The following is a 230686-nucleotide window of genomic DNA, read 5'->3' on the forward strand; positions in this document are numbered from 1 at the left end:
CGAAAATGCCGCCTTGCCACGCATTATCAGCAAAGCCACCGACCCAAGTTTGACGGGTGGGCAAGCTTATCCACGTTTAATTACCACAACGAGTAGCACCTGGGATCTACGGATTCATATGGGGATCATCATCGCATTTGTGATGGTTGGCTTTATTTGGTGGTTGATGAATCGCACACCCAAAGGCTTTGAAATCAAAACTGTGGGCGAAAACCCCGAAGCCGCCCGCTATGCTGGCATGAACATTACTGGCACGGTGGTTGGCGCAATGGGCATTTCGGGCGCTTTGGCAGGTTTAGCTGGCACAAGCCAAGTTGTTGGTTTGGAATATAACCTCAAGGCGGTGTTCTCCAGTGGTTTGGGCTTCGATAGCTTGGCAATTGCCTTGCTAGCCAAGAGCAATCCAATTGCGATTGTTCCGGCAGCGCTGTTCTGGGGCGCGTTACGCACGGGCGCAGGCGCGATGCAAATTAACACGGGTATTTCGATCAACCTAATCAATATCATTCAAGCTTTAGTGATTATGTTTATTGCTGCCGACCAAATTGTGCGCTGGATTTATCGTATCAAGCAAGCTGAAGGTGGCAAAATCACATTTAACCGTAGCTGGGGTAAGTAGCGCCAGCGCCGTCGCTCTTGAATTTTTTAACCTTTACGGTGGATTTGTATGAAATTTACACGCGCACGCGGGGTTGGCCTGCTCGGGATTTTCATCGCGATTGTCCTGATTTTTGCAGTCAATAACAGCCTCGGCAATAAAATCACTGAAAAAAGCAAAATCCAATCAATTTGGGATTTTACCAGCACGATTCGGATTCCCGATAGTGCCAACATGAAGGTAGATCCCAAAGCTCCACCAGTCGCCGCAATCGAACTGCCTACGATGATCACAATTAGCTTGATCTGTGGGGCATTAGTGTTGGCAGGTGGTACGCTGATCGCCAAGAATCCTGAACGCGGTTGGGTTGCTCCCTATATGAGCAGCGTAATTGCCCTTGGTTTCTTTTCGATCTTGCTCTGGGCAGTCGCCAACAACAGCGTTGACCTCTCGGATACGCTTTCGCGGGTGGTGCGGCTTGGCACGCCAATCGCAATTGGAGCGTTGGCAGGGATTGTCTGTGAACGCTCAGGTGTGGTCAACATCGGGATCGAAGGCATGATGCTGACGGCAGCCTGTTTTGGCTATGCTGCTGCCGCGATCTCAGCCCGCGCAATTTATGGCGATGCCTTACCCGAAAGCGCCGTCAGAGGCGTGGTTTGGATGCCCTTGATCATCGGCATTTTGGGCGCAATCGTGACGGGCGGCATGATGGCGGCCTTGCATGCGTGGCTCTCAATCCGCTTCAAAGTTGACCAAGTAATCAGCGGTACGGTGATCAACATTATGGCAGTTGGGATTACGGGCTTTACCCGCACCAACTTTTTGCTCAAATTTGAATCGCCACTCCGCACGGGCTTGCCACAAATGCCGCTTGGGCCATTGGCCGATATCCCATTGCTTGGGCCGATTCTGTTTGATCACAAACCAATCACCTATTTGATGATTCTGATGGTGTTTGGCTTGAACTTCTTCCTGTTTCGCACAGTGTGGGGCTTGCGTACCCGCGCGATCGGCGAACACCCCAAGGCCGCCGATACTGTGGGGATCAACGTCAATCGCATGCGCTATCGCAACGTGATTATTGGCGGGATGATCGCTGGGGTGGCTGGGGCTTGGTTCTCACTGGAAGGCTCGTTCGGCTTTGATGATGGCATGACCAGCGGTCAAGGCTTTATCTCATTGGCCGCAATGATCTTCGGCAAGTGGAATCCAATTGGCGCTTTTGGCGGCTCGTTGCTATTCTCATCTGCCGATGCCTTGCAGCTCAAGGTACAGGCTTATAGCTTCGATTTGCCCTCGCAATTTATGCAAATGTTGCCGTATGTGGTAACGCTGATTGTGTTGGCTGGGGTGATTGGCCGCGCCCGACCACCAGCCGCCTCGGGCAAAGTGTACGAAAAGTAACCGCTGTCCATGCAACGTTGTTCAATGCCATTCCGTAGTAACGCGGAATGGCATTGGTGTTTAAGTGCATCGTTCTTGCTCTTCTCAGCAGCCAAGCCATCGTCTATACTAGGTTTGCAAGGCATTTTTGTGTGTTCTTTGGAGGTATTTTGTGAGCAATCAACCACCATATGGCCAACAACCGCAACAACCAGGCTACCCACCACAACAACCGTATGGTCAACAACCAAGCTACCCACCGCAACAATCAGGTTTCCCACAGTATGGCCAACAACCCTATGGTTACCCACCCCAACCCCAAAAGCGCGGTGGTTGCTTGAAATTTGGGATTATTGGATCGCTTGTAGTATTGTTGCTGTGTGTAGGCGGCGGTTATTTACTATTCAAAACCATAATTGGGGATGCTACTACAACCATTGATGGCTTTATGAAAGCTGGAGCTACCAATGATTTCAATGCCGCCAAAGCTTATATTGATACGAGCATTATCCCCGATGCGGAACTTGAAAGTTTATTGAGTCAACGTGCGTTATTTGAAGGCTATACGAGCATCGGTGCGATCCCAAGTAACACCAATGCCAATAGCAGCACAGGTCAGGAAACAAAGATGGACCTTGAGGGAACAATCAATTATTCAAGTGGCTCAGGAACCTACTCAGTAAAACTGGTTCGTATTGGTTCAGATTGGCTTATTCAAGGTATTCGTATTCGTCGTAATTAATAACCTCAAGCTTAGCTAAGCCCTCAATCAGCGAGGGCTTGGCCAGATCAATTCAGCCTCACAACCTAGCCAAAATTCAATAATTCCAATCCTCAAACGTTGATTTAATGAGTCACGCAGGATCATTGGGAGTTTGCTATGTCGTCTAGGTCGATTAATCGCCGGCTATTGGTGCTTCAAACAGGCTGGACAGTCGCTCAAGCCCAGTTATTGCTCGCCCATAGCCAAGCCGAATATGTGGTTGTTCAACGCACTGAGCCACAAATCTACTGGTATGTTTACCCACTCGAAGTTGTCCAAGAACGCTTAAGCTACCATCACCCTGATATTGCGATCTATCTGGCGCTCAATTTACAAGAAACCTCAGCCAGCCCGACCCTCAACAGCAATCAACTCGAAACCGCCGACTATTTAAGCGTGGTGCTTGATGATCAGCACCACTTGCAAGGCGTAGTTAATCCAAGTGCTCAAGCCAAAGGCACAGAATTTGATCCGTTCTTCAAGGCCTATCCCTCAGTTATTGCTCAAAATCAAGCCCAACTTAACCAAGCCTTTGATCTAGCAGTAGGTTTTCGCGATACACCCGATGCTGGCTTGATCGGCGGCCATAATCCGATTGTCATTCATGGCTTGCAAACTGATGAGCGTTGCACAATTATGCTCAGCGGCGATGGCTTACAATTTGATCGGGAGCAAGCCGAATTGGCCTTTGACATGCAAGCCACGCTATTTTTTAAGGCCACACCAACCCGCACAGGCCGCTGTGTAATCTATGTCGATTATTATCGCCAACGCCAATTGGTGGGGCATGCTGAACGAGTAGTGTTGGTCGATAGCAACGCTGAGCCAGAACCTAGCGACACTAGCCCGTTTGATTTTGGCTCAACTCCGGTCGATTTGCTGATCAACCTACGTCGTGATGGCGATACGTTCAAATGGACGGCGATGCCTCATGATCAAGCCTTTACGCCGCTGCACAATTTGCCGAGCCAACAAGCCTTATCCGAACAAGCTGCCCAAAATTGCGCCGTTGATCTCTTGGGTGCGGCGGTTAATCCAAGTTTATTGTTGGCGCAACGCGAACTTGAAGCGCTTGCCAGCGATCTAGGCCAATTTGTTCCAAGCCCAATTTGGCAATTACACAGCGATTTGGCCCAGAAATTGCAGCGGCCACTGACGGTTTTGCTGCGCAGCAACGATTTGGCTTTGCCTTGGGAATTGGCGATGGTCGAAGCGCCCTTGCTAGCCGGCGATCAGCCGCTGTATTGGGCCGCCCAAACCCATTTCGCCCGTTGGTATATTCACCCACAGGTCAGCCCAATGCCGCCCGATCAACTCAACATTAGCCAAATTAGCGCAATCGCCTCACGCTATGGCTGGGATTCAGGCCAAGCTGAATTGGTGCATGCAGTTGATGAACAAACCATGCTGCAAAACCAATGGCAAGCCCAAGCCTACGAAGCCACAATTCAGGCGCTTGATCCATTGTTGAGCCAAGCCACGACCCAAGCTGGCCATCTTCTACACTTTGCCGTGCATGGTCGCAGCCAACCCAACGCCCGCATCCAAGAAATTATTCTGGCTGATAATAATGCGATTTCGGCTAAAGCCTTGGTTGGCAATACGCGCCGTCGCCCGCCCCAATTTAGTTTTGTGTTTATCAATGCCTGCCAAGTTGCCACCCCAGGCCAGAGCTTAGGCCAAGCAGCAGGCTTCCCCGCCGAAATTCTCAAAAGTGGTGCGGCGGGCTTTGTTGCACCGTTGTGGGAAGCTGATGATCAAGCAGCTGGAACGTTTGCCGCTCAATTTTATAGCCAAGCGTTTCAAGCCCAACCTGTAGGCGCAATTTTGCAACAATATCGCCTAAGTTATGTAGCCAATAGCACCACCACCCGCCTTGCCTATATCTTTTATGGCCATCCAGCCTTGCGTTTGGCCTATTTGAGCAAAGGAGCCAACCATGCCCAACAACCAAGTGCGGCTTGATGGAACCAGCCAAGCCCATGAAGTTGCCCCAAATTATCGGATTATTGCCCAAGGTATCACGGGTAATGCCGCCGTACCAAGTCAAGAGCCACGGCGCGGCGAGGCTGGCGCTGGCGTAATCAAAGGGTTAGATTTGGCTTTGATTACCACTGAAAGCAAGTTAGCCCAAACCTTCACCCTCGATCTTGAGAGCAGTTTGCCACCCCCGCCCGGCGCAATGCGCGGCAGCAGCGATTTTGTGCTACAAACGCCCGATTTTGGCAACAATACAGCCCAAGCGGTGCTTTATACCGATCAAGCAACTGGCTATAGTCAATGGATTTTCCCTGAGCCAAGCCCAAATCCAGCGACGCAACGCCGAGGCGGAGCCAGCGTTACCTATCGCTTGCCACGCGAGCCAATCGTGCCACTACCGCCAGCACCAGGCGAAGATGCCCGCCGTGGCGGCGTGATCAAAGCCATTCGCAAGGTTGTACGGGTGATCGCTTGGAAAACTGATGAATTGATTGGTAACACGCTTGAGGCGATTATTAGCAAGTGGGAATCGGTCAAACGCGCTTATGGCTGGCAAAACTTACCGCTGAATGATCTCAATCCGATTGATTGGGCACGGATGCAAACTGGCCGCAGTTTATTGCTCATTCATGGCACATTTAGCAGCGCAACCGGAGCATTTGCCGCCTTGCCCAACGAGACAATTGGGCGCTTGCAGCAAATCTATAATGGGCGCTTATTCGCCTTCAATCATCCGTCGCTGAGCGTCTCGCCACAAGCCAATATCGACGAATTACTCAAAACCATGCCCAATAACCTCGAACTTGATGTAATTACTCATAGTCGTGGCGGCTTGGTTGGGCGCGAATTGCTCAGTCGGGTACAGCAGGGTATTCCGTTGCGAGTACGCAAAATGGTTATGGTGGCTTGCCCCAACCGTGGCACGCCCTTGGCTGATGGTGAACATTGGCTAACCATGCTCGATCGCTATACCTCGCTGTTGGCCGATTTGCCCGATACCAGTGCCAGTGTGATTATGGAAGGAATTTTGACGGTTGTGAAATTGATTGGTCATGCTGGCTTGCGCAAATTACCAGGCCTCGCCGCGATGACTCCCAAAAACAGCTATTTACAACAACTCAACACTGGCCAGCCCGGTCAAACCCAAGTTTATGCCATGGTTGCCGATTACCAACCCAACGACCCTAATTGGATCAAACGTTTTATGATTCAACAAGGCAATAAATTGATCGACCATTTCTTTGGCGAGGCCAATGATGGGGTTGTGCCAACAGCGGGTGGCTATCAAGGCACCAGCGATGGCAGTGGCTGGTCAATCCCAAGTGAACGCCGCATTCTATTTGATACCGACAAACGGATCAACCACAGCAGTTTCTTTGGTAATCCAGCAGTTAACCAGCAATTAGTCGAATGGCTCAGGTGAAGGATGAGGGATGAAGGATGAGGGATGAAATTTAACCGCGAAGAACGCGAAGTTTCACAAAGATGAATTTGGCTATTGGCTATCGAAGATTGGTTGGAATCTTAACTCCAAAGCCAATAGCCTATAGCCAACGCTCTTCGTGCTCTTCGTGGTTAAAAAACGCTATGTTCTACACGCTTAAACATCGGGTAATTGCTTATCGTTGACCACCAAGGCAGCGGCGACAAGGCTAGCCAACACCTCAACTTTTTGCTGAACTTCAGGACTGAACGGTACAATCGTATGTTGCGCTCGATCAATACAGTTGATCAATTGTAAAACGCCGATCACCTCGGTCGTGCTATCTTTCAGCGGCACGGTCAACAACGACATTGAATGATAGTTCATGGCCATATCAAAGGCTTGCGGGCCAGAAAAATCATATGAATCGCTGCCATAGACATCGATCACGTTATGCGAAACCCCACGATGTACCGTGGCCGCAGTAATCGTGCGTACAATCGGCTGGCCTTGATTATCGTACAATGCCAAAGCTGGAATTGGTAATTGTTGATCAAAAGCATTCAAATTAATCTTCAATGAATCAGTTTGCATAGTAACTGGACGCAGAGTTTGGGTCGAGGTGCGCAAATACAAAGTACAGGCATCAGCTGATGCCAGTTGTTTGGCGGTCGTTACAATTGTGTGAAACAAATGCTCAACATCATCTTCGCTGACCAATTGCACACCCAAGGGCAAAATCGAGTCGATCAACTGGGAGGTATGTGAGGAATATTGATCTTGCGCCGCCACCAAGGCCGCTTTGGCTTGGCTAATTTGCTCGTTCAACAAAGGATGATCGCGCACCACAGGCAGGATCGTTCGATTCAGATGTTGGGCAATTTGACGATAGAGCCACGTGCTGAGCATAAGCCAAATCAACGACCAAGCGGCAAATAAGAGTACAACGATTAATGAAAATGGCTGTTTGGCCGTGCCAACCCATAATAAAAAGCCCACACCGACTAATAGCACCAAGGCCGAACCAAGCCACAGCCAGCGCAAACGTTTGATCACCGTCAAGGCTACATCAGTTTCAGACGGATTTGGCATATCGATTCTCACACTAAGAGTATCCCGATCATATCATGTGTTGTGGAATCAAGCCATAGAATAATTTCAGCTTCTTAACCTTCGCGCTCTTCGCGTTCTTCGTGGTTCCGCGCCAACTGAACCCTAGACCCTGACTGCTGGCCCTTACAACCTCGTTTCTATTATGCTCATCGTAGGTGAAGCCTTTGCTACTTGCACTTTTGGCACTTTTCTCGTTAAATAGAGCCAACATGTTAACGTTTACAAGGAGTAATCATGACAACACCGCGTCCTGTGTTGTTAGCCATAATGGATGGTTGGGGTTTGGCTCCGGCTGGCCCTGGCAACGGCGTTAGTTTAGCCAACACTCCCAATGTTGATCATTGGATGGCGACCTGCCCAACCACCCAACTGCATGCCTCTGGCCTTGATGTTGGCTTGCCCGAAGGCCAAATTGGCAACAGTGAAGTCGGCCACTTGAATATCGGCGCTGGATTGGTGGTCTATCAAGATTCCACGCGCATCAGCGAATCGATCAAATCTGGTGAGTTTTTTGCGAATCCAGCGTTTCTCGAAGCTGTCCAAATCGTCAAAGAACGTGGCACAAATATGCACTTGATCGGCTTGATTGGCCGGGGTGGCGTGCATGCCTACGATATTCATCTCGCAGGGTTGTTGCAATTGATGGCTCAGCAAGGGGTCAATCGTACCTACATTCATGCTTTTATGGATGGCCGCGATACCTTGCCACAAAGTGGCCTTGGCTATATGCGAGAGTTGCAACAAACGATTGCCCAAATCGGTGTTGGCCAAGTGGCGAGCGTCATTGGCCGCTATTATGCCATGGATCGCGATAAGCGCTGGGAGCGCGTCGGCACTGCTTATGCCGCAATGGTCGAAGGCGTTGGCCACACTGCCAGCGATCCAATCAGTGCGATCGAGCAAGCGTATTTGCGCGATGCTCGCGGCGATGAATTTATCGAAGCCACGGTCATCACCGATAGCGCTGGCCTGGCCTTACCACGGATCAACGCTGGCGATGTGGTGATTTGTTTCAATTTCCGCGCCGATCGGGTACGCCAAATTACCCGTGCCTTGATGCAGCCCGATCTCAACACCATGATCCAAGAATGGTATGCCAACCAAGCCGAACAAGGCTTGCAACTGCCGACCACGATTTGGCAACGACCTGAGCAAGTGCCAAATCTGCATTATGTCACCATGACCCAGTATGATGCGACATTCCCGTATGCAATTGCCTATCCGCCGCATTACATCACTGAGCCATTGGCCAAAGTGATCGCCGATGCTGGCAAGCGTCAATATCACAGCGCCGAAACCGAAAAATACCCCCACGTCACCTTCTTCTTGAATGGGCGGCGTGAGGAGCCTTTTGCTGGCGAGGATCGGGTGATGGCGGCCTCGCCCAAAGTCGCAACCTACGATCTTCAGCCTGAAATGAGTGCCGAAGAAGTTGCCGCCAAATTACTCGATGCGGTTAATAGCCAAGTCTACGATTTCTTGGTGGTCAACTTTGCCAATCCCGATATGGTCGGCCATACCGGAGTGATTCCGGCGGTGGTCAAAGCCTGCGAAACTGTTGATCGTTGCTTGGGCCAAGTTGTGCCAGCCGTGGTTGCACAAGGCGGCGCAGCCATCTTGATCGCCGACCATGGCAATGCTGAACAGATGATTGATCCGCAAACAGGCGGCCCACACACGGCCCACACCACCAACCTTGTGCCATGTATTTTGGTCGCCGACCCAGCTACAGGCCTAACCCGCGAACAGATCAGCCTTCGGGCTGGTGGCCGTTTGGCCGATCTGGCTCCAACCATCCTCGATTTGCTGGGCCTGCAAAAGGCCGCCGCCATGACCGGAACCAGCTTGATCGAACCCAAATAAACCGCTGATTTAGCCCGCTGACGTTAATCGCGTCAGCGGGCTTTTTTGATCTGTCTAGATAGTTGATTAATCCTAGGCAACTATGGTACTCTAGCCACATCCCAGAAAATCTTGATTAACGACCAATGCCACAACAATGGCCAATCGTACAATTTATGCGTTCGCTACAACCTTGAAGTACAATGATTTAGCCCTTTGTAGTGAGCTATTATTGTGCTCGTTGGCGATAATATTCATCACTGGAATATAGCACAATAGTCCTAGTCATAGCGTAGGCCATATCTGAAAGATCTTGGCCCATCACTCCCCCTTATAGCCATATCAACAACAACACAAACTGAGTGTGCAATGCAAGCGCAAGGAAGGCAGGCTCTATGTTGCTTAATCGTGTCTGGACGTATCCGCTGCGTCTCTCTCCGCTCGAAGCGACATTTGCACGGCGAGGGTTTCCCATCGGCGATGGGCAAAATCAAGCACGGCTTGAAACAATCGGCAAAACATTTTTGCAGGGCTATCACGCTGCGCTCGATGACCAAGGCTTAGGCCAGCTCAGACAGCAACTTGAGCAGATTGAGCCGCAATTGCAGGGTTTTGCCTTCGAGGGTGCAGGCATGGGCTTGACGATACTCGACCAAATTACGCCATGGAATCGCCAGCGCGTTCAGACATTTTTAGCCAATGAAGGCCAGCATCAACGCTACATTATTCAGGTTGGGGTTGGTTGGGCCGTCGCCCGCATGCGCTGGACGTTGCCAAAGGTTGTGCAAGCGCTTGACCCGCTCTTACGCTGGCTGGTGCTCGATGGCTATGGCTTTCATCAAGGCTATTTCGCTTGGCACGATTCGTTCATCCAACACCACTACCCTAAAAAATTCGATGCCAAACAATTGGCGATTTTTGACCAAGGGCTTGGCCGTAGTTTGTGGTTTGTCACAAGCTCCAACCCACGCATGATCGCCAATGTGATCAGCCGTTTTACCCACGAGCGCCAAATTAACCTCTGGGCCGGAATTGGCCTAGCTTGTGCCTACGCTGGCAGCAACAATCCCGAGGCCTTGCATGCCATCGCTGAATTGGGCGCGACCTACAGCGCCGCGATTGCCCAAGGGGTAACCTTCGCCGCTAAGACTCGTCTTCATGCTGGGTATATCCCTGAACATAGCGAGTTAGCCTGCCAGATTTTATGCCAGCAAAGCGTAGCTGAGGCGGCTGCCACTACCGATCAGGTACTACCTGCCGTCAGCCAAGATGGCTCAATCGATGCTTACCAGCATTGGCAGGAGTTGATTCGGGCTTGTTACTTGAAGAAAGAGGCCATTGCCGTATGAAACAGACTTTGTTGAAGTATCAAACGCAGTTGCTGGCTGTTGCCGTGTTGGTTGGCACGTTTGTTGTGGCCCAACCACCAACGCTTTCACAAGCTGAACAAGCCGATTTGAGCCAAAGCTTTGGCTTTGCACAACAGCCACTTGCCCCATTGGCGGGCCATACCCAGCGCTTTATTCGCCCAGTTAATCCAAGTTTGGCCCATATTGATGCTTGGATCTCGTCGGTTGGGGCGGCGATTGCCCTCAACGATCTTGATAACGATGGCTTATCCAATGATATTTGTTATGTCGATACCCGAATTGATCACGTGGTGGTACAGCCTGCCCAAGCCAGCAACGCGCGTTATCCAGCCTTTGCGCTTGATCCAAGCAGCCTCAAATACGATGCCAGCACGATGGCTCCGATGGGATGTTTGCCCAGCGATATCAACGAAGATGGCATGCTCGACCTAATTGTCTATTACTGGGGTCGCACACCAATTATCTTTGTCCAGCAATATCAGGGTGCAAATGTCGATCTCAGCAGCCAAAGCTATGTTACCCAAGAGCTTGTAACCACGGGCGATCGCTGGTTTACCAACACTGGTTTGGTCAGCGATTTCGATGGCGATGGCCATCAAGATTTGCTGTTTGCCAATTATTTTCCTGATGGGGCAGCAATTCTCGATGCCAAATCGAGCCGCAAGCAAACCATGCAAGCCTCGATGTCCCGTGCATTCAACGGCGGCGATAAGCACTTTTTCCTTTGGCAGCAAACCAGTGCCGAGCAAGCGCCATTTGTCGCTGTACCCGACGTGCTCAGCGGCGAGTTGAACCATGGCTGGACATTGGCACTAGGAACCTACGATTTCAACAATGATCTCTTGCCAGAACTGTATATTGGCAACGATTTTGGCCCAGATCGTTTTTTAATCAACCGCTCAACGCCTGGCACGATCAAACTAGAACTGGCTGAGGGCAGTGGGGGCTTCACGATTCCCACATCCAAAGTGCTTGGCCACGATTCGTTCAAGGGCATGGGCGTTGATTTTAGCGATATTAATAGCGATCAGCACCCCGATATATTTGTGAGCAACATCACCACACCGTTTGGTTTGCACGAAAGCAATTTTGCTTATGTCAGCGACCCCAGCGCCAAACTCGATCAAAGTGAATTGCCCGATTACACCGACCAAAGCGAGCAGCTTGGTTTTGGGCGCAGTGGTTGGGCTTGGGATATTAAGCTAGCCGATTTCAACAACGATCAGCGCGACGAAATTTTGCAAGCAACCGGGTTTGTCAAAGGCACAATCAATCGTTGGCCCGAACTGCAAGAATTGGCAACAGGCAACGATCAATTGCTCGCCGACCCAGCCAGTTGGCCGCGCTTCAGTGCTGGCGATGATATTGCAGGCCATCAAATTAACCCATTTTTTAGCCAAGCCGCCGATGGCCGTTACTACGACCTTGCCAAAACCCTAGGCTTTGAGCCAACCGTCAGCCGTGGCATTGCAGTTGGCGATGTTGATGGCGATGGCAAGCTCGATTTTGCCTCAGCCAACCAATGGGAAGATTCGATCTTCTACCACAACACCAGTCAAAGCAGCAATCAAGCGCTTGGTTTACGCCTGCGGATTGCCAACGATGGCAAGGCCAACAACATTACAGGTTTTCAACCAACCAGCGCGGCGATTCCGGCGATTGGAGCGCATGTCACGGTCAAATTGCCCGATGGTCGCGCGCTCACGAGCCAAGTTGATGGCGGCAACGGCCATTCAGGCAAACGCAGCTACGATCTGCACTTTGGCTTAGGGCCGCTTGATCCACAAACCCAACTTGAAGTAACGGTGCGCTGGCGCGGGCTTGATGGTAGCGTCCAAACGAGTGTCGTTCAACTCACACCAGGTAATCATACCTTGGTACTTGGCCAATAATTGCGCAAGGAGTTTTTGTATGCAAACCGCCGTTCCTGATATTCGAATTATGGCCTTGCGCCGTTTTGCCATCGCCATCAGCTTGCTAAATATTCTTGGTCGCACGATTTTTGGCTTTGAGCAGCCATGGTCGTATGTGCTGGCGGCCTTAGCAACCACCTATAGCCTGGAAATTATGTTTGAAGTGATGCTGGCTCGTCAGCAAAAACAGCAGCCTAATTTCATGGGTGGTTTTGGCAAATTGGTCGATTTTCTGTTGCCAGCCCACATTTCGGGCTTGGCAATTAGTATGTTGCTGTATTCGAATCAGCGGGTTACTCCAATTATTTTTGCTGCTGCTGTGGCAATTTGCTCCAAAATTTTGTTGCGTGCGCCGCTGGGCAAGGGCTATCGCCACTTTCTCAACCCATCGAATTTTGGGATTACCGTGACCTTGCTGCTGTTTACCTCGGTGGCTAGCGCTCCGGCCTACCATTTTACCGAAAATCTGTATGGTGTAGCCGATTTATTGCTGCCCTTGGTAATTATCATCAGCGGCTCGTTTTTGAACATCAATTTCACCAAACGCTTACCATTAATTATTGGCTGGGTTGGTGGGTTTGTGTTGCAAGGGCTATTTGCCATGTTCGTGACTGGGCATAGTTTGAATGCCTCACTCTTGCCGATGAGCAGTTTAGCCTTCGCCCTCTTTACCTTCTATATGATCACCGATCCAGGCACAACGCCCAGCCGTGGTTGGATGCAATTTGCCTTTGGCGCGAGCGTCGCGGCAGTTTATCGCCTATTGATCATTTTGCACATTCCCTACACGCTATTTATTGCCCTGACCTTGGTGTGTATTGTGCGTGGAGCCTATTTGCACTACCACGCTTGGAATACCAAACGCCTTGCAGCAACCCAAAATCAACCCAACCTAGCCTCAGGAGCAGAAGCATGAGCCACGCTATTGCCATCGTCGGGGTGGCCTGTCGCTACCCCGATGCCGATTCGCCCAAGGCTCTTTGGGAAATGACCCTTGCCAAACGCCGCGCTTTTCGGCGCATGCCCGACCAACGTCTGAATAATCTCGATTATATTTCGTCCGATTCGGCAGCTCTCGACAGCACCTACGTTGAATACGCCGCCGTTTTGCGTGATTATGAATTTGATCGGGTGCGTTTTCGTGTGCCTGGCCATAGCTTTCGCTCCGCCGATATGGCCCATTGGTTAGCGCTCGATGTCGCTGACCAAGCTTTGCGCGACGCGGGTTTTGCCGATGGTCAAGGCTTGCCGCGTGAAAGCACCGGGGTTTACCTGGGCAATACATTAACTGGCGAGTTTTCACGTGCCAATACCTTGCGCTTGCGCTGGCCATTTGTACGGCGGGTGGTCGCGGCAGGTTTGGCCGCAGAAGGCTGGTCGAGCGAGCAACGCGGCCAATTCTTGCAGCAACTCGAACAAAACTACAAAGCACCATTCCCGATTGTCGATGCCGAAACCTTGGCGGGCGGTTTATCCAACACGATTGCAGGCCGCATTTGCAACCATTTTGATCTGATGGGCGGCGGCTATAGCGTTGATGGTGCATGTTCATCATCATTATTAGCCGTAACCACCGCCTGCACCGCGCTTGCCAGCGGCGAAGTTGATGTAGCGCTAGCAGGCGGGGTTGATCTCAGCCTTGATCCATTTGAGTTGGTTGGGTTTGCCCGTGCTGGAGCCTTGGCAACCGATTTAATGCGCATTTACGATCAACGTTCGGCTGGATTTTGGCCAGGCGAGGGCTGTGGCTTTGTCACTTTGATGCGAGCCGAAGATGCCTACGCCGAGCAACGCCCGATCTACGCCGTGATTCGTGGCTGGGGCATTTCGTCGGATGGCAGCGGCGGGATCACTCGACCCGAAGTTGCTGGCCAAGTGCTAATGCTCAAACGTGCTTATCGGCGCACTGGCTTCAATATTGATCAAGTGGGCTATTTTGAGGGTCATGGCACGGGCACGGCAGTTGGCGATGCAACTGAATTGCAAGCAATCGCCAAAGCCCGACTTGACGTGCAAAATCCCAATTTACCAATCGCCGCAGTTGGTTCGATCAAAGCCAACATTGGCCATACCAAAGCCGCAGCGGGCATTGCAGGTTTGATCAAAGCCACGCTGGCAGTGCATAGCGCAATTTTGCCGCCAACCACTGGCTGCGAACAACCACACAGCGCCTTGGAAACCTTGCGCATACTCGCTACGCCCGAAGCATGGCCTGAGCAAACCCCGCGTCGCGCAGGAGTGAGCAGCATGGGCTTTGGCGGCATCAACGCCCATATCGTGCTCGAACAAGCTGAGCAAGCCAAACCAGCGAGCAATTGGCAGCCGTTTATCGGCCAAAACCACAGCCAAGATCTCGAATTAATTGTGGTTGCCAAAGCTGATCGTCAAGCCTTGCTGAGTGAATTGCAGCAATTGCGCCAACGCGCCGCGCACCTTTCCTACGCCGAACTTGGCGATTTGGCCAGTCACTATGCCCAAACCAACTCCACAGGTTTGGCGCGTGCCGCCATGATTGCCAACAATCCACGCCAACTGGCAGCCAAACTTGAGCTGCTGATCGCCCAGCTTGAAGCAGGAGTCAACCAACAGCTTGATTTCAAACAACAGATTTTTATTGGAATTGGCAAAAAACAACCAACGCTGGGCTTGCTTTTTCCTGGTCAAGGTGCGCCCCAAGCCAACCCCAAAAGTGCCATATTTCAGCGCTTTGCCGAGTTGAATCAATTTTTGAGCCAAACCCAACTGAGCCAAGCCGAGCAAATTAACACCGCCAACGCTCAGCCCAATATTGTGCGGGCAACGTTGGCTGGTCTGGATTTACTCAAGCAGTTCAAGCTGCAAGCCAGCGCTGCTGTTGGCCATAGTTTGGGCGAATTAAGCGCCTTGCACTGGGCTGGAGCCTACGATCAAGCGATCTTAATCGAGTTGGCTCAAGCGCGAGGCCACGCTATGGCTAATTATGGTCAAGCTAATGGCGGCATGGCCAGCATCGGCGCAGATCCAAGCACGATCAAAAGCATGATCAACGGCGATCAGGCGGTAATTGCTGGCTATAACGGGCCTCAACAAACCGTAATTGCTGGCAGCCGCGAGGCTATGAGCACCCTCGTTGAGCGGGCACAGCAGCAAGGTTTAGTCGCCACCAACTTGGCAGTTTCCCATGCCTTTCATTCGCCCATGATGCAGCCAGCGATTCCAGTGCTCCAAGCGCATGTCGCAAATATTCGCGCTCAGCCATTACAAAGCACCGTCTATTCCACCATCACTGGCACAAAACTCAGTGCTCAGATTGAGCTTGGCAGCTTGCTCAGCCAACAATTGACTGATCCGGTGCGCTTTGTTGAGGCGATTGATGGGCTGAGCGAGTGCGATTTACTGATCGAAGTTGGTCCAGGCACGATTTTGAGTCGCTTAGCCAGCGAATGTATCGGCGTGCCCGCAGTTTCCTTGGAAGTTGAAAGCAATTCGCTAGCTGGCTTATTCAAGAGCCTCGCGGCGGCCTTCGTGCTGGGCAGCCCGTTGGATTTAAGCTATCTAGCCCAAACCCGTTTCAGTCGCCCATTTGATTTACGCCATGAACCAAGCTTTTTGACCAATCCTTGTGAAACCGCTCCAGCCCAACTTGATGATCACCAGCCAAGTTTAAGCCTCACCATCAGCCCTAGCGCCCAGCCTGCCAGCCCAACCAGCAGCAATGCGACTGAGCCATTGCAAATTGTGCGTGAGTTGGTGGCTGCCCGCAGCGAGTTACCACTAGCCTCAATCAACGATAGCGACCATGTGCTTGGCGATTTGCACCTTAATTCGCTGACTGTTGGCCAGATTGTTAGCGAGGCAGCCCGCCTTTTGGGGTTGCAACCGCCGTTGGCTCCAACCAGCTATGCCAATGCCACAGTTGGTCAATTGGCCCAAGCCATCAGCGAATTGCAAAACAGCTCCAATACGACCAGCGTTACCCCAGGCTACCCAGGCATTGCGCCATGGGTCGAAAGTTTCGTGATCACGTTGGTTGAGCAACCAGTGCCAGCACCCAAAATGAGCCGCTTGGCTAGTCAATGGCAATTGTTCCACGAGCCAAATTATGCTTTAGCGCATACGCTGAGCAGTGCCTTTCAACAGCAAGCAGGCCAAGGTGTGGTAGTTTGCGTTGGCGAGACGGTTGATGCGGCGACAATTGAGCGTTTACTTGAGGCCGCCCGAGTTGCCTTGAGCCAAAGCAACCCCCAGCATTTTGTGTTGGTGCAGCATGGCGAGGGCTTGGCGGGTTTTGCTCGCACCTTGGCCTTGGAAAATCCACAATTAGCGGTCGCAGCGGTGCATGTGCCAATCGATGCGCCCAAAGCTTGCGATTGGATCGTGGCCGAAGCGCTGGCCAGCACTGGCTATCTCGAAGCCCACTATGATCACAATGGTCAGCGCACCAGCCCAATTCTGCAATTGCTGCACCTTGGCGAGGATAGCGAATTACCACTCGGCCCCGATGACGTGATTTTGGCGACTGGTGGTGGCAAGGGCATCACCGCCGAAAGTGTTTATGCAATCGCCAAAGCCAGTGGAGCCAAATTGGCCTTGTTGGGGCGTTCGCAGCCCAGCAACGACCAAGAATTAGCCCAAAACTTGGAGCGCATGCAAGCCGCAGGCATCACAGTCGGTTATTGGGCGGTCGATGTGGGCGATGCAGCCAGCGTACAGCAGGCAATTAACGCCATTCAAGCTCAATTAGGCACCGTGACGATGGTGCTGCATGGCGCTGCCCGCAACGTGCCCAGTTTGATTCGTAACCTTGATCGCGCTAGTTTTGAGGCAACGTTAACACCCAAAGTCCAAGGGTTGAACAACGTTTTAGCGGCGCTGGATCAGCACCAATTGCGCTTTGTGGTCGGCTTCGGCTCGATCATTGGGCGGATGGGCTTGGCTGGCGATGCTGATTATGCCGTGGCTAACGAGCAAATGCGCCGCACCATTGAGCAAGGCCAACACGATTATCCCAATTGCCGTTGGCTCAGCATCGAATGGTCGATTTGGTCGGATGTTGGCATGGGCGTGCGGCTTGGCGGAGTCGATCAATTGCTCCAAGCTGGTATCAGCCCAATTCCGCCCGATACAGGGATCAATTTGTTGTTGCGTTTGCTGGCTAACCCAATCGCTAGCAGCCATGTGGTCGTCACTGGGCGCTATGGCGAATTGCCAACCTTGCAAACGATTCAGCCCGAACTGCCATTCCTGCGCTTTCTTGAGCGCCAATGTTTGTATTACCCACAAATTGAATTGATTGTTGAGGCGCAACTCTCATCAAGCAACGATCCATATGTGGTTGATCATAGCTATCACGGCGAACAACTTTTCCCAACGGTGATTGGCCTCGAAGCCATGGCCCAAGTGGCAATGGCCTTAACTGGCTCGCAGCAGATTCCAACATTTGAGCAGGTTGCGCTCCAACGTCCAATCGTCGTGCCCGCCAACGAGCCACTGACAATTCGGATTTGTAGTTTGCAAGTTGCCAAGGGTGTGGTCAAATTGGCGATTCGCAGCCAAGAAACCCTATTCCAAGTCGATCATTTTAGCGCGATTGCGCGATTCGATCAGCCTGCCAACTTCAGTGCTGCACCTAACCAAATTGACTGGCCAGTGCTGACGCTTGACCCTGTTGCTGATATTTATGAGCCATTGCTGTTCCATCAAGGCCGCTTCCAACGCTTGCAAAGCTATCGCTATCTGACGGCGCGGCACTGCATTGCCAATTTGGCGACGCGCAACGAGCCATGGTTTGGGCGTTATCTACCCCAACGCAGCGTTTTAGGCGATGCTGGCATGCGCGATGCCTTGATTCATGCCTTGCAAGTGTGCGTGCCCTATGCCCAAGTTTTGCCAGTTGCGGTCGAACGGATTATCTGCCAAAGCCCCAGCCAGCCAAGCGATTGGACGATTTATGCGCAAGAACGCGCTTGGGATGGCAACATGTTCAGCTACGATGTGATCGCTGTTGATCAACAGGGCCATGTCGTTGAAGAATGGCAGGGTTTGCGTTTACAACTGGTCGAGGGCAGTGGCTACAAAGGCGCATGGCCTGCTAGTTTGATTGGGGCATATTTGGAGCGTCAAGTCCACCAAGTCTTGCCACATACCAACATGACCATTGCCGTCGAAACAGATCCCGCACTCGAACGCCAACAACGCAGCGATTTGGCGCTACAACGGGCGATCGGTCAACGTCAGCCAATTCAACGGCGCAGCGATGGCAAGCCTGAGGTAGCAGATTATGTGGTTTCGGCCAGCCATCATGGCCAATTGACGCTGGCGGTTGCCGCCAAAGAACCGATTAGCTGTGATCTTGAGCCGATTAGCCCACGCAGCCTTGAGCAATGGCTTGATCTGCTTGGTGCTGAGCGTATGCAACTGGCCAAGCTCATTCAACAGCAAACTGGCTGGACGCTTGACCAAGCTGCCACCCAAATTTGGACAGCCTTGGAATGTTTGAGCAAAGTTGGTGCGGCCTTCGATAGCCCGTTGCGCTTTGAATCGCAAGCTGCAAATAATTGGTTGGTATTGCAGACTGGTCAGTATCGAATTGTATCGCAGCAATTCAATGTGCGCGATGCAGAGCTACCCATCGTGGTTAGTTTGTTGGTAGGAGCCTAAGCCATGTACGAGGCCTATGAATATCGGCATATTGTTGGGTTTGAAGAAACCAATTTGGTTGGCAATGTTTATTATGCCAATTATGTGTTGTGGCAAGGGCGTTGCCGTGAGATGTTTCTGCGTGATCATACGCCAGAGTTGGTGCATGCCCTCGCCAATGAGCTAGCGCTGGTCACCACCTCGGTCAGTTGCGAGTATCACTCTGAGCTGTTTGCCTTTGATGATGTGGTGATCGAAATGCGGCTCAAGGAACTGCTGCAAAATCGGGCCTTGATGAGCTTTCGTTATTTTCGCCAAAATGCTGATAGCCGCACGCTGGTGGCCCAGGGCGAACAGGGCATTGCCTGTATGCGACGGACAGGCGATCAACTCCAGCCTGAGCCATTTCCAGCAACCTTACGTGCGGCGCTGCAACGCTATTATCAATAAAAAGGAGGAAGATCGCATGCATCAACCAACAACCATGACCAACAACCGTGGAAATTTCAGTTTCAGCCGCCTGATGGAATTGCTCAACGGACGTTGGCACAAACGCGCTAGCTACGCCTTTTTGGTGATTGTGGCCGCTCACTGGGCCGAACACCTCAGCCAAGCCTTTCAAGTCTATTCGCTCAATTGGAAACTTTCCGAGGCCAATGGCGTGCTTGGGATGTTCTTTCCATGGCTGATTAGCTCGGAATGGCTGCATTACAGCTATGCGATCGTGATGTTGGTAGGCTTGATTATGTTGCGGCCAGCCTTCCAAGGGCGCTCACGCATTTGGTGGAATATTGCTTTGGGCCTGCAAGTTTGGCATCATTTTGAGCATTTTCTATTGCTGTTGCAAGCCTTGCTGGGCACAACCTTCTTTGGCGCAGCCACTCGCACCAGCATCTTGCAACTGTTCTATGCCCGCATGGAGCTACACCTGTTCTACAATATTGTGGTGTTTTTACCGATGATGGTTGCCATGTTCTATCATGTGTTGCCGCCGATTGGCGAAAAAACCACCCCAACCTGTAGCTGTGCTTGGCATCAAAAGCCAGCGGTTTAAGCACCAGGCCAGCTCATCAAAACCAGTTGGTGGGCTGGCCCAGACCAGATAACAGGACTAATGTATCAGCTAATTTTAATTGACGCTGCTTGGGGGGCGTGCTACCATACGGCTGGCAAACGATGTAGATGAGAGTTTTGGAATTAACTATGCAGCGTTCTTTGATCCTTGGTTTATTAATAATGATGCTTGGCGGCGCAATGCTGCCCTTCGTGGTGCACGCCAGCCCGCAGCAACCGCAACCCACTCAGCAGCCAACCCACGGGCTATCATCGCTTGATGGTGGGGTGCAAGGGTTTTTACAACGCCAAAACAGTAGCCTTGCCAAGGTTAATATCGATGGTCAGCCAGCCGGCCAGATCATCGAGGGCATGGCGGCCTATTACAATATCGAGGCGCGGATTGTATTGGCCTTGTTGGAAACCACCTCGCAACTGATTAGCAACCCAACGTTGCCAACCACCGCCACCGAACAGCCATTTTTAGCTGGCCCCAAAGGCTTTTTGAGCCAAATCGATTGGGCCGCCAAGGAGATTCGGGTTGGGCTTGGTCCCTACGATAGTGCCTTGCTGCTTAATTTCAGCGATGGCACCCAACAAAAACTCAATCCCAACGATGATCCGCATGCGCTAACGGTCAAGCGCTTTTTAGCATTCGAGCGTGATCAAGCGACGTGGCAACAATTGGTTAGCCGTTATAGCAAGGTTTACCACGAACTCTTTCAAAATGAGCCAGTCGTCGCGCCCAGCACGCCGCCAGTTAGCACAGGCTTTTTGAGCATTCCATGGGAGCAGGGTGCTCGGATGGTGCATTCATCACATTTTGATCATACCTATCCCATGGTTGATAGCGGCGGCGATGGCAACGATGTGATGATCAATTATCAAGGCAAAAGTGGGCTTTCCTACAACAGCCACGATGGCCATGATTATTATTTTCCTGATTTGCCCTATGGTACGCCAATTGTCGCCGCCGCGCCTGGCTGGGCCTATGCTCGCACAACCCGCGGCTTGGGCGTGCTGATTCAACATGCTGGCGAGGCCGCTGGCTATGAAACGGTCTATTGGCATCTCGATGATTTTGCCCCAAGCTTCAAGGGCTTTATCGATGCCGCCAAACCACGTTGGGTCGAACGCGGCGAATTGCTTGGCTGGAGTGGCGCAACTGGCTTTACCACAGGCGCTCCTCACTTGCATTTTGAAGTACGCCACAATGGCAATCAAGTTGATCCCTATGGCTGGTATGGCCCTGGCGCTGACCCTTGTACCAATTATGTCAAATGTGAAGCCAGTGTTTGGCTTTGGAATGATAGCGTGCCATGGAGCCGACCTGATGGCCCAGCCCCGACCGATACCACGCCACCCAGCGCCTTGTTGACAATCAATCCGGCTGAAGATTTGGCCTTGGTCGCCCATTTTGAGCATAACCCATTGCCTGCGGTCGGCTCAATGGCCGCCAGCGATCAACTCAGCTATAGCAGTGGCAAATTTGGCCAAGCAGTCAAGGTTGGTGATGGCGCATTGACCTATCCAGCTAGCCCAACACTTACCCTTGATCAAGGCACGTTGGCTTTGTGGGTAAATGTACCCAAAACATGGCCTAGCTCGCGCACAGGTCGCCATTATTTGCTGGCCGCCTCGCAAAACCCGGTCGATCCCGATAAAATCTATCGCAATACCTTGGCGTTGCGCCACGAACAAACTCAACAAGCAATCTGGACGTTCTGGACGGTTGATCAAGCAGGTCAAGAGCATAGTTTGAGCGTGCCCGATACGCTCAGCGCTGGCTGGCATCATTTTGCCATCAGTTGGGACCAAGCAACTGGCAATAAGCGTTTGTTAATCGATGGGATGTTGGTCAACGAGGCGAGCAACGTTAGTTTGCCCAGCGAAGTTGGCGAAGATTTAAATGTCGGACGCTGGACAATCGGCGCTGGAATCAGCAATATCGCCATCGACGAATTGCTGAGCTATAAACGCCAATTAGCGGCTGATGAAATTTATCGGCTGGCCACCAGCGAGCAAGCCCTCGCGGCCAGCAGCACCAGCACCGATCAACGTGATCTGTTAATCTTAACGCCAGCACTTGATAATGGTGGTGGCGTGGTCAAAGCTCAGCTTGGCATCAACGGTATTTACGCTGCGCCGATGACCTATTATCGTGCTTATCGCTGGACGTTACCCAACGTTGAAGGGAGCTACACCATCAGCGTGCGGTTGACTGATCGTATGGGCAACACCACCACCCTCAGCCAAACGATCAGCATTGATCATCCGCCGCAAGCCAGTGTCAATATTCGCGATATCAATGATTTGGGTGCAACTTTGGTGCTTTCGGCGACCGATGCCAACCAACCATTGGCGATGGCCTTGAGTGCCTACCCCAGCCCTAGTTTCAAGCAATGGGAGCCGTTCAGCGTTGAGCGCCAATGGCAGTGGAATCCAATCACCGCGCGGCGAGTCTATGTTTGGTTCCGCGATGCCAACGGCAACGAGCGCGGCCCGATTGTGGCTGGCCCCGAACTCTTCCGCGCCTATCTGCCCCGAATTGAAAGATAAGGCTCTAGGCTATGGGCTTTTGGCTTTCGGAGACATGTTGGTATTCCAAAAAATCTCCGCTAGCCCTAGAGTCTATAGCCTATAGCCCCACTTCGTGCCCTTCGTGTCCTTCGTGGATAAAAAAACTCACTGTGCCACTACGAATATTCCGATCTCAATTCTGCCTTTTGATTTTTGACTTCTGACTTGGCTCTATGTTCTATGCTCTTACTAATCCTTATATGGATCAAACTCATTTTCACCAGCCATCGCTACACCTAGCGGCTGCAAGGTATGCACAATCTTGATTGTATTGGCGTGATGATTGAGCACCTCAGGCAAGCGTTTGTAGCAATGTGGCGATTCATCGGTGCCTGCGCCGCGTAATTCAACCCCTTGCTGATGAATCCATTCATTCATCATGTCGCGCGAAATTTTGCCAGGTGCAATCACTTTGCCCGTGCGATAATTGATTTTGCCGCGAGCAGCGGTACGGCTCATCACCCGACCAGCACCATGCACGGTTGAATGCAAAGCAGTTTGGGCTTCGGGCGAATCAACGCCTTCCAAAATGACCGAAATATCGCCCATTGAGCCGCCAACAAAGCCGCGCTGACCAGGAAAGGCGGGCGTTGCGCCCTTGCGTACGACCCACAAATCCACGCCGTTATGGGTTTCGCGCCAGGCAAAATTATGGTGGTTATGCACTTCTTCAAGGATAGTTGCACCTAAAATGCGGGCTACCTCAGCACACACCCAATCGCGGCCAGCGTAGGCATAGCGCCCAGCCAAGGCCATACAGGTTAAATATTGCTCGCCCAAATCTGAGGCAGTTGGCAAAATTAACGGCGCAACATCCATGCCATCTTTGGCTCCGCCCGCCTCTAAAAAGTAGGTTGCGGTTTTATGGCCCAAACCACGCGAGCCAAAGTGCACACCAATCCACGTCCGATCAAGCTCATCGGCGAATAAATCAACATAATGATTGCCCGAGCCAATTGTGCCAAGCTGATTACGGGCAGTTTGTTTCAAGCTTTTGACCGCTGGAATTTGCCAAGCTGGGTCATCAAACAAGTCGTGATCAACGCTTTGGCGGTTGTTCAGGCCAACCCCAAACGACAACGAACGCCAGATGTCGTCCATGATCGGTTTGATTTTAGCGCGAACTTCGCTGGCTGGCAGATCGAGCAAGACGGCTTTGTTGCCGCAAGCGATATCGTAGCCAACGCCGGAAGGGCTAATTGCATCACGATAAGCGACTACACCGCCAATTGGCACCGCATAACCCTTGTGATGATCCGCCATCAACGCCACTGCATCGGCCTCAAGCGCACAGGTTTTAATCTGGCTCAAGGCTCCTTGATCGATTGGATCGCCCCAGATTGGAATGTTCTCAACGTACTGCACGAATCTGCTCTCCTATCGCTTAAAACAAAATTGGGCTATAGCATAGCATAGCCCAGTTTAATATTCGCTCGTTCGTAGGGATGATTATTTTAGGCGGCAACGATAAAGCGCAATTCAGTTTGCCATGGATCGTGCACAACCAGCCCATCGGCTTGCTCTTGAACCGCAACTTCAGCCACTTGCAAGCGCTGCCGCACAATGTCAAGTGCCGCTTGGTTGGGCATAATAATTTCAAAATAGCCTAAACCTGCGGCATCGTTGGGTTGCTGTGGGCCGTTTTGGCTTTGCCACACATTCAAGCCGAGGTGGTGATGATAGCCACCTGCGCTAACAAATAGTGCCCCTGGATAGTGCGCCACAATATCAAAGCCCAACACGCCATGATAAAATTCTTCAGCTTGGCGCAAATTGCCCACTTGTAAATGCATATGACCGATCTTCGTTCCATCAGGAATGCCTGCCCAAGCGGGTGCAGTCGGAGTTATTTCGGCCAAAACTCCATACAGATCAAGCGATTCGGTGACCATATGCACTTCGCCATTCGCTCCCCAGCGCCATTCGTTACGTGGTCGATCACGGTAAATTTCTAAGCCATTGCCATCGGGATCATCGAGATACAAGGCTTCGCTGACCGCATGATCCGAAGCGCCAAAGCGGTAGCGTACCGCCAACAAACGCTGCAACACATAGGCCAAATCGAGGCGGGTTGGCAAAAGAATTGCGGCGTGATACAAGCCAGTGGTATGGCTGGGGTGGCGTTTCAAGCCAGCTTCAACATCCAAACGTAGCACAACCTGATTGGGCGAACCCAACAAAATCGTTGAGTCAGTTTGTTCTAAAACCTGAAAACCGAGCAAATCGCGGTAAAACACTAATGAGCGGCCAGCATCAGCGACACGCAGGGTAGTTACGCCGAGCGTCGTAGCGGCATCGATGGATTGTGGCGTAATCGTGCGAAATGTAGCCATAAAAATAAAGTCCTTTCGAGCAATCAGTACAGCGTTGTTACTGTCAAGCTGTACCCATTCTACGCCCGATTTGTCCTTAATGTTGTCCCCTGATTTATCCTTGTTTGCGTCACAATTCGGCTTGATGGGCTTGATTTGGCTCGATCGGCTGAATCAGCACCAAGCCTTGTTCATCAATGTTAACCTTGATCGGGAGTTGTGGTGGCGGTATCGTCTGCCATTGAAGATAGCGCCCGAGCAGCCACAAGGTTGCTGCGCCAACAACCAAAGCCAAAACAACCATGCCGCCGCCTAAAAAATAATTGAAACAGAGCCAGAGCATGGTTACGCGCACCACCCCAATCGCAAAGCATAGCCAAGCCGTTCGCGCCACCATCTTTTGGCGAGCAAAGATCCAGCCCAATGGGGCATAAACCAGCAAGAGTTGCATCGGCCAGTGATAGGCGAGCACAATCGAGCCAGCCGCGAAATCGCTGCCAACTAAACTCAAAAGATAGCCGTAATCCCACCAGAGCATACAAGGAATGAGGTAGAGCAGGCTGACAAATGGCTCGATCAGGTTGAGCAACACTGGTCGCAACGTTCGGCGCAAATCAGGGCGTTGGCGATATAGGGCAATTGCCTGCTTCAACAACAGGCCAGCATAGCCAGTCAGCCCAAATATACTAATCAATAAGCCAATTAATGCTCCAGAATCCATACGCGTTACTCATTTAATAGATAGCGCAATCATTCTATTCCATGATTGTCGAAATTTGGCTTGTTTCTGGATTGGCTGATCCAATCGCCAGTTGTTGGTTGTGAATGGTTACCGCTTGGCTTGGGTGTTGCAAAATGGTTTTGGCATGGCGATACATAGTGCGATAGGTATAGATGCTCAGGCCAAATGAGCCAATTAAAATTGGGAAATAGGCAGGCTCTTGTGCCATAATGAGCGCAATATAGACACCATAGATGCGTAATAATCCATATTTTAAGCTTAATCGAGCCGTTTGGCGCGTGATAGAAGCGCTATTCACCAAGCCAATAATAGGGATAATAATTAAACAAACAAGCATCGGCCAATAAAGGGTTAAGCATTGGATCAGCGTTTCAAGCGTATCTTGGCTCGGCATTCCCCATAAAAATTCCCATTGCCAAAATGTATTAGCGATAGCCCAAAATGATCGATAAACATCATAATCTTTACCCAATACGACTCCAACCATCCAAGTAGTTGTAATAATTGGTTCAATCAAATTGATATTGATCAACCACCAAGAACCCTTTGCGTGACTTCTAGGCATCTTTTGGATTCGCCCAAGCAAACTGAGCAACCATAGATTCAGCATAATGATTAGCATTCCAATGCCAATCATTATCATAAATACTATGCCCAATCCACCAACACTTACCGATAGTAAACTCATAGCCATGTCTCCATAAATAATAAAAAGCTTTATTTCATGGTGACATGGCTAAATGGCCAACAAGTGGCGCTTGATCGGGGAAATTGTTCTTTAAATGGATGTAAATTGGATTTAGCACAATAAAAAACCACCGCTGCAAGCAGAAGTGGTTGGGTTTGGTGTCAGCATACATTAATGCTCAAATATGTTGTTCAAAAGCAGACCAGTATAGCTAATTAGCCCAAAAATCCCTGTAAACAAACCTAGATAGTGCATCGGGTTTACTCAATCGATGGAACAATCGCTTGAATCGCAAGGCCATGCTGATCGAACACAACGGCAAGTGACGATTGAGCCATTAATGATTTGTAATAGCTATTAATCAAGCGAAATGACCAAATGCTCAAGCCAGTTGCAATCAAAATCATCGTGCCAATCATAATGAAATTGAAGCACAACCAGACCACGACTAAGCGCATTGCTCCCGTCCAGAGGCTACGGATGGCGGTTGCCCGCACTTGCGCTTGAGTCATAAATAATAAGGCGATTACTGGAATTCCAATCAGCAACAGGGCCATTGGCCAGTAATAGATAAAAAAGCTTGAGGTTGCTGCCAAAGGCTGCTCAACTGAACCAATCAGCGACTCAAAATCAAAGAATATTAATTGAATCAGCAGCCAAATTCCCATAATAAATGGTTCGGCTAGATTAACTAAAAGTAGCCAAGCTGAAGTGCGCAAATCTGAGCGCTGTTGCGCTAATTGCACCACCCGATTAAAAATAATGCCAACATGAATATAGAAGCCCAAAACACATAAACCCAGCACAAGTAAAATCATAATGCTCATTGCCTGCTCCTTGTGATGATTGCAAACTCTAATCTTGCTCAATTAGTTTAATCATCTTAGCAGGCTAGCTTATGTTAAATCAATACCTCTTATGGTCTAGTCGAAGGATCAATCTGCATTTAACTGCTTGACCATGACACAACAAAAAACCACCCCTGCGAACAGAAGTGGTTTGGGTTTGGTGGGCGGTACTGGACTCGAACCAGTGACCTCGTCGGTGTGAACGACGCGCTCTAACCAACTGAGCTAACAGCCCATTGCCTTCAAGGCACTGCCGAGTATAGCATAGCCCTTGGCTTTGCGCAAATTGTGGATTGGGAGTTGGTTGTTGGGGATCGGGGATCGGGAGTTTTGATCCACGAAGGACGAAACCGCGAAGAACGCGAAGAGCGCGAAAGGAGTAGGCTATGGGCTTTTGGCGCTAGGCTCTTGGTTGAACCGCCCCAAATTGTTCCGATAGCCTAGAGCCTTTGCCTTTTGCCTTATGTTCTATGCTCTATGTTCTATGTTCTATGCTCTTTGCTCTATGCTCTTCCTCGTGGTCTGCAATTTGCTCAAATAAATCTAGCGATTGTGGTTTATTAGAAGGAATTGTGACGATGCTGAAACCAATTTTTGGGATAGCACGGGTGCTGATTGCTGCGCAAGTTGGCTCGTATCTTGGCGATACACCGAAGCATGGCGCTGGTACGCCCAAGGGTTTGGCGCTTGGCCCAGTTAATGTAACGCTCTCGAATGTGGCTCCAGCAGCGGTTGTAGGCCTGCTCTGTGGCAATTCGATTATCTATTCGTTGCTGACGAGCTATGCCTTGAGCAGCATTATTGGCGATAAATTTGAGGAAAAACTGCTAAGCCAGATTGGGCAATAAAAGGATGCGCCCAAGCCTTAAAACTTGGGCGCAAATTAAGTTACTTAGTTTGGGGTGCTTCGACAGCCAAGACATAGCCAGTGCCACGCACGGTCAAAATATAACGTGGATTTGATGGATCTGGCTCGATCTTTTGGCGCAAGTGGTAGATATGCGGTTTGAGCAATTCGGCGGCTTCGCTACTTTCGGCCTCGTAGCCTTGCGCACACCGTAACAAATTAGCGTAGCTCATCACTAAGCCAGCTTGCTGGGCCAAACAACTCAACAAACGAAATTCGGTTGGCGTAAGATTCAGGGTTTGGTCGCCAAGCCGCGCCATTTGTCGCCATAAGCCAATTTCTAGCTCACCGACGCGAATCCATTGATCGCCAGCTGGTTGCTGGGTTGGGGTTTCGGTTGGCTCTTGTTGCTTGCCACCAAGCTCGCTAACCACCGTTTGTAGCGTATTCATGAGGCTTTTTTTATGCCGTTGATCGGCTTGCGCCTCAAGCGCACTCTTGACCCGCGCCAACACATCTTGCGGGCTAGAAGTTTTGAGCATATAGTCGAACACACCCAAATGAATGCCTTCGATCGCGCTATCGAGCGAACCATGGCCAGTCAAGATTAAAATTGCTGCATCGGGGTAGCGTTCGCGTACCCGTTGCGCCACGGTAATGCCATCAACGCCAGGCAAGCGTAAATCCAAAAGAAACAAATCGAAAGGCCGTTGGGCAATGCGGTCGAGTGCTTCCTCGCCGCTATCGGCAGTTTGCACATCGTAGCCACGTCGCCGCAGCAAATCGCCAAGGGTGGCACGAATCGGAAATTCGTCGTCAACCAATAAAATCGAAGCTTGACTCATCGAAGGATACTCCTAGCTAGGTTGGTAGGGTAGCACAACACGGAAGGTCGAGCCAACCCCAACGGTGCTGTCAACCTCGATTTGGCCACCATGCTGGGTCACAATATGGGCACTAATCGGCAAACCAAGACCGGTTCCATTGGGTTTGTTGGTAAAAAATGGCTCAAACAGGTGCGCCCGAATATCATCAGGAATGCCTGTTCCCGTATCGCAAATTTCTATTGTAACAAAGCTTGTGGCAGCTTCGGTTGTGACAGTTAATGTACCGCCGTTGGTCATCGCATCCAAACCATTCAAGACCAAATTTAAAAAGACTTGGCGTAGTTGGTCGGCATTGCAAACCACCGCTGGCAAATGGATATCAGGCGTAAATGTGATCATGGTGTTGTTATGGCGGGCGTGCAAGCCAGCCAGCGCCAAGGTTTCTTCAATCACGGCATTGAGATCGGTGGGAGCCATCTCGCCACGCATCGGGCGGTAAAAATCGCGCATGCGTTCGATAATTCCGGCGATGCGGGTCAATTGATCGCGGGCTAATTGCATCACGGTTGATTCGCGCACTTCTTCGGGCAAATCTTCTTCGAGCAGTAGCAAGGCATTGCGGGCCGCATACAGCGGATTGTTAATTTCGTGGGCAATCGAGGCTGAAAGCTGGCCGACTGCTGCTAAGCGTGCGCCTTGCAACAAGGCCGCTTCGGCGGCACTGACCCGCTGGGTTAAGCGATGTTCATGCTCTTTGGCAAGTTTCTTTTGCTCGGTCACATCGCGTACCACCGCAATAATTAACAATTGATCAGCGGTTTTCAATGGACTAAGACTAATTTCGGTGTAAAACTCAGTGCCATCACTGCGCCGCGCCAACAAATCTGCGCCGATGCCCATTGGGCGGGTACGTGGTTCACGGGTGTAATTGCTACGATAAGCCACATGCACGCCGCGCACGCGCTCAGGAATCAACAATTCGATTGGTTGACCAACCATTGATTCACGATCATAACCAAAAATAGCCTCGGCTTGGGCATTGACCACACTAATAATGCCGTGGGCATTAACAATGACCACGCCATCAGGAGCCGCCTCTAACAAACTTTGAAAAAGTGGTTCGGCTGGTTGGGTTGCCAATTGATGCCGTAATAACTCAACTTCACGTTTAAGGCTGGCGTTTTCTGTTTCAAGCTGTTCACGACTCAGCATACCAAAACTCCCTTGAATGATTGGCAATCATAGCATATTTGAAGGCGAGGGGCAGGGGCTGAGGTTGATCCACGAAGGATACGAAGCGCACGAAGGACGAGGGGTCAGGTATCAGAGGTCAGGTATCAGTTAATACATCGTATTTCAAGCTGCTGACCCCTAGCCCCTGAGCCCTGATCCCTCAGATCCTCTGCGTTAAGTGCTAGTTCTCATTTCATCCCTCATAATTCATCCTTCATCCTTACTTCATGGCCTAAATTATGCTAAACTAGCAGGCTCGCTCATATGTGTCTGAGTAGCCAAAAGCGCCTATGTTATAATGCAGTACATTCATATGCCGAGGAGGATGTGTGAGCCGCTTCAGCGATGTCACCAACATTTGGTCAACCATAAAAGAAATTGATGTGCGCGATATTCGCGATCAGGCCGATTTGCCCTGCCGAATTGCGCTACTTGGCCATGCGACCTTCGGGCGCGATTTGATTATGCGCTTGTTGACGCTTGGCGCTCAACGCTTTCCAGCCCGTACTCCGCAAGTCAGCATTATCGACTTACCCTTGGGCCGCGAACAGGCTACCGATCTCAACCGCGTCGATTTGATTGTACTCACGCTCGATGCGAACCAAGCCTTGAGTTACGATGAGTTTCTGGCCTACGAAAAATTGGCGATTTTGCCAGTGCCACTGTTGATCGCTGTTTGGGGTACGAATCTCCCCAAAAGCTCTGAAAGCACCCACCAAGCCGATCTGCAAGCCTCGCCAGCAGTATTGCTCGACCCACAAGCCGAGCCAGCGACCCAGCGCAAAATGCTGGCCAAAGCGGTGATTGAACTCGTACCAGAAGCTTTGCATATTGCGGCTGCTCGGCGCTACCCAGGTTTGCGCAGCGAAGTTACCAACAATTTGATTAGCAGCGTTTCGCTGAGCAATGCGACCTTTGCCTTTACTTCAGGCATTCCCGAGATGATTCCTGTTTTGAATTTGCCATTAAATGCCGCCGATATGCTCGTGTTGACCAAGAATCAGGCGCTATTGGCCTATCGCGTGGCCTTGGCCATGGGTGCTGAAGGCGATTTTAGCGCCATGATTCGTGAATTGCTGCCCGTGGTTGGCGGTGGTTTCCTCTGGCGACAACTGGCACGCCAATTGGTCGGTTTGATTCCAGGCATTGGTTTATTGCCCAAAGTTGCAGTGGCCTATGCAGGCACGTTTGTGACTGGAATTGCGGCCTGGCGCTGGTATGAACGTGGCGAGTTGGTCAGCAAAGCCGAATTACAAAGCCTCGTCAAAGCAGCCTTAGAAGAAGGCCGACAACGGGCCAAGGCGCTAATTGGTAATCGTAAGGCTGACGATGATCCCACTGCATCAGCCAAACCCAGTTTGCGCCAAAGGATCGGCGCAGTGCTGAACCCCAAAAACTGGTTCAAGGCGCTGCGTGCCCGCTTGCGACGCAAACCTAAATCGATCCAAAAAACAACTGAGCCAACCGATCATTCCAACTCTGCTGCTTAACCATTGAGGATTATTATTCGTGGAAACCTTTGTCATTGAGGGCGGTCATCGCCTGAATGGGACGATTACGCCTGCTGGAAACAAAAACGCCGCCTTGCCGTTGTTAGCGGCCTGCTTGCTCAGCGACCAACCAATTATTCTGCGCAATATGCCCGATATTGCCGATGTACGAGTCAAGGTACAGTTATTGCAGTCATTGGGCATCGAATGTAGCTGGCTCGAAGAGAATGTGCTGCGGGTTCACGCCGCCACTATCAATACCTCAGAGCCAGATACTGCGCTTGCACGGCGAATTCGGACCTCGATTTTGCTCGCAGGGCCGTTGTTGGTGCGCACTGGTCGGGCAGTTTTAGCGCGGCCAGGCGGCGATTCGATTGGCCATCGGCGTTTGGATACGCACTTTTTGGCCTTAACTGCCTTGGGTGCTGAAGTTGAAGTGACCAAACAAGCCTATGAACTCAAAGCCGATGGCTTGGTTGGCACGGATATTTTCCTTGATGAAATGAGCGTAACTGGCACTGAACAGGCGATCATGGCGGCTGTGTTGGCTTCTGGCACGACCACAATTGTCAACGCCGCTTCTGAGCCACATGTCCAAGATCTGTGTCGTTGTTTGTTTGCCATGGGCGCTAAAATTACGGGTATCGGCACCAATAGCTTGCAGATTCAAGGGGTTTCGCGGCTGAATGGTACTGAATATACGCTCGGCCCCGATTTTATGGAGGTTGGTTCGTTCATCGGCTTGGCAGCAGTGACGGGTAGTAACATTCGCATCGCCAACGCTCGCCCCGAAGAACACCGCATGACGCGGATTATGTTTGGGCGGTTGGGTGTGACTTGGCAAGACGAAGGCCCAGATATTGTGATTCCTGCTGAGCAAGAGCTACGGGTGCGCGACGATTTGCACGGGGTTGTGCCCAAAATCGACGACATGCCATGGCCTGGCTTCCCACCAGACCTGATGAGCATTGCCTTGGTGATTGCGACCCAAGCTCAAGGTACGGTCTTGATCCACGAAAAGATGTTTGATGGACGCTTATTCTTTGTTGATAAATTACTGAGCATGGGTGCACGGGTGATTTTGTGCGATCCACATCGGGCGGTAGTGGTTGGCCCAGCTAAACTGTATGGCGAACGCCTGACCAGCCCTGATATTCGCGCTGGCATGGCCTTGGTCATTGCTGCTTTGTGTGCCAAAGGTACGAGTGTTATTTCGAATATTGCCCAAATTGATCGGGGCTACCAACGGATTGAACAACGGCTAGCTGCGCTTGGAGCGCGGATCGAACGCCGTCCTGCTGAATAATGGCCTGTAAGGAGGGTCGGTGTGACCAAAGCTACCGAACAACGACATATTTTAATTGCTGATGACGATCCGGGGATTCGTGGTCTGTTGTGCGAGGTCTTTGATGAAGAGGGCTATCTAACCGAGTCTGCCGAGCATGGCGGCGAAGTTTTAGCCAAAATGACCAAGAAACATTCCTATGATCTGTTGATTATGGATGTGCGCATGCCTGGCCAAGATGGCTTAACTATCCTTGAGCAATTGCGCAAAAATGGCATCACCACCCCAGTGATTATGATGACCGCCCATGGCACTTCATCAACCGCAATTCGGGCGATTCAAATTGGTGCCTACGATTATGTCATCAAGCCGTTTGATGTTGAAGAAGTAACTTTGGTCGTCAAACGCTTGTTTGATCATCAGCAATTGGCCTCAAAAGTGCGCGAACTCGAAGCCAAAAGTTTTGATCCCCGCGACAAAATGATTGGCAATAGCCCAGCCATGCAAGAGATCTACAAGCAAATTGGGCGGGTTGCTCACACCGATGCAACCGTTTTGATTACGGGCGAAACTGGCACCGGCAAGGAAGTTTTGGCCAACCTGATTCACGTGAATTCAGCGCGGCGCAACGGCCCAATGGTTAAAGTCAATTGTGCTGCCTTACCTGAATCGTTGCTCGAAAGTGAATTGTTTGGCCATGAAAAAGGCGCGTTTACTGGGGCGGTCGCTCAGCGCAAGGGTCGCTTTGAATTAGCCCACAAAGGCACAATCTTCCTTGATGAAATTGGCGAAATGACCCTGGCTACCCAGAAAAAGCTGCTGCGTATTTTGCAAGAACGCGAATTTGAGCGGGTTGGCGGCACAACCACCGTGCGGGTTGATGTGCGAGTTGTCGCAGCCACCAACCGTGATCTTGAAGCCGATGTACGTGCTGGCACCTTCCGCGAAGATTTGTACTATCGCTTGAATGTGATCACGTTGCATTTGCCAGCCTTGCGCCAACGAATTGGCGATATTCCCTTATTGGCTGAATTTTTCTTGGATAAATACCGTTACGCGCCCTCATCGCCACCAGCTCGCATCTCCGAAGAGGCCATGGATCGCCTGAATAACTATGATTGGCCGGGCAATGTGCGCCAACTTGAGCATGAGATCGAGCGAGCGGTGATTTTGGCTCGCGGCAATGTGATCACCAGTGAGCATATGTCGTTGGTTCCATCATCGCGCTCGGCCTTGCAAGTTGATATTGCTGCCCGTTTGCGCGAAAAATCGACGCTCGATGAGCTGCTGGCCGATGTTGAGCGTTTGGCCTTGCAAGAGGCGCTAGTTCAGCACGACGATGATCTCAAGGTCGCTGCCCGCAGCCTTGGGCTGAGCGAAGCCGAGTTTCAAAAGCGCCAAAAGAAGTATAGTTAGTTGTGGGGTTAGGGATCAGGGATCAGAGGTCAGGAAATAGATCTGCGATTACTCGCTGATTTTTAACGCAGAGGCGCAGAGAAAGATGAGGGGTCAGAGGTCAGGGGCCAGATGTCAGGACGTTGATATAAGCAGTCTTGGCGATCTTCGTGTTCTTCGTGGTTAAAAGAACTTCTGACCGCTGACCCCTAGCCCCTGACTCCTAGGTTTACTCGCCCTTAAATTCGGCGGCGCGGCGGGCAATTGCTGCCTGCACACCCTCGCTAAAATCAGCGGTGCGAATCAATTGGCTTTGCGCCCAACCTTCGAGCAACAAGCCCCGATCAACATCAAACATGCCATCAATCACCCGTTTGGCCATGCCAACGGCCAATGGCGCTGCTAAAATCAACTCATCAGCAAACGCTTGTACCACGGTATTTAAATCATCAGCATCAGCCAATTGATTGACAACTCCCCAGCGCTCAGCATCGGTGGCGCTGAAGGTTCGGCCAGTCATAATCAATTCTTTGGCACGACCAACGCCAACCAAGCGGGTTAAGCGAGTTGTACCACCAACATCGGGCACAATGCCCAAGCGAGTTTCAGGCAAGGCCAATTTCGTGCCTTGAGCAGCAATCCGAAAATCGCAGGCTAAGGCGATTTCCAAGCCCAAGCCAAGGCACATGCCATGCAAGGCAGCGATGGTGGGAATTTCCAAACGTTCGATGCGGGTGGTCAAGGCTTGCCAATCATCGGTGATCGTGCGCATTTGGCGTAACCAGTGCTCACCATAGCGATTGGGCAAATCCATCAAATCACCAAGATCGATGCCTGCCGAAAAGACCGAGCCTGCTCCGCTCAACACAACTACCCGCACGCCCGAGGCACTGGCGGCCCGATCGATCGCCGTGCGTAAATCCTTGCCAACTTGCCAACTAATCGCATTGCGTTTTTCGGGCCGATTGAGGGTAATGCGAAAAATCGCGCCAGTTTGTTCAGTTGTGACTAAACCACTCACAGCATGCTCCTTTGCACAAAAAAAGACGCTGCATCGTTGATGCAACGTCGATTGTACCGCTTATGCTTCGGCTGTGGCGTGGCGATTACCGCCGTAAAAGGCAATTTTATCTTTAATATGTTCGTAATTGGGCTTGACGATTGTATAAACCCAGCCGACATCCGCCACTACTCCTACATCGGTCACCAAATCAATCCAGAAGCATGTGCCTTTGTGTGGGCAAACATAGGTGCGTTCAGTCACCCGCAAATTGTGCATATCGACTGCTGCTTGGTCAAAATACCAATTGCCTTCGAGCCGAACAACCGATTGAGTTTCAACCCCTTTGGCCAAGGTCGCATTATCATGTTTCGCTTTAATGCTAATTTCCCGTAACATGGATCGCCCTCCGTTGATAACAGAAAAATCGTACCACGAAAAAGCAGCTAAATCAGGCCCAAGATCGAGCGCAAGGCGAAATCGTGGTATGATTTTGGCAGCTACGACGCGCCATGCATTTCCGGCGCGTTAATCATCTTTAGTGCATACCAACCTAGGATTAGCAATTATGGCAAAGATTATGGTCGCCATGAGTGGCGGCGTGGATAGTTCGCTTACCGCAGTTTTGCTCAAAGAACAAGGTCATGATGTGACAGGCGTAACCATGCACCTGTGGGAAGGCGACGATAATGGGATCATGGAAAGTCAATGTTGCTCGGTCGAAATGACGGCTGGAGCACGGCGCGTTTGTGCTCAATACGACATTCCCTACTATGTATTCAATTATCAAAAAGATTTTCGCAAGCATGTGATCGATTATTTTTTGCGTGAATATTCGAGCGGAGCCACCCCCAATCCCTGCTTGGCCTGCAACCGTGATCTTAAATTTCGGGTGCTGCTCGAACGGGCTGAACTTTTGGGCTTTGATGGCTTGGCTACTGGCCATTTTGTGCAGATTACGGGTGGCGACGAACAACCTTACGATCTGCGACGCGGCATTGATATCAACAAAGATCAATCGTATGTGCTGTATATGCTCAGCCAACGCGAATTGAGCCGTTTGCACTTTCCATTGGGTGGTTTTACCAAGCCTCAAGTGCGCCAAATGGCTCGTGAACGCGGCTTAGTAACCGCCGACAAGCCCGAAAGCATGGATATTTGTTTCATTCCCGATAATAACTATCGGCGCTTTTTGAACGAAGAACGACCTGAAATTATGCAACCAGGCCCGATTGTCAATCGCCATGGCACAGTGCTTGGTCAACATAAAGGCTTGCCGCAATATACGATTGGCCAGCGCAAAGGCTTGGGAATTGCCGCAGGCTCGCCATTATTCGTGATTGAAATCGACACGGTACGTAATTTGCTGATTGTTGGTGACGCAGACGAACTTGAACGCCGCGATTTCGTGATCGATGATGTACGCAGCGTCTATGGCCAGATCGAAGCCGGAATCTATGCGGTGCAAATCCGCGCTCATGGTGAGGCCGTGCCAGCTACCATCACCCCCCGCGAGGATGGCACGCTGCACATTCGCTATGACCAACCACAACGTTCGGTGACTCCAGGCCAAGCTGCCGTGCTCTATCGCGATGATCGAGTCTTTGGTGGTGGTCGGATCAGTACGGAGCGCTATTCGTGAGCGAGCTAGAGCCAGCAGCATTAATTATTGCACTGCTTGCCAGCGTTTACGGAGCTTTGGCGCATCTCTTTTGGGGGCAGCGTTGGCGACATTTGCCACTTTTTTTAGGCACGGCGCTGATTGGCTGCCTGATGAGCTATGCCTTTAATTTGCATTTTATTGGGGCTGGGCCAGTCCCAGCAGGCGTACCATTGGTTGAATCGACGATCGCCGCATGGATTATGTTAATCCTAGCAACCCGACTGCGCGTTTAACCCCTATGAATGCAAAAAAGGCGACAATATTCCTGTGGTGAAAGTGTGGCATATTTCTAGGCAATATGCTATAATCGCCGCGATCAAATCCCTCTTTGTAAAGCATTAAATGTACCTTTCGACGTTTTGATTGGTCGTGTCGGTACGCTGGAGGATTGCTTGAAGAAGTTTGCCATCATCGGGGGCATCGTCCTCCTTATCCTTGGGATTGGTCTTCCGATTTTGTTGATATCGATGGGCTGGCTGAACGAAGCCCGCGATCTTGCGATCATCCTCTTGGCAATTTTCCAACTCTTCTCTGTCACCTTAATGATTATTTTGGTGGGCGTGTTGGTGGTGATGGTCAACGAGTTACGCAACTTGGCCAAGGAAAAAATCTCGCCTAAGGTCGAAGATGTGCTGGAACGGGTCAAAGACATTACCGAAAACGCCAAATCGACGACTACAACTGCCAAGCAAACCGCCTCGTATGTAGCTGAAGGCGTGGTTTCGCCAGTGATCAAGGCTGCCAGCTTGTTGGCAGGGGTCAAAGCGGGAGCCAAGTCGTTGGCGCGACGGCAAGCGCGTGGCACATTGCCCAACGATCGCAACCAAAATAACTAGGCTGCCCTCTTGTCAAACGACAAGGGCTAGTGGTACGATACACAGACCAACCCATCCTCCTATGTGGTGAACGCTATGGCTGAACGGTTTCCGTATGGTGGACAAGCAGTAATGGAAGGCGTGATGATGCGCGGTTTGCACCGGGCTAGTGTCGCTGTCCGTTCACCTTCCGGCCAGATCGTCATTCGCGACCGTGAACTGAATTTGGAGCGGCGGGTCTTTTGGAGTCGGCTACCACTGCTGCGGGGCATTCAGCTCTTGGGTGATGCCTTGGTAATTGGGATGTGGGCCTTGATGTTCTCGGCCAGTGTAACCGACGATCAAGCCGAGCAACCCTTGAGCAAAGGGCAAACAGCGCTGCTGGTAACCACCTCGGTCGGCATATCGATCGCCTTATTTTTCGTTTTGCCCTTGCTGGTGGCTTCGGGAATTGCCAGTTGGGCTAATCTCGGCATCTATAGTCGCGAAACGATTGAAGGCATCACGCGCTTGCTCATTTTTGTTGGCTACTTGGTACTTGTCGGGCGAACCGCCGAAATCCGCCGAGTTTTCGGGTATCATGGCGCTGAACACAAAGCTGTTTCGGCCTACGAAGCTGGTTGTCCATTGACCGTTGAGCATGTTCGACCGTTTACAACCATCCACCCGCGCTGTGGCACAACCTTATTACTGATCGTGGTGGTGCTCAGCATTCCTGTATTTGCATTGCTTGGCACGTTTCCCTTTTGGCTACGTTTGCTAAGTCGAATCATCCTAGTGCCGTTTGTGGCGGCGCTTGCCTACGAGCTTATGCGGCTAACCGCAAGCAAGGCAACCAACCCGATTGTGCGTGGTTTGATGACACCAGCATTGGCGCTGCAACGCTTGACCACCCGCGAACCCGATGATGCCATGCTTGAGGTAGCAATCGCTGCTCTGGCGCGGGTCTTGGCCGCCGATGGTCAAACGGTTGAAAGTCAGCCAATCGCGGTCGATATTCGGCCTGCACTTACGTCCTAACATCGTACATCCAGAGTGAGGGCATCTGTATGGCTCTTGTTGGTAATTTGCGCGACTTTGCACTCGCTGATTTTCTTTATCTGATCGATCGCGGGTACAAAACTGGCAGTTTACAACTGAACCGTCAAAGTGCCGCAGCAACGCTCTACTTTGAAAAGGGAAAACTGCTCTACGCCGCGCAAACGCAAGAACGCGAATCGCTCGGCGAAATGTTGCAGCGCACGGGGAAACTCACGCCGCAACAAGCGCAGCAGGCGGTGCAACTGCAGCAAACTGATGGCAATCAATCGCTTGGAACGGTGCTGATCGATAGCGATATTCTTACGCGCGAAGATCTGCAACGCCATATCCAAACCCACATAGAAGAGACGGTGTACAGTCTGTTTGGCTGGCCCGATGGTGAGTTTTGCTTCAATGCCGGGGTGAAACTCGACCGTGATGATGTCCAATCGCTGGTACCGCTTGGGGTGGAAAACCTCATTATGGAGGGTGTACGCCGCGTCGATGAATGGGGCCGCATCAAGGATCATATTCCCAATACCGATATGATCGCTCGCTTTGTCGATCAGCCACTCGAAAAGGCTAAAAGCATCAACTTAACGCCCGATGAATGGCGGATTTTTGCCCGCATCAATGGCAAAGATTCGATCAAAGAAGTGATCAGTCGGACTGGCTTGAGTGAATTTGATGTGAGCCGCATTGTATACGGCTTCATTTCGGCAGGCTTGGTTGAGGTAACCCGACCTCGCCCTCCTGTCCCAGCGACGGGACGCGCTGGTGCTGGTGCCGCTGCAGGAGCACCAAAACGCAGCCTCGTCTCACGGATCATCAATCGTATTAGGGGAATGTAGAAAGGCGGCGCTGCGCTGGAACACTCCCACACTCCCACCGGCAACCTAGCTCCGTCTTAGGAGGACGTATGCAGACTGTCAAAATGGTTATCAGTGGCGCGGTTAACGCTGGTAAAACACAGTTCATTCGTGCCATTAGTGAAATCGAGGTGGTTTCGACCGAACGGAAGGCCTCCGACGATACCAAGTTGCTCAAAGGCGAAACCACCGTTGCAATGGACTTTGGCCGCATTACCATCAGTGATGATTTGGTGTTGCACTTGTTTGGCACACCCGGCCAAAAACGCTTCGACTTTATGTGGGAAATCTTGTCCGAGGGGATGCTCGGCTTGATTGTGTTGGTCGATAGCACCCGGCCTGAAACGTTCCGTGAAACAAATCGGATTATCGATTTCTTCACTTCGCAACGTGATGCGCCGTATGTCGTCGCCGCCAACAAGCAAGACCACGAGAACGCTTGGGCACCTGATGAGTTGCGGCTCGCCTTGCGGTTGCCAGCCCATGTTAAAATTGTTCCCTGTGTGGCAACCCAAAAGGATTCGGTTAAAAATGTGCTGCTAGAATTGCTCTACGTTATTATGCAGCGCTCAACCGACTAAAGGCGATTCTTCACGCTTCATTGCTCTTTTTCGCCATGCCGTACTCTGTCTCAGGGTGCGGCTTTTCGCCATTGTGGAGCGAGGTTTCAATGCAGCTTAATTTGCCAATTCTCGGCCAATTACAAGGCCGTCGTTCCATCTTGATTGCAGGCATGGGCGGCGGTTTTGATATTTTCTGTGGCTTGCCGATTTTTCTGCAATTACGCCAACTAGGCTTTAATGTGCATTTGGCCAATTTTAGTTTTAGCGATCTTGAGGCCGCTAGCAATCTGCATTATCTTGGTGATACGGTCTATGGTGTGCCAAGTTTGCCGCGTGACCCTGAGTTTGTGCCCAGTCATAGCCCAATTGATGCTACCCAAGTGGCGTTGTTTCAACGCTACAGTCCGTTTATCTATTTTCCTGAGCTGTATTTGGCCGAGTGGTTTCGCCAAACCTATGGCGAGCCATTAACGGTTTGGGCTTTTTTGCGCAGCGGAGTTAAGCCACTCTTGGCCAGTTATCGCCGCTTAGTCCAGCATCTCTCAGTTGATGCCATTATCTTGATTGATGGTGGGGTTGATGCGTTGGTACAAGGCGACGAGGCCGAAATTGGCACCTTGGTTGAAGATTCAATCTCTTTAGCTGCGGTCAATCAGTTGCACGAGGTTCCAACCAAAATTGTGGCTTGCATTGGCTTGGGCGCTGAACGCGATATGCATTATCCCCATATTTTTCAAAATATTGCTAGCTTGGCTGAATCCGAAATTTTGCTCGGCACGTGTAGCCTGATCAAACAAATGCCAGTTTATCAAGCCTACGCTGCGGCGGTGCATTGGACGCAATCGCGAATTTATCAAGACCCCAGTGTGATCAATAGCTCAATTATTTCAGCGGTCGAGGGCTATTTTGGCGATTATCATCTGACCAGCAAAACCGAGGGCAGCAAGCTCGATATCAATCCGCTGATGAGTCTCTATTGGTTTTTTGATTTGGTGGGCTTGGCTGAGCAGCATTTGTTGCTGGAGCCGCTGTTGGAGACTGAACATTTGCGCGAGGTGGTGCAGTGGGTGCATACGCTACGGGCAAATTTGCCAATTCGCCCACGCTTACGCTAAGTGGCTTCCAGCTTTCTGGCCTTCGTGGAGCATAATGTGGCTATAGGCTATGGACTATCGGGGATTGATTGGAACCTTCAATAGCCAACAGCCCATAGCCTATAGCCAATTTTCCTTCGCGCTCTTCGTGATCTTCGCGGTTCCAGTACTCAAGGAATACTGCTTATTGTTTCTCGGCTCGTTTGGCAGCTTCCCAGAGCGTGTCGGCTTCGCTTAAGCTGAGTTGGCTAAGTTGGCGGCCTTGGGCTTGGGCGGCTTGCTCAACGGTCACGAAACGGCGGCGGAATTTGGCAATCGTGCCGCGTAAGGCACTTTCTGAATCAATTTTGAGCCAACGAGCAAGATTGGTTAGGGCAAAAAGCACATCGCCAAACTCGGCGGCTTGTTCTTCAGGGTTAGTGGCGACTTGCAATTCAGCGATTTCTTCATGAACTTTGGCCCAAACTCCGCTGACATCAGGCCAATCGAAGCCAACCTTGGCGGCTTTCTTGCCAATTAGTTGGGCAGTTGCAAGCGGCGGTAGGGTTTTGGCAATGCCATCAAGTGCACTGTTGCGTTGGCTGCCTTTTTCCTGATGCTCGGTTGCCTTAATTGCATCCCAGTTGCGCAACACTTCGTCGGCATCGCTGACCTCGGTTGTGCCGAAAATATGTGGGTGACGACGAATCAGTTTGCTGTTGATTGCTGTATAGACCTGATCGAGATTGAAGCGGCCTGCTTGGCGACCAAACTCGGCATGAAAGACGATTTGCAATAATAAATCGCCCAATTCTTCTTTTAAATTTGGCCAATCTTCGGCATCAAGGGCTTCCAGCGTTTCATGGGTTTCTTCGAGCAAAAATTCGCGTAAGCTGGCATGGGTTTGTTTGCGATCCCATGGGCAGCCATGTGGCCCCGCCAAACGCGCCATAATCCATTCTAAAGTGCTTGGGCTTGCCACATCGGTTTCGATGCTAAGTGCTGGCAGATACCAGGCTTGAGCCGTGCTGGCAGTGGCGAGGGTTTGTTGGCTCAGGCTAATTTCATTTAAGCTATGCACGGGATGTTCGGCAGGGTAGCGCCGCAATAAACTGGCGCGAACCGCTGCTAGCTTGCTTGTATCGATTTCAGTGATGATCAAGGCTTGGGTAGCTTGAAATGGTAATGGGCTGACGAAGCTTGGGTATTCAGCGATGCCTTGTAATTCGCACCAAGCTCGATCAGCGTCCTCGGCAGGAACTGGAATTGGGGCTAGTAATTTGTGGGCGGGCACAACTTGAAAGCCTTGGCTCAAATCAAGTGGCAATTGGGTGAGAAGTTGGCTCAACATGCTTGCTCCTAAAATAAAGAGCGACAGGATGAGCGATGCATCCTGTCGTAACGCCCATTGGCATTGCTCTGATTATTGATCTTGGAAAACGGTGACTGATTCAGGGAAGGGCACTTCCTCGGCTCGCACGTAATTTTTGATCAAATCGTTTTTGCGATATTCTTCGACTTTGGCTTGCACATAGGCAGTGCCTTCGGGAGAAGTCATAAGTTCTTCGAACGAGTTAAAACCAATCGCGTTGCGGCTTTCGGTAATTTTGATAATGTGATAGCCAAATTCGGTTTTGACAGGCTCGCTCAATTGGCCGATTTCCAGCGTGTTGAGTGCGGTGGCAAATTCAGGGACGAAGCCGGCAAATTGCTCTTTAGTATACCATCCAAGGTCGCCGCCATTTGCGCCACTGCCGGTATCTTCAGAATATTGTTGGGCTAAGGCCGAGAAATCTTCGCCCGCTTTCAATTGGGTCAAGAGTTGGTTGACACGATCAAAAGCTACTGATTCACTGACGGTTTGGGTTGAAACCAAAATATGAAACAGATGAAATTGTGGTGTTTCGCTTGGCACTTGCAGCGTTTTGGCATAGCTTTCGAAGGTTAAAATTTGGGCAACATAGGCACGCATATTTTCAACCGAGCCAAAACGATTTTTTTTGGCAAAGGCTTCATAATCGGCAAAGGTTGGTTTTTCTTCATCGGCAAAGGCTGGGTTTTCTTGTTCCAAGGCCCGATCGATCATCATCGTGGTTTGTTCTGCGGTCACGCTATCGATGCCTGCGCCAAGTTTGGCACTTTCTTCCAGCAGCACTTTTTGCAAAATCATTTGATCTAAAAGTTGTTGACGGGTGGTATTGGCATCAAGGCCGCCACCATTATTGTTGATATTATTAGAATTTTGATCTAAAAAGGTTGTAAATTCTGCTTCGGTGATCGAGGAATTGCCAACCTCAACCAAGACTTTGGATTGGCTGGTGGTAATTTCACTACCACAGCCTGCTAGGATTGCGATTACCAAACAGAGCAGCAACCACTGGGCGTGTCGTCGCATGAGCGAAAGTCCTCCACATTCTTGAAATGCTAAATTATATATCTCATTGATACCGCAGCCATGGCCGCTTGTCAAACGCTAAGCGAGACAGTCGTAGTTCGACTGCCTCGCTTAAGCTGGTTAACTGGTTGATTTAGGCGTATTCTGGTTGGCCTGGTACTGGGAAGGCCGCGCACAATTCACGAACTTCGCCAGCAATTTTGGCTTGCAGGCTCTTGTTGCCCAATTCACGCACGATTTGGCCGACCCAAACCGCAATTTGGCGCATTTCGTTTGGCCCAAAGCCCCGAGTCGTCGCAGCAGGCGTACCAAAGCGCAAGCCGCTGGCTGTCATTGGTGGCTTGGGATCGAAGGGAATGGCGTTTTTGTTGACGGTGATGCCAGCGTGGTCAAGGGCTTTTTCTGCGTCTTTGCCTGTGGCATTCACTGGAGTCAAATCGACCAGCAATAGGTGATTATCGGTGCCGCCGCTGACGATTCGCAAGCCTTCGTTGGTCAAGGCTTCGGCCAAAACCTTGGCATTTTCGACAACCCGTCGCATATAATCGCGATATTCGGGTTGCAAGGCTTCGCCAAATGCCACGGCCTTTGCTGCGATCACATGCATCAACGGGCCGCCTTGCACACCTGGAAATACGGTTTTATCGATATTTTTGCCATGCTCAGCACTGCACATAATCATGCCGCCACGAGGGCCGCGCAGGGTTTTGTGGGTGGTGGTGGTGACATATTGAGCTACGCCGATGGGCGATGGGTGCAAACCTGCGGCGACAAGGCCTGCAATGTGGGCAATATCGGCCATCAAAATCGCCCCAACATTGTCGGCGATCGTGCGCAGCAAATCGAAATTGATGTTGCGTGGATAGGCACTAGCTCCACAGATAATCATCTTGGGCTGGGTTTTGTGGGCAATCTCGGCAACTTCTTCATAATCGATCTGTTCGGTCTCGCGATCAACGCCATAGCCGTGAATCTCATACGATTTGCCCGAGAAGTTGAGTGGATGGCCGTGAGTTAAGTGGCCGCCATGAGCCAAACTCATGCCCAAGACGCGATCGCCATGCTCAAGCGTGGCCAGTTGCACAGCCATATTGGCTTGCGCTCCCGAGTGGGGTTGCACGTTGACATGTTCAGCACCAAAGAGTTGCTTGGCGCGTTTGATCGCCAAATCTTCGGCGACATCAACAAACTCGCAGCCTCCATAATAGCGTTTACGTGGATAGCCTTCGGCATATTTATTGGTCAACACCGAACCTTGGGCAGCTAATACAGCACTGCTGACATAGTTTTCAGAGGCGATCAACTCAATCCCATGGCGTTGGCGTTCTGCTTCAGAGTCGATAGCTTGCGCCAAATCGGGATCTTGTTGGCGCAATACATCCATTAACGACATGCGTACACTCCTTGTCTACGTGGAAACATCCTTGCAGCCGGTTGGGCGTGGTGCGACGATGTAAAATTGACCCGCTCCCTATGATACACGGTTTGGGCCTTGTGTGTTACGAGCTTGAATCAAATCGGCGACGGTGCTGCGCAGGGTTTGCATCTCGAAGGGCTTGCCGAGCACACTATCGACACCTCGCGCCGCAGCGTAATCAGCATCATGTTGGTAGCCCCAGCCAGTAATTAAAATCGCGATGATATTTGGGCGGCGTTGTCGCGCTTGTTCCAGCACATCCCAGCCGTTCATCCCAGGCATACCCAAATCGGAAATAATCAGATCAAAGGCTTGTTCGTCGATCCAGCGCAAAGCTTCTTCACCAGAGCCAGCCAAGGTCACTTCATGCTGATCGTGGCGCAATACTTTGGCCACGATATTGCGCACCGCTGGCTCATCATCAACCACCAAAATACGCTGAGCCGCAGTTTTAGGCACAATCGCGACGGGGCGGGGTTTTGGCTGGGGGGCATGATGAATTGGTAGCAACACCACGAAGCGAGCGCCATGCGGATATACATCTTCAGTCAATAATTTGCCACGATGGCGTTGGACAATGCTTAATGCCACTGCCAAGCCCATACCTGTGCCCTCGCCAATTGGCTTGGTCGAGAAAAATGGCTCGAAAATGCGGGTGCGATCTTCGGGAGCGATGCCTGGGCCGTTATCGGCAATCGTAAAGTACGACCACTCGCCAGTTGTGCCAGTGCTGATTGTAATTGTGCCGCCTTGGGGCAAGACATCAATCGCATTGACCACCAAATTAACGCAAACTTCGCGTAATTCGGCGGCGCTGCCCTGAACATGGGCGGCAGCTAAATGGGTGCTAATATCGAGCTTAATTCCGCGTTGCTGGGTTTTATCACGCCACGAAGGGCGGGTAAATTCGAGCGCAATATTAACCACATCACGCAAATCAACAATATCGTCGTAAATTGTTTCGGAGGCCCGCGCAAACTCTTGAATCCGGCGCACCGTGACCGCACCATCTTTAGCGGCACGTTCGATCACTTGCAGGGCATCACGACGCTCAGCATGCTCTTCGTGAATCAGCAAAAATTGGGCATTGCCCAAAATTGAGGCCAAGAGATTGTTGAAATCATGCGCAACGCCGCTGGCAAGTTGACCCAAAGCTCGTAGTTTCTCCGAATTGATCAACGTTTCGCGAGTGTTTTCTAGCTCATCAAGCACGCTGCGCAACTGGTAATATGATTGCTCGGCATCGGTGCGCAGCAAATGTTCTTGCTCATAACGTCGGGCTGTATGAATTGCTTGAGAAATTTGTTGGGCGATCGAGGCCGCCAGATGGCTTTCCTCAGGATTCCAAACCCGCACATTACCGCGGCTATACATTTGCAACCAACCACTAAACCGGCCATCAACCATCAGTGGTTGGGCAAAGAGTGATGACAAACCTTCGGCGCTAGCTGGATCGCCGCCAATCAGCGAGACGCGCCGAATATCGCTAATATACAAGGGTGTTGGTGGCTTGAAGCGCGAAATCCAATAATTAACCGTATCAGTGTTCATCTCTAGCGAATCGAGATAGCGCTCGGAAAAGCCCGCGTGGGCCACCACCTGCATGGCACTGCCATCATTGTGCCACATCAGCACCGCAGCAGCGGCAACTTTAAACACATCGATTACTTTTTCGACCACATTGCCACATAAAGCATGTAAATTGAGTTCACCGCTGATCGCGCGAATAATTTCTTGTAAGGCTTCTAATTCGCGGCGGCGTTGGCGTTCGGCCTCGTAGAGCTGCATTTGGCGCAAGGCTAAGGCCAATTGATCGGCTACATCGTTGATTAAGCGCAAATCGTCAAGCGTCCAGAGGAAGGGCCGTTGCACTTTATAGACACAAACAAAGCCTAGCCATTGGCCGTTGGCGACCAAGGGAACCCAAGCCAAAGCATGAATATTCAAGGCCAGCAGCCGTTCGCGCAATTCAGGGTCATTGCTATCGTGATATTCGTCGATCGTCAGCGAGCGCTTTTGTTGAAAGGCTTGCAGCATTTCGCTATGCAACAAAGCCTCGGCAGCCGTCAGATGGTCGGGCAGCAGCAAGGTTGTGTAGGTTCCATGGAAGCGCAAGCGTTGCTCTTGCTCGTACAAGGCCACGGTGCAGAAATCGGCGCGTAAACCCAAACCGAGGGTTGCCAACACATCCTGCCAAACCTCGCGCAAATTCATGGTTTGGCGAATATGGCTGACGATGCGGGCAAACAGCACATTGCGTTCATTGGCCACATACATCGAGCGAAACAGCCGATTATGCTCCAAAATATAACCTAAGCGTGCGCCAAACTCTTGCAAGGCCAGCAAATCGTTAGCTTCAAACGGCGTGGCGGGAATTAAATGTAACAAACCAAGATTGGCTTGATTGCCAGGTACATGAATATCGATGCCATGCTGGCCTGCCAGCAACATTTTGGCTGAACTATGGCTTGATTGCTGGCCGATTTGCTCGTAATAACTGGGGCTAAGCGGCTGAATTCCACGCTGAGTTGGCACATGGGCGGCATTAATTTGAGTCAATAAGCCCAAGCCTTGCTCATCGTATAAATATAATGCAGCGCCTTGCAACGGCAAAAAACGCCAAATTAATTCGATAATCTGTTGCGGCTCGGCTAATACATCAAGGTGTTTCAAAATATGCAGATTGATTTTTTCGATGATTTGGGTGCATTGATCTTCGCGATAATGTTGACGATGGCTAGGAAGTGTGCCCAAGGCTAGCGCTAATTGCTGGGCGATCATCTCGATAATTGGCTGTAAGAGGCTTAGTTTATGCTCAGGCTGTGGACTTTGAATATCGATTAAGCCAAGGAATTGACCATTGCGCTGAATTGGCACGCTGAGTTGGCACATTCCATCAGGGGTTGGCGCAGGAGTGATTATACTGCGTTGATGATGCCAAACCGCCGACCAAGCGGCTCCTGCATTGTAGATTAACCGTGGTGGCTGTTGATAGCTTGGGTCTTCTAAAGGGCCAAGGGCGCTGGCAACTGGCACAAAACTATCATGTTGAACGAGGGCGATGGTGACCCGCGGCGTTTGCAAATAGTGGCTGATCAGTGCGCAAATGCGTTGAATCAACAATTCGGCATTATGAAGGCAAAAATGTTCTTGAGCGGTTTTTTTTAACAGCTCAAGTTGCTCATGCCAAATGGTTGACACCGCGTGATCACCATCGTACATAGCGGCTATCCTTTCGTCGAAGGTCTTACCATTGCGGTTTGCGCTTGTTTAAAAATGCGGCTAAGCCAGCTTGGCCCTCGGCGCTGGTACGAGCTTGGGCGATCGCCTCGATGGCGTAGCGTTTGGCAGCACTGCGCTCCATTTCCCAGATCGCTTGAACCAACTTTTTGGCTTGGGCCATGGCTTGCGGGCCGCCGCTGAGCATCCGTTCTACCAAATAGCCAACCGTTTGATCAAGCTCATCTTCGCTGGTAATCGCATGGATCAGGCCAATTTCAAAGGCGCGTTCGGCACTGAAACGCTCGCCCGAAATAAACAAGGCGCGGCTATGGCTGACTCCAATTTTGGGCACGACATATTGGGCAATTACTGCTGGAATCAAGCCTAATTTGACTTCGGTAAAGCCAAATTTCGCTTGCTCAACGGCTACTGCTAAATCGCAACAAGCGACTAAGCCAGCACCACCGCCGAGGGCTGCGCCATTGATCCGCCCGATGACTGGTTGCGGCATGCTATTGAGCAAATCGAACATAGCATCAAGATTTTCAGCATCGGCAATATTTTGCTCAGCCGTGTAACTGGCGCTGGCTTGCATCCAGCTTAAATCGCCACCAGCCGAGAACGAAGGCCCGTTGCCCGTTAAAATAACCACCCGCGTCGTGCTATCGGCAGCGATTGCAGTCAGCGCTTGGCGCAATTCGCCAATCAGTTCGGGATTAAAGGCATTGTGCAATTCTGGCCGATTGAGACTAACCGTGGTAACGGCGGCCTGCTGGCTGATGCTGATCAGTTGATATGACACAAAACTACTCCGGCTGGCCCAACCGCGTTGTTGGGCCAGATTGACATTGGCCTAGGGATAAGCCATGCGTAAATTATCAAATTCGGTTAAGGTATCACCATTATCAAAGGTGCTTGCGCCGAAACCCACCGCGCCGTTGGCATAGGTATCATCGTTGTAGGTGGCGACTTTTTCACCATTCAAATAGAAGGTAAAGTTCGAGCCAATCGCTACCACACGCAGCCGATTGGTTGCGCCAATGCCATCATTGGCAACCGAGCTAAATTTCCAATCGACGAGGTTAGTCCATTCTTCGGTTTGTTTGTCATAGCGACGGAAGGCAATATTGCCTTGACCATCGATTTGGTAGACATACAAACTACCTGAAGCATCGCCATCGATTTGCTCACGCAGCACAAGGCCGGCTGCATTGGTTGGATCGCCGCTGACCATTTTTACATCGATTTGGGCATCAACATCACTATATGTTTCATTAGTGGATGTCCAAATGATGCGTTCATTGACATATACATGAATTTGATAGGCATCTTCGACATAGGCATATTTGCCCGATTTGCTGGCAGTTTCTTGATCGGGCCAAGCTTCATCGGTGGTCGAAAAATCGTCTTCCAAGAAGGCTAAGCCGCCAGTGCTCGGCTCTGATGTTGGTGCTTCTGGCTCCTCGGTTGCTTCTACCGCTGGGGTGCGGGTTGGGCGGGCAGTGGCGGTGGCGACGCTGGTCGCATTGCCTGCAACGAGCTTATTATTTGGATCGTCTTTATCGCCATCCATCAAAAAGGCTACGCCAGCCCCGATCAGCACCAGAATCCCCACGACAATCCCGATTACAATTCCGGTGTTGCTGCTGCGTTTGGTTGGTACGCTGGCATTAGGATAGGATGCGCCATAATTTGGTTGTTGATAGTTGGCGGGCGTGTATTGTTGCTGATTGCCATAATTTTGTTGTGGTGGCGGTGGATAGCTGCCGCCTTGACCGTAATTTTGCTGTGGCGGTGGTGGATAGCTGCCGCCTTGACCGTAATTTTGCTGTGGCGGTGGTGGATAGCTGCCGCCTTGACCGTAATTTTGTTGTGGCGGTGGTGGATAGCTGCCGCCTTGACCATAATTTTGTTGTGGTGGCGGTGGATAGCTACCAGCTTGACCATAATTTTGTTCTGGTGATGAAAAACCGCCTTGACCATCGTAGCGCGGCAGAGCTTGAGTTGGCCCTTCGGCAGCCGTTGGCGCAGCGTTGAGCCGGGTTCCACACTCAGAACAAAACGGATTTACATCATCTACACTTGCCCGACAATTAGGACATTCACGAAGCGCCATACGGTTTACCTCCTAAATTAGGCCGAGGGTACTAATTCAACGGTTTCGAGGGCATGGCTAATGGTTGCGACGACCCGTTGTTCAACGGCATTGCGAGCTTGCCCGATTGCATTTTGAATTGCTAACGCATCGGATTTGCCATGAGCAACAATCGCAATTCCATTAACGCCCAATAACGGTGCGCCGCCATGGCTGCGATAATCCATACGTTTACGTAAGGCCAAAAGTGGTGCAACGGCCATACTCGCAGGCAATGTCAAGCCAGTTAGACCAGCGATTAATGCTCGCCAACGACCTTTGCCTGGCAAAATCAATGCTACTAAGGCTGGCAGCAAGCCTAGGACCAGATTTTTGCGCCATTCGGCTTTGATGTTATTGCTGGCGGCGGTGGTGATCATTTTAAAGACCCCTTCGCCAAATTTGAGCACCAAATTACCAACAAACCCATCGGCCACCACCACATCGGCGCTACCATTGATTAACATATCTTTGGGTTCGATGTTGCCAATAAAGGTCAAATCGCTACGTTGCTGTAACAGTCCATGGGTGTCTTGTACCAGTTTATCACCCTTATTGGCCTCTTCGCCATTCGCCAAAAGGCCGATTCGTGGCATGGCAATATTGGCGATTTTTTGGGCATAAACATTGCCCATTTGGGCAAACTGCACCAAATATTCAGGCTTACAATCGGTAGTTGCGCCCGAATCGAGCAATAAAGCATGGCCATGGACGGTTGGAAAATGGGTGACTAAACAAGGTCGTTCAATCCCACGAATGCGTCCAAGGATGAACAACGCCCCTGCCATGGTTGCCCCGCTATGGCCCGCCGAAACAAAGGCATCGGCTTCACCATCACGCACCAAACGCAGGCCGATTGCAACTGAAGAGTTGCGTTTACGGCGAATCGCTTGGGCCGGATGCTCGGTCATTTCGATCATTTCAGGTGCATCAACCACTGGTAAATCGAGGTTGCTGGTATCGTGTTTGGCGAGTTCAGCCCGAATTGAAGCCTCATCGCCAACGAGAATAATTTGGTCGCCCCAAGCGCGAGCAGCGGCAATTGCGCCTGCTACTGTCGCTTGAGGGGCGTGGTCGCCACCGCTGGCATCCAAAACAATACGCACAGATAATCCTCCAAACAAAACAGTTGACCTCATCGGGCATCATAAATCGAGTGATGAGGTCAAGCTGCTACTGGTATCTTAATGGGTTTTTGGTTGAACTGCAATACGCTAATTACGGCCTAGGAGCGTAGTTCTAGGCGCTGGGGCGGCGTTTGGGCCGACGAGCCAAGAGCCAGATCGAACCCATGGTTACGCCAATCACCAACAGCGTGCCGATGCGCAAGGGGCCACGGCGCAAATTGGCAGTTGCTTCTTCTTCTGATGAGCGATTGCCTTTGGCCGCATCGTATTGCTGGCGACGCACCGTGTGCAAGGTCGCAGTTTCGCAATCGTATGGCTCGGTGCGATAGGTCAAGTCGATATTGTTGGAAAGCGGTGGCAGATCAGGGCTATAACCAAAGGTTGGATCAAACAGCATCTCTTCGGGTGAAATTTCAGCATACAACCGCGTCAAGAACGTATATTTGCTGGTCAATTCCTTCAGCAGGCTATCTTGGGGGTTGAGAAATTTGCTTTGTTGGGCGTATTCGGTCAAAAAGCCTTTGCCCGCTACGCTTGCCAACACGCCGCTGCGCAATTCTTTGTAATTATTCGAGCCATCGTAGGCCATAAGCGCCAAATCGTTTTCGCGCATGGTAAAGCGTTCGGTATTGGTTGGAATCGCTTGGGCAGCGCCGAAAATCCAGACCGTGATTGGAGTTTTGGGTTCGCTGCTCAAGGCTGCCAAGCGCAAGGGCAGCATTGGGGTTGTGCCCGTGAAGCTGATTGCGACAGGTTGAATATCGTTGGTATCAGCGCCAGGCTTGAGTTTCATAGCGATCAAGGGCATGCCAGCTTCGGTATAGGGTTTTAGGGCAGCTTCTAAACCCGCTGGAGTTTGATAGCCGTTGGTTGTGAGCCATGTTTCAAGCGCCGCTGGATCACGATCCTCAATTACGCTGTAGTCGTAGGGGCCGACTTGGCCTTGTTGCAACACATTTGGGGCTTGACCAGCGCCCTCAGGTGCTGCTCCAACGATCGCCGGAAAACATTCAGGTGGCGAAGGGAAGGTCACTCGTGGATCGGTCAGAGTATGCAATTCAGCAAACGTGCTGGCTTCAATCACATCGACCTTGGGATTACTCGGTACTGGCAAAATCCAAGCAAACTCAGCGGGATCGCCAACATAGTTAATTTGAATATAGGCGGTGGTTTGGTTGGCTTGACCATCGACAGCAAAAATCACGTTGAGGCCAGCCTGGCGAATCTGATCATCGGCGGGAATCAACGCTCCACAAGCGGCAGCAATTGAGGGCAGAGTAAAGCTTAAAATGCTACACAGCGCAAAGACTGTGGCGAAACGGCGCATGGAAATCCTCCTTGAAATGTATGCAAGCTCAATCATAACACGCCGCGTTGCATGCTGTTATTCGTTCCAAGGCCTGATCCTTGTGATGGACATTGTTGTTAATATTGCTGCATTGTGGCGAATGCCATGGCTGATTAATCGATGAGTGCAACTGTGATTTGCCAAAGGAGTGTGTCATGGAAATTCGTGCTTTAGTTGCTGATGAGCGCTTACTCGACCAAGCTGCCGAGCTGTTGGTGCTGGCCTTTGCTGAGCATTGGCCCGAAGCTTGGCCAACGCTTGACGATGCCCGTGAAGAAATGCAAGAGGCGCTATTGCCCGAACGAGTTGGTTTTATGGCACTAATTGAGGGCCAAGTGGTTGGTTGGATTGGCGGCCAACCAAATTACGATGGCAATGTCTGGGAATTGCATCCCTTGGCAGTTCACCCCGATTACCAAGGCCATGGCATTGGTCGCGCGTTAGTCCAAGCCTTAGAGGTTGAATGTAGTGCCCGTGGTGGCCTGACCTTAATGTTGGGCACTGATGATGAAGCCTTTTTGACCTCAGCCAGCGGCATCGATGTTTTCCCCAACCCGCTGCAGCACCTCGCCACGATTCAGAATCGCCGCCGCCACCCCTTTGAATTTTATCAACACTGTGGATTTAGCATCGTTGGCATGATTCCCGATGCCAATGGTTTGGGCAAGCCCGATATTCTGATGGCCAAGCGTTTGGTTGCTTGGCCAAGCAATTTTCCAACAGGAGGCTTAGAGTGAATTATTGGTATGGTAATGCCGTCGAGGAAGATATTGCGGTTCTAGCGCCATTGTTGGGCCAAGCTTTGCATTTCAACATGAACCGTGAAGCGTTGGTTGAATGGATGCAAAAGCGTGGGGTGGGTTTATATCGGGCCTTTAAGGTTGATGGGACAATCGCCGCAGGCTTGGGGATTTTGCCGATGGGCCAGTGGTTTGGCGGCAAAGCTCAGCCAACCGCTGGGATTACAGTGGTTGGAGTTGGCCCCGAATGGCGCGGGCGTAAAGTTGGCGGATTCATGATGGAAGCCATGTTGCGTGAGCAATACGAGCAAGATGTGGCGATTTCAACGCTCTATCCAGCTACAACTCAATTTTATCGCACGCTTGGCTACGAGCGAGCTGGCAGCCGTATCTTGTATCAATTGAATCCTAGTTTGATCAAACCCAAGCGTGATCATGGTGTGACGCTGCGTCAAGTGCTCGAAACTGATTATGCGCCGTTTGCCGCGATTTACGATCCTTGGGCGGCGAGCCAAGCTGGGGTGCTCGAACGTTCGCAATTGATGTGGGAACGGGTGATGGTTTCGCCCCGCGCTGAACGTTTGCGCTATATTTTGAGCGATCAGGCTGGTCAAGCGGTGGGCTATGTGGTCTATGAGCAAGCTGGCCAGTTCGAAGATGTGAAAGTGATCGATTGGGTGGCAACCACAGGCGCGGCCTTAGATGCGCTGCTGGATTTTTGGGCTGGTCATCGCTCATTAGTCAGTAAAATTGTCTTGCCTGGTGCACCAATGGACCCATTGCTGTTTCGCTACCACGAACAGGGGGTTGAATATAACTGGCATTTGGATTGGATGCTGCGGATCATCAATGCGCCGCTGGCCATCGAACGCCGTGGTTTTCCAGGCTGGCTGAATTGCGAAATTGCCCTCGACTTAATTGACCCACGCTTGGATTGGAACCATGGCCGTTGGGTGTTGCAACTCCGTGATGGGGTTGGCAGATTAGAGCGTGGTGGCAATGGCGCAGTTTCGCTGCATGTGCGTGATCTGGCTGCCTTGTATAGCGGCTACCTTGCGCCCCACGATTTGCGTTTGGCTGGCAGTTTACAGGCCGATGCTGATCAATTAAGCTTGTTGGCGGCAATTTTTGCTAGCCCACGCCCGTGGATGAGCGATATGTTCTAAAAAAACAGCAAGGCCACTGGAATTTCCAGTGGCCTTGCTGCTGTGGTATGTGTGCTAAGGAGTGATAGCGCTGAACTTATTGCATTGGCTCAAATACAAATGATTGACAATCGTTGTTAGTTGGATTGACTTGTTGCAATTGCACGCCGCTGGCTGCATCGCACCATGGAATATCAACCGCTAACCCACTATGACGAGCCGTAATGGTTGAATAGCCATTGCCAAGATTATTGATACGCCATTGTTGGTTTGCTCCGCCGACCCATTCCCATTGATGGATTTTGGCTCCATCGCTGGTCGAGGCGGCGCTTACATCCATCACCTTGCCGGTGGCCCGTGAGACGAAGCGCACAAAACCATTGTCAGTCGAAATCAATTGCCATTGTTGATTGTAGCCGTTGTGGCAATCCCATTGCAGAATGACCGTGCCATTAGCAGGGTTTCCACCCTGGGCGACATCGATACACTTGTTGGTTGCCCGATTGCGCACCCGATAGTAGGTTGCGCCAGGTGCTTGCTTCAACAAGAACTTATTGTTGGCCGAGTTCCATTTGGTTGCCAAGTAGCTGCCTGCTGGCGGGTTGGTGTGGAAATAATCGTCGTGGTTACAATCGAAGCGGCCATATTGGCTGGCACCACAGCGATTTTGCATTGGTGGCGTGCCTGGGCCGTCAACGTAACACATAATATCTTCATCGTCGATACAGTGACCATAAGCGGTGCTATTGGGAGCCGAACGTTGCACTGCACCCATCGTGTGCATATGTTCGTGGGCAGCGGTTGCGCCGTTCCAGCAGCCGTTATCCATGCGTGCAAAGCCAGGGCCGAAGTTGTTGGCGTTATTTTGATCTGGGCGATCGTCAAGCATGTAGAAGGCTACGCCACACAAAATGTTATTATCGACAAAGGTCAAATATTTGCGGTCGGCGCGGTTATGGCCGAGGGCTTTCAACGCATTGGCGGTTTTATCGATTGAATCGTCGCCATCGGCTGGCACGACCACATTCATCACATAAATTTCACAATTGTTGGTGACGAAGTTGACAGCGCGGAAGCCACCAGTTTCTTGGGCACTGGTTTGATAGATCCGATCCATATCCGATGACCATTGGCGAATCGAACCAACGAATTGGTTGAAACGATCAGGTCGGTCGGAAGCCCGCACATACATCACTTGGGTGCGGTTGCCAGCGTGGCCATCGCCGTTACAGACGATCATTGGGTTGATTGCAGCCTTTTCGAGCGGCAAGGTTTCGTCTTTAACCGATTTGCCTTTGGCGATTGGGTCGGGGCCGTGGCTACAGAAGATTTGGTCGCCAACTTTAACTTCGTACATACCAGCACACGGACCAGTTTTCGTCGGAGTCAAACCATCGTAGATCATGCCGCGTTCGGGGTCGTTGACGGGCACGGTTACATCGTTGTTATCAACCTCGCCATCTTTGCGCGATTGGGCTTGAGTTGTGGGAAGAGAACTACCAAAAAGAACAAGTAAAGCAAAAATCCACATAAACCGTGAGGGTTTCATACAATTCCTCCATGAACTGTAACTACAAGTCTGGCTAATCTTCGATAATCTCGCCGCTGAGATTCCTAGGTTTTGCGCTTGGCCTCCTTGCTGAAACTTATTCCAGTGAATAAATTAATATTCCTAACTATTACGCCATAGCCAGCAGCAAAAGTCAATATTTCCTTAATAACATGACTAGAATAAGTCATAGCGCCATGATTAGGCTAAACTTGTAGCACGATGGGGGATTGGGGATTGGTTAGTGGGGATCGGGAGCTGAAGTTTAACGCAGAGGCGCAGAGGATTGAGTGGTCAGGATTCAGGGGCAAGGGGTCAGAAAGATGATATTTTCAAGCTGGCCCCTGACCTCAGATCCCTCGCCCCTTCGTGGGCTTCGTGTCCTTCGTGGATCGGAAATTTAACGCAGAGGAGTGAAGGTTCTAGGCTGAAGGCTATTGGCTATCGGAGATTGCATGAAATACCAACAATTGTTCCGATAGCCTAATGCCAATAGCCTCATACCCTTCGTGCGCTTCGTGGATCAACAAAAAGCTCAGGCGCTATTCATCAGCTAGCAGCGCATGCAACTCATCTATACTCAGCACTTTTACGCCTAAACTTTGGGCTTTGGTCAATTTTGAGCCAGCCGCCTCGCCTGCCAGCAAATAATCAGTTTTCTTGCTGACGCTACCGCCAACCTTGCCGCCATGCGCTTCGATCAAAGCTTGGGCGGCTTCGCGGCTAACGCCAGGCAAGGTTCCAGTGATCACAAAACTTTTGCCCGCCAAACGATCACTTTGCAATTCAGCAACTTCACCAGGCTCGGCTTTGAGGCCTAAAGCCAATAATTCGGCGATTAATTGTTGGTTGGCTGGCGTATTGAAGAAATCGACCACACTTTGGGCGGTGCTGCCACCAATCCCCTCAATCGCCGTCAATTGCTCAATCGTGGCTTGGGCTAAGGCTGGCAATGAACGGAAATAACGAGCTAAATCTGCTGCCGCCACCGTTCCAACGCCGTTAATCCCCAAAGCGGTGATCACCCGATCAAGCGGGCGTTGCTTGGATTCTTCGATCGCATTCAGCAAATTGGCGACGCGCCGTTCGCCATAGCCTTCGCGACCTACAAAGCTATCAACCGTCAAACGATAAATATCAGGAATCGATTTGATCAAGCCCATTTCGACAAATTGGCTGGCTTGGCGCTCGCCCATGCCCACAATATCCATCGCGCCACGGCTGACCCAGTGTTCGATTGAACGAATCAAACGCGCGGGACAAGCATTATTGACGCAATAAATATCAACTTCATCGCCAATTTGCTCGACTGGTTGACCACAAGTTGGGCAATGAGTTGGCGCTGGCCAAACTTGCTCGTTGCCAGTGCGGGCCTCGACAATTGGCCCAATCACATAGGGAATCACATCGCCAGCCCGTTTGACCACAACTCGATCGCCGATGCGAATATCGCGGCTAATAATGTAATCGGCGTTGTGCAACGAGGCATGCTGCACCGTCGTGCCGCCCAAACTCACTGGTTCGAGCACTGCGTTAGGAATCAGTTTGCCAGTGCGGCCAACATTGATCACAATATTCAGCAGCGTGGTGGTTTCTTCGCGAGCTGGAAATTTATAGGCAATCGCCCAGCGGGGATCACGGCCAACCACACCCAATTCGCGTTGCATGGCAAAATCATTAATTTTAACTACCACGCCATCAACTTCATAGCTCAGCGCTTCGCGGCGGCTCATCCACTCGTGGCAATATTCGATTACCGCCTCAAAATCAGCAAACAGCCGCGTATCGGGATTAACGCTAAACCCATAACTGCGCAAGGTATCGAGGGTTTGGGCTTGGCTGTTGAGTTCAACGCCACTGAAAGGGCCAACGGCATAGGCAAAAAAGCGCAACGGACGACCAGCAGTAATCGTTGAATCGAGCTGGCGCAACGATCCAGCAGCAGCGTTGCGGGGGTTAGCAAAGACTTTTTCGCCAGCATGGGCTTGGCGTTCATTCAATTGATTAAACGCTTCGACCGGCAAATAGACCTCGCCGCGCACTTCGATGCGTTCGGGCAAGGCTTGGCCATCGATTGGTTGCAGCCGCAAGGGCACATCGCGAATCGTGCGCAGGTTGGCGGTAATATCCTCGCCAATTTCGCCATTGCCACGGGTTGCGCCAACGCTAAACACCCCATTAATATAGGTTAACGCCACGGCCAAGCCATCAATTTTTGGCTCAACGGTGTAGCTCATTGGCTGCGTACCAATAATTTGTTCAGCGCGTCGTCGCCACGCGGCCAAATCATCGGCATTAAACGCATTGCCAAGGCTCAACATTGGCACGGGGTGCTGCACTTTGGGAAATTTGCTCAGCGGAGCACTACCAACCCGTTGGGTCGGTGAATCGGGGGTGCGCAATTCGGGATATTCGGCCTCAATTGCCCGCAATTCATTTAATAAACTATCGTATTGAGCATCGCTGACCAGCGGTGCATCAAGCGTATAATAATGATGATTGTATAGATTCAATTCATCGCGCAAGCTTGCGGCGCGGGCAACCGTCTGCTCTGACACGGCCATGCATGCATCCTCCAGATTAATTCGAACAGATGTATTATAACGGGTGTCTGTGTCAAATCTAGCCACAATTTTGAATCGTTTGATGTTGCTAAACCTTAACCCATTTCATGGCTCTTTTCACTTCGTGCTGGCAAGAAATCGGTCACAATAGAGATGTAGCCGAGGCTACACCAACCAACGATTTAGGGGGCTTAGTATGCGTTACGTTTCAGCGAACGAAGCTGTTCAAGCGATTAAATCACACGATCGTGTGTTTATTCATAGTGTTGCCGCAGCACCTCAACAATTAATTGCGGCTTTAGTTGCCCGCGCCGATGAATTGCGTGATGTCGAATTGGTGCATATCCATACCGAAGGGCCAGCACCGTATACCGATCCCAAATATCGCGAAAGTTTTCATACCCGCGCTTTATTTATTGGCTCGAATATTCGTAGCGCCGTGGTAACTGGTGAAGCCGATTATGTTCCGGTCTTTTTGAGCGAAGTTCCAGGTTTGTTCCGACGGGGAATTTTGCCGCTCGATGTGGCATTAATTCAAGTTTCGCCACCTGATCAACATGGGTTTTGCTCGTTGGGCGTTTCGGTCGATGTCACCCGAGCAGCCGTCGAAGTTGCTCAATGCGTGATTGCCCAAATCAACCCACATATGCCCCGAACCCATGGCGATGGCCACATTCATATCAACCGAATTAACTTTGCGGTCGAGGTCGATGAACCAATTTATGAACATGCGCCAGCCGTTTTGAGTGATGTTGAACGGGCGATTGGCCGCCATATTGCGGGCTTGGTCAGCGATGGCGCAACCTTGCAAATGGGTATCGGAGCGATTCCCGACGCAGTGTTAGCAGCCTTAACCACCCACAAAAATTTGGGCATTCACACCGAAATGTTTTCCGATGGAATTATCGATTTGGTTGAACGCGGCATCATCAACGGACGCATGAAGAAAACCCACCCAGGCAAAATCGTTGGTGGTTTTATGATGGGCACACGGCGATTGTATGATTTTGTTGATGATAACCCACAGATCGCCATGCTCGACATCACCTACATCAACGATACCAGCGTGATTCGGCGCAACCCCAATGTTACGGCGATCAACAGCGCGATTGAAGTTGATTTGACGGGCCAAGTCTGTGCCGATTCGATTGGCACGTTCCAATATTCCGGGGTTGGCGGCCAAATGGACTTTATGCGCGGGGCGGCGCTCTCCGAGGGCGGCAAGCCAATTATTGCCCTGCCTTCAGCCACCCGCCGTGGCGAATCGCGGATTGTGCCAGTGCTGCATGAAGGCGCTAGCGTGGTGACCACTCGTGCCCACGTTCAATATATCGTGACTGAATATGGCGTGGCGTATTTGTATGGCAAAACCTTGCGCGAACGTGCTAAAGCCTTGATCGATATTGCTCACCCTGACCATCGCGAAGCGCTCGAACGGGCCGCTTTCGATCGTTTCCATGGCGAAGCCAGCCTGAAACATTAGTTGCGTTGATCGAAACGCCCCGCATTGTACATTTGCAATGCGGGGCGTTTTTTGTTTAGCCAGTGGTACGCAGGCCGCTAGCAATCGCATTGACCGTGAGCAGCAATTGGGTAAGTAATTGCTCACGCTCTGGAATTTGCTCATTGGGCAGGCTGCGCCATGTGTGCAGCAAATTGATTTGTTGCTGATGCAATTGGCTTAATCGTGACTGACGACCTTGCAACATACGATAAATCCGTGGGCGACGTTCGGCCAAACTCCCACCAAAAATCAGCTCTAGTTGCTGTTGGGTTTGCTTAAACTCAGCTTCAATTGCTGCCATAATCGGCTGGCGCACGTTTGGTTCTTCGACCAACTGGCTATAGGCTTGCATGGTTGCCAGATCAGCCGAGAGCATACTGGTGCTCACGTTGGTCAATAAATATTTCAACGGATACCATTCAAAGGCTGCTTGTTTGAGTTGGGCAAACTGCTCAGGATGTTGCTCGGCGAGCCATGCCAAGCTGCTGCCAACCCCATACCAACCAGAGAGGAAAAAGCGGGATTGGCTCCAACTAAATACCCATGGAATTGCCCTCAAATCGCCAAGGGTGCGTTGGCCTGTGCGGCGGGCAGGGCGTGAACCAATTTTGCCTTGCTCAATCACATCAATCGGCGTGGCTTGACCAAAAAACTGAATAAAACCAGGTGTTTGAATCAAGGTTTCGTAGCGTTGGCGGCTGTGGGCAGTCAGTGCATCCATGGTTGGGGCAAGGCTGTGGGGCGTTTGATCGCGCTGCGAGCCAAGCAGTGTGGCTTCGGTTACGCCCGCCACCATTAATTCTAAATTATAGACCGCTGTAATATGGTTGGCATATTTTTGGGCGATGGTTTCGCCTTGCTCGGTCATACGCAAATCACCTGCCAAGGCCGCTGCTGGTAGCGCGTTCAAGAAACGGTGGGTTGGCCCAGCGCCACGGCTGATTGTGCCGCCACGGCCATGGAAGAAGCGTACTCGCACTTGGTGTTTGGCCCCTACCGCTGCTAGTGTGCCTTGCGCCCGATACAAGCTCCACAAACTGGCCAAAATACCGCCATCTTTGTTGCTATCACTATAGCCAACCATCACCTGTTGCACGCTGGTTTGGCGCAACCCTTTGCTCGCTTGGCTGACCGGATGGGCCAAAAACGCATCGAGAATGCCGGGGCTAATTTCCAAATCTTCGATCGTTTCGAATAGTGGCACAACTGGCAGCACACAGGCCAAGCCAGCCTCAGTAACTTGTAACAAGCCAGCTTCACGTGCCAACAAATAAACCACCAGCAAATCCGAGAGGCTACGGGTCATGCTAATAATCAATGAGCCAAGGCCTGCCGTGCCGTGCTGAGCAATTTCATCGGCCAACACACGATAGCAATCGCGCACCGCGCTAGCTTCGTTGCCCAACTCAAGGCTGGGGTGGGCAAATGGGCGGGCACTTTGCAACTCGCGGTTGAGCAATTCAAGCCGTTGTTCCTCTGACCAACTGCTAAATTGATAATCGCTGAATCCAGCGGCTTGCAGCAATTGTTCTACCGCCAAATCGTAGAATTTGCTGTTTTGACGAATATCGAGCACAGCGCTATGAAAGCCCAAACTTTGCACACTGCGAATCACAGGCTGAAGATCATTCAAAACCAGCCGTTGTGCGCCAACAGCATGCAGTTGCTCGGCCAAAAATTGCAGGTCGGCCACAGTTTCGCTGCTACTGCGATACTGCCAAGGCTGACGCGGTTGGTTTGCTTCGGGCAATCGCGCAATGATTAGGTTGACCCATTGTCGCCATGGCTCCTCGGGATTACGTGCCAAGGCCATTTGCCCACGTTGGCCCAACGCAGCCGCACCAGCATCGAGGGCTTCAAGCAAGGCGGCGGGCAGTGGCTGCAAACGATCAGATAAGCTTAATTTGATCACTAGTTGAACTAATTGTTCATGCAAAACCTCAAGCGCATTGTGCCGCAACTCCTGCAAAGCAATGCGTGTGACCGCCGCCGTAACCAAGGGATGCCCATCGCGATCGCCGCCAACCCATGTACCAAACTGCACATGCGGCAATTGATCGGTTGCAGGCAACAAGTGCCGATCAAAGCCCTGCAATTGCCAAGCCTGTTGCAAACGCAAATCGAGCGTTGCCAAACTGGCGGGAAATACATGGCGCAAATAATGTAAAATATTGCGCAATTCATCGGCGACGCTCGGCTTTTCAAGGAAAATCTCGCCAGTGCGCCAAAGCCGCTCAAGCTCAACTTTAATCTCATCGCGCAACGCCTGTTGCTCTAGCGGAGTCCAAATCGGATTTTCGCGCTTGACTAATAGCAAATACAAACGTCGATAATGCTCAAGCATGGTCGCCCGTTTGGCCTCGGTGGGGTGGGCGGTCAGCACTGGTTCAACATAAATCTGGCCTAAGGCAGCGCCAATCTGCTCGGCGCTGAAGCCAGCTTGGCTCAGGCTTTGCAAGGTATTGCCCCACAAACCAACTTCGGCATTGAAGCCTTCGGCAGCTTCACGCACGCGGCGTTGTTGAGCGGCGGCATTTTCCTCGACCATATTCAGCAATTGAAAGCTGAGCGAGGCCGCTTGAATCGCTCGTTCAGGCGTAATTGTCGCATCGCTTAAGGCGGTTGTGGGTAACCCAAGATAGGCAGCGAGTTCAGCCTCGCCTAATTCTTGTAACACTTCAGCGAAACATGTCAAAACAAATTCAGCATCATGGTCAGCTTTGATTAAATCGGCAAAATCGTAGCTTGGCAAATTGGCCATGGCAAATACCTCGAACTACAGGGAATCTTCGCTCTCGTGGTGCAACGCTGCACGCCAAGTATAGCAAAGATCGCCACTGTGGCTAGCCCAAAAGAACTATACCTTTCACTGCAAAGTACCTTGCATTACAAGGTATAATAGCAACCAGCAAAACATAGCTTAGCTGGAGGTCATATGGCAAAAGCAATTGAAGAACGCAACGTCCACTACTCCGAATATTCCGCCGCCGAAGAATTAGCCAATGCAATTACCCATGGAATTGGAGTTGCCTTGAGCGTGGCTGGCTTAGTGATTTTGCTGATTATGGCGATTAACACCGGCGACCCATGGCGAATTGCCAGCTTTACAGTCTATGGGGTCAGCCTGATTTGTATGTATTTGGCCTCGACGCTCTACCACAGCATCAGTAACCCTCGCGCCAAATATTTATTGAAAATTTTCGACCACTGCGCTATTTATTTATTGATTGCTGGCACCTACACCCCGATTTTGTTGGTGAGCATGCAAAGTAGCCTTGCTTGGACGCTTTTTGGCTTGATTTGGGGCTGTGCCTTCGCCGGCATCTGCTTTAAAATGTTTTTCATCAAGCGTTTTGAATTGCTTTCAACCTTGATGTACGTTGGCATGGGCTGGCTGTCGGTAATGGCCTGGGATGATTTGGTAGCAAGTTTGCCGACTGGGGCATTTGCCTTGTTGGTGGCTGGTGGCCTGACCTACACCGCAGGCGTGGTGTTTTATCGCTGGGAAAAATTGCCCTACAATCACGCCATTTGGCATGGCTTTGTGATGGGCGGCAGCGTTTGCCATTTCTTGGTGATGGCGCTCTATCTCGGCTAAAATTCAGTTCAATATGACAAAATTTGGCTCAGCATGCAGTATTCTGCATGGCTGGGCTATTTTTTTGCTAGGCTTTTTGCCAATTTGCCAGTATTATGGCGCTCAACAGCGTTTTGGTGTGGGGGAATTTAGGCATGTTGCGACGTTTTCGGCGGCGACGCTTAGCCTTGTGGGCAGTGATTGGGGCGGTTTGTAGCTTGATTATCATTCTGCGAATGCCGCTGCATCAACTGCCGCTGGAGCGCGACGAGGCTGCCTATGCCGTCATTGCCCGCGATTGGGCTGATGGGGCGATTCCCTACCGCGATCGATTTGATCATAAGCCGCCGTTTGTCTATGCGGCCTATGCTCCGCCAGTTTTGTTGGGCACAGAGCCAATTCAAACCATTCGGGTTTGGGCGACACTCTGGTTGGTAGCAACGACTTTGGTGATGTGGCGAGCAGGTCGGCGTTTGTGGCGCTCCGAAGCAGCGGGCGTGCTCACCGCAATTTTAGTAGCAAGCTGGAATAGCGCGGTTTTTTTGCAGGGCGTGACCTTCAACAGCGAAGCAATTATGCTCTTGCCTAGTGGCTTGGCGTTGCTTTTTGGCCTCAAAGCGCTCGATAGCCAACAAAAAGCTTGGTGGATGTTGGCAGGCGTGGCAGCAGCCTTAGCCCTATTATCCAAACCTGTGGCCTTGTTGATTTTGCCAGCGCTGATTATTACGACGATTGCCTTCAAAGGCGATGTCAACGAACGGCTTGGTCGCGCGATTTTAGTGATCGACGGCTTGGCGCTAGTGTTGATTCCAACCTTGCTCTATTTTGCTTTGGCTGGCGGTTGGAGCCAATTTGTTGAAGCACTTTGGACGTATAACACGGCCTACCTCGACCAGACCGATGCCACAATCAGCCAGCTTTGGCCGATTTGGCGCACACTCCTGTTGCTCCTAGCGGCAGGGATTGTGGGCGCAACCATGGCATGGCGACGGCGGCGCTACTGGCCGAGTTTAACTCTGGCTGGTTTATGGAGCATCGGCCTAATTGCCAGTGCCTTTGTAAGTTTACGGGCTTATCCGCATTATTATCAGGCGCTCGTGCCAGCTTTGGCCGTCTTTGCAGGGGGCTTGGCCAAGGTTCGGCTGGGATTTTTACAACAATACAAAGATTTTTCGATTGTTGTGATTGCGTTTTTGCTAGCGATTCAGCCATTAGCCAGCCTCTGGCCGTTGTATAATAAAACACCCGCAGCCCAAATTGAACAACTCTATGGCGTTGATGGCCGTGAATTCTTTGCGCTCGCGCCCAAAGTTGTCGAATGGATCGATAGCAATGTGGGTCAGCAGGCCAGCGTCTGGGTTTGGGCGGCTGAGCCAGAAATTTATCTATATGGCGATTACGCTGTGCCAAGCCGATTTCCCTACGATTACCCCTTAGCGATTTTGCCCAATGCCCTCGACCAGACCTTGCAACGGCTACGCAGCCAGCCGCCAAAGGTCATTGTGACCTATGGAGCCGTGCGGCCAATCGGCTTTGATGCTATGTTGCAAGTTGCGCCCTATCGGTTACGAGTGCATTTGGGTGGTTATGATATTTGGGTGCGTTAGCGCTGGGAGTTTCGCATGAGTTTTTGGCAAATCTGGGGTTGGGGTCTGGCGGTGGTAATGATTCCATTAACCTTGGCATGGCTGTGGAGTGTCAAAATTACCAATGCCAGCATTGTGGATATCTGTTGGGGTATGTGTTTTGTGGCCTTGACCTGGTGGTATTTTAGCCAAGCTCAGGGTGATGCTCAACGCCGTTTGATCATTAGCAGTCTGGTAACAATTTGGGGATTGCGCTTATCGATCTACATTGGTTGGCGTAATTGGAGCAAGCCCGAAGATTATCGTTATGTTGAGTTTCGCCAGCGCTATGGAGCTGAACGCTATTGGTGGTTTAGTTTTTTCCAAGTGTTTTTGCTGCAAGGCGTATTGGCGTTGCTGATCTCGTTAACCTTACTTGGTGCCCAAACTGGCCCAAAAAGCTGGAATTGGCTCGATTATCTAGCAATTGGGGTTTGGCTGATTGGCTTTGGTTTTGAGGCGATTGGCGATTGGCAGATGGCACGGTTCAAGGCCAATCCGGCCAACAAAGGCCAAGTTATGCGTTCTGGCTTATGGCGCTACACCCGCCATCCCAATTATTTTGGCGATTCGGCGGTGTGGTGGGGCTATGCGCTCTTTTCGATCGCCGCTGGTAGTTATTGGCAAATTATCGGCGCTGGCTTGATGACTTTGTTGATTATTCGGGTTTCAGGCGTAATGTTGCTAGAACGCACGATGGTCAAAACCAAGCCCCAATATGCCGATTACATCGCTAAAACCAGCGCCTTCTTGCCGTGGTTACCAAAAAGCTAAACGAAAACGCAGAGTTAACGTTTTGATCCACGAAGGACACGAAGGCTGAAACCGCGAAGATCGCGAAGATCGCGAAGGCTGATTGAGTGGTTCGCTGAGATGGATTCGTCGTTCAAATATCACAACATTAAACCATTCGTGTCCTTCGTGTTCTTCGCGGTTTCAGCCCTCATCTCTTGCTCTGCGCCACTGCGTTAAATTCCGATCCCGATGTTGCCTTTTGATGTTTGACTGCTGCCTTGACTCTATGTTCTATGTTCTTTGCTCTATGTTCTTTTTGGCTCTTTTTTGGGCTCGACGCGTAGGGTTTGCTCAGCAGTATAGCGTACCAAACCAGGTGGGCCGCCTTTGATTTTGCGCACATGTTTGCGCAAGGCAATATCGACTTCAACTGCGCCATCGTTGCGAGCTGATGAATAGTAAGCCGCCAGTTGCGCTGCTTGTTCGAGGGTACGCGGCGGCACATTCGCCGCTTGCATGCGAATAATCACATGGCCACCAGTTCGTTCACGGGCATGCAACCAATAATCTTCGGGCTGTCCAAGTTTGAAGGTTACTTCATCGTTTTGGTCAGCGGTTCGCCCAACGAAAATTGTCCAGCCATCGGGCGAAATCACCCGCAACGGGCCACGGCCAACACTGGAGTTGGGCTTGCTTTTGGCTTTGCCAATCGTTTGGCGCAACCAACCACCAGCAATCAACTCGCGCTCAAATTGCTCAATTTCGGCAAAACTCTCGGCCAAACTCAATAGATCGTTGGTTTGTTGCAAATATTCGGCTTGAGCCTCGGTTTGCTCCAAGAGTTGTGGCACATCCTCTAATGCGCCTTTAGCTTTGTCGTACTCGCGGAATTTTGCTTGAGCATTCTCGACCGCAGACAATGTTGGGTCAAGTGTAATTATGCCTTGGTCAAGCAGCAATTCACTTTGGCCAGGCTTGATCGCATAAATATAGCCAAAAATCATCTCGCCTTCCCAACGCAAACGCTCAAGTTGTTCAACCCGCGCCAATTGAGTGCGCAATTGATCAGCTTTGGTTTTGATGCGGCGCTGAGCTTCGGCTACCCGTTCGAGCAAAGCCTCACGTCGTTGAGCGTGGGCCGTCACTTGATCAAGCTCGGCAAAGGCGGTTGCCAAGGCTTCGTTCATGCTGGGAAACGGTTCGGTATGCGCTTGGTGCAGCAAATTAAAGGCGGCAATCCCGATTGGCGTGCCATCAGCATTGCGGGCAAGGGTTGGCTCGCTGCTGGTAAGGCTAGTGAGTTGGCGCAAAAGCTGGGCAATCTGTTCAAAATCTAGCTCTGGCGTAATTTCAACGCTAGTTGAACCGACTGCCCGCCAAGCAATTTCACGGCCAGTTTGCGGCGAGATGCCACTATATTCGGTCACCAAGGCTTTAGCTAAATCGCCACCTAAGGCGGCAATTTGCGCAGCGGTTGCTTGGCGCGGGTCAGATTTGCCTTGACTGGGCGGGCCTTCGTAGATGCTGCGTGGCATAATTGGGCGTTGCGAACGTTGCGGGTTATAGTGACGAATACTTTCCAAGACCAAGCCATTATCATCGACCAAAATAATATTTGATGAATGACCGATAATTTCTAGTACCAACTCACTATAACGCGGCGTAAGCATCACCTCATCGTCGTCATCATCGTCAGGCTCAAGTTCCTTGCGAGGAATCGGCATCTTGGCTATACTGAGCGAAATAACCCGTTCCAATGGCGCAGATTCGATTTTGGTAATCCGTCCACCACGAACATATTTACGCAATAATAGCAACAAAGGCGAATCGGCATTCGGATCACGGGTTAGCTTGGTTGGGGTGGTATGCATGCGGGCGAATTTGGCATGCGCCGAAAGCAACAACTGATGGCGCTGACCATCAGCATAAACTTCAAAGCCCACACTATCAGGATTTGGCAAAACCACCTGTTGAATTTTGCCGCCAACCAAGATCTGTAATTCAGCGACAATCGCTGCAACAACTAGCGCATCAATGTGCATAGACGATTCTCCTTCAATGGCTCAATCGTACTCAAGCATTGGCAGAACGTCAATAATTCCCTTAGTTTAGGAGGCATTGTGTCACACCCAGAACTCAACCCGATTTTGCACAACCAAGCTCCTGTGCCACTACTGGTCATTATTTCAGGCCCATCAGGGGTTGGCAAAGATACGGTGTTGATGCGTATGCGCGAATTTGGCATGCCCTTTCATTTTGTGGTCACTACTACCAGCCGTGGCCAACGCCCGGGCGAATTAGAGGGCTTTGATTATAATTTTGTTTCCAAAGCTGAATTTGAAACCATGATCGCCAACAACGACCTTTTAGAGCATGCGGTCGTTTATGGCGAATACAAGGGCATTCCCAAATCGCAGGTACGCGATGCCTTGGCGAGCGGCAAAGATGTGATTTTGCGGATCGACGTGCAGGGCGCGGCTACCATGCGCAAATTAGTGCCCGATGCAGTCTTGATTTTCATCGTGCCACCTTCAAGTGCCGAATTGGCCAACCGCTTACGTCTACGCCGCACTGAATCGGCAGAAGGCTTAGAACGGCGCATGGCCTTGGCCGAAGAAGAAATGGGTCGCGTCGATGAATTTGATTATGTGGTGATGAACCCCGAATCGCGGCCCGACGAAGCCGCCAGCATGATTCAAGCGATCATTCGCGCCGAAAAATCACGTATCCGCCCCCGCCGGATTAAACTCTAGCTTCTTAAATGGGCTTAATTGGTCAAAGCTTGACTGATTAAGCCCATTTCCTCAGCATTTTTTCATCAAACCACTACTTTCGTGCAAACTAAAAACCCCCTATAATACTTGTTAATCTATGCTCCACCGCAGGGTTGCATTGGAGTGTCTGTGTGGCTCCGAGGATTGAACAACATGACCACTGCATTGGTTACCGCCTCAACGTCGAGCTTGCCAATGGAGCTTATTCAGCGCTATGGCATTGAATTAATTCCATTTACCATTCAATTTGTCGATGGCAATCTGCGTGAAAGCGAAGATGTCTCGCTCGATGAGTTTTATCGCCGTTTAGTTCATGAAGATGTGATTCCTACGACTGCTCCCTCATCGGCAGGGCAGTTTATTAATTATTTTCGCCAACATCCCGCTGATGATATTATCGTGATTCATGTTGGGGCAATGCTCAGCCAAAGTTATGCCAATGCCATGCAAGCCGCATCACGGGTGCAAGGCCGCATGATCTACAACATCGACTCGCGCCAATTTGCCCTAGGCACAGGTTTGTTGGTGCTCGAAGCAGCCGAAGCTTTGGCTCGCGGGGCGAGTGCTGCTTCGATTGTTTCGCAAATTGAGCATCAAATTCCCAATATCCTGACCGTTGCCTCACTCGAAACGGTGCGCTATTTGCGGCTCAGTGGGCGCTTGGGGCGCATCGGGGCCATGGCCGCCTCACTTTTGGGCATCTACCCAATTTTGGGTCTGGATCGCAAAGGTCAAGCCGAAATGGTCGGTCGCGCACGCTCACGCGAAGATTCCTTGACCATGATGATTCAGCAAGCCCTAGCGTTTGTAGGCAAGGGCAAAGTTCGACGAATGGGCATTTTGCACACCAATGCTTTAGCTGAAGCTCAAACCTTTGCTCAGCAAGTTTCAGCTCATTTTCCAGGCGTGCCCTTGTTGATCTCCGATGCTGGCCCAGTCTTGGCAGTCCATGGCGGGCCAGGCGCGTTGGGTATTTCGGTCTTGCGAGAAGAAGCCTAAGTTATGCATTTGTTTCGTCGCGTTCCGAGCATTCAAGATTTGGCGATGCGGCCACTGGTTGAGAGCGATTTGCCGCCGCTGATGGGCTTGCTTGAGCAAACTCCATGGGCTTCGCTTTCGATTCCCCACGATGAGTTTCGCTTAACCCTCAACGATCAGCTTAGTATTGTCTTGGAATACAACGGCAAATTGTGGGGCTGCGTGCTGATGGGCTACGCAGTTGGCCCCATTGCCTGGATTCGGGCGCTGATTGTGCATCATTCGTTGCGTCCAGCCGAGGCGGTGACTGAATTTTTACAAGCCGCCGAGGGTTATGCTAAAGCTCATGGTGTTGAGCGCTTGTTGATTATGAGCGACGAACGCGATGCAAGTTGGCTGTTGCCGTGGGTGTTACGCGAGGGCTATCATCCCCAGCTTGATGTCGTGGGCTATGAAAAACGTGCGATGAATATTCCGGCTTGGGGCAATACTGGGGCGTGGATTCGCCCAGCGACGACCGACGATGTACCCATGATTGCCAAGATCGATGCTGCCGCCTTTGCTGACGAATGGGTCAAAAATAGCACGATTTTGGCTGGAGTTTTCCCAGTTGCACCCTTCTATATCGTAGCCGAGCTTAACCATACAATTGTTGGCTATGCCTTTGCCACCGTGCATCATGGCGGTATGATGGCTCATTTAGTACGGATCGCGGTTGATCCAGCGCTGCAAGGCCAAGCCATCGGCGTACGGCTTTTAGCTGAATTAGTCGATTGGTGCAGTTTAAAGGGCGTGCAATTGCTCTCACTGAATACCCAAAACACCAACCAACATGCCCAACGGCTCTACGAGTGGTTTGGGTTTATGCGCAATGGCGAACGCCAAACCGTTTTGGTCAAAGATTTGTAGCACCGATTCAGTTTTCGGGAGGATCTTGAAATGAAACATGTGCAAGAGATAGCCCAACGGGTAGCCGCCAATGTCGAAAAAGTGATCATCGGCAAACGCGCGGCGGTCGATTTAACCCTGATCGCCCTGCTTTGTCGCGGGCATGTGCTGTTGGAAGATGTGCCAGGCGTAGGCAAAACCACCCTCGCCAAGGCAATTGCCCGCAGCATCGGCTGTAGCTTCAAGCGCATTCAGTTCACTCCCGACCTGCTGCCAACCGATGTGAGTGGAGTTTCGATCTACAATCAAAAATCAGGTGAGTTTGAATTTCGGCCTGGGCCAATTATTGCCAACTTAGTGCTGGCCGATGAAATTAATCGGGCCACACCCAAAACTCAATCGGCTTTGCTCGAAAGCATGGAAGAAGGCCAATTGACCGTCGATGGCATTACCCGCGCCTTGCCTCAGCCGTTTATCGTGCTTGCCACCCAAAATCCAATCGAATATGAAGGCACGTTTCCGCTACCTGAGGCTCAACTCGACCGCTTTCTGCTGCGAATTACCCTCGGTTATCCGGCCAAAGCCGATGAATTAGCAATTTTGGAGAGCCAACGCAAAGCCCACCCAATCGATGCGCTAGCTCAAGTCGTCAGCATCGAAGAGTTGCAACATATGCAATCCGAGATTCGCGATGTCTATGTCGATGAGCAAATCAAAGAATATATTGTGGCAATTACTACCGCCACCCGCAACAACAGCGATGTGTACCTTGGGGCTAGCCCGCGTGGTTCGTTAGCCTTGTATCGCACAGCCCAAGCTTTAGCCGCTTTGCAAGGCCGCGATTATGTGATTCCTGACGACATCAAAGTGCTGGTCAAGCCAGTCTTGGCCCATCGCATGATCATCAGCCCAGCAGCGCGGATTCGCAATATTCATGCTGATGAATTGATGCAACAAATTTTGAGCCAAGTGCCCGTACCAGGCGCACGCGCTGGGCGACGATATGAGCGGCAGCAGCCGGCGGCTGCACATTAGGGGCGGCATATGCGGGCATTAGGCATTTTGGGCTTGGCCGTGGTGCTATTTCTGACCGGCCTTTCGAGTAATATTTCTTTCTTTTATTACTTGACCTATACCATGCTAGGCTTGTTGGTCATCGCCTATGCTTGGGCTTGGAGCAACCTCGAAGGGCTGGAAATCGAGCGCGAATCCAGTACCACTCGCGCTCAAGTTGGCGAGACCGTGCGCGAACGAATCACCATTTACAATACTTGGCCTGTACCCAAACTCTGGGTCGAGGTACGCGATCACTCCGATTTACCTTCGCATGGCTCGGGCTTTGTGAGCTATATTCCAGGCCGCGAAAAACGGCGCTGGATGGTGCGTACACCCTGTACCTTGCGCGGCAAATGGCGCTTGGGGCCAGTTTCGGTGCGCAGCGGCGATCCCTTCGGTATCTTCCAATTGCATAAAATGGTCGATCTAACCCATGATCTGTTGGTCTATCCGGCCACCGTCGATTTACCAAAATTTGAACTGCCAACCGCTGAGTTAATCGGTGGGCAAGATGTGCGTTCACGCACCTTTCACGTTACGCCGAATGTTTCGACTGTGCGCCAATATGTGCCAGGCGATAGCTTCAACCGCATTCACTGGCGTTCGACAGCGCGAACTGGCAATCTCATGGTCAAGGAATTTGAGCTTGATCCATCAGCAGATGTTTGGATCATTTTGGACATGGAAGAACGTTTTCACCATGGCCAGCCTGATGCAGCGATTCCAGCGATTATCAAAACCTTGCAAGGCAAAATCGCAATTCCTAACACCACCGAGGAATATAGCATTACCTTGGCGGCTTCGTTGGCGCGGCATTTGTTGCGGCTCAATCGTAGTGTGGGCTTATTGACCTACGGCGCACAACGCGAAATTATCCTGCCTGAACGCGAAGCTCGCCAGCTTTACAAAATTTTAGAGCCATTGGCGATGCTGCATGCCACCAGCAATACCTCATTAGCCGAATTATTGGCCGCTGAAAGCCAACGTTTTGGCCGCAATGCCTCGCTGCTGATCATCACTGCCGCGCTTGATGAACGTTGGGTGGCAGCGGTTCAGCGCTTGGTCTATCGTGGGGCACGCGCTTCGATTATGTTTCTCGATGGCAAATCGTTTGGCGGCTGGCGCGACCCTGAACCAACCTTTGCCCGTTTGGCCGAGCTACGCGTGCCAGTCTATCGCATTCATGCTGGCGATGGCTTAGATCGCGCTTTAGCTGAGCCAGCTATTCGCCCAATGGGTCGGAGCTAAGCAATGACACAAACCCAACCAACCGTAGCGTTACGTCCGGCCAATGCGAATGATCTGGCAATTTTGGGTGAGCTGTTGCTCGATTTGTATGATGCTGAATTGCCCGATTCGTTGCGTGGAGCCGATAGCCAGCGCCAAGCCTTGTTGCGCTACACCTTGCATGCCAACAATTTTGCCGGAGTGCGCGGGCGTTATTTGGCGCTTAATCAAGCTGGCGAAATTGTGGGCATGGCGGGAATTCAATTTCCCAACGAGCCAGCCCCTGATCGAGTGCCGCGTGGCACATTGAATATGGCAGTGCAGTTAATTGGATTGAAACATACATTGCACCTGTTGAGCACTGTTGCGGCCTCGATGCTGATGCCACCACCCAAATTCAACCCCAGCTATGCCTATATTCATGGGATTGTGGTGCGCGAGCAACAGCGCAACCAAGGTTATGGCGCAGCAATTATGCAGGCAGTTGAACAACAATTAGTGGCGCGTAAAGTAGCAGGGGCGCAACTACAAGTGATTGTCGATAACCATCAAGCCGCCAAATTATATGAGCGCTTGGGCTATCGCACGGTTTACCGCTCACCCCAATGGCTCGATCGGGTAACAATTCCGAATGTGTTGATGCAAAAGCCGTTGGTAACAAACTAAGATCAAGAAAAAATCACGCTCGAATCGTTTGAGAAAGAGGCTGACAATGTATGAAGTTGCCCATGCGCGTTCACAACGGCTGCATATTCCAATCGTTACATGGATTTATTGGATTGGCGTGCATATCCCAGCCTTGCTTTTGGAATTCCTCCTAATAGACTATCTTGACCAAATTCATGACGAAGGTAGCGAGTCATTTCTCTTAGGTCTGATTACGGCATCCACATTAATTGGCATTGCTAGCATGAGTTATGGTCAAGCTTGGATTTTAAAACGGACAATCGATCCAAATTTATTCAAGCAATGGTTTGGAGCAACACTTAGCGCAGCTTGTGTGATTAGCATTGCGATGTATATATTGAGGATCGATTATTTATTATTGATGATGTTTCACAATCTTAGCACGCGCTCACCGATTGATCCATGGCTATCATGGAGGCTGACCTCCATTGCAATTACGTGTTTGGTAATTAGCAGCGTTCAAGCTTTCATCTTACGTAAAGCTGGCTATCGCATACAGCATTGGGTTCCAATAATGCTGGTTAGTTGGATCACTACATCGCTAAGCATCGCTTGGTTTAGTAGTTCGATCTATGAGAGTCTCGCTAGATCAACAGTGCTCGTGATGGGTGGCGCTAGTTTGCTGAATGGCGTAGGCTTGTTCTTGATTCAGCCGACCCGCATTAAGCTTAACGAGCCACAATCGCCTTAAATACTAGTTGCAAAGCTGCTTGTAATTGCTCGGTCAAACGCTGAGGCGTTGGCTCTAGCAGCCAGAGCACGGTCGAGCCTTCGTAGAGCGCTGCCAAATGCCAGGCAACTTGTTCGGGGTCGATAGAACTGAATTCGCCGCGCTCAAGGCCTTGCTGAATCAACGCCGCCAAACTGGCCCGATAGCGCTGAAAATAGCTTGCCAAGAAGCTTTGAACGTTGTTATTGCGAGCCGAAAGTGCATACAATTCTTGCGCCAAAGGCACAAGGCTCTGTAATTCTTCCAAGGCGGCGGCCAAGTTGGTGGTTAGTTTGGTCAAGCGTTGAGCCGTCGATTCAGGTGCTTGCAACAATGCTTGCACTTCCAACAATGGTTGATTGAATAGCTGCTCCAACAACGCGAGGATGATTGCATCTTTGCTCTCAAAATACCAATACAAGACCCCTTTGCTCATGCCAACGGCCTTGGCCAGCATGTCCATGCTAGTTTGATCGATGCCATGCTGGGCAAACAAGTGGGTTGCTGCTTCGATAATCTGCGCCGTGCGTTCAACTCGGACATCGCGCCGTGGAGACATGCCAGTTCCTCATCAACAAAAAAAGCCAATCGTAGTAGCCTCAGCATACCACGATTGGCCTTGAATCCATTCATGTTAGATTTCGATTGTTAAGCCTTCGTAGGCAGCGGTGGTGTTAGCAAAAATGGCCTGCGAAGCCTGCTCCAGCTCACGAATCATCGCATCGTTATAGCGTGGCTCGTGATGGAACAAAACTAAGCGTTTGGCCTGAGCAGCCATGGCCACTGCACAAGCCATTTGCGGCGTAGAGTGGCCCCAACCTTGGGTCGCGTTATAACCAGCATGGCCGAGATAATGCGCTTCACTATATTGAGCATCGTGGATCAACAAGTCGGTTTGGTTGGCAAACGCCGCCAAGCGCTGATCAGTATTGACATAGCCTTCGGTGTCGGTCGCATAGACCACACTCTTGCCCTGCCATTGCACCCGATAGATAAACACACCTTCGGGGTGCGCATACGAACGCATGGCCCGAATCTGCACCACATCAGGATCATCAGCAATCTGATCGTGGTAGAAATTCTTGACCGTCACCGTATCTTGATTGGCATCAAACAGCAATACATCGGTCTCGGTCATGTTGCGCATAAACTTCAGCGAGTTCATTTCGCCCAACGACACCGGAAAACTTGGTGGCAACATTGAATGTGCCAACGTTTCTTCAAGATCACGCTCGAATACCCGTGGCCCAAAAATATTCAAAATACTTGAGCCAACATAGGCCGGAGTAAAGAATGGAAAGCCTTGGGTATGATCATGGTGCATATGGCTAAATAGCAAGGTTGCCCGTACTGGGCCGCCGCGCTCTTTGGCTCGTCGCAACAGATCATTACCGAGGCGCACAATTCCCGTCCCCGCATCGAGAATAATCGTATGCCCATTGGCCTCGACTTCGACACATGGTGTATTGCCGCCAAACTGCACAGTATCCGACCCGGGAACCGGATAGCTACCCCGAACACCCCAAAATGTGACCCGCATTGTCCCAGCCATAGACCACACTCCCGCTATAACGAAACGCCACTCCACTCGCGCAGCAATTCCGTCAAGAGGCGCACCCCATAGCCGGTTGCTCCTTTAGGGTTGTATTCCTTGGGTTGATCTTCAGTCCATGCCACGCCGGCAATATCCAAGTGGACCCATGGATAATCGCCAACGAAGTGGCTCAAGAACGCCCCAGCGGTAATCGCCCCACCGTTGCGACCACCAGTATTTTTGATGTCGGCAATATCGGAGCGCACTTGACGGCGATATTCATCCCACAATGGCAGTTCCCAAACCCGATCACCTGAACCTTCGGCGGCTTGCTGCACCCGTTGCAACAAGGCTGGATTGTTGGTCATCGCGCCTGCGGCATACGAGCCAAGCGCCACGACACACGCGCCAGTCAGGGTTGCAAGGTCGATAATTGCATCAGGATTGTATTTTTGGGCATAGGAAAGCGCATCAGCCAAGACCAAACGGCCTTCAGCATCGGTATTGAGTACTTCGATCGTTACGCCATTCATGGCCTTGAGAATATCGCCTGGTTTGTAGGCATTGCTGCCAGGCATATTTTCGGTTGCCGCCACCAAGGCTACGACGTGAATTGGCAATTTCAAACGGCCAACGGCTTCCATCGTGCCAATCACTGCGCCAGCGCCTTGCATGTCCATTTTCATTTTGTCCATGTTATCGGCTGGCTTGATCGAAATCCCGCCTGTATCGAAGGTAATGCCCTTGCCGACCAAACAAATCGTTGGTTTGCCTGGCTCAGCTTGGCCATGCTCCAAAACGATGAACTTGGCTGGCTCAGCCGCACCCTTGGCAACCCCAATCAATGCACCCATACCCAACTCTTTTTGTTGGTCGTGATCGAGCACCAAACAGGTCATGCCATAATCGCGGGCAATAGTTTGGGCGGCTTCGGCTAAGTAGGTTGGCGTTGCCACGATTGGCGGATTGTTGCCCAAATCGCGGGCCAGATTGACTCCATGAGCCAACGCAATGCCCCATTTCGAGCCAAATTCGGCGGCTTCAAGCTCAGCTTCGGCAACCAACGTCACCTGTTCTAAAGCAACGGCTGGCACAAAATCGTCGGGCAAGGTTTTAAAGCCATCAAAGCGATAAGCACCCAACAACGCGCCTTCGCTCAAAGCCTCAGCGCTACGGCTGACACCCAAAACCTCGCTGCCAAGCAAGGGTAGGCTATAGCTCGTCAGGCCCAAATCGCGTACCCGTTGAGCCAAAACTGCCCCAATAATACGAGCACGTTCAGCATTCCATAATTCGCGCTTGCCCAAACCAACCAACAGCACCCGGCGGCTGGCGAAGGCGGGAATACCTGTCGCTTGTGCGCCAAGATAGAGCACAGTGGTTTTTTTGTACTTTCCTGACCAATCACTCGCTTCAATTAAACCAGCAACGCTGGCAGGCAGTTCCTCATTGGCCCATGTACCAACAACAACAATGGCATCGGCTTGTTGAGCAACAGCGCCTTGTACTACACGAATCTGCATTGGAGTCCTTCCGGTTTCTAGAGGTTGACAAGAGCTTGCACAGTTGCTTGGTATTGTAACGGTTTCAATTTGCCGCTGTCAATGATTGATCTTGATGGGGGATCGGTTGTTGGGGATCGGTTCTTAACGCAGAGGCGCAGAGAAAAAGGATGAAGGATGAGGGATGAAGTGCAAAAGGCAGAAGTCAAACATCACAAAGGGAAAAAAGTTATGAGCAAGAGATTATGCATTGAGCAGAAAAATAATCACACAAATCTGTGCAATCTGTGGCTAAGACTTAACCTTCGTGCCCTTCGTGCCCTTCGTGGATCAAAATACCCAATCCCCATATTCAACAAAATCAACTATCATAGAGCCAACCGACAATCCTGTGTACAAGGAGAACTGTCTCATGACTTCATCGCGCATTGTGCGTGCACCACGCGGCTCAGAATTATCGTGTAAAGGGTGGGCGCAAGAAGCAGCGTTGCGAATGCTGATGAATAATCTTGATCCTGATGTGGCCGAAGATCCGCAGAATTTGATTGTATACGGCGGCACGGGTAAGGCTGCCCGCAATTGGCAATGCTTCGATGCGATTGTGCGTTCGTTGCAAGAACTCAACGATGATGAAACCTTGTTGGTCCAATCGGGCAAACCTGTTGCCGTGTTTCGCAGCCATCGCGATGCCCCACGGGTGCTGATTGCCAATTCGATGCTCGTGCCACATTGGGCCACATGGGAGAACTTCCGCGAATTGGAGCAGGCTGGCTTGACGATGTATGGCCAAATGACCGCTGGCTCGTGGATTTATATTGGTACACAAGGAATTTTGCAAGGCACCTATGAGACGCTGGCCGCCATTGCCCGTCAACATTTTGGTGGCTCATTGCGCGGTCGTTGGACGCTTACCGCAGGCCTTGGCGGTATGGGCGGCGCACAACCATTAGCCGTCACAATGAACGATGGCGTGGCCTTGGTCGTCGAAGTTGATCGCCATCGTATGCAGCGTCGCTTGGATACGCGCTATCTCGATGTGGCAGTTGATACGCTTGAAGAAGCCATGACCTTGGTTGATGAAGCGGTGCGCGATGGCAAAGCACTTTCGGTTGGTTTGTTGGGCAACGCCGCCGAAGTCTTTGGTGAATTGTATAAGCGTGGTGTGCGCCCCGATATTGTGACCGACCAAACCAGTGCCCACGACCCGCTTGAGGGCTATGTGCCAGCTGGCATGAGCCTTGAGCAGGCACTCGAATTGCGTCAACGCGATCCCGAAGCATATGTCAAGCATTCAACTGCTTCAATGGTTGAGCATGTTAAAGCTATGGTTGCCTTTGCTGATGCTGGCTCGATCGTGTTTGATTATGGCAATAATTTGCGCGGTGTGGCCAAGGCTGCTGGTTATGATCGCGCATTTGCCTATCCTGGCTTTGTGCCTGCCTATATTCGCCCGTTGTTCTGCGAAGGCAAAGGGCCATTCCGTTGGGCAGCGCTTTCGGGCGACCCAGCTGATATTGCCAAAACCGATGAAGCCTTGCTCGAATTATTCCCAGAAGATCAAGCCTTGCACCGCTGGATTCGCGCCGCTCAAGAGCGGGTTCAATTCCAAGGTTTGCCCGCCCGCATTTGCTGGCTCGGCTATGGCGAACGGGCCAAAGCTGGCGCGTTATTCAACAAATTGGTGCGCGATGGCGTTGTGAGTGCGCCAATCGTGATTGGCCGCGACCACCTCGATTGTGGATCGGTTGCTTCGCCCAACCGCGAAACCGAAGCCATGCGCGATGGCTCCGATGCAATTGGCGATTGGCCAATCTTGAATGCCATGATCAATGCGGTCAATGGTGCAACTTGGGTCAGCGTCCATCATGGCGGCGGCGTTGGCATCGGCTATTCGCTGCATGCTGGCATGGTGATTGTGGCTGATGGCACTGCTGAAGCCGATCAACGTCTAGAGCGGGTGCTCACCAGCGATCCTGGCATGGGCGTGGTGCGCCACGTTGATGCAGGCTACGATGAAGCAATTGCCGTGGCCCAAGAGCGCAATGTGCATATTCCAATGCTGAAACAATAAGCCATTAAGTGGTAGTGTTGGGGTCAACACTACCACTTAAATCCCCCCAAATTTTGGCACAGCCTATGCTAAGATGATCAAACCTTAGATTTAAGCCTGAACCACGCCGTTCACTTCTGGCATGCGCCATCCACATTTATGCCCACGACTGGCTACTTTTACTACTTTTTAATGAATATCCATGCAACGAGCTATAATTTCCAGCGAGTTCATGATATACCTAAGATAAATTGGCTAAATCCACTCCAAAATTTTGGCCTATTTTGCATCAATACTAATTAACAGTGTTGGTGAGGTGGCATGGTATTGCGACACATTTGATCTAAGCGCTCCATGGGCTGAGTACCTGTGCCAGCGTAACGATTTCCATTGGAGTGCATCCCATGAGTAATCCACGAATCTTGATTCTTGATCATACGCCTACAAGCACTCAAGACCTCAGCACTCAATTGACGGCGGCTGGTTGCAGCGTTATGTCCCACCTTAGCACATGGGAAGCCGCAGCATGCCTGCTTGGCGAGCAGAGTGTTGATCTGGTGTTGGCAACGCTGCATTTTGTGCCTCAAATCAATCAGCAACCCTGCCCAGTTCCGGTGGTCTATCTGAGCCAAACCAATGAGCAAGCCACCCAAATACCCAATCAACCGACCGCCATCGATATTTTAACCTTGCCAATTAGCACCGAAAGCCTTGTGCTTACCCTCAAAACGATCATCGAGCGTAGCCATTTGACCCAACGGCTTAGTCGGGTCGAAGTTTGGATGCAAACGATGTTGGCGCATGTCAGCGATGGCGTGGTGGCAATCGATCAGCATGGCAAAATTCAGTGGATCAATCCTGCCGCCGAGCATATGACTGGCTGGGATTATCGCAGTGCACTCCAGCAGGATTTTAATCAAGTGGTAGTGATTCGCAGCAGTCTCAACGATCAACGCATTGACGTGATTGCGGCGGCCTTGCGCAACGAGCCAGTGTTTGCCTTGCCCTTTGAGCGTTATTTGCATGCTCGCGACGGCCATGCAACCTCAATTACTGAACATGTTACGCCATTGCTCAATAACGACGGCCAAAATAATGGAGCAATCGTGATTTTGCGCGATCATACAGCTCAATTACAAATGGAAGAGGCGCTGTATTATCAATCACTGCACGATTCATTAACTGGCTTGCCCAATCGCCGTTCATTTCAATTGCATTTATCGCGGGCTTTAGAATATCAACGCCATCATCATGATTATAGCTTTGCGATTATTTTGCTCGATATCGATGAATTTAAAATGGTCAACGATGGCTTGGGTTATCATATCGGCGATACAATGCTGACTGAAATTGCCCAGCGTTTACGCCGCGCCCTCTATTTGCCAGGCGATGTTGTAGCACGCTTCGATGGCGATGAATTTGCAATCTTTTTTGATCGGCTGCCCGATTTGCCTGCTGCATTCAACGCCGCCCAACGCATTCGCCAACTCTTTGAAGATCCATTTATGATTGAAAATGGTCAGGAAATTTTCTGCAATGTCAGCATTGGTTTGGAATTAATCACCAGTGAAGTGCCGATTGAAACCGTGATGCGTAACGCCGATCTAGCACTGTATCGGGCTAAACATACAGGACGCGGCGGCATCGAGATTTTCGATCAAACCTTGTATGCCAATTTTAGCACCCGTTTGCACAACGAAACGGCGTTGCGCCTCGCCTTGCAACGCCAAGAATTTCGGCTGTTTGCTCAGCCAATTATCGATTTTGAGCATAGCCATTGCACCGGCTTTGAAATTTTGATTCGTTGGGCACACCCCGATGGACGTTTGCGCTCGCCTGGCCAATTTTTGGATATTGCCGAGGAAACTGGCTTAATTATTCCATTGGGCTGGTGGATGCTGGAAGTTGCAGCCGAGCAACTTGAGCGGTGGCAAGCCGACTCGATGATGCAGCACATGACTTTGGCGATTAATCTCTCACCACGCCAATTATTGCATAGCCAACTTTTGCCAACGCTTAAATCAATATTCGAGCGCTACCAATTTCCACGCCAACAATTGCATTTAGAAATTACCGAAGGCGCATTATTAAATACTGAACGGGCTGAACCAATTTTGAATGCCTTGCGCAATTTTGGTTTGCATTTACACATTGATGATTTTGGTACTGGCTATTCATCATTAACCTATTTACATCGTTTTCCATTGAATACAATCAAAATTGACCGTTCGTTTATTCAAGCAGCGCTGGAAGATCAACGGAGTTTAGCGATTGTGCGTACAATTATCAATTTGGCCCAAACCATGCAATTGGCCACGATTGCCGAGGGCATCGAAACCGCTGAGCATATTCAAGTACTGCGTGAACTTGGCTGTCAAGCAGGCCAAGGCTATTTCTTCTCGCCGCCCGTTCCACTCGAACAGGCGGCGGACTTCTCATGTTCGTTGAATTAGGCTTGGCTGGCCTCGACCATTACATTGGCAACGAGCGTATAAGCGGCAACCCATGCTTCTTTCACTTCGTCATTCCAGTGCGCACCAAGCTGTTGCGATAAAGCCCAAATCAAGGCCGCGCCAACTGTTTGATAGTGCTCGGGTTTGACCCCATAATCCACATGACGACGACCAAGCTCTTGCACAGCGGGCAAAACCGCTTCAGGCTTTTTGAGATTGTTGACGACCAAGACCAACGATTGTAACAACTTCTTCTTTTGCTCACTCATATCCTCGGGGAACAAAGGCCGAAAATCGGGAGCTAGTGTGAACAACTGCCCATAGAAAGCTTCGACCAATTGTTGTGGATTGCGACCAACCTCGGCAAAGGTTTGCTGCACAAGCTCAATCGCCGCAGGAGTTAACGAAGACATTCGTCATCCTTTCAGTATATTTTTGGTGCTCCAAGTGACATGGCCTAGCCTACCAACCGCAAGCCCATGCTGACAATCGGGTTGCGAGTGCAGATCAAATCAGGCGCTCAACCGATTGGCTTTTGTTACCAAATCCTTATGCACAGAGCTTTTTCAGCCAGCCAAAATAGCGCTATAATTGTCCACATTATGAACAACTTTACTTACACCCTTGAACATAGCGATGGTGAGGCGCGGGCAGGCCAATTCAGCACGCCGCATGGCACCATTCAAACGCCTGTCTTTATGCCGGTTGGCACGCAAGCCACGGTGAAAACGCTTGATCCCTTGGAAGTCGAGGCGATCGGCTCACAAATTATCTTATCGAATACCTACCATTTGTATTTGCGCCCAAGCGCCGATTTGGTGGCTGAAATGGGCGGCTTGCATCGTTTTATGCAATGGCCTAAGCCAATTCTGACCGATTCGGGTGGCTTTCAGGTGTTTAGTTTGGGGCCACACAGCAAAATCGATGAAGATGGCGTAACCTTCAAATCGCATATCGATGGCTCGAAACATCGTTTTACCCCCGAAAGTGCGATTGGTATTCAAGAAAAATTAGGCGCTGATATTATTATGGCCTTCGATGAATGTGCCCCGCAACCAACCACCCATGCCTATACCAAAGCTGCCATGGAGCGCACCCATCGTTGGTTGCTACGCTGTATCGCCGCCAAAACCCGTGCAGATCAAGCCTTGTTTGGGATTGTGCAAGGTGGAGTTGAGGCCGATTTACGCCGCGAAAGTGCGAGCTTTATCGCCCAACAAGATGTGCCTGGCATCGGCATTGGTGGCTTAAGCGTTGGCGAACCCAAAGAGCAAATGTATGGCATGCTCGAAGAAACCACGCCCTTGCTACCGCGCAACAAGCCGCGCTACCTGATGGGTGTTGGTTCGCCCGAAGATTTGCTCGAAGGCGTGGCGCGTGGGGTCGATATGTTTGATTGCGTGCTGCCAACTCGGTTGGGGCGCAATGGAGCCTTATTCATTCCCGAAGGGCGCTTGAATATTGGCAATGCCAAATATGCCCGCGAAGATGCGCCAATCGATGCAACCTGCGATTGCTCGACTTGCCAACGTTTTAGCCGCGCCTATCTGCGCCACTTGTTCCGCACCGAGGAAGTGCTTGGGCTACGCTTGGCAACCTTGCATAATCTGCGCTTTTTGATTCGGCTGATGGAGCAAGCGCGTGAGGCAATTCTGCAAGATCGCTATCAAAGCTTTATGGACGATTGGCTTAGCCGCTTCCAAACCATCCCGCATGCGGTGCGCGAAGCCAGCCGTGCTGCCCGATTAAACTCATTACGCACCCAAGGGGACAAGGCATGAGCGGCGTGACCGTTCGTTCAACCGAAGAATATACCCGCATCGCTTGGCGCTTGATCATCTTGGGCTTTCTGGCGTTTTGTTTTGTGATCGCGAGTAGTTGCTATTTGGCATGGCGGGTCAAGGCTTTTGCCCGCACTCAGCCAGCTGAGCCAGGTATCCTCGATACCTATGTCAGTGGGATTGAAATTATTCGGGCTGGTTTAGTCCAGCCTGAGCTACCCACGCCACCCAAAACGATCATTTACGAAGGTGATCGCATTAATGTCAGTAGCAAAGCACCAGCTGGCATCGCTGCCACAATCACCTTATTTGATGGCAGCAAGCTCGATTTGTGGGCTGGTACAAGCGTGGTTTTTGAAAAAGTCCAGACCACACGGTTTAGCTCGCGCAATCAAGAAGTAGCCTTGCGCTTAGAATCGGGCTTGGTGCGCTTGCGCTTAGCCTCGGTCGCCTCGCAACAATATCAAGATGTGCATTTCAGCGTGTTTGTGCAGCAAGCTGGTTATAGCGTTGAGCAGGCGTTACTCAAACCAGGTGGCACCTATCGCGTGCGTTTGCTTGATGCCAATGCGCCAACCACCAGCGCTAGCGAACGTGAACGGCTTAAACAAACCACGATCAGCGAATATGTGGTTGAGCAAGGCGGCATCACGCTGGCTTATAGCAGCCAAAGCCGCAGCATTGATAATCAACAAAAGCTCGAAATTGCTCAAGGTCGCTTATCGCAACCACAGCCTGCCGAATGGCAACTGGCCCGTGATAGCAACTTCACCGAGTTTACCGCCCAAGAATATAACAATAATGCGACTGTACCAGTTTCGGTCACCGATATTGTGCGGGCTGATACATGGCGCGTATTTGGCTCGTTGTATTCGCCTGAAGCCGAGGAAGATGGCTATTTTTATGTGGTAGGTGGCTGTGCCCAACGTAGCACTGAGCAACCGAATAATTGCTTGCGCCCGTTGATCAATGTGGCTCAATTTCATCGTGACATTAGCGAAGGCATTGATCATACTAAGAGCTTTCGCACTGGCATCACCCAAACGATTGACCTTGATACAACCTCGTATAGTACGCTTGAATTGAGCTTTACTGGGCGAATTTATGAGCAGTCGCTCAATCGGGCGGGCGATATTGGTGAAGAATGTGCCTTGGCGATTGCAGTTTTCTACTACAACCCCGCCAACCAACTTGGCTCAACCACCTATTGCTTTTACGCCCGCGACGATGCCGGCCCAGGTAGCATCTCGAACAAAGAATATATTCGTTCGCTCAAGTTGCCCTATCGTCAATGGACTGATCAAACTCTCGATCTCAAAGATGATCTTGGCAATATGCGGCGCATCTCGCACCTCGAGATTTACGCCAACGGACACGATTATATCTCCGAAATTACCAACATTCGGCTGATTGCTAAATAAAACCTACCCACGATCAGCGTTGATCGTGGGTAGATTGCAACTCTAGGCTTTGACTAACAACACCAAACTCTCAACATGGCTGGTTTGCGGAAAGAAATCGTAGGGCTGAGCATGTTGAATGCTATAGCCACCAGCCTGCAAAATTTTAATATCCCTTGCTAACGTGCCAGGATGACACGAAACATAGGCGATCATGGTTGGCTGGGCCGCAATCAGGGCATTTAGGGCAACTGGCTCAACGCCACGCCGTGGCGGATCAACAATCGCCAAATCAAATTGCTGCTTGAGCTGGGGCAAAATTGCCTCAACCTTGCCTGTTTTCAGGGTCAAATTGTTAAGTTGATTGGCTTTAGCGCTTGCCTGAGCATCGCGAATCGCCGCCGGATGTTCCTCAATGCCCCAGCCATGGCCAATTTTATGGGCCAAAGGCAACAAAAACGTGCCAACGCCACAAAAACCATCAAGCAAACGGGTGGTGTTATTCAACGGCAAAAAACGCTCGATCTGCTGCAAAACTGCCCGTGCTCGCTCAACATTGGCTTGAAAAAAGCTGGTTGGGGTAATCCGTAAACGAACATCGCCCAATTGCTCATACAAATATTCGGCTCCGGCCAAGGCCATCCAGCCCTCGCGGGTCGCCGAAGAAACTCCAGCAATCGTGGCATCAGCCGCCAGCCAACGTCGTGCCCAACTGCGCCAAGCACTTTGGCCTTGACCCATCAAATGGCCGTGGATCGTGCCATCGGTGGTGCTCAGGCGCAGGCTAATTTCGCGCAAGCCCACCAAGGGCAACAGGGGTTTTAAGCGTTCAATCGCCGTATTCAAGCGCGGATCGATGATCAAGCACTGCTCAAATTCGACAATTTGGCGACCGCCAGCGGCGTAGAACCCAACCCGTTGGCCATCGATATGCACGCGGGCAACCGAGCGATAATGCCATGGCTCACCTGTCGCCGTGGCCGCAACCTCGGCGTGATCGGTTTGGGCCACAAAGCGCAATTGCTCGGCCAAAATCGTTTGTTTGGCTTGGCGCTGGCTTTCAATTGTTTGATATTGCCAATCGCAGCCACCACAGCGCTGATAGACCGGACACGCTGGAGTAACCCGTTCAGCTGCTGGATTGCTTGGTGGCTCCAGTAAAACCCCGCGTGCCCAGCCATTGCGGCGCTCGGTTAGGCGCACTCGCACCTGTTCGCCAGTCAAAGCTGCTGCTACAAACACTGGTCGCCCAGCGTAGCGGCCAACTCCATCGCCGCCTTGAGCCAAGCCATCAATTGTGGTGGTAAGCTCTTGCGGCCATTCAAAATCGCTCATTATAGTTCCCATCTGGATTTAAACTTTGATTTTGAGGGCACTTTGCACAAACGCTACCACATCGCGATGGCGCACAATCCCCACGACTGCATCACCATCGGTCACAGGTAGGCTATCGTAGCGCTGGCCGAGCATGGTGTAGTAGGCAGTTTGCATACTATCGCCAACGTTGAGGCGTGGCAAATCGGCCTTGGGAGTCATGGCATCGCCGACCGAGATGCTGCGCCATTCGCCCATCGCATAGCGATACAGATGTTGCACGCTGATCATGCCGATCAAGCGTTCGGAGTGTACCACCGGAAAAGCAGGCTCAGCCTGGCCCAGCAAATATTGGCCAGCAAATAAATCGAGAGTTAAATGCGGCGAAACCGTCCGAAAACTACGGGTCATCACTTCGCCAACCAAGGCTCGGCTGAGGGTGTAGTTCAGGGTGGTTTGCACAAAATTGCTGACCGCAGCCCGATTGGTCATCCAACCCATCAGCAAGAGCAAACTGCCAGTTAAGGCATTACTAAACAAAGCCACCAGCCCGATAATCATCAAGCCATTACCAAGATAGCGTCCAATCATGCTAGCTTGGAGTGTGCCTCGCAATAGATCATCATTCAAAAACCAGAAAATCGAGCGGAGCACACGCCCGCCATCGAGTGGATGACAAGGCAGTAAATTAAACACCGCCAACAAGCCATTGATAATCGCCAAGGTGGCCCAAAAACTAGCCCAAACCCCTTGGGAAAACCACGCCCCGACGAAAGCGGCAATTGCCAAACCAACGTTGACCAACGGGCCAATCAAGGCAATTTTAAATTCACTTTGCGGCAAATCGACATCATCGGCTAGCTCGGTTAGGCCGCCAGTTAAAAACAGCGTGATTGCGGTTACTCGCAAGCCTAACCGCCGAGCCATAAGCGCATGGCCAACTTCGTGCAGCACAATTGAGCACAACAGCAGTAATGTGCCAAGCAAGGCTAGTGGTAAGCCCGATTGCCCATTGAGCGTAAACAGCTGCTCAAAGCTATAGATGCTCAGGCCAGCCAAAATCAGCCAGCTAAGATGCAATTTAATCGGGATACCGCTGACATTACCGATGCGCATGCTCCACACTAGGCTGCCTCCGTTTCCTCATTGCCACGTAAATGATCGACCAATTCGTTGATTTCGGCGCTGTAATCGTGCTCGCACTCTGGCTTATCACGTTTCCAAATCATGCTGTTGGTCACTTTGAAGCCATAACGGGCATACAAACGCATTGCGCCTTTGTTGGCCTCACGGACATCCAGTTGTACATTTTGGCAGCCTTTGCCCTCGGCCCGCTGACAAGCATAATCGAGCAATTTGGTGCCAATCCCTTGAGCACGCGCCTCGGGCACAAGGTAAAAATCTTCTAAATAAGCATAGGGTGCAGCAGCCCAGGTCGAAAGCCGATAATTAATCTGAATACAACCCACAACTTCATCTTCGTTGGGGCCACGTTCAGCAATCACAAAATCGCTAAAGCCAGTAGTCAGCATCGCCCGAATAATCTCTTCCAAGGCTTCAGGCTCGGGCGGTGTTACGCCTTCTTCAGTAGCCAAAGCCGAAATCAACGGAGCGAGCAAAGGAGCATCTTCAGGGTGACACAACCGCACACTAAAGATCGATTCAAAATGCGCCATAAACGCTGGTCCTTACTTGAATAATAATCTGTATTATACCGCAGTCGCGTTGGCAGGTTCGAGTTGTTCGGCAGCAGTTGATCGGCGGGCTTGCCACCAATCAAATCCAGCTAAAGCCCAAAATAGCACGGCCACCACCGCCGAGATGATGCACCACTGACACCATTCGTGCAGCACCCAAGCCTCAATTGCCGTTAGATAGGCTGAAAATGCCAGCCCACCGCTTGCCAACACCAAGTTGATCATTGGCAGGCTAAATCGCCCAATCTGCGACCGCTGCAAACTCAGCACGCTGAGCACCAACAACAATAAAAAACCTACGAAGCCAATATAGGCCACCGGAATGCCATTGGTCGGCGGAAACACACTATATTTGCTAGCTTGCACAGCTTCACAATTACCAACCACGCCACAGACCAACGGGGCACTCTGGGTTGGCCGCAAACGATGAATGGTTAAATAGCTTGAATTGATCAGGCCGCCAAGCGCCAAAAAAGCCATGGCCATGCGCGGCCACTCCGGACGTTCGTCCATCATACACCTCCTAGGGGGTAACACCCAATTTCGCATCAATCGCTACTTTTAAGTCGCTATAAAAATTGCCTGTACTATTAATCCGATCATCGTTGATAAAAATGGTCGGTGTTTGATCAAGGCCTAAGCTTCTGGCTGAATCGTATGAAGCATTGATCGCTGCTGTATGAGTCTGTGCATCCATACAATCTTCTAACATACCAAGGTTGGCTCCAGCTTTAACCGCTGCATCAAGAATCAGCGGCTGCGAATTTTTAATATTGGTCCATTGCAATTGGCTATCATAAAGCGCCATATGCACCGGCCAATAGACACCCTGGTCGCCAGCGCAGCGGCTTACTTCAGCGGTATATTGGGCCATTTCATGAATACCGCGCAAAGGAAGCTCGCGATAAATCCATTGGACTTTGCCACTTTCGATATATTCGGCATCAAAATTGGCATTAGCCAAATCAAGCTCAAGCTGCCGACAGGCGGGACACTCAAAATCAGCAAATTCAATTACTTTGACTGGAGCATTAGGATCGCCCTTGTACCAATAGCCTTCCGAGGTTTGGCCAACGGCTGCATTGATCACAGGACGGATCGGAATGCTGGCACTCGGTGGAGCAACCGGAGCTTGTAAAGCCTGAATAAACACAAAGGTTAAGCCAACGATGCCACCTAAGCCGAGCAGTAAATAAAATGGTAACAACGAGCGCTTTTCGCGTACTCGCTGGCGGCCTTGGCGCGGTTTGGGGGTATTACTCATAGCATTATTCCTTTCGCAAAACAGCTGTATTTTGGCAAGCACGCTACTGCCACAGTCGCATCGTACCGATCTTTGCCCAAACTGACTATCAGAAAATAGTCCCAAGTTTGGGCTTCTCAGCAACTCCTAATCTTTGCAATGCCCAGCGTGCTCCAGCTTTGCCCGACAACAACACCAGCGGAATTCCGCCGCCAGGATGGGTCGCCCCACCAACGAGAGCCAAATTCTGCAAGCCTGCTGGCTGATTGGCTGGCCGCAAAAAGGCTGCTTGTAAGCCATGCGAGGCTGGACCATACAACGAACCTCGCTGGGCATTGGTCATGCTCGCCAGATCAGCAGGCGTGAGCACGGTTTCGCTGATAATCGCTTTATTCAGCCCAACCAAGCCATGCTGCTCCAAACGGCGCACCACTAAATCACGGTAGGCCGCCGCCTCGCGTTGCCAATTTACCCGACCTGTAACTGGAGCATTAACCAATACAAATAAATTCAGCATTCCAGGCGGAGCATGCTCAGGGTTCGAGCGGCAGGTCGCAGCGATATAGATTGTCGGGTCAACTGCTGGCACGCCATGCTCAAAAATTGCCCGAAATTCGGCGGCATAATCGCCGCTGAAGAAAATATTATGATGCTGCAATTGAGCATAATCGCGATTGACTCCCAACAGCAACACAAAGCCTGAGCAAGCCAATTCGTGGTTTGGCGCTTTGGTGGTTGGAATTAGCTGATCAAGCGCATACATCGCATCAGCATTCACAATCACATAATCGGCATTAATCGTGCGGCCATCGCTCAAACGTACACCAATAGCCGTTTTATTGTTGAATAGAACTTCGCTAACTAAACTGTTTAATTGAATATCGACACCCATTTCGCCAGCAATGCGGCCTAGCGTCGCCGCCAATTGATACATGCCACCATCGATATACCAGCCGCCCTGAGCGATTTCAACATAGGGAATAATACAAAAGGTCGCGGGCGAACGATAGGGCGAGGAGCCATTGTAGGTGGCATAACGATTGAACAACTGGCGCAGATAGGGATGTTTGAAGTAGTGGCGCACCGCTTGATCAACGGTTTTCAAGGGGGCAATTTTCCAAACATCGCGCAGCAAGCGTGGTTGCAGCATTGTGCGCAAGCCCTGAAATGGCTCAAGTAAAAATGGCTCAGCCGCTGCTTGATAAATCTGGGCACTAAATGCCATAAAACCCAAAAAGCCCGCAACATCGGCTGGTTCGAGGCATTCAATTTCTTTTAAAAGCTTTGGCAGATCGCTCCAAGCATCGAGGCGTGTGCCATCGGGCCATTGATAACGGCAGGTTGGATCAACTGGCTTAATCGTCAGTTCGCTGGCCAGCTCACGCCCAACACTGGCCAGCAATTCTTCCACCACCCATGGCATGGTAAATAGTGATGGTCCGGTATCAAAGCGAAAACCATGTTGCACAACTTGGGCCATTTTGCCGCCAAGGGTCGCGTTTTTTTCAAATAAGGTTACGGCAACACCCGCTGCTCGTAAGCGCAAGGCTGCCGCCAAACCACCCAAGCCACCGCCAACAATCACCACATGCTGCATGCACTCATCCTTAAATCAACGCCTGATATTCTGCATTCTGTGCTATTGTACCGCGTGTTGAGCCGCCAGCCCGAAAATATCGCTTAACGGCGGGTGAGCGATTGATGACATTAACAAACAAACCCCTCATCTCAATCGCGAGATCAGGGGTTGTTGATTAATTCAAATTGGCCCAATTAACTATTGATATTGCAGAACCATGCGTTGGGCGTGCTCAGCAACTTCAGCGCGTAGGTCAGCTGGAGCCAATACCTCAACATCAGCACCCCAGCCCAGCACCCATGAACGCATTTCACGTGTACCAGCGAGTTTCATCGAAAGCTCACAGCCACCATCGGGCAAATCGGTAACTTCTTGCGAACGATGCCAGGTGCTTTCTTTGACGCGGCGGGCCACAACTGCGCTAAATCGTAAGCGCACCGTGACGGTATTGCCCTCGTCCATGATGCCCCAGCTATCGGCCAACATCGAATACGGGTCGAAATCAGCGGGAATCACATATTCATCATCGAGAATTTCGGCGCGTTGCACTCGTTCGAGCTTAAAGGTACGCAAAGCATTGCGTAATGGGTCGTGGCCAATCACATATGAGGCTGGCTCAAACCGCGAAACTTCGAGCACATACGGGGCAACCGTGCGCTCCTCAGGCTCCTCACGGTTCGAGGCCCAATACGAAAATTTGACCATACGCCGATCGGCCCAAGCGCGAGTGAAGGTTTCGAGCACCAAAATATATTCGCGGCGGGTTGGGCGTAGCTGAATTTGGGCGGCAACATTGCTCAAATGTTTGGCAATCGTTTCATCGGGCAGCGAGGCCGCAATTTTCTCAAGCGCCGCCACCACATGCGGGTTTTGCTCATCGCTATGGTGGGCCAGCAAACGGGCAGCAAAAAATAACGAAATGGTTTGATTTAAATTTAAGCGCACTGTTGAGAGATAATCTTCGCGATTAATCCCAAATTTGCCCTCAAATTGCCACATTGGCACGCCCATGTCTTCAAGCGCACCCAAATCGCGGTAGATGGTACGCCGATCCATGCCCGTAGCCTCGGCCAAATCCATCACCCGCAAGCCTTGGGGATTATTATAGAGTTTGCGTTCAATCCAGCGTAAACGTGCTGCTTTACTGGCTAAACGTTCATCGCTCATAGCAACCTCAAGCATAGGCGCTGCTCAAAAAAGAAGCACGGCATAGGCCGTGCCAGCAGCAAGCCAATAATGTGTCGGCTAGAACACATTTAATACAGCTAGCACGACCATAAGTGCCAACAACCCACCACCCATCAAAATGATCCGAATCAGATCATGGCGAATGTAGATATATTCCACATCTGGGTTCATGCCGGCTGCTGATGATGTTTTGATATTGCGAATTGGTGGTCGCCGACGCGCCCGCGTCGAACGGCGATTGATTGTCATGACCGTGTATCCTCCTTATTGGTAAGGCTATTATAGCAGATAAGCCGACCTTTTCAGCTGTGGTAGGATACAGCGGTTATCGTTGCTCGCAGTTAACTCAAGGAGGAGTTATGCCCCACGCTGATCAATTAATTATCAATATAGGTCGCTTGGTTACTGGCCCGCAAGCACCTTTACGCGGCCAGCATTTGGCCCAATTAACCTGTATCGATCAAGCTGCCGTCGCTGTCCAAGCAGGCAACATCGTGGCGCTTGGTAGTCAGGCCGAGCTTGGCGCTTGGACAGCCGATCAAACGATTGATGCAGGTGGTTATTTGGCAATCCCAGGCTTTGTCGATCCTCACACCCACGCTTGTTACGCAGGAGATCGCGCCCATGAGTTCGAACTTCGGATCAAAGGCGCAAGCTATAGCGAGTTAATGGCGGCTGGTGGTGGAATTATGTCAACAGTTCGAGCAACACGAGCGGCGAGCAAAGCCGAATTAGTTGCCCAAACCCGCCCACGGCTTGATCAATTATTGGCCCATGGCACAACCACCGTCGAAATCAAAAGTGGCTATGGGCTTGATACCGCTACCGAATTAACCATGCTCGAAGCGATCGCTGAGCTGGCCCAAACTCATCCAATTGGTATCGTGCCGACCTTTATGGGAGCACACGCCATTCCCGCCGAGTATCGCGACAATCCAGAAGCGTTTGTAGATTTGGTAGTTGATCAGATGTTGCCTGCAGTAGCGGCTTGGTGGCAACAGCAAACAATCTGGCAAGAATCCTTAGCCTGCGATATTTTTTGCGAAAATGGGGCCTTTTCAGTTGCCCAAAGCCAACGTATTTTGGTTAAGGCCAAAGCATTGGGCTTTCGCTTAAAATTGCATGTCGATGAGTTTGAGCCGTTGGGTGGCACGCCGCTGGCGGTCGAACTAGGGGCAATCTCGGTTGATCACTTGGTTGCCACGCCACCCGAACATATTGCGATCTTGGCAAATTCGGAAACGGTTGGCGTTTCGTTGCCTGGCACGCCGTTTGGTTTGGGCAAGAGCCAATTCAGCCCAGCCCGCAGTTTAATCGAAGCTAACGGAATTTTGGCCCTAGCCACCGATTGTAATCCAGGCACCAGCCCTTGTGAATCGATGCCGATGGCGATTGCCATTGCTTGTCGCTATTTACGGCTGACTCCAGCTGAGGCCTTGAACGCGGCCACGGTCAATTCAGCGTTTGCGATTCGTCAGCATGAGCGCGTTGGTAGCTTAGCAGTTGGCATGCAAGCTGATCTGGCCTTGCTCAACCTGCCCGACGAACGCCATATTGGCTATAAGTTTGGCACAAATCCAGTCGCCATCGTGATCAAAGCAGGTAAGGTGGTCCATCGGAACCAACTTCACGCTGATCGCTAAATGGCTGCTCGACCCATGGCAACTTGACAATAAAGGTTGAGCCATGGCCTAGCTCGCTAGTCACTTCAATATCGCCGCCCATTAATTTGCACAGATTACGACTAATCGCCAAGCCAAGCCCAGTGCCGCCATATTTGCGCGTCGTTGAGGCATCGGCTTGGCTAAAATTTTGAAACAAATTGGCAACTTGCTCAGCCGTCATCCCAATGCCTGTATCGCAAACCCGTATTTGCAAACAAGCAGGCTCATCGGTTTCATCAAGAAACAGCGATAGCGAAATTGTGCCATGGTCAGTGAATTTGGCAGCATTGCCCAACAAATTGATCAACACCCGCCGCAACTTGGAAATATCAGTCCAAAACATCAAGTTATGGTAAGTTTGATCGATCATCAAGCTATTGTGGTTGCGGTCAATCTGTGGGCGCACCGTCGTAATCACATCATTTAATAGAATGCTGACCCGCGTTTGCTCCCAATAGACTGGCATTTTGCCCGCCTCAATTTTCGAAAGATCCAGCACATCGTTGATTAAGCCCAACAAATGCGCTCCGGCTGAGCGAATCCGATCCAAATCGGCTAAATAAATTTGGTCGTTGGAATCAAGCAAATCTTCGCGCATCACATCGGCATAGCCAATAATCGCGGTGAGCGGGGTGCGTAATTCGTGGCTCATATTGGCCAAGAATTGGCTTTTGGTTTGGCTGGCAGCCTCGGCAGCATCCTTAGCGCGGCTTAGCTCGCGAGTCAGTTGTTGCTGGGTTTGGTAGACATGGGCATTGCCAATTGCAAACGAAATTTGAGCGGTAGCCGCTTCCATCAACTCCGAATGCTCCTGGCGAAAATGATCAACCTCTGAGTGCAATAGCATCAAAATGCCCAAAATTCCAGCCGTGCCAAAAATCGGCAAGGCCAGCACCGAACGCGCATTGTAAGGCGCATTTGGCAAATGCAACCAGCGATCATCAGTGTGGGTGTCTTTGATCAAAGCAATTTGATTGTGGGCGACGATCCAGCCTGCTAAGCCTTGGCGCATCACCCGCCCAACCAAATTTTGCTGCTCGATGCGCGTGGCTTTTTCGCGGGCCAAAATGCTATGAGTCACCATTTGATGCTGGTCGAGCAGAAAAATACTGCCTTGCTCAGCTGTCGTTAAGTGCAATGCCACATCAAGTGTGCTTTGCAAGGTCTGGTCAAGATCAATTTGGGCGCTGGTGGCGCGGGCCACTTCAACCAAGCCAGCAAATAAATTACGTTGTGAGCGCAGCAAATCTTCGTATTGATGGCGCTCGGTAATATCGCGCAGCAACAGCAAATGGCCAAGATAGCGATTGCGATCGCTCAGTGGCGATAATTGCACATCGAGCACTAATTTTTTCTCATCACGATGGAGCGTATATTCCCAACGCAAATGCTCATCAGGATCAGCCGCTTGCGGTGCATCCAAGCGTTCTAAAATGCTTAGTTTAGCCGATTGGCCAATTTGTTGATCAGGCCGAATATCCAACAACTTACCAGCCGTGGCGTTCATATCCATCACGCGGCGCTTAGCATCGAGAAAAATCACGCCCTCGCTGAGATTTTCCATCAAAATATGCCGGGCAATTGGAATCGTATCGAACAAACGGTAGCGTAACGCGCCCCAAGCCAAGGCAACCGTGCTAATCACAAAGCCAAACGGCGTTAAATCAAGGTACGGAAATGGCCGATAGCCTAAAATATGAAACGCATTGGTGACCCATGGTGCAATTGCACTTAAAATTAATGCAATAATTTGATTTTGATACAGCGATGAAGAAAGCACCAACGCTTGCAATAAAATTAACGTGCCAGCTGCCATAAACACATATGAATAAGCCGTATGCACCCAAAACCATGGTCCATAATAGGTTTGGAGCATCGTATATTCGCCATACATCGCAATTTCAGTTTTTGTCCAAATCAAATGATGCCATTCGTTCGTCCAGACTAAAACAATGGTAATTGCAGGAATAATCATGGCATATAAAAAACTACGCTTAGTGACAAAACGCTCTTGTCCGGTGTAATATAAAGCATACGCCACCCAAGCTACTGGTGGCGTAGCAATGCCTAAATATTGAGTTTTAGCAAAAATAACTTTAGTCGCTAAATCAACACTGACCAATTCCCACGCATAGCCCAACGTCCAAAAAGCAACAGTGAAAGCTAAAATAGCAAACGGCCACATCTGTGAAACAAAGCGGCGACGTGAGACAATAATTGCGATTGCAAACGAAACGCTGCTCGCAATCAAGGTGGGAAAGGTATACGATGGAATTTGCCAGTGCATAACAATTCCTAAGCTTAATGATGCCGATGGCGATTAAGAATATAGGTCGTGCGCGTGCCGAGATGTTTCATTTCGACCCCATGGCGTGGCTGCAAACTAAAATGCTCATGATCTTGCAACAAGGCATAGGTTTCGGCGCTAACCTGAATCGTGTTGGGATGAGCGCTACTTTCCATGCGACTGGCAATATTGACGGTATCGCCCCACAAATCGTAGCTAAATTTGATTGTGCCAATGACGCCTGCGACAACTGGCCCGCTATGAATGCCAATGCGCATTTGTAAAGGCTGGCCGTTGGGCATCGTAATTTGTTCAATCGCGGCCAACACCGACGTAGCAAAGAGCGCCAAACGTTCGGCATGGTCGGGCTGGGCAATTGGCAAGCCAGCAGCAACCATATAGGCATCGCCGATGGTTTTGATCTTCTCCAAGCCAGCATCAAGCGTCATCTGATCAAAAAGTGAGAACAAACTATTCAGCCACGCTACCAGTTCTTGGGCATTGATATGGCCTGACAACTCGGTAAAACCAACAATATCAGCAAATAATACGCTGACACTGCTAAAATATTCGGCGATGTTGGCTTGTTGATCTTTGAGTTGGTCGGCGATGGTTTGCGGCAGAATATTGCGCAAAAGGCGGTTGGATTGGGCTTGTTCTAAGGCGATTGCTTGCAGATAGGCTTGTTCTTGGTCGTGCAAACGTTTTTTTTCCAACGAAGCTTCGATCCGTGCTCGCAGCAAGGTCGTATTAAATGGCTTGGCCAAATAATCCTCAGCACCCATTTGAATGCCCTTAACCACGTTTTCCATATCATCAGCTGCCGAAACAATAATCACCGGAATATGGCGTAATTGTTCGTTCTGTTTGAGGTTTTGCAAGACCTCAAAGCCATTCATCACAGGCATCATAATATCCAGCAGCATGAGATCGATCGTATGGCTTTGAACATAATCAAGTGCTTGCTGACCATTCTCAGCAAGCACTACTCCATAATTGCGCCGCAATAGTTGGCGTTGCAGCAAATAGCGGTTATCTTCGCTATCGTCAACAACGAGAATACGAGGTTGGGTTGCGGTCATAGTGGCGTATCCTCGACTAAGGCCTGAATCTTACTAACCAGGCTAGTAAAGTCAACTGGCTTAATCTCATATTCGTTGCAACCTGCTTCCAAACAGCGCTCTCGATCGCCGGCCATGGCATGGGCAGTTAAACCAATAATCGGAATTTGGTTGACAGCTGGATTCGCTTTAATCATGCGAGTTGCCGTCCAGCCATCAACATTTGGCAAACTCATGTCCATCAAAATAATATCGGGCATTAAACTTTCAACCAAATCGATCGCTTCTTGACCATCGACGGCCACCGAAACCTGAAAATCGCGACGTTCAAGGCGGCGCTTCAACATATCGCGATTCATTTCATGGTCTTCAACAAGTAGAATATGCATACAAACTCCAATGCTCGTTGCTCCATGCCGCATCGCGAAGGCTGCTCTGCTGTTGCTAGTGTCGCGATTTGGCATTACGAGTCAGTTTACGATCGGCTAATCGGGCTGGGCTAGGCCATGGGTTTCACGCGCTTCGGCAGCCACAAACAGCGATCCAGTTACGCAAATGAGGCCAGCGGCGGATGTGAGTTGTTGGGCCAGCGTTAAGGCCTCGGCCACGCTGTTGGTCTGATGAACCGGGCGATTAACATGCTGCTGAATCAATTCAGCCAGTTTTTCGGGTGCTAAGGCCCGCGGATGGCGCGAACAGGTTGTGATCAGGTGGGTTGCCGAATTGCTGAGTTGCTGAATAATTGCTTGAATATCTTTGTCGCTTGATGTACCTAAAACTAAAGTCAGTGGTCGGTTTGGGTAATTCTGTTTGAGCGCTTGCAGCAGCACCCGCGCCGAATCGCCGTTATGCGCTCCATCAACAAGCGTCAACGGTTCGTTGGCAATTTGCTCAAACCGAGCTGGCCATTGGGTTGTTGCCAAGCCTTGGCGAATAGCATCATCGCTAATGGGGAAACCTAGCTCACGCAAGAGCAATGCGGCGCTGGTGGCAAGTTGGGCATTTTGCATCTGAAAATCACCCTTCAAGCCCAGTTGTTCAGGCACAATCACCAGTGGATATTCAGCAATTACCCCTGAGGCCTGCTCCTGCAACCCCGCCATCCCTGCAATAAACAACGGAGCCGCTTGCTCAACAGCAACCTGAGCGATCACCTCAGCCGCCTCGGTTTGCTGCACAGTGCTAATTATTGGCACATGCTGCTTAATGATTCCAGCCTTTTCATAGGCAATTTTGGCTAAGGTATCGCCTAAAATCGCCGTGTGATCATAGCTGATCGAAGCAATTACGCTGAGCACAGGGTTAACACTGTTAATCGCATCATAGCGCCCACCTAAGCCAATTTCAAGTACTGCCAACTCGATTGCCTGCGTAGCAAAGTAGTACAAACCCAAAACCACCCCAATTTCATAGGTGGTTGGTGCACCAACTTCGGGGTCAAGCGGCTCCAGTAGCGGTCGCACCTGATTAATCAAATCGACAAGCTGGCTTTGGCTAATTAGCTCACGATTGATTTGCATGCGTTCGCGGTAGGAGTGTAGGTGCGGCGAGCTAAAAAAGCCAACTTTTAGGCCACTCTGGCGGATAATCGACTCTAAAAAGGCACACGTTGAGCCTTTGCCCTTCGTGCCAGCCACAATCACCGCTGGATAACGCAACTGCGGATTGCCCAACAACTCCAGCATCGCCTTGACCCGTGGCAAATTAAATTCGGTCGGATTTTTGGGTAACTTCTTCTCGCTATCGAGGAAACTGTAGATCCAATCCATGGCATCTTGATATGTTTGCAGCATCGACGCTTGCTCCAGCTAAATCATATGCTGCTTAGTGTACAACCAATAGCGGTTTATGTGCATTTAACCACAAAACCCCGCGACCAGTGCTAGTCGCGGGGTCAGTACCGATCGAATCTAAATACTGCTGGCATCAAGCGGTACAATAACCCGAACGGTTGTACCAGCACCAACTGCTGAGGTCATTTCGGCGCTCCCACCAACCATGCGTGCCCGTTCATCAATATTTAAGAGGCCAAACGAGCCACGTTTGCTGTAGTTAGCCCGAACTGCTTGCAAATCGAAGCCTTTGCCATCATCCTGAACAGTGGCCATCAACTCATCGCCTTGGCGGGTTAGCCGAATCCAGATATGTTTGGCTTGGGCATGTTTCATGGCATTGTTGCTAGCTTCTTGAATAATGTTGAACAAAGTGCCTTCACGTTTGGCATCAAGCCGTAATTCACCGACGGTTTCTTCGAGTAATACCTGAGTCGGGCCATCTTTGAAGCGGGTTACATATTCGCGCAGGGTTGCGACGAGGCCTTGGCTATCCAGAGTCAAGGGGCGCAACTCGAACAAAAGCGTGCGAATATCGTAGGTGGTGCGGCGGGCTAATTCGCCCATTTTGGTCAACTCTTGCATTACGCGGCTTGGTTCGCGCTCCAACAAACGCTTGACAAACTCAATATTCATGGTGATGGCGGCCACTGATTGGGCGGGGCCATCGTGCAAATCGCGGGCGAGTTGTTGACGCACTTCTTCTTCTTTGCTAATTAGTTTGGTGCGTTCATCGCGCAATTCGCCAACCAATTGGGCATTGAGCATGGCAATAATTGCATAATTGGCCAACGCCGAAACCATACCCAATTCATCTTCATTGATTTCGTTGCGATCAACCCCGACAACCACGATACCGTAGTTGCGACGGCCTGCGCTCAGCGGCACACAGCAAACACAGGCACAGTTTTGCATCGAAGGCACGCTACTCAAGGCATGCGATTGGCGCAAATCGTTCAAAATGCGCGGCGTGCCTGAAGCCAGAATCGAGGCCATAATCCCGGTTGGCTCAATCGCAATCCGTAAATTGAGATCGCCAGAGCCAACCCCAACACCAGCAGCAACATACAATTCATCTGGTTCGCCAGTTGGCAATAATACGACACTGCTGCGGCCATTGATCAAACGAATTGATTCGGTTACGGTGGCATCAAGCACGGTTTGAAAATTCATCGTCGTGCTGAGCTTATAGGCAACTTCGTAAAGTGCCCGCATGCGGTCACGATACGATTCAGCATCACGTTGAGCGCTATCGACATCGCGCCGTGCTGCAATCACATGTTCGCGGTTGATTTCGCTGGATTGACCAGAAAGCGTGCTGACCAACCACGACACCAAAATCAAAGCTGTGCAGTTGACCGCAATGCTAACAAACATCTCTTCGCTGCCAACATTGCTAGCATCGCCAAAGCGCCGATACAACGTAATGCCTGCATAGACAACTGCTGCCCCAACGCCTGTACCAACTGCTTGGGCAGGTGAACGATTGGTTGAAGCCCAAACCGTGGGCAGCATAATTAATGCTACCAACAAGGCTGGGGGCAGACCACTAAACAAGGCAAAGAGCGCAATAAAGCCAAAATCAACAATGAAGATCCACGATGGCAGGTTGCGAAAGCGTGGCACAAAAGCCAAACTAGCCATCGCGATGCCATAAATCGCATAGGCCCACCAAATTAAGCCAAATGGAGTGGTTGGCGGAACAACCGTATGTTGATCGATACGAGCGCCGACGACCAAAATTAAGCCAAGGCTAATCAACCGCACCAAGCTAAATAATGGATCACCGGACATTAATAGTCGTGGTGTAATGCGTGGGACGGAGATAGACATGGTTGAATCTTCCTCGGCACTAACTATCTTAGAAGGAAATTCCGTCAATCAGTGGTTCGCCCTCGATTGCAGCTTGGTGCAGCTGATCTTTGAGGATCTTACGGGCATAAAACAGCCGCGATTTAATCGTTCCCTCAGGGCATTCTAGAATTTCGGCAATCTCCGTTAGGGAGTAATCGTGAAAATAATGTAAGACTAAAACCGCGCGATGCTGGGGTGAAAGGCGCTCTAGGGTTTGGCGCACCACATCTTGCATCTCGCGGCGTTCAGCAACCACATCGGGCGCAGAACGCGAGCTAGCCCGCAAGCGCTCGGCCAATTGATGAAATGGCTCGTACCATGGGCGTTGGCGCTTGATGCGGCTATAGCACAAATTCACCGTTACGCGATAGAGCCAAGGGGCCAGTGGCATGCTGCCATCAAGCTTTTTGGCGTGGCGATACAACCGATAAAAACAATCTTGCAAAACCTCTTCGGCCAGTTGCTGATCGCGGGTAATGCCCAAGGCCGTCTGGAACAATTGCTGGCGATAGCGATCAAACAATTGTTGCAACGCCAACATATCGTTGTTGGTGGTAATTGCCTCCAACAAAACAGCATCACTTCGCTCTGATTGTGCGTGATCGTCAGCGATGGCCATTTGGGTATTCTTTCTATGGTTGTGTGGTTTACGGTGGGCTATTTGTGGCCCATTATACCACAGCCGTTTTGGCTTTTTAGCTACGATTTTCGCCAATTGGCCGCGAATGTTGGGCTAGCCAACTACTGGCAGTTTCATAATCTTGGCGATGCATGGCCAAGGCGGTGGTAAATTGATCAGCTTCGGCGGCATCAACCGTCAACTGATAGCCATTCAAGGCCAAAAATCGCGCCGTAATCGCCATCGCGATACGTTTGTTGCCATCCCAAAATGGATGATTACGAATCAGCCCAGCCAACAGCATGCCCGCTTTGGCACACAGCGTTGGAAAAAGCTCCTCGCCAAACATCGATTGAAAGGGCGTAGCTAAGGCCGAAAGTAATTGTTGAAAGCGCAAAACATCGAAGCTCTCGCCATGTGCTTCGGCAATCGTATCGCGAATGCGTAGGGCTTCTTCAAGCGTAATATAGTGCAGCGTGGCTTCTTCACTCATACTTGCTCACAACGTTGTTCGATCCAAGCGGCCTGTTGTTCGCGATCCATGCCACGTTCTGCCGCTACCAGCAAAATCCAATCGTAAAGGCTATCGTCGTCGGGCGTATTAAAGGCATAGCCATTCCGAGCCAGAAATTCAATCATCGCCAATAAGGCTGTGCGCTTATTGCCATCGCTAAAACAATGACCATGAATCAACGCATCGAATAAAGCAGCAGCTTTGCTAAACGTATCAGGATACAGATCCTCGCCAAACATGGTTTGTTGGGGCGCAGCCAAGGCCGTGGCTAATTTTTCAAAGCCCTGTTCAGTAATGCCATGAATCCCACCGATCTGCTGAATAACCATCGCTTGGAGCATAAAGGCATCGGTCAGGCCCAAATAGCTGGTCACAGCAGCCTCCGCAAGGTTTCGGCATATTGGGCCATGGCTTTGCGCACCCGTGGCACAAGCTGCGGGTCTACCTCAGGCAAGGCTTGCAACGAAAGATAGCCATCGGCATCAAGCTCAACCGCCAATAAGATAGTAGTTTGTTGGCTGGCTCGTAACCATTCGGCCAAATTGGCGGGCACTTCTTCAGGTTTTAATGTTAATTGTTGCATATTGCTCGAAATCTATTAATCTCAGTTCAATGTTTTGATCCACGAAGGACACGAAGGACACGAAGCACGGAACCGCGAAGGACGCAAAAAACGCAAAGCTGTTTTTAGCCCCTGATCCCTGATCCCTAACCCCTAACCTCGGCCAATTCAGGCTTAGCAATGCTCAAGAAGTTGGCCAGCAACACTTTGCCATGCTCAGTCATAATCGATTCAGGGTGGAATTGCACGCCTTCAATTGGCAAGGTGCGGTGGCGCAAACCCATAATCAAGCCATCATCACTCCAAGCGGTAGCCTCAAGATCGCTGGGCAACGTTGCTTCTTCAACAATCAACGAGTGATAGCGGGTGGCGGTGAAGGGCGAAGGCACACCAGCGAAAATTCCAACATTCAAGTGGGTGATCGGTGAGGTTTTGCCGTGGCGCAACTGGGGAGCACGAATCACTCGCCCGCCAAAAGCCGCCCCAATTGATTGATGCCCAAGACAAACACCCAGAATTGGGTATTCCATGCACAATTCGCGAATCAATGGCACGCTAATGCCGGCTTCAGCGGGGGTACACGGTCCAGGCGAAATTACGATGCGATCGATGGCTTCCATGTGGCGAATATCATCAACTTCAATTTCATCGTTGCGCTTGACCACCACCTCTGCGCCAAGTTCGCAGAAATATTGATACAAATTATAGGTAAAGGAATCGTAGTTATCGAGTAGCAAGACGGCCATAGCAAACTCCTTGATTGTGGTTTAGAAATCGCTGGTATTTTGGACAAGTAAAACAGGAATTGGACTATTAAACAAGATCTCAGCGCTAACATCTTCGAGCAAGACCCGATCAAGCGGCGTTCGCGCCCGATGCGCCCCAATCACCAAGAGATCGTAGCCGCCAGTTTTGAGTTCTTCTTGAATTTCTTCAAGCACCATGCCAGCGCGAATTCGCACGGTGGTAGTAATGCCGCGATCGGTCAAAATGGTTTTGGCGGCAGCAATATTACGCGCCACCTCGCCCTGCTTTTCCATCACCAAATCGGCAAGCCGCTCGGGGTCGCGCTCCTCGGGCTTGTAGGTCAGCGATAGTTGCGACACAATGTGCAAAATTGTCACCTGCCCGCCCAGCGGCCCGATAATTGAGGCCGTCATTTGGGCATCGTGCAAGGTTGCGGGGCCGCCAGCAGCACAAACCAAGGCGCGGCGCAGCTCATTCGGGCGACCTTGCATCAATAACATCGAGCAGGTTAAACGCCGAGCCAACGAACCAATCGCCGATTGACCCAGCCATCGTCGCCAACCTTCCTTGCGCAACGGCCCAAACGCCACCAAATCTGGTTGGCTAGCACGAGTTTCGAGCACAATCGCCCGTTCTGGCGTGGCTCCGCGAATCGTGCGGGTCGGCGCTTGATCGCTTTGCAATAATTGCTCAGCGTTGAAAAAATACATTTCGGCTTCATCTTGATGGGCTTCATCGACCAAAAAGGTCGTTTTGACATGCGCTTTACGGGCTAATGGCGCAAGATAGGCCACCATGCGTCGCGCTGCCGAGGAACCATCAAGGTAAATCATTAAATTAAAAGGCTTCATAGGTTGATCCTAGATAAATAACAGCAGAATCGGGGTCACGACCATCACCACCATAAAGGTAACCAACATCGGCGTATCGTTGACTACCCGATCAAGCAAGCGCAAAATTAGCCGCTCATATGGGCGATAGAGAAAAACGAGAATAATTAATGAAATCACTGTGATGCTGATAATTTCAGCCAGCACTACTGTAAAAGCAAATGGATCTTTGATCAACAATGAGGCAATCAGGGTATCAATAAAAGTGGTGATGTTGGCTCCCATAATGTAGGGCAAGGTATTTTCACGCCGAATAAAGCCGCGAGCCGAAAGTGGCACAAGGATCGAGAGCGAAACCGAAACTGATAAGGTTAATGAGGTAACAAACGCTCCCAGCAAAAACATCGCCCACGGTCGATAGATTAGGCCGCCAATTCGCCCAAACGCGTTATGTTCAGCATCAACCTGTGGCAGTGCCTTATCTAAAAGGTTAAAGGCAAACAGCAATGTGCTTACCCCAATAATAAAGACCAACACACTGGTTGCAGGTAAAACCCCAGTTGTCGCAGGAGTTGCCCCAAAGATATTCACAATCCCACTATCAATCGTGCGAATCAACCAAGCCACAATCGGATCAAACACCTGCTCGACGAAATCGAAAATTGCCGATGGCAAGGCGATCCGCACTTTATCGAGGCCGCTATCAGTTAAGAGCCAATAGCCAATTGCTAAAGCAGGCAGATAGGTGGTGGCAGTAACGCTGAGCGCCAACACGCCAATTGAAAGCGAGGCGGCTTTTTCGCGGCCCCGCAAAAAGTAGATAAAGCCAATCACCAACACAATAAACGATGCGCCCAGCCGTGAGCCAGTAATCATTGTAAAAGCCTGAAGCGGATCGATCACTTTACTATCGAGAAACGAAAGCGCAATTCCGGCCACAGGCGAGCCACTCAACACCCCATAGGCAAAAAGCCAACCAAAGCCCAAAGTATTCAGGGCATTTTCAATTCCCAAGGTTTTGGTTAAAAATGGCCCCAAGCCGCCTGCACCTTTACTTAACAAGCGCAAAGCTAAAATAAAGAAAAACAGGCCAACCACCACAAAGCCAAATTTCATCAATCGCCGCAACCAACGATTCCGTTGAAGCAGTGATGGCGTAGCTGGACTATCCACGCCCACATCCTGCTCGGGCTGGTGTTCGCTCATGCAGTGCCTCCCAAAGCACCAGAGAATCAGATCAAAGTATACAAGAAAAGTGCCTTGAAAGGATGAATTATGAGGGATGAAGGATGAAGGCGAAAAGACCATAGAGTTGGGGATCGGTGGTTGGGGGTTGGGGATCGGAATGTTAACGCAGCGGCCCAAAGGAATGGAGTGAAAGTCAAAAAGCAGAAATCAAAAGGCAAAATAGTAGGGGTCAGGGATCAAGGGCTAGAGACCAAGTATTGGGCAGAGCAAGCGAATCACATCAATCTGTGCAATCTGTGGCTAAAAAATGTTCGTGCAATTCGTGGAATTCGTGGCTAAATAACTTTCGCGAAGCTTCGCGCTCTTCGCGGTTACCACCCTTCGTGCGCTTCGTGTTCTTCGTGGATCAAAAGCCTGGCCCCTGACCCTCAATCACCGATGCCCCTTTTTATGATACACTAGGGAACATTAAACCTACCTACAGATCTGACTCAACTTCCAGCAATACACGGGGCGTTGGCCTATGACATCACAACCACGAAATGTTCGGTTTGGGGTTCAAGCGCGGGTTTTGTTGCTGGCATTAGGGGTTTCGCTGCCAGCCTTGATTATTGTGGGCTGGTTGAGCTTGAATGGGATTTCCCAAGCCCGCTTGGCCGCCGTCAAACAAAGCGAAAATACCCTCTTAATTCAAGCTGAAAACATGCTGATGAGTCGCGCAATCGACAAAGCCGAGCTGTATGATCAGGCTTTGTTGAGTGTGCAGCGCCAAGTCCAAACCATGGTTAATATCACCCAACAGGCCTTCAGCCGCCCACTTGATCGGCTGGCCGACACTCGCCCCGACCCATTTTGGCTGGCAGGCAGTGGCCCAACCCTGATTCCCCCTGATCAACTGCGGCTTACCGTGGCTCGCGCTCGCCAAATTACTGGGGCACTTCAAAGCAACGTCGATCTGAATCCGCTGATTTCTTTGGGCTATTTGGCCACCAAAGAAGGTGTGATGGTGCTCGATGATGTGCGGGTGGTCAGTGTGTTGCCCGATGGTTTTGATGCCCGTAAACGCCCTTGGTATCAAGCTGCCGAAAATGCCACCGGCCCAACTTGGGTCGGAACCTATGTTGATGCCGTCACCAATCAACTCAATATCACGGTCTCGGCTCCGGTCAAAGTCAACAATCAGTTAATTGGCGTAATTGGCATGGATTTACTGCTGACCACGATTCAATCGGATGTCTTGCGGATCGATGCAGGCAGCTCTGGCTATGCTTTTGTGATGGATCACGAAGGCAATATTTTGATTCGGCCTGAGCTTGAGGCTGGTAATACTCGCTGGGACGAAACATTTAAGAAACAAAATTTATTCGAGAGCGACGACCCAAATTTTGCCTCGTTGCGCGAAAATATTCGCAATAATATGGCTGGCGTGACCCGCCTGCAACTCGATGGTGGCGACCGCTATCTGGCCTACTCGCCAATGCGCACGGTTGGCTGGGTCGTAGCCTTAGTACTGCCAATCGACGATGTGATTAGCCCAGCCCGCAATGCAAGTTTGGCGATCGAACGTGAGCAAGAGCAGCTACGCCGCAATTTCTTGGCAGTCTTGTTGATCACCTCAGGCTTGATTATTATTTTGGCGACAGGCTTGGCTCGAACGATCATTCGACCATTGCGCGACCTTGAAGTTGGCGCACAACGAATCGCCTCAGGCCAACTTGATCAAGAGTTGGTGGTGCATGGCAACGATGAAATTGGGCGCTTGAGCCTTTCGTTCAATCAGATGACTACGGCTTTACGCGAAAAAGTCGATGCCTTGGAAGTTAATGCCCAACAGATGGCCGCGATCAATGAAACCAGCAATGAACTCAAACGCTTGCGTTCGTTGAATACCGTGCTTGATCATATTCCACAATTATTATGTCAACGCTTAGGTTTTGATCGGGCGGTGCTGTATCTGCTGCGTGATGAGGTGATCGAGGTCGTTTCGGCCTCGTTTGGCCCCAACAACTACGAGCTTGAATACGATTTTATGCGGGCAGCGCTGTCCGAGCCAATTACAATCGATAGCGATACGATTGAAGCCAGCGTAATCAAATCGCGTCAAGCGGTAATCGTCGATAATCCTTGGGAACATCCCCAAGTGATTCAGGCCAAGCAGTTTATTTCGGGCGGCGATTCGTATGTACAAGCACCGATTCTTGGCCGCGAAAAAGTGCTAGGCTTGATTTCTGCCGATTACTATGAGCAAGGGCGTTTGGTTACGGTGCAAGATGCGGCGTTGTTGCTCAACTTTGCCGATATGGTCGGCTTGACAATTGAAAATGCTTTCTCGTTCCAAAACTTGGAAGATTTAGTGGCCCAACGCACTGGTGAGTTGCGCGAAGCTCTCGACCGTGCTCAAGCCGCTGATCGCCTGAAATCGCAGTTTTTGGCCAGCATTTCCCACGAATTACGCACGCCACTGAACGCAATCATTGGCTTCTCAACCGTGTTGCTTGATGAACTTTCGCCATTGTTGGTCGAAGAACAGCGCGAAGACCTTGAAACCATCAACAAAAATGGCCGCTACTTGCTCGATCTGATCAACGATATTTTGGATATGGCGCGGATCGAAGCTGGCAAATTTGCCCTGCATCGCGAGGCAACGGCGGTGCTGCCAGTCGTGCAATCGGCAGTCGATATTATGCATGGCCTGAATTCCAAGCCAGTTACCATGCGCATCGATATCGCGCCCGATTTGCCACGAATGGATGTTGATCCAACTCGTTTGCGCCAAATTGTGATTAACCTGATTTCAAATGCGGTAAAATTTACCGACCGTGGCCAAATTGTGGTGCGGGCAATTCGGCGGGTGGTCCAAGAAGCTACGCCAATTGGCTCACACTATTTATTGCCCGGCGATTGGATTGTAATCAGCGTCCAAGATACTGGGATTGGCATGGATGCCGAAGCCTTGGGCAAGCTGTTCCAAGAGTTTCAGCAAGTGCATGCTGGGGCACGTGGCATTTTGGGGTCGGGCTTGGGGCTTTCGATTACCCGCAGGTTGGTCGATTTGCACGATGGTGATTTATGGGTCGATAGCAAAGTTGGGGTTGGTAGCACCTTCTCATTTGCCATCGCCACCGCCAGCATCCCAGCGCCAATTGAACAACAATCACCTAGTTAGAAGGAAATAACCGTCATGGCAGGTTCGACTCGGGTTCTGTACATTGAGGATAATCACGATAATCAACGTTTAGTACGACGCGTTCTCGCAACTCGTGGCTATCAGATTATCATCGCCAATGACGGCAACGAAGGTTGGAAATCGGCCCAAACTGATCGCCCTGATCTGATTTTGATGGATATTAATTTGCCTGGCTTGAATGGCTATGAATTAACCACCAAATTCAAAGCCACGCCGCAACTGGCTTCGGTGCCAATTGTGGCTTTAACTGCTAACACCACTCCAGGTGATCGCGAACGGGCTTTGGCGGCTGGCTGCGATGGCTATATTTCTAAGCCAATCGACCCGCGGGCCTTGCCAGATTTGGTCGCCAGCTATATCGGCGGCACACGCGAAGTTTTAGAAACTGCCGAAGCGCCAAGCGTGATGCGTGAATATAGCCAACAACTGGTCGGGCGCTTGGAATCGCATGTGCGCGAGTTGGAGACCGCCAATAATCGCTTGACGCGGCTTGATCAAGCAAAAAACGATTTCTTGGCGACAATCTCGCACGAGCTACGCACCCCGCTGACCGTGATTCATGGCTATATTGATTTGCTCAATATGCAGGCGCTTGGCCCAGTCAGTGATGGCCAGCGTGAAGCCCTAGAGTTGATGAAGCGCAATAGCACCCGCCTGTTACGCCATATCAACGATTTGATTTACCTGCAACAAGTGCGCTCAAATCAAATGGATTTTGCTCAAGCCGATTTACGCGGCTTAGTTCAATCGATTTGTAACGATATGCAGCCAACCTTTTTGGAAAAAAACCAAACCTTGGTGCGCAACATTTATGTCAGTGGCATTCAAACACCGCTGATGATTCATATGGATGTGCATGGTGTGGATAATGCTGTGCGGCACTTACTCGAAAATGCCACCCAATACACCAACCCAGGTGGGGTAATTCAAGTTTCGGTCTATCAAGATGATCAATTGGTGCGGGTTTCAATTCGCGATAATGGCGTGGGCATTCCCGAAGACGACTTTGAACGAATCTTCGAGCCATTCGTGCGGCTCGATGATACGCTCGCCAGTATTGGCGGGGCGGGCTTGGGCTTAGTCATTGCCAAACACGTTGCCGAAGCTCACAATGGTACAGTTTCGCTCGAAAGCACCTTGGGGGTTGGCAGTATCTTCACCTTACAACTACCAGTCAATCATCAATAACTCAAAGCAAGCTCTCGGTGCAACATCAGCCCGAGAGCTTAATTTTTAACTAAAGATTAACGGGCTGCGATAGTATGGGGCTGGCGTTGAGCCAAAATTAAAAAACCTTGCTTGGCAGCAAAAATGGGTGATATCCCTGTTGACAGCAGCTAGGCGCTGACCTATCATACCCATACGAGAACGGGTGCATAGCAAACTGAATGAATCAGCAATCAACGTATCGCATTTATCTTTGTCATGGGTTGCACTGTGGCAATCAACTACACCAAGTGCAACAAGCCTTTGAGCAAGCACTAGCTGCTGCCAATTTAACCACAACCGTTGAACTACGTCTGAGCAACTGCCTTGGTCGCTGTGAACGTGGGCCAAATGCAATCATTCAGCCCGGGCGGGTGGTCTATTGCCAGCTTAATAGCACAGCGATTAACCGAATTGTGCATGAACATCTCTTAACTAATACCCCTATCGTAGAATTACGTGACGAGTAAGCATTGCAACATCGAGGGCACTCATGACGCAGGAATTTGTAACCCAATTTTGGGGAGTGCGCGGCAGTCATCCCAGCACTGGCGCTGATTTTATTAAAACAGGTGGCAATACTTCGTGTGTTGAAATGCGGGTGGCCGGCCAGCAATTGATTTTTGATGCTGGCACAGGGATTGTCGAGCTTGGGCAGCAATTAGTTCAGCAGCCCAATCCACGCCCGATTTTAATTTTGCTCTCGCATTATCATCATGATCATATTCAAGGTTTGCCGCATTTTGCGCCGCTGTATCGCGAAGATCAGATGATCTATATTGTGGCTCCGTGGAATCTCTATCAAGATCGGGTTTGGGAATTGTTGGTCAGCGCTTCATCGCACTCGATGTTGGCTGAACGGCCTGGCCTTTTGGCCCGCCGCCGCACCTTATTAATTGAAGGTGGCGAGCGTTTGTGGTGGAATGCCGATGCCGCTACGCCGTTGCGCGTGGCCGCCGACGCTGATGAGCTTTGCCCAACTGGCTCAGTTGAAATTCGTAGTTATCATTCATTGGGCCACCCACGCGGCGGTTCGATGTGCTATCGGGTTGAGCACAATGCGGTCAGCGCAATCTACGCCACCGATATCGAATCGTATATTGGCACCGATCAACGCTTGGCCAATTTTGCCCGCAACAGCGAATTAATTATCCACGATGCCCACTACACGCCTGCCGAATATGCTAACCCCAAGGCCAGCCGCCAAGGTTGGGGCCATAGCACTTGGGCCATGGCGATTGAATTAGCTCAAGCTGCCAATATTAAGCACGTTGCCTTGTTTCACCACGAGCCAGCCCACACCGATAGCCAGATCGATCAGATCGAGGCCGATGCCCAAGCGGTCTATCCTTGGGCCTTTGTAGCCCGCGAAGGCATGCAAGTCGATTTGTTGGCCAAAACCAGCGAACGCTCACAGGGCGAGTCAATCTCACCAGTTGAGCCAGCCATCCAGCCACTCGCCTAGGGCTTGGCCGCTGCTTTGCTCCATAACGCTTTGGAAATCGCTACGGGTGATAATCTGATAGCGCTTTTGGTCGTTGAGTTGGGCTAAACCTTGGAAGAAGCTTTGATCGCCAAGCTTGATGCGTAGCTGATGCAACATTGCCGCACCTTTGCCATAGACCGCCCGATAGTAGCTATTAAATGATGGATATTGATTGATCGCCAAGCCAGCTGGCCAATTGCCATTGGCTTGATTACTACGCTCCAAACGTTCAATTTCGCCAGCATAATAACTGTCAGCAGCGACCTGACCGAGCACATCTTGGGTCGCCACATAAGTCAAATAGCTTGCCATCGCCTCATCGAGCCAAGCCTCGCGATAGACATCGTTGCCCAACAAGCCATACCACCACTGATGGGCAACTTCGTGGAATACCACATAATCAGTATCACGATTGATCCCATCGTTCACCAAGATGATCGTATAGGCTGGGTATTCGATGCCGCCGCCGCTATCCCAAGGCATCACATGCAGATCGAGCTTGTGATAGGGATATGCGCCAATCTTGGCTTGATAGCTGGCTAAAGCGCCAACTGCCATCTCTTGCACTCGCACCAAATCGAGGTAATCGGGGCCATAGGCGTTAACTTCAATGCCATCAATCCTACTTGTACTACCTGCAAATTGACCAATCGCGGCGGCCCACTCTCGCACAGGCCCGCTAACATAGGTGCGGCTGGTACGATCAGCATTTTGCTCCAGCAGCGTGCCCGCGCCAATCACTTGATATTCAGCAGGCAGCTTGAGTTGCACCCGATAGAGCGCAGTTTCAGCAAACACCCGATCAGGAAAGCGCGTTACATCCATGCGCCAATCGTTGGCATCTGCATCCCAAACCGCCAGCATCGGATAGGCCGAAAGCAAGGGATACGAGCCATCGGGCCAAGCCTTGATTGTGCCAGCAAATTGGGTACTGATTACAACCTGCTGATTAGGCGCTAGGCTTGTAGCGAGATTAATCCGAAAAGCGGTATTTTCGGCTTCACGCGCAATATTCAGTTCGTTGCCATTGCTCCAAGCCTTGGAAACCTCAAGCGTGGTGTCGCCGCCATCGCCTTGGGCATCGGGCGGAAAATTATTATACGAACGCAGCACCAAACTATTAATACTAGCGCCAGTCGTATTAGTATAAGTAATAATTTGGCTGCCGCTATAACGGCCTGCACTTGGCTCAAGCGTGATTTGCATTGCATAACGGGGCAGGGTTGAATGAGTAGCATCGCCCGCAAATTCGGGGCGCAGCGCCAAAGCCTGCTCAGTCGGCCAAGCATCGGGAATAGGGGTTGGAATTGGAATATTGGTTGGGGTGGGAATTTGTGGGGTATAAGCTGGCACTGGCTGCCATGTGATCAGGGCAGTTAAATCAATCGTTGGCTCAGTGACAGAAGCGACGACGGAATCAACCTCGCTACTGGTCGCTTTAAAGGCTTGACCACAACCAATCAAGAGCACAGCCAAACCAACATAAAGCCAACGGCGCATGAGATTTACTCCTCGGTTGCTGCCAAGTGAGTGGCAATTTGTTGAAAGCCAATTTTGGCATAGGTTGCTTGGGCAATCGCATCGGCGGCAAATAAAAAGGCTAATTTGCCAGCATTGGCAAAATGATCAGCCACCAAAAAACTGGTCAGGCTGGCGGCTGCTCCCCGTCGCCGCCAAGCAGGCAAGGTTGCAATCGCCACTAATTCGACTACACCTAACTTGGTAGGTTTATATCCCCCGACCGCTGCTAATTCACCCTCGATCATAGCCATGGCATAGCGCCAACCATCATTCAAAGCATCATGTAAGCTCTCAACATCGGCTTGGCTAATCGCTGAATAATCGCCAAAACCCAGCCGCGTCACTTGGCGATAGTTGGCTAAATCATCGGCAGTTGTTAGCATCCGCAAACTAACAGCGGGGTTATGATAAGGCTTGAATTGCTCAGGCGGGCAAATCATCTGGGGATTAATATGATCGACCTTAATTCCAGCATCGTGCAAAATCGCTTCCAACTCCGGCCATAACTCGCGCGTCCATTCAAAGCGCAGTTGGCGTTGTTGCGCATGAAAAACTTGGCGCAAAGCTGGTAAATTGGCGGCAGCCGTCTCCAAGCTAGCAATCGGCATCGCATAATTAAACCATGGTGCAGAGTCATCGGGGTGAAGCATGGCAACAAATGGCGGAACCTGAATCAAGCTACAGGCTTCGGCAGCAACCTGCTGCACACTAGCCTCAATCATATGCAAAAGCTCAATCATGCAAACCCTAAAAAAGCGAGCAGTGATCTACTGCTCGCTCCCAACAATTAGCCAATCACTAATAACAAAATTGCTGCAACGATTAACATTGCGCCAAACCCAATCAGCAAATAGACCCCATACTTTTGAAAAAAGTTCTCATTGGTATTGAGCGGTGCTGGCGGCGCTGAAAAGCCAGTTTGCGCTGGTGGATTATAGTTTTGCTGCACATTTTGGTAGTTCTGGCCATAGCCTGGTTGCTGTGGCGGTGCATATTGCTGCTGTGCTGGTGGCGCGTATTGCTGCGGTGGCGGCGCATATTGCTGTTGTGCTGGTGGTGCATATTGTTGCTGTTGCTGTTGCGGTGCATATTGCTGTTGCTGCGCTGGTGGCGCATACGATTGATCAACTGGGGCATTACCATACTGCGCCCGCGCTTGGCCAGGACTCATAATCACCGTTTGATCAGGGAACGATTGGGGTGCTGCTGGTGCTGGTGGCGTGTTGGCAACCGCCCCGCCGCGCATTGAGCTAACATTATCTGGCGCTGGCGCGGCTGGTGCGGCTTGGGCTGCCTGAGCAGCTTGAGCTTCAGCTTTGACCCGTTGAGCTTCGGCACGTAGCGCAGCCATCTCTTCAGGGTTCAATTGCACCGTGGCATAAGGATTTTCCAACTTCTTGTTGGTAGCGGGAGCGATATCAGCCTCGCTCAAACGGGCAGTTGCAAATTGATTCGCTTTATCTTTTTCTTGTTGCAATTCGGCCCGCATGGCGGCCAAATCGTCAGCGGTTAACTGCACAGTCGCTTTTGGGTCGTGCAATTTCTTATCTTCATTTGGGCGATCACTCATCGCAAAGCCTCCATAGGGCGGTTGGTTGTTCGTCGCTTGCTACGCTATCATATTCAGCGCCAAAAATCAAAAGAATTTTGGATGAGAAAACGAGCAATTTCGCCAATTGGGGCTTTTTTGGGCAGCAAAAGCCCCTTGGGTCGGCTCGACCACAAGGGGAATAGCAGCAGAATGCCGAAATTACAACGAAAAACGAGACCATCGCGACGAGCATGGTCGCATTGGTCGGCGCAAAAAGAACACTAATCACTCACCATAGTGTTGATTAAGTCGATAAATGTATCGACCTCGAACGGCTTTTGTAAAATAACAGCGCCCTCTTCTTCAAGGTCGCTGAACCATGGCTTACGATTAAGCGCCGTTACGATCACCATAGGAATGCCTTCATCCTGTATCCGCTCGCGAATTTGATTGAATGCCTCAACCCCATCCATCTCGGGCATCATAATGTCTGAAATAATCAGATCAGGTTTTAGGGTTTCGAGTTGGGCAATGCCCTCGACCCCATTATTCGCCAGCACGACTTCATAGCCGACCTCGCGCAGGGCGATCTCCATCACCATCTGGAGTGCGAGATCATCATCCATGATGAAGATTGTTTTTGCCATATCTTCGATCCTTCTTTCAGCGCCATGGTTGGGCTATTATACCATGACGCAGGCTGGCACTCGTCATGCCGCCTCGGCTTCGCGCTCAAGTTGTTGGCGTGCCCAAATTGGCCAATGCGGCGTAGCCGAAATTGCCGCTTCAAGCCCCACCAAATCAGCACAGCCTTCGCGCAACATTTCCTCGGCAATCCACGGATCGCCCAACATGCCATGGGCAATCAGTGGTACATCCACAATGCTGCGAATGCCCGCCACCAAGGGGATTTGCCAGCCAGGAAATTGGGCAATTGGCGCAACCGAACGCCCAACCACCAAATCGAGTAAATCGACTCCGGCGGCCACTAATTCATGGGCCAAGACGCGGCTTTCTTGCAAACTCACGCCATCGGGCACGAGATCATCGACCACCAACCGCACTCCAACCACAAACTGCCGCCCAAGCCAGCCGCGAATTGCCTCGATACTTTCAAGCAACAATTGGCTGCGCGAGGTCGGCGGCACTTGTTTGCTCACCCGCAGTTGATGAAAAAGCGAGCCAGCATTGGCATCGATCACAATCCCTGGGCTGCCAGCAGCATACGCTCGCCAAGCCGCCAACACCATCTGCTCACGTAAATTAGGCCAGTTGCTCGGTTGCAGTTGTGATTCAGGTTGGCTGACCAAGCTCAATAATGGCAAACAGTGGCTTTGATATTCGTGCAAGCATTGGTTTAAATTACGAAATGCTTGAATATGCGCATCGGCGCTCAAGGCTGGGCGGGGCAGATTGGAGTTAGTTTGCACCAAGACTGGCTCGCTGATGATCAAGCCAATGCCATAACTGCTCCAACGCCCGTATTCGACAATTAGGCTGCGATTGAGAAAACCACCACCATGACTAAACCGACTTGGGCTAGGCGTAGCGACCAAGCGATTGGTTAATCCAAGTGGGCCAAGTTGGATCGCTGAAAAAAGACGTAGCATTGTCAAAACCTCCGCTGTTATTGTGCGCCGAGGCTACTGGCTTTGACAAGATGGCAAGGCCTAAAAAATGGCCTTAAATGGCCGAGTGTCACCGAACTGTAATTTATATTAATTGAGCCAGCCGCTCCAAACGAGTACCCTAGAACTATCCAAGCAAGGAGTGGCATGTTATGGCGATTGCACCATTTGATCGATTGTTGTTACCTCGGCTGCGGCGTGCGCAACGCCAGCGTAGTTATGCGCGGTATGTGCAGGCGCGTTGGGCCGAGCGTTTTCCGGCGCGGGTGTTGCCAACCATCGGTAGTTTGGTGCTGCAACTGAGTCCCATCCCTGCTAACGGCCAACAAGCCAACCTCTGGCAAGCACTCCAACTCAATCAGCGGATTCGCTTGGTCGGTGGCTTGGGTAGCGGGCGCTCATTTGTCTTAATCAACATGCTCTTGCAATGGTGCGCCACCCAAGAACGTTTGCCTGGTTTGTTTCCCATTTTGCTGCATGTGCCCAGCGCCACCGAATCGCCTGATGCGACGCTGGCTCGCACCTTGGCCGAAGCTGGCTTTGCCAACGACCGAATGGGGATCGAGCGCGGCTTAGCGGCGGGCAAATGGATGCTGCTGCTTGATGATCTTGAGGAAGCTCAGCCGCATATTGCTGAGCATTGGCGCAATTGGTTATTTGATTTGACTGAGCGTTATCCAGCGCTAGCCGCCGTTGCCACCGACCATGCTACCAACCCAAATTGGGATGGTTGGGCCACATGGCAAGTGCAAGCACCCGATGCCAGCATTTTGGAGCAATGGCTGCGCCAATTATTGCCCAACGAAGAGCCAGCCCTGCTGCTACCACCACTGTTAAATGATGGTCGCGGACGTTTGGTGGCCGAGCGCTTTGCCGATGTCGCAATTTTGGCCGCGACCTATCCAACTCATGGTTTTTCGGCCAATCGCGTGCGCATGTACGCCGCCGCCGTTGATCGAGCGCTGCGTCCAATCGCCGGAGCAGATTTGCCTAAGGTACGCACAGCATTGGCTGGCTTGGGCTATGCTTGGCTCCAAGGCGAACAGATCAAAGCGGTGTATTGGCTGCAACCAAGTTTGGTAGCCCTCAATGGTTTGGTGCAGGTTGATCAGCGCGGGTTGGTACGCTTTCGCTCGCCATTATTTGCCCTGTTCTGCGCAGCCCTGCATTTAGCAGCACATCATGCTTGGCACGATTTCGATTTGGATAACCCACTGTGGCATGAATTATTGCCTTTGACAGCGGGTTTATTGGCCGACCCCGCGCCACTTTATAACGCCATTCGTGGTAATCGCCCGCTAACCAGCCAACGGGTGCTGCTGCTTGGGCGCTGTTTGCGTGAACATCATGTACCAATTGCTGGCTGGAGCGCCGCAATTATTCGGGCTTTGGTGCATGTGGCCCGCCATGAGCCAGCCTACACCGAGCAGATTTGGCATTTGCTCGAGAGTATGGAAAGCGTGGTTAGCGCCACAATTGCCGAGCAACTGAGCAATGGCTCCGAGGGCGAGGCCTGGGCTTTGCAAGTTGTGCGTAGTTTGCCCAGCCATTTGGCGCTCGATTACTTATTGGATATGCTGAGCGATAGCCGCCTCAGCTATAACACCCGCCAAAGTGCTGCCCAACAACTTTTTGCCATGCACGATGCTCAATTAACCCCACGCTTGATTAGCTTGGCTCAACGTCAGCACGATGATTGGGGCCAGTTATTGGTTAATTATTTGCTGGCGCAAAATAGTCATGCTGGGCGTTGCTACTTGCAAGAGCAATTGCACGCTGGCCGCATGATTTTCTATCTGCATTGCGAGCCAAATGGGGCACGTTTCGTTGTGGCAACCGCCAGTGCCTTGCTCGATGATCATCAGCTTGATCAGGTTGTGCATTTGCATGCTTCACTGGCGCTCCAAGGTTGTGCTACCGAGCGCACTGCCCCAGCCTTGTTGAACGCCTGTACTGCGGCGAGTGCGCCCTTACGAGCGGCGGCTCGCCAAGCCTTATTGCAGGCAACGCCCAGTTTGGCTGTTCGGGCTTTAGGGCGCTTGGTCTTGGGCGATGATGTACACTGGACGGCTCGCCATGAAGCGTTGCACGAATTATTACGCTTTGAAAGCAACGGCGCGAATCCCTTGTTATTGCGAGTCGTTACCTCACAATTGCCCTTGGCAGCTCGCTTAGAGGCGGCACAAGCAATTATGCAACGCCAAAACGAAACCAGCGAACGGCTAATTCGGCTGCTTGAGCAACCCCAACTTGGCAATGCCCTGCGCAGCGGGATTATTTATCGCAGCGATCCGCAAACCCAGCCATTATTTATGCAACGTTTGCTTGGCCTAGCCTGCGACCAATCGGCGTTTATGGTGCGAACTGCGGCGATCAGCACGCTCGCCAAGCTCAAAAATGATGAATCGCAGGCGGTTTTAGCAGGCATTGTTGAAAACGAACGCCATGATTTGCAAGCCTTGCATACGGCGATTGTCGGCCTTGGCACACGCCGCGATGAGAGTGGCATTTGGGCTTTGCGCACAATTGTAATCGGTGAATTACCTCAGCAATTGGAGCTAGCATGGCAACAAGAGCTGCCAATAGGCTATTTGCACGAACCGCCAATTCAATGGCCGATCGTCAGCTTTTCGCCAGCCTTGCAATGGCGTTGGGCCGAAGCCTTGGCCGTTGGCAACACCAGTGCCGATCCGCCAACTAGTTTGGCTGAGTTGGTCGCTCGCGAGGTGCATAATTTACGAGCTGCTGCCGCCCAAGCCCTGAGCACAATCGGCGGTTCGGCAGCGCGTTCGGTGCTATACGAAGCCCTGACTGGCAATCCTGATCGCTATAGTTTGACGGTTGCACCAGTGGTTGCAGCTCAATTAGCCAATTGCGATGCCGAATATGAATTGGCCCAAACAATTGGCACTGGTCAACCGTTGTTGCGCTGGGTTGCCGCCAATACCTTGAGCCAACAAGCTCAAGCCAAGCCTAGCTTGCACCAAATGTTAATCAACAATCAGCTTGATCCGCAAACCCGTAGTGCTATGCTGACCGCCTTGAGTGGCGATAACCATCTTGCGCCGTTGCTCGAAACTATGATCGTTGATGATCATACGCCGTTGAGTTTGCGGGTTGATGCGGTGCATAGTTTTCATAAACTGCATATGGCGCATAGTGAAGGCCTGATGTTAGCATTATTAACCTCGAACCATGCCGAGCCAGCCTTGCATGTGGCCGCAATGGATTGTTTGGTTGCGCCAGTTTCTGAGGCTAGTCTGAACACGGTGCGCCAGATTCTGCGTGATCCTCGGCCAACCTTGGAGGTCGCGGCGGCGGCATTACGCTGCTTGGGTCGGGTTGCTGATCGCGAATCAATTGCGTTGTTTTTGCGCTACGCCCAGCACGACAGCCCTAGTTTGGCAATTCCCGCGATGGATGGCTTGCGTTTGTTGCAAGAACCTACCGCGATTGCTTTGCTCAATCGTTTGGCTCAAGCTGGCGGTAAAAGTACGCGGATTCGGCTGCATGCCTTGCGCGTGTTGTTGGAGCTTGAAGGCGCGATACATCTTGGTTTGGTGCGCGAATTGGCGACCACAGGCTCGATTGGCACCCGCTTGTTGGCGCTGGAAATTTTGTTGGCAGCCGCCAAAAACCCGCTCGATAGCTTGGAATTTTTGCGGCCTCACAACCCCTTACCTTTACGCTTGCGGGTAGCTCAAGCGCTGGCCGAAGCTGCCGATGAAGCTACATTACAGCAATTGGCCGAATTATTGCACAATGATCGTGAAGCGCTAGCCATTCGCAGCTTAGCCCTTAGCAGTTTATGTCAAGCTCGATATACGCCAGTGTTGGCTGAGGTTGAAACTTTAGCTGCCGATCAAAACGCCCCCTTGAGCTTACGACGACGGGCGATCGATGGCTTACGGGCTTGGCGCAACGAACCAACGACTATGCTTACGCTAAGTCAATTGGCCGAAAGCACCGACCCAGCTAGTAGCGCGTGGGCCTTGGCAGTCTTGCTTGATCTGCCGCTATTGCAGGAGTTGGCGTGAATGGCACGGCCCACATTTTAGTTGTCGAAGATGATCCAGCGATTGGGCGTTTGTTGCTGATGCATTTGCGCGAGGCTGGTTGGCATGCCATGCTGGCCAACACGGGCATGGCTGGGCTGCGGCTATGGGCTAGCGATTGCTTCCAAATTGTATTGTTGGATGTGATGTTGCCTGATTTGAGTGGCTGGGAGTTATGCCAACAATTACGGGCCGAAAGCAACGTGCCTATTTTGATGCTCACCGCTAAAGCCAGCGACGATGATGTGGTACGTGGCCTCAATTTGGGTGCTGATGATTATTTGACCAAGCCATTTAGCCAAGCTCAACTGATTGCCCGCGTCCAACGCTTGATTCAGCGCCAAGCCTTGCTTGAGCCAGCTCCACGGTTACCAAGTTTGGCGGTTGAGCCTGCTGAACCACAGCCAACTCGACCACCAAGCGGAGCGGTGTTGTTGCGCGAAGCTCGTCAAAAAGCAGGCATTAGTTTGTATGCCGCTGAACGGCGTACAGGCATCCGCTGGGATTATTTGCAGGCAATCGAGCAAGGTGCATTTATGCAAATTCCGCTTAAGCACATTAAGCCCTTGCTACTGCAATATTGTGAATTATTGCAAGTTGATGCACGGCCAGTTTTTGCCCATGCCCAACAAGTTTATTTAGCCTCGCCCGAATACCATCAGCGCCGCAATTGGCCTTGGCTGGTAGCAGTCAGTTGCATTATTGTGATTGTGATTGTGATGCTATGGTAAGCTCGCCATGCAGCCTGGTTGCATAGCGAGCTTGCTCATATTAACAATCACAACTACAGCAATCGCCACATTCGCAGCAACTGCCACATTCACCACAGCCGCCACATTCGCAGCAACTGCAACCATCGCCCTCGCAGGCATCGGTAGCATCGCAACAGCAGCAGGTACATTGGCAACAATCACAGCAATCATCATCACAACACACAATCCTTGAACGATGCGAGTGGCGGTGACGACGACTGCGGCTCTGGCAACAACATAAGGCTGCCCCCATCGCTACATCACGCTTGCGATCTTGATAATGACCTGGCGGCGGAACCGGGTGCGAGCTGGCTGGCGGCAACGAGCCAGGCGGCAACATCGAGGGATCATTTGGATTGTATTGTGATGGATAGCCTTGATATGGTTGTTGCGGATATTGGCCTTGGTAGGGCGGTTGTTGTGGATATTGGCCTTGATATTCAGGGTTTTCGTGGGGCTTGAGGGCACGAGTTGGCCCAGTGTAGGCGCGGTTGGGGTCACGCCGCGAAGGATCGTCATCGTAATCGCTGGCCATGGCTGGCAATAAAGCCGCCGCCACAGGCAAGGCCGTGGCACAAGCCAAACTATGGCGTTTGCATGCGCCAAAGGCTTTCGAGCCAATCGCTGGCAACATGTTCAGCAACAACACTTCAACCAAATGCGCTTGCAGCAAGGTTAAACGTTGCCATTGTTGGCGTAAATTGGCAAAAGCATCGTTGAAGATTTTATGGGCAACCGTGCGCAATTCGACTTGGGGCGTGGCACACAAGGCATTGAAATGGCCACGGGCTTGATCTTCAGCCACATCGTTGTAGCTATCGAGCAGCAACATCATGCGGCCATACATACGGCCCATTTGCTCAAGTGGCTCAGCATTGCTTGGTTGGTTGGCCAAAATCGCCGTATGCCGAAACGCCGCACCTACCGCAGCCTCGGTCGGAGCCGAGTAGGTGCAAAAATCGGCATTGACCAAGGCTTCTACTTCGGCCTGAGCAATTGCCTGTTGGCGCAACAAGGCTGGCTCGAAGCCCAACTCACGCGCGGTTTGCTCAGCTTTTTTATCCCAACGTTTAGCAACCGTGTTAGCAACCAAGGGCACTTTACCGGCCCAACCATCACGATCGGCCACATTATCACGCAGCCGAATTGCGGCCATCAGCAAACTTACGGCGGCAGCATAGCGCGAACCATGATCATCAGCAGCGACCACATCGAGTGCCCGAAAACCACGTAAAGCGCAGACACTGGTGCGGCGGGAGCCTTGTTCAGCGCGTTGAGCTTCGTACAACGCCGAAAGCAAAGCAGCATCGTAATTGGTGGTAATTCGCGCAACTTGGCCATGCTGGTCGCGCAAGGTCAGACACATACCACAAATATGGCTCCACCAAGCAGCATGGGTTGGTTGATCGAGGTGCGGCGAGCACCCACGCAGAACTCCAAACATAGCAGACCCTTTCTCAAAAAGAACATCGCAGGAAACGGCCAATTGAGGCTAAAAATCTTGCAAAACATACGTGGGTTAAAGCTGGATTGTTGCGAAAAAAAGAGCTTGAGGTCAATTCCCCAAGCTCCTGATCGCGATTAAGCGGCGGCTTTGGCGGTTTCAGGCTCTGGTTGCCATGGCTCATCCCATTGTTGGTAGCTACTGGCTGGTGGATTGCGCTGCAACACGCGGCGCAACACAAATAAGGCGCTACAACCAACAATCAAAACGATGCTGGTCAAACGGGCCATCGAGAGGCTATCGTTACAAATAGCGCCACCAACGCCGCCAGTACAGAGCTTATCAACCCGTAAATCTTCGATCCAAAAGCGGCCAATTGAGTAGAGCACACCATAAATCAGCAATGAATCGCCGTTGCGCAAGCGCCCACGGAAGCGGCGTTCGATAAAGACAATCGAGAACAACACGCCTAAATTCCACAGCGATTCGTATAAAAAGGTGGGGTGAAAACGGGTGGCAGCATCATATTGTTCAGTGCCACGAATCCGATATTGGGCTGGAATATCCAAATTCCAGGGCAAACCGTTGCTGACTGGGCCGCCGTAGGCTTCGTTGTTGAAAAAGTTGCCCCAGCGCCCAATTGCTTGGCCAACACTCAAACATGGGGCCAGAACATCCATCCATGTGAGAGCATTAGTTTTGGTGCGCCAAGCAGCGATCAACACCGTTAATACTGCGCCAACGATCGCTCCGTGGATGGCCAAGCCGCCCTTGGTGGTATTGATCATATCGATAAATGGGCCATCACGATATTGCGGCCACGATGAAGCCACATACCAAATTCGCCCGCCGGCAACGCCCAAAATCAAGCCAACGATCAACCAATCCCAAACGATATTGGGGTTATAGCCACGGGCACGGGCACGATGAGCACCAAGCCAGCCCCCCAGCATAGCGCCACTCAAAATTGCAATCGCATACATACGAATTACAATCGGGCCTAACTCAAGCAAATTCGGACCAAACGGCGGATGCATAGACTCTCCTTTGCACAATTGCTTCGGCCATTGTAGCACGGCCTAATCCAGCGTTTGCCGCCATTCAGCTTCTAATAAACCAAAGGAGCGATTGTAAATTGCTGCGTAATTAGCTGCGCCAGGCTGACGTTCGCCACCTGAAATATACAATTGATCGAAGGCTTCACGGCCATAGGTGTTAATCAAATAATCGACAAAACTCGCCCATTGATAATAAAGTACGTTCATGCCGTCGATGCCAACGCTAGCATAGTGGGTTGCCAAGGGCAACGCTTGCCCATTGGCCTGATAATCGCGGGCAAAGCTCGTAAAATCGCTGGCACTGCCCAGCCAATAGCGGCCAGCGCCCCAAGTTGCAAAACCCTCAGAAAGCGCCAAGTCGGCGCTCAAATGGGCAGCACCATAGCGATCCTGCTCTAATTGATGGATAAATTCATGAGCAGCTATGTTTACCACGCGGCTGCGTGCCACCCCAGCACAACTATAGATATAAATCACTCGCACATCGGAGTAGGTTACACCATGGAAACCACATTGAGCATCTTGGCTGATGACCACCGTCACCCGTTCATTCAAACGAATATTAGTACGTTCTTGAACATAATCGAGGGCAGTTTGCAATTCGCTGGCTAAATCGTTACTTTGGTCTTGATACAGCTCAGCTTCGAGCACCAAATCGATTTGGTTGGAGCTGCCAGCGGCGTTGCTTTGCTCAATCGCTTGCAAGGTGGTGGGCGGCAAGGGGGTAAGTTGGCTTTGCGGCACACTCGCCGCTGCATCATTAAAATAGGCACTCAACGGAGCATACTGATTTTTGGGCTGATTAAGCTGATTCACAATCAACAATAACAAGCCCAACAGCACTGCAATTGGCCCAAGTGTTGCCCAATCCAATGGTTTTTGTCGCCGCATCGCCAACCCCAATCACACATCAGCAGCGGCTATTGTACCACTCACAATTGATCGCTAAGCTCAATCACCGTAATTCCCTCGGCATCGGCCACGGCAAAACGTTGGTTAGCTTGATCAAAGGCAATAGGCGGGGGAATCAACTCTGGCTTCATTAATAAACTACTGGTCTGTGTGCCTGTATTAAGCTGTGTCCAGCGCTGAATAATCTTACCAGTCATACAATCGAATAATTTTGGGTGCTCGTAAAACCCAATTAAATAACGCTCGGTTAATGGCATCATGGTGCCAACAATTTCCTCAGCTTTGACAATCGAACGATACCGACGATTAATCAGATCGTAGCTGCCAATGCTATAAGGGCCACTATGGAACAGCGGATCTTCGTGATTCTCAGGAGATTCATCATCATCTTCCGGATATTCGCTGTTAACAAGGATTAAGGTTTGATCATCAAGAAACGCTGCGGCACTAATCTCCGCAACTATTGGATAGGCAAATTCAAAGTGATTCGAATCAAGGATACGAGGATCGGCTAGTACATCGGCTACTTCATACAGCACGAAGGTATCATACGGATGCCAAATCCAACCAGCATTCAACAACCACCGACCACCAGGGCTTTGGATTAAGCGCGAGTGAAATATATCCATCGGATTACGATCATCCGTTTCGGCAAACCATAACCTTAAGCGCTCAATGAGGGTTTTATTCAACGAGGCTGCTGAGCGCCCGGTGCGGGCCTCTTCAATTTCAAGTTTGAGATAACGTTCAGGGCAATGGATCAACAATTCACGCCCTTGGGCATCGTGAAGAAACCCAACTGGATATTCATAAATAGTGGCATGGTATTTATCACGCGTTAACGTTCGTAGTGGCTTATGCCGATCAATCAGCATTCCCGCTGTGCCAAGGCGCTGGTAAATAACTGCTAAATCACCAGATGCCGATTGTACTGCTGCGTCAAATATTTGACCATAGCCACGATGAAATCGGTCAGCAGTTCCATTAAGTTGATAGATTGTTCCAGTCACCCAATCAATCAGTTTCTGTTTGTCCCAACAAAGGGAACGCACACCAACCGCTGAAATTCGATATTCTCGATAGTGCATTACTAACCCTCAATAATCTCGTTGCCCACTATAGTATAAGAAGAATCTCCTTGTATTAACCATCGATTGATGGAGAATGTAGTTAACTGAGGGCGAGAACTGCTGTTATTAGCCCTATAAACTCAATTCAATCACCGTAATCCCCTCGGCATCGGCCACCGCAAAGCGTTGGTTAGCTTGATCAAAGGCAATCGGCGGGATGGCTTGATCTAGCCTGCCGATCATGCTATGGGTTTGACGGCCTGTGGCTAAATCGGGCCAGCGCTGCACCACCTTGCCCGTGGTGCAATCGAATAATTTTGGATGATCGTAAAAACCAACCACATAGCGCTCGCTCAGCGCCATGGCTGTGCCGACAATCTCCTCGGCCTCGACGATGGCCCTAAATTGGCGATTAACTAGATCGTAGTAGCCAATGCTATGTGCGCCGCGCCGTTGTACCAGCGTATCAACCAAATCGGCACTTAAGTTGGCAAATTCATCAGTGATAATCAGCAGGGTTTGTTCATCTAAAAAGCTGACCGAGCTAATATCAACCTTAATCGGTGGGCAAAAACCTTCGGTATCGAGGATTTGCGGTTGTGCCCAGATTTCATCAACGTTGTAAATTGCCACGGTATGGGTCGGCTGCCACTGCCAACCAGCGCTCACCAACCATTTGCCTTTGGGGCTAACACTCAGGCGCGAATGAAAAATTTTGACTGGCTTGCGTTCGGCTTCATTCAACCGCCGATTTGTGGCAACATCTTCAAGCTCAAGTTGATTGTATTTTTCGGGGCAATGCACCAATACCTCGTTCAAATCGGCATGTTGAAGAATCGCGATGGGATATTCGTAGCTATCGGCGTAGTAGTAGCTACGGTTAATTTCGCGGACAATTTGGCCATTGTTAAGCACTAAACCCTTGGTTCCTAAGCGATGATAAATTACCACGACCTCGCCGGAAGCCGATTGCACCGCCGCATCAAAGCCAAACGGATAGACCGTTGATGAACGTTTAATCGTGCCATCCAACTGATAGCGCGTGCCACCAGCTACCCAATCGACCAAGCTCTGGTCATGCCAACATAACGAACGCACATGCGGCGCAGCAATCCGATATTCACGAAAATTCATATCAACCTCAACTATTTTGGGCAATTTAGGCTAAAGCAGCAGCCATGCCACGTTAATAAAATCATTGCAATAAGTCTATTGCATCACATTAACTGCTATGGTATACTTCTGTAACGTTTCAGAAACACTGCCGTTGCTTGAGCGTTTCTCCTCAGAAAGGTCGTAGGGCAAGGTACGGCAAACACTGCGCCAACGACTTGGATGCGCTTACCTCGCGTGTTCGAAGCATACTCTCCTTGAACTTCCAACCCAGTAGCTTTGGTTCTCCCGATCGGGGCTACTGGGTTGGAGGTTTTCAGCGTTAGCAATGGTGTGCGCTGGCTAATCGGGCGCATCGCCATGATTTTGAAAGGAAGCCAATGTATAGCACCACCAAAAATGCTAAAACCCGCGAGCAAATTGCTGCAATGGTGGCCCATGCCTTCGCTGGTATGCAGCTTGCACCGCACGAACAAGCAATTCAAGAGCTAAAAGATGGTTGGTTTAATGCTGCCTACGCCATCAGCTTAGCGGATGGTCGCGAAGTTGTGCTCAAAATCGCACCCCTGCCAGATGCCGATGTGCTGAGCTACGAGCAAAATATTATGCAAACTGAAGTCGCGGCAATGCGCTTAGTCCAGCAAAATCCAGCGATTCCTGTGCCAACGATTTATTTTTTTGACGAAACGTTGAGCATTTGTGATTCGCCTTACTTTTTTATGCAAAAAATTGCTGGCGATAATCTCGAACATGTGCGGGCAACGCTTGAGCCAGCAGTCCAAGCCAAGGTTGATCAGCACATTGGGGCCATTATCCACGAAATCAATCAATTTAGTGGCAGCTATTTTGGCTACGAAGGCAACCCCAAACTACGCGGCGATAGCTGGAAAGCCACATTTATCACATTAATCGATGCCTTGTTGGCTGATGGCCAGCGTAAAAACGTTGAACTTGAATATAGCTATGCTGAAATTCGCGCGGCTGTGTTGAAGCATGCCGCAGCACTTGATGAAGTTACCACACCCGCTTTGGTGCACTGGGATGCCTGGAACGCCAACTTTTTCGTGGAGCATGGCAAGATTGTCGGGATCATTGATTTTGAGCGGGCGCTATGGGGCGATCCCTTGATGGAAGCCCAATTTCGGCCATTCTCGGGCGAAAGCCTGAGCAATTTTATGCAGGGCTATGGCAAAATAGCTTTTACGCCTGCGGAAGAACAGCGCAATCAACTGTATTCGTTATATTTGGCACTGGTGATGGCGATTGAATGTTACTATCGCAATTATGATACCGATTTTGTGCGCACGATTGCCCGTCAACTGCTCGGCGCAACCATGGATTGGCTCAAGGCTGATTAGATTGTATGGCAACCGCAAGCATTGAAAAACTAGGAACCGCTCCCATCGGCAAGCTGCTCTTGGCAATGTCGTCGCAAACCACCATCTCGCTATTGGTCTATACGATTTATAGCATTACCAATACCTACGTACTTTCGATTGGGATTAATGGTTTAGCAGCGGCGGGTGCTGCAATCATCGCGCCAGTGCTCTTGGCCTTGGGAGCAGTTTCAACCACGGTTGGCGCTGGTGGAGCTTCAGTCGTTTCACGCGCCTTGGGAGCGCATCAGCCCGATCGCGCAGCGCGAGTTGTTGCCAATACTTTCATTATTTTTTGGGCGGCAGCACTCATTATCAGCGTGATTGGCACGTTGGCAATTGAGCCAATTGTCTATTTGTTGGGCGCGACCGAAAGCATTGCACCTTACGCCATCGACTATGGCCGCATCATCTTTTTGGGCGCAATTACCAGCACAGGCTACTCGGCAATTATCCGTGCCGACGGCAATACCGGCTTTTCAACCGCGATCTGGATCATTCCGGTTAGCCTGACGATTGGGTTTTGCTGGTTGTTGGTGATCGTTTTCCCGTTAGGTGTGACGGGGGCAGCAATTGCAACGGTGCTTGGGCAAGCTGCTTCAGCAGGCATGAGCATCTATTTCTTCTTTTTTCGCAAACAACGCTCATATCACCTACGCCTGAGTTACTTTAAGCCTGATTGGGCGATTATGCGCGAAATCCTGCTGATTGGCTCGCCCTCGCTGATTAAAAATCTCAGCGCTAGCATTATGGCGATTGTGACCAATAATCTGTTGCGCACGCTTGGTGGCACCAGTGCCTTGAGCGTTTTTGCGATTGTTGGCAGCTTGTACAGCGGCTTGATGACACCGCAAACTGGAATTATTCAAGGTATGCAGCCAATTGTCGGCTATAATCTTGGGCAGCGCAATCTTCAGCGCGTATGGCAAACAATTAAGCTTTCGCTGCGGGCGGCGGTTGGTTATGGCCTACTAATTAGCAGCCTGTGTTTGATCATTCCTGGTGGCTTGATTTCGCTGCTCTCAAATGACCAAGCCTTGATTGCCGAAGGCCAAACTGCCTTACGTTTGTTAGCACTGGCCTATCCATTAACCGGAATTTCGTTGGTCAGCGCCGCGGCCTTGCAAGCGGCGGGCTGGGCCAAACAAGCCCTGTTGCTGCTAGTTGGCAGCATTATTGGCATTAAACTGCCCATTTTATTGCTTGGCTCACAGCTATTTGGCCTGAATGGCATTTGGGCCGCCGAAGCTATTTCAGAATTATTGCTCTGTGGCGCAGCTTTTTGGTTGCTGAACAAACTGCGCCAACAAACCCATCAGCCGCTTGGTTCAGAAGGGAATTAGTAGGTCGCGTTATGGCATCATTGACGATTGAACAAATTGCAGAATTGGCGCATGTCTCGATTGCAACGGTTTCGCGGGTGCTGAATAATCAGCCGCATGTACGGACCGAAGTGCGCGAACGGGTGCTCGCCGTAATGCAGGAGCATCATTACACCCCCCATGCAGCGGCGCGAACCTTGGCAGGCCAACGCCCCAAAGTAATTGCGGTCTTTATTTCGCGCACGACTGCCACCATCTTTCGTAACCCGACCTTTTCGCACCTGCTTCAGGGCATGACCGAGGCTTGTAACGCCAAGGGCTATGTCTTGATGGTCTCGCTGGATAGCGCCAATCGGGCCGATGATCCAGCAACCAAATTGCTGAATGGTCGTAGCGTCGATGGCCGAATCGTGATTCCCAATACAATCAATGATCCATTGTTACCACAACTGATCGCCGACCGCGTGCCGATGGTGCTGGTCGGCAAACATCCTTTGCTGCATCATATTGTCAGCGTTGATATTGACCATTTTGCGGGTAGCTACCAAGCAGTGCATCATCTGCTGAAACTTGGCCATCAATCGGTTGGCATGATCGTTGGCTCGTTGCATGCACTGGCCACCCACGATCAGATTGAGGGCTATCAACAGGCCTATCGCGAGGCAGGTTTGCCAATTCACCCAGCATTGATTGCCACTGGAAATGAGACTGAACAAGGCGGCCAAGCGGCAATTGAGCAATTACTAGCCTTGCAACCACGGCCAAGCGCCCTGTTTGTCAGCAGCGCCGTGATGGCCACAGGCGTATTACAAACCTTGCATACCCAAGGGCTGCGCGTGCCTGATGATATAACCGTGGTCTGTTTTGATGATGTGCCAACTGCCGCCAGCCTCAACCCCAGCATGACCTCATTGCACCAACCAATGTACGATCTTGGCGCAACCGCCGCCAATGTGCTGATCGACATGATCGAAGGCAAAACTCCCAGCAGCGAAAATACCATCCTGCCAATTAGCATGATCGTGCGCCACGAAAACGAGGTTTGGGGCGGCTAATTAATAATCCAATTGCCATTAGCCATTCTCAATCGAGATCATAGATTTTAATGTTTCGTTATCATCCTGCTAGCCACCAATTGTACTTTAGGGGGTGCAGGGGGATGAAAACACCCTGCGTTCCCCGCCTTGAGGCGGGGCGGAGGGGTGGTGAATGATTTAAATCACCCAGAAATTCGCGAATACACCATCCTGCCAATTAGCATGATCGTGCGCCACGAAAACGAGGTTTGGGGTGGCTAGCAACGATTCACGAAGTTAACCAAAAGCCCTGCTACTCGGCTGAGCAGCAGGGCTGAATTTTACTCCTCGGCGGGCAAGGGCGCTGGCACATAACGGCCTTCGACCTTCTCGGCCAGCACAAAATAGGGGCCAGTTCGCATCCAGCCAAATAACCATAAATCTAATTCCATCAGCAAGGTGATGGTATAGAGCGCCCAGTAAATCGGCGAAGTTGGGGTAAGGTGGCGACGCATCGCGCGGCGGGCCACAATTTCGCGCTGAGCGCCAGCCGAAGCGTTCACGGCCTCGTCGGTCAATACGGTTGCACTGGCAGCTTTGGCAGTTTTGCGCTTGGCAATCAACGATTCACCGAGTTTCATCAGCACATGCTCAACAAACGAGGTAAACACGCTATTCCAAAATACGACTTTGACGGGCTTCAAGCCTGCTTCAACCAAGGCCGCCTCAACATCGTCCCAAGTTTTGAGATCTTTGATGTGGTCGGATTTACGTCGTGCTTCGCGCTCGAAATCGTAGACCCCTTGCTTGACAAAGAATTTGCCCAAGCGCTTGGAAATATTGATAATTGGCTGAATTGGCGACATTTCGCGGGTATTCGAGAAGATCGCCACCCGTCCGCCAACTTTCAAGACCCGCGCCGTCTCGACCAAATAATCGTGGATAACATCGCGGGGAAAGTGTTCGAGCACATCGACCGAGAGCGATTTATCGAACGCGCCATCGACAAATGGCAAACGCCGCGAATCAGCTTGCGCTAATTCCATCTCGGCTAAGGCTTGGTCGGCGAAAAGCACCGCTGGATCGCTGCCAACCAGCAGCCCAACGGCATCGGCGTTCCATAAGCCAAAGCGCCCATTGCCACAGGCATTATCAAACACAATATCGGTTGGTTTAAGTTCGAGCATGCGCCGAATTTGGCGATGGCGCACGCCTGCTGCTAGCAATGGGGGAGCCATCTCTCGATAATCAAGCTCCTCGCCCATGCTTTCTTCTTCGGAAACATATTTTGAAATATAATCAAATTCGGTTTGTCGCGGCATTAAATCAATATAGCCCTTGTGAATGGGATATTCATTGCGGCAGCCAGCACACAACACATGCTCAGCATAAACCGCCAAATCCCGTGAATTACACGTTGGGCATTGCAACAACCGATACAGTTCACGTCCAACCATTGATTAACTAACCTTTCTATTGTCGCCGCAGATCTATCACCGCGAGCTTAAAAAACGAGTTTCTTGGTCATCTAGACTCGCAGCAAGCCGCGAAATCCGCGTGCGGCATAGTACGATTCGGCTCCATTGTGATAGACAAACACCTGGTTGTAGCGGCAATCGCCAAAAATTGCCCCACCAAGGGCGCGAATTTCGGCTGGGGTTTGCAACCAACTTGATGTTTTGGTATCAAATGCGCCGAGCGTTTGCAAAACTCGGTAATCGGCCTCGCTGAGCAATTCAATGCCCATTGCCGCTGCTATATCGAGGGCATTGCCGGTTGGTTTATGCTCTTTGCGAGCTTCCCAACTCGCCCGATCGTAGCACAGGCTGCGCCGACCTTTGGGACTTTCAGCAGCACAATCGAAAAATAGATATTGATTGGTTTGCGGATTATAGCCAACCACATCTGGCTCGCCGCCAGTCCGTTCCATTTCGTTGAGCGACCAAAGTTTGGCTGGCTGCACTATGAGTTTGGACTGAACCTCTGTCCACTGCAAGCCAGCATGGCGCTGCATATTCTGCTCAAACCGCACCAATAAGCTGGTCATCAGGTCATCGGATTGTTCAGGCGATAAGACTTCTAATGGATTATTCATATCGATCGCACCTCCGCTTAACTGCTTGGTGTGAATGAATAGGCATCAAATTAACTTGGCTAAATTTGCATCTAGCTAGCGTGCTAGTATAGCAGAAATTCGGCATTTGCTAGCGATTTAGGCCAGAATAACCCGATTGTGCTATCATGCTGGCTGAGCGTTTGTTCTCAAATTGTGAGTTTAACCTATGCCTGTTTTAATTCAATTAACCACTGCCGACCATGGCGGGCGGGTAGCCACTGGCAAATGTGGCACTGCCGAATGTGGCGTGAGTTGCAATTGTGGTTGCCCATATACTGCGATGGAAAGTCGTGGACGCACCGAAGCAATTGAAATCATCGAAGCCCAATATCCCAATCAATGGCTCGGTTTAGTCATTCCACCTGAAGAAGATGAGTTTACGCCTGAGCGAGCCATGTTAGTAGCCCATTCGCACGATGATAACGAAGTCTGGGATGCGATGAGCCGTGTGACCCATAACCAAGTGGTGCATGTCTATTTTAATGGTCAATACAACGCTGATTATGTCGATTGGGCTGATAGTCAACCCGCCAGTTATGGCAGTCGCTTGACCCAAGCCTCACCCTTCGGCGGCGAGATGATTAGCCTGATGCCACTATGACAAGCCAACAAACCCAACGTTTATTAAATGTCCAAATTTTGGGGATGCTCGATTACAACGCTGCGTGGGAATTGCAACGCGAATTAGTCAGCCAACGCAGCGCCGAAACGATTCCCGATACCTTGGTGTTGTTGGAGCATCCCGCCACCTACACGATTGGGCGCTCAGGCGGCTATGAGCATCTCTTAGTCAGCCCCGAAACCCTGCAACAACGTGGCGCAGCCTTGATCGAAGTTGATCGCGGTGGCGATATTACCTACCATGGGCCAGGCCAGCTCGTCGGCTACCCAATTTTGCAAATTCGCGATCATGGCCGCGATTTGCATCAATACTTGCGGATGTTGGAAGAAGTGATGATCGAACTACTGGCTGAATATGGGCTGAGTGCGCGACGCTTCCCTGGCTATACTGGCGTATGGGTTGGCGAGCGCAAAATTGCCGCAATTGGGGTGCGCTCGAACACCCGTGGCGTTACGTCACATGGCTTTGCCTTGAATGTAACCACCAATTTGGATGATTTTGCCGTAATTGTGCCATGTGGGATTCACGATTATGGCGTAACTTCGTTGGCTGAATTATTGCCAGTTGTGCCCGCCTTCAGCGATGTGCAACAACGGATTATTCGAATTTTCCTGCGCGTGTTTGATCTGCATTTGATCGAGCCTGTTTAGCCGAGGAACCGCAACCATGCCAACCATCCTCTCTGTTTGGGCGCACCCCGATGATGAAGCATTTGGCCCTGTTGGGGTGCTGGCCCAAGCCCATGCTGCTGGCTATCGCACGGTCATTATTACCGCAACTCATGGCGAACTAGGCCAAATTAGCCCTGAACTAGCGATCAATCCTGAGAACTTAGGATCAGTGCGCTTGGAAGAACTGCATCAAGCTTGCCAAGCAATTGGAGTTGATCGCAGCATCGTCTGGGATTATCCCGATGGTGGTTTAGCGTTGGCCAACGCCACCGAGTTGCGCGATAAGATTGTCGAAGTTTTGAACGCTGAGCAACCAGCCATCGTGCTGACCTTTGGGCCTGATGGAATTTATGGTCACCCCGACCATATTGCGATTAGTATGGCCACAACTCAAGCCTTTGCCCAATATATGGCTTTACACCCAACAATTGAGCAGCCGCGCTTGTATTATCAAAGCGTTGCCCCAAATAGCCCGCGCTCAGTCAACGCCGCCAGCAGCAATGAATATCCCGACCCATTGCCCGCTACCACAATTATTGATGTGAGCAAGTATGCCGATACCAAACGGGCGGCCTTGGAAGCCCACGCAACCCAGCGCCACGATTGGCAACAATTCCTCGACCAAGCCGATTGGTTTAATACGGTCTATCTCCATCGTGTGTATCCTTCGTTCGGATTGAACGACCAGCCAGAAACGACACTTTTTGCATGAACACCAAACTTGAAACGAAAGCCCAAACGACGGCTGGCCGCAGTATCGCGCTAGCCGCTTTGTTATTAATGGTTGGCAATTTTGCCAGCCGCATTCTTGGCCTTATCCGCGATAAAGTGATTAACCACAATTTTGGGGTGGGAGCCGAAACCAGCCTCTACTCGTTGCTCAGTGCTGTGCCAACCCAACTCTACGATTTTTTGGTTGGCGGTCTGGTCAGCGCGGCACTGGTTCCCGTCCTGACTGATTACATCGATCAGCACGATGATCGCGATCTTTGGCAGATTATCAACACCATTTTAACTATGCTGGCGCTGGTGCTTGGCCTGCTTGGCGGCTTGGTCTGGATTTTTGCTGAACCAATTAATCAGGTATTGGCCGCCAAAATTGTGGCCAGCTCAACCATGCTCAGTCTTGGCGTTTCAATGCTGCACTCGATGGTGATTGCAGTGGTTTTTATGTGCTTGTCGGGCGTGCTGACAGGCTTATTACAAGCCCAACGCCGCTTTTCATTGCCAGCGTTTACCTCGACAGTATTTAATTTGGCCTTGATTGTGCTAATTTGGTTTTGGCCGCAAGATGCGCGGGTATTAGGTTGGGCTATGGTTGCTGGGGCGTTGGCTCAAGTAACGCTACAACTGCCAGCCTTACGCGGTGCGCGTCTACGCCCGATGTTGCGTTGGCGACATCCAGGCGTGCGACGAATTGGCTTGCTATATGCGCCAGTTGCGCTTGGCATCAGCTTTTCATTTGTAGGCACGCTGATCGATCGCCAGCTTGCAGGCAGCATCGATCAACAATCGGCGGCCTATATGCGTAGCGCCACGACCTTTATTCAATTTGCGCTGGGCTTGGTGGCAGCAGCGATCTCGATTGCGATTTTACCAACCTTATCACGGCTCAACAGCGATGGTGATGAGGCTGGTTTTCGGCGCATTTTAGGCATTGGTTTAAAAGTAGTGCTGCTCTTAATTGTGCCAATGTTGGTGATTTTTGGCTTGCTCGGCGAAGCGGTGGTGCGCATTTTGTTTGAAGGTGGCAAATTTACCGCCGAAAACACGCGGATCACGGCATTGGTATTATTGGCTTATTTGCCAAGCATGCTGGCCGCCGCAATCGATCAGCCGTTAATTTTCGCCTTTTATGCCCGTAAACACACCTTATTGCCCAATTTGGTGCAAGCGCCAGCAATTGCTAGCTATTTTTTGGTGGCTGGTTTGAGCTATCGCGATTGGGGTATGTATGGCTTGATTGCTGGCAACGTGGCGCAATTAACCGTGCATGCCTTGGTGATGGCGGTGGTTGCGCATCGACGCTTGCGGGTGTTTGATGGTCAGGCCATGCTCCAAGCGAGCACCAAAATTGCCAGTGCTGCCTTGGTAATGGCCGCTAGTTGTTGGGGCATTCTACAATTGTTGCCGACAACGCCAAGCAAATTCAATGCGCTCGTGCTGTTGCTCGTGGCGGGTGGGGGCAGTAGCTTAATCTATTTGGGCTTATTGTGGTGGCTTAAACTCGATGCACTACAATTTTTCGGCGCAGCATTACAACGCAAATTCAAACGTAAAACTGCTTAAGTGCGAAATGGCGGAGCGTTAAGCTCCGCCATTGTAAAAATAACAAACTTATTTACGTCGAAAGGTATATTCGATGCCCTGTTGCAGCGTGCTGTAAGTCACGACGCTGCGCAAATCGAGGCCAACGCTGACGATCGTTTGGGCAATTTCGGGGCGCAAACCCGTCAATACCATTCGCGCACCGAGCAATTGAATCGCTTGCGAGGTTTGCACCAGCAACGATGCCACATAGGTATCGAGCACGGGCACACCAGTAATATCAAGAATCACAAAATCGGCGCGATATTTGCCGACACCAGTTAATAACGCCTCGGTCATCCGTTGTGCACGCTGCTGATCGAGCGCCCCAATCAATGGAACCACCAAGACCTGATCATTTAAAGGAATCAGCGGGGTTGAAAGCTCATCGAGCAACGCTTGTTGCAAGCCGATCAACTCGTTTTGCAAGCGCTCCCGCTCGCGAATATCCTGTTGATGGATGCGAATTTCTTGGCGCAATTTGAGTTCGGTCATCAACAATTCAGCAAATTCATGCAAAATATCCAGTTCATCAGCCGTCCAAACCCGTGGCTTGCCATCGATTACACAGAACGAGCCAAGCACATGGCCACCGCTGCGAATCGGCATGCCCGCGTAGCTAATCACGCCTAAATCGGGGATAGCCAAATTATCGTGAACTAAGGGATGTTCGCGGGCATCGGTCACAATTAATTCTTGGCCATTACTGACCACATGTTGGCAAAATGAATGGGTTAACGGCGTTTCGCGGCGCTCAGCCCATGGCTCAGCCAACCCAATATGGCTTTTAAAATATTGGCGATGATGTTCAACGAGCGAAAGTAACGACACTGGTGCTTGCAAAACTTTACTTGCTAAGCGGGTCAAACGATCAAAAGCTGGGTCGAAAGAAACATCAAGTAGCCCAAGCTCTTGCAATGTCTCGGTTCGTTCAGCATTGTTCAGCTGTGATCCTGATCCTGAGGACATATGCCAGACTCTCCACAATAAAAGCGTTATTAAAAACAGTACCAGAGTTATTAATATTCCACAATTGCCGAGATAGGGTAACCATGTGGGGGAAAAACCGAAGGATGAATTATGAAGGATGAGGGATGAAGATCATTTTTAACCACGAAGGACACGAAGGGCACGAATATTGGGTTGGTTGGCAACCTGGAATATCGTTAAGCAACCATGTACCTAACCTTGACGCTCTTCGTGGTTTCGTTCTTCGTGGATTACGCTGTAAGGCAGAGGTGCAGGGCGGATTTAGGATTCAGGGGCCAGCGATCAGGAGTAAATGCACAAATATAGGAATGAAAACCCTTCGCGTTCTTCGTGGTTCCGTTCTTTATGATCTTCGTTTCTTCGTGGTTCCGTTCTTGGGGCTACGGATCGGGCTATAATGAATGTATCGATTTATTGATTAAGGAGTTGATCGATGCAAATCACCATTACTTTTTGCATGTATTGAAACTACACCCCGCGTGCTGTCAGTTTGGCAGCCCAACTGTTGGAAATTCATCGGCAAGCGATTCAGCAATTGAGCTTGATTCCGGCCAAGGGTGGTTGTTTTGAAGTTGAAGTTAATGGGCAACTGCTCTATAGCAAACTGCAAACCGAACGCCACGCCGAAACTGGCGAAATTGAAGGATTAATTGCGGCCTATCTCGACCAGCAAGCCTAAAACGCTCCTGCCAGCCCATATGCGGCGTGCAGTGGGCTGGCCCATTCCACATAGCCAAATCCGCATGCTATAATCGCAGCCACGACATACTAATCAAGGAGTCTCCCGTGTTGGTTTTGATCACAGGTTCCAGTGGGCAGATTGGCACCAATTTGGCGCTACGCCTTCTCGCAGATGGCCATGAAGTGTTTGGGGTTGATCAACGGGTCAATACGTGGACAAAAGCCTTTGAGTATGTGATTCAGGATCTTGGTGCACCCTACCGCGATTTCCAAGGCGGCATCGGCGGCGTGCCCTATCCCAAGCCTGATGTTGTGGTACATTTGGCGGCCAATGCCAAAGTTCACGAACTAGTAACCTACCCTCATCGAGCGTTGGAAAATGTGATGACCACCTACAACGTATTGGAATACTGTCGCCATCAACAAGTTCCAATCATTTTTAGCTCATCACGCGAAGTCTATGGTGATATTCATCGCTACTTAACCGAAGAAGCCCAAGCCGATTTTGTCTATACCGAAAGCCCCTATTCGGCCTCAAAAATCAGCGGCGAAGCATTTATCTATTCCTATGCCCGATGTTACAACTTGCCCTATTTGGTATTTCGTTTCTCAAATGTCTATGGGCGCTACGATAATGACATCGAACGGATGGAGCGGGTAATTCCCTTGTTCATTCGCCGCATGCGCGACGGCCAACCTGTGACCGTCTTTGGGCGTGAAAAAACCCTCGATTTCACCTATGTCGATGATTGTGTCGATGGCATTGTGCGCGGAATCGAGCGGATTGTCAGTGGCCAAGTTGCCAATCAGACCTTTAATTTAGCCTATGGTGAAGGCAATACCTTGGTTCGTATGGCCGAATTGATCGCCGAGGCTCTGCAAATTGAAGCAACGATTAACGTGCAACCGTCAAAACTCGCTGGTGAAGTGACCTACTATGTGGCCAACATCGGGCGAGCACGCCAACTCTTGGGTTACACGCCCCAAGTTGCTTTAGCCGATGGTTTACGGCGAGCAGTCGCGTGGAACATTGCGTGGGATGAGGAACAGCGGCGATGACTGAACGATCACGGCAACGCGGCCATCAACAGCTCCAAACAATGCGCAGTAAACGGATTCAGGCGCGGCTCCTAGCGCTCTCACGGGTCATGAACGATATTATGAATGTTGATGATCCAGCGCGATTGATAACCGCTGCCAGTGCCAAATTGCGCCAGGTTTTAGCTGTTGAGGCCATTGCAGTGTGGTTTTATAGTCCTACTTCACATCGTTACCTACTAAGCCACTTCAATAATGCCAACCACGAAGATTTTAGTGTCGATGATCGCGAGGCCTTAAGTGCTTTGCAAGTGCGCAGCGGCGAGGCGCTGGCTGGGCGCGTGGTCAGCGAAGGTCATGCGATCAGCGCCCGCAACGCCGACGAATATCGCAGTATGTTTGGCGCATTGGGTCGCCGCCGCGAGGCCTTGTTCAATCGCTGGCGAGCACTCCTGCCAATTTCGTTTCAAGTAACCGGTTTCACGCTGGGCGGCAATGGGCGGCCCAGCGGCGTGATTGAGTTTTTCAGTAGCAAGCCCAACATCAATGCTAACTCGGCAGTTTGGTTGCAACCAACCCTTGATCAGCTTGGCTCGTTGTTGCAGTTGGTGCGCCAACAGGCCGATGCCCGTAGCCAGCGCCGCCGTTTGGCCGCCCTCGATGCTGTCGTCACCGCGATCAGCACATCTTCCGACTTGCCCGACCTGTTAAATGTGGCACTGTTGGTGGTGATTGAGGTGGTCAGCGCCAATGGTGGGGCGATTTGTTTGGCCTCGCCTGGTGGCCGCAGCATGACTTTAGCGGCGCAACATCAACTTCCGCAACGCGAGGCTTTGCTCCTTGGTTCGAGCCAAGCCAATAGTGTTTTGGAAGATGTGGTGTATTATGGCCAGCCAACCTTGCGCCCAGTGATCAGCACCAGCGATCTTGGCGAGGATATTATGGGTCGCGCCGCCATGCCCTTGCTGGCTGGTGGTACAATCGTCGGGGTTTTGGTGTTATATGGCAATTACCAAACGCTCTCGAATAATATCGATTGGCCTTCGCTGGTTTCGATGGGTTCGCAAATTGGCATCGCGATTGCCAATACCCGTTTATACGAAGAAAGCCAACGCGAACGCCAACGGCTGGGCACGGTGATCGAATCGATCGCTGATGGCGTGGCAATTTGTAATGGCGTTGGCGAATTAATTTTGGCCAACGAGACCGCAGCGGGCTTGGTGGAAATTTCAATTCTGCCAACCTTAGCCACCAGCAGCGAATCGGGCGCACGCTACCTTGATGGCACGTTTGTCGAAGCTGATATGCTGCCATTTGCCCGCGCTTTGGCTGGCGAAGTGTTCCGCGATTATCGTTTAATTGTGCCAGGCAGCCAAGATCAAGATGTGGTGCTGAGCTTCAGCGGTGCACCGTTGCGTCGTTCAGTATTGATTGATAGTACTGAAACATCGTTTGATGGCGCAGTCATCGTGTTTCGCGATATTACTGAGCAACGCCGTTTGGAAGAGGCCAAGGATGAGTTTTTGGCGGTCGCTGCTCACGAACTGCGCTCACCACTGGCGGCAATCAAAGGCTACAGTGATTTGTTGCTGCGCCGCGAGTTGAAGCAAGCCAGCGAAGGCCGTGATTTGCGCGGCTTTATCACGCTGAGCCAACAAGTCAACATTATGGTGCAGTTGGTCGATAATTTGCTTGATGTTTCACGAATTGATGCTGAGCGCTATACGATTCAGCTTGATGCGGTTGATTTGGGTATCTTGCTTGATTCGGTTGTGATGCATGCACGCCAAACTGCCAACAATCATACCCTACACTTTGAGCAACTCAACCCTAGCGTCGTCTATGGCGATTCGCTAAAATTGCGCCAAGTTGCTACCAATTTTCTGACCAATGCAATTCGCTATAGCCCGCAACAAACCAACATTTGGGTCCAAGTGTTTAGCGATGAACAATTTGGCTATGTTCAAGTTGATGATCAAGGGCCAGGCATTCCACAAGGCCAACGCGAACGTTTGTTTGAACGCTACTACAGAGTACCGGGGATTCGTCGCACCGGATCAAGCACCGAAGGCTTGGGTTTAGGCTTGTATTTATGTCGCGAAATTATTACACTGCACAATGGGCGAATTTGGGTTGATAGCGCTCCGAGCGGCGGCGCACGCTTTTGCATCGCCATCCCGCGCTTTATTCCTGAAAAACATGAAACCAACACAACCCAAACCACCCTCGATCTTGATGCCTTTTTATTCTCGCCCCAACCAGGCCGGAGGAACGATGAATAGTAGTGTGATTGCAGTATTACGTCGCGTCGATATTTTTGCTGGGCTGAGCGACCTTGAGCTAAGCCAAATTGCTCAATTGTGCAAAGTTGCCAAGGCCAAAAAAGGCCAAATTATCTTCCGCGAAGATAGTGACGGCGACGATTTGTATGTGGTTCACGATGGTGCGGTGGAAATTCAAGTCCAAACCCGTGGCTCCGACGGTCAACATCGTTTATCAACGATCAACACCGCTTACGAAGGCCAAGCCTTTGGCGAAATTGCCATGCTTGGCGGCGGCAGTCGTTCGGCTACAGCGGTTGCTAGCATGAATCCAACTACCTTGTTAGTGATCAACGGGCCAGAACTTTCGACCCTCTGTGACACTAACACCGCGATTGGCTATCGGATTATGCGTAACTTTATCAACGATATGATCTACAAACTGCGCTCGGCCTCGTTGCTGCTGCGCGGGCATATCAAATGGCAAGATAATCAACTGAGTCAGATTGATTAGTCCAAGTTGATAGTTCGCCATCCTTTCGACCCTTCGTCGGAGGGAAATATGGGAGGTGTTGCTTTTCAAGGGTAGATTTGATCACCACCCTTCCGTCCCGCCTCAAGGCGGGAGACGCAGGGGGCTTTAATCCCCCTGCACCCCCTAAAAGTACAATTGATGATAACCAGTGGTTGATTGATAAACTTCAAACTGGGAGTTAATTCCTTATTCTTAGCGCTCTTCGCGTTCTTCGTGGTTTCCGTTACTTCACCTCCTTCGTGTAGCTTCGTGGCCTTCGTGGATCAAATCTGTGGTACGCAACTTGCGATAGTGCTCGGTAGATTACAATAGCCTGCTAGTTAACTAGTTTGATATGACGATTGATTTGGCATATGATCCATAATTAATAACCCAGCATAAAGAATGTTTTCTATGGCCTGCTCAAGACTTGCTCCTAGCATACTTAATACTGGAACATTAGGAAGCTTCCAATTAAGCCGATTAAATACCCATTGGCCCTGCATAATAGAACCATTCGACAACACAAAAAGCGATGCTTTACTCTGGGTTGGGTAGCTGACTTGGCCAATTGGGGCAAGCTGTAGGCGCGTGTGAAGGATGTAGGGATGCGTTTGCCAAATCGTTGCTTCTGTTAAGGCTCTCGCACAAGAGGGATCAATGGTAAGCTCAATCTCTGATGCAGTCCATTCAAATATACCAGCGAGTGTATCTGTCAATTCAAATGCCGTATCATGCCAAGGTGCAGTCGTGAAAGTATATCCTCCATAGGTTGTTAATATGGCCTCTGCCGCTGGAAACAGCGGATAGTGGTTCGTTGACAATGCAGTGAGCCATGGGGTAAGATCGCGATCAAGCGTAGGTTCCCAGTTAGAATCGGCCATAACCGTTTGAAGAACAGATGGAAACATAGATTTCGCTCCTAGGGATAATAATAATAAATTGCTTGTTCAATAAGCCTATTAAGCCCACCACTAAGCGTTTGACCAACGAGCCGCAACATTGGCTCCCGACTATGTTCCCCCGGAACCCCATAAAATTTCCCAAGTAGTATCAATCCATCGGCAGATAACAAGATTGTTGCATCGTTATCATAGGAACCAATAGGGCAAATCTGCCGTTGCTGCCGCTTAATGAATGGATGCTCAAGCCAATATGGAGCTGCATCATCATCACAGTGCTGTGCATTAGCTGGAATAAAATCTTCAAACAGCCGATTGCGATCAAAAATATAGGGAATTCTATGGTGATAATAGAGTGGGTTTTCATCTGCTGGAGGAACAGCGATCTGCGTTGTTAAACCTCCAAAGCTGGTCAAAAAGGCTTCAGCCAGCGGAAAACAGGGATAGTTCGCTTGTCGAATTGCCGCGATATGTGCCGAAGGATCAACCTGGCGCGTCGGAGTCCAGCCAAAAAGCTGGTAACAGGTCGCTGCGATCGGGGTTAACTGAATATTTAAGCTGTCATTAGGCATCAATTTCCCTCAATTTAATAAAGTAGCGCGTGGTTTTAGCATAGGCAACAACAAAAGGCTGTGAATGCTCAACTCGAACATTTTAATTTTTGAACTTGTTTAATCAGCCTCAAATGAATTAATCTCCTTCCCTGCTAGAATGTCACGAATATCGTCATGGCACTCAAAGAAATCGTGCATAACATCCATGAAAAACGCAACATCAATGGGATGGGCGGGAGGTGCATAGCGATCATGATAAAGACGATGAAACAGGTAAAAGCGAACCGCAATCAAAAATCGGCGCGTAATCTCATTTTCCTCACGCCGAATCGCTTCATCGAATGCCTTTCCATTGACCGTAAATTGGCGAATATCACGTGGCATAATAGCCTTCCATCCTTGTCTTTAATCAGTAAAATACTCGATTCGATGCCCGCATATCTGATCATAGCTTAACTTTGAATAATAATCCCATCACAATAAGCCCAATGCTATTGCCTACGGTGTAATTGTTTATTGAATTGACGTTTTCTCTCACCCCAACCCCTCTCCCGCTGCGGCTGGCAGGGGCTTTTGCTTGGTGGTTACCCCCTCGCTTGCTTGGCAGGAGATGGGTTGAGGGTGAGGGCATGCTGGCCGTTGTTCATGCTATCAACCATTACAAATAGCCAATACTTCGCGCTCTTCGCGTTCTTCGTGGTTTCCGTTACTTCACATCCTTCGTGCAGCTTCGTGCCCTTCGTGGATCAAATCTGTGGTACGCAACTTGCGATAGTGCTCAGTAGATTGCAATAGCCTGCTAGTGAAGGAGTTTTGTATGGCTACTGAGAAAAATGTGCATCAAACTGAGCGCTTGCTTTCGGTAGCAAGCGGCAGCGCTTTGGTTGCGTTTGGGATTATGCGTCGCCATTTGCCAGTCAGTTTGGCGGCGATTGCTGGTGGTGCGCCGCTCTTATGGCGTGGCCTGACTGGCCATTGCCCAGCCTATAGTGCGCTCAATATCAATACTGCTGAGCAAGCTACTGAAGCCATGTGGAGCAAGCCCGCTGCCCCAGCAACGCCACGGATTCCGATTCCTACCAACCATACTAATGCCGATCAGGCTGGCGTAGACCATGCTAAGGCGATCAGCGTTGAACAGACAATTACGGTTGATCAGCCAGTCGCCGAGGTGTTTCGCTTTTGGGGCAATTTTGAAAACTTGCCTAAATTTATGCATTACCTCAATAGTGTCAAGATGTTTCAAAATGGCACGAGCCACTGGGAAGCCAAGGCTCCGCTGGGCTTGAGCATTTCGTGGGATGCGGAAATAGCTGATGCCAAACTGAATGAATATATCGCTTGGCGTTCGTTGCCCAACTCAACATTGCCCAATCAAGGTCGAGTTGAATTTAATGCCTTGAGCGATGAGCAAACCGAAGTGCGCGTGCAGCTTGATTATCAACCACCAGCAGGCGCGATCGGCGAGGCTGTTGCCAAATTGTTTGGCAACGATCCCCAAAAGGCGATTGCCGAAGATCTTGAACGTTTTCGCAAGGTCATTGAGGATGAAGCAGAGCGCACGGCGGTCAAGGCCAATGCTGTTGGCGAAAAGCCCAATGCTAACGACCCTGAATATAGCGATAAGCTCAAGGTTGAAGCCAAAACTAACAAAGAAGAATCGCTTGAGAATGAAGATAAAGCGGTCGATACCAGTTTTCCGGCTAGCGATCCGCCAGCAACTTGGTAGTAATTTGACTATCTGAGGCGTTAAGAGCAGTGGCTATGCTCGTAGCCTTTGCCTTGCAATACGGGAGCAACCAACAGGGTTGCTCCCGATCAATTTAACTAAACTTTTTTTCGTAAATGCGATAGGTTTTGTAGCGCCGCCCACCTAAACCAGCAATTGTATTGTTCATCACATCATTATTTTCAAGAATCCACGACATTTCGGCGGTATGATAGCCACGCTTGAGGCCAGCATTGCGCACTTCACGATAAAAGACTGCATCGATCCCACGCCGCCGATATTCGGGCAAAACCCCCATAATCAACACCCGCATCTGGTTGATCTCGCGCTTGCGCCGCAGCATGGTAAGCCAGCCAAACGGCAATAAACGTCCATCACTGTAGCGCAGCGGAATATTAATATCGGGCACGGCGATCAGTAAGCCGACCATGCGCCTCTGATCTTCGGCCACAATCATCACTTCGGGGTCGAGAAACGGCTTGAAGCTATAGGCCAAATGGCGAAATTCAGCCAAGGTCATATGAATTGCACCCCAATTGTTGGCCCAAGCCTGATTGTAAACGTGCCAGCCCGCCTCAACTTCTTCGGCAAAACGCTGCATATTCAGTTTGCGAAAGGTTAAGCCAGTTTGAGCTTGGGCCAAGGCTGCCACCCGCTCGATTTTCGCCCCCCGCCCTTTTTCGGCATAACTGCGCTGATCGACGATCCAGGCGTATAAATCGATTGCCTTGCCAAAACCTTGGTGCTCGATATATTCAACATAACGGGCTGGATTATAGGTCATCATCATCACGGGGGCTAGCTCAAAGCCTTCGATCAGCAAGCCACATTCATCATTAATCGAAAAATTCATGGGGCCACGAATCGCTTTATAGCCGCGATCACGCACCCAAGCGCAAGCAATTTGCAGCAATGCAGCGGCAGCTTCGCGGTCATCGAGCACCTCGAAAAAACCAAAAAAGCCAATGTGCTCGTTGTGGGTGCGATTATGCAGAAAATTGATGTGAGCCGAGATCGTGCCAACAATTTCCGTGCCACGCTGCGCCAAAAACAATTGCACATCGCCATGGGCAAAAAAACCGCCATGTTTGGGGTTGAAAAAGCGTTCGCGTTCGATTAACAAGGGCGGAACCCATAACGGATCGGGGTTCGCGCCGCGATAGACCTTCCAAGGAAAATGAATAAATTGTCGCCGCTGGCGGGCATTACGCACTGGTACAATCTGCAACGGCAGCATTAATCAACCTCGAAATCTTAGGCTTTGGCTTTACGCCGTTTTGGCCGGACTAAATCATAGGAATGGGCGATCAGCGCCAAACATTCATCGTCGGGCACGCTGCCATCAAGCACAATTGTGTTCCAATGGCGCTTATTTAAATGATAGCCAGCCGTAATCGCTGGATATTGTTCGCGCAACATCTCAGCCCGATCAGGATCGCATTTCAGGCTAATTTGGGCTGGCTCACTGCGCACAAGTAGGGCAAACATTTTGCCGCGCTCATCGCCAATTTTAAACACCAATGGCTCAATTCCAAATGGATAATCTTCAATCGCGTCGTCAAGGCTCAAGCAATAGCTGCGAGCTTGGGCATAATCAACGTGGTTGCTCATTGGCTGGCTCCTTTGCTTGGTCTTTAATTTTCTTGGGGGCTTCGCCATTGACGGCATTCATGGCTTTGGTCACGCCATCACTCAAGCACAATTCGCAGGCCTCAACTGCCCGATCGTAGAGTTTTGGCAAGGTGTCGCGTTCGGCAGCATTCCAATTGCCGAGCACAAAATTAATCACTTCCCAACCTTCAGGTGGGCGGCCAATGCCAAAGCGCAAACGGGCAAATTTTTGGGTTCCCAGCAATTGAATAATCGAATTCATGCCACGCTGGCCACCAGAACTGCCTTGATTGCGCAACTTGATCGTGCCAAAAGGCAGATCTAAATCATCGTAAACCACCAATAATTCACTGGCTGGGTCGATTTTGTACCAATTGACGAGGCCGACAACCGATTTGCCACTATCGTTCATAAAGGTTTGCGGGCGAGCCAAGGCCACTCGTTGACCATTGACCAAGCCCTCGGCAATCCGAGCATCGGAGCGCTTGCCATCGAAACTTAAATTATGGCGACGGGCAAACTCGGCTACGCATTGAAAGCCCACATTATGCCGATTATTCAGATATTTCTCACCTGGATTGCCCAGCCCAACAATTAAAAACATGACATCCCCACGACAGGTTTGGTTAAAATCGCGATATACTACAGGCAATGCGCCGCCAATGGCGCAGGCTGAAGCATTGTACCATAGGGAAGTATGCGCATTCTACGATTTCTGTTTGTGGCACTAGCGCTGCTGGTGCTCCTGCCCAACCGCGCTTTCGCGGATAATCCAAACGAGCAAGTGTTAATCGACGAGGTTCGCGGAGCGTATCGAGTTGTCGCCACACTTGCCCCAAATCCACCAGCAGTTGGCGAGGCACTTTTGCGGGTTGTAATTACCGATGCGATCTCGGGCCAACCCTCGCCACTTAATTTGGTGCAGCTATATGCCGCGCCCGATAGCATTGGCCGCGAAGAATTATTTACTATGCTGCCGGAAAATCAAGATCGCAACGCAGGCCGCTATACCAGTGATCGACTGCGTTTTACGATCAGCGATCAATGGACAATGCGCTTAGTGCTAGGCGCTCCTGAAGGCGAGATGGTTTTTACCACCAAAGTTCAAGTCGATTCGGTGTTTAAGGAGATCGGCGAAGCAGCAGTGATTGCCGTTCCTGCAACCTTGGTCGGTTTGGCGGTGGTCTTTATCGGCTATAACATTTGGCGCAAAAAACGCCAAGCAGCCAGCTAAATCCAGGCCAATTTTTGGTGGCGCTAGGCTACTCAATACCAATTAAGTACGTTTTAGCGTCGCCACATTGAGTTAATCCATGCAACTAACACCAGAAAATTATCATGAGCAGTTGATCGCGTTGGTGTTAACTGACGATTTTGTGCGCCTGACCATGAGTGGCACTGCCCGTGTTGCTGATCTACGTTGGCAACGGGTGGTGGTGCGGCCTGTGCAATTGAAACAAGGCCGCGCTTGGCAAGCAGCTTATTTTGATCAGCGCCAAAATATCACCAAAAATTACTCAATTGAGCAAGCCAGCAGCGCTCTCGGCGAGATTATTGCGATTCCGCTGAGCAATATTACCCTGGAAACCACCAGCGAACGGATCCAAATCCAACGCAGCAAAAAGGGCAAAGTGATTATTAGTCGGGCACGCAATCAAGCGGCGGCTCCAGATTTGCGCCATAACCACGTTAAAGCCTTGTCTTTGCCCAGCGATCGCCCTGATGCCTATTTGCAAAAAACTGGCATTATGACCAACGATGGGGTGATTCGTGCCAGCATGAGCAAAAAATACACCCAAATCAACGAATTTTTGCGGGTGTTCGATGAGCTTGATCTCAAGCCCAGCCCTGAGCAACCGTTGCGAATTCTTGATGCTGGCTGTGGCTCGGCCTATTTGACCTTTGCGGCCTATCACTATTTGGTCAACATTCGCGGCTTAGCGGCGGTAGTGATTGGGGTTGATTCAAACGAGTATTTAATTGCTAAATGTCGCGCTCAAGCAGAAGAATTGGGCTACACCGATATGCAATTTATCGCCATGCCCTTAGCCGATTGGCAGTCTGAGCAGCGGCCTGATGTGGTATTTTCGTTGCATGCCTGCGATACCGCCACCGACGATGCCTTGGCTTTGGCAATTCGCAGCCAAGCCCAAGCAATTTTGAGCGTGCCTTGTTGCCATAAACATCTGACGCATCAAATTCAAGCTGAGGTGCTCAACTCCATGTTACGCCATGGCAGCATTCGCCAGCGCACCGCCGATTTAGTGACCGACAGCCTGCGTGCCCAACTGTTGCGGATCAATGGCTATCGTAGCGAGATTATTGAGTTTGTTGATGCTGAACAGACTGGGAAGAATTTAATGATTCGGGCTATGCGTAGCAAAAAACCTGATTCCAAAGCCCTAGCCGAATATCAGGCACTTAAGCAATTTTGGGGTGTAACGCCCTATTTAGAGCAGTTGTTGGGGTAGGGACGAGGGCACAAGGATCAGGATTCATAAACCCAAAACCTCGTGGTGTTGGTTGGAGCATTACTTCCAACCTACCACGAGGTTCTTTCAACCCACATTTGGGAGTTTCAAGGTTTAATTGAGCTAGGGGATTCAAGCGCGACAATTGCGTGCCCGCTCAATCGTTATCTGTAGTTTTTAGGCGCGGGCAGTAATTTGGCGGCCAGTCAAGCGTGGGCTGAGCAAGTTGTCAAGCGCCAATGAGCCTGAGCCAAGCAGCACCAAAGCCACGCTAGCAGCGATCAACGCCAACACATATTCGTAGCCACCTTCGCGTGATGAGAAGCCAGCATCTAAGTGTACGGTAACCAAAGCCACAACCATAGCGATTGCTTCAGCCACTGCAACATAACGAGTAAACAAGCCCAGCATCAACATAATCCCGCCAATCAATTCCGTTGCAATCAACAAAATTGCCATAAAGGTTGGCGCAGGAATCCCAAGGCTAGTCAAGAAGCCAGCAGTTCCCTCAATCCCGCCATTGAATTTATCCAAACCGTGCATAAAGAAAATAAAACCAACGACAATCCGCAAAATGGCGATGCCAAAACCTGGCTTATCAAGTAATTTATTGATGCTTGCCATGACCGTTTGCTCCTTTCAAGTAGTGGTTGATTAGACTGCGCTCACTATAAAGCTAGATAGTCCGAAACAACGTCCTTGCTCACGTCCCAAAGGTCAATAAAAGATTAATAAACGATGAAGTAGCGATGAAGATTAGCCAAAATGGTTAATTTTTGCAGATTAAATGCCAATTTTTGCAGCTCAAATCCGCACGGCTTTAAACCAAAACCCCTCGCTTGCTGTGGCAGGCGAGGGGTTGGGGTGAGGGGATTTTTCTATTTATTTGGCGGTCGCACTTTGGCGTTTGACGGCAACCTCAGTTTTGCGATGTTGCAAGTGCTCAGCAATCACATAGGAGCCAATAACGAATGCTCCAGCCGCAACTTGGGCCGCAATACCTTCCCAGGTCGCATAGAAGCCCAGCCACATATTGGCCCAATATGGGATTTCAAGGCTGCGAATTGGGTGCAGTGGCATCCAGCCAACCAATTGCATAATGTGCATGGTGTTGCCAACCATAATCAACAAGACTGCGCCAATCATCACCCCAGTCACGATTAGCATCTTCTTATGGGGCAATTTAGCTTGCAGCCCAAAGACCAGCACGCCAACCAAAGCGGTGCCACCAAGCCCCATAGCAACGCCCGCTAACACCACTTGGGTGCTGGCTTCGAGCACGAGTGCTTGTAAAAAGAGTACAGTTTCAACGCCTTCACGGTAGATACTGGTAAAGCCCAAGGTGATCAAACCGAGCCAAAGCCCAGCCTTGCCACCAATAATTCGGCGCTTTTGGGCATGAAAGTTGGCCATCCAGCCAGTCCAGTAGACTTTGTGAAAAAACCAGTTGGTGATTAGCAACAGCACGGCGATGGCAATTAATGAAACAATCGCTTCGATCTTTTCTTGATCGCCACGCCGAATCAGTTCGTTGATCAAGCCACGCGCCAGTATCCAGGTCAAGGCAGTTGCGAGCATGGCGAGGGCTGCACCGATCCAAATTGGTTTGCGATAGCCACGTTGTTCGCCAACTTTGAGGCTTGCCAACAACGAAGCCAAGATCAACACCGCCTCTAAGCCTTCGCGAAACACAATCACGGCGGCGCTGGTTGCCACTGCTTCGGGCGTGCTAGAACCACCAAGCGCATCCTGAGCTAAATCCAATTGTTTATCCAAGGCTTGGCGGCTAGCGCGAATATCGCTGAGCGACGCTTTTTGGCGAATCAATTCGGCCAAGCCAGTGAATTCATCTTTACCATACCAAAACAGGTTTTCAATTGGCGCTTTATATTCAGGGGCAAACACAATCAAACGCGCTTCAGGGCCAGATTCCAATACAGCGTAGGCTTCTAAACGCGCCGATTCGGCGAGATCATATTGGTCGCCAGCCACCGCATTTTCCATCTGATCAAGCATCGAAGCGATTACATCGAAATCACCTTCAAGGCTGGATTTTTGCCACTCGGCGGGCATAATTTCCGCCAAGGTTGTAGTAATGTGATCAACTTTGGCTTGAACCGCATCTGGTTCGGCCACGCTGGTGCGTTGAGCGGCAGCAGTCAAAATCGTTTCCAATTCGCGCAGATCGCTGGCGACTTGTTGAGTTTTATTAGGATCAATCGCAATCAACAGACTTTCGAGATCGCTAAAGGCAGCGGCTGCGCCATTGCGAAAGGTCGTTGCTTCTTGAATTTCGAGATCCAGCGTAACTTGGCCGTTGCGCACGCCTCGTTCATATTCAACTGGCACTAAACTTAAGAAACGGCGTAATTGGCCAGCACGGCGCACTTGCTCCGATGGGCTAAGGGGAGCCGCCCGAAAACCGCTCAGCGAGTCTTCAAAGTTGCCGATTGCCGCTTCAAGCTGCTGGTTGCTGAGGGCTGCTTGGCGCAAACTTTCAGCATTCGCCAAAGCCGCATCGACCTGATCAGGGTGCTGGCTGCGATAAGCTGGCTCTAAAATAGCGAAATAGCCTTGAATCGCTGCCCCAGCCTCGGCCTGCTGAATTAAATTGCCTTTTTGGGCGGCGCTGCGTAAGGTGCGCAAACTCTCGTTAAGCTTGGCCTGATAGGTATCCAACAAATCGGCATCAAGGGCAGTGCGGGCATCGGCGGCGCTATAGGCTGCTTGTTTCCATTGCTCGATTGCCCGAGCAGCATCGCCGTTAGGTCGCGAAAAACGAGTAGCATTGCGAAATTCGCGCACCGGCAGCCATTGCAGTGCTTGCTCTGGTTTGCCATTATCGATCGCTTGACCAACAATCGCATAACTGGCCTTGAGCAAATGCGTCCAGAGCAAAGCCCGTTGTTGGGCAAATCCGGCGACATCTTGGTTTTCCAAAGCTTGGGCTAAATCGACCCAGCGTGTGGCGATTTCGGTCGCCTGTTGCGGAGCTAAATTGGTTAAATCTTTAGCCAATGCCTGATCATACAAGGCTTGGGCTTGGTTAAGCAGACTTTGGGCTTGGGCAGGATTATTGGTAAGAATTAATTGGGCTTGCACCAGCAGCGAACGCACCGATTCGCTGGCTTGGGCTGGTGATGGTTCGGCTGCCATGGCCGACCATGGCAATAAGGCGACGACCAACGCCAGCAAAAAACGACGCAACCACATACAAGCTCCTAAAAATGTGATTTGCTGCTGCTCACGACGGGCAACAGCATAGTAAACCGACAAAGGACGTGACCTGTATGCCAACAGTTCACGCCCTTTGCTCCTTAAGTTGCTTGATGGAGGGACGCACACCCAGCTCCATCAACCTTGCTCCGTCGCAACCTCTTGCTCATTGATAGCATAGATATAACTGTGGTGTAGCCAGCATATCTATTGTACGAGGATTTGTTAATCCGTTCGCGAACCTATGTTATGCTGAGAATAATCGACTTATTCGCTGATTTTAACATTCAAGCGAGCTGCAATTTGGCTGACTTGGCCCGTAATTGCATCAGCACGGTTTTGGGCTTCAGCACCAAGCAAATCGGATTCTTCAGCGGTAAAGCGTTGGCCAGCTTGTTCTTTTTTATAAACATCGGCCACAAAATCGCGCAAAGCTTGCAAATTGGTTTTGATTTGGCGATCTTGGTCGGCATCGAGCGCGGCAACTTTGGGGCTGAGGCTATCGTACACCACTTGCAAACTGCCCAAAATATCGCCAATATCGGCCAAACGTGAGATAGCCACAAAATCGCGTTGGGTGCTGCTATCGCCAGCCACAAAGCGCGAGTTCTTCCACGAATCGAAATATTCGTTCATGGTTGGCACCATCACAACCAAGGCGCTAAATGCATCGGTGTCGGTTGGTTCCCAAGCTTTGGCAGCAGTATCAAGCTCGGTCGCAGTGGCTTTGAGCTTTTGGGCTGCGGCCAACAGCACATTGGCTTCGGGCAACGATTCGCCAAATTCAACTGTGCCGTTGCCATTGATATCAGCCTCAACATCGGTGATACGGAAGGCATCGTAAGTGCCCCAGAGCGTGCTTTCGGTTACGCCAAACAAATTACCAGGTTTGGCAATCGTGCGACCATCAGCCAAAGTCAAATCATAATTGACCACGCTATCGCCGCCTTCTTCTGCCGAAGCACCAGCGTCAAGCGTCACATCGAAATCGGCCAAACTGCTTACGCCTGCAACGATCCCTTCCATTTGCTCGTAGGTAGGGCTGGATTTCAACCAAGCGGCCTTGGCATCGTTTAATGCAGTGCCAACATCAGCTTGTTTGCTACTCCAAAGGGTCGCATAATCGAAATTGGCAGCTTTCGCCAAATCATAATAGCGCTGACTGGCGGTTTCCAAAGCGGTGGTGCTGGTGATCAAATCGCCAGTTTTGCCCAAAAGATAGGTTTTGATTGCCCCAAGTTCGCCAGCAGCAGGTGCTTGGGTCGGTTGAGTGGTAGGAGCAGTTTCAGCGCCACAGCCAGCGAGAACTGCCACAAGGGTTAATGCACAAAGCCAACGATACATGAGCCAGAAACCTCCAAATGCCAAAGCATGTAGTTAAATCGGTTAATACTGAAAAAACAGTTTTTATTGTGATTGGCAGAGTATACGTCGCGCTATTAGTTCTGTCAAACGAGAATGATTCTTAGATTTAGCTGATTAAATAGAGCTAAACATGCTTCAAGCTATCGGCTAGACAATGGTACAATTTGTGATAATACAGCGCTGTTGATTCAGATAAACATACGCTGTAGCTATTCTAGTTTGAGAAAGGAACAATTGAATGCTAAGTGACATAGCCAGCGAGCTAGGAATTGTCTTGGTATTGCTGGTTGCCAACGGGGTTTTTGCTGCATCGGAGCTAGCCATGGTTTCGGCGCGGCGTTCTCGCTTAGAACAACAAGCCGCCGATGGCGATCTTCGGGCAAAGAAAGCCCTGCAACTCGCCGACCAACCTGATCGTTTATTAGCCACGGTTCAAGTTGGCATCACATTAATTGGTACGTTTGCAGCAGCTTTCGGGGGCGCTAACATTAGCAAGCCCTTTGCCGAATACCTCAAAACGGTTCCTGCGCTCGCTCCCTATGCCGATTCAATTGCATTTACGGTGGTTGTCTTGCTCATCACCTATCTTTCGTTGATTATTGGTGAGCTTGTGCCCAAACGCTTAGCATTGCTCCATGCCGATGCGATTGCCCGTAATTTAGCGCCGCTGCTGGCTTGGCTTTCGTGGCTGACCCGACCAATCGTTTGGGTCTTGACCACTTCATCAACCTTGATTCTGACGCTGATTGGTCAGAATAAACAACCAGATTCCAGCGTAACCGAAGATGATATTTTGTATATGACTCGCGAAGGTCGGGCTGGCGGCACGGTCGCCTTGCACGAAGAAGCGCTAATCTCACGAGTATTCGATTTTTCGGATCGTACAGCCCGCATGTTGATGACCCCACGGCCCGATGTAGTGGCTGTCAGCGCTAACACTCCCTTGGCCGAAATTACGCGAATTGCGGTTGAACATGGCTATTCGCGCATGCCGGTTTACGAAGGTGATTCGCTTGATCGGGCGATTGGGACGATCTATATTAAAGATGTGTTGCCTTCGATGCTGGGCAACGATCAACGCCAATTGCGTGAACTGGTGCGCCCGCCAACGTATGTGTTGGAGCACGAACCAGTTTCCAAGATGTTGACCTTGTTTCGGCGCACTGGCTCACACATGGCTTTGGTCGTTGATGAATATGGCCAAATTGCTGGGATTTTGACCCTCGAGGATGTGCTTGAAGAATTGGTTGGCGATATTCGCGATGAATATGATTCCAACGAAGAACAAACCATGGTCAAACGTGATGATGGCTCATGGCTGATCGACGGCTCGGAATCATACGAAGTGATTGCAACTCGCTTGAGTATTCCAATTAATGATGATAACGACTTTGTGACGATTGCTGGCTATGTGTTGAACGAACTGCATCGTTTGCCCAATGTTGGCGACCATGTGGCTTGGGATGAATACGATGTCGAAGTGATCGATATGGATGGTCGGCGGATCGATAAGGTGTTGATCAAAAAACGCGCCTAAACTGCTTAATCGACAATTGAGCAATGACGAAGCTCCTTGGAGTTTCGTCATTGTTGTTAATGAGCCTAGATTTGAGGTAGTATGCTTGATTTAGCCCGTGCTTTAGCCCAATTTCCTGTGTTGGAAACCGAGCGTTTAGTGTTACGCCAGCCCTTGCCAACCGACCGTGATGCAGTCTTTGCGATTATGGCTGATCCACAGGTGATTCGCTATTTCGGCCAATTGCCGATGGAATCGCCGGAACAAGCCGAACGCCGTTTGCACAACATTAGCCAATCGTTTGAGCAAAAAATCGGTGTGCGCTGGGCGATAACCCTGCGTGAAACCGGCGAATGGCTTGGCTCAGGTGGTTTTTGGCGTTTTATGAGCGAACATGCCCGAGCCGAAATTGGCTACGAATTGGCCCCAGCGTGGTGGGGCAAAGGTATTATGGTCGAGGCATTGCAGGCCATGCTCCAATTTGGCTTTGCAATCCTCAACTTACATAGCATCGAGGCGCAGATTCATCCACTTAATCATGGTTCGCGGCGGGTGCTCGAAAAACTTGGCTTTCACCAGGAAGGGCTGCTACGCGAAAACTACTTCGATTTAGTTGAGCAACGTTTTACCGATACCGCAGTGTTTGGCTTGTTGGGAGCTGATTGGCGCTTACAGCATGGTTTAAAAGATTAAGCTCAGTTAAACCAAAGCTTTGACTTTTTATCTCCGCTACGGTAGCATAACCTGCGATTGAAACCCATGGAGGTTCTTACAGATGCGCAAACAAATTTTGGCTAGTCTCTTAGTTTTGGCAATCTTAGCTGGTTGTTCAACCACGGGTTCGGCCCCAACCACCGCTCCGGTGGTAAGCCAACCAACCAGCGCCGCTCCGGCTACAACTCCTGCGGCCTACCCAACCACGGGCGAGGGCAATGTGGTCGGCGAACCGACCCTGGAGCCAGCCCAATACCCAGTGCCACAAGCCTATCCGGCTCCAACTCCCTAGGTTGCACGGGCTTGGTGGTAGTGATATACTGTAACCAGAATGAAGTACACAGACCGAAACGTGGGTGTCCCCCACGTTTCTTCTTGTCAGCAATGTTAACCAACGCAGGGTGGCTCGATCAAAGCAGGTATTATGCTGATGCCTGACCCACTGCACCCCCTAAGCGAGGCTAGATATGAAAAGTGATTTTTACGCAGCTATTTCACAGATTGCCGCTGAACGTGGCATTCCCCGCGAGTCGGTGCAGGATGTTGTCGAACAAGCCTTAATTTCGGCCTATCGGCGCTATTTGGGCAGTAATCCACCACCAGTTGACGTTAAGATTGAATTAGAGCCAAATACTGGGCGGATTCGGGTTTATGCTGAAAAGCAAGTTGTTGATGAAGTGATGGATGATCGCTTCGAAATTGACATTGAAGATGCCCGTAACGTTCGCGCCGATGTTGAAATTGGCGAAACGGTTTATGTGGAAAGCACGCCCGACGATTTTGGCCGGATTGCCGCCCAAACCGCCAAACAAGTGGTGTTGCAACGGATCAAAGAAGTTGAACGCGACCATATCTATGGCGAATACTTTGATCGCGAAGGCGAAATTGTCACTGCCACCGTGCAGCGCACCGCCAAAGGCAACGTAATTTTAGAAGTTGGGCGAGCCGAAGCGATTTTGCCCCAAAAAGAGCAAATTAGCCACGACAACTATCGCCATGGCCAGCGGCTCAAAGTCTATTTGATGGAAGCTCGCCGTGATGATCCCCGTGGCCCACGTTTAGTAGCTTCACGTACCCACAAAGATTTGATCAAACGCTTGTTTGAAATGGAAGTACCCGAAATCTACAATGGTACCGTTGAAATTAAATCGATCGCTCGTGAACCAGGCTTACGCTCGAAAGTTGCCGTTCATGCCCGTCAAGAAGGCATCGATCCGGTTGGCTCGTGCGTGGGCATGCGCGGGATTCGGATTCAAAATATTGTGAATGAACTGAACGGCGAGAAAATCGACGTGGTGCAATGGGGCGCTGATATGCGGGTCTTTATTGCCAATGCCCTCAGCCCAGCCCAAGTCGTCGAAGTTCATCTTGATGAAGGCGAAAAAACGGCCACGGTGGTCGTGCCAGATAAACAATTATCGTTGGCAATTGGCAAGGAGGGCCAAAACGTTCGTTTGGCAGCCAAACTGGTTGGCTGGCGCATCGACATCAAGAGCGCATCTTCACTCTTAGAGGAAGAACGAGCTGCTGCTGAAGCGCGTGAGGCTGCCGCGTCGGAACAAATGCTGCAAGAAGCAGCGCTTTCAACCGCCAAAGTCGAAACCCGTAAGGTGCGGGTCGATTCCTTGATCACCTATCAAGGGCGACAATTTGGCCCCTTGCCAGTTGAACTGATTGGCGAAGAAGTAGCGTTGCGAGCCGCCGCCCAAAAACTCAATATTTATTTCAATGACAAGCTGATTGCTAGCTATATCATCGATGATGAGGCTGGTGACAGCGACGAGACGGATACCGAGGCATAGCCTATGGCTGCTCAAAAGCAGTCGCCGCGCCCACGCCATGTGCCACAGCGCATGTGTGTTGCTTGTCGGCGTACCGAGAGTAAACGTCAGTTGGTACGTCTTGTGCGCTTGGCCGACCAAAGTGTTGTGGTCGATCCAAGCGGCAAGCAAGCGGGCCGTGGTGCATATCTCTGTGCTGAACGCCCATGTTGGACGAATGCGCTGAAACGCGGGGCTTTAGAACGAGCCTTGCGCGTTGAACTGAGCGCGATTGATCAGCAGGCACTCCAAGCGATTGCTGATCAATTTCCCGATGCTGAACCAGCGGTGGAGGCTGCGATGAACTAAGCCGCATCACTGCCTTCGCCTCTGGCTTCGGCTTCCCAAACCTCAACACCCCCTTGGTGTTGGGTATTAGGAGGACCATAGATGCCAGTTTCTCAAAAAAATACTCGCGATGGCGTAAGTGATCGCGCAAACAATCGCAAATCTGGCCGTGAAGGCTTCTCCGCTAGTAGCGGCGGCAGCGGTGGTAACCGTGGCGGCGGCGGTGGCGGTGGTGGCAACCGTGGCGGTGGTGGCGGTGGCGGTGGTAACCGCAATCGGCCTCAATCGCCTGGCGGTGCTCGCCCTGCCCGTAGCGGCGAAGACGACCGTAACCGCTCTGGTGGCGGCGGTGGTGGTGGCGGTGGCAACCGCAATAATAACCAAAGCCGTGGTGGCGGTGGCCCAGGTGGCAATCGTGGTGGCGGCGGCGGTGGTGGTGGCGTTCCACCTCGTGGCAGCGGTGGTGTTCCACCTCGTGGCAGCGGTGGCCGTGGCCAAAACAACAATCAGCAAGGCGGTCGTGGCCGTGGCACGCCGATTATGGCTCGCCCAGTCGCTCCCGCTCGCCCACGTGGCCCAGTTGAGCTTGGGCCGGTCATGACGGTGCGGGAGTTATCCGAAGCACTCAGCGTTGGCGCAGCCGATATTATCAAAGAAATGCTCAAACAAGGCATTTTGGCGAATATTAATCAACAGCTAGATTATGAAACTGCCGCTGTGATTGCCGCTGAATTTGATATCGAAACCACCGAGCATGTGCCAGAACGGATGGCAGGCTTGGTTGATGATATTGGCGATGCGCTGCGAGCTGAAACAGCTGAAGATCTCAAAACCCGCCCACCAGTTGTCACGATCATGGGTCACGTTGACCACGGTAAGACCAAATTGCTCGATGCTGTGCGCTCAACTCGCGTGGCTGAAGGCGAAGCTGGCGGGATTACCCAACACATTGGTGCATATCAGGTTGAAATCCATGGCCGCAAAATTTCGTTCTTGGATACGCCTGGTCACGAAGCGTTTACCGCAATGCGGGCACGTGGAGCCACGGTTACCGATATTGTTATTTTGGTGGTAGCTGCCGACGACGGTGTGATGCCGCAAACGGCTGAGGCAATTGCCCACGTTAAAGCGGCTGGTGTGCCAATGATCGTGGCAATCAACAAAATCGACGTGCCTGGAGCTAACCCCGACCGCGTGCGCCAACAACTTGCTGGCGAAGGTGTAACCACTGAATCGTGGGGCGGCGATGTGCCCGATGTCGAAATTTCGGCCAAGCACAAGAAAAATATCGATGGATTGCTGGATATGGTCTTGTTGGTCGCCGATTTGCAAGAATTGAAGGCTAACCCAGACAAACCAGCAATCGGCACAATCGTTGAAGCTGAGCTTGATAAAGGCCGTGGCCCGGTTGCAACCGTACTGATTCAAAATGGCACGCTACGCCAAGATGATATTGTGGTGGTCGGGGCAACTCACGGTAAGATTCGCGCAATGTTTACCGACATTGGCCGCCGGATTCGGATTGCCGAACCTGCAACGCCAGTCTCGATCATCGGGCTTTCAGAAGTACCGCAAGCTGGCGATATTTTGCAAGTGCTCGATGACCCACGGATTGCCCGCGAGGTCGCGACAGTACGCCAACGCCAACGCCAAATGGAGCATATGGCCAATCAGCTTGGCAAAGCTACCACGCTTGATGAAGTCTACAAACAAATTCAAGCAGGCAAAATCAAAGATCTCAATATTATTCTCAAGGCCGACGTGCAAGGCTCAATTGGGGCAATCGAACACTCATTGGCGCAGTTGAATGAGAAACAAAGCGAGATTCAAATCAAGATTTTGCACCGTGGTACTGGCACAATCAGCGAATCGGACGTGAGCTTGGCCGTGGCTTCCCACGCAATCATCATTGGCTTTAATGCACGACCCGATGCTGCTGCACGCCGCAGTGCTGAAGCCAACGGGATCGATATTCGCTTCTACAACATCATTTACCAATTGATCGAAGACCTCAACAAGGCAATGATCGGGATGCTCGATCCTGAGATCAAGGAAGTAACCGATGGCTTTGCCGAAGTCCGCAATACCTTCCGCTTGCCATCACGTGAAGTTGTGGCTGGCTTGATGATGATCGACGGTAAAGTTACTCGTAACTCATTGGTACGGGTCTTGCGCTCAGGGGTCGTGCTGCACGATGGTCGGATTGGCTCGCTACGCCGTTTCAAAGACGATGTGCGCGAAGTGCTTTCAGGCTATGAATGTGGGATTCAGATCGATGGCTTCAACGACATCGAAACTGGCGATACCATGGAATTCTATCGTAAGGAAAAGATTATTCGTACCTCGTAAGCTGAATTAAACTCTAGCGTGGAGACAAATAGATCTGTTGGCGACAGCAGATGTGTTTGTCTCCATTCTGCATTATCACCACCGTGGGAGTGACTGTTATGGCAAAAAACAAACGAGTTGAACAAGTTGCTGAAGAAATCAAAACGATTTTGAGCAACGCGATTCAATTTGAAATTCAAGATCCGCGTTTGGGATTTGTAACCCTCACCAGCGTCAATGTTAGTCCAGATTTGTATCATGCCAATATTAATGTGAGCGTGATGGGCGATGATACAGCCCGTAAAGATTCGCTAGCAACGCTTGATCGAGCCAAGGGCTTTTTACGCCGCGAGCTTGGCCAACAAATGAAACTACGGGCGGTGCCTGAGTTGCATTTCCATCTTGACGTGACGATTGATACCCGTCAATATATGGACACGCTGTTTAACCAAGTCGATGAGGAACGGCGGGTTAATCCACCCAAACTAGACGACGAATAAGGATACCACGATGCTGTATACCACTATTCAACAAGCGGCTCCAGCCCTGCGTGAAGCCATGACCGCCGCACGCCACATTTTGGTTACCTCGCATATCAATCCTGATGGCGATGCAGTTGGTTCGAGCATCGGGCTAACCCGCATCCTACGGGCGATGGGTTGTCGGGTGACGATGGTTTTGCCAACCGATCTGCCGAGTTTGGCGGTGGTGTTGCCCGATGCTGCCGAAGTTGGGGTTTATAGCCATGGCGCAAGTTTGCCCGACGATGTTGATTTAGTGGTGTTGGTCGATACTGGCAGCATCTCGCGAATTGAACCGATTTTTAGTGCTGAACGCGCCTATTTGGCTCAACGCCCGCTATTGGTGATCGATCATCATGCCACCAACAGCGGTGAAGGCTTTTTAAATTTAGTTATGACCGAGGCAGCGGCAACCTGCGAAATTTTGGGCTTGCTGGCTCATGCTTGGAATCAAGCGATTGATGCTGAAACCGCCACCGCCCTATTGATGGGATTGGTGACTGATACCCAAAGTTTCCAGACAGCGCATACTAGCCCTCGCACGTTGCGCGTGGCTGCCGATTTGTTGGCAGTTGGTGGGCGTTTGAATGATGTAATGCGTTCGATGATGTATGGCAAGCCATTTGCCCATGCCAAAGCGTTGGGCTTAGCGATGGAGCGCATGCACGACGAAGGCGATATCATCTGGACTGAATTTACCCAAGCCATGCAACAAGGCACCGGGGCTGACGATGAGGCAGGCGATGAAATAACCGCTTATCTTAGCCGTGTAGCCACCGCCAAAGCCTATGTATTATTTAAAGAGCGGCGTGATGGCACGGTCAAAATCAGCTTGCGCTCGAAACCTGGCATCGATGTTGGCAGCGTGGCCCATGCCTTGGGCGGTGGCGGCCATCGCGAGGCAGCCGGCGCAACCTTGCAAATGGGCTTGGCCGAGGCTCGCGATCTGGTGTTAGGTGAATTACGGGCGGCCTTAGCCTAAATCAATAGAAAGGTTGCTGGCTCGTTAATCAACGGGCCATTGTTATTTATGCTGCATGGATTTTTAAACATCGATAAACCTCATGGTATAACCTCGACCGATGTGGTACGGGTGGTCAAACGCAATGCGCGTCAAAAACGCGTTGGCCATGGCGGCACACTTGATCCCATGGCAACTGGCGTGCTGCCGATTGCTTTGGGCAACGCCACACGTCTGCTCGAATATCTGCTTGAGGAAGAGCGAAAAGCCTATACGGCAACCCTACGGCTAGGCATTACCACCGATAGCGACGATGCTGAGGGCGCGGTGATCGCCGAAGCGCCGATTCCGCCACTTGACCCAGCCTTGATTGAAAGCGTGCTTAGCCAATTTCGCGGCGCGATCAACCAAGTTCCGCCCCAATATGCGGCAATTCGCGTTGATGGTAAGCGCATGTATGAATATGCCCGCGAAGGCAAGCATATCGAATTGCCAGCTCGCCCAATCACCATTGAGCAACTTGATCTCTTGGCATGGGATGCCCAGCAATTAACGATTGCCGTCGATTGCAGCAAAGGCACCTATATTCGAGCGATTGCCCGTGATATTGGGGCATTGCTCGGTTGTGGTGCGCATTTAACTGCCTTACGTCGCACCCGCGCTGGAGCCTTTGATCTGAGCAACAGCATTAGCTTGGCCGAGCTTGATCAGCAACCTGAGGCTTTTGCCGCAGCTTTATTGCCACCGCAGGCTGCAATTGCCAACTGGCCATTAATTAATTTGGCTGATGCGGTTGTGGCGGATGTGCGCATGGGGCGGGTGGTGCAGGTTGATAGCCAGGCTGAACGAGTTGGCTTGCTCGATCAAGCAGGCCAATTGGTGGCGATTGCCGTATTGCGTGAAACAGGCTATCAGCCAATCAAGGTTTTCGCCGCCGAGGAATAAAGGCTAAAGCTATGGGCTATGGGCTTTTGGCGATAGGGATTTATGGTTTAGACCAAACAAGCTGCCGATTGCCAATAGCCTAGAGCCTCACAGGTTCTGCGCCGCTGCATTAAAATCTGAACTCTGAGTATCTCATCGCATCTCTGACCCCTAGTCCTTCATTCCTCGGCACCTCTGCGTTAACATTTAAACTCTGATTGCTAGACTTTTCTTACAGCTTTTACCCAACCAGCTTAACGAATATCACTGCCCAGTCATCATAAGCCTTAGCTTCGATTAGCGGCTTCATCCAGAGCGGCAAAGGTTGCGTAAATCGTGATACAATGCACAAAGATTTGTGAGCAGCATCTGCAATGGAGCGTTATTGTGGCAGCAAAAATACCGACGACGTTCAGCGATTTACGCGAATGGATCGCCTTTTTGGAAAAACGCGGCGAATTGAAACGGATCAAAACGCCAGTTTCAGCTGATCTTGAAATCACTGAAATTACTGATCGCGTTTCTAAAATGAAGCAAGGTCAAGGCAATGTCGCTTTACTATTTGAAAATGTGATTGGCTCAGACTTGCCAGTTTTGATCAATGGAGTTGGCACTGAGCAACGCATGGCTTGGGCCTTGGGCTTAGAAAAACTCGACGATCTGCGGGCACGTTTGGCGAGCGTGGTCAAGCCCGAAGTTCCTGAAGGGGTTTTCGATAAGCTTAAAAAAGTCAGCGAGCTTTCGGAAATTCTGCGCTATCGACCTAAAACGGTTACCAGCGCTCCCTGCCAAGATATTGTCTGGACAGGCGACCAAATTGATTTGAATAAATTGCCAATTTTGAAATGCTGGCCCGATGATGGTGGCCGCTACGTCACCCTGACCACGGTGATTTCACGCGATCCCTACAAAGGCATTCGCAATGTGGGGATGTATCGAGTGCAGGTTTACGATGAAAAAACCGTCGGTATGCACTGGCAAATTCACAAAGGTGGCACTGAACATCAACGCGAGGCGCTGCGCAAAGGCGGGGTGAAACTGCCGGTTGCCGTGGCAATTGGCGGCGATTATGCCACGATCTACTCGGGCTCGGCTCCGTTGCCACCAGGCATCGACGAAATTATGTTGGCTGGTTGGCTGCGGCGCGAACGGGTTGAGATGGTCAAATGTAAAACGATCGATCTCGAAGTGCCAGCCAATGCCGAAATTATCCTCGAAGGCTATGTTGACCCCAGCGAAAGTCGGCTTGAAGGGCCATTCGGCGATCATACTGGCTACTATTCGCTGGCCGATCAATATCCCGTGATGCACCTGACCGCCATCACCATGCGCAAGGATGCGATTTATCCAACGACGATTGTAGGTTATCCACCGCAAGAAGATTATTGGCTTGGCAAAGCGACTGAGCGCTTGTTCTTGCCATTGATGCAGTTGGTCGTGCCTGAGGTAATTGATGTCAATATGCCTGCCGAAGGGACGTTCCATAATCTATTGGTGGTCAGCATCAAGAAAAAATACCCCGGCCAAGTGCGCAAAGTGATGTATGGCCTGTGGGGCTTGATGCTCATGTCGTTGACCAAATTTATTATCGTGGTCGATGAAGATATTGATGTGCAGGATATGAACCAAGTCTTGTTTCATGTCACATCGAATGTTGATCCGCAGCGCGATACGGTGATTGTGGAAGGGCCACTCGATGCGCTCGACCACTCGGCTGATCACTTTGCTTACGGCCACAAAATGGGGATTGATGCTACCCGCAAGCGCCAAGATATCGATCGTTTTCCGCGTGAATGGCCTCAAGACATTCGCATGACCCAATCGATTGTGGATCGGGTGACCAAACGCTGGCGTGAATATGGCTTCTAGTTAATCGATTACATCGATCGAACAGCGCGAACCAATGTTGGTTGGCGCTGTTTTTTTATTGGGTGCGACAACGTTTGATCGAAACAATTGTCGCATGGCTGTCGCATGGCCTTCGCTAAGCTGTCGCTGTGTCAATTGAGCGAGACACAGCTAGACAATGGTGGAGGCCAGAATGAACTCGCATGCCCAATATTTGACGCTTGTCGCAACCGTCGCAACGACCCAAGCTTGGGATTTAACCCCAGAACAACACCAGCACATAGCAAGATTACTTGCCCACTATAGTCAACATGCGACAAACGCTACATTAACTGACCTAACAATCAACCTTTGGCATGATTATGCGACAGTTCAAGCCGCGCTTGATCCACTGCATCCTGAGCATGAAACAGTCCGCCACCACGTGTATCAATATATTCTGCACTGTTTGAAGCAACGCCATGTATTAGGTGTCGATGATCTTTATCTTGATGATCGCTCGCCAGATGTATGCGCCTATGCTGATGTGATCCAAAATCTTGGTCAATTTCGCTTTGAAGCGCGGCTGAATACCTATATTTATCAGATAACGCGGCGAGCTGTCTTTCAATGGCGACGGGCTACTAATGCCTTAAAACGTGGTGGAATGGGCTTTAATCAGCAGCCAAATGATACGACGAACCGATCAATCCAACAAATCGTCTATTTAAGCCAAAGCCACCTTGAGCAAGATAGCTTAGTCGCGCCCGATCCATCAGTTGACGATTTGGTAGTATTACGTCAACTGAAACGCGAAGTGCTCAAGGTTGTCGTTACCATGCACGACGACCCGCTGTATGCCATTGCCCAGCGTTTATGGAATGAACTCTTGTTTGAGCAAACCAATATTTCGGCCTTGGCGCAGGCTGAGGGCTTAACGGTCAATGAATTATTTAATTTGCGGGCACGCTTGGGGCGGCGCTGTCGTGGCGTGGTTGAACGCTGGCGCGAGGGTTTCAGCGAGTGAAATTTAACCTAGATCGCTCCTACACTTTATGGTAAGATAGTCAACAATTATTGAATAGATAAGCCAGTGGCAACGGCGCTGCTGGCTTTTAGCTAGTTCAAAATCAAGGAGTATGGCCCCATGAGCAACGAGCGCGAACCGGTGTTGTTGAGTGCTGCCCGCACGCCAATTGGCAAGTTTGGCGGGAGCCTCGCTGATTTAACTGCGCCTCAACTCGGTGCGATCGCAATTAAGGCCGCATTGGAGCGAGCTGGAATCAACGGCGATGTTGTTGATGAAGTGATTATGGGTAATGTAATTGGGGCGGGCTTGGGTCAAGCACCTGCGCGACAAGCGGCTTTGGGTGCTGGTGTGCCTGACAGCGTGAGCGCCCTGACAATTAATAAGGTCTGTGGTTCGGGATTGAAGGCCGTGATGTTGGCTGCCAGCATGATCAAAGCTGGTGATGCTGAGCTGATTGTGGCTGGTGGCATGGAAAACATGTCGCGAGCACCCTACCTTTTGCCTCAAGCTCGCTTTGGCTATCGGCTTGGCAACGGCGAAATTCAAGATGCCGTAGTGCATGATGGCTTGTGGTGTGCAGTTGAGCATCATCATATGGGCAACTCAGCCGAGTGGGTCGCCGATGCTTGTAATGTTAGCCGCGAAATGCAAGATGAATTTGCCTACAATTCGCATCGCAAAGCAGCAGCAGCGATTGCCCGTGGCGCATTCAAAAACGAAATTGTGCCAGTTGAACTCAAGAGCCGCAAAGGCACAACCATTTTTGATATCGACGAGCCAGTTCGTGCCGATAGTACAGTTGAAGCCTTGGCCAAATTAAAGCCAGCCTTCAAAGCTGATGGCACGGTTACCGCTGGCAATGCACCTGGCATTACCGATGGTGCTTCGGCCTTGGTTGTGGCAAGTATGGCCAAAGCCCAACAACTGGGAGCCAAACCGCTGGCACGCATTACCGGCTATGCCCAGGCTGGCGTGAAACCACTCGAAATCTTTACAGCTCCAGCCTTTGCTGTGCGCCGCTTGCTTGAAGTAACCAACACCAGCTTGGCCGATTATGATTTGTATGAATTCAATGAAGCCTTTGCCGCCCAAGCGCTTGCCAACGGCCACGACCTCAAGATCGACTGGGATCGCTTGAATGTCAATGGTGGGGCGGTTGCTTTGGGTCACCCGATTGGAGCAAGTGGCGCACGTGTTTTGACGACGCTGGTGTATGCCTTGCAAGAACGTGGTGGCAAGCGTGGCCTCGCGACCCTCTGTTTAGGTGGTGGCGAAGCCGTTGCCTTGGCGATTGAATTGATTTAAGCCAGAGTGGAGAAGGTGATGACGGCACCAACCAACCAACATAAGGAGGAACAATGGGTACTGTTGAGTTGATCTCTACTTTGGATGAAGGCGTTCGTGAAGGTCGAATTGCGCCCTACTTGGCTGATTTTATTGCAGCGCAAGCCCTGAATGTTTCAGCCGACGAAGTTGGCTTTAGCGAATGGGGCAGCCCCGACCGCGACGTACTATCCCGCGATGGAGCAACCACCGAAGCCCTTTCCCGTCATCAATAAAAAAGAGCGAGCGGCGCGGTCAATTTGGCCACGCCGCTCACGTTGACTTAGATTAAAAAGTTTGTGAACCTTATCATTTGCAATTTTATTAAGAGTGTGCTATACTCTCACGCGTTGGGCCGGTAGCTCAGTGGTAGAGCATCGGACTTTTAATCCGCTGGTCGTGGGTTCGATCCCCACCCGGCTCACCAAGCGGGATTGTTGCAAACTTCCTACAAGTTCCAGAAATGGTTCTCGTGGTTGGTAGGCGACAATCCCTTTTTTTGTGCCCCAAATGGCTGCAATGAGTGATTGTAAGGCTACGCGCTTCTCGGCTAAGGCTCCCTTCTGCTTAAATGTCCAACTAATTGATTCTAATAAATCTAGGGCTTGCTCCATGTTAAAGGATGCAGCTGGTTTTTGGCGTGGTGCTTGGGCTTGAGCAAACAACGCTGATTTGCGCTGCTCATATTCATCAGCCCGGATGTGATCGTTGAGAAACATGCGCTTGAGTGCGGCAAGCTCGGCTTCAATGTTGGGTGCTTCGGGTACTGGTTGTTGGCGTGCAGCCCACTGTTGCTGAGCAACCTGAAGAATGTCGCGCTTCCAATCGCTGGGAAACGCCAAGGCATCGAGCACCGCAATCATATGCTGATCAAGCACATCGTTGCGCACCATGGCCATGGGGCATTGGTTGTAGCGGTGTTGACTGCACTCATAGTACACAACGTTGGTTGTGCGTTTGTAGTGTTGCCACATGCGGCTGCCACATTGCTCACAATACAAAATTTCACTGAGCAGCCCACGGCCTTGGCTCACAGGAGTCCAGCCGCGTTTTTGGCCGCGCCGATCAAGCAAAACTTGTACCGCGTCCCATGTTTTTTTGTCAATCAGCGCTTCATGTTGGCCAGCATAGGTTTGGCCTTTGTAGCTCACCTTGCCAATATAGGCTTGGTTGCGTAGCATCGATGCAACGTTGTCTTTGGTGTAGGGAACATAGCGCCCTTGTTGCGTGTTCCAAACGCGTGCACCACGTTGATTCATGGCATCGGCGACGGTGCTGAAGCTATACAGGCCTGTGGCATAGAGGATAAACAGCATGCGCTGGTGCTCGGCATCGGCTGAAGGAACCAGCACCCCTTGCTCATTGCGTTGGTAGCCTGTTGGCACTGGGCCAGGTAATTTGCCTGATTCCGCAGCTGCACGGCGGGCACGTGCAACCCGTTCGCCTGTTAGTCGGCTATAGAGTTCGGCCCCAGCCCCCAACATCGTCAGATTGAAGCGGCCAGCAGCGGTATCCATCTCAATTGGCTCGGTAATGGAAATGAGCTGAATCCCCAGCGCGTGGAATTCATCAACTACCCGCAGCTGGAGCGAGGTGTTACGTGCGCAGCGGTCGAGCTTCCAAACTAACACAACATCAAAGCACCGTGGTTTCCGAGCGGCATCTTCACGAAGCTGCATAAACGCGGGACGATCAGCATTGCGGCCACTCTTGCCAGCATCTTGATAGACCTGCACAACGTGCCAACCATGGCGTTGGGCATAGGCCTGACAATCACGCTCTTGGCTTGCAAGGCTGCTGTTTTCAGCTTGTTCACGGGTGGAAACCCGCGTATAGATAACGGCTCGCATGAATAATCCCTTCTACGCTGCTTTCGATTGAGGCTGTTGTGCAGATGATTGATCCGCTTCTTGGTCTTTGTCAAGCATCAATGCAACCAACAAAGCTGCAAAGGCTTGAACAACGCTTTCACGTTGCCCATCGGCTTGGCCCCTTACTTCTATTGGATTTGATAGTGGTTGCATTTATACCTCAAAGGCTAATTGCATCGCTGGTTCTGGGTTTGGCTCGGTGTTCTTTACGGGTGGTTCGGTCAGCACTAAACCACAGCAAACGCAGTGACCATTGGCGCGTTCCCATACATCGTTGTGATCAACGGGGCAGACGGTTTGGGCTTCGCGTGGCGCAGCGGAGCGAAGTTCACTCCACCAGTGCCAATACAATTTGTGCCCATGCGATCCTTCTAACATGCGGTCGATGGCCGCTATCTGTTCTGGTGGCAGATGGTTTTGGCATCGTGTTCGATACTGCATCGCTGGCTCTCGATAGAGTTCGCGCCATGCCACATAGCGCTCATGAAAACTACTCATAGCCATTCCTTAGGTTGGTTGATGCTTGTCACGCAAGCGGCGAAAGCAATCGATCGCTGCTTGTTTTTCGGCTTCGGTAGCAGCTTTTGGTTCGGGTGGTGGTTGATTGGATTGAGGATCGGGGGGCGGCGGCTGGGGTTCAGGTTTGGGTTGGTTAGCCATCGATCACCTCGTAATAGAATCGCCGCAACAAGGTCACCGCATGCTTTTTCGTTTTCACGCCTCGATGATTTTGCAGATGGCGGCGGCCTTCATAGATCAAGCGCAGACTCAAATGACCGTCGGCATAAAAAGCGATTGCATAGCCGCATGGGGTTTGCATCACATAGGTATCAGGCGATGTCCAAAAGCCATCGCTACGGTTGACGTTGCTCACTTCATCAATTAATCGTTCAGGCATAGACACCTCAAAAAACCGCTATCCCACTGGGTAGCCGTTGATGATTCAATCGTTCGGCGAAAAATAGGCCGAATAGGTTGGTACACGATTGAGCAGGTCGTGCAATTCTTCATCGCTATAGTCAATCGATGAGTGATAGATCACGTTATCGCACCAGATATAGTGCCAGCCTGGCGAATCTGGTGACCATGCCGAGGCAGGTGGCAACGCCGGAATACATTCCACAATCACATCGTTCGGCTCGTCGGCATCATGCAAATCAGGATCGGGCAGGTCGTTGATCAAGAGCCAGCGCAGAAAAACGCCAACGGTTGTGAAATCAATGGTGGGGCCATCGAAGGGAATTTTGTTCATCTGCGCACGAAATTGCTGCACAATCTGTGTTTGGGCATTGCTATCAAGCGGATTCATCAAACAAGCTCCAGTACGAGTTGCATGCCGTGGTGACAGATCGGTCTTTCAAGAGAATGGTTCATTGCTGACGGCGATTGATCAGTCAAGAGCGTTTGTTGGACTGGAGTTAACCACTGGGCCAACAACCACGGTGAAATCATGCGATTGGTAATCAGGTTACGAGCTGCCGCAATATTGCCGTTGCGCAGCTGCGCTTGAATCTCCAGCCGCGTGCCCACCAGATTGATCAGGGTACTCATGCGGCCTCCAGCAAGGGAATAATGATTTTGCGGCAGCCGCAGCGCTTGGGCGTAAATTCAATGTAGCCTGCATCACGCAGCACCAACAAGGCTTGGGCAACCGTGCTATAGCCAAGGCACAGTTCATCGGCCAAATCGCGCACCGTTGCCAATGGTCGGCGGCTCACCGCCCCCCACACCAGCCGCACAGTGGTAAAACTTACAGGTTTGCGGCGCATTAGGCGGCCCCCAGTCGATCCATCGGATCACGTCGTCGATAATCCGCCGCTTGGACGACCACCAACTGCCCTTGCACGGCATCGAGCAAGCGACTGCATAAGCGCATGCCAAAGCGGCGATTAGCCTCGGCGGTGTTCGGGTGCAAGTTGCTCGTGATCACGGTTGGGCGTTGGTATTCGTAGCGCTCATTGAGCAATTGGAACAGGGTTTCTTTGCCCCAATCGGTGGCGTTTTCTGCACCCAAGTCGTCGAGCAGCAGAATTGGCGCTTTGCGGAAGAGTTCAAATTGGTCATCAAAGCTATTCTTGGGCTTGGTGCTGGTTTGATCGAAGGTGGCACGCAGCAGGCGCAAGGCATCGGGAGCCGTTGACCAAACGACTTCATAACCACTGGCTTGCAGCGCGTTGCCGATCGCTTGGGCCAAGTGGGTTTTGCCACAGCCCGGGTTGCCAACCACGGTCAAAAAGCCATCGGGATTTTCGGCAAAGGCTTGGGCCGCACCAACCGCAACCCCAACACCAGTGACCGCACTATCAAAGGTGGCAAAGGTTTTGCCGCGAAATGGGGCAAGACCACTCTTGGCATGCAGCTCACCACGACGGCGCTCGATTTGGCGTTGTTGCAGACAGCCACAGGATTGCAATTTGCCAAACAAGGGGTGATGAATCGCGACATCATAGACAAAATAGCCAGCGCCTTTACAACACGGACAGGTTTCGTTCGGCTCCCACGGGACAACGGGCGGAAGGATGTCAGGAGCAGGCGTTACCGATGCTGGAATACTGGTATCAAATCGTTGCATACAATCCTCGCAACTGGCTCTCGAGCGGAGTCAGCCAATAGCTGAAACGCCGCCGAAAGCGATCATTATGCTTGGGGATTTCAATTTCGCCACGGTCGGCCACCCACACGGCATCGCGCATCCACGGGGCCATATCGGGCGGCAAACCGTGATCGGCTGGCAGCCACGTTGGCCAATTGGGTAATGGTTCATCAGGGTGGGTTGGCTCGACGGCAGGGGGTTGGGCTAGGCGTTGATGCACGCCAGCTTCTAGGTCTTTGGCGATTTGGGCCGCTGGATAATCGGAGCCAACGTGATCAAGGTAGGCTTGAATCACGGCAACTGGCTCATGGGCATAGTTGCTGGCCGACCACACTTTGCGATCACGTAACAGCCGATAGGTTGTCGATTGTTGATTCTTATTTTTATTCGCATCGCCAGATGCGCGTTGCCGTGATTCGATTGGTTCCGCTGCGGTTGATGTGGATAATATTTTCTTTAACTTTCTTTTTTCTTTAATACTATTAAAAGGCTGGTCTACTTCGTTGACCATTTTTGGTCTACTTCGTTGACTATTAGTAGTCAATGTGGTTGACTGGTCTACTTTGTTGACTGGTCTACTTCGTTGACTGTTTTGGTCAACCTCGTTGACTACCACAATGTGATAGCTGTAGCCATTGCCAACCGCTTCACGCTGAATCGTTCCTCGGTCGGCTCCTGCGGCTAAGCCGTTGAGCACGCCTTGACGGCTTAGCCCTGTAAGCAACTCCAGATCGCTAATGCTCAGCTTGGCAGTTGGGCGATGCCAGCCAAAGGTCTCGCGACAAATGGCCAGCGTCACCCGCATTTCGGCTTCGCTCATCTCACATAACAGATCAAGAATTTCATTGGGGGTTTGGGTGTAGTTTGGCGGAGCAATTGTCATAGTGGCCTCACAAGCACGCGCCCCACAATGAAGCGCTTGAGCACTTAGTTATCAAACACCGCATCCCGCTCAGCCCGTTGGGCAGCGGTTGGGCGTTTGGTTCGGCGGAAGAGATGGGCTTTGGGGCAGGTTTCCCAATGGGTTTGCTCGATGCGCTGGCCATGGCCATTGGTGTTGTAGGGCATTGTGCCCACCCATACAATTTCGGCTGCGCAGCCACGGCATTTGGCAACTCGTTCGCGCTTGGTTGGCGTGGCTACAGGTGGTTCGGCAAATAGCTCAGGTTCTGGCTCTGGCTCTGGCTCTATTTCGGGTTCTGGCTCAGGGATTGGTTGATCGAGTAGCGGGGTTTGGGGTGTTGCTTGCCCTTGATCGAGCCATGCTAAAAGTGTGGTCGCAACCTCGGCCCCAGCACGAGGAATGATCGCGCCATGCAAGGCTGGGCAACGAGTTTTGGTGACGATAAAAGTATTATCGGCATCAATATCAGCGACAACATCAAACTCGTATTCCAAGCCATCGCGTTGGATTGGGGCTAGCCCGATTTTGCGCGGTGCTTGTTTGCCGCGATCATTTTGTTCGACCACATATTCAGTTTTCAGTCGCATGGTGCAAATGATGTGCATGCGACTGGCCAAAATGGTTTCAATTAATTTTTGCTGGAGCGGCGTTGCATCGGCCCACGCGGTGAATTTATTGCCGCTGCGCTTGCCAATGCGATCAACTTGCTCCAAAACCCCATCTTTGCCATTCCAGGCATGCGACAAACTATCGATAATCAACACATCGTAGCCAGCCTGTTCGGCGGCGTGAATTGCATCGATATAGCGCTGGGGATGAAACGAGGTCAGTTCAGCCACATCGAAATTGGCAACATCATCGGCGTATTTGCTGGCACTGCCATGCTCGGTATCGATCACCGCGATCGCCTTACCTAAATGATTGGCGATGCTGAGGGCGGTGTAGGTTTTGCCGCTTCCGGCAATGCCGAGCAGGGCTAGGCGGAGTTTGCTCTGGTGTTTTGTTGCCCGTTGAAACATGTGAAGTCTCCATGGTATACTGGCAAAAGCTTCAAACAAAAAGCACCCATTCATCTTGACCATGAATCGGTGCTGGTGAACGGTAAATGAAAGCGCTGTGCCATTAAGCACAGGGCTTTTTGTTTGGACGTTGTGTCCGTGCTTTCGTGCGAAGTGCTTCTTCGCGCTCGGCAATCTCAATCCATTCCTGAACCTTGGGATCATTCTTTGATGCTGCAAATGCTGCACGGCGCTCAGCTTGATCAGCCTTGCGTTGTCGCTCTCGGTAGGCTTCAATCGCCTCGCCAAAATCTTCAAATGACCCATCACTGGTGTGAATCCATGCCGCCATTGGTACGCTCCTTTGTTGTAGAGAATTAAATCAATGCTGCTTCAAGTACGAGGCTTGGAAGTAGATCTCGTGGGGCAGCGATAAGAACAGGTTCGCCTTCATCTTCAACCCAGTAACTGATTCGTTACTGGGCCGAATGGTTGCTGAGCGGTAAGCCATCTCAACATGATCGGTCAAGACTTGATGGAATTCCAAGGCATCGTGGAGTGGCAACCCTACACCTAACGTTAATTCTTGATTTGCTAGTTCAGCTTTAACAGTCCAACTCATTCTTTTTTTGCTCCTTCTCAGTTGCATCACGCAGGGCGATTAGGCGTTGGCGCTGTTTGGCCAACTCTTCACGCCCTTTTTTTACAAACTGCAAAATTGTTGGTTCACGCGAACGTTGGGCGATTTCAACAAAGGCATCGTCAGCATTGCCACGCAATGCCAATGCATCGGTAATTTCGCCCCACGTTCGCTGTTTATCGGTCGCTGCCATCAATCCATTCCTGCGTGATTGGCGATGGAACCGACCGACTGAGCTGCCCAGCGGTAAACGCGGCCTGATCTTTGGCCGTCAATACCCTGCGGAGCCAATAGCCAAGAATCACGACCAGTCCGGCCCCACCGGACAACAACAGCAGCGCCACGCCAAAAAAGACATAGAGCGGGTCGATCAAGAGACAAAAAACGGTAAACCACGCAATGATCGTGAGCATGCCGAGCATGTAGGTGATTGGTGGTTTCAAGCGCCATGGGTGATCCCACAAGGCAAGATGTTCAGTGGCTAAGCTAATGGCACAGCCAAGGGTGCAAATCAGCAATTCAATCATCAAAACCTCATCAAACAACTGAGAGACGAAAACGAAGGTCTGTAGTAAGCTTTTGATAGTGTGTTTTGGGCAGGCCTACGTGATTTCCTGCCCGTTGATCGTGGTGCAACATTGGCAACGGTGCGGCGGTTTGCCGAGGTGGGGTCATCGCCCATAGCCTTGTGCCGTTGGAAGTTGCGATCCCGCGCTGGTTGCGCACGATATGCCACGACTGCGTATTGAATTGTTAAGGTAGTCCTGCTTGTGAACATTGCCGCTGTTCCGCACAACAGCGGGTGAGAATTGATACATACCGAGTTGCGCCACGTTGGCGCTGGTGAGCAGGTAGGGCTGCTCAGGCCGTGCCGCTGACGCTTGCGGCGCTGCAATATGGCTTGCAGCCGATAGCCAAAATCTGATTAGTACGGCTGATAATTAATTGGCTCGAGCGCTTGCCAGTAGGTAAGCTGGCCCAAGCCCATCTGTACCGCTGTAACCGTCATGCCAGTTGCAAAGCTCTTTGAATAATCACGAACGGTATAGCGATCGGTGTCGGTTGTAACAATCAAGGTGTTATGGTCATCGGCCCCATATAAAATCGAAACAGTTCCAGTAATCATTGGTAGTGGCTGATTCATTGGGTGGCTCCTATCCTTGAACAGGGATTGAAACACTAGGCGGCTGCTTTAGTTAGCGCGGTATAGAGGTGTTGGCGCATCAGCGAATCGGCTTCGTTATAGGTCGAGCGATAGCCCAACAATTGGCCAGCGCTGTACACGCCCCATTCGCTCAAGGTGAGGCAGTAGAACGCGCCCGTTTTGTCGCTGGATTCGCAACTTGGGCACGTGCAGATTGGCTTTTTGATTTTGCGAGTGGTCTTTTTGGTGCGTGGGCGAGCAGGGGCAATTGGAGCTGGCGGAGCTACCAGCAGGCTAAGGTGCGAAATCAAACTGGCTGCCATGAAGATATTGGCAACGCCAGCAACAACCGAGGTTTCACCGTTCTCATCGTCGTGGTAGATCGTGCAAAAGTGTGGGTTGGTTGGGCTTGGGGTTTCAAGCACGCGCAAGCCCAAATCGTTGTTGAGGTTGATCGGGGTAAACTGGGGTTGAGGGTTATTCGCCAGTTTGGCCAAGGTTTCAGGTTGATTAGCGATCGAATTTTCTGCATCGGAGAGGGATTGGGCTGTGCTCAGGTGGGTACGAATGACCTCAATAATGGTATTCATAAGTTTGCTCCTTGGTTGGTGGTTATGGTTAGGCGGCTTGTTGATTGTTTTCTAAAGTATTTTGTTTCTCAAAGTGAACAATCTGAGATAAAAAAAGAGGATGAGTTCTAAATAAATCTTCTGCTGTCGCCGAGGCCGATTTATCATTAGTTTCAGCCAACAATCTAATGAATTGAATAATCTCATCAGACAACATATAAGTAGCTGATTTTTTTCGGGGTGGACGGGTTGTCGCATTCAATCGACTCATAAATACCTCGCTTTCGTTTACTAAGATGAATTGTACACTTTAGGAAACAAAAAGTCAAGAACTTTTCTTGAATTATCTTATATCATGATCTATACTCGCTTTTGTAGCATAAGAGGTTTCTAATGTCGGGTCTACCTATTTTCCTTAAGCATGAAATGGATAAGCGGAACTTGGGGCTAAGAGATCTCGCATCTTTGGCCGATCTAGCACCATCCACATTATCCAAAATAATGAATACACCAAATCACACACCTGACTTAAAAACTCTTGCCGCACTTTCTAGTGCATTAAATCTTCCTCTGGGGAGATTGATTGAGGCTTGTGGATATGACGTTGGTTCCGTGGGGAATCCTGATGATGTTCAACGGCAGATTGCTGCAATTGCTGGAGCAGTGCCGGAGCTTCGAGAGATGTTCCTAGATCTGGCTCATTCGAATGATGATGTTCGGCGCTCTGTAATTGCATACATGAAATTGCTCGATCAAGAACGCCAGGCATCCTAATCACTCGATCAAACTTAGCAAAATCCATAAAACACCAACTCCCAAGTAGAACCTGTGTTCGATTCTATCATAGCCCTATAGGAAACAAAGATTACAACATCATTACGTTCACTGTAAAAAGAGCGCTGTCAAGTGCTTAATTTGTTGTATGCAAATTATTGCATGTATTTGACAGATATGCAATAGGAAATAAATTTCCTGCTAATAGGAACGCAGGTACAAATAGCGTGAATAGCGGAAATAGTGTGCGTTACGTGCATTAGGCACATTATGAATTTTACGCTTGTCAAGTGTGAAATTTCTGTAGGATGATAAATTTTGACTGTATGCAATAAAATATATTCTATCCAGTCAAAATTTCACCTAATGCTGATACAGTAGAGGTTCATATGCCAGATCCTCAAGACCAGAGCAAACCCCATTTACCAAAGCTTATTGAAGGTGATATTCTCATCCCTTTCTCCCCAAAGCTGGCGAAGGTGTTAGGGCATCTTGAGGCACTCTTTCTTCAACAACTCCACTATCACACATATTACCGTTCGCAGCCTTATCTTTTTGTTGGGCAGTATACCTGGCATGAAAAATCCTATAGCGACTGGTGCTCAGAACTGAGGCAGGCCAAACCCAAGACCTTACAAATTGCTGTTCGTAAACTTGAGAAGCATCACATTATTTATAGTTGTGCCGTCAACATGCGATTTGACCAGCAGAAGTGGTACACCATCAATCAGCAAGCAATCCAAGTAATAAATACGGCTCTAGAGGAGTTGGCTCGGCTTGATAAAAAACAGGTTTATGAACATTTAGCATCACTAATTGAGCCACATTATGACCGGAATGCAAGTGATCGATTCTTGGCCGCATTAAGGAATAGCGAGTAACTTATGGGTATGTGATTCTATTGAGGGGGTGTATACGTTGTAGTTACACACGTCTAAATAACAGAATCTCCAGATCCTTAAAAATAGACGCTCTGAGGTTCCTTAATTAAGGTGCTAATAGCATCTTAAATGCTGGAGCTGTTAACTTAAAAATAATATCCGTAATACCATCCATCCCTACCAAAGCAAGCACCCGCTGGCGCGGGTGGGTAATAATAGAAAAAACCTCGTTCTCAAACCCAACTACAACGGAATAGATGGGATGGATGGGAGGGATGGATGGATGGATGATTTTTCACCAAACGTTCCAACCTAGGTTACTAAAAATCGCCAATATTCGAATTTTCACGGATTTGGAACTTTGATCCAAAAAACGCTCTCACATTGCATCTAATCTTACGAACAGTTAATCCTGAAGGAGTGCTGATGGGTATTCGATTTGGCAAGCGGATAAAGTTAGGTAAATACGTGAGCCTCAACATCAGTAAAGGCGGCGTAAGCATGAGCGCTGGGGTAAAGGGAGCACGAATTACCACTGGGCGACGTGGAACCTACCTGACTGCTGGGATACCAGGTAGTGGCATTAGTTATCAAACCAAACTAGGGGGATCGTCAGCTCAGCGCGGGTCATCAGCCGTAGCCCATCGCGGCGGCTCGGCAATGCCCCAAGCAGCTCGTGCAACACCACCCGTAAAACCGCCTAGCCCATCATTCCTTGCACCGAAGCACGAAAAAGAATTTTATAAAGCGCTTGAAGATTTTCGCTCAGGCAATCGCGATGCTGCGCTCAATCACTTCCTGCAAGCAGCGGATCGTGAACCAAGCGCGGCATTGCTGGCAGTAGCAATCATGGGGACACGCGATCCGCGTGCGGTTGGGTTATTAGAGCGCGTGATTATGAGCGATGTACAATTTCCTACCGAACTTATGGCCAAATATTCTGTCACCAGTGCCAAAATGACTCTTGATATTACTCGCTTCAGTGATGCCCAAGTGCCACTCGATGCCTTAGGCGCGGCATTGATTCTTGCCGAGGCCTATCAAGATCAAGGTCGGCTCGATGATGCGGTTGGGTTGCTGGAAGAAGTTGATGAAATTGCCGACGAGCCAGCCGTAACCTTATCGTTATGCGAGCTGTACGCTATTCGTGGCCACTGGCAAGGCGTTATTCAAGCAGCTCAGAAAATGACCGTAGTTGATGACATTACCTTTGAAATCAACTACATCTATGGGCTTGCCTTACAACAACAAGGGCTGCATGAAGCGGCGCTCGATGTATTTACCAATGCGCTGAAAAAGCAAAAAGACCAAGATCCGGTCTTAGTGCTCGAAATGAGCTATGCGCGGGCAATTAGCTATGAAGCAACCAATAAGAAAGCCCAGGCACGCAAGGAGTTTGAGAAAATCTATGCAGCAAACACGCAGTTTCGCGATGTACCCCAGCGGCTGGGGCTGGGGTAATAGTCATTTGCACAATCGGAGTGAAATTAGAGTAATACAAGAAGCAGGTAATTCATGACCGAACTACCAAAGCAAGTAAAAATTCATGAATCTGGTAGACAATTGATGACGATTATGAACCTTCTTTTAGAAGATGTCGATTACTGTTTCTTAGCTATTGATGATCTGAAGAAAAGAGGGTATTCATCAGAAGAGCTACAATTTTGGTATCGGGCTGTAATACGATCTCTATTTGCATGGATTGAAGGGGTAATTTATCGTTTGAAACAATTTTCTATTGAATACGATGGAGTATTAAGTGAGAAATTAGATTCTAAACTCTATTCGTCATTACTTGATACTGAATACCAAATAAATGAAAAAGGAGAGATAGTTAAATCAGATAAGTTTATTCCATTGCCAAGAAATCTAATTTTTGCATTTAAGATCTACGCCCATGTATATAATTGTCAATATAATGTTGAAACATCAACCCATCACTGGCGCAATTTTCGTGATGCCATAAAGATACGAAATCGGATTACACATCCTAAAGTATCAGATGATATTACTATAACTGAAGATGAAGTCTTGCTCATAAAAGATGTTAGAAAATGGTTTAGTACTATATACCAAGAGCTTTATAATAAAACTCAGGCAGAAAATGATAGATTTATTGCAGAAAAAGAGAGAGAAGTTGAAGAACTAAAAAATAACATACTTGATTCTATCAAGCAAAGAAATAATGGCCAAATTAGAAGAAAGGATACCTAAAGCTATCTTGTAAAAACAATCCTCGATAGGGGATTAAAACTGATCTTCGGGATGGTAGGGCGTGTAGTGTGTACTTCACATGCATTCGAACGATCTGAATCCTCGGAAAGGGATTAAAACACTTTGCATTCGCCGTTGATGTATCCGTGACAGCAAAATTCGAAAGACCTGAATCCTCTTTGGGGGATTAAAACGTCAAAATGATGTGCCGATGCGTGCTTGCCCGTTGGTCGGGACTCGAAAGACCTGAATCCTCGTCAGGGGATTAAAACTCAAAAGCGTTGTTGTATTTGTTGCCGTTGTATTCATTCGAACGACCTGAATCCTCGTTGGGGGATTAAAACCAAATAGGATGGAATTGATAGCCTGCGGGAACCTTGAAGATTCGAACGACCTGAATCCTCGTCAGGGGATTAAAGTGTCCAATCGTCAGTTGGCCGTACATCGTAGTGCATATAAACCCATTCAATTAGTCATAATCCTCGGCAGGGGATTACAACGTCCATGTTGGAAGCGCAGTCCATGTTGGTAACGGAGAATTTGAAAGACCATAATCCTCGCCAGGGGATTAAAACACTGGGTTAATATCGCAGCGGCATGCGTAGTGGAATAGATTCGAATGGCCTTAATCCTCGTTAGGGGATTACAGCACGATCGCGGCAACGTCAATGGTTAGACCAGCCCATTATGAGTTATCCTTAATCCCTTTGGGGGATTAAAACCCAAAGCCTTTAATTGGCTCTCGTTCATAGGCTCTCATGAATTCGAAGCACCTCAATCCTCGCGAGGGGACTGCAAGCACCACCCAGTTGGGTGGTGCTTTTGTTTAAGCACATATGTTTGTCTTGTAGCGTTCGTTAGGAGGTGATAGAATAGCGCACGGTTTCTGAATCCTACTCACTACCTATGCCACCCCCATTTTCTTAAAAGGAGTGCTTACACGACATCGCGGCCTTGAAATACAACTAAGTTCAGTCCTTTGGGTTGATGTCAATCCCCTCTCCCTCATGATATACTCCAAGGAGGTTTCTTTGACGTGGCCTGATTTTTATCCTGCTGATTGCCCACCTGAAGATAGCCAGCCTACTGTAGGGATATTCTATCGATTTACTAGAACTAAGGAAGCTACTTCTGAAGACTTCAAGTCATTCAGGGAATTAGATTTCAATAAGAAATATGATCTTCCAGAATGGCAAGTATGTGGACTATCTGTTTTTATGGATCAAAGTACTGCAATACAGGTAGGAGCCAGAGTACCAGCACTCAGAAAAAAGTATCCTGCCTGTAGAGCATTAACAGAAGAAAATGGAGTTTATAGACCAACACCAAGTGAAACGAACCCAGAACATCTTACTTGGTGGTATCCCACAGAATTCGAGCCATGGGTTACTTTTGAACATGATCCTGATGCTGATAAGCAAATTAGAAAAAAGATAGAGGAAATGCGGCAAGAAGCAGAGGCGAAAAAAAAAGCGCAAGAAGCTAGAAGAAATGGTGAAGTATGAGTTTCCATCCTAAATTTTATCATCTTGGGCAGCTTGAGATGCTTGAGGTATATGATGTCTATGATAGACCTGTGCTTTTTTCTTGTAAAAATCCAGCAGGCGCTTATTATCTTGTGGTCTTGATAGAAGATTCCCCCGAAGATGATATATGGTTGTATGTTGAAACATCACTGTCTCGACTTAATGCAGTTAGAACAGGAACTATAGATCTATATACTGCTTTTATCGATGCGGAAACACAATCTGTATGGGAAGTAAAAATACCTCGTGATGAAACCTTGCATGTTGAATGTATTGCACGTCCTGTAACAACGCTTACATATATGGATCTCCCTATGCCAGGGGAATATTTAAATTTATCAGCCCATACAGCGCCAATCTTACCAAATAATATAGTACAACATGCAAAACAGACACATCGTGATATTGCGCGTTTTAAGTTTGAGTTTCTTGCAACCGTTCGCACCGAAGCCCCCGTTAAGGGAATTGGTAAAATATTCGTAGCAATCCAAGATTTTGTTCATGGTCTTGCAAGTTATGTAAGACCAAATTTCAATGGACGTATTTCCGATAATATTCCCCCAAAGCATCAGCTCGTCTATGAAGCTGCTGGTGCTGGCTCGTTTGAAGTTCAGTTTGCCTCATTGGAAGGCACTGATATGTTAGATAATTCTTGGATGAGCTTGGCATTAGCCGAGCTTATGGATATTATTGAGATAGGAACCGATGACGAAAAATTACAAGAAAAACTCTCTTCCTTGAAGTCGAATATAGTTGGACGTTATCTTGAATTCCTAAAAGAACTACGAGAATATGTTACTTCCACCACAATCACATGGGCATCCCCTAGCGGCAATATTCGCGAAGTTTCACTACCGCAACCCACTGTTGATAAGACAATTGATATTATTCAAATCTCTAATCCATCTGATGAACGAACCGATGTAATACGAGGAGTTCTCGTTGGAGCGAATCTTGAAAGAAGACGATTTGAATTAAAGGTAAAAGAAGACAGAAGGTCTAGATCTATACGAGGTAAAGTATCAGATAACGGGATGAAAGATCTTGAATATGCACAATTAAGTATTGAGTATACTGCAACCATCAAGTATATAACGACCCTTAAAACTATAACAGGCGAGCAGTTCGAATCATGTGAGTTAGAGTCATTAAAACGTTCCGATTCTATTAAAGATGTTCCTGAAAATCTGTAGTCGAATCAAAATATTCGAATATATGTTTGAAAATGTGGGATATGTGGGATAGTTTGCCACATTTTTATTGACAATAAGCACATGCGTGCTATAATCATCGCAAGCAATGGGGGTCTGCACAGACCAATTTAAACCCATTGCTTTTTAATTTCCCCTTTCTGTGCAAACCCCTACTTGCCACGGTTGCTTCAGTCTGGTTGGTTCGCGGCTGCAACGATTTGAACCCGTTGCAGCCTGCGTGTATAGGGCTTCTTCGCATGGGGCAGGTGATTATGGGCTGGATACAGGATTGGTTTGCACAAAACGCCACGGTTGGCACGCTTCTTTTGCTGATGGGCTGTGATGTTACGACTGGCATCATGCTGGCGATCGTCAACAAGAAACTCAATAGCAGTGCCAGCACCAAAGGCATGATCCGTAAATCGATCGCGTTGATGTTTGTTGGTATTGGACAAGCGCTTGAAAAGTTTTTCGGCAATACGCCCGTTTCTGAAACCATCGCGATCGGGTTTTGTTTGTCAGAATTGATGAGCATTGCCGAAAATGCGGGTCTGCTCGGCGTGCCCCTTCCACCACCACTCAAGCGCATTATGAGCGTGTTGGCTGAACAAGCCAAAGACAATAGTGGTCGCCCTGACTTGGTTGAATCAACGTTACATGCGCTTGAACACAAGGATGGTAGCCAATGAGCTTTTTTCCCACCCCCAATCTTGATATTCGTGATCTGCCTGCTGATGTACAGCATACGGGGCCACGCCGCCCAACCAGCGCCTTGAAATGCATTATTGTGCATAGCACCGAAGGGCGGGATAGCCGCAAATGGCTATCGACAACCAGTAATCCACGGGTCTCGATTCATCGCTTAATCCAACGCACTGCCTACAACCAGCAAACAAATTACGGTGGCCACTACAAAATTTTGGCCGACGAATGGACTGCCTACCATGCGGGGACTGGGGTGTTTAACCACTATGGGCCATTCAGTGATTACAAGCGCAACCTTAACTATGTTTCGCTCGGGGTAGAGCTAGAACGAACGGGCACTGAATCAATTACCGCCTATCAATATGAGCAATTTGCTGGACTGGTGGTTGAGTGGTGGGGCTTATATGGCTATCTGCCAGTCATTACCCATCAAGATGTTGATCCGAGCCGCCGAAGCGATCCCGTTCGATTTGATTGGCCAAGCTTCAGCCGTGTTCTGTTCGCCAAGCTTGGGGCTATTCGATGATTTGGTGTGCGATGGGGTATATCGGGCTGGTGCTCGTTTTTTTCATCTACATCAGCTATGACCTATCGCAAGATTATTAATATTACCCGCCGCGCCAGCGGCGCAATAACTCGCTCTTAAAAGGTGCTGTATGGCAAAACCGGAACAAACCGGAACACCTAAAAAAAGGCGCGTGCTTAAGTGGGAGCAAGCCTTCATTACAGCACTTGCACGTCAAGGAGTTGTTTCATATGCCTGTCAAGCGGCAGGTATTGGGCGGACAACTGTTTATCGCCATCGTGAACAATATCAAGATTTTGCTACAGCTTGGGATGAAGCATTGGAAGTAGCAGCTGATGCACTGGAGCTTGAGGCTCGGCGACGTGCTCATGATGGGGTTGAAGAACCTGTGTTTGGTCGGGTTGGAAAAGATAGTGATGGTGAGGTGGGCCGCATTCGCAAATACTCTGACACGCTCTTGATGTTTTTGTTGAAGGCGGCTCGGCCCGCCAAATTTCGTGAGCGCGTGGATATGAATCACAGTGGTGGCGTGGATTATAAGATTTACGAGAAAACCCATGAGTTTGACCCTGAATCAGCCTAAATCGATCACAGAACAACGCCTGTATGCCGCTCGTGGTGGAGCTGCTTTGATGTGGGCGTGCCGTGATCGCGAGATTCTGATGGATGGCCCAGCGGGAACTGGCAAAACCCGGGCCATTCTGGAGAAAGCCCACTTCTGTTTGATGAAGTATGCGGGCTGTCGCGTCTTGGCCGTTCGCAAAACCCGCGCATCGATGACTGAAAGCGTCCTTGTCACCTATGAAGAAAAGGTGCTCCCAACCACTAGCCCGATCAAGGCGGGACAAAAGCGATCACACCGCCAAAGCTATGACTACCCGAATGGCTCAACTTTTGTCATTGGGGGGATGGATAACCCTGATCGCATTATGAGTACCGAGTTTGATCTCATTGTGTGCTTCGAATGGACGGAAGGCACTGAAGATGATCATGAAAAACTCACTACTCGGTTGCGTAACGGCGTAATGCCCTATCAACAATTAATTGCTGACTGCAACCCTAGTTATCCTTCGCACTGGCTGAACCAACGCGCCTTACGCAGCACGATTACCCGTATTCTCTCGCGTCATGAAGATAATCCAACGGTGACCCCTGCCTACTTGGCAACCCTTGATGCCCTTACTGGAGCACGCAAACTTCGGTTGCGCAATGGCATTTGGGCAGCACAAGAGGGCATGGTCTATGACGAATGGGATGCTCAAATCCATCTGCTTAGCCCGTTTCCGATTCCAAGCGACTGGGCACGCTTTCGAAGCTTTGATTTCGGCTTCACCAATCCCTTCGTTTGTCAGTGGTGGGCGATCGACAACGATGGGCGCATGTATTTGTATCGTGAATGGTATATGAGCGGCATGGTGGTACAAGAGCATGCAAAGAAGGTTTTAGCCCTCAGTGCTCAAGAGCGCTTCTTTGGCGATGTTGCTGATCCCGAAGATGCTGATGGCCGTGCCACGCTGGCCCAGCATCGGATCGCAACCGCCGCCGCAACCAAGACGATTAAGCCTGGGATTGAGGCGGTCAAAGAACGCCTGAAGGTGCAACCCGATGGCAAGCCACGCCTTTTTATGCTGCGTGATGCCCTCGTGGAGCGTGATGATTCCATGGTGCAAAAGAAGTTGCCATGGTGTACCGAGCAAGAGATCGAAGGCTATATTTGGGCCAAAGGCAGTGATGGTAAGAATGCTAAAGAAGAGCCAATCAAGGCCAATGATCACGGCATGGATGCCTTACGTTATGCGGTGATGTTTGCCAATCAAGGCCGCCGTGGTGGAGGGATCTTCCGATGAAGCCTTTCACGTGGATGCGCTATGCCGTGGCTCGGTGGGCCTTCAAAGCCGCCAATATTGCCATTGTACCGCCGTGGGTACGCGAAAGCATTCTTACGCCTGCCTTCCATTCCCTCACTCGTGAGGGCTATCAAAAAAATGCGGCCTTCTTAGCCTGTATCGCCACGCTCAATTTTGGGATTAGCGAAGCGCCTCTGATGGTGTATCAGGATGAACGGCCCTTACCCAATCACCCAACCCGAAAGTTGCTCCGCCGTCCTAACCCGATTATGAGCGGGAGTGAGTTGAAGGTGATGGCGATGACCTATATGGGCATTGGCGGCAATGCCTATCTGCATAAAGTGCGCAATAGCGCGGGGCGGGTTATTCAGCTGTGGCCGTATCACGCGGGGCAATTTAGCCCTGTGCCAGGTGGGCCTTCATGGGTTCAGGGTTATACCTATGATGATGGCTCCGGCACCTTAACTCCGGTTGCGGCTGCTGATGTTATCCATATTCAATGGCCTACGCCTGACCCAACCCAGCCATGGATGGCGATGCCGCCGCTACGGGCCGCTGCGGTAGAAGTCGATGCCGATAACGAAGCCAGTCGCTATCTCTCAACCTTGCTGCAAAACGATGCTGTGCCGCGCACGATCATTCACGAAAGCGATCAGCGCTTTATGAATGATGATGAAGTCCGGCGGGCAAAAGAGCAATTTGAAGATCGCTATGGCGGCACTAAACGCGGTGGTGCTTTGATTCTTGAAGCAGGTGCAAAAATTTCACGCCTGAGCTTGAATCTTGAAGAACTGGCTTTTGAAGCCATGCACAACATTCCTGAGGCACGGATCGCAGCAGTGATGCGCGTGCCGCCCATCGTGGCAGGGTTAAATGTGGGCTTGAACCGATCAACCTTCAGCAATTACGGTGAGGCACGCCAAGCCTTCACCCGCGATACCTTGGTTCCGCTTTGGAATATCATCGCCGATGCGCTCGACGCTGACCCTGATTTGAATAGTGATGGGTTGACTATCAAGCACGACCTCAGCAATGTAGCATCATTACAAGAGGATCAAAATGGGCGCTGGGCACGAGTGATTAGCGGCTATACCGCTGGCCTGATGGAAGAAACAACCGCCCAAGATCTCTTGGGGTTGCCGCGCTATCAGGCACCAATGCCAGCACCACCACCAGCGCCAGCCCAACCCAAAGCCTTCAATCCTGAGGCCAAGAGCACACGCGGCATTGGCCGATCGTTGCAACGGATTCGCCACACCACGGCGCGATCGATGGAACACGCCCTTGATAGCTACTTTACTGACCTTGGAAATCGGGTGATTGCCCGTGCGCAAAAAGCATGGCTTCCAGCTCATGAGCAAAAGGCACTTCCACTGGTTGAAGACCTGTTGACCGATAGCGATCTGCGGGTACTGAGTCAATTAGTTGGGGATTGGTACATCGAGATTGTGCGCCTGAGTTGGGAAACGTGGAATCTGGCCTTAGGAACGGAGATCGTCTTCGGGTTAGAAAATCCTGCGGTGGTTGAAGCGCTTGCCATTGCCGGAACCAATATCACCAGTATTCACGAAACGACGCTTGCTGCGGTGCAGGCCGTGTTGCGCTATGGGGCGGAGCAGGGATGGACGATTGATGATTTGGTGCGCGGCGATGATAGCCAAGCAGGGCTGCAAACGATCGTGACTGAAACCTATAAAAACCGTGCGCGGGCGATCGCCCGAACCGAATTAGGAACGGCGCAAAATGTCGCGTCGATCAGTCGCTATGAGCAATCAGGCGTGGCACAGGTGCGGGTATTGGATGGCAACGGCCCGAACAGCTGCCAAGCCTGTACTGATCTCAATAATTCGCTTCAGTCATTGGCTTGGGCGCGAGCGAATCCGCTTGGTCACCCAAATTGTATTCGGGCGTTTGCTCCGGTTATTGAGGATTGAGCTATGTCAGCACTGGAATATAAAGTTACTCCCGCCGAATTCAAGGCGAATACCAACATACCAGGCCAATACGAAGGCTATTTCTCGATATTCGGGAATATCGATGATGGGCTTGATGTGATTGAAGCGGGGGCATTCACTAAAACCTTGCAGGAACGCGCCCGCCGGATAAAGGTTTTCATGGCCCACGACTGGTCAAAGCTGCTTGGGCCACCACCAGACGTAATCCACGAGGATTCACGCGGTCTCTATGCCAAAGGGCGATTGACCTTAGGTAGCTTTTGGGGCAAAGAGGCATGGGAGTTGATGGCTGATGGTGCTCTGACTGAAGGTTCGATCGGCTTCTTTAGCATTCCCGATAAAACCGAGTATCGCGATAACGGGGTGCGGGTACTGCGGGAAGTCAAGCTTTATGAAATTTCGCCTGTGCCGCTGGGCATGAACCCGTTGACTGATGTTCAGGCGATCAAAAGCTTGTATGGGCGTGATACGAATGCCTTTTTAAACGCCCTTGGGGCTTTCCTGCATGAAATGAAAGCCGGATCACGCCACTCCAAGGCCGATACTGAAATGCTGAATACGATTCATCGGTATGTGGTGGATTTGGGGGCAACCACCTGCAAAGGTGTTGTAACCGCTGATGAAGAACCCTCTGCTGATGATCCCAAAGCCGCGCCGAGCCGAGCCGCTGATGCACTCACTCTGCGCCTTCGTCTGCAAGCCGCTGAATTGGCACTTGCAAAGCGCGTATAGGAGTTTCTGGAATGAAAGAAAAGATCAAACGGCTCTACGATGAAGCCAATCGGGCACATACGGCTGCCAAGGCAATTCTTGATGAATATGCCAGCACTGATATGTCTGAAGAAAAGCGCGTGCAGGTTGATGCCTTCCTTGATGAAGTTGATCAGAAGAGTGCTGAAGCCAAGCGGCTGGAACGAGCGATCGAGCAAGAGCGTGAACTCAATGCCCCACAAAACGCCTTAGGCAATGGTGGGCTGCCCGATGGCAAGCAAACTCGTGAGCCAGCCATGGAAGAAAAAGCCTTCCAACGCTATTTGCGCAGCGGCTCACGCGGCTTAACCGAGCAGGAACGTAAGGCCTTACGGGCCGATGATGACGAAGCTGGTGGGTATTTGGTCGCTCCGGTGACCTTCTCGCAAGCCTTGCTGAAATTTGTTGATGATGAAGTCTTCATTCGCCAGTTGGCCACGGTTGAACAATTAACCCAAAGCGAAAGCTTAGGGATTATCAGCCTTGATGAAGATTTTGAAGATGCCGATTGGACAAGCGAACTGGCAACGGGCAATGAAAGCACCGTCAAGCCGTTTGGGAAGCGGGCATTGAAACCGCATCCGTTGGCCAAACGCATCAAAATCAGTAATACCCTATTGCGCAAATCCATGCGTCCTGTTGAAACGCTGGTGCAACAACGGATTGGCTATAAGTTTGGGGTCACGCTTGAAAAAGGCTATCTGTTGGGTGATGGCGCACAAAAGCCACTCGGTTTATTTGTTCCTTCAACCCAAGGCATTTCAACCAGTCGTGATGTTGCCTATACCGTCACCAGTGATAAAACCAAGGCCGATTCGCTGATCGATGCCAAATACAAGCTCAAGTCTCAATACCAAAGTAGCCCAACCACCCGCTGGATTTTCCATCGGGATTTTGTCAAAGGGTTACGCAAGCTGCGTGATGCCAACGAGCAATTCTTGTGGCAGCCTGGGCTACAAGCAGGCCAGCCAGATCGCATCCTTGATGTGCCATTCGTGATGAGTGAGTTTGCGCCGAATACCTTTTCAGCGACCAATTATGTGGGCTTGATTGGGGATATTCGGTTCTATTGGATTGTGGATTCATTGCAACTGCAAATCCAAACCCTGAATGAGCTGTACGCAGAAACCAATCAGCGCGGGTATATCGCCCGCTATGAAGGTGATGGTGCGCCGATGTTGGAAGAAGCCTTTGTACGGTTGCAGCATTCCTAAACAGTGCTGCTCGGGAGCCTATGCAAGCAAAGGAGTGCTATGGAATCGCTCACCAATAATGTCAAGATTGTGCGGGTGCTGAACGCCGTTGCAGCAGGCACCTCTAGCCAAAATAGCAGCGTGGTTGATACCCAAGGCTATGAAGCGGTGACGTTTGTTGCTGCGTTTGGCGCACTGACCGCCACCCAAGTTACCAGCGTGAAGGTGCAACAAGGGACTCAAGCTGGTGGTGGGGATATGACTGATTTAGAAGGAACGTTGACCGGGCCATTAGCTGATGGTGACGGCAACAAACTGATCACGGTTGAGGTGATCAAACCGCGTGAACGCTATGTTCGGGCGGTGATCAATCGGGGTACGGCCAACGCGGTGATTGATGGTGTATTTGCCATTCTGACCAATCCACGGGTAGCCCCAATTACCCAAGATAGCAGTGTTGCTTTTAGCGAACGCCATGCCAGCCCAGCGGAAGGGACGGCCTAAGATGCCTTTAGTATCCGTTGCTGAGGTGCGGCAAAAAATCGCCACACCGCTCGATGATAGTGATCTCGCTACCATCATTGACGCTGAAGAGGCTGATCTGATTGAACGCTGCGGCGATCACCCTGATGGGAGTACCGAGATCACGGAAGTTGCCCGTTCCACTAGTGCTAGCCTCTGGCTCCGGCATCCCGTGGTGTCGATCAGCAGTGTTCAAGAGCGGCGTGCAGGTGAGGCCAATAGCGCCGTTACAGCCAACGGATACGAACTTGATGCCGCAACAGGCAAGCTGGAGCGCATCGGCGGATCATGGCTTGGGATTATCACCATTAGCTATGTGCCGCGTGATCAGCGCTCCCGCCGCAAACGCATTTTGATTGAGTTGATACGGCTGGCAGTAGAGCAAACCGCAATGAAATCAGAATCGATCGCGGGGGAATATTCCTATACCGCTGATGATTGGGATGCAAAACGGGCTGGGTTATATCGTCAATGTGGCTTTATGCCACTCTAATCACATTCACAATAGGGGGTTTTCAATGGCTGATGTTCCGGTAACCGCACAACAAGTTAACCGAACTGGGGTTACTCCAGCTGGCACTACGACCAATAACACCGATACCTATTACATTCCCAATGATGGGCATGTGATTTTGCAAGCTAAAAATGCTGGGGGCAGCCCTGTCACTATCACGGTTGAATCAACCGCTGTCGTGGATGTCTTGGCAGTCGCTGATTACACCATCAGTATTCCTGCCACAACCGGCGATAAGGTATTTGGCCCATTCATTCCAGCCGTCTATAACGACTCTCAAGGCCGCCTGAAGGTAACAACCACAGCAGCGGTTAGCCTATTCGCCTTTCGGGTATGAGCATTTATAGCCATTTCAATCATCGAGCACAGATTCAACGGGCAACGGTTACCCAAGATCCTTATGGTCATGATGTCCGTGATGCGCTCATCACGATCGCAACTGTTCCATGCCGACTTGTCGCCAAACAACAGGCCGTGATTCAGCAGGAAAACAGCGAACGGGCGATCATCACGCGCTATCAACTCTTGGTTGCGCCAACCGTTGATATTCGGCAAGGTGATCTAGTGGTGGTGAATGGTCAAACGTTTGAAGTGAGCGAGATCCTGAATCGTCACCGCCAAGCGCGGCATCACATTACCTGTGAGGTGCAAAAACAATGATCACGCATGAGCAGCTTATGGCGCTGCCTCACCACAGTATCCGAGGCAAGATTCATGTTGAACTTTCGGCATTAGAGGAATTGCTTCATGAGCACGCTGGACTGGAATCAACACAAGAAAACCCAAGTGCTCGCAGCGATCACGCGGGCCATCGACGCGATCGATCAACAAATCGTCGCGAAGGCGATGACCTCACTCGTCCCGGGGCGGGGCGTGAAAACGGGGACGCTGCGCCGGAGCATCAACGCCAAAGCCCCACGCACGATTCGTAAACGGATTGTTGGCGTGGTAGGGACGGATAAAAGCTCAAAACAGTATGCGTTGCGCATTCATAACGGGTGGAAGCCACGCCCCAGCCGTGCAAAAAAACGCAACCCAGGCATGACCAAAGGCTTTAAAGGGATTCCCTTTTTGTCCGATGCGATGCGTGAGGTAAGCCCAAACGTGATGCCAACCCTACAAAAGCACCTGAAGGACGTTCTATGATGATTGATCCGGTCGAAACCTTGTTGCGGCTCTGTCTTGCTGACACCACAGTGCATCAACTCACTCGTGGACAAATTGCCAACCAACATAAGTTTTTATTGAATGATGGGGCAGCGAGCACGGCATGGGAGCATCCAAGCCAAGCGCTGTGTTTGGTGCCAACCAATGATGCAGCAGCTACCACAGCAGGATTATTGACAGGCCGCATGAACGTCTATGCGTTTGGCGCAACCCCGCAACGGTGCTATGCCGTATGGGCCGCCCTTGACGAACTTTGTCGGATCGATTATCGGCGGGTGGTGGAAACTTCGCTTGGCAAGGTCTTGCTGTACAGCACGAATCTTGATGTTTCACCATTTGCCCAATTTGATACCGATTTGGTTATTGACTATCTCATAGGCAGTTTGCGCTATCAAATGCATGCCTATGCATTGGAGGATGTATGAGCGGAATGCAGCCATTTGCCCAATTAATTGGGCCTGCTGATATTTATATTGCACCGTATGGCACGGCGATTCCGGCGATTGATGCGGTTCCCAGTGGCAACTGGGTGAAGCTCGGCACAACCGACGGCGATCAAACCACCCGTATGGTCAAAGAAACCAACTACTGGTCAGATAACGATGGGTTAGGCGATGTGACGGCCCGTAACATCAATGCTGGCTCAGAAGCTGAATTTACCGTGGTCAGTATGACCTATGAAGCAATTGCGCGGATTTTGCACGCCGTCGGCAACATCACCACCACGACCTCAGGCAGCACCAATGTTAAAGAAATGGGCTTTGAGGCAGAATACATTCCAACGGAATATGCCCTCTTGTTACGCGGGCCAGCGGATAGCCCCTATGGGCGCTATGTAGGCCAAAACTTCATTCCACGCGGTGTCTTTGATGGTGACATCGAGCAAACCAAGGGCAAAGAAACCCGTGCCGAAGTGGAATGCCTGTTCCATGGCTTACGGGACGATACCCAACCAGCAGGCAAGAAATTTGGTTGGGGCCAAGCGCAAATCAGTTAATCACCATCCACATCGATTGGATGGCTGGAGGGTTTATGGGAAAACGATTTTCCTTAGCGGCGCAGCTGCCAGAATATTTGGAGTTTGAAGCGCGTGATGGCACGTTGTACCCCGTTAATCGGGTGCAACATTTGAGCACCGTTGATCAGCAAACCATCCTACGGCTGCAACGCCAAATCAGTGCTGCTGTGACCAAACAGAAGGCTAATCCCAATGATACGGGTGCGGCCAATGCGCTCTTGCAAGCATTAGCCGAGGCAATTGAGGTGATTGCGCCAGCGATTCCCCAGGTGATTCGCAACAAGATGAATCCTGAAGAGCAAATGCAGATGCTGATTTGGTGGAAGGATGAACACCCAAAGCTCAACCCGCCGATGGCACCGCCGAATCAGAATCAGCATCGGCAACACCGGAACCGCCGTCGGCATCCATCATCACGCGGCTAATGCGGCTCTACTTTCAAGGCAACCCATTGGGGCTATGGCACACGCCCCAATGGTTGCTTGAACTCCTGATTGAGGAACTTTCGGCGACTGAAGCCCGTGAAAAACTCAATCAGATCAACATCGTCAGCATGCCGCATAGCAAGGCTGCCATTCAACGCCGGATGATTCGCCGCTTGAAAAAGCTGGCTGATCCGCCAACCAAAGCCACCTCGCGCTGGCCAGCCAGCGAGCACAATCCTGCCGCCGCTGCGGAGTGGTTTCAGCAACAAGGAATTGAGGTTGCTCATGCAGGATGATCGCCTGTTTTGGCTCACCATTCTGCGGGCGCTCAAGCTGGTGCAACCAGTCATCAATAATCGCGTCTATCGTCGCGCACTGGGAATGATTTGTGCCGCGATCGAAGAACGTTATCCATCAGGGCCGCGCTCGGCGTAGCCCCGCCCTGATGAAGAGAGCCGCCGCGCAGTGTGCGCCCCGCTCTGGTCTCGCAATGAGATACAGAACGGGGCGCTTTGTATGGCAAATGATGATTTAGGAACCGCAAAAATCAAGGTTGAGGTTGATACCAGCGATATTGATGCTGGCTTTGATCGGGCCAAAAAAGAGGCGGCCCACGGGGCTGAGCAAGCAGGCGATGCCGCCCAACATGCCTGGGATAGTAGCTTTCGCAAACTTAAATCGATTGCCAGCGATGCGCTTGATGCGATTAACAAGGATTTTGAGCAGGTTGATTTTAATGCGCTTGAATCAGAGCTTGATGATCTTGAAGCATCCTTTAATGGTGTTGTGCCACCAGCGCTTGATGCGGCGATTCATTCGCTGCGTGATTCGCTCTCGGATTTAGAGGCTGATACTGGCCAATCGGATACTGCCATTGATAACTTTCGCTCCTCGCTTGAGACCTTAGAACGCACGATCACCGATGTCAATAAAGACATTGAAAAAGGCCTTGGTAAATCCCTTGATGGGATGGACAACGAGCTGAATGCAGGCCTTGAGCAATCACTTGCCAACACCGATGACATTGCTGCTGAGGCAGGGGAAGCCTCAGGCAGTGCCTTTCGTGATCAACTCATGGTTGGAATCACAGCGGTTGCCGCGCTGGTTGCAACCGCCTTGGCAGGAATTGGGGTTGCCTCGTTTGACCTCGCAAGCCAAGTTGATCAAGCCACCCGCGATATTCAAGCCTCCTTTGGCCTCACCCGTGAAGAGGCGCAACATCTTAGTGATGTTGCCGTTGATATTTTTGGCGCGAACTTCGGCGAAAACTTTGACGATGTGAAGCAAGCCTTGATCGCCGTTCGTCAGCAAATGCGTGGGCTGGCCGATGATGATCTGCAAAGCGTTACCCAAAACGCGATCATGGTGCGCGATGTCTTCGGCATCGACGTGGCTGAATCCGCCGCCGCTGCCAATGTCTTGATGACCCAATTTGGACTATCGAGCGATCAAGCCTTCGATTTCATCGTGGCAGGCAATCAGCGGGGGTTGAATGCCTCTGGTGATTTCTTAGAAAGCATTCAGGAGTATGCCCCACAATTGGCCGCTGGGGGAGCCAGTGCAAGCCAATTTTTCAGCCTACTCGATAGCGGCTTTGTGAATGGGGTCTTGGGCACGGATAAGGCGGCTGATGCCTTTAAGGAATTCCGTATCCGCATCACTGAAGCGAGCGATGAAGGGGCGGCGGCACTCAACGATCTTGGCATCAACGCCGATGATTTCTATGCAGGCATGGCAACGGGCAATATCACAGCGGCTGATGGCTTTTCATTGGTGCTGGCAAGCCTCAACCAGATTAGCGATCCCATCGAGCGGAACCGAATTGGGGTGCAGCTGCTGGGAACCCAGTGGGAAGATCTCGGCCCTCAAGTAGCAAGTTCCTTGTCACTGACCGGAACCAGCATGGAAGATTTGGCTGGGGCAACTGATAGCCTTGCCGTCAAATATGAATCGCTGGGCATGCTATTCCAAGGGGTTTGGCGGCAAGTGCAAGTGGATATTCTCAAGCCGATTGGGGATGAACTGCTAGCAATTGCCAACACGATTATTCCGGTGGTTTCAGCCGCCATTAGTGGCTTAGGGTCGCTGTTGGCTGGAGAAATGAGTTTTGAAGAGCTTGCAACAGCAGCCTACGAATGGGGTGTTGGCATTGTCGATCAACTCAGTGCAGGGATCATTGATGCGGCATCGTCGCTGATCGATTCCTTAAGCGTGATTGGGGATACCATCGCCTATTGGCTGCAACCCAACTCACCCCCGAAGATTGCCCCCAACCTCGATCAGTGGGGAGCTGATGCCGCAACCGTGTATATGGACGGCTGGGCCGAGGGTGATTACTCGGCATTCAATACGCTTTCCAATACCATCAGACAGCAGCTTGAGAGCATGGCCAGCCTCGGCACACTCCCCAAAGATGGGGTTATCCCTGCTTTATTTGGCAGCCGCGCTGCGATCGCTGATATTATTAGCTCCCTCCAAACTACAGGCGACGTGAGTGAAGACTTGTTTAAGGTATTACGCGAGGCTTCACCAGCTGGGGAAAGTGCCGAACGGCTGGCACGGGCATTCGTTGCGGTTGAGCAGGCGAGCCGTGACGTTGCCGAAGCCCAAGCGGATCTGGAGCAAGCGACCGCCGCCGTCGCTGAGGCCCAAGCCGAACTGAATGAGCTAACCAGCGAGTACGAAGATCAATTAAACCCACTGCGCGATCAGCTTGATGAAACCGAGCGCCAACTTAAGGCGCTTGAAGATGCCAAAAAGGCAGCCAAGCTGCAAGCAATTGTCGATAGTGCTGAGGCCTCAGAAGAGGAAAAAGCAATTGCTCGATTAGAGCTACAAAAGCTCAATTTAGAGCAAATGATCGACGTGAAGGAGCGGGAAAAAGACGTTGCGGTTGATGCCGCCCAAGCCAAAATCGACGCTGCCAAGGCTGATGAAGATGCAGCCCAAGCGACGCTTGCAACGGCCCAAGCAGCCTTGCAAGCGGAACAAGAGCGCATGCAGGCAACCCAAAGCGCATTAGCGGTACAACGGGAAAATAATCAGCTGGTCGCCCAACAAGTCAGCATTTTGGAGCAACTGGCACGCCAACAAGAGCAAGCCACAAAGGCCAGTGGAGGAATGGCAGGCAGCGCCCGTGCAGCAGCGGGCGGGTTACGGGGGCTTGGACAATCCAGCACCGATGTTGGCGCGGCACTTGGCCATCTGGTTGGTCAATCGACCGCTGCGGCTACCACCATTGATACGGGGCTACTCCCAACTCTGACGAATGCAGGGGCAAACATTGCCAGTGCCTTTGGGGCAATTCCTGAGGTTGCAACCTCGTTTCTTGCCGAGCTGGCTCCTTTAGCCAGTGAATTGGGCCAATGGATTCTTGATGCGATCCCCTTAGTGGCAGCGGCATTAGGGAAGGTTTGGCAGATCGTCGTTGGCTTCATTATGGACAATCTGCCCACGTGGATTGCCACCCTAGCACAAATGGCGCTAGCCCTCGTAAGTTGGGTTTTAGATGCCTTGCCTGTATTGATCACGAATCTCGGAAATGTGTTCACAGGCATGATCACCTGGGTCTTGGATTCAGTCCCGAAATGGGCCAGCAACCTGTTGCAATTAGGCAACCAGTTATGGCAATGGGTGGTTGATGCGCTCCCAACGTTGGGTACGCAATTAGGGAATGTGCTGAATGCGCTGATAACGTGGATTGGTGACACCATCACCGCTGTTGGCCCACGGTTGATTGAATTGGCATGGGCCTTTGTCAGTTGGATTGTGACTGACGTGCTGCCTGCGTTACCGGGCAAACTAGCCGAAATTCTGTATGCGCTCGGAACCTTCCTCGGCAATGTCTTAATCGAAATCGTACCCAAACTGGCTGAGCTGGGCCAAGCTTTTCTCAGTTGGATTGGGGATACCGTGCTGCCAACCATTGGCAGCAAACTTGGTGAGATTTGGGATGCGATTAGTACTTGGATTGGGGATACTGCCCAAAAGGCGCTTGATGCTGCGAAGGCTATCGGCCAAAACATCGCTGATGGGATTAGCGGAGCGATTTCAAAAGGCCTGAATGGGTTACGGTCATTTGTGGCCAAAATTATCAACCCGATTATTGATGGCATCAATTTGGTGATCGATGGGATGAACCTCGTAGGTGGGAATGTTGCGCGTATTCCCAAGTTGGCCAAGGGGACATCCTACTGGTCTGGCGATAGCGCGATCGTTTCTGAAGTTGGCCTTGAGTGGGCCAATCTGCCTGGGATTGGGGAAGGCTTATTGATGCCTGGGATCTACGATTTGCCACGTGGCTCACAGGTCTTCAACGCCGATACCACAGCGGCGATGTTCCAACCACAGGCAAGCGGAACCACCATCAATCAATATTTCGACGCGGGCATTACCGCCGAAGGAATCCGGCGCGTAGCGCAGCAGGAAGTCACCAGCGCCCTGACCAAGGTTGGGGTATCGGCATCGATCCGGCAACTTACACGGAGATAATCCTATGGCACACGTGGTTAAATTTGAACGAGGAACCAGCGTGGTCACCACGCTTGATCTCAACCAACAAGGCACCAATGATTGGCTTTTTCGCCTGATGGAAGATTCATGGCAACCTGCAACAGCCGAGCGGCGTTGGTCAACCCTGCAAACGACCCCTTTTCTTGATCTGCAAGAATCGTTTGAAGTGATGATTCAGGGGGAAACCAAACAGGCTGTAATGGATGGCTATCGCCAACTCGTAGTGTGGCTCGATGCGATGCGCGTCTTAACCCGCTATGGCGATACCGATGCCATTAGCCCTGTGCGGTTTGTGGTGCAACTCGATGGCTCCAGCACGGCATGGCGTTCGCTGGTGATCGTTGAAGCCGATGATCCGCCGTGCGTTGAATTTTCGTCAGCATTTCTGACCAACCAAAACCAATTATTGCAACGCAATGTGCGGGTGCAATTTCGCCATCGGATGCTGACCAAAACGGCTGAAACGGCCAATTTTGTGGGCGCAACCTGTGGTGATGTGGTGAATATCAATTTTGGCGCGGCGCTTGATACTTCAGCACCAACCCAAATCAGCGTTGGTAGTTGGAATGGATTAACCGCAACCTATCGGCCAACCAGTGGAGCTTTGATCGTTGCAGAGTCAATCACGACCTTGGAAGCTGATGGGCATACGGGCACCGATTTTAGCGCCGTCGCCGATGCAACCAAGGCTGCAAGTGGGAACATTTTACGGTTTACGCCAACCGCCACAACGAAGCGTTCAACGGGTTTGATCTCAACCACATTATTAAGAAAATTCCTAGTCTTTGCTGAAATACGAAATAATACGGCTGGGAAAGAATATGCGCTCTCACTGAATTTCCTTGGTGGGGGCTTTAGTACCCAAACGCGCACGGCGATCGTGAAACCAACATCGACCAATGTGCAATTGGTTGGGTTAGGTCTTGTTCAATGCCCAACAACCCCAACCCAATGGCAAATCAACCTCCAAGCATCGAGCACGGGAGGAACCATTGATATTGATCGGATTTACTTAGTGGCCTATGGCCCTGAAACCGCCGTTACTGCGTTTGGGGCGGTTAATACATCGGTGAGTGGAACAGCGGAAATCGTGCTTGATCCGCGCTGGCTGACCCATCCTGATGGCACTGAGATGCGCTATCAATCAACGGGTAGCCCATCATCAAAAGTGCCATTTGCCACGCTCGATGCCATTGCCACGCCGTGGACTTCCACCGCTGCGATCGCCGTGTTGTTCTTAGCCTATTCCAATAGTGGTGGGTGGGCATTACATAGTGCGGGCACGCGCTTAACAGGCCTGACGGTTGCGGCATCACGCCAACCATCAGCCATCGTGCCATGGTAGGTGCTGTATGTATACATTAACCTTACGCGATGCCCTGACCAATACCCATATCCTTGATCTGACTGACCAAGCACGCGATGTTGCAATCAGTGATGTTGAATGCACATTTGCGTTGCCGCTCGATTTGGCGGTTGCCGCATGCTTAATCGACGACTACCGTTTGCGCTGGGTAACCGTAAATCAGCATGGAGTGACCCGTATTTATCAATTGCAACGCCCCAGCTTGGCCAGCACAGGCCTGCAATGCGTGGCAGTCAACCTGATTGCTGTGCTGGCAATGGATAGTTACTCGGCCCTGTGGAGCGATAGCAATGTAGGCAATTGGCTGGAAACACCTGAAACAATTGCCAATCGTGCACCCAAGCTCTATATCGCTGATAAAAACAATCGGCTCTTCATCGGACTGACAAAAAACGTGGTATATCGGAATGGCCAAGATGCCTGGGGCTGGAGTTATTTCACCCCGATCACGTCAACCCGCCAACTGTTGGCAATCCAGTGCCGCTATAGCATTGATCTCCCAACAGGCTGGGTGGTGAGTTTTCAACGGGTAACCCGCGCAGGTGGGTATCTCACAACGATTCGCAATATCACCAGCGCGGGAGCCGTGATAAGTGGAGCGTTATGTGATAGCTTTGCTAGCACCGAAGGCCTCGAAGTTGTAATCTACAATGGCAGCGGAGCCAACTATACCCATGCAGGAGAAAATGCCACCAAGTTTGTGACAATTACCAGCATGCGGGTGGTCACAACCACGGCCAATCTGATTAACACTACCGTTGCCGGAGCCATCGGCACAGGCGTGCAGGTGATTACCCCAGCCTCAATGCAAAACATCAGCTTTGGTCAGCAGTTGGTAATCAACACCGGAGCCAGCGATAGCGAAATGGTGAGCGTGAGTGCGACCACTGCTACCACCTTCACGGCAACCTTTGCCAAAACACACCTGGCAGGGGCAACGGTGCGGAGCATGCTGGTACGCGATAGTGAAGTAGTGAGTGATGCGCTAACCCAAGCCGTGACGCTCAACCCAAGTATGGGCTTAAGTGCATCGAACATCTTGATCAGCACCAGCGAACGCGATTACGATGATCTCGTATTCAAGCTGGCACAGCCAATCGATGTGCTCCAAACCTTGGCCAAACCCAGCAGTTTTAGTTTTGGGGTGCAAGAGGATGGGGTCTTGTGGTTTGGCAACCCTGCTAGCCGTGAATGGATGGTACAAGCAGCTGATGTGGTGGTTTGTCGGTTGCTCGATACCGTGGTCAATAGCGTTGCCGTGGTGTATCACGACGCAGCGAATACCGATCAACTCACCACGACGGTTACCGATCCGATCAGTATCGCCCAAAATGGATTTACGAAGCGCTCGATGCTTGAAGCAGCAACCACCAGCCAACGCGAGGCCGAACTAATCCGAGATACAGCCTTGAGCGATGGCAAGGCGCGACCAGTGCAAGCACAAATCGCGATTCAACGCTTGTACGATCGGGCGGGGACGCGCTACCCTGTAGATGTGCTTCAACGCAACGATATGATCACGATTAGCAACCTGCCACCGCTACTGGCATCGCCAGAGTTGCGGAGCTTTACGGTAGGAGAGGTGAAATATCTGCCAGCCACAGATACGGTTGAGGTGGTGTTGGAACTGCCCTTGCCCCAGTTGGATGTATTGCTAGCTCAACTTGCAGTGGGATAAAGAGTGAGCGACGTTCGGCGATTGAATACCCGCTAAAATAATGCCGTGCCTTGTGGGATGTGAGGCACGGTGGCAGTTGGTGGGTTAAATGAAAAAGGCCCTGCTCTACTTGATGAAGTAGAGCAGGGCCTTTTTCATTTAACCCACATTAGATCTAGAGTCGGTAGTAAATCCTCCTTAAGATGTACGCAAAATGCATTGACTATACACATTCTGTGTGTATAATAAGGATAACTGGATAAAAAATAGTAGATATAGGAGGTATCTACAATAGTAAATAAACCTAGCTGAATGGAATGACCAAAAGCTCTTGTAATTGAAATGGAGGTGTAACACAGTGGTGCCGCTATAAATCAGGCCTTTACCACGCCCGATACCAAGCTCGACCACATAATTAATAATATCTATTAGTAAATTCATTGTCGATTTCCTAATTTTCGATTCTCGGTGTCTAGGTACTGATGGCTATGAAACAATAAAGGAGTCTTACGATGATAGATATCTATGATTACGGAGGATAGAAATAAATTATTTCTATTAATACTCAAAATCAACTTTTTGTAAAGGGGGTGATGTAATGGCGGAAACCGCAGCAAAGAAGAAACGATATAACTTGGCGCTTCCGGATGATCTTTATGGGCAACTCCAAGAACTTGCTGATAAAAAGCAAACGACTGTTGTTGCCCTGTTGCGCCAATTTATCAAACTCGGTTTAACCGCGGTTGAGTTGGAAGATAAGCCTGACGGAGAATTAATTTTCCGCCAAAATGGAAAAGATGTGACCGTGAAGCTTTTCCTATAGACCTGTATCGTATTCCTATTTCTAATGAGCTTTTGCCCATAGTGAGCTTGGTAACCTTGCTATTGTGCGAATGGTTGTCCACTTCAGCATGAAAGGTTTATTATTTATGGCACCTAAACAACGTCAAGGCGAGTCGGGTCGGAATGACGAATTGTCATTGGATGAATTAGCCAAGAAAATCTTAGAGGAGGATACTATTGATTTGATTGAAGAGGTCGATATTATTGAAGATATCCCTCTCAATCAACGAAAAAAACAATTTGCCGCTTTTATCATTATAGGTAACCGAATTTACTACAATTTCCGTGGGTCGGTTACGATCAAAAAAGCGCTCGCTATCCTGTCGGGACTCATTACAGGATCTGGTGGTATCGTGTGGTTAGTGAACCATTACATACTCCCGCTCTTGTCCCCCTAATAACACGAAAAGTAATAAGCTTTCGAAAATTCCAAAGATTTTCGAAAGCTTATTACTTTTTTAATTCAGCATACCTTCACATTTTCAAAAACTCTTCAAATAATTCTCCACCACATAGGCGGCAATCACCGCCGCACATTGCGGCACGATAGCATTGCCCAAACAGCGAAGCCGTTTCGCTCGATTGGGAATCTTGGTAGATACCCGTGGAATGCCAGTCTCCCACGTTCCATCACGCCATTGCTGCTGAGTAGTCTCGATCGAGACATACGTTTGAACCCCAGCAGACCAACCACAAGGAAAACCCATCAGTACATCAACCCAGTCAGGATTTAGCTGCCCCACGATTCCCGCACGCAATAAATGCCCAGGAATAGATTCACGGTCGGCTTGTGATGGTGGCAGCGAGGCATTCTTCGCATCTTGGGCTGTTGGTGTGGGATATTGATTAACGATGGTGGCCAATCCATCTCCACTGCTGGAACTTACGCCACGACGGTTGTAATTTCCATGCACAGTTGGGGTCGGAAAACGAACTGCGCTCACCAATGATGGAGAACGGCGATTGCGCTCTGATACACAATCAACTCGTTGGGCATCCGATGCACATGGAGTTGGGAACAGAGCAGCAACCGCCCAACCTAATTTATTAGGTTTTTTCCGTTGATCGGTTGCTTGCCAATAAAGATCATAGGTTCCGAGTGTGGCGTTGGGCGTTGGGAAAAGTTTTGCTACCTGTGAAAGCCGCATGAAGCTTTGACCACCCGCTTTGTTTTGATGGCGGATTGTGCCATTCTTTGTTTCTACAGGATTGCCAGACTGTCTATTGGTGGTGTCGCTTGCGGTTGGGGTAGGCCACAATCCAGAGGCGTTCGCGCTTGTGGAAGGCTCCAACGGCGGCAGCGGATAGAGTTTGCCATTCCGCATCATACCCTGCTTGGGCCAAGTCTCGCAGAATGGCGGCAAAAAATCGTCCGCCATCGGAGCTACGAATCCCGCCAACGTTTTCCGCAAGCACATAGCGTGGTCGAATTTCGCGAATGAGTCGGGCAAACTCTCCCCAAAGATCCCGCTCGTCATCTCCTGCACGTCGGCTGCCAGCCAAGCTGTGGGGCTGGCAGGGAAAGCCGCCAGCCAGAACCTCGCACGACGGAAGATTGTGACGGCCAACGCTCCGGATATCGCGATATTTTGGCACATTTGGCCAGTGGGCTTCGAGAATGCTGGTTGCATAGGGGTCAATCTCCACTTGGGCGACGCACTGCATGCCCATCGTTTCCAGGGCGAGGTCAAAGCCGCCGATACCTGCAAATAAGCTAATAAAGCGCAGCATCAATTGCTCCTAAAACTCAGCCGCGATTCAAATTTGAATCGCGGCTGATCTTCATTTAATTGTGGCAGATAGCGGTTTGTTCACAGCGGTAACTATGATAGAGCAGCAGCATGAAAAGCCTCAATTGCTCCTGCTGATAGTGTTGCTGTATCCGCTGGGTTCGTTTTAAGTAGCGCCGTTTCATCATGCGGATATTGATGGGCTGACGTTTGATCGCTGGCTTGCGCTTGGGCCTGATGATCGGCTTCTGGCGGCTATTGATGACCACTATTGAAGCAACAAGTGCGATCAGCGTGGCGACAACGATTAGTCCTTGCATTTATGCACCCTTCCCTTTCAGTACATCACGCACCCCACCCACAAATTGGCGAATCATTGGCTCGGCGCTCAAGGCAACGAGTGCCGCGAGCAATCCGCTCACAATCGCAAACCACCACTGATCACCAAATACGGTATGCAAGAATTCATGAATGTACCAACCCGTTGCCGTGGCATCGAGTGAGCCAACGATCACGGCACAGGTCAACCGCATGCGATCAACATGCACGAAAAAGTAGGGTACTTGCTGATACCAGCGTAGCTCGTTTGGCACGTTTACCCCGCGCCACAAATGCTGGCCCACGAATGAGATCACCACATGGCCCAAACAACCAATAAAGAACCAATCAAGCACCCCAGCTTGCACCCATATGCCGTGATATTTGAGCCAGAGACCGCCGAGCACGACTGCACTGGCGGTTGCCAAGCCGTTGGTAATCCATAACACCACCCAAATCAACAGCATGCTTGCCTCAGCAATCAAACGACTGCGACTCACAAACTGCCAACGTGTTTTCACCGTCGCGTTTTGGGGTAAACCTCGCGCAACTCGCACGCGGCGACGATATTCCAATGGGCCTAAAGGTGTTCGCGTTGTCATAGTTATGCTTTGCTCCGCTTCCATGCAACATGAAAAATGCAGGCCGCGATGATAATTAGCTTGATTGGGGCTGGCACATAGTGATACAAGCCATAGCCCAAAAGAACGCCAGCGATCATGGCAAAGATTACATACTGCTTTGGCATAGGTTGCTCCTAAACATGAACGAACCGCGTCAACCAAGAACGCGGTTCGCTGTCACCTTTAATTGGTCAGTGTCAACCTTGCGCGGTTGACAGAGATTCACGATAGCGCTTGACATGTCGCCCGATGTGTTGACGACTTGGCTCACCCCCGAGCAGGTCGCTGATCTGTTGGTAGCTCATGCCTTGGGCATTCATGGTTGACCATTCAGCGGCGCGTTTATCAACGGTGGTTGACGGCTCAAGCGTCTGTACGTGATTGGGGTCGTGTTCAATCAAAAGGGTCGTGTCAACCGATTCGAGGGCTGGTTGACTGTCAACGTTGACAGGGTGCGGCGTGATTTGCAGGCCGATCTTGTCATCTTCGAGCTGGCCACGCTCAGCCGAGGCGACCGCGATACAGAGCGGAATGAAGAGCGCGAAGGCAATCGCAATGCACCAGCCAATCCATGACGGAATGGTTGACGGCATATGGGTGACCAGGTAAATCAAGTTCAGCCCAAACGAAATGATCAGGGCGACACCGAGCAGGAGCGCCACTAATTTGCCGCGCTTGAGCTGTCGCCGCTTCGCATAATCGTAATAGCCCGTAATCACCCATGTCGCACCGTCAACCAAGAGTGTCATTAGACCTGCGACAATCTTGCCAATGATGGAGCCATCGCTGAACAAGGCCAGAGCGCCGACCATATGCGCGAAGCTGACGACAATCGTGCCGAGCGACAACCAGAAAAAGCGTTGCTGTTGGCGATCAATGGCTTCAAGCTCTACCAGCTCGGCAGGCTTGCGGGACATTTGCACGGCAATCTTATCGATCTGATAGCTCATGCCACTCCTTTCTGCTTGACCACGGTCAAACGAGTGGCATGTTGCCATGCAGCGACAATCGGTATTTCAATTAATGCCATCGGCTGAGCGGTTGGGTCATGCTGTTCGCCAGTCACTGGGTGGGTTGCTTTATGCGCCTTATAGGCATCAAGTGTGCTGGAGCTATGGGGGCAGACTGGACAATACCAAATAGCGGTTTTTGTTGTCATCGGTTGCTCCTAAAATGAAAAACCACCAGTGCGCTACTGGTGGCTTTGGGTGGTTATATTGCTACGTTTCTGACCAGTGGGGTTCGATATGCAGTCCATATTTGGGGCATGGTGAAGTTACAGGTTGGTGGTTGGCTGCCCACCCGGCTCACCAGCCAGAGTTGTTGCTGAAAAGCGACAACTCTTTTTTTATGCTCAAATTAGGCCTGCATACCAAGAAACATGTGTAAATGGGCGGCATGCTCTTGAACATGGCGCAAATTGTAGAGCAATAACTCACCAAATGGTACTTCGCCCCAAGCAAAGCTACAGTTGCGCAAGGCTTGCTCGGCTGAGAGATTGTTGATCGTGATTTGGCAGGCTTGGCGACAATGGGCTAAATATTCAAGCAACTCAGCGCGAGTATAGGTGCGTGGAAGGCTTTCGTTGGCCTGCATTTCTACCAAATCAAATGGCACTGGGGGCATAAAACCTTCTTCTGCTCCAGTCAGATAGAGATCAAGCCAAAAGAGGGTGTGATAGGCCAGATACCAGAAGCGCGAAAAGCCCGCCGCAACCCATTGATCAGGCTCATCTGGCCATAATTGGTGTTCCCACAGGTGATCGGGGCAAGAGTTAAGCGCCTGTTCAAGGTTGGTAATCGTCGTGTCGAACTGTCGCCAGAGCATCGCTTGGTTAATAATCATTCAACAAAGCTCCCGATTGCTAAAACGCCAGCAGCGACTCGCTAAAAGTGAGCCGCTGAGGCGTGAAACATGAATTATCAAGCGTGATACGACTTGCAGTGAATGCTAGTATGCTTCGGGCAAGGCTTCGCCAGTTTCGAGCAAGGTTTTCAAGTTGCTCAGAATCCACGTCCAGCCACCGCTGTTTAGCCCTTGGTAGGTAGCGGTTTCGCCTTGGAAATCTTCGTGCACAACTGTCACTTTGGTGATGCCACCAGGCATTGCTTCTAGTTCCCACGTTACTTTGGTTGGCGCATCTTCGTTCATCGGTGGCCAGAGCGAGTGGTAGGTATGCACTAAGCGATTGGGGGCATCGACCTCAACCACTTGGCCTTCAACAATCGCTGCTCCATTGCTGCGCTGGTAGTTGAAGGCTGAACCAACCGCTAAATTGGTGTCAACTGTGCAGCCATAATAGTAACGCGTGGTGAACTCTGGCTTGATGATTGCCTCCCAGACCTGTTGCTGTGAGGCTCGGATAATGGTTTGATAGACCAGCTTTGGCTTTGCTGCTGTGGTCATGCTACTTCCTCCTTCAAGCGCCATTTTGAGATCAACTAAGGCCATCGCTCGTGCTGCGGCATATTTGCTGATCCAACGGTCGGAAATGAGCTGAATTGGGACGGGATTAAGATAGTGCAAGCGTTCGCGGCCAACTTTACGGGTGACAATCAGGCTAGCTTCTTCAAGCACTCGTAAATGTTTCATCACCCCAAAACGGGTCATCGGTAGTGCCGCTTCTAACTCCTTGAGCGTGCGGCCATCGCGCTCAAACAGTAGATCAAGCAACTGCCGCCGCGATGGGTCGGCCAAAGCACGAAAGATAAGTTCTTGTTCCATAGCTCTATTATATGTGACTAAATAGTCACATGTCAAGGGTTTTTGAAACATTTGTTTGCAAAAGCTAAATTTGCTACGTGCGATGAGGGAATGATTTGCCGATCGCGCTACAATTGAAGCAATAGCAGGATTGCTTGCTTGATGGAGAATTCAATGGCTAAATTGCACCCTGAGCTAACCCCTGAATTGCAGACATTTATCGCCCAACAACCACTATTTTTTGTGGCGAGTGCTCCCTTGGCAGCCGCTGGCCATGTCAATCTTTCGCCCAAAGGCTTGGATTGCCTGCGTATTCACTCGCCACAACAGGTCGCCTACTTGGATTTAACCGGCAGCGGCAATGAAACCTCAGCCCATATTTTGGAAAATGGCCGGATTACCTTGATGTTTTGTGCTTTTGTGGGAGCACCACGGATCTTGCGTTTGTATGGCCGTGGGCGGGTAATTGTGCCAACGATGGCTGAATGGGAACCCGAGCTAGCGCAGTTTCCGCACTATCCAGGCATTCGCCAAATTGTGTTGGTTGCAGTCGAGCGGGTGCAAACATCGTGTGGTTTTGGTGTGCCCTTGATGGAGTTGGTTGGGCAGCGCGATACTGCCTTACGTTGGGCTGAGGCCAAGGGCGAACAAGGCCTAGCAACGTATCGCGCCGAGAAAAATCTTGCGAGTATTGATGGCTTGCCAACGCACTTGACCGAATATCCAGAACAGGATTTAACTTAGCCAACATAATATAATTTATAATAACGATCTCTAATCCGATCGAATTCGATGAAAAATTCACGATTAATCAATTCCGAGGCTAGCGACGTATTTTCAAATAATAAGTACATCATCGCTTCGGTTTGTTTAGGCATTAAGTAACTATATTTATTTAATATGGCATAAATACTATCTCTGATAGCAATTTGTTGATAATGCAACTATTTTTCTGTAAATTCCCACGGGTTCCTTGGCGAATCGTCGGCTAGGCGTTGTCGTCCATGGTCAGGTAGGTTCGTCCGGTTTCCCACTCCTCGCTGACTTCCATCACGAGCGCACTCACCAACCGAAGACATGCAGCCTCGTTGGGAAATACCCCCACCACCCGCGTTCGGCGGCGCAGTTCCTTGTTCAGCCGTTCCACCCCATTCGTGGTTCGGAGCAATCGCCGATGGGCGGCAGGAAAGCCAAAGACCGTCAAGCCTTCCGGAATCGCCGTTTCCAGCCAGGTGCTCAATTTCGGCGCGGATTGGGCATATTTTTGCACGGTTTTCGCCAGCAGGGTGGTGGCTTCATGCTGATTCAACGCGGTGAAGATCGCGCGAATATCCGCAGCGACCTCCGCACGCATGGCTTGCCGTGGCAGATACGCGCCCGCATTCTGTTGGAGGTGGAATTGGCATCGCTGCCATGGCACACCGCCCAACACCGCTCGCCGTGCCTGCTGAAGTCCCGCATGCGCATCACTCACCACGAGCTGGACACCCGTCATCCCGCGTTCCACCAAGCCCTGCAAGAAGCTGCGCCAGTGGGCTTCCTGCTCACTCAACGCAACCGATACGCCCAAGACCAGGCGTTTGCCATAGGTATCCACGCCCGTGGCGATCAAGACCGCCGCGTCGCGCACCCGGCCATCCTGCCGGACTTTTTCGTAGCGGGCATCCAAATACACATACCGGGTTTCGGGAAGTGGGCGGGTGCGCCACTGCTCCAGCACCCCATCAAGCTGTGCCGCCGCCCGACTGACCTGCATGGAGGTCAATTCGACCCCACAGAGCTGTTCAGTAATGGCCGCAACTTTGCGGGTGGAAACCCCTTGGACGTACATCTCAGCCAAGGCCAAGGTCAGCGCTCGTTCACTGCGAAGGCCGCGCTCCAAGGCGCTGGGATAGAAGCCGCCACCGCGCACTTGGGGAATGGCCAAGTCAAGCTGGCCAACACGGGTGGTCAGGGTTTTGGGTTTGTAGCCATTGGCATAGCCACGGCGCTCGTCCGTCCGTTCATAGCGGCTTGCCCCAAGAAATTGTTGGCGTTCCGCTTCCATCGCGGTGTTGAGCAGCACGCGCAGCAACTCTGGCAGGGCATCCAACCCCTGGCTGGTTAAATGTTCCAACACGGTATCGGATAGGGTACAATGCGATTGGGTGGTCATGGTGGTGCTCCTTGTGTTTGTGGTTATTCCAAGGATACCCCATGGCCATCTGCGGTTAAGCAGGCGCATTGAATTTACAGAACAGATGATACACTATCAATTTGTTGCTCAATATCAGTTGCCGTAATATAGCGTTGAATCTGATGTGCTAGAGGGCTATAAACATACTCTAGTTGATTCTGTAAAAATATTCTTCGCAATTGGTTGATCTCATTTTTACGGGCAACTACAACATCACGCATAATAAAAACTATGAACGTACTAGATAATCCGATTAGTGCAGCTATAATTACGTTATTCATAGCTATTCCTCCAGCTATGCGTTCTAGGTATACTCTAGAACGCATAGCACGATTTACGTTGGGTTTAATCTACGAAGTATAGATTTTCTCATAGCATGCCAAGGGATCAAGATTTACTTCATTGTAAATTAATCCTTGACAAGGAAATAACGTGCTTAACTCTGATGAATTTGGGAGATCATCTTGAAATTCAGCTTCGAAATAATCTTCTAGAGGCACACTTTGAAGCTGAAAATCCGATTCCACCCATCCATAACACTGAACTATAAATCGCTTATCGGCAGGGGTTAGTTGTTCAAGCTCCTCGGGCGAAAATAATAAAACGAAAAGATCCCCTACACATTCCCGAGCGATTCTTTTATTCGATTCCATACGGTAATCTCCTGCTAAAAGGCTAGATTAACTCAATACACACCATCGTGTACTTCTCTGCTATACCGTTGTAGAGAGAAGAAACTGGCAACATGCCGTGGCCACCAGTTCCTTAATCTATACCCGATTATGAGCCATTGCGAAGTTTGGCATAAGCGCGACTTAATTGCTGCCGCACAGTCGATTCTTGAATGCCACATTCAGCAGCAATATCGGCAATCGTGAGACATTGATAATAAAAAGCAATCACGACAAAGCGTTCTTGAGGCGTTAGTTTGGCTTTGGCAAATTGCTCTTCCATTGCCAAACTAGGTTGTTGATTATGAAATGGTTGTTGTTCAGTTACCGTTTCAGGAACATCAAGATCAGGATTGAAGCGGGTAGTATATCCATGGCTCATAAGGAAATTCTTTGCTTCATAGTGCACATGCATGCTCACAAATGTGTGAATTTTTGCAATATCGGGATTGAAGCGACTTCCTCGGTCTAAGGCACGGATAAAGCCATTGTTAATGATATCATCCAAATCTTCTTCTACGATCCATGGATAAAGTTTATGTAGATGCATTTTTAAGGGTGTATGAAAGTGGATTCTGAAACATTCAAGCACCCGTGGGTTTTGCTGTTGGAGCAGGATAACGACATAGCTACACGCATTGGACAAACTCATATAATGCTCCTTGTTGGACACTAACAAACTACGAACTATTCATTGATAACGCCTCCAAATTGCTACAAAACCTAAAATTGGCGGAATGTAAGTACCATGTCAGGCTGGAAGTACCGCCAGATGCTTTACTGCTATACGAACCTCCTTATGCTTGTCAATGCTGCCAATGTAACTGTGAGGATCTTCTGCTTCTTATAGATATATCAGTCCCGATATTGCATGCAAAAAAGCTATTCACATTGCATCTAATTAAAATTAAGAGGATCAAACCTCTGCTTCTGCATTTTGTGTCCATTATTTTGTAATGGACACAAAATGTTTCAATTGCGGCTCCGTTTAATCCCACTAATAAGATTGAATTTTATTACCTGTTCTGTTAGGTTTAGCCTATGCTCATAAATCACATAGCCCCGGGGGGTTAATGACCGAGACAGCCCATCTTCAAGAACAATTGAATATCTATCAGCAACAGTTGAATCGGCTCGATCAGCAGATTGCCAATTTTGGCGGCATGCGTTCGGCTCCACTGCATTTGATCAGTCAACATGAAGCACTGGCCCAACAAATTCGCGAGTTACAGGCTAAATTACCAGCATCTAATCCAAATCCAAGCCAGCAATTGCAACATGTCCAAAGTGTATTAGCAACCTATCAGCAGCAATTACAACGATTGGAGTTGCAAATTGCTCATTTTGGCGGTCGCCAACGTGCCCCGTTAGACGTGATCAGCCAGCATGAAGCCACAACTCGTCAGATCAACGAGCTTGAAGCCACAATTGCCCAACTTGCGACTCCGCAGTAAAAGCCAAGCCCGCAAATCAAACCATGATTTGCGGGCTGTTGGTTTATTTGGGGCTAATCGTCCAATCGCCATCGGCCTGCACATCCCACAAGCATGGGCCTTCGGAGAATTTGACAATCGCTGAGCCAGCAACCGTGCCAATCTCGTTTTGGGCGTAATCCATGCCGCCTTGGCAAGTCACTTGCACGATAAAATTACTATCGCCATTGTGGGTGAAATTGAAGGGAATTGGCCCTTCTTGGTTAGGCATAAACAGGCCACTGACCTGATCGCCAGTGCCACTTAGTCCATCGGCGGCGCTAGCTTCCAAGCCAATTGGCACAATTTCGGCTGTCCACTCGCCATCGGCATCAATTTCTAAAAATGTACTGCTATCGCCATACAACACTCGCGAACCAGCGTAACGCCCAATTTCGTTGACCAAATAGCTTTCATCGCCCTCAGCGTTATAAGCTTTGACAATGAAGTTACGTCGCCCAGTATGGGTCAATTTAATGATGCTGACTGCACTAGGTGGCATAAATGCATCAGTCACGGTTTGGCCCACACCGCTCAGCACAACTGGCTCAGGAATTGGCGTGGCGGTCGCGGTTGGCCGTGGCGTGCGAGTTGGCTTGGGCTTAGCGGTCGGGCGTGGTGTGTTAGTTGGCCGTGGCGTGCGCGTCGGTTTGGCCGTTGGCTCATCGGTTGGCTCAGTCTGGGCTACTTGAGCCACACTCGCCGCCGATTCGATTTGTTGCCCAGTTGTTTGACCACAAGCCAGCAATAGCAAACTGATCAGCATAAAACCAAGAAAACGTTGCATCGATGAACTCCTTCAATACTTCAACTGATTGTTGGAGTTACTTTAGCAACACTCTAGGGCACAAATGTGGATTTAATCGTTACGATAGATATGCTCGTAATGCCATTTGAGTGCAATCGGATCAGGATATAAGTGCACTTGATTTGGCAATTGGATTGATTGGCGGGCGAATGCGAGCAGCGCTTGGTTAGCAGGTGGTTGATCATCGACAAGCGGTGAAATTTGCACTTTGTAGATTGGCGTGATCGTCAATAAGCCTTGATCGAATACCCAATGATGCAATCCACACAACGCAATCCCATTGCGCGGATCATCGTTATAACTCCGGCTCCACGGAATGATATGAGCCGCCTCGGCTGCACTCCGCCCCTCAGGAGTAATAATTCGGATGCCACAAATGGCACAGCAATAATCATAACTAGGCACGACAATTTGGCGAAATGCGCTAGAACGTACTTCAACTTGGTATGGCGCATCAGTTGCGGGAATTTCGCGAAACGTGCGCTGGCTTTGCTGAATTAACAGTTTGCCATAGTCGAAAATCTCAGTATTGATTTGAGCAATCATGCCGAGGGCTGGCCATAATTCCGGCGTAAAATACTGTTGAATCAAGCTTTGGCGAAGTTGTTCGCGGGCAAATGGCTGTTGCAACAACTCAAATAATGCTTGATCAAGCGTTGCCCCAAGCACAAGTTGATTTAATTGGCCGATTGTTTTGATATTTTGTGCATCTGCCAATCGTTGCTGCATGCCTGGTTGTGCTTGCAAATGCCAAAATCCCTCGCTTTTGAGATAGAAAAATGGCTGAATCGGATTGGCAAACTTCGTCGAATCAAAAATAATCCGCCAATATCGGTCAAAGGTTTCAAGCAAAAGCTCCGAATACTCGATAAAATTATGAGTGAGTGTGCCAACTGCAATCAAGTCGCTGACCGCAAGGAGCATCAATGGTTTATAGGGTGCTCGAAAGTGAGTGCTTTCAGGCCAAGTTTGCGATGGCGATAGCTTAAGTTTTTCGAAGGCCCGCTGATATTGTACAAGCATACATACTCCCAAAGCTCTAAAATCTCTATTTGAGGAATTACTATGCAGATTGAAGTGCAGATTGTCAATGCTTTTATTGATGGCGACATTGGTGGTAATCCAGCTGGGGTGGTGTTGCAGGCTGATGGATTGAGTGGTGAGCAGAAATTGGCCGTGGCCCAGCAGGTTGGTTTATCTGAAACCGCTTTTGTGAGCAAATCGGATGTGGCGACGATTAAGCTAGAATTTTTTACCCCAACCCGCCAAATTGCCCATTGCGGCCATGCCACGATTGCCACATTTAGTTTATTACGTCAACTCAACCGCGTGCCAACTGGTCAGCTGGCCAAAGAAACGATCGATGGTCTGCGCGAGATTATTGTAGCGGATGATCAGGCATTTATGCAGCAGCTGGCCCCGCGCTATCAAGCATTTGCGCTCACTGAGCCAATTGCACAACAGGCTTTGCAGTCGCTCAACATCACCAGCGGCGATTTACTGAATGGCACTGTGCCAACCTTGGTCAATACTGGCAATAGCTTTTTGATTATTGGGCTGGCGAGTGAGCAAACGCTGGTGGAATTGCAAGCCGATTTTGCCCAGATTCAGCAAATCAGTGAGCAACTCGATTTGATTGGCTACTATGTCTTTACGCCTGCTACCAAGCAAACTGGGCGCTCGGCTGGCACGCGCATGTTCGCGCCACGCTATGGCATTCGTGAGGAAGCAGGCACAGGCATGGCGGCTGGCCCATTGGCTTGTTATTTGCACGATCAACTGGGTTTGCAGCAAACCAGCTTGTTAATCGAGCAAGGTTGGCTGATGCAACCAGCCTCGCCCAGTGTCATCGAGGTGCAACTCAAGGTGGTTGATGGGGCAATTCAGAGCTTGTTGGCTGGTGGTCGGGCTAAAGTGATGCAAACCTTGCAGGTTGAGGTATAGAATGGCGCAAACATTGACCATTCAAAATTTGCTTCAAGCAATTGCCCACTACACTGTGCAAGTTGATCCTGACTTATTAACTGACTTACAGCCAGGTTATAGTGCGGAGCAGATTGCAGAAATCATTCCATTTAGGTTACCAGCAGAGATTCTCGAACTCTATGCGTGGCATAACGGAACTGATATTATTTCCCATAAAAATTTATTTTATTATCATCATTTTCTTTCAGTCGAAGATGCCTATCAAATCTATCAAGATCTGATGCAAACAAATCGGGAAATTGAATTTGAAGCCTATGAACCATTTCTATTTCCATTATTTGATTTTGAAGGTGAATATTATATGGTTCAAATGGATGAAAATCGCGATGACTATGGATCAATCTGGTTCTGTTTTCACAGTTCTGGACAAGTCTATGATTCATTAAGCACAATGTTGGCTGCAATCGAAGAATGTTATGCAGTAGGAGCTTATTTTATTCAAGAAGATGAATATATTCCTGATCAGCCTAAGGTTGCAGCAATTAAAGCCAAATGGAATCGTTGTCGCTGGAATTCTGATGGCACAACATTAAGCTATCGCACATAACTATGACCAATACCTATTGAATTATAGGATTATTCCAAAGATAACGGACTGGCTTGTTGATTTTTACAATATAGCCAGCCTCAATCGCCCGTTTGAGCCATTCGCTAACCTGTTGCTTGGTTAGTTGCAGGCTTTGCATTATTTGTTCAATGGTTAATGGAGTTTTGGCTGTTTGCTCAAGGTAATTGAGAAATAGCTGATAGAAATTAATTGTTCCTGGTTGATCGATGGTTGCTGGTTTGACTGCAACAGGCGCTGGGTTGGGTTCAGTAGGCAGTAAATCAAATAAACTTAGCGGAGCTGCTTCAAGCATCACAGGTTGATTGATCAGTTGGCGCAAATCGGCGATTGGCTCGACTAAGGCTTGCGCACCTTGTTTGAGCAAGGCGGCATTGCCACTGCTGGCGGCAGAATTTGGCTTGACCCAGAGCGGAACCCATTGAGCTTTGAGGTTTTCGAGTGCGCCATGCCAAGTGCCACCTTTATTTGGGGTGCTATTGACCACAATTGCCGCATCGGCCAAACAATAGATATATTTGTTACGCCCCATCGCATTGCCCACATCAAAGCCAGCCTCAGGATTAAACGGTGAGACCAAAACCAGTTGGTGCTGTTGCAATGCTTGGCGATAGGTTGCGGCTAATGCTGTTTTCAACAAACTATCGGCTAAAATGCCAACCACTTGACCATTTGCGGCCAATCCAGCCTGCATCACCGCTTGATCAACCCCGCGTGCACCCCCAGAAACGACAACTGCGCCGTGGTTAGCGAGCGTTGTTCCAAGCTCGGCAGTCCATTCAAGCTCGGCAGGAGTGCTATGCCGCGAACCAATCACGGCAATGCCCCCAGCATTTAAGAGTTCAGCATTGCCACAGCCAAATAGCGCTGGTGGCGCGAGCTGCTTGAGCCGTTGTTTTAACTGTTGAGGATAGCGCGGATCTGAGCGAATGATTACCCAAATTCCCGCTCGTTGCCATTTCTCTAGGGCAAAACCGAGGGCTGCCGCACGATCCAACAGCCGTTGAATTCGCTCAAGGCTGATGTTTGGATCGCTCCATTCGCTCAAGAGCTGTGGTAATTGATGGCTTAAGAGCTGTTCTGGCTGGAGTTGTTGGCTGCGTAACCACGCTGCAAAGCGGCCCCACTCGCTGGTGGTTAATGGCTTAACCTCGGTTTGCTTGCCTAAATGGGTTGTTAGCAACAGAATTGCATGGGTTTGGGCATTGATATTCATTCTTCGTCATCACTTGCTGTCGAGGCTAAGGCACAGGGATAAACCGCTGTGGCTCCAGCTTCTTTTAATAATTTGGCAACGATGGTTAACGTCCAGCGTGAATCAACAATATCATCAATTAATAACACTGGCTCAGCCTTCGATTCTACAATCTTGAAGGCATTAAGCACATTCATTTGTTGATGAAAAGCATTATGCTGGGATTTCTGCGGCTCATTATTATGGATTTTGACAACCGCTGCAAGCCATGGTAAGCCCAGTTGTTGGGCTACTCGTTGGGCAAAATCTTCAACTAAACGGGGATTTCTGGTCGAAGGGATGGAAGTAACCCATGTTGGAAATGGTTGTGGTTGCCAGCGCTGTTGAATCATTTCCACGAGAGCATCGACTAAATCATCGCGAAACCGCCCCTGCTTTTTATCGTGGCTAACCATTGCGCCCCAACCAGCATGACCCCAGCGAGCTAAAACCCGACCTGGTTCTGCTCGCAAATGTTCGGGGAGACTAGCCAGTTGGCGGTAAATACTTGGAATATTGGGAGCAGCAATTTTTCTTGGTTCTAATATTTGTTCCGAGTGCTTGAGAAATCGCGCTGCTTGGTTGATTAAATTGGGTGCTGGCTCATTGCTCAATAATCGGCCACGACAATTGGCACAGCGCCCACAATCATTACTTTGCGCGTCATCAAGGGCTTCAGCTAAATGGCGCATCAAGCATTTTGGCGTATCAACATAAGTTTGAATTGCTTGCCATTCTTGGATGCGCCGCTGATTCAGGCGCTCGATTTTGGCCTGATCAAGCTGATAGTTGCTGGCGTTGATGGTTGGATGCCATTTTTTTTGATTGTAGATGACTGGTGGATTGGCTTCCACCGACAAAAATTTTAGGGCATGCTCCAGTTTGCCTCGACGCACATTAATTTTTTGCAGAATCTGATTCAGTTTTGCCCCATCATGCTGATTGATCTCGTGCAAAACTGCTGCAATTGTGGCTTGGCTCGGAAAAGCTTCACGCCGAAAATACTCATGAATTGCTGCATCTTCTTCGCCAGCCAACAAAATGCCATAGGCTTGTTCAATGGCGCGGCCAGCCCGCCCAACCTGCTGATAGTAGGCAATAATCGAGCTGGGCGCTTGATAATGAATCACGAATCCCAAATCTGGCTTATCGTAGCCCATTCCCAAGGCACTGGTTGCCACCAAAACTTTGATTTGATTGTGGGCTAAACGTTTTTCAAAACTGGCGCGAGTCTCCGCATCCAAACCCGCATGATAAGCACAAGCACTAATATCCTGCCGGTTAAGCCACGTAGTCACGTATTCTGTATCGGCCTGAGTTAGGGTATAGATAATGCCTGTGCCTGGTAATTGAGGCAAATAGTGCGCCAACCATGCCAAACGGCTCGCAGCATCAGGCAAGCGAATTGTTTGCAAACTCAGGCTTTCACGCATTAAAGGGCCACGTTCAACCGCAAAATTCCCCAAATGTTGGCAAATATCATCAATCACGCGCTGGTTGGCAGTAGCAGTTGTGGCTAACATCGGCAAATTTTTTGGCATTCCTTGGAGTGTTTGAACGATTCGGCGATAGTCGGGGCGAAAATCATGGCCCCAATCGGAAATACAATGAGCCTCATCAATCACCAACAAGCCAATTTGCTGGCTGATTGGCGATAACACCTCTTCCATAAAGGCTTCATTGGCAAAGCGCTCAGGGGCAATCAACAATACATCAACTTGATTTTGGCGCACACTGCTCTTTATGCGGTCCCAATCTTCGGGATTGCTTGAATTAATACTGACGGCAGTTAAGCCAAAGCGTTGGGCGGCTTCGATTTGATTGTGAATTAATGCTAACAAGGGTGAAATAATCAGGGTCATTTTGCCACGTTGCTGGCGGATATGTTGGGCTGCGATAAAATAAACCCAACTTTTACCCCAGCCTGTGCGCTGAACCACCAGCAGTTGTTGATTGTCATTAATCAGCCGATCGATCGCCGACCATTGCCCATCACGAAAGTTGGCATGAGGGTTATTTAATGATTGCCGTAGTTGCTCAAGCGCTACCTCGTAGCTTAACTCCGCAGTAATTTGCATTAATAGCACTCCAATCTCAAGTAATAACAAATCGTTGCAGCGAGATTAGTATACAAGAGATTGCAGCATCTAGTTAATGCTATGTGCTTAGAACTTCGCTGTTTGCATCAGGCTAATAATTTCGTCGATGGTTTGGCTTGCACCGGTTTGTTTGAGGCTTGCCAAGCGTTCGTTACCAAGCATCGTGCTTAATTCTGTTTCGAGCATTGTTTGTTGACGCTCATCGTACCAAAGTGGGGTTAATTGCAGTTCGCTGAACAAGGCGCTAGCATAGCCCCATGCCAGCGCCGCTGCTTCAGCCAAGCCAGCCTTGAGCAAGATTTCGCTAGCGGTTTTGGCTCCAACCAACATGCCAATTTTGGCTTGGGCATTTTTGCGTAAAATCAACGCTTCAACCAAGCAATCCCGCGCTCGCTCAAAACGACCTTGGCCGCCCAAACAAGCAGCTAAATTGGTCAGAAAATAGCCCAAGCCATTGTAATCGCGATTATCACGACAAAGCGCTAAGCCCTCTTCTAGCAAGGGTTCGGCCTCGGCATAACGATATTCGAGAATTTCAATCAAGGCCAAGTTGCTCAGTGGCATGGTCAAATTAAAGGGATTATTGGCTGGGCGGAATAAGGCTAAAACTTCAGCATAAATTTGACGTGCTGCCGCCAAGTTGCCACGATCAATCTCAACCAAACCCAAATTGTTGAGCGTAATCCCCAGCATCGTCTGATCATCGAGGGTGCGATAGATTGCCAAGGCTTGCGCGAAATAGTCGCTGGCTGGTTGATGCAAGCCTTGTTCATAGAGCACTAAGCCCATCGTATTGAGTAGCCGCGCAGTTTCGGCTTGGTTGGTTGATTCAATCGCTAAGGCTGCCTCAAGGTATTGTTTGGCTTCTTGATAGCAGCTTTGCGACCAAGCCATGCCTGCGGCTGCACCCAACGCTGGCCGCACAATTATGGGGTCGGCCTTGGCTTGGTGTTCTAACGCGGCGGTGATCCAGCGGCGACCTTCGGTGAGATAGCCTTGACGTACCCAAAACATCACCAAATTGCTGCTTAATTGCAAGGCCAAATTGGCTTCGTTATGACTCAAAGCCCATTGAATCGCTGAACGAATATTGTGAATTTCGCTGAGCAGTCGATTTGTCCAGTATTCATGCTTGGGGCCGCCCAACTCAGCTTTGGCAGTTATGCTCAAATCACGGTAATACTGGGCATGATACAGATCAATTTGATGGGCTTCTTTGCGTTTGCGCAAACGCTGGTGAGCATATTCACGCACAGCATCGAGCATAATGTAGCGTGATTGCTGACCAGGCATGGTTTCTTCCAAGAGCAAATGTTTTTGCTTCAAACTGGTAATACCTGGATCAACAGCGGTCGCGAATTCGCCAACTGTTTGATAGAGCGCCATCACTGCATCGTTGGAGCAACCGCCAATAAACGCGCCCAAGCGGCTAAATAAGGTTTGTTGCGGCGCTGACAAACGGCTAAAGCACCAATCGAGCACAGGGTAGAGCACATGATGGCGGGCAGGTTTGGCAATTGTTGTGCCTCGGCCAAGTGCCAAATAATTGCGCACGAGCAACAGCAAATCGGTCGGCGAGAGCGCCGAACTATGGGCAGCAATTAATTCAATCGCCAAGGGCAAGCCATGCAACAACCGACAAATTTCGACCACAGCCTTGGCTTGGGTGTCGGTCAACACAAAGCGCGGCTGAATCGCCTGCATGCGATCAACAAACAAGGCAATCGCTGAATATTCTAATAATTGATTGGCTGGCAGATTGGACTGCTCGGGCACTTCGAGCGGTGGCACACTAAACTCATATTCATCAGCCAAGCCCAACGCAACTTGGCTCGTCACCATAAATTGAGCCTGATCGGTGCGTTCGATCAGCAATTTAAGCTCATCAGCAGCCCGTTTGACCTGCTCGAAATTATCGAGGATCAACAATACTCGCTTGCCGCGCAGAAAATTTACCACGCTATCGAGCAACGATTGATTGGCTGTTTCATGCACGCCCAAGGTATGGGCGATGGTTGGCAGCACAAAGACCGCATCATCAACTGGCGCTAAATTGATAAAATAGCAACCATCAGTAAAACTATCGCGGATAGTTTCGGTTGCTTCAAGCCCCAGCCGGGTTTTGCCAGTGCCACTCGCGCCGATCAAGCTCACAAGCCGATGCGCTTGCTCTTGAAATAGAGCAACTAAGGCGGAAACCACACGGTTGCGGCCAATTAAGCGGGTCGAATACTGGGGAAGATGATGCATGGCGAACTCCAGTATGCTAATGTGGGGTATCGGGCAGGCTGTAGTCAGCGTTGATGCGTCGTTGGGCTGATGATTGATGGCAAGCTCGGGTGTTTAATTATACCGCGAGAATTGCCAAAATTCATGGCGAATTTTCGGTGCTACCTAGTTACTGAATTGAAATGGGAGCAAAATGGGATCAGATGCAGAGGTTTATCTGTTTGATTATCAAACTTATTACTAAAAACATCGGGCGGGTGCTATCAGTCGATTGCACCCGCCCGTGTTTGCTGTGTGGAGAGGTCTGGCATAAGGGAAACCGTGCAGCCTGCAAAAAAGATACGGCTCTTGATCCAGATTCTCGAAAGATCCCCCCAAGGGGTGATAAAATAGATCTAACCTGCTGGGTTTAAGGGCGTGCCCCCAACGTTACCTCGATCGTTTGCTCTTCATCCCCCCGAATGATCGTCAAAGTGACCTTATCGCCAACCCGCGAATCGTTGATATGGGCAATCAGATCGTCGCTTGAACGAATGCTTTCGCCGTTGAAGGCCGTCACAATGTCGCTATCAATAATTAATGCAGAACCTTCAACTTGAATGCTTTTTGTACCCAAGCGAATTCCAGCTTGATCGGCGGGGCCATCGACGACTACATTGGTGACCAACGCGCCTTGGCTGACTGGTAATTTCAATTCTTGCGCCAATTGGGCGCTGATCGTCAACATGCTCACGCCAAGGTAAGCCGAATCGTGCTTGCCAGTTTTAATCAGATCATCAACAATAATTTTGACTGTGTTAGCAGGCACGGCATAGCCAACTCCAGCAAAGGCTGGCGCAGCGGTTGGATCACTCACCCGAATCGCGGTGTTGATCCCAATCACTTCGCCTTTACTGTTAAGCAATGGCCCACCGCTATTGCCTGGATTGATCGCCGCATCGGTCTGAATAATTCGGCTGATGCGGAATTGACCACCATTAGCAAGGGTACGACCTGGCAACGAACGCCCTTCGACCGCGCTCACAATCCCCAAAGTCATGGTATTTTGCAAGCCAAACGGATTGCCAATTGCAATCGTATCTTGACCAACTTGGACTTCGCGTGAGTTGCCAAACACCATCGGCGCAATCTCGCTCACGGTCGCGGCATCAACCTTAATCACCGCAATATCGTTATCTTCGTCGGCTCCGCGCAGAGTAGCTGGCACTTGTCGGCCATCAGCAAAGGTGACGAAAATGCGGGTTGCGCCTTCGATTACATGGTTGTTGGTAGCAATATGGCCTTGATCGTCAACCAAAAAGCCCGAGCCAAGTGCCTCGCCAGTTAGATCGTCGCTGCCCTCACCGACAACTTCGGTATCGATGCTGACAACTGCTGGGCCAACCCGCTTATACAAATCGATCCGCGCTTGTTCGTCGCTCAAATCATTGCTTGGGGCTTCGCTCAAGGCACTAACCGGAACTGGCGTTGCTTCAACTGAAAGACTCGAATCACTATTTGAGCTTTCTCCATCTGGAGCAAAGATCCAAATCAACAGGCTTGCCACAATACAAAGGCCTAGTGGAATAAGAAATGCTGGAATCAAAATACGCATGCTGCGTTGCTTCATGCAAACCATCCTTTCTGCATAATCACCCGAAGTTGGTGTAGGCTGCATGCTATAATTTTATCGCAAAATCTATTTGTGGGGGTTGGGGATCAGGGGTCAGGGATCGGGAATATGCTGATGTTAACCAGCCCCCATTCCCCAGCGACCAGTCCCCAAAAGACTATGGCACAATCAAACAGCAATCAAACTCAATTAACTCCGCGCCAAGAACGGCGCTTGGCGCGGGTTGCCCGTCGTCAAGCCCGCCCGTGGTGGCTCAAAGCACTCATCCTGCTGGTTGAACTGCTGCTCATTGGCGTATTTTGTGTACTTGCGGCAGGCTTGGGCGGTTATTGGTATTTTAGCCGTAATTTGCCCTCAATTGATAATTTGGGCACCCATCGCGCCTTTGAAACCACCAAATTATATGCCCGCGATGGCACAACCTTGCTCTATGAAATTTTCGATCCCAATGCTGGTCAACGCACGGTCGTGCCATTCAGCGCCTTCTCCGAATATTTGAAACAGGCCACCATTGCGGTCGAAGATAGTAATTTTTATACCAATCCTGGGGTTAATTTGCCTTCGATTGCCCGCGCTGCGCTAGCCAATTTGACCGATCAAGAATCTGGTCAAGGTGGAGCATCAACCATTACTCAGCAATTGGTGCGCAATGTGTTGCTTTCGCCCGATGAACGCAGCCAGCAAACCCCGCAACGTAAAATTCGCGAAGCAATTTTGGCCTATCAAATTAGCCAACGCTATTCCAAAGATCAAATTTTGGCCTTGTATTTGAATGAAATTCCTTATGGCAATAATGCCTATGGCGCTGAGGCCGCTGCCCAAGCCTATTTTGGGGTTAGCGTGAGCGATTTGAGCTTGGCTCAATCAGCGATGTTGGCAGGCTTGCCGCAATCGCCGTCGCAACTTGACCCGTTAGTTAATGCCGATGCAGCAAAAAAACGCCAAGAGATCGTGTTGGCGGCAATGGTGCGCAATGGGGTGATTACGCCGCAACAAGCCGAGCAAGCTTTTGCCGAGGTGTTGTATGTCAAGCCAGCTCAAGTTAATTTAACCGCGCCGCATTTTGTGTTTTATGTGCGCGAATTGCTTGAAGCTCGTTACGGCCCCGAATTGCTCTATCGTGGCGGCTTGCGGGTCACCACGACGCTTGATCCACATTGGCAAGCGGTTGCCCAACAAGAAGTGCAACAACGCATTAGCGAAATCGCTGCCCAAAACGCGACCAATGGCTCGGTTGTGATGCTTGATCGCAAAACTAACCAAGTGTTGGCACTCGTTGGCTCAGCCGATTACAACAATACGGCGATTGATGGTCAAGTTAATGTGGCGTTGGCCGAACGGCAACCTGGTTCAGCACTCAAACCGTTTGTTTATGCGGCAGCCATGCTCCGCGATTGGACTGCCGCCAGCGTGCTATGGGATGTGCCAACCGAATATCGTTTTGCAGGCGGCGAAGTTTATGCGCCCAAAAATTATGATCGCAGCTTCCACGGCCCAGTTTCAATTCGCGTCGCATTGGCCAATTCATTCAATGTGCCAGCAGTCAAAACCCTCGATCATGTCGGCATTGATGAGTTTTTGCGTTTGATGCAGCGGGTTGGCATCAGCACCTTGGATGATCGCCCACGCTATGGTCTTTCGTTGGCACTGGGCGGTGGCGAGGTCAAGCTGCTTGAATTGACCACGGCCTACAGTGTTTTTGCCAACGAGGGTAATTATCGCCCAGCCTCAACCATTTTGAAGGTGGTGAATACTCGTGGCGAGGTGCTTGAGGCTTGGAGCGAACCACCAGAGCAAGCAGTGCTCGGCCCCGATGGCAATGGGCTTGCCTTTATTATTTCGAGCATGCTCAGCGATAACAAAGCCCGCGAATGGATGTTTGGGCCAGATAATGCCATGGAATTGCCCAACGATCGGCCTGCGGCGGTCAAAACTGGCACAACCGACGACGACCGCGATAGTTGGACGGTTGGCTATACGCCGAGCGTGGTGATTGGCGCATGGGTCGGCAACAGCGATAATAGCCCGATGCAAGCAGTACCAGGCTCGTTTGGTGCGGCGGTGATTTGGAATCGGCTGATGACCAAATATCACGAAGGCTTGCCGATAGAGCAATTTACCCCGCCTTCAAATGTTTCCGAGCATGAAGTTTGTATTCCAACTGGCACCAAGCCATCAGCCGCCTGCCCCAACATTCGCACTGAATATTTTGTCAATGGCACGGAGCCTGTCGAAACCGAAAACGTCTATCGCACCGTGCGCATTGGGCCAAGTGGCGATTGTGTAGCGCTGCCCAATCAGCCAGGTGAAGATCGAGTTTTTGCAATCTATCCCGATGAGGCAGGTAATTGGGGCGAAACTGGCGGCTTAGGTACTCCGCCAACCAAGCCTTGCCCGTTGGTAAATTCGAGCAGTGCTGGTGGCGCAAATGTGGCAATTGCTTTGATCGAGCCAAGTGATGGCGCGGCGTTGGCCTCGCCCATTCGAATTCGCGGCAGCGCGGCTGGCGATTACAGCGTAGCCTGGGGCACTGGCACTAATCCCAGCAGTTGGACGACAATTATCGAAGGCTTTGGCGGAATTTCCAATGGTTTGTTGGCAATGTGGAACGCCGATGGCTTGCCTGAGGGAGCCTATAGCCTGCGTTTGTTGGTCAAGCAAAGCAACGGAATGAATGAACAACGGGTAACAATCTATCTTGATCGAACTGCGCCAACGATTTCAATTAATGTACCAGCCTCGGCCTTACGCGGCCAACCACTGCAATTCCAAGTCACTGCCCAAGATGATCGGCAGCTAGCTAAAGTTGAGTGGACGGTTAATGGCGAGGTGTTTATGCGCGATCAAGCACCGTATAGCCTTGATTTCAGCCCAACCCAAGCTGGAAATTATCGGGTTGTGGCCACGGCAATTGATCAAGCAGGCAATCGCGCAACCAGCAGTGTTAGCGTGCTGAGCGTCAAATAATCAGAATATTGCAATAACAAAAACGAGGATGAATGGTTTGGATTCATCCTCGTTTTTATACTGATTAAACCAACCAACGAGCGGCAGTTGTTGCCAATTCGGCCAGCGGTTTGCGTTGAATCGTGCAATCGGGCAATGATTCGAGGAATTGCCGCCCATAATTTTTGCTAAGCAAGCGCCGATCAAGCACCACCACAATCCCGCGATCATCCTTGGAGCGAATTAGGCGACCAAAGCCTTGCTTGAAGCGCAAAATTGCCTGAGGCACTGAATATTCAGCAAAAGCATCATCAAAGCCCTCAGATCGTGCCGAAAAGACTGGATCATTTGGCACGCTAAAGGGCAATTTGGTAATCACCAGCACACTCAAAGCATCGCCAACCACATCAACGCCTTCCCAAAACGAGGCAGTGCCCAACAAAACCGTGCGTGGGTCAGATTTGAAGCGCTGGATCAGCGAACGGCGTGAGCCATCCATGCCTTGGGCTAAGGTTGAAATATCGGCTTGCTCAAGGCTTTCGCTAATACCATGATAGGTTTGTTTGAGCGAGGCATTGGCGGTAAACAGCGCCAAGGTGCGCCCGCCAGTCGCTTTGCATAAATTGATCAGGGCATCTTCCATGGCCCGTTGATAATTGCGCTCGTTGGGTTCGGGCATATCGGTTGGCAAGTAGATCAAGGTTGATTTGCTGTAATCGAAGGGCGAATCGAGTTGCATCGTTGTGGCTTCATCCAAACCCAAGCGTTGTTTGGGGTAGTCGAAGCTGTTGCTGACCGAAAGCGTTGCCGACACCAAGATGCTAGCGCGTTTTTTCAGCCATAAATCTTCTGTAAGCAATGGCCCAACGTGAATTGGCGCTGCCTGCACCAACAATTCGCGGCGGCGTTGATCGGCAGTCAGCCATGCGACGGTTTCTTCATTGCCATAAATCACCAAATCAAATTGGCGTTGCAATTCAGTGCAAGCATTGACCATGCCCTTGACCCGCATCACCAAATCGTCGTAGCCATTGATATCGCGGCCTTCGAGATTATCCAAAATTGCTTGGAGCTTGCCAAAACCATCGCCTAACTTGCGCAAATTGATGCTCAAATTTTCCCATGTTTGCTCAACTTGGGTCCATTCGGTGTGGCGGCGCACTTTGCTGGTAATCCGCAGCTGGGGATCGTATTGGGTCACGCTGCGATCTTTGGCCATAATATCGTTGAAAATACTGAACAATTGCTGAGCTGCTTCGCGGGCTTTATCAACATTTGGCCGTAAATCGGCGCTGAGATCTTCGAGTTTGCGCTGCTCTTTATGATCAACAGTGCTCAAACGAAAAATTTGGGTCCATTCGTTAAGCACGCCACCCGCCAAACGCACGCCGCCAGCGCTATGCATATCGTTGAGCAAACCAGTTAGGCTATGCTGTGAAATCGTAAAACCCAACTGATCAGTCGCCACATCTTCGAGATTATGCGCTTCGTCGATAATCAAATGATCGTAGCGTGGCAAAATCCCAGGCGATTTGACATCCGACATTAGCAAAGCATGGTTCGCCACCACGATATGGGCATTTTCAGCCTCAGCACGGGCTTTGAAGAAGAAACATTCATTATAGAGCGAGCAGCGTTGGCGCAAACATTGGTCAGGATCAACATTAACATTGTTCCAAACTTGTTGCTCGCCTTGAATCAACATCAATTCGGCGCGATCGCCGCTGTTGGTCGAGGGCAGCCAAAGTTGAAGTTTCAACAACCCACGGGTCTGATCTTCGTTGTGGTCGGGGTGGGCACGAAAGGATTCATAGCGCTTCAAACATAGGTAATTACTGCGGCCTTTGAGTTGCACCGCCCGCAAGGCAGGCCATTGGTCGGGTTGCTCGGCCAACAACGCTTGCACTGTGGGAATATCTTTGGAGCAAAGCTGATCTTGGAGATTGATCGTGTTGGTTGAGATGACCACTCGTTCGCCGCGCTGGCGTGCCCATTGAGCAGCGGGCACAAGGTAAGCCAAGCTTTTGCCAGTGCCGGTTGGTGCTTCGATCATCAAGGTATCGCCTTGATTGAGCGCTTCGGCGATCGCCTCGGTCATTTCAATTTGGGGCTGGCGTGGCTCGTAGCCTGGGAACATGCGGCTAAACCCACCATCTGCACCAAACATCGCGCCAATGGCTTGGGCATCGAGTTCTTGCTGATTGCCCGTTGGTTCGAGAGCTACGGGGCGCACCAGCGGCTTTGGTTGAAATTCGATCGGCGCTTGCCAAAGCGTTTGCACGCGGCGTTTAGCAATTTCACCAAATAGTTTGGCTAGCGGCCACTGTAATTTTTGGGTGGTTTGAGCGATGCTATGTAATTCGGCAGCCGATAATTCGGCTAATTTATCGAGCAATGCACTAAACACCAAGCGACTAGCTTCAGCATCGGCCAAGGCGCGGTGCGCATCAGGGTGTTGAATTTGCAAGTGTTCGGCAATGGTTGAAAGCGAATAATTGGGCAATTGGGGAATTAACAAGGTTGCCAAATCAAAAGTATCGTAATGCGGCTGGGTAACTTTTAGCCCTTGTTGTTGCAAAAAGCGCAAATCGTTATCGACTGAATGGCCAATAATTGGATAGCTTTTGAGAAATTTGGCTAATTGTCCACCAATACTATTAAATGTGGGAGCCGTGGTCAATTCATGGGCATCGATACCAGTTAAACGGGCGATTTTAATCGGCAGCACCTGTTTGGGTTTGACCAAGGTTTGGTAGGTTTCGAGAACTTCGTTGCCTCGAAATTTAACTGCTCCGACTTCAATAATCTCATCGCGCCCTGGTTCTAAGCCAGTTGTTTCCAAATCCAAGGCGATATATATCGGTTCCACAGATGCTCCTCGCTAGCAAGCTCGATGTCGCTCAAATGTTTTGCCATTATACCTGTTCTAAGCGGCAAAACAAGTTGATTCGGCCACAATTAACTCCATAGCGATCAGCAGCGTGCCGCCGCGACTAGCGGTTTTACGGGCGGACACGCTACTAAATTGGGTATCAACCGCGCCTTCGGCTGGCTAGCCAAATGCTGATTAAGCTAGGGCTGTGGATACACATATGCCATCGTCAATGGGAAACTCCGATCAGAGATGGCTTGCAAACCGGAAAATTTGCGCAAGGGCAACCAATGTTCGTTGACCCGCTCTAACAAAAACAGCTCATCATACATTTCGAGCACAATCCGTTGCCCAGACCAATCGAGTGTACTATCGCCAAATCCTTCACCAACCAGTAACGAGTGGCCAATTTTACCTTGGCGGGTGTGCGTATTGATGACTGAATTAATTGGGTGATAGCGTCGAGTCAAATAGAATTGGCTATCACCCGACCAATCGCCAAATTGATGGTTAATCGCGCTATCGTGCCATAATTCTGCACCTGTAGCGGTATCAAACATGCGCAGTTTGCCATATTTCAAAGGATATTCGCGCTCAAGCACGGCTACACTCTGGCCGTTGGGTGCTAAATCGACGTGCAAACTGTGATTAAACATGCCCTGAGTGAGCAAATGGCTGGTTTGTTCAAGCACATCATAGCTATAAATTATTTCATCAGCAGTGGACTGATAAATGACGGTAGGCGAACCAACCACATACCAAAGCTGCTTGAGATCAAGCGCTTGCAACAGCATTTGGCCTTGCGTTCGATCATCGGCTAAAGTTTGCCACACCAAGTATTCATCGGCTTGGTTGGCTTCACGAGAGGTTTTGCCAACAATCGTTAATTGCCGCCCATCCCAGTAAATCGGGGTTAGGAACGTGGCAGCAGGCAATTCAGCAAACAGCGTAGTTTGGCCAGTTTGCACATCAAGCTCACGACAGCGATTGACCCGCGAATCGGCACTGACATCAAGATGATAGCTATAGCAGAATGCCACGCTTTGATTATCGGACGAACTTATCCCCGCAAAATCACTCAGACTTTTGGCTTCGGCTGGCTCCAAAACGAGGGTAAACGTGGTTTGGCTGGTCGGGTCAAAAAATGCCAAATCAGCACCAGCCCGATCAACAAACAGCGGCGGGGCATTATTGCGGGTAATCGAATAATTACTTGATTGATCGATCGTTTTAACCCGACTATCATCCCACAATTCGAGCACTTGATCGCGCACGATCGCCAAGCCAAGTGGTTGCGGATCGGCGGTCGGGGCCAGTGGAATATCAATATCGCTTTCAAGTGGTGGCTCAAAAAAAACTGTTGTGCTCTCCAAGGATGCTAGCTCAGGATTTTCGATCAACGCCTGGGGTGTTAGATCGGGAATTAATGTAAACCCATCCCAATACTCTAGCCGTTCAGCGAGATTATCATCTGCTCGTAGGCTAATCAATTGATTTGAATCAGTCACCAAATCAATGATTTCCAGATCGCCCGTGCGATGGAGCAGCACTAAACGTTGATCATCGAGAAAGCGAATGCGGTCACTGACATCAGTTTCAAATCCATGATCACGATACGCCAATAATTGGCGTTGCCAACCGGCGAAAAGCTTACCAGCGCGATCATAGACGATAATTTCCTGCCATACATCTGATTCTCCGAACACTGTGTCAATAATCACTACATAATCAAGGTTGGGCGAGGCGATGATGCGCCCAATCGAATTTGCTCGGGGCAAATTGATTACTTCGGTTTGGTTGAGGGTTTGCTGGTTAATCAAATCCAATTCAGTCAGCAGGCCATCACCAAAAACCAAAGCCCGCTTGCCATCAGGAGCAACTTGGGCAAACTCCAGTTTATCCAACAATGGCGCACCAAAGGCCTTGCTCGTTGGGTCAAACGGCCATAACTGGCCATCAGCCAAAAGCCAAGGGCCATTGATAGTTGGCAAAACGTGGGGCTGATCGTTCAACAACGGGGCTTGATAACGGCGTAACTCCAAGCCACTGCGGCTATCAAGGCCACGCAAACGCACGGTTGCCGGCTGAAATGGATCGCTCGCACGTTGTTTTTCGACGAGCCAGACCAATTGATTAAATGGATCGCTCACCACATCCAAGATTTTGGTTTCAACATCGGCTTCGCGCTCGATGATCGGGATTTGCCACAAACGCCGATTATCACGCAACGAACGGGCTTCGAGCCAATAAAAACTGCGAATAAACAGCATTTCACGTTGCCGATCAATGGTTAGGCCTTCACTGTTTGTGCTAAAGAAGTGCTCAATCTCGCCCCGCGCTTGGATAGGATCAGTACCATTCCAGAACTTAATCTCGGCACTTACATCGATCAATAATAATTGTTGATCGGCCAAATCGACCTTTGGTAGCGAAGCAATTGGGTTATTTGGCGTGGGTTGGGTTGAAATACTCGGAGTAACGATAGTTTCGGCTACGACAGTGGCAGTTGGTAGCGGCGCAGGTGGCTCAGGAGTTCGCGACACCAACAACATCGCAATTAACAAACCAACGCCAGCAAACACTGGCACAACCTGCCAGCGTCGGCCCGAACCACTAATCTTGGCCCGTTGAGAACGCTCTTCCATCGTCAAAACCTTTCCGTTAAACGCAGGGCACACAGGAGATTTGTCTATGTGCTTTTAGCTACTGGCTTTTGGAATTATCGCCAGCCATGTCACAAAACGTTCCAATAACCTAAAGCCCATTAACGTGGATACACATAATACAAGCTATCCGAATGCACAATATCATCATTAACCCGCCAATTAATCTGCCATTCTTGCCTATTCCAGGTTAGTTGTTCAAGGTTTGTTTGCCAAAAATGGCGAGCCAAAATCGTTTTCCCATCGTTATACAAGGCCAATGGCTCGTTGATTGAGTCAAAATTTGTGGTAAAGGCCAAGCTTGGTTGTTGGGCATTATAGACACTTAACTGCGATTCTCCGCCAATATTGCTCAAATCCAATGCCAACCAATGGCCATCGGGCGACCACAAAAACGGGCTTTCGCCACTATCAGGATAGCTGTTGGCATCAAGTTGATACCAGCGTTGTTGTTCAAATTGATATAACGCTGGATAGCGCCCGCGCTCGGCATGGGGCAGCATAAAGGCAAAACTATTGCCCTCAGGCGAAAAGCTAAGTCCATACAAACTCATTAAGGGTAAGGCAATATCATGGCTGCGTTGATTGCTCAAATCAAGCACCCGAATCACCATCGTTTTATTACCAGTCGCTAAAGGATAGAGCAACCAACGTTGGTTGGGCGAAATATACACCTGGGCCATAATCGCCGAATCAACATCGGGGATATTGGCCAGAATACTCGGAATTTCAGCGATTTTTTCGGCTTGAAATGGCGGCCCTAGCTGTACGCGCCAAAGGATCTGCGGATTTTTGCTGGTTTGGAGAAAATAAACCGTATCGCCTTGCCATGCAATTGGATACGACCACTTTAAATCCGACCATGTGCGCGAATCGGCAACAATATCCCATTGACCGGTTTGTACATTAATGTGAATCAGCTGGCTTGCTCCTGTAAATTGGTCGTTGCTACGCAGATCTTGGCCCACAACGGCCAACATGCTTTGGGCACTCGGCGCTAGCAAGGAATTAAAATTCTCAGGATTGATCGGCTTTTCAAATTCCCATTGGGCACTTTGTTGGGTTACGAGGTCGGTCAATTGCCAT

215 protein-coding genes, 2 tRNA genes and 1 pseudogene (2 of these 218 only partly in view) are annotated in these 230686 nt (G+C 50.5%); 109 read left to right on the forward strand and 109 right to left on the reverse strand.

Features of this window, described 5'->3' with window-relative positions; translation table 11 throughout:
* The 5 genes from LCH85_21305 to LCH85_21325 all read left to right on the forward strand — a co-directional run.
* Positions 1-619 carry the final stretch of an ABC transporter permease gene (locus LCH85_21305; GenBank protein MCA0354539.1) on the forward strand. The gene continues 710 nt to the left of window position 1, outside the view, so only the last 619 of its 1329 coding nucleotides appear in the window; its start codon lies off the left edge, out of view; the stop codon is at positions 617-619.
* A gap of 48 nt (positions 620-667) precedes the next feature.
* On the forward strand, positions 668-2005 hold the full coding sequence (locus LCH85_21310; protein MCA0354540.1) for an ABC transporter permease: 1338 nt from the start codon (positions 668-670) through the stop codon (positions 2003-2005).
* 316 nt (positions 2006-2321) lie between these two features.
* On the forward strand, positions 2322-2726 hold the full coding sequence (locus tag LCH85_21315) for a hypothetical protein (protein MCA0354541.1): 405 nt from the start codon (positions 2322-2324) through the stop codon (positions 2724-2726).
* A gap of 138 nt (positions 2727-2864) precedes the next feature.
* Complete coding sequence (locus LCH85_21320) at positions 2865-4712, forward strand: CHAT domain-containing protein (protein MCA0354542.1); 1848 nt, start codon at positions 2865-2867, stop codon at positions 4710-4712.
* Positions 4687-6150 (forward strand): hypothetical protein, encoded by a 1464-nt coding sequence (locus tag LCH85_21325; GenBank protein ID MCA0354543.1) that lies wholly within the window; start codon positions 4687-4689, stop codon positions 6148-6150. The genes LCH85_21320 and LCH85_21325 overlap by 26 nt, the downstream gene beginning before the upstream one ends.
* Before the next feature lie 177 nt (positions 6151-6327).
* On the opposite strand, the gene LCH85_21330 is transcribed toward LCH85_21325, so the two are convergent.
* Positions 6328-7242: a GAF domain-containing protein gene (locus LCH85_21330; GenBank protein MCA0354544.1), complete on the reverse strand. Its 915-nt coding sequence runs from the start codon at positions 7240-7242 to the stop codon at positions 6328-6330.
* 255 nt (positions 7243-7497) lie between these two features.
* Between LCH85_21330 and gpmI the strand changes: the two genes are divergently transcribed.
* The 8 genes from gpmI to LCH85_21370 all read left to right on the forward strand — a co-directional run bounded on the left by gpmI (position 7498) and on the right by LCH85_21370 (position 22618).
* Positions 7498-9126 carry a 2,3-bisphosphoglycerate-independent phosphoglycerate mutase gene (gene gpmI / locus LCH85_21335; protein ID MCA0354545.1) on the forward strand — a complete coding sequence of 543 codons (1629 nt, stop codon included), beginning with the start codon at positions 7498-7500 and terminating at the stop codon, positions 9124-9126.
* Between the two features lie 374 nt (positions 9127-9500).
* Complete coding sequence (locus LCH85_21340) at positions 9501-10454, forward strand: DUF1702 family protein (protein MCA0354546.1); 954 nt, start codon at positions 9501-9503, stop codon at positions 10452-10454.
* On the forward strand, positions 10451-12367 hold the full coding sequence (locus LCH85_21345) for a CRTAC1 family protein (protein ID MCA0354547.1): 1917 nt from the start codon (positions 10451-10453) through the stop codon (positions 12365-12367). The genes LCH85_21340 and LCH85_21345 overlap by 4 nt, the downstream gene beginning before the upstream one ends.
* 19 nt (positions 12368-12386) lie before the next feature.
* Positions 12387-13304: an enediyne biosynthesis protein UnbU gene (locus LCH85_21350; GenBank protein ID MCA0354548.1), complete on the forward strand. Its 918-nt coding sequence runs from the start codon at positions 12387-12389 to the stop codon at positions 13302-13304.
* Entirely contained in the window at positions 13301-19027 is a 5727-nt protein-coding gene (locus tag LCH85_21355) for a type I polyketide synthase (GenBank protein MCA0354549.1), read from the forward strand. The genes LCH85_21350 and LCH85_21355 overlap by 4 nt, the downstream gene beginning before the upstream one ends.
* Positions 19028-19030: 3 nt before the next feature.
* The gene (locus LCH85_21360; protein MCA0354550.1) at positions 19031-19456 is read left to right on the forward strand and encodes an acyl-CoA thioesterase; all 426 of its coding nucleotides are present in this window, start codon (positions 19031-19033) and stop codon (positions 19454-19456) included.
* Positions 19457-19472: 16 nt separating this feature from the next.
* Positions 19473-20060, forward strand: coding sequence for a hypothetical protein (locus tag LCH85_21365; protein ID MCA0354551.1), 588 nt, complete (start codon positions 19473-19475; stop codon positions 20058-20060).
* Between the two features lie 149 nt (positions 20061-20209).
* On the forward strand, positions 20210-22618 hold the full coding sequence (locus LCH85_21370) for a peptidoglycan DD-metalloendopeptidase family protein (protein MCA0354552.1): 2409 nt from the start codon (positions 20210-20212) through the stop codon (positions 22616-22618).
* Positions 22619-22828: 210 nt separating this feature from the next.
* Here the strand turns inward: LCH85_21370 and LCH85_21375 are convergent, their stop codons facing one another.
* The 6 genes from LCH85_21375 to LCH85_21400 form a co-directional block, all read right to left on the reverse strand.
* A complete protein-coding gene (locus LCH85_21375; protein ID MCA0354553.1) occupies positions 22829-24004 on the reverse strand; it encodes an RtcB family protein in 1176 nt (391 codons plus the stop codon).
* 89 nt (positions 24005-24093) lie between these two features.
* Complete coding sequence (locus LCH85_21380) at positions 24094-24972, reverse strand: VOC family protein (GenBank protein MCA0354554.1); 879 nt, start codon at positions 24970-24972, stop codon at positions 24094-24096.
* Positions 24973-25081: 109 nt separating this feature from the next.
* Positions 25082-25672 (reverse strand): hypothetical protein, encoded by a 591-nt coding sequence (locus LCH85_21385; protein ID MCA0354555.1) that lies wholly within the window; start codon positions 25670-25672, stop codon positions 25082-25084.
* A 34-nt stretch (positions 25673-25706) separates the two neighbouring features.
* Positions 25707-26381, reverse strand: coding sequence for a hypothetical protein (locus LCH85_21390; GenBank protein ID MCA0354556.1), 675 nt, complete (start codon positions 26379-26381; stop codon positions 25707-25709).
* A gap of 260 nt (positions 26382-26641) precedes the next feature.
* Positions 26642-27208 carry a hypothetical protein gene (locus LCH85_21395; protein MCA0354557.1) on the reverse strand — a complete coding sequence of 189 codons (567 nt, stop codon included), beginning with the start codon at positions 27206-27208 and terminating at the stop codon, positions 26642-26644.
* A 179-nt stretch (positions 27209-27387) separates the two neighbouring features.
* A tRNA-Val gene (locus LCH85_21400) sits at positions 27388-27464 on the reverse strand.
* A gap of 343 nt (positions 27465-27807) precedes the next feature.
* Here LCH85_21400 and LCH85_21405 point away from each other — a divergent pair.
* A complete protein-coding gene (locus LCH85_21405; GenBank protein ID MCA0354558.1) occupies positions 27808-28077 on the forward strand; it encodes a hypothetical protein in 270 nt (89 codons plus the stop codon).
* Between the two features lie 40 nt (positions 28078-28117).
* Here the strand turns inward: LCH85_21405 and LCH85_21410 are convergent, their stop codons facing one another.
* Positions 28118-28921 (reverse strand): response regulator transcription factor, encoded by an 804-nt coding sequence (locus LCH85_21410; protein ID MCA0354559.1) that lies wholly within the window; start codon positions 28919-28921, stop codon positions 28118-28120.
* Positions 28922-28933: 12 nt separating this feature from the next.
* Positions 28934-30115: a PAS domain S-box protein gene (locus LCH85_21415; protein MCA0354560.1), complete on the reverse strand. Its 1182-nt coding sequence runs from the start codon at positions 30113-30115 to the stop codon at positions 28934-28936.
* Positions 30116-30465: 350 nt separating this feature from the next.
* Here LCH85_21415 and LCH85_21420 point away from each other — a divergent pair, with 350 nt between their 5' ends.
* The 3 genes from LCH85_21420 to LCH85_21430 are packed head-to-tail and all read left to right on the forward strand — an operon-like array spanning position 30466 to position 34327.
* On the forward strand, positions 30466-31626 hold the full coding sequence (locus LCH85_21420) for a hypothetical protein (GenBank protein MCA0354561.1): 1161 nt from the start codon (positions 30466-30468) through the stop codon (positions 31624-31626).
* Between the two features lie 19 nt (positions 31627-31645).
* Complete coding sequence (gene murA, locus LCH85_21425; GenBank protein ID MCA0354562.1) at positions 31646-32932, forward strand: UDP-N-acetylglucosamine 1-carboxyvinyltransferase; 1287 nt, start codon at positions 31646-31648, stop codon at positions 32930-32932.
* Between the two features lie 21 nt (positions 32933-32953).
* Positions 32954-34327 carry a sigma-54 dependent transcriptional regulator gene (locus LCH85_21430; GenBank protein MCA0354563.1) on the forward strand — a complete coding sequence of 458 codons (1374 nt, stop codon included), beginning with the start codon at positions 32954-32956 and terminating at the stop codon, positions 34325-34327.
* A 208-nt stretch (positions 34328-34535) separates the two neighbouring features.
* On the opposite strand, the gene LCH85_21435 is transcribed toward LCH85_21430, so the two are convergent.
* Both LCH85_21435 and LCH85_21440 read right to left on the reverse strand, forming a co-directional pair.
* On the reverse strand, positions 34536-35327 hold the full coding sequence (locus LCH85_21435) for an enoyl-CoA hydratase/isomerase family protein (protein ID MCA0354564.1): 792 nt from the start codon (positions 35325-35327) through the stop codon (positions 34536-34538).
* 60 nt (positions 35328-35387) lie between these two features.
* Positions 35388-35705 (reverse strand): DUF427 domain-containing protein, encoded by a 318-nt coding sequence (locus LCH85_21440; GenBank protein MCA0354565.1) that lies wholly within the window; start codon positions 35703-35705, stop codon positions 35388-35390.
* 169 nt (positions 35706-35874) lie between these two features.
* On the opposite strand from LCH85_21440, the gene mnmA reads away from it, so the two are divergent.
* From mnmA to LCH85_21475, 7 genes are all read left to right on the forward strand, one after another.
* A complete protein-coding gene (gene mnmA / locus LCH85_21445; GenBank protein ID MCA0354566.1) occupies positions 35875-36948 on the forward strand; it encodes a tRNA 2-thiouridine(34) synthase MnmA in 1074 nt (357 codons plus the stop codon).
* Complete coding sequence (locus LCH85_21450; GenBank protein ID MCA0354567.1) at positions 36945-37202, forward strand: hypothetical protein; 258 nt, start codon at positions 36945-36947, stop codon at positions 37200-37202. Before mnmA ends, LCH85_21450 begins: the two co-directional genes overlap by 4 nt.
* Positions 37203-37436: 234 nt before the next feature.
* A complete protein-coding gene (locus LCH85_21455; GenBank protein MCA0354568.1) occupies positions 37437-37805 on the forward strand; it encodes a hypothetical protein in 369 nt (122 codons plus the stop codon).
* A gap of 75 nt (positions 37806-37880) precedes the next feature.
* Entirely contained in the window at positions 37881-38804 is a 924-nt protein-coding gene (locus LCH85_21460) for a DUF1385 domain-containing protein (protein ID MCA0354569.1), read from the forward strand.
* A gap of 29 nt (positions 38805-38833) precedes the next feature.
* On the forward strand, positions 38834-39655 hold the full coding sequence (locus LCH85_21465; protein ID MCA0354570.1) for a DUF4388 domain-containing protein: 822 nt from the start codon (positions 38834-38836) through the stop codon (positions 39653-39655).
* 68 nt (positions 39656-39723) lie between these two features.
* Complete coding sequence (locus LCH85_21470; protein MCA0354571.1) at positions 39724-40254, forward strand: ATP/GTP-binding protein; 531 nt, start codon at positions 39724-39726, stop codon at positions 40252-40254.
* An 89-nt stretch (positions 40255-40343) separates the two neighbouring features.
* Complete coding sequence (locus LCH85_21475) at positions 40344-41351, forward strand: DUF1152 domain-containing protein (protein MCA0354572.1); 1008 nt, start codon at positions 40344-40346, stop codon at positions 41349-41351.
* A gap of 163 nt (positions 41352-41514) precedes the next feature.
* On the opposite strand, the gene mazG is transcribed toward LCH85_21475, so the two are convergent.
* From mazG to LCH85_21515, 8 genes are all read right to left on the reverse strand, one after another.
* Positions 41515-42660 carry a nucleoside triphosphate pyrophosphohydrolase gene (gene mazG / locus LCH85_21480; GenBank protein ID MCA0354573.1) on the reverse strand — a complete coding sequence of 382 codons (1146 nt, stop codon included), beginning with the start codon at positions 42658-42660 and terminating at the stop codon, positions 41515-41517.
* 72 nt (positions 42661-42732) lie between these two features.
* Positions 42733-43704, reverse strand: coding sequence for a peptidylprolyl isomerase (locus tag LCH85_21485; protein MCA0354574.1), 972 nt, complete (start codon positions 43702-43704; stop codon positions 42733-42735).
* A gap of 133 nt (positions 43705-43837) precedes the next feature.
* Positions 43838-45088, reverse strand: coding sequence for a serine hydroxymethyltransferase (locus LCH85_21490; GenBank protein ID MCA0354575.1), 1251 nt, complete (start codon positions 45086-45088; stop codon positions 43838-43840).
* An 87-nt stretch (positions 45089-45175) separates the two neighbouring features.
* Positions 45176-48343, reverse strand: coding sequence for a GAF domain-containing protein (locus LCH85_21495; GenBank protein MCA0354576.1), 3168 nt, complete (start codon positions 48341-48343; stop codon positions 45176-45178).
* A gap of 25 nt (positions 48344-48368) precedes the next feature.
* Positions 48369-49145 (reverse strand): enoyl-CoA hydratase/isomerase family protein, encoded by a 777-nt coding sequence (locus tag LCH85_21500; protein ID MCA0354577.1) that lies wholly within the window; start codon positions 49143-49145, stop codon positions 48369-48371.
* A 51-nt stretch (positions 49146-49196) separates the two neighbouring features.
* Positions 49197-50459 (reverse strand): zinc-ribbon domain-containing protein, encoded by a 1263-nt coding sequence (locus LCH85_21505; GenBank protein ID MCA0354578.1) that lies wholly within the window; start codon positions 50457-50459, stop codon positions 49197-49199.
* Positions 50460-50476: 17 nt separating this feature from the next.
* The gene (gene plsX, locus LCH85_21510; GenBank protein ID MCA0354579.1) at positions 50477-51583 is read right to left on the reverse strand and encodes a phosphate acyltransferase PlsX; all 1107 of its coding nucleotides are present in this window, start codon (positions 51581-51583) and stop codon (positions 50477-50479) included.
* A gap of 133 nt (positions 51584-51716) precedes the next feature.
* Positions 51717-52931 carry a DUF2330 domain-containing protein gene (locus LCH85_21515; protein ID MCA0354580.1) on the reverse strand — a complete coding sequence of 405 codons (1215 nt, stop codon included), beginning with the start codon at positions 52929-52931 and terminating at the stop codon, positions 51717-51719.
* Between the two features lie 176 nt (positions 52932-53107).
* Here LCH85_21515 and LCH85_21520 point away from each other — a divergent pair, with 176 nt between their 5' ends.
* Complete coding sequence (locus LCH85_21520; GenBank protein ID MCA0354581.1) at positions 53108-53689, forward strand: GNAT family N-acetyltransferase; 582 nt, start codon at positions 53108-53110, stop codon at positions 53687-53689.
* Positions 53686-54858 carry a GNAT family N-acetyltransferase gene (locus LCH85_21525; protein MCA0354582.1) on the forward strand — a complete coding sequence of 391 codons (1173 nt, stop codon included), beginning with the start codon at positions 53686-53688 and terminating at the stop codon, positions 54856-54858. Before LCH85_21520 ends, LCH85_21525 begins: the two co-directional genes overlap by 4 nt.
* A 76-nt stretch (positions 54859-54934) precedes the next feature.
* Here LCH85_21525 and LCH85_21530 read toward each other — a convergent pair whose 3' ends face one another.
* Positions 54935-56386, reverse strand: a complete 1452-nt coding sequence (locus LCH85_21530) for an RICIN domain-containing protein (protein MCA0354583.1) — start codon at positions 56384-56386, stop codon at positions 54935-54937.
* Between the two features lie 542 nt (positions 56387-56928).
* Positions 56929-58950, reverse strand: coding sequence for an NAD-dependent DNA ligase LigA (ligA, locus tag LCH85_21535; GenBank protein ID MCA0354584.1), 2022 nt, complete (start codon positions 58948-58950; stop codon positions 56929-56931).
* A gap of 196 nt (positions 58951-59146) precedes the next feature.
* On the opposite strand from ligA, the gene LCH85_21540 reads away from it, so the two are divergent.
* Positions 59147-60433: a 4-hydroxybutyrate CoA-transferase gene (locus LCH85_21540; GenBank protein MCA0354585.1), complete on the forward strand. Its 1287-nt coding sequence runs from the start codon at positions 59147-59149 to the stop codon at positions 60431-60433.
* Positions 60434-60488: 55 nt separating this feature from the next.
* Here the strand turns inward: LCH85_21540 and LCH85_21545 are convergent, their stop codons facing one another.
* Positions 60489-63215 carry a phosphoenolpyruvate carboxylase gene (locus LCH85_21545; protein MCA0354586.1) on the reverse strand — a complete coding sequence of 909 codons (2727 nt, stop codon included), beginning with the start codon at positions 63213-63215 and terminating at the stop codon, positions 60489-60491.
* Positions 63216-63389: 174 nt separating this feature from the next.
* On the opposite strand from LCH85_21545, the gene LCH85_21550 reads away from it, so the two are divergent.
* The 3 genes from LCH85_21550 to LCH85_21560 all read left to right on the forward strand — a co-directional run bounded on the left by LCH85_21550 (position 63390) and on the right by LCH85_21560 (position 66430).
* Complete coding sequence (locus LCH85_21550) at positions 63390-64052, forward strand: hemolysin III family protein (protein ID MCA0354587.1); 663 nt, start codon at positions 63390-63392, stop codon at positions 64050-64052.
* A gap of 134 nt (positions 64053-64186) precedes the next feature.
* Entirely contained in the window at positions 64187-65638 is a 1452-nt protein-coding gene (locus LCH85_21555) for a glycosyltransferase family 39 protein (protein MCA0354588.1), read from the forward strand.
* Between the two features lie 15 nt (positions 65639-65653).
* Positions 65654-66430 carry a DUF1295 domain-containing protein gene (locus LCH85_21560; GenBank protein ID MCA0354589.1) on the forward strand — a complete coding sequence of 259 codons (777 nt, stop codon included), beginning with the start codon at positions 65654-65656 and terminating at the stop codon, positions 66428-66430.
* Positions 66431-66696: 266 nt separating this feature from the next.
* On the opposite strand, the gene LCH85_21565 is transcribed toward LCH85_21560, so the two are convergent.
* Positions 66697-68433: an NFACT family protein gene (locus LCH85_21565; protein ID MCA0354590.1), complete on the reverse strand. Its 1737-nt coding sequence runs from the start codon at positions 68431-68433 to the stop codon at positions 66697-66699.
* A 78-nt stretch (positions 68434-68511) separates the two neighbouring features.
* Between LCH85_21565 and LCH85_21570 the strand changes: the two genes are divergently transcribed.
* The 7 genes from LCH85_21570 to LCH85_21600 all read left to right on the forward strand — a co-directional run bounded on the left by LCH85_21570 (position 68512) and on the right by LCH85_21600 (position 74692).
* On the forward strand, positions 68512-69144 hold the full coding sequence (locus tag LCH85_21570; protein MCA0354591.1) for a guanylate kinase: 633 nt from the start codon (positions 68512-68514) through the stop codon (positions 69142-69144).
* Positions 69145-69318: 174 nt separating this feature from the next.
* Entirely contained in the window at positions 69319-70164 is an 846-nt protein-coding gene (locus LCH85_21575; GenBank protein ID MCA0354592.1) for a DegV family protein, read from the forward strand.
* A gap of 3 nt (positions 70165-70167) precedes the next feature.
* Positions 70168-71052, forward strand: a complete 885-nt coding sequence (locus tag LCH85_21580; GenBank protein MCA0354593.1) for a GNAT family N-acetyltransferase — start codon at positions 70168-70170, stop codon at positions 71050-71052.
* Positions 71053-71082: 30 nt separating this feature from the next.
* Positions 71083-72066: a MoxR family ATPase gene (locus LCH85_21585; protein MCA0354594.1), complete on the forward strand. Its 984-nt coding sequence runs from the start codon at positions 71083-71085 to the stop codon at positions 72064-72066.
* Positions 72067-72075: 9 nt separating this feature from the next.
* The gene (locus LCH85_21590; protein ID MCA0354595.1) at positions 72076-73335 is read left to right on the forward strand and encodes a DUF58 domain-containing protein; all 1260 of its coding nucleotides are present in this window, start codon (positions 72076-72078) and stop codon (positions 73333-73335) included.
* Positions 73336-73338: 3 nt separating this feature from the next.
* The gene (locus LCH85_21595) at positions 73339-73980 is read left to right on the forward strand and encodes a GNAT family N-acetyltransferase (GenBank protein MCA0354596.1); all 642 of its coding nucleotides are present in this window, start codon (positions 73339-73341) and stop codon (positions 73978-73980) included.
* 118 nt (positions 73981-74098) lie between these two features.
* Positions 74099-74692 carry a hypothetical protein gene (locus LCH85_21600; GenBank protein ID MCA0354597.1) on the forward strand — a complete coding sequence of 198 codons (594 nt, stop codon included), beginning with the start codon at positions 74099-74101 and terminating at the stop codon, positions 74690-74692.
* On the opposite strand, the gene LCH85_21605 is transcribed toward LCH85_21600, so the two are convergent.
* The 3 genes from LCH85_21605 to LCH85_21615 form a co-directional block, all read right to left on the reverse strand.
* Positions 74670-75269: a TetR/AcrR family transcriptional regulator gene (locus LCH85_21605; GenBank protein ID MCA0354598.1), complete on the reverse strand. Its 600-nt coding sequence runs from the start codon at positions 75267-75269 to the stop codon at positions 74670-74672. The genes LCH85_21600 and LCH85_21605 overlap by 23 nt on opposite strands.
* Before the next feature lie 75 nt (positions 75270-75344).
* Complete coding sequence (locus LCH85_21610) at positions 75345-76262, reverse strand: MBL fold metallo-hydrolase (GenBank protein MCA0354599.1); 918 nt, start codon at positions 76260-76262, stop codon at positions 75345-75347.
* A gap of 14 nt (positions 76263-76276) precedes the next feature.
* Positions 76277-77767, reverse strand: coding sequence for a leucyl aminopeptidase (locus tag LCH85_21615; GenBank protein ID MCA0354600.1), 1491 nt, complete (start codon positions 77765-77767; stop codon positions 76277-76279).
* Between the two features lie 391 nt (positions 77768-78158).
* Here LCH85_21615 and hutU point away from each other — a divergent pair, with 391 nt between their 5' ends.
* Both hutU and LCH85_21625 read left to right on the forward strand, forming a co-directional pair.
* A complete protein-coding gene (gene hutU / locus LCH85_21620; GenBank protein ID MCA0354601.1) occupies positions 78159-79817 on the forward strand; it encodes a urocanate hydratase in 1659 nt (552 codons plus the stop codon).
* A 383-nt stretch (positions 79818-80200) separates the two neighbouring features.
* Positions 80201-82249 (forward strand): EAL domain-containing protein, encoded by a 2049-nt coding sequence (locus LCH85_21625; GenBank protein ID MCA0354602.1) that lies wholly within the window; start codon positions 80201-80203, stop codon positions 82247-82249.
* On the opposite strand, the gene LCH85_21630 is transcribed toward LCH85_21625, so the two are convergent.
* On the reverse strand, positions 82246-82662 hold the full coding sequence (locus tag LCH85_21630) for a hemin receptor (protein ID MCA0354603.1): 417 nt from the start codon (positions 82660-82662) through the stop codon (positions 82246-82248). The genes LCH85_21625 and LCH85_21630 overlap by 4 nt on opposite strands.
* 189 nt (positions 82663-82851) lie before the next feature.
* On the opposite strand from LCH85_21630, the gene tgt reads away from it, so the two are divergent.
* Both tgt and LCH85_21640 read left to right on the forward strand, forming a co-directional pair.
* A complete protein-coding gene (gene tgt, locus LCH85_21635) occupies positions 82852-84030 on the forward strand; it encodes a tRNA guanosine(34) transglycosylase Tgt (GenBank protein ID MCA0354604.1) in 1179 nt (392 codons plus the stop codon).
* Positions 84027-85451: a hypothetical protein gene (locus LCH85_21640; GenBank protein MCA0354605.1), complete on the forward strand. Its 1425-nt coding sequence runs from the start codon at positions 84027-84029 to the stop codon at positions 85449-85451. Before tgt ends, LCH85_21640 begins: the two co-directional genes overlap by 4 nt.
* A gap of 42 nt (positions 85452-85493) precedes the next feature.
* On the opposite strand, the gene rlmD is transcribed toward LCH85_21640, so the two are convergent.
* The 8 genes from rlmD to LCH85_21680 form a co-directional block, all read right to left on the reverse strand.
* Positions 85494-86765: a 23S rRNA (uracil(1939)-C(5))-methyltransferase RlmD gene (gene rlmD, locus LCH85_21645; protein MCA0354606.1), complete on the reverse strand. Its 1272-nt coding sequence runs from the start codon at positions 86763-86765 to the stop codon at positions 85494-85496.
* Positions 86766-86783: 18 nt separating this feature from the next.
* A complete protein-coding gene (locus LCH85_21650) occupies positions 86784-87860 on the reverse strand; it encodes a site-2 protease family protein (GenBank protein MCA0354607.1) in 1077 nt (358 codons plus the stop codon).
* An 8-nt stretch (positions 87861-87868) separates the two neighbouring features.
* Positions 87869-88420: a GNAT family N-acetyltransferase gene (locus tag LCH85_21655; protein ID MCA0354608.1), complete on the reverse strand. Its 552-nt coding sequence runs from the start codon at positions 88418-88420 to the stop codon at positions 87869-87871.
* Positions 88421-88453: 33 nt separating this feature from the next.
* Positions 88454-88957 (reverse strand): vitamin K epoxide reductase family protein, encoded by a 504-nt coding sequence (locus tag LCH85_21660; GenBank protein ID MCA0354609.1) that lies wholly within the window; start codon positions 88955-88957, stop codon positions 88454-88456.
* Positions 88958-88964: 7 nt separating this feature from the next.
* Positions 88965-89705: a DsbA family protein gene (locus tag LCH85_21665; protein ID MCA0354610.1), complete on the reverse strand. Its 741-nt coding sequence runs from the start codon at positions 89703-89705 to the stop codon at positions 88965-88967.
* 88 nt (positions 89706-89793) lie between these two features.
* The gene (crtI, locus tag LCH85_21670; protein ID MCA0354611.1) at positions 89794-91281 is read right to left on the reverse strand and encodes a phytoene desaturase; all 1488 of its coding nucleotides are present in this window, start codon (positions 91279-91281) and stop codon (positions 89794-89796) included.
* Positions 91282-91461: 180 nt separating this feature from the next.
* On the reverse strand, positions 91462-92430 hold the full coding sequence (locus tag LCH85_21675; GenBank protein MCA0354612.1) for a transcriptional regulator: 969 nt from the start codon (positions 92428-92430) through the stop codon (positions 91462-91464).
* Between the two features lie 78 nt (positions 92431-92508).
* Entirely contained in the window at positions 92509-92700 is a 192-nt protein-coding gene (locus LCH85_21680; GenBank protein ID MCA0354613.1) for a hypothetical protein, read from the reverse strand.
* 110 nt (positions 92701-92810) lie between these two features.
* Here LCH85_21680 and hutI point away from each other — a divergent pair, with 110 nt between their 5' ends.
* Positions 92811-94094 carry an imidazolonepropionase gene (hutI, locus tag LCH85_21685; GenBank protein ID MCA0354614.1) on the forward strand — a complete coding sequence of 428 codons (1284 nt, stop codon included), beginning with the start codon at positions 92811-92813 and terminating at the stop codon, positions 94092-94094.
* On the opposite strand, the gene LCH85_21690 is transcribed toward hutI, so the two are convergent.
* The 12 genes from LCH85_21690 to LCH85_21745 all read right to left on the reverse strand — a co-directional run bounded on the left by LCH85_21690 (position 94045) and on the right by LCH85_21745 (position 105627).
* The gene (locus tag LCH85_21690; protein MCA0354615.1) at positions 94045-96402 is read right to left on the reverse strand and encodes a GAF domain-containing protein; all 2358 of its coding nucleotides are present in this window, start codon (positions 96400-96402) and stop codon (positions 94045-94047) included. The genes hutI and LCH85_21690 overlap by 50 nt on opposite strands.
* 14 nt (positions 96403-96416) lie before the next feature.
* Positions 96417-97484: a response regulator gene (locus LCH85_21695; protein ID MCA0354616.1), complete on the reverse strand. Its 1068-nt coding sequence runs from the start codon at positions 97482-97484 to the stop codon at positions 96417-96419.
* Entirely contained in the window at positions 97481-97852 is a 372-nt protein-coding gene (locus tag LCH85_21700) for a response regulator (protein MCA0354617.1), read from the reverse strand. Before LCH85_21700 ends, LCH85_21695 begins: the two co-directional genes overlap by 4 nt.
* Before the next feature lie 96 nt (positions 97853-97948).
* The gene (locus LCH85_21705) at positions 97949-99256 is read right to left on the reverse strand and encodes a bifunctional folylpolyglutamate synthase/dihydrofolate synthase (GenBank protein MCA0354618.1); all 1308 of its coding nucleotides are present in this window, start codon (positions 99254-99256) and stop codon (positions 97949-97951) included.
* A gap of 117 nt (positions 99257-99373) precedes the next feature.
* Positions 99374-101128 carry a GAF domain-containing sensor histidine kinase gene (locus LCH85_21710; protein ID MCA0354619.1) on the reverse strand — a complete coding sequence of 585 codons (1755 nt, stop codon included), beginning with the start codon at positions 101126-101128 and terminating at the stop codon, positions 99374-99376.
* A gap of 28 nt (positions 101129-101156) precedes the next feature.
* Entirely contained in the window at positions 101157-101768 is a 612-nt protein-coding gene (locus tag LCH85_21715; GenBank protein ID MCA0354620.1) for an RNA polymerase sigma factor, read from the reverse strand.
* 76 nt (positions 101769-101844) lie between these two features.
* The gene (locus LCH85_21720; protein MCA0354621.1) at positions 101845-102261 is read right to left on the reverse strand and encodes a type II toxin-antitoxin system death-on-curing family toxin; all 417 of its coding nucleotides are present in this window, start codon (positions 102259-102261) and stop codon (positions 101845-101847) included.
* Positions 102258-102656, reverse strand: a complete 399-nt coding sequence (locus tag LCH85_21725) for a type II toxin-antitoxin system death-on-curing family toxin (GenBank protein MCA0354622.1) — start codon at positions 102654-102656, stop codon at positions 102258-102260. Before LCH85_21725 ends, LCH85_21720 begins: the two co-directional genes overlap by 4 nt.
* Positions 102653-102865 carry a hypothetical protein gene (locus tag LCH85_21730; GenBank protein ID MCA0354623.1) on the reverse strand — a complete coding sequence of 71 codons (213 nt, stop codon included), beginning with the start codon at positions 102863-102865 and terminating at the stop codon, positions 102653-102655. Before LCH85_21730 ends, LCH85_21725 begins: the two co-directional genes overlap by 4 nt.
* 125 nt (positions 102866-102990) lie before the next feature.
* Positions 102991-103590 carry an aminodeoxychorismate/anthranilate synthase component II gene (locus LCH85_21735; protein ID MCA0354624.1) on the reverse strand — a complete coding sequence of 200 codons (600 nt, stop codon included), beginning with the start codon at positions 103588-103590 and terminating at the stop codon, positions 102991-102993.
* A gap of 21 nt (positions 103591-103611) precedes the next feature.
* Complete coding sequence (locus LCH85_21740; GenBank protein MCA0354625.1) at positions 103612-104442, reverse strand: universal stress protein; 831 nt, start codon at positions 104440-104442, stop codon at positions 103612-103614.
* 9 nt (positions 104443-104451) lie between these two features.
* On the reverse strand, positions 104452-105627 hold the full coding sequence (locus LCH85_21745) for a hypothetical protein (protein MCA0354626.1): 1176 nt from the start codon (positions 105625-105627) through the stop codon (positions 104452-104454).
* A 505-nt stretch (positions 105628-106132) separates the two neighbouring features.
* Between LCH85_21745 and LCH85_21750 the strand changes: the two genes are divergently transcribed.
* From LCH85_21750 to LCH85_21765, 4 genes are all read left to right on the forward strand, one after another.
* Complete coding sequence (locus LCH85_21750; protein MCA0354627.1) at positions 106133-108775, forward strand: HAMP domain-containing protein; 2643 nt, start codon at positions 106133-106135, stop codon at positions 108773-108775.
* 15 nt (positions 108776-108790) lie between these two features.
* On the forward strand, positions 108791-109984 hold the full coding sequence (locus LCH85_21755) for a hybrid sensor histidine kinase/response regulator (protein MCA0354628.1): 1194 nt from the start codon (positions 108791-108793) through the stop codon (positions 109982-109984).
* Between the two features lie 200 nt (positions 109985-110184).
* Entirely contained in the window at positions 110185-110472 is a 288-nt protein-coding gene (locus tag LCH85_21760; GenBank protein MCA0354629.1) for a (2Fe-2S) ferredoxin domain-containing protein, read from the forward strand.
* A gap of 23 nt (positions 110473-110495) precedes the next feature.
* The gene (locus tag LCH85_21765) at positions 110496-111467 is read left to right on the forward strand and encodes an MBL fold metallo-hydrolase (protein ID MCA0354630.1); all 972 of its coding nucleotides are present in this window, start codon (positions 110496-110498) and stop codon (positions 111465-111467) included.
* On the opposite strand, the gene LCH85_21770 is transcribed toward LCH85_21765, so the two are convergent.
* The 5 genes from LCH85_21770 to LCH85_21790 all read right to left on the reverse strand — a co-directional run bounded on the left by LCH85_21770 (position 111432) and on the right by LCH85_21790 (position 116150).
* Positions 111432-112988, reverse strand: a complete 1557-nt coding sequence (locus LCH85_21770) for a M1 family metallopeptidase (GenBank protein MCA0354631.1) — start codon at positions 112986-112988, stop codon at positions 111432-111434. The genes LCH85_21765 and LCH85_21770 overlap by 36 nt on opposite strands.
* Before the next feature lie 5 nt (positions 112989-112993).
* Positions 112994-113749, reverse strand: a complete 756-nt coding sequence (locus tag LCH85_21775) for a GNAT family N-acetyltransferase (protein MCA0354632.1) — start codon at positions 113747-113749, stop codon at positions 112994-112996.
* 47 nt (positions 113750-113796) lie between these two features.
* Positions 113797-114579, reverse strand: a complete 783-nt coding sequence (locus LCH85_21780) for a hypothetical protein (protein ID MCA0354633.1) — start codon at positions 114577-114579, stop codon at positions 113797-113799.
* Positions 114580-114821: 242 nt separating this feature from the next.
* Positions 114822-115187 carry a response regulator gene (locus LCH85_21785; protein MCA0354634.1) on the reverse strand — a complete coding sequence of 122 codons (366 nt, stop codon included), beginning with the start codon at positions 115185-115187 and terminating at the stop codon, positions 114822-114824.
* A 63-nt stretch (positions 115188-115250) separates the two neighbouring features.
* Positions 115251-116150 carry a hypothetical protein gene (locus LCH85_21790; GenBank protein ID MCA0354635.1) on the reverse strand — a complete coding sequence of 300 codons (900 nt, stop codon included), beginning with the start codon at positions 116148-116150 and terminating at the stop codon, positions 115251-115253.
* A 170-nt stretch (positions 116151-116320) separates the two neighbouring features.
* On the opposite strand from LCH85_21790, the gene LCH85_21795 reads away from it, so the two are divergent.
* Entirely contained in the window at positions 116321-120205 is a 3885-nt protein-coding gene (locus LCH85_21795; protein MCA0354636.1) for a HEAT repeat domain-containing protein, read from the forward strand.
* On the forward strand, positions 120202-120954 hold the full coding sequence (locus tag LCH85_21800) for a response regulator (protein MCA0354637.1): 753 nt from the start codon (positions 120202-120204) through the stop codon (positions 120952-120954). The genes LCH85_21795 and LCH85_21800 overlap by 4 nt, the downstream gene beginning before the upstream one ends.
* Positions 120955-120994: 40 nt before the next feature.
* Here LCH85_21800 and LCH85_21805 read toward each other — a convergent pair whose 3' ends face one another.
* The 5 genes from LCH85_21805 to LCH85_21825 form a co-directional block, all read right to left on the reverse strand.
* On the reverse strand, positions 120995-122419 hold the full coding sequence (locus LCH85_21805; protein MCA0354638.1) for a DUF5685 family protein: 1425 nt from the start codon (positions 122417-122419) through the stop codon (positions 120995-120997).
* 137 nt (positions 122420-122556) lie between these two features.
* Complete coding sequence (gene lgt, locus LCH85_21810) at positions 122557-123456, reverse strand: prolipoprotein diacylglyceryl transferase (protein ID MCA0354639.1); 900 nt, start codon at positions 123454-123456, stop codon at positions 122557-122559.
* A gap of 42 nt (positions 123457-123498) precedes the next feature.
* A complete protein-coding gene (locus LCH85_21815; GenBank protein ID MCA0354640.1) occupies positions 123499-124368 on the reverse strand; it encodes a hypothetical protein in 870 nt (289 codons plus the stop codon).
* A gap of 41 nt (positions 124369-124409) precedes the next feature.
* Entirely contained in the window at positions 124410-125477 is a 1068-nt protein-coding gene (locus LCH85_21820; GenBank protein MCA0354641.1) for a hypothetical protein, read from the reverse strand.
* 114 nt (positions 125478-125591) lie between these two features.
* A complete protein-coding gene (locus LCH85_21825) occupies positions 125592-126593 on the reverse strand; it encodes a hypothetical protein (protein MCA0354642.1) in 1002 nt (333 codons plus the stop codon).
* A gap of 359 nt (positions 126594-126952) precedes the next feature.
* On the opposite strand from LCH85_21825, the gene LCH85_21830 reads away from it, so the two are divergent.
* From LCH85_21830 to LCH85_21840, 3 genes are read left to right on the forward strand one after another with little or no spacing between them, the layout of a single operon-like run.
* On the forward strand, positions 126953-127930 hold the full coding sequence (locus LCH85_21830; protein ID MCA0354643.1) for an aminoglycoside phosphotransferase family protein: 978 nt from the start codon (positions 126953-126955) through the stop codon (positions 127928-127930).
* Positions 127931-127935: 5 nt separating this feature from the next.
* Positions 127936-129291, forward strand: coding sequence for an MATE family efflux transporter (locus tag LCH85_21835; GenBank protein MCA0354644.1), 1356 nt, complete (start codon positions 127936-127938; stop codon positions 129289-129291).
* A gap of 11 nt (positions 129292-129302) precedes the next feature.
* Positions 129303-130325: a LacI family transcriptional regulator gene (locus LCH85_21840; protein ID MCA0354645.1), complete on the forward strand. Its 1023-nt coding sequence runs from the start codon at positions 129303-129305 to the stop codon at positions 130323-130325.
* A 302-nt stretch (positions 130326-130627) separates the two neighbouring features.
* Here the strand turns inward: LCH85_21840 and LCH85_21845 are convergent, their stop codons facing one another.
* Positions 130628-131743, reverse strand: a complete 1116-nt coding sequence (locus LCH85_21845) for a methyltransferase domain-containing protein (protein ID MCA0354646.1) — start codon at positions 131741-131743, stop codon at positions 130628-130630.
* Between the two features lie 71 nt (positions 131744-131814).
* Entirely contained in the window at positions 131815-132381 is a 567-nt protein-coding gene (locus tag LCH85_21850) for a DUF4256 domain-containing protein (protein MCA0354647.1), read from the reverse strand.
* A gap of 187 nt (positions 132382-132568) precedes the next feature.
* On the opposite strand from LCH85_21850, the gene LCH85_21855 reads away from it, so the two are divergent.
* From LCH85_21855 to murJ, 4 genes are read left to right on the forward strand one after another with little or no spacing between them, the layout of a single operon-like run.
* Positions 132569-133003: a hypothetical protein gene (locus LCH85_21855; GenBank protein ID MCA0354648.1), complete on the forward strand. Its 435-nt coding sequence runs from the start codon at positions 132569-132571 to the stop codon at positions 133001-133003.
* Positions 133000-133674 (forward strand): lipoyl(octanoyl) transferase LipB, encoded by a 675-nt coding sequence (lipB, locus tag LCH85_21860; GenBank protein MCA0354649.1) that lies wholly within the window; start codon positions 133000-133002, stop codon positions 133672-133674. The genes LCH85_21855 and lipB overlap by 4 nt, the downstream gene beginning before the upstream one ends.
* Before the next feature lie 16 nt (positions 133675-133690).
* A complete protein-coding gene (locus tag LCH85_21865) occupies positions 133691-134407 on the forward strand; it encodes a PIG-L family deacetylase (GenBank protein MCA0354650.1) in 717 nt (238 codons plus the stop codon).
* A complete protein-coding gene (gene murJ, locus LCH85_21870) occupies positions 134404-135984 on the forward strand; it encodes a murein biosynthesis integral membrane protein MurJ (protein MCA0354651.1) in 1581 nt (526 codons plus the stop codon). The genes LCH85_21865 and murJ overlap by 4 nt, the downstream gene beginning before the upstream one ends.
* A gap of 48 nt (positions 135985-136032) precedes the next feature.
* Here murJ and LCH85_21875 read toward each other — a convergent pair whose 3' ends face one another.
* Positions 136033-136971, reverse strand: coding sequence for a GAF domain-containing protein (locus LCH85_21875; protein MCA0354652.1), 939 nt, complete (start codon positions 136969-136971; stop codon positions 136033-136035).
* A 511-nt stretch (positions 136972-137482) separates the two neighbouring features.
* Here LCH85_21875 and LCH85_21880 point away from each other — a divergent pair.
* From LCH85_21880 to LCH85_21895, 4 genes are all read left to right on the forward strand, one after another.
* Complete coding sequence (locus LCH85_21880) at positions 137483-137671, forward strand: Rdx family protein (protein ID MCA0354653.1); 189 nt, start codon at positions 137483-137485, stop codon at positions 137669-137671.
* A gap of 107 nt (positions 137672-137778) precedes the next feature.
* Entirely contained in the window at positions 137779-138732 is a 954-nt protein-coding gene (locus LCH85_21885) for an NAD-dependent epimerase/dehydratase family protein (protein ID MCA0354654.1), read from the forward strand.
* Positions 138729-140993, forward strand: a complete 2265-nt coding sequence (locus LCH85_21890) for a histidine kinase (protein MCA0354655.1) — start codon at positions 138729-138731, stop codon at positions 140991-140993. The genes LCH85_21885 and LCH85_21890 overlap by 4 nt, the downstream gene beginning before the upstream one ends.
* Positions 140986-141486 (forward strand): cyclic nucleotide-binding domain-containing protein, encoded by a 501-nt coding sequence (locus LCH85_21895; GenBank protein ID MCA0354656.1) that lies wholly within the window; start codon positions 140986-140988, stop codon positions 141484-141486. The genes LCH85_21890 and LCH85_21895 overlap by 8 nt, the downstream gene beginning before the upstream one ends.
* A 341-nt stretch (positions 141487-141827) precedes the next feature.
* On the opposite strand, the gene LCH85_21900 is transcribed toward LCH85_21895, so the two are convergent.
* The 3 genes from LCH85_21900 to LCH85_21910 all read right to left on the reverse strand — a co-directional run bounded on the left by LCH85_21900 (position 141828) and on the right by LCH85_21910 (position 143326).
* Positions 141828-142397 (reverse strand): SUKH-3 domain-containing protein, encoded by a 570-nt coding sequence (locus LCH85_21900; protein ID MCA0354657.1) that lies wholly within the window; start codon positions 142395-142397, stop codon positions 141828-141830.
* A gap of 11 nt (positions 142398-142408) precedes the next feature.
* Positions 142409-142960 (reverse strand): SUKH-3 domain-containing protein, encoded by a 552-nt coding sequence (locus LCH85_21905; GenBank protein ID MCA0354658.1) that lies wholly within the window; start codon positions 142958-142960, stop codon positions 142409-142411.
* A 99-nt stretch (positions 142961-143059) separates the two neighbouring features.
* Complete coding sequence (locus LCH85_21910; GenBank protein ID MCA0354659.1) at positions 143060-143326, reverse strand: hypothetical protein; 267 nt, start codon at positions 143324-143326, stop codon at positions 143060-143062.
* Positions 143327-143759: 433 nt separating this feature from the next.
* On the opposite strand from LCH85_21910, the gene LCH85_21915 reads away from it, so the two are divergent.
* Entirely contained in the window at positions 143760-144671 is a 912-nt protein-coding gene (locus LCH85_21915) for a DUF2892 domain-containing protein (protein MCA0354660.1), read from the forward strand.
* Between the two features lie 94 nt (positions 144672-144765).
* Here the strand turns inward: LCH85_21915 and LCH85_21920 are convergent, their stop codons facing one another.
* The 3 genes from LCH85_21920 to pth are packed head-to-tail and all read right to left on the reverse strand — an operon-like array spanning position 144766 to position 146886.
* Positions 144766-145908, reverse strand: a complete 1143-nt coding sequence (locus LCH85_21920; protein MCA0354661.1) for a GNAT family N-acetyltransferase — start codon at positions 145906-145908, stop codon at positions 144766-144768.
* Between the two features lie 17 nt (positions 145909-145925).
* Positions 145926-146282, reverse strand: coding sequence for an MmcQ/YjbR family DNA-binding protein (locus tag LCH85_21925; GenBank protein ID MCA0354662.1), 357 nt, complete (start codon positions 146280-146282; stop codon positions 145926-145928).
* Entirely contained in the window at positions 146266-146886 is a 621-nt protein-coding gene (gene pth, locus LCH85_21930) for an aminoacyl-tRNA hydrolase (GenBank protein MCA0354663.1), read from the reverse strand. Before pth ends, LCH85_21925 begins: the two co-directional genes overlap by 17 nt.
* A 93-nt stretch (positions 146887-146979) precedes the next feature.
* Here pth and LCH85_21935 point away from each other — a divergent pair, with 93 nt between their 5' ends.
* Both LCH85_21935 and LCH85_21940 read left to right on the forward strand, forming a co-directional pair.
* Positions 146980-147516, forward strand: a complete 537-nt coding sequence (locus tag LCH85_21935) for a hypothetical protein (protein ID MCA0354664.1) — start codon at positions 146980-146982, stop codon at positions 147514-147516.
* A gap of 79 nt (positions 147517-147595) precedes the next feature.
* Positions 147596-148753 carry a methyltransferase gene (locus LCH85_21940; protein MCA0354665.1) on the forward strand — a complete coding sequence of 386 codons (1158 nt, stop codon included), beginning with the start codon at positions 147596-147598 and terminating at the stop codon, positions 148751-148753.
* A gap of 177 nt (positions 148754-148930) precedes the next feature.
* Here LCH85_21940 and LCH85_21945 read toward each other — a convergent pair whose 3' ends face one another.
* The 3 genes from LCH85_21945 to LCH85_21955 form a co-directional block, all read right to left on the reverse strand.
* On the reverse strand, positions 148931-149377 hold the full coding sequence (locus tag LCH85_21945) for a DoxX family protein (GenBank protein ID MCA0354666.1): 447 nt from the start codon (positions 149375-149377) through the stop codon (positions 148931-148933).
* 258 nt (positions 149378-149635) lie between these two features.
* Positions 149636-151966, reverse strand: a complete 2331-nt coding sequence (locus LCH85_21950; protein MCA0354667.1) for an FTR1 family protein — start codon at positions 151964-151966, stop codon at positions 149636-149638.
* A gap of 270 nt (positions 151967-152236) precedes the next feature.
* Positions 152237-153313 carry an EfeM/EfeO family lipoprotein gene (locus LCH85_21955; protein ID MCA0354668.1) on the reverse strand — a complete coding sequence of 359 codons (1077 nt, stop codon included), beginning with the start codon at positions 153311-153313 and terminating at the stop codon, positions 152237-152239.
* Between the two features lie 259 nt (positions 153314-153572).
* Here LCH85_21955 and LCH85_21960 point away from each other — a divergent pair, with 259 nt between their 5' ends.
* From LCH85_21960 to LCH85_22025, 14 genes are all read left to right on the forward strand, one after another.
* Positions 153573-154871 carry a hemolysin family protein gene (locus LCH85_21960; GenBank protein ID MCA0354669.1) on the forward strand — a complete coding sequence of 433 codons (1299 nt, stop codon included), beginning with the start codon at positions 153573-153575 and terminating at the stop codon, positions 154869-154871.
* 81 nt (positions 154872-154952) lie between these two features.
* Complete coding sequence (locus LCH85_21965; GenBank protein ID MCA0354670.1) at positions 154953-155543, forward strand: GNAT family N-acetyltransferase; 591 nt, start codon at positions 154953-154955, stop codon at positions 155541-155543.
* Positions 155544-155625: 82 nt separating this feature from the next.
* Positions 155626-155856 carry a hypothetical protein gene (locus tag LCH85_21970; protein ID MCA0354671.1) on the forward strand — a complete coding sequence of 77 codons (231 nt, stop codon included), beginning with the start codon at positions 155626-155628 and terminating at the stop codon, positions 155854-155856.
* A 175-nt stretch (positions 155857-156031) separates the two neighbouring features.
* Positions 156032-157366: a transcription termination factor NusA gene (gene nusA / locus LCH85_21975; GenBank protein ID MCA0354672.1), complete on the forward strand. Its 1335-nt coding sequence runs from the start codon at positions 156032-156034 to the stop codon at positions 157364-157366.
* 3 nt (positions 157367-157369) lie between these two features.
* Complete coding sequence (locus LCH85_21980) at positions 157370-157693, forward strand: YlxR family protein (protein ID MCA0354673.1); 324 nt, start codon at positions 157370-157372, stop codon at positions 157691-157693.
* A gap of 519 nt (positions 157694-158212) precedes the next feature.
* Positions 158213-160021 carry a translation initiation factor IF-2 gene (gene infB, locus LCH85_21985; protein MCA0354674.1) on the forward strand — a complete coding sequence of 603 codons (1809 nt, stop codon included), beginning with the start codon at positions 158213-158215 and terminating at the stop codon, positions 160019-160021.
* A 98-nt stretch (positions 160022-160119) separates the two neighbouring features.
* Complete coding sequence (rbfA, locus tag LCH85_21990; GenBank protein MCA0354675.1) at positions 160120-160500, forward strand: 30S ribosome-binding factor RbfA; 381 nt, start codon at positions 160120-160122, stop codon at positions 160498-160500.
* 10 nt (positions 160501-160510) lie between these two features.
* Positions 160511-161503 carry a bifunctional oligoribonuclease/PAP phosphatase NrnA gene (locus tag LCH85_21995; GenBank protein MCA0354676.1) on the forward strand — a complete coding sequence of 331 codons (993 nt, stop codon included), beginning with the start codon at positions 160511-160513 and terminating at the stop codon, positions 161501-161503.
* 48 nt (positions 161504-161551) lie between these two features.
* Positions 161552-162427, forward strand: coding sequence for a tRNA pseudouridine(55) synthase TruB (gene truB / locus LCH85_22000; GenBank protein MCA0354677.1), 876 nt, complete (start codon positions 161552-161554; stop codon positions 162425-162427).
* 366 nt (positions 162428-162793) lie between these two features.
* The gene (locus LCH85_22005) at positions 162794-164275 is read left to right on the forward strand and encodes a menaquinone biosynthesis decarboxylase (protein MCA0354678.1); all 1482 of its coding nucleotides are present in this window, start codon (positions 162794-162796) and stop codon (positions 164273-164275) included.
* Positions 164276-164447: 172 nt separating this feature from the next.
* Positions 164448-165260, forward strand: a complete 813-nt coding sequence (locus LCH85_22010; protein ID MCA0354679.1) for a hypothetical protein — start codon at positions 164448-164450, stop codon at positions 165258-165260.
* Between the two features lie 120 nt (positions 165261-165380).
* Positions 165381-166568: an acetyl-CoA C-acetyltransferase gene (locus tag LCH85_22015; GenBank protein ID MCA0354680.1), complete on the forward strand. Its 1188-nt coding sequence runs from the start codon at positions 165381-165383 to the stop codon at positions 166566-166568.
* A 53-nt stretch (positions 166569-166621) separates the two neighbouring features.
* Positions 166622-166822 carry a hypothetical protein gene (locus tag LCH85_22020; protein ID MCA0354681.1) on the forward strand — a complete coding sequence of 67 codons (201 nt, stop codon included), beginning with the start codon at positions 166622-166624 and terminating at the stop codon, positions 166820-166822.
* A gap of 116 nt (positions 166823-166938) precedes the next feature.
* Positions 166939-167013: transfer RNA gene (locus LCH85_22025), tRNA-Lys, on the forward strand.
* Between the two features lie 421 nt (positions 167014-167434).
* Here the strand turns inward: LCH85_22025 and LCH85_22030 are convergent.
* The 18 genes and pseudogenes from LCH85_22030 to LCH85_22115 form a co-directional block, all read right to left on the reverse strand.
* Positions 167435-168436, reverse strand: a pseudogene (locus tag LCH85_22030) (recombinase family protein).
* A gap of 12 nt (positions 168437-168448) precedes the next feature.
* Positions 168449-168610, reverse strand: coding sequence for a hypothetical protein (locus LCH85_22035; protein ID MCA0354682.1), 162 nt, complete (start codon positions 168608-168610; stop codon positions 168449-168451).
* The gene (locus LCH85_22040; GenBank protein ID MCA0354683.1) at positions 168611-168955 is read right to left on the reverse strand and encodes a hypothetical protein; all 345 of its coding nucleotides are present in this window, start codon (positions 168953-168955) and stop codon (positions 168611-168613) included.
* Between the two features lie 9 nt (positions 168956-168964).
* Positions 168965-169117, reverse strand: a complete 153-nt coding sequence (locus LCH85_22045) for a hypothetical protein (GenBank protein ID MCA0354684.1) — start codon at positions 169115-169117, stop codon at positions 168965-168967.
* Entirely contained in the window at positions 169110-169355 is a 246-nt protein-coding gene (locus LCH85_22050; GenBank protein MCA0354685.1) for a hypothetical protein, read from the reverse strand. Before LCH85_22050 ends, LCH85_22045 begins: the two co-directional genes overlap by 8 nt.
* 45 nt (positions 169356-169400) lie before the next feature.
* Positions 169401-169766, reverse strand: coding sequence for a hypothetical protein (locus tag LCH85_22055; GenBank protein ID MCA0354686.1), 366 nt, complete (start codon positions 169764-169766; stop codon positions 169401-169403).
* Positions 169766-170008 (reverse strand): hypothetical protein, encoded by a 243-nt coding sequence (locus tag LCH85_22060; protein ID MCA0354687.1) that lies wholly within the window; start codon positions 170006-170008, stop codon positions 169766-169768. Before LCH85_22060 ends, LCH85_22055 begins: the two co-directional genes overlap by 1 nt.
* The gene (locus LCH85_22065) at positions 170005-170226 is read right to left on the reverse strand and encodes a hypothetical protein (GenBank protein MCA0354688.1); all 222 of its coding nucleotides are present in this window, start codon (positions 170224-170226) and stop codon (positions 170005-170007) included. The genes LCH85_22060 and LCH85_22065 overlap by 4 nt, the downstream gene beginning before the upstream one ends.
* Positions 170226-171029, reverse strand: a complete 804-nt coding sequence (locus tag LCH85_22070) for an ATP-binding protein (protein ID MCA0354689.1) — start codon at positions 171027-171029, stop codon at positions 170226-170228. The genes LCH85_22065 and LCH85_22070 overlap by 1 nt, the downstream gene beginning before the upstream one ends.
* Positions 171016-171933: a replication protein gene (locus tag LCH85_22075; protein MCA0354690.1), complete on the reverse strand. Its 918-nt coding sequence runs from the start codon at positions 171931-171933 to the stop codon at positions 171016-171018. Before LCH85_22075 ends, LCH85_22070 begins: the two co-directional genes overlap by 14 nt.
* A 44-nt stretch (positions 171934-171977) precedes the next feature.
* Entirely contained in the window at positions 171978-172973 is a 996-nt protein-coding gene (locus LCH85_22080) for an ATP-binding protein (protein MCA0354691.1), read from the reverse strand.
* Between the two features lie 103 nt (positions 172974-173076).
* A complete protein-coding gene (locus tag LCH85_22085) occupies positions 173077-173304 on the reverse strand; it encodes a hypothetical protein (protein ID MCA0354692.1) in 228 nt (75 codons plus the stop codon).
* Between the two features lie 30 nt (positions 173305-173334).
* Positions 173335-173574: a hypothetical protein gene (locus tag LCH85_22090; protein MCA0354693.1), complete on the reverse strand. Its 240-nt coding sequence runs from the start codon at positions 173572-173574 to the stop codon at positions 173335-173337.
* Positions 173558-173785 (reverse strand): hypothetical protein, encoded by a 228-nt coding sequence (locus LCH85_22095; protein ID MCA0354694.1) that lies wholly within the window; start codon positions 173783-173785, stop codon positions 173558-173560. Before LCH85_22095 ends, LCH85_22090 begins: the two co-directional genes overlap by 17 nt.
* Positions 173769-174119 carry a hypothetical protein gene (locus tag LCH85_22100; GenBank protein MCA0354695.1) on the reverse strand — a complete coding sequence of 117 codons (351 nt, stop codon included), beginning with the start codon at positions 174117-174119 and terminating at the stop codon, positions 173769-173771. Before LCH85_22100 ends, LCH85_22095 begins: the two co-directional genes overlap by 17 nt.
* A 398-nt stretch (positions 174120-174517) precedes the next feature.
* Positions 174518-174736 carry a hypothetical protein gene (locus tag LCH85_22105; protein ID MCA0354696.1) on the reverse strand — a complete coding sequence of 73 codons (219 nt, stop codon included), beginning with the start codon at positions 174734-174736 and terminating at the stop codon, positions 174518-174520.
* A gap of 35 nt (positions 174737-174771) precedes the next feature.
* Positions 174772-175326, reverse strand: coding sequence for a hypothetical protein (locus tag LCH85_22110; protein ID MCA0354697.1), 555 nt, complete (start codon positions 175324-175326; stop codon positions 174772-174774).
* A 28-nt stretch (positions 175327-175354) separates the two neighbouring features.
* On the reverse strand, positions 175355-175576 hold the full coding sequence (locus tag LCH85_22115; GenBank protein MCA0354698.1) for a hypothetical protein: 222 nt from the start codon (positions 175574-175576) through the stop codon (positions 175355-175357).
* Between the two features lie 122 nt (positions 175577-175698).
* Between LCH85_22115 and LCH85_22120 the strand changes: the two genes are divergently transcribed.
* From LCH85_22120 to LCH85_22255, 28 genes are all read left to right on the forward strand, one after another.
* Entirely contained in the window at positions 175699-176079 is a 381-nt protein-coding gene (locus tag LCH85_22120) for a helix-turn-helix transcriptional regulator (protein ID MCA0354699.1), read from the forward strand.
* A 389-nt stretch (positions 176080-176468) separates the two neighbouring features.
* Complete coding sequence (locus LCH85_22125) at positions 176469-176960, forward strand: hypothetical protein (protein ID MCA0354700.1); 492 nt, start codon at positions 176469-176471, stop codon at positions 176958-176960.
* Positions 176961-177386: 426 nt separating this feature from the next.
* Entirely contained in the window at positions 177387-178421 is a 1035-nt protein-coding gene (locus LCH85_22130; GenBank protein MCA0354701.1) for a DUF4236 domain-containing protein, read from the forward strand.
* Positions 178422-178475: 54 nt separating this feature from the next.
* A complete protein-coding gene (locus LCH85_22135) occupies positions 178476-179174 on the forward strand; it encodes a hypothetical protein (GenBank protein ID MCA0354702.1) in 699 nt (232 codons plus the stop codon).
* Positions 179175-180205: 1031 nt separating this feature from the next.
* Positions 180206-180679, forward strand: coding sequence for a hypothetical protein (locus LCH85_22140; protein ID MCA0354703.1), 474 nt, complete (start codon positions 180206-180208; stop codon positions 180677-180679).
* Entirely contained in the window at positions 180676-181893 is a 1218-nt protein-coding gene (locus tag LCH85_22145) for a hypothetical protein (protein ID MCA0354704.1), read from the forward strand. Before LCH85_22140 ends, LCH85_22145 begins: the two co-directional genes overlap by 4 nt.
* 257 nt (positions 181894-182150) lie before the next feature.
* A complete protein-coding gene (locus tag LCH85_22150; GenBank protein ID MCA0354705.1) occupies positions 182151-182582 on the forward strand; it encodes a phage holin family protein in 432 nt (143 codons plus the stop codon).
* Positions 182579-183124, forward strand: a complete 546-nt coding sequence (locus LCH85_22155; GenBank protein MCA0354706.1) for an N-acetylmuramoyl-L-alanine amidase — start codon at positions 182579-182581, stop codon at positions 183122-183124. Before LCH85_22150 ends, LCH85_22155 begins: the two co-directional genes overlap by 4 nt.
* A 130-nt stretch (positions 183125-183254) precedes the next feature.
* Positions 183255-183707 carry a terminase gene (locus LCH85_22160; GenBank protein ID MCA0354707.1) on the forward strand — a complete coding sequence of 151 codons (453 nt, stop codon included), beginning with the start codon at positions 183255-183257 and terminating at the stop codon, positions 183705-183707.
* The gene (locus LCH85_22165; GenBank protein MCA0354708.1) at positions 183682-184971 is read left to right on the forward strand and encodes a phage terminase large subunit; all 1290 of its coding nucleotides are present in this window, start codon (positions 183682-183684) and stop codon (positions 184969-184971) included. Before LCH85_22160 ends, LCH85_22165 begins: the two co-directional genes overlap by 26 nt.
* Positions 184968-186905 carry a phage portal protein gene (locus LCH85_22170; protein MCA0354709.1) on the forward strand — a complete coding sequence of 646 codons (1938 nt, stop codon included), beginning with the start codon at positions 184968-184970 and terminating at the stop codon, positions 186903-186905. Before LCH85_22165 ends, LCH85_22170 begins: the two co-directional genes overlap by 4 nt.
* A 3-nt stretch (positions 186906-186908) precedes the next feature.
* Positions 186909-187658, forward strand: a complete 750-nt coding sequence (locus tag LCH85_22175) for an HK97 family phage prohead protease (GenBank protein ID MCA0354710.1) — start codon at positions 186909-186911, stop codon at positions 187656-187658.
* Between the two features lie 11 nt (positions 187659-187669).
* Positions 187670-188890, forward strand: a complete 1221-nt coding sequence (locus tag LCH85_22180) for a phage major capsid protein (protein ID MCA0354711.1) — start codon at positions 187670-187672, stop codon at positions 188888-188890.
* Positions 188891-188929: 39 nt separating this feature from the next.
* On the forward strand, positions 188930-189373 hold the full coding sequence (locus LCH85_22185; GenBank protein MCA0354712.1) for a hypothetical protein: 444 nt from the start codon (positions 188930-188932) through the stop codon (positions 189371-189373).
* Position 189374: 1 nt separating this feature from the next.
* Entirely contained in the window at positions 189375-189884 is a 510-nt protein-coding gene (locus LCH85_22190) for a hypothetical protein (GenBank protein MCA0354713.1), read from the forward strand.
* A 25-nt stretch (positions 189885-189909) separates the two neighbouring features.
* On the forward strand, positions 189910-190242 hold the full coding sequence (locus LCH85_22195; protein ID MCA0354714.1) for a hypothetical protein: 333 nt from the start codon (positions 189910-189912) through the stop codon (positions 190240-190242).
* Positions 190239-190565, forward strand: a complete 327-nt coding sequence (locus LCH85_22200; GenBank protein MCA0354715.1) for a YqbH/XkdH family protein — start codon at positions 190239-190241, stop codon at positions 190563-190565. The genes LCH85_22195 and LCH85_22200 overlap by 4 nt, the downstream gene beginning before the upstream one ends.
* Positions 190566-190652: 87 nt before the next feature.
* Positions 190653-191051 (forward strand): hypothetical protein, encoded by a 399-nt coding sequence (locus LCH85_22205; protein ID MCA0354716.1) that lies wholly within the window; start codon positions 190653-190655, stop codon positions 191049-191051.
* Complete coding sequence (locus LCH85_22210) at positions 191048-191497, forward strand: hypothetical protein (GenBank protein ID MCA0354717.1); 450 nt, start codon at positions 191048-191050, stop codon at positions 191495-191497. Before LCH85_22205 ends, LCH85_22210 begins: the two co-directional genes overlap by 4 nt.
* The gene (locus LCH85_22215; GenBank protein ID MCA0354718.1) at positions 191494-192069 is read left to right on the forward strand and encodes a hypothetical protein; all 576 of its coding nucleotides are present in this window, start codon (positions 191494-191496) and stop codon (positions 192067-192069) included. The genes LCH85_22210 and LCH85_22215 overlap by 4 nt, the downstream gene beginning before the upstream one ends.
* Before the next feature lie 35 nt (positions 192070-192104).
* Positions 192105-192515, forward strand: a complete 411-nt coding sequence (locus LCH85_22220) for a hypothetical protein (GenBank protein ID MCA0354719.1) — start codon at positions 192105-192107, stop codon at positions 192513-192515.
* A complete protein-coding gene (locus LCH85_22225) occupies positions 192515-192811 on the forward strand; it encodes a hypothetical protein (GenBank protein MCA0354720.1) in 297 nt (98 codons plus the stop codon). Before LCH85_22220 ends, LCH85_22225 begins: the two co-directional genes overlap by 1 nt.
* Positions 192801-192950: a hypothetical protein gene (locus LCH85_22230; GenBank protein MCA0354721.1), complete on the forward strand. Its 150-nt coding sequence runs from the start codon at positions 192801-192803 to the stop codon at positions 192948-192950. The genes LCH85_22225 and LCH85_22230 overlap by 11 nt, the downstream gene beginning before the upstream one ends.
* 81 nt (positions 192951-193031) lie before the next feature.
* Positions 193032-197006: a phage tail tape measure protein gene (locus tag LCH85_22235; GenBank protein MCA0354722.1), complete on the forward strand. Its 3975-nt coding sequence runs from the start codon at positions 193032-193034 to the stop codon at positions 197004-197006.
* 4 nt (positions 197007-197010) lie between these two features.
* Positions 197011-198372, forward strand: coding sequence for a hypothetical protein (locus LCH85_22240; protein ID MCA0354723.1), 1362 nt, complete (start codon positions 197011-197013; stop codon positions 198370-198372).
* 7 nt (positions 198373-198379) lie between these two features.
* Positions 198380-200071, forward strand: coding sequence for a hypothetical protein (locus LCH85_22245; GenBank protein MCA0354724.1), 1692 nt, complete (start codon positions 198380-198382; stop codon positions 200069-200071).
* A 577-nt stretch (positions 200072-200648) separates the two neighbouring features.
* Positions 200649-200873 (forward strand): hypothetical protein, encoded by a 225-nt coding sequence (locus LCH85_22250; protein ID MCA0354725.1) that lies wholly within the window; start codon positions 200649-200651, stop codon positions 200871-200873.
* Positions 200874-200979: 106 nt separating this feature from the next.
* A complete protein-coding gene (locus LCH85_22255; protein ID MCA0354726.1) occupies positions 200980-201291 on the forward strand; it encodes a hypothetical protein in 312 nt (103 codons plus the stop codon).
* 84 nt (positions 201292-201375) lie between these two features.
* On the opposite strand, the gene LCH85_22260 is transcribed toward LCH85_22255, so the two are convergent.
* The 9 genes from LCH85_22260 to LCH85_22300 all read right to left on the reverse strand — a co-directional run bounded on the left by LCH85_22260 (position 201376) and on the right by LCH85_22300 (position 206288).
* A complete protein-coding gene (locus tag LCH85_22260; protein MCA0354727.1) occupies positions 201376-202041 on the reverse strand; it encodes a hypothetical protein in 666 nt (221 codons plus the stop codon).
* A gap of 73 nt (positions 202042-202114) precedes the next feature.
* The gene (gene dcm / locus LCH85_22265) at positions 202115-202624 is read right to left on the reverse strand and encodes a DNA (cytosine-5-)-methyltransferase (protein MCA0354728.1); all 510 of its coding nucleotides are present in this window, start codon (positions 202622-202624) and stop codon (positions 202115-202117) included.
* A 55-nt stretch (positions 202625-202679) separates the two neighbouring features.
* Positions 202680-202943 carry a hypothetical protein gene (locus tag LCH85_22270; GenBank protein MCA0354729.1) on the reverse strand — a complete coding sequence of 88 codons (264 nt, stop codon included), beginning with the start codon at positions 202941-202943 and terminating at the stop codon, positions 202680-202682.
* Entirely contained in the window at positions 202944-203543 is a 600-nt protein-coding gene (locus LCH85_22275; GenBank protein MCA0354730.1) for a hypothetical protein, read from the reverse strand.
* Positions 203544-203545: 2 nt separating this feature from the next.
* Positions 203546-203689, reverse strand: a complete 144-nt coding sequence (locus LCH85_22280) for a hypothetical protein (protein MCA0354731.1) — start codon at positions 203687-203689, stop codon at positions 203546-203548.
* A gap of 72 nt (positions 203690-203761) precedes the next feature.
* Positions 203762-204514, reverse strand: a complete 753-nt coding sequence (locus tag LCH85_22285; protein ID MCA0354732.1) for a hypothetical protein — start codon at positions 204512-204514, stop codon at positions 203762-203764.
* Entirely contained in the window at positions 204511-204723 is a 213-nt protein-coding gene (locus LCH85_22290) for a hypothetical protein (GenBank protein MCA0354733.1), read from the reverse strand. The genes LCH85_22285 and LCH85_22290 overlap by 4 nt, the downstream gene beginning before the upstream one ends.
* Positions 204724-204923: 200 nt before the next feature.
* Positions 204924-205409 carry a DinB family protein gene (locus LCH85_22295; GenBank protein MCA0354734.1) on the reverse strand — a complete coding sequence of 162 codons (486 nt, stop codon included), beginning with the start codon at positions 205407-205409 and terminating at the stop codon, positions 204924-204926.
* Positions 205410-205514: 105 nt separating this feature from the next.
* Positions 205515-206288 carry an SRPBCC domain-containing protein gene (locus LCH85_22300; protein ID MCA0354735.1) on the reverse strand — a complete coding sequence of 258 codons (774 nt, stop codon included), beginning with the start codon at positions 206286-206288 and terminating at the stop codon, positions 205515-205517.
* A gap of 153 nt (positions 206289-206441) precedes the next feature.
* Here LCH85_22300 and LCH85_22305 point away from each other — a divergent pair, with 153 nt between their 5' ends.
* Positions 206442-207011: a pyridoxamine 5'-phosphate oxidase family protein gene (locus LCH85_22305; protein MCA0354736.1), complete on the forward strand. Its 570-nt coding sequence runs from the start codon at positions 206442-206444 to the stop codon at positions 207009-207011.
* Between the two features lie 244 nt (positions 207012-207255).
* On the opposite strand, the gene LCH85_22310 is transcribed toward LCH85_22305, so the two are convergent.
* The 4 genes from LCH85_22310 to LCH85_22325 all read right to left on the reverse strand — a co-directional run bounded on the left by LCH85_22310 (position 207256) and on the right by LCH85_22325 (position 209664).
* A complete protein-coding gene (locus LCH85_22310; protein ID MCA0354737.1) occupies positions 207256-208422 on the reverse strand; it encodes an IS256 family transposase in 1167 nt (388 codons plus the stop codon).
* 74 nt (positions 208423-208496) lie between these two features.
* Positions 208497-208724, reverse strand: a complete 228-nt coding sequence (locus LCH85_22315; protein MCA0354738.1) for a hypothetical protein — start codon at positions 208722-208724, stop codon at positions 208497-208499.
* A 69-nt stretch (positions 208725-208793) separates the two neighbouring features.
* Positions 208794-209096 (reverse strand): hypothetical protein, encoded by a 303-nt coding sequence (locus tag LCH85_22320; protein MCA0354739.1) that lies wholly within the window; start codon positions 209094-209096, stop codon positions 208794-208796.
* 127 nt (positions 209097-209223) lie between these two features.
* Positions 209224-209664, reverse strand: a complete 441-nt coding sequence (locus tag LCH85_22325) for a sigma-70 family RNA polymerase sigma factor (GenBank protein MCA0354740.1) — start codon at positions 209662-209664, stop codon at positions 209224-209226.
* Positions 209665-210187: 523 nt separating this feature from the next.
* On the opposite strand from LCH85_22325, the gene LCH85_22330 reads away from it, so the two are divergent.
* Positions 210188-210568: a hypothetical protein gene (locus LCH85_22330; GenBank protein MCA0354741.1), complete on the forward strand. Its 381-nt coding sequence runs from the start codon at positions 210188-210190 to the stop codon at positions 210566-210568.
* A gap of 43 nt (positions 210569-210611) precedes the next feature.
* Here LCH85_22330 and LCH85_22335 read toward each other — a convergent pair whose 3' ends face one another.
* Positions 210612-211373: a hypothetical protein gene (locus LCH85_22335; GenBank protein MCA0354742.1), complete on the reverse strand. Its 762-nt coding sequence runs from the start codon at positions 211371-211373 to the stop codon at positions 210612-210614.
* Positions 211374-211445: 72 nt separating this feature from the next.
* Positions 211446-212417 carry an HNH endonuclease gene (locus LCH85_22340; protein ID MCA0354743.1) on the reverse strand — a complete coding sequence of 324 codons (972 nt, stop codon included), beginning with the start codon at positions 212415-212417 and terminating at the stop codon, positions 211446-211448.
* Positions 212418-212459: 42 nt separating this feature from the next.
* Here LCH85_22340 and LCH85_22345 point away from each other — a divergent pair, with 42 nt between their 5' ends.
* Positions 212460-213338 (forward strand): PhzF family phenazine biosynthesis protein, encoded by an 879-nt coding sequence (locus LCH85_22345; GenBank protein ID MCA0354744.1) that lies wholly within the window; start codon positions 212460-212462, stop codon positions 213336-213338.
* A gap of 1 nt (position 213339) precedes the next feature.
* Positions 213340-213927, forward strand: coding sequence for an SMI1/KNR4 family protein (locus tag LCH85_22350; protein MCA0354745.1), 588 nt, complete (start codon positions 213340-213342; stop codon positions 213925-213927).
* 13 nt (positions 213928-213940) lie between these two features.
* Here LCH85_22350 and LCH85_22355 read toward each other — a convergent pair whose 3' ends face one another.
* From LCH85_22355 to LCH85_22370, 4 genes are all read right to left on the reverse strand, one after another.
* Positions 213941-215161, reverse strand: coding sequence for a DNA-protecting protein DprA (locus tag LCH85_22355; GenBank protein MCA0354746.1), 1221 nt, complete (start codon positions 215159-215161; stop codon positions 213941-213943).
* Positions 215158-217257: a RecQ family ATP-dependent DNA helicase gene (locus LCH85_22360; protein ID MCA0354747.1), complete on the reverse strand. Its 2100-nt coding sequence runs from the start codon at positions 217255-217257 to the stop codon at positions 215158-215160. The genes LCH85_22355 and LCH85_22360 overlap by 4 nt, the downstream gene beginning before the upstream one ends.
* 87 nt (positions 217258-217344) lie before the next feature.
* The gene (locus tag LCH85_22365; GenBank protein MCA0354748.1) at positions 217345-219528 is read right to left on the reverse strand and encodes a tetratricopeptide repeat protein; all 2184 of its coding nucleotides are present in this window, start codon (positions 219526-219528) and stop codon (positions 217345-217347) included.
* A gap of 388 nt (positions 219529-219916) precedes the next feature.
* Positions 219917-221116 carry a trypsin-like peptidase domain-containing protein gene (locus LCH85_22370; protein MCA0354749.1) on the reverse strand — a complete coding sequence of 400 codons (1200 nt, stop codon included), beginning with the start codon at positions 221114-221116 and terminating at the stop codon, positions 219917-219919.
* A gap of 111 nt (positions 221117-221227) precedes the next feature.
* On the opposite strand from LCH85_22370, the gene LCH85_22375 reads away from it, so the two are divergent.
* Positions 221228-224086 carry a PBP1A family penicillin-binding protein gene (locus tag LCH85_22375; GenBank protein MCA0354750.1) on the forward strand — a complete coding sequence of 953 codons (2859 nt, stop codon included), beginning with the start codon at positions 221228-221230 and terminating at the stop codon, positions 224084-224086.
* Between the two features lie 64 nt (positions 224087-224150).
* On the opposite strand, the gene LCH85_22380 is transcribed toward LCH85_22375, so the two are convergent.
* From LCH85_22380 to LCH85_22390, 3 genes are all read right to left on the reverse strand, one after another.
* Positions 224151-226934: a DEAD/DEAH box helicase gene (locus LCH85_22380; GenBank protein ID MCA0354751.1), complete on the reverse strand. Its 2784-nt coding sequence runs from the start codon at positions 226932-226934 to the stop codon at positions 224151-224153.
* Positions 226935-227137: 203 nt separating this feature from the next.
* Positions 227138-229582: a hypothetical protein gene (locus LCH85_22385; protein MCA0354752.1), complete on the reverse strand. Its 2445-nt coding sequence runs from the start codon at positions 229580-229582 to the stop codon at positions 227138-227140.
* A 119-nt stretch (positions 229583-229701) separates the two neighbouring features.
* Positions 229702-230686, reverse strand: partial view of a hypothetical protein gene (locus LCH85_22390; protein ID MCA0354753.1) — the 3' end only. It continues 1688 nt past the right edge of the window; 985 of the gene's 2673 nt are visible here — the last part of the coding sequence; its start codon lies off the right edge, out of view — the gene reads right to left on this strand; the stop codon is at positions 229702-229704.

The sequence above is a fragment of the Chloroflexota bacterium genome, from assembly GCA_020161265.1.
Taxonomy (GTDB): Bacteria; Chloroflexota; Chloroflexia; order Chloroflexales; family Herpetosiphonaceae; genus Herpetosiphon.

Excerpts from the sequence above, each read along its gene's own strand:
- LCH85_21310 (MCA0354540.1), top strand. The coding sequence starts at position 668 with ATGAAATTTACACGCGCACGCGGGGTTGGCCTGCTCGGGATTTTCATC.
- LCH85_21320 (MCA0354542.1), top strand. The coding sequence starts at position 2,865 with ATGTCGTCTAGGTCGATTAATCGCCGGCTATTGGTGCTTCAAACAGGC.
- LCH85_21325 (MCA0354543.1), top strand. The coding sequence starts at position 4,687 with ATGCCCAACAACCAAGTGCGGCTTGATGGAACCAGCCAAGCCCATGAA.
- LCH85_21330 (MCA0354544.1), bottom strand. The coding sequence starts at position 7,242 with ATGCCAAATCCGTCTGAAACTGATGTAGCCTTGACGGTGATCAAACGT.
- gpmI (MCA0354545.1), top strand. The coding sequence starts at position 7,498 with ATGACAACACCGCGTCCTGTGTTGTTAGCCATAATGGATGGTTGGGGT.
- LCH85_21340 (MCA0354546.1), top strand. The coding sequence starts at position 9,501 with ATGTTGCTTAATCGTGTCTGGACGTATCCGCTGCGTCTCTCTCCGCTC.
- LCH85_21345 (MCA0354547.1), top strand. The coding sequence starts at position 10,451 with ATGAAACAGACTTTGTTGAAGTATCAAACGCAGTTGCTGGCTGTTGCC.
- LCH85_21350 (MCA0354548.1), top strand. The coding sequence starts at position 12,387 with ATGCAAACCGCCGTTCCTGATATTCGAATTATGGCCTTGCGCCGTTTT.
- LCH85_21355 (MCA0354549.1), top strand. The coding sequence starts at position 13,301 with ATGAGCCACGCTATTGCCATCGTCGGGGTGGCCTGTCGCTACCCCGAT.
- LCH85_21360 (MCA0354550.1), top strand. The coding sequence starts at position 19,031 with ATGTACGAGGCCTATGAATATCGGCATATTGTTGGGTTTGAAGAAACC.
- LCH85_21365 (MCA0354551.1), top strand. The coding sequence starts at position 19,473 with ATGCATCAACCAACAACCATGACCAACAACCGTGGAAATTTCAGTTTC.
- LCH85_21370 (MCA0354552.1), top strand. The coding sequence starts at position 20,210 with ATGCAGCGTTCTTTGATCCTTGGTTTATTAATAATGATGCTTGGCGGC.
- LCH85_21380 (MCA0354554.1), bottom strand. The coding sequence starts at position 24,972 with ATGGCTACATTTCGCACGATTACGCCACAATCCATCGATGCCGCTACG.
- LCH85_21385 (MCA0354555.1), bottom strand. The coding sequence starts at position 25,672 with ATGGATTCTGGAGCATTAATTGGCTTATTGATTAGTATATTTGGGCTG.
- LCH85_21390 (MCA0354556.1), bottom strand. The coding sequence starts at position 26,381 with ATGAGTTTACTATCGGTAAGTGTTGGTGGATTGGGCATAGTATTTATG.
- LCH85_21395 (MCA0354557.1), bottom strand. The coding sequence starts at position 27,208 with ATGAGCATTATGATTTTACTTGTGCTGGGTTTATGTGTTTTGGGCTTC.
- LCH85_21405 (MCA0354558.1), top strand. The coding sequence starts at position 27,808 with ATGCTGAAACCAATTTTTGGGATAGCACGGGTGCTGATTGCTGCGCAA.
- LCH85_21410 (MCA0354559.1), bottom strand. The coding sequence starts at position 28,921 with ATGAGTCAAGCTTCGATTTTATTGGTTGACGACGAATTTCCGATTCGT.
- LCH85_21415 (MCA0354560.1), bottom strand. The coding sequence starts at position 30,115 with ATGCTGAGTCGTGAACAGCTTGAAACAGAAAACGCCAGCCTTAAACGT.
- LCH85_21440 (MCA0354565.1), bottom strand. The coding sequence starts at position 35,705 with ATGTTACGGGAAATTAGCATTAAAGCGAAACATGATAATGCGACCTTG.
- mnmA (MCA0354566.1), top strand. The coding sequence starts at position 35,875 with ATGGCAAAGATTATGGTCGCCATGAGTGGCGGCGTGGATAGTTCGCTT.
- LCH85_21455 (MCA0354568.1), top strand. The coding sequence starts at position 37,437 with ATGGGCTGGCTGAACGAAGCCCGCGATCTTGCGATCATCCTCTTGGCA.
- LCH85_21460 (MCA0354569.1), top strand. The coding sequence starts at position 37,881 with ATGGCTGAACGGTTTCCGTATGGTGGACAAGCAGTAATGGAAGGCGTG.
- LCH85_21465 (MCA0354570.1), top strand. The coding sequence starts at position 38,834 with ATGGCTCTTGTTGGTAATTTGCGCGACTTTGCACTCGCTGATTTTCTT.
- LCH85_21470 (MCA0354571.1), top strand. The coding sequence starts at position 39,724 with ATGCAGACTGTCAAAATGGTTATCAGTGGCGCGGTTAACGCTGGTAAA.
- LCH85_21475 (MCA0354572.1), top strand. The coding sequence starts at position 40,344 with ATGCAGCTTAATTTGCCAATTCTCGGCCAATTACAAGGCCGTCGTTCC.
- mazG (MCA0354573.1), bottom strand. The coding sequence starts at position 42,660 with ATGTTGAGCCAACTTCTCACCCAATTGCCACTTGATTTGAGCCAAGGC.
- LCH85_21485 (MCA0354574.1), bottom strand. The coding sequence starts at position 43,704 with ATGCGACGACACGCCCAGTGGTTGCTGCTCTGTTTGGTAATCGCAATC.
- LCH85_21490 (MCA0354575.1), bottom strand. The coding sequence starts at position 45,088 with ATGGATGTATTGCGCCAACAAGATCCCGATTTGGCGCAAGCTATCGAC.
- LCH85_21495 (MCA0354576.1), bottom strand. The coding sequence starts at position 48,343 with ATGTACGATGGTGATCACGCGGTGTCAACCATTTGGCATGAGCAACTT.
- LCH85_21505 (MCA0354578.1), bottom strand. The coding sequence starts at position 50,459 with ATGGCGCTTCGTGAATGTCCTAATTGTCGGGCAAGTGTAGATGATGTA.
- LCH85_21515 (MCA0354580.1), bottom strand. The coding sequence starts at position 52,931 with ATGCGCCGTTTCGCCACAGTCTTTGCGCTGTGTAGCATTTTAAGCTTT.
- LCH85_21520 (MCA0354581.1), top strand. The coding sequence starts at position 53,108 with ATGGAAATTCGTGCTTTAGTTGCTGATGAGCGCTTACTCGACCAAGCT.
- LCH85_21530 (MCA0354583.1), bottom strand. The coding sequence starts at position 56,386 with ATGAAACCCTCACGGTTTATGTGGATTTTTGCTTTACTTGTTCTTTTT.
- ligA (MCA0354584.1), bottom strand. The coding sequence starts at position 58,950 with ATGGCCGTGTCAGAGCAGACGGTTGCCCGCGCCGCAAGCTTGCGCGAT.
- LCH85_21540 (MCA0354585.1), top strand. The coding sequence starts at position 59,147 with ATGCGTTACGTTTCAGCGAACGAAGCTGTTCAAGCGATTAAATCACAC.
- LCH85_21545 (MCA0354586.1), bottom strand. The coding sequence starts at position 63,215 with ATGGCCAATTTGCCAAGCTACGATTTTGCCGATTTAATCAAAGCTGAC.
- LCH85_21550 (MCA0354587.1), top strand. The coding sequence starts at position 63,390 with ATGGCAAAAGCAATTGAAGAACGCAACGTCCACTACTCCGAATATTCC.
- LCH85_21555 (MCA0354588.1), top strand. The coding sequence starts at position 64,187 with ATGTTGCGACGTTTTCGGCGGCGACGCTTAGCCTTGTGGGCAGTGATT.
- LCH85_21560 (MCA0354589.1), top strand. The coding sequence starts at position 65,654 with ATGAGTTTTTGGCAAATCTGGGGTTGGGGTCTGGCGGTGGTAATGATT.
- LCH85_21565 (MCA0354590.1), bottom strand. The coding sequence starts at position 68,433 with ATGCACATTGATGCGCTAGTTGTTGCAGCGATTGTCGCTGAATTACAG.
- LCH85_21575 (MCA0354592.1), top strand. The coding sequence starts at position 69,319 with ATGACCACTGCATTGGTTACCGCCTCAACGTCGAGCTTGCCAATGGAG.
- LCH85_21580 (MCA0354593.1), top strand. The coding sequence starts at position 70,168 with ATGCATTTGTTTCGTCGCGTTCCGAGCATTCAAGATTTGGCGATGCGG.
- LCH85_21585 (MCA0354594.1), top strand. The coding sequence starts at position 71,083 with ATGAAACATGTGCAAGAGATAGCCCAACGGGTAGCCGCCAATGTCGAA.
- LCH85_21590 (MCA0354595.1), top strand. The coding sequence starts at position 72,076 with ATGCGGGCATTAGGCATTTTGGGCTTGGCCGTGGTGCTATTTCTGACC.
- LCH85_21595 (MCA0354596.1), top strand. The coding sequence starts at position 73,339 with ATGACACAAACCCAACCAACCGTAGCGTTACGTCCGGCCAATGCGAAT.
- LCH85_21605 (MCA0354598.1), bottom strand. The coding sequence starts at position 75,269 with ATGTCTCCACGGCGCGATGTCCGAGTTGAACGCACGGCGCAGATTATC.
- LCH85_21610 (MCA0354599.1), bottom strand. The coding sequence starts at position 76,262 with ATGGCTGGGACAATGCGGGTCACATTTTGGGGTGTTCGGGGTAGCTAT.
- LCH85_21615 (MCA0354600.1), bottom strand. The coding sequence starts at position 77,767 with ATGCAGATTCGTGTAGTACAAGGCGCTGTTGCTCAACAAGCCGATGCC.
- hutU (MCA0354601.1), top strand. The coding sequence starts at position 78,159 with ATGACTTCATCGCGCATTGTGCGTGCACCACGCGGCTCAGAATTATCG.
- LCH85_21625 (MCA0354602.1), top strand. The coding sequence starts at position 80,201 with ATGAGTAATCCACGAATCTTGATTCTTGATCATACGCCTACAAGCACT.
- LCH85_21630 (MCA0354603.1), bottom strand. The coding sequence starts at position 82,662 with ATGTCTTCGTTAACTCCTGCGGCGATTGAGCTTGTGCAGCAAACCTTT.
- tgt (MCA0354604.1), top strand. The coding sequence starts at position 82,852 with ATGAACAACTTTACTTACACCCTTGAACATAGCGATGGTGAGGCGCGG.
- LCH85_21640 (MCA0354605.1), top strand. The coding sequence starts at position 84,027 with ATGAGCGGCGTGACCGTTCGTTCAACCGAAGAATATACCCGCATCGCT.
- rlmD (MCA0354606.1), bottom strand. The coding sequence starts at position 86,765 with ATGAGCGATTTTGAATGGCCGCAAGAGCTTACCACCACAATTGATGGC.
- LCH85_21650 (MCA0354607.1), bottom strand. The coding sequence starts at position 87,860 with ATGCGCATCGGTAATGTCAGCGGTATCCCGATTAAATTGCATCTTAGC.
- LCH85_21655 (MCA0354608.1), bottom strand. The coding sequence starts at position 88,420 with ATGGCGCATTTTGAATCGATCTTTAGTGTGCGGTTGTGTCACCCTGAA.
- LCH85_21660 (MCA0354609.1), bottom strand. The coding sequence starts at position 88,957 with ATGATGGACGAACGTCCGGAGTGGCCGCGCATGGCCATGGCTTTTTTG.
- LCH85_21665 (MCA0354610.1), bottom strand. The coding sequence starts at position 89,705 with ATGAGTAATACCCCCAAACCGCGCCAAGGCCGCCAGCGAGTACGCGAA.
- crtI (MCA0354611.1), bottom strand. The coding sequence starts at position 91,281 with ATGCAGCATGTGGTGATTGTTGGCGGTGGCTTGGGTGGTTTGGCGGCA.
- LCH85_21675 (MCA0354612.1), bottom strand. The coding sequence starts at position 92,430 with ATGAGCGATGAACGTTTAGCCAGTAAAGCAGCACGTTTACGCTGGATT.
- LCH85_21680 (MCA0354613.1), bottom strand. The coding sequence starts at position 92,700 with ATGACAATCAATCGCCGTTCGACGCGGGCGCGTCGGCGACCACCAATT.
- hutI (MCA0354614.1), top strand. The coding sequence starts at position 92,811 with ATGCCCCACGCTGATCAATTAATTATCAATATAGGTCGCTTGGTTACT.
- LCH85_21690 (MCA0354615.1), bottom strand. The coding sequence starts at position 96,402 with ATGCACTGGCAAATTCCATCGTATACCTTTCCCACCTTGATTGCGAGC.
- LCH85_21695 (MCA0354616.1), bottom strand. The coding sequence starts at position 97,484 with ATGACCGCAACCCAACCTCGTATTCTCGTTGTTGACGATAGCGAAGAT.
- LCH85_21700 (MCA0354617.1), bottom strand. The coding sequence starts at position 97,852 with ATGCATATTCTACTTGTTGAAGACCATGAAATGAATCGCGATATGTTG.
- LCH85_21705 (MCA0354618.1), bottom strand. The coding sequence starts at position 99,256 with ATGCTGCAAACATATCAAGATGCCATGGATTGGATCTACAGTTTCCTC.
- LCH85_21710 (MCA0354619.1), bottom strand. The coding sequence starts at position 101,128 with ATGTCTATCTCCGTCCCACGCATTACACCACGACTATTAATGTCCGGT.
- LCH85_21715 (MCA0354620.1), bottom strand. The coding sequence starts at position 101,768 with ATGGCCATCGCTGACGATCACGCACAATCAGAGCGAAGTGATGCTGTT.
- LCH85_21720 (MCA0354621.1), bottom strand. The coding sequence starts at position 102,261 with ATGAGTGAAGAAGCCACGCTGCACTATATTACGCTTGAAGAAGCCCTA.
- LCH85_21730 (MCA0354623.1), bottom strand. The coding sequence starts at position 102,865 with ATGCAACAATTAACATTAAAACCTGAAGAAGTGCCCGCCAATTTGGCC.
- LCH85_21735 (MCA0354624.1), bottom strand. The coding sequence starts at position 103,590 with ATGGCCGTCTTGCTACTCGATAACTACGATTCCTTTACCTATAATTTG.
- LCH85_21740 (MCA0354625.1), bottom strand. The coding sequence starts at position 104,442 with ATGAAGCCTTTTAATTTAATGATTTACCTTGATGGTTCCTCGGCAGCG.
- LCH85_21745 (MCA0354626.1), bottom strand. The coding sequence starts at position 105,627 with ATGAGCGAACACCAGCCCGAGCAGGATGTGGGCGTGGATAGTCCAGCT.
- LCH85_21750 (MCA0354627.1), top strand. The coding sequence starts at position 106,133 with ATGACATCACAACCACGAAATGTTCGGTTTGGGGTTCAAGCGCGGGTT.
- LCH85_21755 (MCA0354628.1), top strand. The coding sequence starts at position 108,791 with ATGGCAGGTTCGACTCGGGTTCTGTACATTGAGGATAATCACGATAAT.
- LCH85_21760 (MCA0354629.1), top strand. The coding sequence starts at position 110,185 with ATGAATCAGCAATCAACGTATCGCATTTATCTTTGTCATGGGTTGCAC.
- LCH85_21765 (MCA0354630.1), top strand. The coding sequence starts at position 110,496 with ATGACGCAGGAATTTGTAACCCAATTTTGGGGAGTGCGCGGCAGTCAT.
- LCH85_21770 (MCA0354631.1), bottom strand. The coding sequence starts at position 112,988 with ATGCGCCGTTGGCTTTATGTTGGTTTGGCTGTGCTCTTGATTGGTTGT.
- LCH85_21775 (MCA0354632.1), bottom strand. The coding sequence starts at position 113,749 with ATGATTGAGCTTTTGCATATGATTGAGGCTAGTGTGCAGCAGGTTGCT.
- LCH85_21780 (MCA0354633.1), bottom strand. The coding sequence starts at position 114,579 with ATGAGTGATCGCCCAAATGAAGATAAGAAATTGCACGACCCAAAAGCG.
- LCH85_21785 (MCA0354634.1), bottom strand. The coding sequence starts at position 115,187 with ATGGCAAAAACAATCTTCATCATGGATGATGATCTCGCACTCCAGATG.
- LCH85_21790 (MCA0354635.1), bottom strand. The coding sequence starts at position 116,150 with ATGCTACGTCTTTTTTCAGCGATCCAACTTGGCCCACTTGGATTAACC.
- LCH85_21795 (MCA0354636.1), top strand. The coding sequence starts at position 116,321 with ATGGCGATTGCACCATTTGATCGATTGTTGTTACCTCGGCTGCGGCGT.
- LCH85_21805 (MCA0354638.1), bottom strand. The coding sequence starts at position 122,419 with ATGTTTGGAGTTCTGCGTGGGTGCTCGCCGCACCTCGATCAACCAACC.
- lgt (MCA0354639.1), bottom strand. The coding sequence starts at position 123,456 with ATGCATCCGCCGTTTGGTCCGAATTTGCTTGAGTTAGGCCCGATTGTA.
- LCH85_21815 (MCA0354640.1), bottom strand. The coding sequence starts at position 124,368 with ATGCGGCGACAAAAACCATTGGATTGGGCAACACTTGGGCCAATTGCA.
- LCH85_21820 (MCA0354641.1), bottom strand. The coding sequence starts at position 125,477 with ATGCACTATCGAGAATATCGAATTTCAGCGGTTGGTGTGCGTTCCCTT.
- LCH85_21825 (MCA0354642.1), bottom strand. The coding sequence starts at position 126,593 with ATGAATTTTCGTGAATATCGGATTGCTGCGCCGCATGTGCGTTCGTTA.
- LCH85_21830 (MCA0354643.1), top strand. The coding sequence starts at position 126,953 with ATGTATAGCACCACCAAAAATGCTAAAACCCGCGAGCAAATTGCTGCA.
- LCH85_21835 (MCA0354644.1), top strand. The coding sequence starts at position 127,936 with ATGGCAACCGCAAGCATTGAAAAACTAGGAACCGCTCCCATCGGCAAG.
- LCH85_21840 (MCA0354645.1), top strand. The coding sequence starts at position 129,303 with ATGGCATCATTGACGATTGAACAAATTGCAGAATTGGCGCATGTCTCG.
- LCH85_21845 (MCA0354646.1), bottom strand. The coding sequence starts at position 131,743 with ATGGTTGGACGTGAACTGTATCGGTTGTTGCAATGCCCAACGTGTAAT.
- LCH85_21850 (MCA0354647.1), bottom strand. The coding sequence starts at position 132,381 with ATGAATAATCCATTAGAAGTCTTATCGCCTGAACAATCCGATGACCTG.
- LCH85_21855 (MCA0354648.1), top strand. The coding sequence starts at position 132,569 with ATGCCTGTTTTAATTCAATTAACCACTGCCGACCATGGCGGGCGGGTA.
- lipB (MCA0354649.1), top strand. The coding sequence starts at position 133,000 with ATGACAAGCCAACAAACCCAACGTTTATTAAATGTCCAAATTTTGGGG.
- LCH85_21865 (MCA0354650.1), top strand. The coding sequence starts at position 133,691 with ATGCCAACCATCCTCTCTGTTTGGGCGCACCCCGATGATGAAGCATTT.
- murJ (MCA0354651.1), top strand. The coding sequence starts at position 134,404 with ATGAACACCAAACTTGAAACGAAAGCCCAAACGACGGCTGGCCGCAGT.
- LCH85_21875 (MCA0354652.1), bottom strand. The coding sequence starts at position 136,971 with ATGTCCTCAGGATCAGGATCACAGCTGAACAATGCTGAACGAACCGAG.
- LCH85_21890 (MCA0354655.1), top strand. The coding sequence starts at position 138,729 with ATGACTGAACGATCACGGCAACGCGGCCATCAACAGCTCCAAACAATG.
- LCH85_21895 (MCA0354656.1), top strand. The coding sequence starts at position 140,986 with ATGAATAGTAGTGTGATTGCAGTATTACGTCGCGTCGATATTTTTGCT.
- LCH85_21900 (MCA0354657.1), bottom strand. The coding sequence starts at position 142,397 with ATGTTTCCATCTGTTCTTCAAACGGTTATGGCCGATTCTAACTGGGAA.
- LCH85_21905 (MCA0354658.1), bottom strand. The coding sequence starts at position 142,960 with ATGCCTAATGACAGCTTAAATATTCAGTTAACCCCGATCGCAGCGACC.
- LCH85_21910 (MCA0354659.1), bottom strand. The coding sequence starts at position 143,326 with ATGCCACGTGATATTCGCCAATTTACGGTCAATGGAAAGGCATTCGAT.
- LCH85_21915 (MCA0354660.1), top strand. The coding sequence starts at position 143,760 with ATGGCTACTGAGAAAAATGTGCATCAAACTGAGCGCTTGCTTTCGGTA.
- LCH85_21920 (MCA0354661.1), bottom strand. The coding sequence starts at position 145,908 with ATGCTGCCGTTGCAGATTGTACCAGTGCGTAATGCCCGCCAGCGGCGA.
- LCH85_21925 (MCA0354662.1), bottom strand. The coding sequence starts at position 146,282 with ATGAGCAACCACGTTGATTATGCCCAAGCTCGCAGCTATTGCTTGAGC.
- pth (MCA0354663.1), bottom strand. The coding sequence starts at position 146,886 with ATGTTTTTAATTGTTGGGCTGGGCAATCCAGGTGAGAAATATCTGAAT.
- LCH85_21935 (MCA0354664.1), top strand. The coding sequence starts at position 146,980 with ATGCGCATTCTACGATTTCTGTTTGTGGCACTAGCGCTGCTGGTGCTC.
- LCH85_21940 (MCA0354665.1), top strand. The coding sequence starts at position 147,596 with ATGCAACTAACACCAGAAAATTATCATGAGCAGTTGATCGCGTTGGTG.
- LCH85_21945 (MCA0354666.1), bottom strand. The coding sequence starts at position 149,377 with ATGGCAAGCATCAATAAATTACTTGATAAGCCAGGTTTTGGCATCGCC.
- LCH85_21950 (MCA0354667.1), bottom strand. The coding sequence starts at position 151,966 with ATGTGGTTGCGTCGTTTTTTGCTGGCGTTGGTCGTCGCCTTATTGCCA.
- LCH85_21955 (MCA0354668.1), bottom strand. The coding sequence starts at position 153,313 with ATGTATCGTTGGCTTTGTGCATTAACCCTTGTGGCAGTTCTCGCTGGC.
- LCH85_21960 (MCA0354669.1), top strand. The coding sequence starts at position 153,573 with ATGCTAAGTGACATAGCCAGCGAGCTAGGAATTGTCTTGGTATTGCTG.
- LCH85_21965 (MCA0354670.1), top strand. The coding sequence starts at position 154,953 with ATGCTTGATTTAGCCCGTGCTTTAGCCCAATTTCCTGTGTTGGAAACC.
- LCH85_21970 (MCA0354671.1), top strand. The coding sequence starts at position 155,626 with ATGCGCAAACAAATTTTGGCTAGTCTCTTAGTTTTGGCAATCTTAGCT.
- nusA (MCA0354672.1), top strand. The coding sequence starts at position 156,032 with ATGAAAAGTGATTTTTACGCAGCTATTTCACAGATTGCCGCTGAACGT.
- LCH85_21980 (MCA0354673.1), top strand. The coding sequence starts at position 157,370 with ATGGCTGCTCAAAAGCAGTCGCCGCGCCCACGCCATGTGCCACAGCGC.
- infB (MCA0354674.1), top strand. The coding sequence starts at position 158,213 with ATGGCTCGCCCAGTCGCTCCCGCTCGCCCACGTGGCCCAGTTGAGCTT.
- rbfA (MCA0354675.1), top strand. The coding sequence starts at position 160,120 with ATGGCAAAAAACAAACGAGTTGAACAAGTTGCTGAAGAAATCAAAACG.
- LCH85_21995 (MCA0354676.1), top strand. The coding sequence starts at position 160,511 with ATGCTGTATACCACTATTCAACAAGCGGCTCCAGCCCTGCGTGAAGCC.
- truB (MCA0354677.1), top strand. The coding sequence starts at position 161,552 with ATGCTGCATGGATTTTTAAACATCGATAAACCTCATGGTATAACCTCG.
- LCH85_22010 (MCA0354679.1), top strand. The coding sequence starts at position 164,448 with ATGAACTCGCATGCCCAATATTTGACGCTTGTCGCAACCGTCGCAACG.
- LCH85_22015 (MCA0354680.1), top strand. The coding sequence starts at position 165,381 with ATGAGCAACGAGCGCGAACCGGTGTTGTTGAGTGCTGCCCGCACGCCA.
- LCH85_22020 (MCA0354681.1), top strand. The coding sequence starts at position 166,622 with ATGGGTACTGTTGAGTTGATCTCTACTTTGGATGAAGGCGTTCGTGAA.
- LCH85_22035 (MCA0354682.1), bottom strand. The coding sequence starts at position 168,610 with ATGCAACCACTATCAAATCCAATAGAAGTAAGGGGCCAAGCCGATGGG.
- LCH85_22040 (MCA0354683.1), bottom strand. The coding sequence starts at position 168,955 with ATGAGTAGTTTTCATGAGCGCTATGTGGCATGGCGCGAACTCTATCGA.
- LCH85_22045 (MCA0354684.1), bottom strand. The coding sequence starts at position 169,117 with ATGGCTAACCAACCCAAACCTGAACCCCAGCCGCCGCCCCCCGATCCT.
- LCH85_22050 (MCA0354685.1), bottom strand. The coding sequence starts at position 169,355 with ATGCCTGAACGATTAATTGATGAAGTGAGCAACGTCAACCGTAGCGAT.
- LCH85_22055 (MCA0354686.1), bottom strand. The coding sequence starts at position 169,766 with ATGAATCCGCTTGATAGCAATGCCCAAACACAGATTGTGCAGCAATTT.
- LCH85_22060 (MCA0354687.1), bottom strand. The coding sequence starts at position 170,008 with ATGAGTACCCTGATCAATCTGGTGGGCACGCGGCTGGAGATTCAAGCG.
- LCH85_22065 (MCA0354688.1), bottom strand. The coding sequence starts at position 170,226 with ATGCGCCGCAAACCTGTAAGTTTTACCACTGTGCGGCTGGTGTGGGGG.
- LCH85_22070 (MCA0354689.1), bottom strand. The coding sequence starts at position 171,029 with ATGCAACGATTTGATACCAGTATTCCAGCATCGGTAACGCCTGCTCCT.
- LCH85_22075 (MCA0354690.1), bottom strand. The coding sequence starts at position 171,933 with ATGACAATTGCTCCGCCAAACTACACCCAAACCCCCAATGAAATTCTT.
- LCH85_22080 (MCA0354691.1), bottom strand. The coding sequence starts at position 172,973 with ATGTTTCAACGGGCAACAAAACACCAGAGCAAACTCCGCCTAGCCCTG.
- LCH85_22085 (MCA0354692.1), bottom strand. The coding sequence starts at position 173,304 with ATGGCGGCATGGATTCACACCAGTGATGGGTCATTTGAAGATTTTGGC.
- LCH85_22090 (MCA0354693.1), bottom strand. The coding sequence starts at position 173,574 with ATGAGTTGGACTGTTAAAGCTGAACTAGCAAATCAAGAATTAACGTTA.
- LCH85_22095 (MCA0354694.1), bottom strand. The coding sequence starts at position 173,785 with ATGGCAGCGACCGATAAACAGCGAACGTGGGGCGAAATTACCGATGCA.
- LCH85_22100 (MCA0354695.1), bottom strand. The coding sequence starts at position 174,119 with ATGATTGAATTGCTGATTTGCACCCTTGGCTGTGCCATTAGCTTAGCC.
- LCH85_22105 (MCA0354696.1), bottom strand. The coding sequence starts at position 174,736 with ATGAATCAGCCACTACCAATGATTACTGGAACTGTTTCGATTTTATAT.
- LCH85_22110 (MCA0354697.1), bottom strand. The coding sequence starts at position 175,326 with ATGAATACCATTATTGAGGTCATTCGTACCCACCTGAGCACAGCCCAA.
- LCH85_22115 (MCA0354698.1), bottom strand. The coding sequence starts at position 175,576 with ATGAGTCGATTGAATGCGACAACCCGTCCACCCCGAAAAAAATCAGCT.
- LCH85_22120 (MCA0354699.1), top strand. The coding sequence starts at position 175,699 with ATGTCGGGTCTACCTATTTTCCTTAAGCATGAAATGGATAAGCGGAAC.
- LCH85_22125 (MCA0354700.1), top strand. The coding sequence starts at position 176,469 with ATGCCAGATCCTCAAGACCAGAGCAAACCCCATTTACCAAAGCTTATT.
- LCH85_22130 (MCA0354701.1), top strand. The coding sequence starts at position 177,387 with ATGGGTATTCGATTTGGCAAGCGGATAAAGTTAGGTAAATACGTGAGC.
- LCH85_22135 (MCA0354702.1), top strand. The coding sequence starts at position 178,476 with ATGACCGAACTACCAAAGCAAGTAAAAATTCATGAATCTGGTAGACAA.
- LCH85_22145 (MCA0354704.1), top strand. The coding sequence starts at position 180,676 with ATGAGTTTCCATCCTAAATTTTATCATCTTGGGCAGCTTGAGATGCTT.
- LCH85_22150 (MCA0354705.1), top strand. The coding sequence starts at position 182,151 with ATGGGGCAGGTGATTATGGGCTGGATACAGGATTGGTTTGCACAAAAC.
- LCH85_22155 (MCA0354706.1), top strand. The coding sequence starts at position 182,579 with ATGAGCTTTTTTCCCACCCCCAATCTTGATATTCGTGATCTGCCTGCT.
- LCH85_22160 (MCA0354707.1), top strand. The coding sequence starts at position 183,255 with ATGGCAAAACCGGAACAAACCGGAACACCTAAAAAAAGGCGCGTGCTT.
- LCH85_22165 (MCA0354708.1), top strand. The coding sequence starts at position 183,682 with ATGAGTTTGACCCTGAATCAGCCTAAATCGATCACAGAACAACGCCTG.
- LCH85_22170 (MCA0354709.1), top strand. The coding sequence starts at position 184,968 with ATGAAGCCTTTCACGTGGATGCGCTATGCCGTGGCTCGGTGGGCCTTC.
- LCH85_22175 (MCA0354710.1), top strand. The coding sequence starts at position 186,909 with ATGTCAGCACTGGAATATAAAGTTACTCCCGCCGAATTCAAGGCGAAT.
- LCH85_22180 (MCA0354711.1), top strand. The coding sequence starts at position 187,670 with ATGAAAGAAAAGATCAAACGGCTCTACGATGAAGCCAATCGGGCACAT.
- LCH85_22185 (MCA0354712.1), top strand. The coding sequence starts at position 188,930 with ATGGAATCGCTCACCAATAATGTCAAGATTGTGCGGGTGCTGAACGCC.
- LCH85_22190 (MCA0354713.1), top strand. The coding sequence starts at position 189,375 with ATGCCTTTAGTATCCGTTGCTGAGGTGCGGCAAAAAATCGCCACACCG.
- LCH85_22195 (MCA0354714.1), top strand. The coding sequence starts at position 189,910 with ATGGCTGATGTTCCGGTAACCGCACAACAAGTTAACCGAACTGGGGTT.
- LCH85_22200 (MCA0354715.1), top strand. The coding sequence starts at position 190,239 with ATGAGCATTTATAGCCATTTCAATCATCGAGCACAGATTCAACGGGCA.
- LCH85_22205 (MCA0354716.1), top strand. The coding sequence starts at position 190,653 with ATGAGCACGCTGGACTGGAATCAACACAAGAAAACCCAAGTGCTCGCA.
- LCH85_22210 (MCA0354717.1), top strand. The coding sequence starts at position 191,048 with ATGATGATTGATCCGGTCGAAACCTTGTTGCGGCTCTGTCTTGCTGAC.
- LCH85_22215 (MCA0354718.1), top strand. The coding sequence starts at position 191,494 with ATGAGCGGAATGCAGCCATTTGCCCAATTAATTGGGCCTGCTGATATT.
- LCH85_22220 (MCA0354719.1), top strand. The coding sequence starts at position 192,105 with ATGGGAAAACGATTTTCCTTAGCGGCGCAGCTGCCAGAATATTTGGAG.
- LCH85_22225 (MCA0354720.1), top strand. The coding sequence starts at position 192,515 with ATGCGGCTCTACTTTCAAGGCAACCCATTGGGGCTATGGCACACGCCC.
- LCH85_22230 (MCA0354721.1), top strand. The coding sequence starts at position 192,801 with ATGCAGGATGATCGCCTGTTTTGGCTCACCATTCTGCGGGCGCTCAAG.
- LCH85_22235 (MCA0354722.1), top strand. The coding sequence starts at position 193,032 with ATGGCAAATGATGATTTAGGAACCGCAAAAATCAAGGTTGAGGTTGAT.
- LCH85_22240 (MCA0354723.1), top strand. The coding sequence starts at position 197,011 with ATGGCACACGTGGTTAAATTTGAACGAGGAACCAGCGTGGTCACCACG.
- LCH85_22245 (MCA0354724.1), top strand. The coding sequence starts at position 198,380 with ATGTATACATTAACCTTACGCGATGCCCTGACCAATACCCATATCCTT.
- LCH85_22250 (MCA0354725.1), top strand. The coding sequence starts at position 200,649 with ATGGCGGAAACCGCAGCAAAGAAGAAACGATATAACTTGGCGCTTCCG.
- LCH85_22255 (MCA0354726.1), top strand. The coding sequence starts at position 200,980 with ATGGCACCTAAACAACGTCAAGGCGAGTCGGGTCGGAATGACGAATTG.
- LCH85_22260 (MCA0354727.1), bottom strand. The coding sequence starts at position 202,041 with ATGCGGCTTTCACAGGTAGCAAAACTTTTCCCAACGCCCAACGCCACA.
- dcm (MCA0354728.1), bottom strand. The coding sequence starts at position 202,624 with ATGCTGCGCTTTATTAGCTTATTTGCAGGTATCGGCGGCTTTGACCTC.
- LCH85_22270 (MCA0354729.1), bottom strand. The coding sequence starts at position 202,943 with ATGCAAGGACTAATCGTTGTCGCCACGCTGATCGCACTTGTTGCTTCA.
- LCH85_22275 (MCA0354730.1), bottom strand. The coding sequence starts at position 203,543 with ATGACAACGCGAACACCTTTAGGCCCATTGGAATATCGTCGCCGCGTG.
- LCH85_22280 (MCA0354731.1), bottom strand. The coding sequence starts at position 203,689 with ATGCCAAAGCAGTATGTAATCTTTGCCATGATCGCTGGCGTTCTTTTG.
- LCH85_22285 (MCA0354732.1), bottom strand. The coding sequence starts at position 204,514 with ATGAGCTATCAGATCGATAAGATTGCCGTGCAAATGTCCCGCAAGCCT.
- LCH85_22290 (MCA0354733.1), bottom strand. The coding sequence starts at position 204,723 with ATGACAACAAAAACCGCTATTTGGTATTGTCCAGTCTGCCCCCATAGC.
- LCH85_22295 (MCA0354734.1), bottom strand. The coding sequence starts at position 205,409 with ATGATTATTAACCAAGCGATGCTCTGGCGACAGTTCGACACGACGATT.
- LCH85_22300 (MCA0354735.1), bottom strand. The coding sequence starts at position 206,288 with ATGGAACAAGAACTTATCTTTCGTGCTTTGGCCGACCCATCGCGGCGG.
- LCH85_22305 (MCA0354736.1), top strand. The coding sequence starts at position 206,442 with ATGGCTAAATTGCACCCTGAGCTAACCCCTGAATTGCAGACATTTATC.
- LCH85_22310 (MCA0354737.1), bottom strand. The coding sequence starts at position 208,422 with ATGACCACCCAATCGCATTGTACCCTATCCGATACCGTGTTGGAACAT.
- LCH85_22315 (MCA0354738.1), bottom strand. The coding sequence starts at position 208,724 with ATGAATAACGTAATTATAGCTGCACTAATCGGATTATCTAGTACGTTC.
- LCH85_22320 (MCA0354739.1), bottom strand. The coding sequence starts at position 209,096 with ATGGAATCGAATAAAAGAATCGCTCGGGAATGTGTAGGGGATCTTTTC.
- LCH85_22325 (MCA0354740.1), bottom strand. The coding sequence starts at position 209,664 with ATGCATCTACATAAACTTTATCCATGGATCGTAGAAGAAGATTTGGAT.
- LCH85_22330 (MCA0354741.1), top strand. The coding sequence starts at position 210,188 with ATGACCGAGACAGCCCATCTTCAAGAACAATTGAATATCTATCAGCAA.
- LCH85_22335 (MCA0354742.1), bottom strand. The coding sequence starts at position 211,373 with ATGCAACGTTTTCTTGGTTTTATGCTGATCAGTTTGCTATTGCTGGCT.
- LCH85_22340 (MCA0354743.1), bottom strand. The coding sequence starts at position 212,417 with ATGCTTGTACAATATCAGCGGGCCTTCGAAAAACTTAAGCTATCGCCA.
- LCH85_22345 (MCA0354744.1), top strand. The coding sequence starts at position 212,460 with ATGCAGATTGAAGTGCAGATTGTCAATGCTTTTATTGATGGCGACATT.
- LCH85_22350 (MCA0354745.1), top strand. The coding sequence starts at position 213,340 with ATGGCGCAAACATTGACCATTCAAAATTTGCTTCAAGCAATTGCCCAC.
- LCH85_22355 (MCA0354746.1), bottom strand. The coding sequence starts at position 215,161 with ATGAATATCAATGCCCAAACCCATGCAATTCTGTTGCTAACAACCCAT.
- LCH85_22360 (MCA0354747.1), bottom strand. The coding sequence starts at position 217,257 with ATGCAAATTACTGCGGAGTTAAGCTACGAGGTAGCGCTTGAGCAACTA.
- LCH85_22365 (MCA0354748.1), bottom strand. The coding sequence starts at position 219,528 with ATGCATCATCTTCCCCAGTATTCGACCCGCTTAATTGGCCGCAACCGT.
- LCH85_22370 (MCA0354749.1), bottom strand. The coding sequence starts at position 221,116 with ATGAAGCAACGCAGCATGCGTATTTTGATTCCAGCATTTCTTATTCCA.
- LCH85_22375 (MCA0354750.1), top strand. The coding sequence starts at position 221,228 with ATGCTGATGTTAACCAGCCCCCATTCCCCAGCGACCAGTCCCCAAAAG.
- LCH85_22385 (MCA0354752.1), bottom strand. The coding sequence starts at position 229,582 with ATGGAAGAGCGTTCTCAACGGGCCAAGATTAGTGGTTCGGGCCGACGC.